Here is a 228851-nt window from a genome sequence, read left to right on the forward strand (position 1 = left end):
TCGCACGGCTCGACGACCTGCTCGGCGGTCGCGACGGAGGTGGTGTTCACCGTCATGCCCTCGATGCCTTGGACGATGAGCATGTTGCCCTTGCCGTCAATCATCTCCACGCCCCGGGCAACGGTCTGTGCCACGCTGTCGAATCCGTTGGGGCTGATGTTCAGTGCGTAGGGAGAGGCAACGTATCCGGTGAAAGTCACGGTGGGTATGCCTTTCTCGCCGGCTGAATTCACTGCACCGACAAGCGCCTCACCCGACAGCGGCTGGGCGATGATGATGTCCGCGCCTTTGCGCACCAGCTGCTCGAACGCCCGCACTTGGTCAGCGGCCGTCACTTCACCGCCGGCGCCGCCTGGTGTCTCGATCAGGAGTTCGGCGACATCGCCGGCGGCCTTCGATTCCTTCGCCAGCCGCTTGATCTCCGCGCTCAGCGCAGCCGCTACAGGGCTTCCGGAATCCTGCTGCAAATAGCCGACGGTGATCGGACCGTCGGCCGCTTTGGACTCAAGCCCTGCCCAAGCGCTGGCCTCGATCTTGTCCGGCCATCCGTTGAACGCCGCCCGGACTTCCTCCGGAAGGTCCTTCAACAGGCCGTCAGGATCGTTCGGTTCGACGACCGGAACGTCTCCGCAACTGACTGCCGAAAACGCTTCCGCCCCGCCTGCGTTCCCGCCGGCGCTTGATGAGCCTCCACCTCCGCAAGCTGAGACGGCGAGCACGCCGGGAAGCGCCAAAGCCAGCAGCATGCCTCCGCGAAAGCGCTCGCGACGCTTCATTCGGCCTTCTGTATGGGAGAGCTTGGTCATTTGTACTGTCCGTTCTGTCAGTGTCCATCGCCTTTGAAGTGAGACACCTGCGGCCACCTCTTAGTCGATGAGGTAGCCGAGGATGACCGGCGGATCACCTCTGATCGCGCCACCGTGGCCACCATATGGCTGCCGGATTATGGCGCATAAGAGTTCGGCGGATAGAGTGCGCGCCAGATCAGAACCCATGCGCAGGAGCGCAATCCGGGTTTGCCGGACCAGTACGACCAGCTGGGTCGTAGGCCGGAATCAGCTCATTTGAGGAACTTCGAGGTTGTGCGGTCCGCACGCCTGTCTGGCACGTCGGACAGTACTGGAGCGACGAGTCTGCGAAGGACACTTCCCGGACCGTATCCCGCACACGGGACAAGGCTCGCCGGTACAGGCGTGCACGCGCATCGCCTTCCGCTTGGAGTCTTTCAGCTCAGCCGCCGGACGGCCCGACGCCCCGGCAACCGCCGACTCGAGGATGTCTCGCACCGGCCTTTGCCCGGTGTTGGCCGGCAGAGCGGCAGCCGCTATGAGCCGAGGATATGCCGCAAGTACCGCTGCGGTGCGTCAAGATAGGACTTCCAGTTGGCAACCAACTCCAGCTCGTCCCACTCCGTGCGTCGGATCCCGTGCTCGCCCGTTTCATAGATGGCGGCGCCCGGAAGGGACGCCAGGAGCGGCGAGTGGGTGGCGCATAGAACCTGGGAGCCGTTAGCGGCGAGATCAGCGAGCACGCCGATCAGCGCCAGCGATGAGCTGAATGAGAGTGCGGCCTCCGGCTCATCAAGGCAGTAGAACCCGGGGGTCGTCAGGTACGTGTCGGCGATGGCCAGGAACGATTCGCCGTGGCTCATGCTGTGGAAGTCATGCCCGCCCTCCAGGTTGCTCTGGAAGGTGTAGTAGCCGTGCATGGTTTCCGCCCGGAAGACTTGCCGCTGCCGTTCTCTCCGACGAGGAAGGTCACGCCCTCGGCAAGCTCCAGTCCCGATTCCAGTACGGCGGCCACGGCCGGGACGTCCGCCGGCCAGCTCGCCCGGTCAATCGCCGCGTCCGGCTTCGCACGCACCTCCCGCACCAACCGCTGGTCATCCAGGAACCCGGACCTGCTCATCTGGCGCACTCCGGCAGGGCGGCAGAGGCCCCCGGCCGGGGGCCGGGCAGGCTTCTGCTCATGGAGTCGTCTCTCCGTCCTCCAGGAGCCCCATGAACATCGTCCTGTGCAGGATCGCCACATGCCGCCGGGATACTTCGACGGCAGCAAGCACGTCCCTTGAGCGCAAGGCCTCGACCAGCCGGATGTGGTCCCGGTTGGAATTGTGCAGATGCTCGATCGGGTACGGCAGGAAGTAGGCGTACAGGTCGGCCAGCGCATGGTTGTATTCGTCGACGGCAGTGCCCATGCCGGAGCAGCGCGCCACCAGCCGGTGGAACTCGTCGTCGGCCTGGTGGTACTCCGACCAGCCGGTGGCGGCGGCCATCCGCTCGGTGAGCCGATACAGCCCCTCCAGTTGCTCCTCGGAGGCATTCAGTGCGGCATAGTGCGTGACAGCGCATTCGAAGAGCAGGCGGCGGTCCACCAACCGGTGGATTGCGGTGAACTCCTCCGGCCCGGCCGTGAGTTCCTGCAGCAGCTGCCGGGGCGGTTCGTCGGCGACGAACGTGCCGCCGCCGCGGCCCCGCCGACGGACCACGATGCCCTGCTCGGCCAGGTTCGTCAGCGCCCGCCGCGCGGTAATCGGACTCACGGAGAGCCCGAGGGCCAGCTCCTTCTGGTCCGGCAGCCGCTCCCCAGGCCGCAGCAGGCCGAGCAGGATCGCGGTGCTGATCCGGAGCCGCACGGCGTCAATGGCGCTGCGGCGGTCGATGCCGGCCAGCACGCCCTCGTCGATGGCAGAGCCCGCCGCTTCAGGCAGGGCGCGCTCCGATGCTGCGGTGCCCGTGGTCATAGGAACAACCATACGGTCCCATCCAACCCCTTCCTTTATTGGTTCAACTTGATCTATTATGTCACAAGTCACTCACGATCGACTGGAAGCTACCCATGCAACGACCCCTCCCCCTCATCGCGGCGCAGGCCCGGCCGCGCCTTATCGGCGAGCCGGTCTCGGCCTTCGCCGACGAGGCAAACAGTGCGTTGTCCAGCTACCCCTCGGCCAAGCTGTTGGTCTTTCCGGAGCTGCACCTCTTCGCCGACGGCGCACCGGACCTGCAGCGCACTGCAGCCCTGCAGGACAGCGCCGAGCCGCTCGACGGCCCCCGTGTCCGCGAACTGCGGCAGCTCGCCGGCGACCTCGGCGTCTGGCTTGTGCCGGGAAGCGTCTGCGAGCGCGGCCCCGACGGACAGCTCTTCAACACCCAACTGGTCCTCTCGCCTGCCGGGGAACTCGCCGGCTACTACCGCAAGATCTTCCCGTGGCGGCCGCATGAGCCCTACGATCCGGGCGACAGCTTCACCGTCGTCGATCTGGACGGCATGGGCCGGGTGGGCCTGCACATCTGCTACGACGCCTGGTACCCGGAAGTGACCCGCCAACTGGCCTGGATGGGCGCCGAAGTGATCCTCAATGTCGTCAAAACCACCACCCCCGACCGCCGGCAGGAACTGGTACTCGCCCAAGCAAACGCAATCGTCAACCAGGTCTTCATGGTCAGCGTCAACTGTGCCGGCCCCACCGGCCGGGGCCGCAGCCTGATCGTGGATCCGGAGGGAAACATCATTGCGGAAGCCCGGGACGATGCTCCGGTGCTGCTCGCCGCGGAACTCGACCTCGGCGTCGTCGACCGCGTCCGGAAGCACGGAACCGAAAACGTGAACCGCCCGTGGTCCCAATTCCACCCGGGGGAACCACCCATCGAACTGCCTATCTACCAGGGCCGGATCGACCCGGCCAGCTGGACCCCGAAGGTCCCGGACATGAGGAACATCTAAGTGAGCACACCCATTTCCCCTGCACCCGCGCTGACCCGCACGCTGAAACTGCCGTCGCTGGTGCTCTTCGGCCTGGCGTACCTGACGCCGCTGATCGTCCTCGGCATCTTCGGCATTATCGCAGAGACTACGGCCGGTGCCTCTCCCTCGGCCTACCTCGTGGCCTTGATCGCCATGCTCTTCACCGCGCACAGCTACGGCCGCATGGCCATCGCCTACCCGGTTGCCGGCTCCGCCTACACCTACGTGCGCAAGTCCATCGACCCCCGCGTCGGCTTCCTGGTTGGCTGGGCCATCCTGTTGGACTACCTCTTCCTGCCCATGGTGATCTGGCTGATCGGCGGCTCCTACTTGACGGCACAGTTCCCCGGCGTGCCGATGGCGGTCTGGATCATCGGTTTCATCGCCGTCACCACGCTGCTGAACATCCTGGGTATCAAGGTCGCAGACAAGGCCAACTACATCCTGATGGCGTTCCAGCTGCTCGTCATCGTGTTCTTTGTCGCCCTGTCCATCGGAAATGTCGTCTCCACCTCGGGGGCCGGCGGACTCATCAGCTCCGAGCCCTTCATCAATCCGGAGTCCGGCTTCGGCGCCATCACGGCCGGCGCAGCCATCGCCGCCTATTCCTTCCTTGGCTTCGATGCCGTCACCACCCTCACCGAGGAGACCGTCGAGCCGCGCAAGAACATGCCGCGGGCCATCATGCTCATCGCACTGATCGGCGGCGGCATCTTCATCACCGTCTCCTACTTCACCCAGCTCGTGCACCCCGGCGGCGTCTTCGAGGATTCCGCCTCCGCCGCGAGCGAGATCGCACTGCAGATCGGCGGCCAGCTCTTCGGCGCGGTCTTCCTCGCCGGACTGGTGGCGGCCCAGTTCGCCTCCGGCCTCGCCGCCCAGGCCAGCGCCTCCCGCCTGCTCTACGCGATGGGACGGGATGCAGTGCTGCCCAAGGCCGTCTTCGGCCGGCTGAACCCCCGCTTCCATACACCGGTGGTCAACCTGGTGATTACGGGCGCAGTCGGCCTGATCGCCATCTTCCTCGATGTCGCGACCTCGACGTCCTTCATCAACTTCGGGGCGTTCACGGCCTTCACGCTGGTCAACATCTCCGTCATTTTCCACTTCTTCCGGCGGCGGCGCGAAGGCATTCAGCTGAATCCCTTCGGCTACCTTGTTGCCCCCGTCCTCGGCGCTATCGTCTGCGCGTACCTGCTCTCGCGGTTGGACGTCAACGCGATTACGCTCGGACTGATTTGGCTGGGGGTCGGAACGATCCTGCTGGGCATCATCACCCGGGGCTTCCGAACCGCCCCGCCGGAGATGAAGGCCACCGAGGAAGTCGCCGCCTAGCAGCGGCGGCGAGGAGGGACCGCACCATGCGTATTGCACTGGGACAGCTTGCATCAGGGCACGACGTCGGTGCGAACCTTGCTGCCATCGACGCGTTCGCGGGTGCCGCGGCGGAAGGCGGGGCGGAGCTGCTGGTCCTGCCCGAATACGCCACCTACGACAAGAAAGTACTGGACGCCTCCTTTCCGGAGGCTGCCGAGCCGCTGGACGGTCCCATCTGCGCAGCCCTCGCGGCGACCGCCCGGCGGCACGGCATCGCCCTGGTGGCCGGGGTCGTCGAATCCAGCGACGAACCCGGCCGCGCCTACAACACCCTCGCTGCCTTCGCCGCCGACGGTTCCCGGCTCGCCAGCTACCGGAAGATCCACCTCTTCGACGCCCAGGGCTACACCGAGTCCCGGTTCATCAAGCCCGCGCCCACCGCGGACCCCGTCCTTTTTGACCTGGGCAGGGTCCGCTTCGGCCTGATGACCTGCTACGACCTCCGCTTCCCTGAGCTTTCCCGGGCCCTGTCCGACGCCGGAGCCCAGGCCCTGCTCGCCTGCGCGGCTTGGGTGCCCGGCGAGCACAAAACAAACCAGTGGCTCAGCCTCACCGCCGCCCGCGCCATTGAAAACGGCCTCTACCTCGCCGGCGCCTGCCAGTCCCCGCCCAACTCCATCGGACACAGCGTCGCCGTCAGCCCGATGGGTGCTTCCCTGCAGCAACTCGGCACCGAGCCGGGCCTCGCCGTCGTCGATGTCCCGGTGGAGGCCATCGACACCACCCGTGCGGCATTCCCCATGCACCGCCAGCGCCGGCTGCGCTGACCCGGCCCGCTGTGCGGGCAAAGCCCTGCTGAGGAGCCATCCCCGCCCCGCTCCGCCGTTCCTTGGGGGATGGCCAGATGATGACGCGTCATGTATCGTATAACCGCCGCCTTGAACCGTTGGGGTTCTACTTGTACGGCGGCATGGGGAAAGACAAGGTTGGGGGACCTTCAATGTTGGGGAAAATCATCGCTGCCGTTTTCACGGCTGCCCTGCTGCTGGCCGGACTCGCGGTTCCGGCGGAAGCTGCAACCGTCTACAAGGCGTCGCTGCGCACCGCCGCACGCTCGCTGCCGGTAGCGGCGGAGAAGAACACCGGCTACGACCGGGACCGCTACTTCGGCGACTGGAAGGACACGAACCGGGACTGCCAGAACACGCGGGCCGAGGTGCTCATCCAGGAGTCGAAGGTCCGCACGACCTACACGACCTCGCGGCGCTGCACGGTCCGGAGCGGCAAGTGGGTCACGAACTGGGACAACCGCACGCACTACTCGGCGTCGTCCGTGCAGATCGACCACCTCGTCCCGGTGCATGAGGCCTGGGGTTCCGGCGCCCGGTCCTGGTCGCAGGCCCGCCGCGCCGCCTTCTACAACGACCTGGGCGACGGCCGCCTCCTGAACGCGCAGACGTCCAAGCTGAACTCGGCCAAGCAGGCCAAGGGCCCGGAGGACTGGATGCCGGCCAGGAACCGCTGCAAGTACGTCGCGGACTGGGTCGCCATGAAGATCCGCTGGGGCCTGAAGGCGGACAGCCGGGAGCGCACGGCACTGATCCGCCATGCCGACTCCTGCCCCGCGACGACCATCAAGGTCACCAGGGCCTGAGTCCCTCCCGGCGGCAAGAGTACGACGGCGGCGCGCGAGGGTCCGCAACTTCGGAACCTCGCGCGCCGCCGTCGTTCGCGGATTAAGGGACCAGGTACCGGCTGTCCCGGGCGTCCGTGATGAGCATGTGCCCGGGCGCGTGGCCGATGGCCAGCGCGGGACGGGACTCCATCACCGCCGCCTGCGGGGTGACACCGCAGGCCCAGAACACCGGAACGTGGCCCTCGGGAATGCGCACCGGGTCGCCGAAGTCCGGCCTGGCCAGGTCAGCGATGCCCAGTTCCTCCGGGTTGCCCACATGCACGGGCGCGCCGTGCACGGCCGGGTAGCGGGAGGTGATCCGGACGGCGTCGGCGACCTGGGACGCGGGAACCGGGCGCATCGAGACCACGAGCGGGCCCGCCATCGATCCGGCCGGTTCGCAGCGGACGCCGGTCCGGTACATCGGCACGTTCACGTTCTGGTCGATGTGCGCGATGGAGATGCCGCCCTCGCGCAGCGCCGACTCGAAGGTGAACGAGCAGCCGACGATGAAGGTGACGAGGTCGTCCCGCCAGTACTGCGTGATGTCCGTCGGCTCGTCAACCTTCTGCCCGTCCCGGTAGACGGTGTAGCGCGGCACGTCGGTCCGGATATCGCCGCCGGCCAGCAGCGGTCCGCTGGTTTCGCCGGCGTCGAGCACGCCGAGGATCGGGCACGGCTTCGGGTTGCGCTGCGCGAAGAGCAGCACGTCGAACGCCAGATCCCGCGGCACGATGATGAGGTTGGCCTGGGCAAAGCCGCGCGACCAGCCGGCTGTGGGGACGGCCAGCCCGGAGCGGAAGGCGGCGCGCGCCTCGGCCGGAGACAAAGCGCCGGGATCCGCGGGCAGGGTGACCGTGCTGATGGTGTCTTGCAGGTTGCTCATGTTCTAGCTCCAGAATTGCGACAGGCCGGCCAGCGAATTCCAGCCGAGGTAGAGGGTCAGCAGCCAGGCAGCGCCGCCCAGGATCAGCAGCCACTTCGGATAGACGTAGCCGTGCAGCAGGTCGCGGCGGCGCCACGCCGCCCACAGCATGATGGCGAAACCGATGGGCAGGATCAGCCCGTTGAACGCGCCGGCGAAAATCAGCAGCTCCTGCGGAGCCTGGCCCACGAACAGGTAGATCACGGCGCAGACGGCAATGAAGGCCACGATAATCAGGTTCCGCTTGCGCTCGGAGGTGGTGGTGCGGGTGATGAAGGAGACCGAGGTGTAGGCGGCGCCGATGACCGAGGTCAGGGCGGCAGCCCAGAGGACGACGCCGAACATGCGCATGCCGATTTCACCCGCGGCAGCACCGAAGGCTTCGGCCGCCATGTTGTCGCTGGTCAGCGTCACGCCGCCGGCCACCACGCCGAGGATCGCCAGGAAGAGCAGCACCCGCATGAGGCCCGTGACCAGGATGCCCAGGACTGAGCTGCGGGAGATCGCCTTGACGTTCTCGACGCCGTGCGCGCCGACGTCGAGCATGCGGTGGGCGCCGGCATAGGTGATGTAGCCGCCGACGGTACCGCCGATCAGCGTGGTGATGACGAGGAAGTCGACCTCCTCCGGCAGGAAGGTGTTCTTCAGTGCTTCTCCGAGGGGCGGGGCCGCGACGATGGCGACATAAAGCATCAGCAGGATCATCAGGGCGCCGAGCAGCACAACGATCCGGTCGAGCGCCATGCCCGCCTTCTTGGAGAGGAAGACCAGGATCGCCACGATGGCCGAAACGGCCCCGCCAATCTTCGGATCCACGCCCATCATGGCGTTGGCGCCGAGCCCGGTACCGGCAATGTTGCCGATGTTGAAGACCACGCCGCCCAGGAACACTAGGGCGGCCAGGAGCCAGCCGGCCCCGGGCAGCACCTTGTTGCCGAGTTCGTGTGCCCGCATCCCCGAGATGCCGATGATCCGCCAGACGTTGAGCTGCACGGCGATATCCACGAGGATCGACAGCAGGATGGCAAAGGCGAAGGCCGCGCCGAGCTGCACCGTGAAGACCGTGGTCTGGGTGATGAAGCCGGGGCCGATGGCGCTGGTGGCCATCAGGAACATGGCACCCATCAACGCAGTGCGTTTGAAGTTGGGACGCACCTTGGTGCTTGTCTTTTCCATTGGTTTTCCCCTCTGGATCGGTGACAGCAGTCACACGGGCAATGGAGCGACCTTACAGTTTGTTGAACAATCTTGGCAAGCGATTGTTCAACAAAGAGGGCCTTCGCTAGTCACTCGCGACGGATCGCGATTGTTGAACAATCTTCGAATGTGGTGCATGCTGGAACCAGGGAAACCAACGAGACGGGTGTCACACATGGCTATTATCGACCTCAACAGCGACGTGGGGGAATCCTTCGGCAACTGGGAAATGGGCGACGACGCGGCGATCTTCCGCTCCGTCTCCAGTGCCAACGTGGCCTGCGGTTTCCACGCCGGAGACCCGAGCACCATCGCCGGAACCTGCCGCGACGCGGTGGCCGCCGGAGTCACCATCGGCGCCCACGTGGGCTACCGGGACCTCGCGGGCTTCGGGCGGCGTTTCCTCGACTGCTCCCCCACGGAGCTGGCGGACGACGTGCTCTACCAGCTCGGCGCGCTGCAGGCGCTGACCCGGGCCGCCGGAGCGCAGATCCGCTACGTTAAGCCGCACGGCGCGCTGTACAACACGATCGTCCATCATGAGGCGCACGCCCAGGCCGTGGTCGACGCCGTGCGCGCCTTCGGCGGGGACCTGCCGCTGCTGCTGCTCCCGGGTTCGGTTGCCTTGGCCAAGGCCGCGGCCGCGGGACTCCGCGGTGTCGCCGAGGCCTTCGCCGACCGCGCCTACAACCCGGACGGCACGCTGGTCTCGCGCCGCGAGCCGGGGGCCGTCCTCCACGATACGGACATCGTCGTCGCCAACATGGTGCGGCTGGCGCAGACCGGCAAGATCACGGCCATCGACGGCACCATCATCAGGGTGGACGCCGAAAGCATCTGCGTGCACGGCGACACCCCGGGCTCCGTCGCGATGGCGGCCGCCGTGCGCGCCGGCCTCGAGTCCGCCGGCGTGACGGTCCGGAGCTTTGCGTGAGCGTGACGGCAATCCGGTTCGCCGGGCCGCGCGCGCTGCTGGTCGAGCTCTCCGGCCTGGAGTCCGTGCTGGCCCTGCACGCCCGCCTGACCTCCGACCCGCTGCCCGGCCAGCTCGACGTGCTGGCCGCGGCCTCCACCGTGCTGGTCCAGTGCGACACCCGCGCCCACGCCGTGGCGGCGAGGGCCGCCGTCGAACGGCTGGAGCTGGACCACGCCCCCGCCGCGACGGGTAAAACCATCGAAATTCCCGTGACGTACGACGGCGAGGACCTCGCCGAGGTCGCGCGCCTCACCGGCCTCAGTCCCGAGGGTGTGGTCAACGCCCATACCGGGCAGGTCTGGACCGCGGCCTTCGGCGGCTTCGCCCCCGGCTTTGCGTACCTCACGGGCGAGGACAACACGCTCGACGTGCCGCGGCGCGCCACTCCGCGGACCGCCGTGCCGGCCGGGGCGGTGGCCCTGGCCGGCGGCTACTCCGCCGTCTATCCGCGCAAATCACCCGGCGGCTGGCAGCTGATCGGACACACCGGCAGCGTGCTGTGGGACGTCGGCCGGCCAAGTCCGGCGCTGATCCGCCCGCAGGACAAGGTCCGCTTCGTCGCCGTGCGGGAGTCGGCTGGTCCGGCTGGGTCTGCCCCGTCCGCGGAGGCTGCTTCGGCGGTATCGGAAGTGCCCTCCGAGCACGCGTCTGCCGCGGCTGCTTTCGCCGGTGCTGCTTCCACCGGTGCTGCTTCCGCCGAGGGCGGCACGTCCGCGGCGGAGCCCGCTCCCCCGCGGAGGGATTCCGCCGGCTCGCTCGAGGTGGTTTCCGCCGGCCTGCAGTCGCTGGTGCAGGACCTCGGCCGGCCGGGCATGGGCAACCTCGGCGTAGGCAGTTCCGGCGCCCTCGACGTGCCGGCCGCGCGCCAGGCGAACCGGCTGGCGGGCAACTCCCCCGGGGACGCCGTCGTCGAAAATCTCTTTGGCTCGCTGGTCCTGCGGGCCCGCGGTGACCAGGTCCTCGCGGTCACCGGTGCCCGCGTGGAGCTGGACATCGCTCCGTCCGGACGGCGTCCCGCGCAGGACGCGCCCTTTGCCCTGCTCGACGGCGAGACCCTGTCCCTCGGGCCGGCGACCGCCGGGCTGCGTGCGTACGTCGCAGTGCGCGGCGGGATCGAGCTGGCCGCGGAGCTGGGGAGCCGCTCCAGTGACACGATGTCCGGACTAGGCCCCGCCCCGCTGGAGGCCGGGTCCGTCCTGCCGGTGGGCGACGCCGGCAGCGGGCACGTCGTCGGCACGCCGGAACCCTCCGTTCTGCGGGTCTCCCCCGGCGAAACAGCCCTGCTGCGCATCACGCCCGGCCCCCGCGACGACTGGTTCGGCCAGGCCGGGCTCGACCGGCTCACCGGGCAGGACTGGGTGTCCGGCTCGGCCTCGGACCGGATCGGCGTCCGCTTGGAACTGCCGGCCGCCGAGGGGGCAGCTCCAGCCGGCGGCGGCAGCGGGACGCCGATCGGCGACCTCACGGGGCCGCCGGCGCCGTTGGAGCGGATCCGGGACGGCGAGCTGCAAAGCGAGGGCACCGTTGCCGGAGCCCTGCAGGTTCCGCCGTCCGGGCTGCCCGTGTTGTTCCTTGCCGACCATCCGGTCACGGGCGGCTATCCCGTGATTGCCGCCGTGGTTCCCGAGGACCTGCCGGTGGCCGCCCAGCTGCCGCCCGGCAGCACCGTCCGCTTCGTCCTGGTCGACCCGGACACCCTGCTTTCCGCCGGCAGCGCCGGCACTTCGACTCAGCCGGAAAGGTACCGCGCATGAAGAAGGTCCTGATCGCCAACCGCGGCGAGATCGCCGTACGAGTGGCGCGCGCCTGCGCCGATGCCGGGCTCGCGTCCGTGGCCGTGTACTCCGATCCCGACGCCGATGCACTCCACGTCCGCCGCGCCGACGAAGCCTACGCATTGGGCGGGCGCAGCGGGCAGGAAACCTACCTGGACATCGGCAAACTGATCGAGGCGGCCCGTCGCTCCGGCGCCGACGCCGTCCACCCCGGCTACGGTTTCCTCTCGGAAAACGCCGACTTTGCCGCGGCGGTCCTGGAGGCCGGCCTGACCTGGATCGGCCCCTCCCCGCAGTCCATCCGCGACCTGGGCAACAAGGTCACCGCCCGGGAGATTGCCGTGCGGGCCGGAGCGCCGCTGGTGCCCGGCAGCGACGGTCCCGTCGAGAGCGGTGCCGAGGTGATGGCGTTCGCGGAGGAGTACGGCCTGCCGGTGGCCATCAAGGCGGCGTTCGGCGGCGGCGGCCGCGGCCTGAAGATCGCGCGCCGGATGGAGGACATCGAGGACGCCTTCGATTCCGCCGTCCGCGAGGCCACGGTGGCCTTCGGCCGGGGCGAATGCTTCGTGGAGCGCTTCCTCGACAAGCCCCGGCACGTGGAAGCCCAGGTCTTGGCGGACATGCACGGCAACGTGGTCGTCGTCGGCACGCGCGACTGCTCGCTGCAGCGCCGCAACCAGAAGCTCGTCGAGGAAGCCCCGGCCCCGTTCCTGACCGAGGAGCAGCGCCAGCTGATCCATGACTCGGCCAAGGCCATCTGCCGCGAGGCCGGGTACCACGGCGCCGGCACCGTCGAGTACCTGGTTGCCAATGACGGGACCATCTCCTTCCTCGAGGTGAACACCCGCCTGCAGGTGGAGCACCCCGTTACGGAGGAGACCACCGGCGTCGACCTGGTGCGCGAACAGTTCCGCATTGCTGACGGCGAGCCCCTGACCCTTACACAGGACCCGGAACCGCATGGCCACGCCTTCGAGTTCCGGCTCAACGCGGAGGATCCCGCCCGCGGCTTCCTGCCAGGACCGGGCACCATCGCCGCCTTCGAACCGCCCACCGGCTCCGGCATCCGCGTGGATTCCGGCGTCCGCAGCGGGTCCACGGTTCCCGGCGACTATGACTCGCTGATGGCGAAGCTCATCGTGCACGGCGCCGACCGCGCGCAGGCGCTGAACCGGGCCCGGGTGGCACTGGACGAGATGCGCATCGCCGGGCTTCCCACCGTGCTGCCCTTCCACCGGGCGGTGGTCCGGGACGCAGCCTTCACCAAGACCGAGGCCTTCGGCGTCTACACCACCTGGATCGAGACGGAGTTCGCGGCGGCCCTCGAGGCGTCCCCGGAGATCGCGGCGGCTGAGCCCGGCAGCGAGCGCACCGAACTGACGGTCGAAGTCGACGGCAAGGCGCTGTGCCTCGGCCTGCCCGCCCGCCTGCTCGAGTCGCTGCTGCATGGCGGCGGCAGCGCCCCGGTCCAGGCCGCCGCGGAGGAGACGCACCAGGCGGAGGTTCTGCGGGCGCCGATGAACGGCAACCTGGTCAAGTGGGTCGCGGAGGACGGCGCTGCACTCGCCGCGGGCGACCCGGTGGCCGTCGTCGAGGCAATGAAAATGGAGACCACCATCGCCGCCCACCGGCCGGGCACTCTGGCGCGCGGAGAGCAGCAGCCCGGCACCGCCGTCGTCCGGGGTGAAGCACTTGGTAGCATCGGGTAGCCGGCCCCAGGCCGCACCTCAAACGATTGGCCTGTAGTGGCTGGCTTGGCCGCCCTATCCAGCCACTACAGGCCAACAGATCCGCAATTGCAGGCCCGGTTCGACCGGCGAGGGATGGGACGAACGGATGAAGGCACCGCTGGCGGGGATGACCGCACGGAGCGAGGCGACGCATGCGCACACGGCGGCGTGGGTGGCCGAGTCGCTGCGCATCCGCATCGCGGAAGGCCAGCTGCTGCCCGGCTCCAAGCTGTCCGAACAGGCGCTGGCCACGTCCTTCGGGGTCTCCCGCAACACGCTGCGCGAAGCCTTCACCGTCCTCGCGGGCGAACACGTCGTCACCCGCATCCCCAACCGCGGCGTCATCGTGACCTCGCCCGGTCCCGAGGGCGTGCGCGAGATCTACAGTGTGCGGCGGATCCTCGAGCCTGCCGCGGTCCGCTGGGGTGAGGACGTGGACGTGGATGCGCTGGCAGCGATTGTCGCCGATGCCCGGGAGGCGCGGGAGCGCGGCGACGTCGCCGAGATGGCCGGCGCCAACCAGCGCTTCCACGAGACCCTGATCCGCGGCACCGGCAGCAAGCTGCTGCAGGAACTCATGACCCGCGTGCTGGCGCAAATGCGCCTGGTCTTCCACACGATGAGCCAGACCCCGGATTTCCACAGCCACTACGTGGAGCAGAACGCCGGGCTCGTGGCGCTGCTCGCGAGCGGGCGCCGGGAAGAGGCGGCCGATACGCTGCGCGGCTACCTGGACCAGGCCGAGGCCGAACTGCTGGAGCACCTCGGCGCGGAGCCGGCTGCCAAACGCGCGTGAACTTCCCTCGCTTCGGCGCTCCTTCCCTGCTTTAAGCTTCAAGCGACCCGCTGACCTGCGCGTTTGGAAAGGGCGACCTTGAAGGAAGGGAAGTTGGAGCCCTTGGCCTGTGGCGTGCCGGGCCGGGCTACCCGACGAGGACCTTCGCCGCGCCGTCCATGTGCTCGGTGATCGCCTCGCTGGCCTTGGCCGCGTCGCCGGTTTCGATGGCGTCCACGATGTCGCCGTGCCGTTTGACGCTCATGTTCTGTGCCGCGCGTTCGAAGCCGGCGAACATGATGGACATGCGGATGTTGCCTTCCAGTGAGCCCCAGGAGTGCAGCAGCGTCTCGTTGCCGGTCAGCCTGCAGAGGGTCCGGTGGAAGTTCAGGTCCGCCTCGATCCGATCCTCCAGGCCGTCCTTGCTGGCCCGTTCCATCTCGTCCAGCGCGCGGCGCAGTTCCTTGATGACCTGGGCGCGGTCCTCCAGTGCGCAGAGCTCGCGCGCGGCCAGGGACTCGAGCGCGGCCCGGACCGAGAAGATGTCCCGGATTTCCTTGGCATCCAGGTGGCGGACCGACAGCCGGCCCCGCGGCCCGGCGGAGATCAGCCCCTCCTGCTGCAGCTGCCGCATGGCCTCCCGCAGGGTGCCGCGGCTGATCTGCAGGGTTTCGGACAGCTCGGTTTCCACCAGGTGGGTCCCGGGTGCGATCTCGCCGGTGGTGATGGCGCGGCGCAGAGCGGCCAGGGCCTGCTGCCGGAGGCTGGTCTTTTCAAGTCCCAGCAGCGACATCGATTCTGTAGCCATCGTTTTCATCCTCGGGCGCTTGGAAACACGACTGTTGACAGTTGCCATGTTAACAGTCGGCCGGACGGCTGTCGCCGGTGCGAGCTCCATGCCGTCCCCGCTACAGTTCGCCGAGGACGGCCGCGACGATCCGGTCGACCGAGAGTCCGTAGCGCTCGTGCAGCGTGGGCAGGGCGCCGGCGTGCAGGAATTCGTCGGGCAGGGCCACGGGCAGGATGCGCTTGGCGACCCCGGCACGGGCCGCGGCCGCGGCGACGGTCTCGAAGAGGCCCCCGACCACCGTGTGGTTCTCCAGCGTGACCACGAGGCGGTCGGTGTTGATCTCGGCGAGGACGGTCTCGGCGTCGAAAGGCTTGATGGTCGGGGTGTGCACCACCGCCACGTCGACGTTGTGCGCGGCGAGTTCCTTGGCGGCCTGCAGCGCCCTCATGGTCATCAGCCCGCTGGACACGAAGACCACGTCGTTGCCGCCGCGCAGCACCTTGGCCTTGCCCAGCTCGAAGGTGTAGTCGTACTCGTCCAGCACGGTGGGCACGTTGCCGCGCAGCAGGCGCAGGTAGGTCGGCCCCTCGCTCGCGGCGAGCTGCGGCACCGCCTGTTCGATGTCCACCGAGTCGCAGGGGTCCACGATGGTCAGGTTCGGCATGCCGCGGAAGATCGCCATGTCCTCGGTGGCCTGGTGCGACGGCCCGTAGCCGGTGGTCAGGCCTGGCAGCCCGCCGACGATGTTCACGTTCAGGTTCGGCTCCGCGGCATCCAGGCACAGGAAGTCGTAGGCCCGGCGGGCGGCGAACACCGAGTAGGTGGAGGCGAACGGGACCAGCCCGGTCTGCGCCATGCCGGCGGCCGCGCCGAAGAGCAACTGCTCCGCCATGCCCATCTGGAAGAACCGCTCCGGGAAGGCCTTCGCGAAGATGTGCATGTCCGTGTACTTGCCCAGGTCGGCGGTCAGCCCGACGATCTTCTCGTTCTCCTGTGCGGCCTTCACGAGGGCGTGGCCGAACGGTGCCGGGGTGGTCTTCTGGCCGGGGTCGGCGAAGGAAGCGATCATGGCCGAGGTCTTCAGCTTCGGCTTCGGTGCAGTCTTCACGGTCGGTCCGGCAGCAGTAGTCGCGGTCACTTGGATTCTCCTTCAGATGCGGTGCGGGCTTCATACCCGGCGGTCAGTTGGTCGCGGCAGATCTGCCATTCGTGTTCATCGATGCGCATGAAGTGCGCCTTCTCCCGGTCTTCCAGCAGCGGCACGCCGCGGCCCACCTTGGTGTCGCACAGGATGACCGACGGCGCACCGTCGGCCTCGGCCCGGGCCGCGACCGCATCGAATGCGGCCAGCAGGGCCCCGACGTCGTTGCCGTCCACACGCTGCACGAACCAGCCGCACGCCGCCCACTTGTCCAGCACCGGCTCGGTCCGCAGCACCGTGTCGGTCTTGCCGTCGGCCTGCAGGGCGTTGATATCCACGATCGCGGTCAGGTTGCCCAGGCGGTGATGGTGCGCGCCCATCGCGGCTTCCCAGGTGGAGCCCTCGTCCAGCTCCCCGTCGGAGAGGAAGTTGAATACGCGGGAGCCCGACCCCTGCAGCCGCAGCCCCAGCGCGGTGCCCACGGCGATGGTCAGGCCGTGCCCGAGCGAGCCGCCGGAGATTTCCATCCCGGGTGTGTAGGTGGACATGCCGGACATCGGCAGCCGGGAATCGTCCGAGCCGTATGTCTCCAGCTCCTCGACCGGGACGATCCCGGCCTCCGCCAGCGCGGCGTAGTGGCCGATCGCGTAGTGGCCGGTGGAGAGCAGGAAGCGGTCCCGCCCCTCCCACTCCGGGTCATCGGCCCGGTAGCGCAGCTGGTCGGCGTAGACGGCGGCGAGGACGTCGGCCGCGTCAAGCGCCTGGCCCACGTAGCCCTGCCCCTGCGCCTCGCCCATGTTCAGCACGTGGTGGCGCATCCGGTAGGCCGCGGCTTCCACGCGCGCCGCCCGTTCCTGCAATGACGCAGCCTCGGGAGCGTGGACGGTTTCGGTGATGGTCACAGGATTTCCTTTCGGGAAAAGTACGACGGCGTGGCGCCGGGGCGGGCGGTACGTCCCGCCCCGGCGCGGCTCGGGTTTAGGAAGGTCAGGCGCTTACCGGTCCCGGAGGACCAGGCTTGCTCGGGTTCCGAAGGATCAGGCGGTCACTTTGGCCGGCTTGGTGGTCGCCGCGGCCTCGGAGGCCAGGCGGCGTTCGCGGGGGCCCCAGGTTTCGCGGGTCGCCAGCGCGGCCCACAGGCCGATGGCTCCGTAGAAGCTGAACAGCAGCGCCGGGCCGAGCCAGCCCATGGCCACGAACAGCAGGGTGGTGATGAAGGGGGTGAAGCCGGAGACCATGGCCGAGATCTGGTACGCCAGCGAGGCTCCCGACGAGCGGGTCTTGGCCTGGAACAGCTCGGGGAACCAGGCGCCCTGCGCGCCGGCCAGCGAGTTCTGGCAGACCGCGTAGGAGATCACGATGGTGGCGATGATGAACAGGAACAGGCCCGTGTTGACCAGCAGGAACATCGGGATGCCGAAGAGGACGGCGAACGCGGTGGAGATGATGTAGACCGGGCGGCGGCCCACCCTGTCCGTCAGCCGGGCCCAGGCCATGGTGGCGAAGATGCCGATGCCGGAGGCGATGCACAGTGCGACCAGGGTCTGGGTCTTGTCGGCGAGCTCGGAGTTGTGCAGGTAGGAAATCATGTAGGTGACGGACACGGCGTAGCCGGCGGTCTCCGCAATGCGCAGGCCGATGCCGCGCACGATGTTGCGCCAGTCGTCGCGGATGACCTCGACGATCGGGGACTTCACGATGTCGCCGTGTTCCTTGACATCCTCGAAGACCGGGGACTCGGGCACCTTGGAGCGGATGATCAAGCCCACCGCGACCAGGACGATGCTGGCCAGGAACGGCACGCGCCAGGCCCATTCGTTGCCCAGCTGCACGCTGAAGAGGAAGACGAGGTTGGCCAGGAGCAGGCCCACCGGGAAGCCGGCCTGGACGATGCCGGTGTACTTGCCCTTCCGCTTCCAGGGCGCGTGCTCGTAGCTCATCAGGATGGCCCCGCCCCACTCGGCGCCGAAGGCCAGGCCCTGGATAACGCGGACGATGACCAGCAGCGCCGGGGCCAGGAGGCCGACCTGGGCGTAGGTCGGCAGCAGGCCGATGGCGAACGTGGCCAGGCCCATGAGGATCAGCGAGGCAACGAGCACCGGCTTGCGCCCGATGCGATCACCGAGGTGCCCGCCGATGATGCCGCCCAGCGGGCGTGCCGCAAAGCCGACGCCGAGGGTGGCGAACGCTGCCAGGGTTCCGGTCAGGGGGTCGCCGCCGGGGAAGAAGGCGGTGCCGAAGTACAGGGCCGCGGCCGTGCCGAAACCGATGAAGTCGTACGTTTCGATAACGGCGCCAACACCGGAGCCGATGGCGACGCGCTTGGCGTCCTTCGTGCCGTGAACGGGGCCGCGCATTGTCAGGGCTTCGTTGCTCATCGAATTACCTTTCGAAGCGATGGCGGAGGCTGGAGGAACCTCCGTCACTGTTGACAGTCAACAGGATATGCCAAACAGTGTGAGCCGCGCCACTCGCCTCTGTCAACAGTCGACATAAAATTTCTTCAACCGTTGACTGTCAACAGTCAACTGCTCTAACGTGGTTCGCGTCACAACTCCGCTCCACCCGTTCCAACTTCCTCAAGGGACCCCATGACCTTCCACCCGCGGCTGGGCTGCTCCACCATCAGCTTCCGGCACCAGGACCTGGCCACGGCGCTGGCCACCATCGCCGGCCTCGGCTTCACCGAGATCGACCTCGGCGCCCTGCCGGGCGTGTGCGACCACGTGCCCTACGTCCTCGACGAGAAGGCGGTCGCCGCCGTCGCAGGGACCGTCGCCGCGTCCGGGCTGCGTGTGCGCTCCATTAATGGCGACATCGGCGACCTGAACCGCCCGCTCTCCGCCGGGGACCGTGCGCAGCGGACCCGGCACCTGGACATGCTGCTCGCCCTCGCGGGGCAGACCGCGGCGGATGCGCTGGTACTGCCGTGCGGCGCGCTGGACAACACCCCGGTCCGCACCCTGGACCAGGACCTCGACCTCGTCGCCGCCGCGCTCACCGCAGCCGGCGAGCGCGCGGTGGACGCCGGTGTCGGACTGTGGACCGAATCCCTGCACTTCTTCCGCCTCTGCCGCGACACGGAACGCGCGCAGCAGCTGACCGACCGCCTCGCCGGCACGGATGTGCAGGTGGTCATGGACTTCAGCCACATCGTCGCCTCCGGCGGCAGCCCGGAAGACTTCGTGGAGCGTTTCCACCGCCGCATCGCGCACGTCCACCTGCGCGACGCCGTCCCCGGCAACATCAACCTCAGCATCGGCAACGGCCAGGCGGACTTCGCGGCGGGCCTGAAGTCGCTGGCGGACAAGGGCTACACCGGCCACTTTTCCCTGGAACTCGAAACCCGCGACGTCGGCCACGACGAACGCCCGGCGGCAGCCGCAGCGGCGGCCGCCTTCATCTCGGACCTCATCTAGCAACGCAACAACCCAAGGAGACACCATGACCACCATCCAGCGCACCGCCGTCCTCACCGGGGCCACGTCCGAGCGCGGCATCGGCGAGGCCACCGCCCGCCGCTATGCCCGCGAGGGCTGGGCCATCGTCATCCTCGACCTCGACGGCGAGAAGTCCGCGAAGGTCGCCAGCGCGATCGGCAACGAGCTGAACGTCCCGGCCTTCGGCCACGAAATCGACGTCACCAGCGAAGCGTCCGTGGCCGCCGCCCAGGCCGCGGTCGAGGCCGAAGTCCGGGCCGGCAACCTGCCTCCGGTCGGGGCGCTGGCCAACATCGCCGGCATCACCTCGCCCGTGCCGTTCCTGGAGACAACCCTCGACCTCTGGAACAAGGTCATGGCCGTCAACGCCACCGGCACCTACCTGGTCACGAAGGCCTTCCTGCCCGCGATGCTGGAGAACAAGTGGGGCCGCATCGTCAACATGTCCTCGGTCTCCGCGCAGCGCGGCGGCGGCGTCTTCGGCAAAGTCCCCTACTCCTCCGCCAAGGCGGCCATCCTCGGCTTCACCAAGGCCCTGGCCCGCGAGCTGGGCGACAGCGGCGTCACCGTCAACGCGGTCACGCCCGGCGCCGTCGACACGAACATCCGCGTGGGCACCACCCCCGAGCTGGAGGCGGCCATCGCGGCCGACGTCCCGCTCGGCCGCACCGCCAGCACCGAGGAGGTCGCCGCCGTCATCACCTTCCTCTCCAGCCAGGACGCCGCCTACCTGACCGGCGCCACGTTCGACATCAACGGCGGAAGCCACCTGCACTAGCCGGCTCCGGCTCCCCAGACCGAAAGACATCCCATGACCAGAATCTTCAACGACCCGGCCGTCTTCGCCGAGGAGGCCCTGCAGGGCTTCTGCGAGCTCCACCCGAACCTGGTGCGCCAGGTCGACGGCGGGGCCGTCCGCCGGCACCGCCCGGCGCAGCCGAAGGTGGCCGTCATTCCCGGCGGCGGCTCTGGCCACTACCCGGCCTTCGCCGGGCTGATCGGGCAGGGCTTTGCCGACGGCGCCGTGGTGGGCAACATCTTCACCTCGCCGTCCGCGCAGCAGGCCTACTCGGTGGCCAGGGCCGCCGAGTCCGGCGGCGGCGTCGTCTTCACCTACGGCAACTACGCCGGCGACGTGATGAACTTCGGCCTTGCCACCGAGCGGCTGGCGGCCGAGGGCATCCGGGTGGAGAACGTCATCGTGACGGATGACATCGCGTCCGCTGCGGCGGGCGAGGCCGACAAGCGCCGGGGCATCGCCGGCGACTTCACGGTCTTTAAGGTCATGGGCGCCGCGGCCGAGGCCGGGGCGGGGTTCGACGACGTGGTCCGGCTGGGGCGCAAGGCCAACAGACTGACCCGCACCATGGGCACCGCCTTCGCCGGCTGCACCTTCCCCGGCGCGGACGCGCCGCTGTTTACTGTTGCGAACGGGCAGATGGGCCTCGGGCTCGGGATCCACGGCGAGCCCGGGCTGCGCGACACCGAACTGCCCTCCGCCGCGGAGCTGGCCCGGGAACTGGTCGTGCGCGTGCTGGCCGAGGCACCCGTCGAGGGCGGCTCACGGCTCGCCGTCATCCTCAACGGCCTCGGCTCCACCAAGCATGAGGAACTCTTCGTACTGTGGCGCACTGTCTCGGCGCTGCTCCGCGAGGCCGGCCATACCCTCGTCCTGCCGGAGGTCGGCGAACTCGTGACCTCCCTCGACATGGCGGGCGTCTCGCTCACCGTCACCTGGCTGGACGACGAACTCGAGCCGCTCTGGGCCGCCCCGGCCGAGACCCCGGCCTTCCGGCGCGGTTCGCTGGCCGGTCCCGCAGCCGCGGGCCATGAAAATGCGGAGGGTGCCGAGGCCGCGCGGGACGAAGCGCAGGAATCAACTGCCCCGGTCTCCGCCTCCTCCGACGAATCCCGGAGCTTCGCGCAGCACTGCATGTCCGCGTTGGAAACCGCGCGGCTGACGCTCCACGAGGCGGAAACCCGGCTCGGGGACATGGACGCCATCGCGGGTGACGGCGACCATGGCCGCGGCATGGTCCGCGGCATCGACGCCGCGTTCGAAGCCGCCGTCCTCGCCCTCGACAACGGCGCGGGGGCCGGAACCATGCTGGCCACCGCCGGCGACGCGTGGGCTTCCAAGGCCGGCGGCACCTCCGGCGTCCTGTGGGGCGCGGGCCTGCGGGCCGCCGGCGAAAGCCTCGGCGACGAGGAGGCCCCCTCACCGGGCGGGCTCGTCGCCGCGGTCCAGGCCTTCACCGACCGGATCCTCACCCTGGGCAAGGCCGAACCCGGCGACAAGACCCTCGTGGACGCCCTGCTGCCGCTCGTCCGCACCCTGGTCGATGCCACCGGCAACGGCGCCGCTCCGCTGGCCGCCTGGCATGAAGCCGCCCGCACGGCCGCATCGGCCGCCGAGGCGACGGGGGGCTTAACTCCGAAGAAGGGCCGCGCGAGGCCGCTGGCGGAAAAGAGCATCGGCACCCCCGACCCGGGCGCCACCTCCCTGGCGATGGTGGCGGCCGCCGTCGTCGACCGCTTCACCACCACCAACGCGCCAACGAAGTAAGGACACCCCATGGCACTGCGACTCATCCTCGGCTCGGACGAAGCCGGCGTCGACTACAAGGACCAGATCCTGGCCGACCTGCGGCAGGACCCGCGTGTCGGCGAAATCATCGACATCGGCGTCAACCGCTCCGACGAGGACTTCGCCAAGCCCTATCCGTACATCGGCATCGCCGCCGGCGAGCTTATCCGGGACGGCCGCGCCGACCGCGCGATCCTGTTCTGCGGCACCGGCCTGGGCGTGGCCATCTCCGCCAACAAGGTCGAGGGCATCCGCGCGGCCACCGCCCACGATTCCTTCTCCGTGGAGCGCTCCGTGCTCTCGAACAACTGCCAGATCCTCACCATGGGCCAGCGCGTCATCGGCCTCGAGCTGGCCCGCCGCCTGGCCAAGGAGTGGATCGGCTACACCTTCGACCCGTCCTCCGCCTCCGCGGCGAAGGTCCAGGTGCTCGAGGAGTTCGAAGGGGCGGCGGCAGTCACCGGCGGTGCCTGATTCAAGAGCGGGAGGACGACGGCGGCGCAGCGGTTAACCTTTCGGCCACCCGAGCGCCTCCCTCCGTCCACCCTGCCCGCCTAGCTTCATGCGTGTCCCTCCCCTCGAACCACTCGCAGGAGCACACCATGAAGTCCCGCTTGCTCGCCGGCGCCTCGGCCCTGGCCGTCGCCGCCACCGCATCCTTCGCGGCGGCCGCCCCGGCCGCAGCCAACGCCGATGACGCCTACACCTTCGGCGTCATCGGCGACGTCCCCTACGGCGAAGCCCAGGTCGCCAAGTTCCCGGAGATGGTCTCGGAGCTCAACCGGCAAGACGACCTGCGCTTCGTGGCGCATGTCGGCGACATCAAGGCCGGCTCCGCGCAGTGCACCGACCAGTACTTCGCCAACATCAAGGAGCAGTTCGACCGCTTCGAGGCCCCGCTCGTCTATACGCCCGGCGACAACGAGTGGGTCGACTGCCACCGGGCCAACAACGGCTCCTACAACCCGCTGGAGCGCCTGGACACCCTGCGCGAAATGTTCTTCGCCGACCCGGGCAAGACCCTCGGCGGCACCATGCCGGTGGAGTCCCAGGCGGACCTGGGCCTGCCGGAGAACGTCACCTTCGGGCAGAACCGCGTGGCCTTCTCCGTCATCAACACGCAGGGCTCCAACAACTCGCTCGCCCCGTGGAGCGGCCTCGGACTCACAGAGGCCACCAGCGAGCAGCTCGACGAGGTCGCCACCCGCACCGCCGCCGACGTCACCCAACTGCAGGAAACCTTCGCCGACGCCAAGCGCACCAACGCCCGCGCCGTCGTCGTTGTGACCCAGGCGGACATGTTCGATCCCTTCCAACTGGCCAACGGCGTGCAGGAGAACCCGGACCAGGTCTCCGGCTTCCGGCCGATTGTCGACGCCCTCGCCGCCGGCGCGCGGTCCTTCGACGGCCCGGTCTACCTGATCAACGGCGACAGCCACGCCTACAACGCCGACCAGCCGCTTGCCGCAGGCTCGCCCTGGCTCGAGGTCTACGGGCAGCAGCCGCTCGGGAACCTGGAGCGCATCACGGTCGAGGGCGCCGCCACCTCCAACGAGTGGCTCCGCTTCACCGTCGCCCCGAACGCCAAGGCCACGGACGAGGTCCTCATCTGGGAGCGCGTCCCCTACACCGGCAAGTAGGACAGGATGTGCCGGCGGCCCGGCACGCACCGGGCCGCCGGCACGCCAAGCAGTCCCGAGCCGCCTGTTCCGGACATCACATCGGCGAACGGAATGGCCTCCCTCTTTCATGCGTTTGCATAAATGCCGGCATCGTGGCCGGCCAAAGTCACTACGGGAGGACAAACCATGGAGAGATTCTCAGGCAAATCAGTCATCATCACCGGCGCAGGCTCCGGGCTCGGCCGGGCAGCCGCGCTCCAGGTCGCGAAGGAAGAGGGCCGCCTGACGCTGGTCGACCTCAGCGAGACCGGCCTGAAGGAGACGGTCGAAGAGATCCGCGCCGCCGCCCCGGACGCCGAGGTCCAGACCGTCACCGCCAACGTCGCCGACGAAGCCCAGGTGGAAAACTACGTCGCCGAGGCCGTGAAGCGCTTCGGCCGGATCGACGGCTTCTTCAACAACGCCGGCATCGAGGGCAAGCAGAACCTCACCGAAGACTTCGGCTCCGACGAGTTCGCCAAGGTCGTTTCCGTCAACCTCAACGGCGTCTTCTTCGGCCTCAAGCACGTCCTGAAGGTCATGAAGGAGCAAGGCTCCGGCGCCGTCGTCAACACCGCCTCGGTCGGCGGCATCCGCGGGGTCGGCAACCAGTCCGGCTACGCCGCTTCCAAGCACGGCGTCGTCGGCCTCACCCGCAACTCCGGCATCGAGTACGGCCAGTACGGCGTGCAGGTCAACGCCATCGCCCCGGGCGCCATCATGACCCCGATGGTCGAGGGCTCGCTCAAGCAGATGGATCCGGAGAACTGGGAAGAGGTCGGCCAGCAGTTCGTGCAGCCCAATCCGATGAAGCGCTTCGGCAAGCCCGAGGAGGTCGGCCAGCTCGTTGCCTTCCTGCTCTCCGGCGACGCCGGCTTCATCAACGCGGCCGTCATCCCGATCGACGGCGGCCAGTCCTATAAGTACTAAAGGCAACCCCTCCGCCGTCGTCGGTTAATGCCAACGACGGCGGGGCCAGCGGGCGGAGGCGAAAGATCGCCTCCGCCCGCCGCTGTTTGGGCGCCCGCACCGCGCCTCCCCGCCGGGACCCATGCCGAAAGTCACAGTTGTTAGCTGCGTCATGTTTGTCGTACAGTGGCTTAGCACACAGTGTATTCGATTATCGAACCCCGCATTCCGATAACGAACACACCCGAGCCGCTAACAGCAGACGAAGTGAGGAAAGCCCGTGCAGTTCCACCACCACGGTTACGTATCCGGTGACCCGCGCATCCAACCGGCCGCCGGCGTCGGCATCAATCGCCCCGAGGAACTGCCCTCCGAGGTGGACGTCCTGATCGTCGGTTCCGGCCCTGCGGGCATGCTCGCCGCCGCGCAGCTCGCCCAGTTCCCCGACATCAACACGCGCATCATCGAGCGCCGCCCCGGCCGGCTGGAGATCGGGCAGGCGGACGGCATCCAGGCCCGCAGCGTCGAGACCTTCCAGGCCTTCGGCTTCGCCGAGGAGATCACCGCCGAGGCGTACTGGATCACCGAGATGGCGTTCTGGCGCCCGGACACGGAGAACCCGAAGAACATCGTGCGCGGCGGCCGCGCGAAGGACGACGAGGCTGGCATCAGCGAGTTCAAGCACCTGATCGTCAACCAGGCGCGCGTGCTGGACTACTTCGCCCGCACGGCCGCCCAGTCCCCCGCCCGCCTGAAGCCCGACTACGGCTGGGACTTCCAGACGCTGGAGGTCGCCGACGAGGGCGAGTACCCGGTCAAGGTCACCCTCGTGCGCAGCGCCGGCCCGGACGAAGGCACGGAGAAGATCGTGCACGCCAAGTACGTTATTGGCTCCGACGGCGCGCGCAGCAAGGTCCGCGCCTCGATCGGCTGCACCATGGCCGGCGACCAGGCCAACCATGCCTGGGGCGTCATGGACGTCGTCGCCAAGACCGACTTCCCGGACATCCGCCTCAAGTGCGCGATCCAGTCCCACGACGGCGGCAGCATCCTGCACATTCCGCGCGAGGGCGGGCACCTGTTCCGTATGTACGTTGACCTCGGGGTTGTCCCGGAGAACGACAACGGCGCCATCCGCAAGACCTCGATCGAGACCATCATCCGGAAGGCCAACGAGATCATGCACCCGTACACCGTCGAGGTGCGCGACGTGGCGTGGCACAGCGTCTATGAGGTCGGGCACCGGCTCACCGACCGCTTCGACGACGTCGTCCCGGAGCAGCTGGGGACCCGTACTCCGCGCGTGTTCATCACCGGCGACGCCTGCCACACCCACTCCGCGAAGGCCGGCCAGGGCATGAACGTGTCCATGCAGGACGGCTTCAACATCGCCTGGAAGCTGGGACATGTCCTCGAGGGCCGCAGCCCCGAATCGCTGCTGTCCACCTACTCGGCCGAGCGCCAGGTCGTCGCGAAGAACCTCATCGACTTCGACAAGACCTGGTCCACGATGATGGCCAAGAAGCCCGAGGAGTTCGAGGACCCCTCGGAGCTCGAGGACTTCTACGTGCGCACCGCCGAGTTCCCGGCCGGGTTCATGACCGAGTACACGCCGTCCCTGATCATCGGAGAGGCCAAGCACCAGTCGCTCGCCACCGGCTTCCCGATCGGCAAGCGCTTCAAGTCTGCGATGGCCTGCCGCGTCGCCGACACGAACCCGCTGCACCTGGGACACCAGGCCTCTGCCGACGGCCGCTGGCGCATCTACGTCTTTGCGGACCCGGCGGCGCCCGGCGCGGACTCCCCCACCACCGAGCTCGCCCAGTGGCTCTCCACCTCGCAGGAGTCCCCGCTGGCGGCCCAGCCGCAGGGCGGCGACGACGACGCGTGGTTCGATGTGAAGGTCATCTACCAGCAGCCGCACGAGGACATCGACATCAACGCCGTCCCGGCGGTGTTCAAGCCGGAGGTCGGCCCGTTCAAGCTGACCGACCTGCAGAAGGTCTACGGAGTCGTCCCGGGCGACGACATCTTCGATGTCCGCGGCCTGGACCGCAACGGCGTCGTCGTCGTGGTCCGCCCGGACCAGTATGTGGCGAACGTCCTGCCGCTGACCGCGAAGGACGAACTGGCCGCGTTCTTCGCGCCGCTGCTGCAGGCCCGCCAGCCACAGCACTGATCCACAGCTAAAAGGAGGACGACGGCGGCACCCAAGTGCCGCCGTCGTCCTCCTGCTTTAAGCGCTCCTCCGGCTGACCATCTCGTTGATCCAGTCGGGCGCGTACGGGGACGTGCAGTTCGGCGGCGTCGGGTAGTCCTTGAGAACTCCCAGGCGTTCGCCGATGCCGAGCGCGCGGGCGCGGTGCTCGGCGTGCTCGATGCCGATCTGCGCGAGGGTGTGGTTCATCGCCCACTGCAGGCGGTCCGGCGCGTCCTTCATCTCCGCCTCGATCGAGTCGAGGAGTTCGTCGAGGTCCAGGCCCTCGGGCTTCTTCGCGACGCGCTCGGTGGTCAGGGCCCAGCCGGCGCTGGCGACGACGGGATCGGCGTCCGCGGACCAGGCCACCCGCAGTTCTTCGGCGTGCGGGCTCTTCTTCACCACGTAGTTGACGAGCCAGTCGTGCACCTTGGGTGCCCGGGACTCGCGCAGCATCGCGTCCAGCTCGTCGCGCTCGAACGCCTTTGGCCGGCAGATCAGCAGCGCGAGCAGCCGCGCGGCGGTGTCGTTTGTCGCCCACAGTTCGCGGGCGAGGTCCTGCTGCGTCTTGAGCCGCTTGGCGACCGCGCGCAGCTTGGACAGGTTCACCCCGTGGTCGTCGCCGCGCTTTTCGTTCGCCTCGCGCATTTTCGGGTCCTCGAGCGTGGCCAGTTCTGCCATCACCTCGGCTGCCGTCTCGGACATAACGCCCCCTCCGTTTGTCGTATGCCTCATCCAGCCTACGGCTCCTCGGCCCGTTCTCGCCTTCAGCCTCGGCTTGACTGCCTTCACCCGGTCGCTCCCGGGAATAAGTTGAAGTGTCAACAACTTGTGCCAACGGAGGGTGCAGCCCTCCGACGCTACTTCCGCTACGAAAGGACACCATGAGGATCGGAATCATCGGAGCCACCGGCAACGCAGGGCGCGCCCTGTTCAACGAGGCGACCAAGCGCGGGCACGACACCAGGGCCATCGTCCGCAGTGCGGCCAAGGCTGCCGAGATCCTGGGGGCGGACGCCGCGGTTCTCGAACGCGACGCCTTCTCCGTCACCTCAGACGACCTGACGGCCTTCGACGTCGTCGTCAATGCCTTCGGCACCGCCCCTGACCAGGCCCACCAGCACGTCGATCTCGCGCGCTCGCTGGTAGAGCGCGCTGCCGCAGGGGGTCCCCGCCTGGTCTTTATCCTCGGCGCCGGCAGCCTGACCACCGGGGATGACGACCACCTGTTCGTCGAGGACATCCGCAACTTCCCCGGAGCCGAGGCATGGATCTCCACGCCGGAGAACCAGCTCAAGGAGCTCGAGTTCCTGCGCGGCGTGACCGACGCCGACTGGGTCGGAGTATCGCCGTCCGCCATGTTCGTTCCCGGCGAGGCGTCCGAGCCGGTTCTGGGCAGCGACCGGCTCCTCTACGCCGGCGACGGAGAATCCCGCACCACCACCGGCACCATGGCCGTGGCCATTCTCAACGAAATCGAGCAGCCCGCACATCGCCGGACCCGCTTTACGGTTAGCGACAGCTGACCGTTCTAACGCAGCCTGCGTCCGGCACACGGGGTCACCGTGGACAGGTCCGCGGAACCCTGCCGCCGCCGTCGTTGTCAGGAAACAACGACGGCGGCGATGTGCCGGACTAAGGGCGCAAGGATCATTTAAGGAACTTCGACGTCCTCCGGTCCGCCAGCAGCTTGCCGCCGGTCTGGCAGGTCGGGCAGTACTGCAGCGACGAGTCGGCAAAGGAGACCTCCCGGACCTCGTCCCCGCAGACGGGGCAGGCCTGGCCGGTCCGCCCGTGCACGCGCATCGCCTTCCGCTTGGAATCCTTGAGCTCGGCCGCCGGCCGCCCCGAAGCCCCGGCGATCGCGGCCTCCAGCGTGTCCCGCATGGCCCCGAACAGCCGCTGCACGTCCTCATCCCCGAGCTTCGAGGCGTTGGCGAAGGGCGAAAGATGTGCCGCGTGCAGAATCTCGTCGCTGTAGGCGTTCCCGATGCCGGCGAGCGCCGACTGGTCCCGCAGGAGCCCCTTGATCTGGCCCGAGTGCGACGCCACCAGCCGCGCGAAGGCGTCCTGGTCGACGTCGAGCGCGTCCGGTCCCAGCCGGGCAATGCCCGGGACCTCAAGCGGATCCTTGACGACATAGGCCGCGAGGGACTTCTTGGTGCCGGCCTCCGTGAGGTCGAATCCCGGCTTCTCCGCGGCGTCCGCCGCGAACCGCACCCGCAGCGCGATCGGCCCCTTGCCCGGCCGGAGCCGCCCGGGCTTGAGCCCGTCCGACCAGCGGAGCCAGCCGGCCTTGGCCAGGTGCATCACCAGGTGCGCGCCGCCCGCCGTGATGTCGATGAACTTCCCCCGGCGAGCCACGTCGGACACGGGCCCGGCGCCCAGCAGGTCCAGCGGGACGTTCGCCGTCTTCAGCACCGAGAAGGACAGCACCTCGACATCGTCAACTACGGCCGGCGGAGCATTCGGCGGCAGGAGCTTCAGCCGCAGGAAGTCGACGAGTCCCTGCACTTCGGGCATCTCCGGCATGCCCCAACTCTAGCGGCCGGATCGCCGGACGTCCCTGAAACCGGCGGCTAACGACGGCGGCGGGCGCCTTCCGGCCGCGGCAACCCTGCGCGCGCCTCGCGGCTGCCACTAGGCTGGGCCCACTGTCGGTTCGACAACACGGGGGTTAGGATGCGGAAGATCGTCGGCGCACTAGTGCTGGTGGCGGCTGGTCTTGGGCTGGCAGGCTGCGGCGGCGGTTCGCCGATTGCCGCGTTGGACCGCGAGCGCTCAGCCGAGGATGGGCTCGCGGCGGATCTCGATGGCATCGACGGGCCGTCCGCGCGGTTCGCCGTCGAACAGGACTCGCACGCGCTCTTCCTGGCCAGGCCGTCCGACCCGTCAGCGGCCGAGGGCGTCTGCGTGGTCGCCGAACCCGCACAGGATCCGACCGGCGCCGTGGCAGCCTGTTCGCAATCCGTGCCGGTGTACGAACCGCTGATGCTGGAGACTGGCGGAATGAAGATCGGCGTGGTGGCGGACGGCTTCAAGGCGTCGTCGTATCTCGCACAGGGCTGGCAGCAGGTCCACAGGAACCTGCTCGTACAGACGGCCGCCGGGCGCGAAGGGCAGTGATGCCATGCGACTCACGCCGAGTACGTCATCCGCCGGCGCAGCTAGGGCACCATGCCCCTGTCGATGGGGACTGCAGGAGCGTACATTCGGCCCTGCCGGCCCTGTCCGCGGACACTCGTCCGCCCGGCCGGCACCCGATCACGAGGAGACGGCCATGGCTACCCTGATCCACAGCACGGTGAGCGGCCTGAAGCGCGAGCAGTATGACCAGATCGCCGCCGTCCTGATCGACAAGCTCAAGGGCACCTCCGGTTTCATCGCCCACTACGCCTGGGAATCCGAAGGCGGCATCCACGTCGTCGAAATCTGGGACAGCGCCGAACAGCACGACGACTGGTTCGACAACAACGTGCGGCCGCACCTGCCGTCGGAGGTCACCCCGCAGAAGCACGAGCTGATCAACAAGGTGACCGCCTAGGCCACCGCGCCGGCGGGCTCCGGTGTGTGGGACCATGCCGTACATGGCCACCCGCATCCTGCTCCTCGCCGACACCCACATCCCCAGGCGCGCCCGCGTCCTGCCCGCACAGGTGTGGACCGCCGTCGAACACGCTGACGTGGTCTTCCACGCCGGCGACTGGGTGGACACGGCGACGCTCGACGCACTGGAGTCGCGCGCACACCGGCTGATCGGCGTGTGGGGCAACAACGACGGCGGCGAGCTCCGCGCGCGGCTGCCGGAGGTCGCGCGCGTGGAGCTGGAGGGGCTCCGCTTCGCCATGGTCCACGAGACCGGAGCCGCCGCAGGCCGCGAGGCCCGCTGCGCCGCGCGGTTTCCGGACGCCGACGTACTGGTCTTCGGCCATAGCCACATTCCCTGGGACACCAAGGCTGCCACGGGGCTGCGCCTGCTCAACCCCGGCTCCCCCACGGACCGGCGCCGGCAGCCCGCCTGCACCTATCTGACGGCCGTCGCCGACGCCGGGGAGCTCCGCGACGTCCGGCTCGTGCCGGTGGACCGGACCCCGGCCCCGCAATGAAGGTGCGTTAGGCAGGGAAGCCACCGCGTAGCTTCATCGGGGCGCCTCGCCGTCCCGGCCACCGGCTATGGCAGCGAGAAGAACCCGCGCTTACTCGAGGCTGTCCTGTCCCACCGCCGCCGCCCATCGCTCTTCCGCGCTGGCGAAGTGCCGCGCAAGGGCGGCACCCGCCTGCAGTCCGCGCTCAGCCCACGAGACGAGTTGGGACGGTGGTCGTCGGGGTCAGGCTCCCGCCGCGCGCAACCCAGCTGTTCCAGTTCAGGCGGGGTCGATCTCGAGGACCGGCAGCCTGTTGAGGCTGTGGGTCATGTTGTTGATGGAGCGCTCCGGCTCGCCGACAGTGAAGCGGCGCACCCGGCGGGCCAGGGAATCGATGACGGCGTGGGCCTCGAGGCGGGCCAGGCCCTGTCCGGCGCAGCTGTGGATCCCGTAGCCGAAGGAGAGGTGGTCCACCGGGTTCCGCTTGGCCAGGAAGGCATCGGGGTTCTCGTAGTGGCGCGGGTCCCGGTTGCCGGCGCCGTAGAGGATGGCAACCTTGTCCCCGGCGGGAATCAGCGTGCCGTCGATTTCGATGTCCTGCTTGACCAGACGCGCGAAGGCGTGTGCCGGCGCTTCGTAGCGCAGGACTTCGTTGAAGGCGGACGGGATGATGGACCGGTCCTCGCGGACGAGGTCGAACTGGTCCGGGTTCGCCGCGAACTGCGCGATGGCGTTGCCGATGGCCGCGATGGTGGTGTCCACACCGGCGCCGAGGTACTGGTGGATGATCTGCCCGCAGCTCTCCATCGGGATCTCGCCGCGTTCGGCGGCGGCGAAGATGGCGCGTCCCATGCTGCCCTCGGTCAGGTCGCTGGCCTGGACGTTGAGGCACCACTGGAACAGTTCGCCGGCGACCGGGAAGTTCTGCGCGGTCCGCTCGTTCACGGGGCCGAGGACATTGAACGCAGCCTCGCCCCAGCGGAGGATGTTCTCGCGGGCGACGCCCTGCAGGCCGATCAGGTCGGTCACCACGGCGATGGGCAGCGCCCGGGCGAGGTCGTCGATCGCGTCGAACGAGCCGCGCTCGACGAGTTCGGCCACCAGCGCGTCGGCCTTCTCGTCGATGCTCCCCTTGAGCTTGCGGAGCGCGCGCGGGGTCAGGTTCTCCGTCAGCGCCGCGCGGAGCCGCTGGTGCTCCGGCGGGTCGGTCGCCAGGCTGGTCCCGACGAGGGCGGCATTCATGTCGTCGTTGAAAGCAACGGCGTTGGAGGAAAAGACCTCCCAGTTCGCCAGCGCATCACGGATCACGCCGTAGCGGGTCAGCGCCCAAACGCCGTTCTTTTCGAGACGGACCACGGAGGCCTGTTCCCGCAGCTCGGCGAAGAAGGGATACGGGTCCAGCAGGACCTCGTCGGAAAACAGGTCGATCTTGGACGAAACCGATGTCTCAACGGTCATCAGGCACCTCACATGGTGGCTCGGGATCCGCCCCGGCGGGAAAGCCGTCCCCGGGCGAATCATTGTTTGCTTCCGGTGCTGAGACCTACCTCACAGCACCGCCACCCACATTCAACGCCAAGTCCCGCCCATGGGGGAAGTGAATAATCCGCATAGGTTCCATGCAGGACCTGAATGACTTATTGCGGGGACCGGTAGCGCGCCCGCAGCGGCTCGGCCGCCTCGATGAGCATCTCGCGCAGCCAGGCCTTGAAGGGGCCGTCGGCCAGCCAGGGGTTCCACACCATGTCGATGCCGAGGGCCTCGATGGGGAACGGAAACTCCTCCACGCGCAGGTCGAACCGGCCCTCGAATTCCAGCCCGACCTGGTACCGGTGGATCGCCACGCCCCCGCCGGACTGCGCGATCAGGTGCGGGATGAACAGGTAGTCCGACACCCGCTGGCGGACCCTGTACTGGATCTTCTTTTCGTCCAGGATCTCGTACGGCCGCTGGCGCTCCGCCGGCTCATCGAGGAACACATGCGGCACTTTCTCCAGCAGCTCCAGCGCATCGGCGTCCTTCGGCTCGTTCCACGATGCGACCACCACCCACCGGTCGTCGTACAGGCGCTCCCGCGGATGCGGCGTGGGAAATGCCTCCGGGAGCAGCACGACGTCGGCCGCGTCCTCGGCAAACGCCGCGCTCGTCGTGACGCTCGTGGTGCGCAGCCGCAGCACCACATTCGGTGCCCGCTCCGCCAGGAGCCGGCTCAGCTCGCTGCCGATCACAAACGCGGTGCTGTTGGTCATCGCCACGGTGATCAGGCGGTGGTCGACGGCGGGATCGAAGCTGGTGCCCGTGACAATCCTCGCCGCCTGGTGCAGCGCCTGGCGCAGCGGCACGATGAGTTCGGCTGCGCGCGGCGTGAGCACCATCCCGCGCCCCTGCCGGACCAGGAGTTCGTCATTGAGCAGGCGGCGGGTCCGGTTCAGCCCGTGGCTCATGGCGGGCTGCGACAGCCCCACCTTGCGGGCGGCCCGGGTGACCGACCGCTCCTCCAGCAGCGCCAGCAGCGGAACCAGCAGGTTGAGGTCCACCGAGGCCAGCCGGGAGAGGTCCGCGTCCGTCGCGGAGTCCGCGTTACGGTCGGCCATGGCGGGCAGGGAACGCGACCTGGAGCGGGCTCAGCGGCTGTCCGACGGCGTACTGCCCGCCCAGCAGCAGTCGCCCGTGCCCGGTCAGCGAGGCAGTCAGTTCCAGCAGGAGGGAGCCGTCGGCCTCTTCCACGCCCGGCCCCACCTCAAGGCCGGCGAACGGGAGCATCTTGCCCGAGTCCAGCCCGCCCCGTTCGCGGACCAGCAGCGTGCCCGTGCCACCGGCCAGCTCGATCCGGGGATCCCGCAGCTCGACATCGAGGGCGCCCCAGTGCCCGGCGAACCGGACGGCGCCCAGGAACTGCAGGGCTCCGGCGAAGTTGTCGGGATCCCGGACCGGTGCGGCCTCACCCCAGGGAAAGTGGAACCCCGACTCGAGGCGGGACGCCGGCGAGAGCACCTCCGCCCCGCCGTCGTCGAGGGCCTCAACGTAGGCAACGAAACTGTCTTTCACATTCCAGGTCAGTCCGGGCTGCACTGCCATCGAACACCTCACTCATCGGGGCCGGCCGCTCCGGCTCTTTCACGGACCAGCCTAGCAAGCTATTCATACCATGCACATCAGTGATGAAAAGTATTCATTTGCCGAACATCAGAACGCCTGCAAAGCTTTTTGGACACCCGGATTGTGACACCAGACACAGCCCAAGACCAGCGGAGGAAGCAATGAACATCATCCTGGATCGGCCGCGTTGCGAAGGGCACGGGCTGTGCGAAGAAGTCGCCCCGCAGCTGATGCATCTGGACGATGAGGGCGAGCTGGTCCTGGACGTCGAGCAGGTTGACGGCGACGTCGACGCGGCGAAGGCCGCCGTGCGCGTCTGCCCCGTGGCCGCCCTGAAACTGGCGTGACCATGCGGATGGAACGGATCGTCGTCGTCGGCAACGGCATTGCCGGCCTGACGGCGGCAGACTCCTTGCGGGCCGCGGGTTTCGACGGCGAGCTGACCATCGTCGGCGACGAGCACCATGCGCCGTACAGCCGTCCCGCCCTGTCCAAGGCGGCCCTGCTCGACGCCGCGGACATGACGTCCCACGAGCTGCCCGCCGCGAGCCATGAAGCGCAGGAGATCCTCGGAGTCAGCGCCGCGGGACTGGATGCCGGACGGAAGCTCGTGCTCCTCGAGGACGGCACCGGCCTGCCGTACGACGGCGTCGTCCTCGCCACCGGATCGCGGGCCCGCCGCCTGGGAACCGGCAGCGCGGCGCACGGGAACGAACTGACGCTGCGCAACCTCGAAGACGCGCTGGCGCTGCGGCGCCGGCTCGCGAACCGCCCGTCGGTCGTCGTGGTCGGCGGCGGCGCCCTGGGCATGGAGATCGCCTCCGGCTGCCTGTCCGTCGGCTGCGAGGTCACGCTCGTGTCCCGCAACCGGCCGCTCAGCGGGCAGCTGGGCCCGTACCTGTCGGCGGTCTTCCTCGCCGCGGCGCTGGGTGCCGGGCTGAAGCTCGCGCCGTCCCATGCCCTCGGGCTCCAGGACGACGGCGGGCGGCCCCGCGTCTCCTTCGCCGACGGTTCCACTCTTGACGCCGACCTCGTAATCAGCGCCGTCGGCGACGTGCCCAACACCGAGTGGCTGGCGGCCAGCGGCCTCCTCGCCAACGGGAGGCTCGAGGTCGACACCCGCGGGCGCGTCCGTCCGGACGTCGTCGCCGCCGGAGACGTGGCCGCCTTCCCGACGGCCCGCGGCATCCGCCGGATCCCGCTCTGGACCAGCGCCATCGAGCAGAGCAAGGCCGCGGCCCTCGCGCTGCTCATGGGCGACGAGGCCCCGGAGCTCAACTTCCAGCCCTACTTCTGGACCGAGCAGTTCGGCCTGAACCTCAAGGCCAGCGGCTTCCTGCCCCTGCTTGGCGAGCCCGAGCTCCTCGCGGGGGATCCGCGCGGCGGCCCGGCCCTCATGCGCTGGTCGCACGCGGACGGCACGGGCACCGCCGTCGGCATTAATTACCGGATCCCGATCCCGAAGCTGCGCCGCCTGGCCAACGCGCCCGCCGCCGTCGCGCCTTCCGCCGCCTGAGCGACCGCCCCGCCGCCTGGCCGCCCGTCCCTCGCTCCCGCCCCTCTCCCGCCGACTGAGCAGCAGATGCCCCTTTCGGCGCGCAACAGGGCATCTGCCCAGTCGATGGGGCGGGCGGGTGGGTTGGAAGGGTGGGGTGGAAGGGTGGGGTGTGCCGGGGCGCGGCAGAATAACGACGGCGGCGCTAACGTTGTGCCTGCAGCGCACCAAGGCGCGCGTGCCGACGAAGGGACCTGCGGATGACCGAGCCGAGAACAGAGCGCACCGAAGACCATCGTCCTCACGGGCGCCAGCGACGGGATCGGCGCGTCGGCCGCCCGGCTCCTCCATGCCGAAGGCCACCGCGTGGTCCTGGTGGGACGGTCGCCGGGCAAGACCGAGGACGTCGCCGGGCCGCTCGCCGCCGACTGGTACACCGCCGATTTCGCCGACCTCGGCCAGGTCCGCACGCTCGCCCGGGACCTCAGGGCCGCCTACCCGCGCATCGACGTCCTCGCGAACAACGCCGGCGGCCTCTTCGCCGGCCCCGAGCGGACCAGGGACGGGTTCGAAAAGACCTTCCAGATCAACCACCTGGCGCCGTTCCTGCTCACGCATGAGCTCCTCGACGTCCTGCTCGGCAGCCGCGCCAGCATCGTCAACACCTCCAGCATCGGCGCCCGGCTGTTCGGCCGCGTCGACATCGACGACCTCAACACCTGGCGCGGCTTCACCCCCAACCGCGCCTACGGCAACGGCAAACTCGCCAACATCCTCTTCACCCGCGGCCTGCACGACCGCTACGCAGGCCAGGGCCTCTCCTCCGTCGCGTTCCATCCGGGCAACGTCGCCACGAATTTCGCGGCGGAAAGCACCAGCTACCTCCGCCCCGTCTACCACACCTGGCTGCGCCGCTTCCTGATCTCGTCCGAACGCGGCGGCGCCAACCTCGCCCACTTCTGCACCGGCACTCCCGGCACCGACTGGCAGTCCGGCCGTTACTACGACGACCGCCGCCGGCCCGGCCGCACCAACCCGCAGGCCGCCGACGACGACCTGGTCCTGCGGCACTGGCAGGCCAGCGCCGGCATGCTCGGCCTCCCCGTCTGAACGTCGGCGTCCCTGCAGCAGGGGCTGGATCAGTCCTCGACGAGCCTGGCCAGCCGCGGCAGCACCTCGTCCCGCCAGCGGTCGCTCCGGACTAGGTCTGCCAGATAACCGGGAGCTGCTTGACCCCGAAGATGATGGGGCTCTCCATCCGTTCCAGCCGGGCGTCGGGGGCGACGGCCAGGCCGGGCAGGCGGGCCAGCACGGCCTGCAGCGCGATCCGGGCCTCGAGCCGGGCCAGGGGCGCGCCGAGGCAGAAGTGGACGCCCTGCCCGAAGGCGAGATGCCGGATGTGGCCGCGGTCGACGTCGAACTCCTCCGGCCGCTCGAAGTGCCGCGCGTCATGGTTGGCGGAGCCGATCCATGCCACGAGCGAGTCGCCGGCGGGGATCCGCTCGCCGCCCAGCTCCACGTCGGCAACGGCCGTGCGGTACATGGCGTGCACGGGCGAGCGGTAGCGCAGCACCTCCTCGATCGCCTGCGGCAGCAGGTCCGGCTCGGCGCGCAGCCGCTCTGTGGTCCCGGGCGTCCCGGAGAAGGCCAGCACGGCGTTGCCGATCAGGTTGGTGGTCGTCTCGTTGCCGGCCACCAGCAGCAGGGCGCAGAACCCGATCAGCTCGGGCACGGTCAGCTGCTGCCCGTCGATCTCGGCCGCCAGCAGCGCGCTGATCAGGTCCGGGCCGGGGTCGCGCCGCCGCTCTTCGATCATGGCCAGGAAGTAGCCCACCATCTCGCGGTGGTCGGCCCCCTGTGCGCCGGCCCCGCCTTCCCGCACCCGCTCCGGCCCGGCCGTCTGGACCACGGCGTCGGACCACTTCTTGAAGCGGTCGCGGTCCCCGGCGGGGATGCCCATGAGCTCCGCGATCACGATCACGGGCAGCGGGTAGGCCAGCGCCTCGACCAGGTCCGTCGAGCCGGCGGGGGCAACCTGGTCCAGCAGCTCCCCGGTGATCGCCTCGATCCGCGGGCCCAGCGCGTCCACCGCGCGCGGCGTGAAGGCCTGGCTGACCAGCGAGCGCAGCTGCCGGTGCCGGGGCGGGTCCGTGTTGATCAGGCTCGCCGCGAAGAGCGCGCCCGTCTCCGACTGCTCGTCCCGCGGCTGGTGCGAGGAGAACGCCTCGTAGTCGGAGAGCACGCGCTGCACGTCGTCGTACCGGAAAACGTGCCATAGCCCGGCCCGCTCGCCGCGGAAGACCGGCGCGGCTTCCCGCATCTGCGCGTAGAAGGGGTAAGGGTCCAGCGACCGTTCAAGGTCCCGCAGATTCTCCATGGCCGGCCTTCCTGCTCGGTCCGGCGGCCTCCGGTCAACCACTATGCGGAAGCCTCCGGATGGACGGGCTCATGACCCGGTGAGGCCCGATCCTATACCCGGCCGGAGCCTGCGCTCCAGCAAAAGCGTGCCCTTTTGAGCCGACGCATTTTGAGCCGACGCGCTAGTAGCCGCGGCCCGAGACCTTGTCCGCGAACAAGGCCAGCTTCGACGTCCTCGCGAGGCCTCTCGCCTCGGCGCGGTCCGCCCGGTGGTACAGCGCGTACATGGCCTGCACCGCGATCCAGCGCAGCGGCTCGAACTCCCACCGACGGATCTTCCGGTTGACCCACGGCATCGTGGCCAGCTCGCCGGCGCTGCCCAGCACCAGGCCGCTCAGTGTCCTGCCGGCCAGGTTGGTCGCGGTGACGCCGGTGCCGACGTAGCCGCCGGCCCAGCCGAGGCCGCTGGCCGGGTCGTAGCCGACGGTGGCCTTCCAGTCCCGCGGCACGCCGAGCACCCCGGACCACGCGTGTTCGATCGCCTGGCCGCGGGCCGCCGGGAACATGCCGTGCAGGATGGAGGTCAGCATTGCGATGGTGCCCGGCTGCGTGGCGCCGTCCGTATCCGTCCGGGAGCCGTAGCGGTAGGGCACGCCGCGGCCGCCGATCGCGATGCGGTCATCTGCCGTGCGCTGCAGGTAGACGTAGGCGTGCGCCAGGTCCTCCAGGGTTTCGTGCCCCTCCCAACCGATCTCGTCCCAGGCTGCGGCGGGCAGCGGCGCCGTGACGATCATGGACGAGTTCATCGGCAGCCACTCGCGGTGCAGTCCCTTGAGGTTCGCGGTGAACCCCTCGGTGGCCCGCAGCACGTGCCGTGCCTCGACCCGCCCGCGCCGCGTCACCGCCGCGCCGGGGAGGATCTCGGTGACCTCGGTGTCCTCGTAGATCGACACACCCAGGCGCTCGACGGCGGCGGCCAGGCCACGCACGAGTTTGGCAGGGTGGATGCGGGCGCAGTGCGGGACATGCATCCCGCCTAGCGCGGAAGCGACCTTCACCCGGTCCGCGGTTTCCTCCGAGGTCAGCAGCCGGGCGCCGCCCTCGGGCCAGCGCTGCTCCTCCTCGGCCAGTTCGTGCAGTCGGGCCAGCTGCGCGCGGTTGCGGGCCACCAGCAGCTCACCGCCCTTGACGATGTCCGCGTCGATCCCCTCGGCCTCGGCCACCTTGCAGACCTCGTCGACGGCCTCATTGAGCAGTTCCTGGAAACGTCCGACGACGGCGCGGCCGTGCGACTTTTCGTAGCCGGTCCGCCCTCCGGTGATGGTGTTGGCCAGCCATCCCCCGTTGCGGCCCGAGGCCCCGAAGCCGGCGAACCGGGCCTCCAGGACCACGACGTTGAGCGAGGGCTCGGCCTTCTTCAGGTAGTAGGCCGTCCACAGCCCGGTGTACCCGGCGCCGACAATCGCGACGTCGGCCCGGAGATCGCCGGGCAGCGGAGGACGGGGCGCCGGCACGCCGCCCGCGGCGTACCAGAAGGAGACGTTGCCGTTGACTGTCACTCGGGAACCTTTCTGCGGAGGGATACAGGTCTGCGGGAGGAATATAGCCCCGTGGGCGGAACTCAGGTCGTGGACCGGGAGCCGGTGTCGGGCAGCAGCGAGCCGCGCTCCGGGCGCCAGGATGCGAACGCGCGGTCCCCGGCCTCCAGCCCGGCTCCCCGGCTCAGCGAACCCCGCACGATGCCGGTCGAACCGTCGGGCAGGACCAGCTCGAACTTGCGGCCCGAGCCCAGGTAGATGCTCTGCGTGATGGTCACCGGGCAGTACTGGTGGCCGGCCGGAATGTCCTCCTCCCGCCACGAAAGATGGATGTCCTCGGGCCGCAGCACCAGCGCGGCCGGACCGCTGAAGGGCTCCGAGGTGCCGCGCAGGGCGGCGCCGTGGAAGCCGAGCGTCCACTCGTTGCCCTGCCACTCGGGCTCTCCGCGGAGGACCGTCGATTCGCCCATAAAGGTCGCCACGAACAGGGTCCGCGGCCGCTCGTAGAGCTCGTGGCTGGGGCCGACTTGCTCGATGCGCCCGTTGTTGAAGATCGCGATCCGGTCGCTGAGGACCAGCGCCTCCTCCTGGTCGTGCGTGACGAAGACGAAGGTCCGCCCCACGTCTTGGTGGATCCGCTTGATCTCGAGCTGTAGTTTCTCCCGCAGGTTCTTGTCCAGCGCGCCGAGCGGCTCGTCCATCAGCAACGCGCGGGGCTCGAAGACCATGGCCCGGGCGAAGGCGACCCGCTGCTGCTGGCCGCCGGAGAGCTCGGCCGGCTGGCGGTTTTCGTAGCCGCCTAGGCCCACGGTTTCCAGGACCTCGGCCACCCGCCGCTTCTGTTCCGCCTTGGCAACCTTGCGCTGCTTGAGCGGGAAGGCAATGTTGTCTTCGACGCTCATGTGCGGGAAGAGCGCGTAGTGCTGGAACACGACGCCGAGCCCCCTCCGGTGGGAGGGTATGTTGTCTACCCGCTCGCCGTCGATCTCGATGTGCCCCGCGCTGAGGTCGGTGAACCCCGCGACCAGGTTCAGGGTCGTGGTCTTGCCCGACCCCGACGGTCCGAGGAGGGTCAGGAATTCGCCCGGCTCGATGGTCAGGTCGATGTCCTCAACGGCCGTGGACCCGGCGTAGTGCTTGGAGACGTTACGGATGTCGATCCGGGTCCCCGTCTTGGTGATGGTGCTGGTCTCAAGCACGTTTCCTCCTGCGAAGGCTGAGAAGTCCAATGGTGATGATCGCGGTGGTCAAAAGCATGATCATGGTCGCGGCCGCCGCAATGGTGGGATCGGTGTCCCGCGTGACGGAGGCGTACATCTTCACCGGAAGCGTTTCCAAGTAAGGGCTCTTGATGAAGATGGACAGGACAACCTCGTCGAAGGATGTCACGAACGCGAAGAGCGCCCCGGAGACCACGCCGGGCATGATCAGCGGCAGCTGGACCTGGCGGAAGGCCGCCCAGCGCGAAGCCCCCAGGCTCAGCGCGGCCAGGGTCAGCCGGTCGTCGTACCCGACCAGCGTCGCCGAGACAGAAATGACCACGAACGGTAGCGCCAGGACGCTGTGCGCCAGCACAAAGCCGGGAACCGTGCCAAGCAGCTGCAGCTGCAGGAACGTGGCGTAGACGCCGATGGCCAGCACGATCGCGGGCACCACGATCGGCGCCAGCAGCACAGCCTGTGTGGCGCCGGCCGCCCTGCGGTTGGTCCAGCGGCGCAGCCCCACCGCGGCGGCCGTGCCGAACACCGTCGCTACTAGCGCAACCAGCAGGCCAACGGTCAGGGAGTTGCCCAGCGCGCGCATCCAGGTGGGATCGGCGAAGAAGTTTTCGTACCAGCGCGTCGACCATCCGGTGGGCGGGAAGGCCAGGGAAGCCTTGTCCGTAAAGCTGAGCGGAATTACGACGGCGGTCGGCAGCACCAGCAGTGCGGCCACGACCGCGGCAAACACCCACAGGAGGCTGCGGGTCACCAGCGTGTGCTTCATGCCGCCTCCCGTTTCACCGTGGCGCCTCGCCGCCGACGGCCCACCCTGCCGAGCGCGGCCGCGGCCGCCAGCAGCACCAGGACGGTCACCAGCAGGACCACGCCGAGCACACTGCCGCGGCCCCACTGCAGCTGTCCATTGACCTGGGCGTAGATGTACTGCGAGACCAGCATCTCGGTCGGCGAACCCAGCAGGGCCGGGGTGATGTAGAAGCCGAGCGCCTGGATGAATACGAGCAAGCTACCGGAGAGGACACCGGGCATGGCCAACGGGACGAAGACCTTGAGGAAGGCCGTGCTCGGCCTGGCGCCCAGGCTCGTCGCCGCTTGCATGAGCCGCATGTCCACGCCCGCCATAGCGTTGTAGAGCGGCAGCACCATGAACGGCAGCAGCACCTGCACCATGCCGATCAGCACGCCGGTGGTGTTGCGCATGAGCGGCAGCGGCCCGATGCCGAACAGTGCCAGCCCCTCATTGACCAGGCCGTTGTCCTGCAGGAGGATGATCCATGCGAAGGTCCGGATCATCAGCGAGGTCCAGAAGGGCACCATCACGAGCACGGTCAGCAGCGTCTTCAGGCGCCGGCCCGAGATGACCATCAGGTACGCGTACGGATAGGCGAACGCGAGGCAGATGACCGTGGTCAGGAAGGCGACCCAGACCGTGCGGAGCAGGACGCCGATGTTGGTCCCGCCGTCGAAAAACCAGGCGTAATTCTGGGTGCCAAGCTCGGGGTAGGCGAAGCTGCGCCAGGCCGCCACCAGCAGCGGATAGGAGAACATCGCGGCGACCAGCAGGGCCGCCGGCAGCAGCAACAGGAAAACAGTCCAGCCGCGGCCCTGCCGGCCGGCCGCTGTGCCGGGCGTTGGGCCCGCGGATGCCGCGGGCCCAACGCTGCTTTCAAGCAGGGCTGTCATCCGTTAATCCAGGCCAGGTACTTCTCGAGTGCCGCCGGGTAGTTCTCGCCCCACCAGGTGAAGTCCGAGACCACGAGCTTGTCCTTGATCTCGGGCGCCGAGACGAGATACTTCTTGGCGAGGTCGTCGATCTTGGGTTCGGACTGCGTGTTGATCGGCGAGTAGGACGTCGTCTCCGTCAGCTTCTCCTGCTGCTCCTTGCCCAGGTAGTAGTTGATGAACGCCATGGAGGCCTTCGGATTCTTTGCGTTCGTCGGTACACCGAGGACGTCCGCGACCAGCACCCCGGTATCCCAAGCGGGCTCGTACTTTGCGCCGTTCTTCACCGCCGAGTAGGCCCTGCCGGACCAGACCACGGCCATGTCTGCCTCGCCGGTCTCAAGCATCTGCTGCGACTCAGCGCCCGTGGACCAGTAGATGAGCTGGTCCTTGATGGTGTCGAGCTTCTTCAGCGCTCGGTCGACGTCAAGCGGATAGAGATCCTTCTCCGCCACGCCGTCGGCGAGCAGTGCGCCCTCGATGACCGGCCCGACGTCGGAGCCGTTGATCGCGCGCTTGCCCGGGAACTTCTTCACGTCGAAGAAGTCCGCCCAGGTCTTCGGCGCGTTCTGCCCGTACTTCTCCGTGTTGTACATGACCACGTTGGCGTACTGCATCGCCGGGACGTAGCAGTCGCTGGTGAGCTCCTCCGGCACGTTGGAGATATCGATGATGTTGTAGTCCAGCTTCTGCAGGTTCTTCCCGCACTGGCCGGCGGCCCACGTGGAGTCCATGTCCACGACGTCCCAGGTGACGTTGTTCGATTCGACCTGCGCCTGGATCTTGGCGTACTCCATGGGTCCGTCGGAGAGGACGGTTGCGCCCGACTCCTCCCCGAAGGGCTTGCCCGCAGCCTCCATCTGCCCGTCCTGGTAGATCCCGCCGTAGGAGGCGAACGTCAGTGTGTGCCCCTGAAGAGCGTCCGCCTTGATCGTTCCCGCCTTCGCCGGGCCGCTGCCCAGGTCGACCTCGGCGGACGGGGCGGCTCCCCCGCAGGCCGTCAGGCCCAGGAGTCCGACGGCGGCGAGCGCCAGTGCTGCGCGGCCGCGGTTCATGGTCATCCTCATTGTGCTTCCTTTCAACATGGCGTTATGGCGTTCTCAAGAGGGATGGCTGTCAAAGCTCAGTCGGGGGTGGGCGGGCTGATGATCCACAGCACTTCGGCCGTATCGCCGCCGGTGTTACGCAATCCGTGCGGCACGGAGCTATACAGGTCCACGAGATCCCCTTCGGCCAGGACGTAGGCCTGGTCGCCGACGGTAACCTCGACGCTGCCCTTGAGGCAGATGACCATTTCCTGCGCGTGCCCGTGGCTGTAGGGTTCAGCGCCGGTGGAACCGCCCGGCAGAAGCTCACCGGCATAGACCTCGAGGTTGCGAAGCGGCGTGGCCGAGAGCAGATATTTGGTCAGGCCGCCCTCCGCCTGCACCTTCTTCCGATCCTCCCGTCGAAGAACCCCGCGGCCCTGGCCGTGCTCGCCGTCGACAAGTTCCGCGATCGTCATGCCGAGCACGCGTGCAATGTTGCGCAGGGTCGAGATGCTGACCCCGGACCGGCCGTTCTCGAGGTGGGAGATGAAGCCCGCGCTCACTCCGGCGTCGGTAGCCAGCCGGCGGAGCGAAATCCCGCGCAGCACGCGGGCGGAACGAATCCGGCCGCCGATCTCCACGCCATCCGGCGAAGCCTGCTGAACCGCCACGACACCTCCAGTGACATGGATCACATTACAGAGCGTTTAGTAACACCATACGGACAGGACAACACTCCTGGCTAGGTCTGTGAGGCAGATTTAATAATTCGTTATTGGATGTGGCGACTCTATCCGCGCATCCGCTCGCCCGCCGGGTCGTAGAACGGGCGGCGGCTGAGCAGTGCCGGCACCAGCACGCCCTTTATCCGAACCTCGGCCTCGACCTCGCCTGCGGACACCACATCGGCGGCGACGCGGGCATGCCCCACCGCGGCGCCCAATGTGTGGCCATAGGCCCCGCTGGTCATCTGGCCCACCACGGTGCCGCTTACCAGCACGGCCTCGTCGTGGTGCAGCAGCGGGTCGGAGTCCAGCAGCTTCACATAGACCGTCCGCTCCGGCAACGCCTTCCGGTCCAGGTCCCGCAGGGCGGGGCCGCCGGCGAAGCCGAAATCCTTAGAGTCGGCGACCGTGAAGCCGAGGCCCGCCGTGTAGGGGTCGTCTGCGGGTCCGATGTCGTGGCCGAGATGGCGGAAGCCCTTCTCGCTGCGCAGCGAATCCAGCGCGTGGTATCCGGCCATGCGGGCCCCGAAGGCGTTGCCGGCCTCCCACAGCTGGTCGAACACGGCGACCGCCAGCTCCGCCGGCACGTACAGCTCGTAGCCGAGCTCCCCCACGAAACTCAACCGCAGCGCCCGGACCGTCCCGCCGCCGAGGGGAACCTCCGCCGAGTGCGTGTAAGGGAGATCCGCGTCGGACCAGACGCCCGGCGAGATCGATTCCAGCAGCTCCCGGCTCTGCGGCCCCATAACGCCGAGCACCGCCCACCCGCTGGTCGCGTCGAAGACCGCCGCGGCCCTCCCCCGCGCCTGCGAGCGCAGCAGCCCGAGGGTCAGGTCCTGGGTCGCCGCCGGGGTGATCAACCAGAATCTGTCGGCTTCGAGCCGCAGGACCGTGCCGTCCAGCTGGATGCCGCCCCGGGCCGTCAGGGCCAGGGTGTAGACCGCCTTTCCGACGGCCACGTCGACGTCGGACGTCACCATCTCCTGCAGGACCTCCAGCGCGTCCGGCCCCGCAATCTCGATTTTCGCGAAGGACGAGAGGTCGAAGATTGCGACCCCGTTGCGCGCGGCCTGATGCTCGCGGCGAACCGGCTCGAACCAGTTCTGGCGCCCGTAGCTGTATTCGTAGGCCGGCGAGGAGCCGGGCTCGCCGTACCAGTTGGCTCGTTCCCAGCCGTTCTGCTCTCCGAAGCCGGCGCCCAAGGCGGCTACCCGTTCGTGCAGCGGGCTGCGGCGGACATTGCGCGCGGTCGTCGGCTGGAGCTGCGGCCAGTGCATCGCGTACAGCCGGCCTAGGGCCTCCTTCGTGCGCTCGTGGAGGTAGCGCGGATTGGACTGGTGCCGCGAGAAGCGGCGCACATCGACGGCGGAAGCGTCGAACGCCGGAGCCCCGGAGAGCATCCATTCGGCCAGCTCCTTGCCGACCCCGGGCGCGAAGATGATGCCCTGCGAGTTGAAGCCCGCGGCGATAAAGAGCGAGCCCACCTCCGCCGTCTCGCCCAGCAGGAAGTTCCCGTCCGGCGTGAAGGATTCCGGTGCGTTCAGGAAGCGCTCGAAGTCGGTGACGGCGAGGACAGGAACGGCGGCCTCGGCCTTCGCGCGGATCGGCCCGAAGTGCTCCCACGCCGCAGGGAACTCGGCGAAGCCGTCGGAGCCAACCTCCGCCGCGCTCCGTGGGATGCCTTCGGGCTCGAAGGCGCCGACCAGCAGGTGTCCGTCCTCGCCGCGGATGTAGTAGTGGTTATCCAAATCCCGGAACACCGGCGGCCGGGCGATGTCGTCGGCGACCTTCCCGGTGCGGACGTGCACATGCTCGGCGGGATACAGCGGCACGGGTGCGCCGGCCGTGGCGGCCAGCTCCCGCGTCCACAGCCCGCAGGCCAGCACGACCCGCTCCGCATGGACCACCCCGCGGTCGGTACGGACCCCCACCGCGCGCCCGGCTTCGACGAGGACCTCCTGGACCCGGACGTGTTCGTGGATCGAGGCGCCGTGCTCGTGGGCCAACTTCGCCAGCGCAATGGCCGCGTAGCCCGGATTGATGTGACCGTCGCCCGGGACTAGGAGGGCCTTAAGGATGCCGGAGGGATCGGCGGCCTGCCACAGGCTGCGCACATCCTCGGGTTCCATCAGCTTGGCATCGATCCCATTAAGGACGGCGACGTCGTACGCATAGTCCACCTCGTCCGCCCGCCCGGGGGTTCGGGCCACCATCAGCGAGCCCCGCCGCTCGAACGCCACCTCGATCCCTGTGCGGGACTCAAGACCCGCATACAGACCGATGCCGTAGCTCGCCAGCTTGGTGAGCGCCGTCGTCGTCCTGCTGCCCGTCACGAGGCCGGCCGCGTGCCACGTGGTGCCGGACCCAAGGACGTTTGCCTCCAGCAGCGCGACGCCCGTGCCGCGCTCGGCGAGGTGGGCCGCGATGCTGGCGCCGGCGATTCCGCCGCCGATCACCAGGTTCTCGACGCGCTCCGGCAGCGGCGCGGACGACTCGCCCTCCGTCAGGAACAGGTGGGCACCAATGGTCTTGTCTACGAGCCGGTCCATGCGAAACATCCTTCTGAGCGAGGCAGCCAGTGCGTCCAATAATGAATTATTGTTTTGCTGTGGGCAAGGGTTGGGCCACGCTTATTTTCGACAAGCTAGGCTCGGACCAGTTCCGCACAAGGATCGGGGAGAAAATGCCGCTCAAGCGCGACCGCGTCCTCAAGGCTGCGGAGCGGCTCCTTGCCCTGTACGGCGTGGACGGGATCCGGCTCCGGGACATCGCTGCCGAGGCCGGGGTTTCCATCGGCCTGATCCAGCACCACTTCGGCAGCCGCGACGACGTGGTGCGCGAAATGCTGCTGGCGGCCAACGAGGAACGCATCCGCCAATGGACCGCCCAGCTGGACGGCGTGGAGGACAACCGCGAGCGGCTGCGCCTGCTGCTGTCCGGGGCGCTGAGCAGCCGCGAGCGCTGCATCGTCTGGACGGAAAGCTGCGCCGCGGCCAGCCGGAATGACTTCCTCCAGCCGTTGGTATCGGCCACGAACAACGCCTGGCGCAGCTGGGTGGTCGAGACGATCGAACGCGGCGTGGCCGACGGGACCTTCACGCTTCGAGCCAGCCCCTCCGAGACGGCCAAGATGCTGGTCGCCCTGGTCGACGGGCTCATGCTTGCGGTGGCGGCGGACGACGACGGCATCACCCTTGAACAGGCCTCGAACCTGCTGCTGCACGCCGTCGCGCCGCATGTGGGGGTCGACTTCTAGATCCGGAACGAGATGAAGGAGAACCGGCTATGAGCACGATCGTGGTGCAGGCATTCATAACCCTCGACGGCGTCGTCCAGGCGGGCGGCGGGCCCGACGAGGACCGCGAGGGCGGCTTCGAGCACGGCGGCTGGACGGCCGAATATGACGAGCGCGACGGCGGTGAAGGCGGTGAACTTGTCGCCGCCTGGGAAAGCAGGACCGAGGCCCTGCTGCTCGGCCGCAAGACCTACGAGATCTTCGCCGGCTTCTGGGGCGTGTGGGACGAAGACGCCGAAGGCCTGCAGGGAGAGCTGACCCGCAGGTACAACCGCATCCCCAAGTACGTGGCATCGCGGACTCTGACGGAGCTCGGCTGGAAGAACTCGCAGCTCCTCGGCGCCGATGTGCCGGCAGCGGTGGCGGAACTCCGCGCGAAGCCGGGCGGCGAAATCCGCGTGTGGGGAAGCACGCAGCTGATCAGGACGCTGGCGGAGCACAACCTCATCTACGAGTACCGGCTCGCCGTCTATCCGCTCGTGCTCGGCACCGGCAAGAAGCTCTTCTCCGACGGCTTCCCGCTCAGCAGGTTCGAACTGATCGAGACCCGCGCCCTCCGCTCCGGAGTCCTCATCAACACCTACCGGCCCTCCGAGGCGGGCTAAGACCCAGCCGGCCGGCATGGGGCAGGGTCAGCTCCGGCCTCGTCTTGCCCACCTCTGCGACGACCTTTGAGGCCGCCTCTTCGACGATGCTGCGTTCCGCCCCGGAACCCGGCGATCCCGGGAGCGCGGCATTCACGCGCCGCGCGAAGCCGTCCCAGTCGCCGCCGCCGTTCTTGAGTGCCCGCAGCGGGGAGAGCAGGGCGGCGCGGCGGAGCCAGGGGTCGGCTTCGTGCGCCCACCGGTCGAGGACGGCGTCCGCCTTCTCCCGCGCCGGGGCGGCGAGCCGCTCCACCATCGGCCCGACCACGTCCACAACCAAGGGATCAACCAGCTCACGTAGCCGGGCCGAGCGCACGAACCCCTCGATCCGCGTCAGGTCCGAGTTGTCCAGCAGCCGGAGGTTGGACTGCAGCAGCACCACCGCCGCGAGGCGCCGCTCGAACACCGGCACTGACCACAGCTCCGATGCCAGCGCGGTCACCTCGTCACGAGCCAGCCCCGGGTACCGGCGGCCGGCGTCGCGAATGGTTCCGCGGACGGCGCCCACGCTCGAGCCGTAGTAGCGCAGCGCGTGGCCCAGCCGCGCCGCCCAGTCCTCGGCGCGTTCCCACGACGCCTCCCGCTGAAGGGCTGCGTCCACGAATTCACCGGCATCGCTCACCCGACCATTCTTGCGCCGGACCGCTGCTCCGTCACAGCCGGCCCGACCGGCCGCTTACGCCTGCGCCACCAGGATGCCGTTGAAGAAGGCGGCGAGCTCCTCATGCGCGTCGAGCGGCAGCACGTGCGCGACGTACTGGTCCGGTCGGACCACCACCAGCGCGCCCTGCTGGCGGTCGATGCCGCGCTCGTCGAAGATGTCCACACCGGACTTGAGGTCCGGAGTGAAGACCTTCTCGTAGTCGGTCAGGCCGAACGGACCCTTCTTCGGCAGCAGGACCTCCGGCACCTGGTTGACGTCGAGCTCGCGGTGGCCCTGCTGGTAGACGGCCCGCAGGTCGAAGACGGAGTCCGGGTCCGCGCCGGCCGGGGTGAACCGGCGCAGGGGCGAATCCGGTGAGTCGGCGAGGAACCGCAGCAGCCCGGCCAGGCGGGAGTCGGCGGCGTCCGGGCGGGTGGAGTCGGCGAAGGCGTAGAGCCGCCAGCGGCCGTCGGCCTGCGCCACGTGCCCGAGGCCCAGCGGCTTGCCGTCGGCCAGCCGCACCACCGGCGCGGAGTAGAAGCGTTCGCCGACCGGGAAGCCCTTGGCCAGGTGCTCGTGGGTGTCCTCGCCGGTGATCATGTTCGGCGCGTAGTCGGTGCCGAAGCCAGCGGTGAAGCGGCCTGCCTGCACGAACTGCCGCTCCACTTCCTGCGGGTCCAGGCCCTCGTCGTCGGGGTTGTTCGGGTCCTTCACCTTGGAACCCATGGTCTTGGACCAGCGCGTGTCGAAGTCGATCAGCTCCTGGGCGATGGCCCGGCGCTCCTCGGCGTAGGTGTCCAGCAGGGACTCCGGGCTGCGCCCCTCGAGCACGGCGGCGAGCTTCCAGCCGAGGTTGAAGCCGTCCTGCATCGAGACGTTCATCCCCTGGCCGGCCTTGGCCGAGTGGGTGTGGCAGGCGTCGCCGGCGATGAAGACGCGCGGGCTGCGGGTGCCGCGTTCCTCCGGCAGCACGTCGTCGAACCGGTCCGCGATCCGCTGGCCCACCTCGTAGACCGACCACCAGGCAACGTCCTTGACCTCAAGGGTGTAGGGGTGCAGGACCTGCTGCGCATGCTCGATGATCGTGTCCACCGTGAACCGCTTGCGGGCCTCGCGGTCCGCCGGGTCCAGGTCGCCCAGGTCCACGTAGAAGCGGACCAGGTAGCCGCCCTCGCGCGGGATCAGCAGGATGTTGCCGCCGGCGGACTGGATGGCGGCCTTGAAGCGCACGTCGGGGAAGTCCGTAACGGCCAGGACATCCATGACGCCCCACGCATGGTTCCGCGCATCGCCGCGCAGTTCCACGCCGATCGACTTCCGCACGGCCGAGCGGGCACCGTCGCAGCCCACCACGTACTTGGCGCGCACGGTGACGTCTTCGCTGCCGCCGAGCTCGGTGGTCCGTCGCAGGGTCGCCTCCACGGGGTACTCACCGTCGGGATGGACTACGACGGCGGTCGCCTCCAGCCCGTAGTCCGGTTCCAGCCGGCTGGGCGACTTCCGCATGTGCTCGAGCAGGTAGGCCTGCATGCGCGCCTGGTTCACGATCACGTGCGGGTACTCGGAGAGGCCGTCGGCGACGTCCTGCACGCGGCCGCTGCGGACGATCTTCGAGTGGTCCTGCTCGTCCGGCCGCCAGAACACGGTCTCGTTGACCCAGTACGCCTCGCGGACCAGCTTCTCCGCCAGACCGAACGCGTTGAACATCTCGACCGTCCGGCAGGCCACGCCGTCCGCCTGGCCGAGCTCCAGCGGGCCCTCGCGCCGCTCGACCACCATGGTCCGGACGCCGGGGAACTCGGCCAGCTGCGCCGCCAGAACCACGCCCGCGGGGCCGGTGCCGACCACCAGCACGTCCACCTCTTCGGGAAGCCGGCCGCCGTGACCCTCCTCGTGGCCCGGCGCTGCCGGACGGTCTTCGGGGTCGCCGGGACGGTAGCCGTCAAGATAGAACTGCATGGGTGCTCCTGAAAATGTGAAGTGCCCCCCGGACGTCGTCGGCGTGGGAGCTTTGCCTCACATCGTAGTGAGCGCGGTTACGTGCAGCCAAAAAAATTCTGCTGGCCAGAATCAACTTCTCTGTGTTACAGCGATTTTCCGGGACGATTGCCACTGATTCTGAACAACAGAATTCGTCCGGCCGATGCGGCGCACCTGCCCGGCGCCTTCGACGACAGCGGGCCTGGCCTCAGTGGCATATGGTGCTGAGGGACCCGGGCAACGTGCCCGCGACGCCGACGCCAAGGAGCCTGCCACGCACGGACCATCAATCCCCCGCCAGTCGCTGCCCTGGGTCATCACCGGAATCGTCATGCTGGCGCTGAGCCTGCGCGCCCCCATCATCGCGCCGACGGCGGTGATCGGCGACATCCAGGCGGACACCGGCCTGAACGCCGTGGGCGCGGGCCTGCTCACCGGGCTGCCGGTGCTGCTCTTCGCCCTGGCCACGCCGCTGGCGACGCGCACGATCCGCCGCTTCGGCCCGGAGGCCACCGTCATCCTGTGCCTGGCCGGGGTGCTGGCCGGCACAGTGATCCGTTCGATCGGCCCCGCGGCGGTCGTGCTGGCCGGGACAGCCATCATCGGCGTTGCGCTGACCCTGGGCAACATCGTGGTGCCGGTGATCATCCGCCGCGACGTGCCCTGGCGGAAGGTCTCGGCGGTCACGGGGGCGTACTCGGCCACGATGAATGTCGGCTCCATGGCGACCCTGCTCGCCACCGCTCCGCTCGCCGCGCTGTTCGGCTGGCGGTGGGCGATCGCGGCCTGGTCCGTCGTGACCGCGGCGGGTCTGGCCTATTGGCTGATCTGGGGACGCCCCAGGTTCGGCCCGGCCGACGGCGCAAACGGCGGGGCGCGGGCGCAGGGAAGAACGCCGGAGCCGGCAGCTGTGGACGGTCCCGGCGCAGCGGCAGCGACGAGCCGGAACCGGCGGATCGTCGCCCTATTGATCCTCGCGTTCTGCGGGCAGTCCGGCGCCTACTACGCCACCACCGCCTGGCTGCCGCTGCTCCTGGCCGATACGCGGGGGCTCGCCCCGGCCGCCTCCGGCGCCACCGCCTCGTTGTTCCAGATCGCCGCCATCGGCGGCGCCTTCGGCGTGCCCCTACTGGCCGCGCGGGCCCGCACCTGGATTCCGGTCGCGGTCATCGGGCTCTGCTGGATCACCCTGCCGATCGGCCTGCTCCTCGCCCCGGAGGCCTACGTCATCTGGTCCATCATCGGCGGCATCGCGCAGGGCGGCGGGTTCACGGCGATCTTCTCCATCATCCCGCGCATCGCCCGGAGCGACAGCGAGGCCGCCTCCGCATCCGCCCGAGTGCAGGCCGGCGGCTACCTGGCCGCCACCTGCACTCCGCCCCTGGCCGGCTGGCTCAACAGTATTACGGGTGCCTGGTCCGCGCCGCTGCTGCTGGTCCTCGGGCTGACCCTGGCTTTCAGCGTCGGCGGGCTGCTGGCCGCACGGCTGTCCGAGCGGCGCTGAGCAGGTCCCGGCACATCGACTGCGGCGGCACGTGCGTTCCGCGGTTACGACGCCGGCACTTACCTTCCGCGGTCAACAGAACTTGAATGCCGCCGTCGTCCTCCCCCTCTTGCGCGCCCGCCCCTAGACTGGGGCCATGACTGACGAGGACGATGCCCTGTACGGAATCAAGCACCTCTCTTCGACCGAATGCTGGGACGCTATCCGGAGCGCCGAAGTCGGCAGGCTCGGCGTGATTATCGACGGGCGCCCGGAGATCTTCCCCGTGAACTACACCGTGGACGGCGAATCCGTGGTGTTCCGCACCGGAGAGGGCACCAAGCTGGATGGCGCGCTCTCCGGCAACCCGGTGGTGTTCGAGGTGGACGGCTTCGACCCGGAGTCCAAGCGCGCGTGGAGCGCAGTGGTCAAGGGCGAGGCCGGGATGCCGGAAAGCACCCAGGACATCGTCGAGACACTCGACCTGCCCATCTTCCCCTGGCAGGGCGGCATCAAGAGCCGCTACGTCAGGATCGTGCCGGCCGAGGTGACCGGCCGGCGGTTCCGGGTGCAGGCCGGCGGGGCGGCTACGCCTCGACGATAATGACGGTGACCACGGGCTTGCGCCGCAGCTGACGGTCGGACCAGCGCACCAGGTCGCGGGCGATGGCCTGCTCGGCGTCGGGGCCGGCCTTGTCGCCCTTGAAGTTGGCCAGCGTCTTCTCCACGATCGACGTCGCCTTGTTGAGCTCGCCGTCTGCGGGAGCGAAGCCGACGGGGAAGAACTCGGGGTCCTCCTCGAGCTTCCCGGTGTCCGGGTTGACGATCGCCAGCACGGTGATCGCGCCGTCCTCGGCCAGCCGGAGGCGGTCCTGTAGGGATTCCTCGGTGGCAGCGCCGGCCACCATGTTCTCCACATAGACGTAGTCGGCCGCGACCCGGCCGGACACGCTGGCCACGCCGCCCTTGAGGTCAACCGTGACGCCGTCCTCGAGCACCAAGGCCCTCTTCGGGTCCACGCCGGTGCGGATCGCGAGTTCGGCGTTGGCCTTCAGGTGCCGGTGCTCGCCGTGGACCGGCATGACGTTGCGCGGCCGGACCAGGTTGTAGCAGTAGACCAGCTCGCCGGCGGACGCGTGCCCGGAGACGTGCACCTTCGCGTTGCCCTTGTGCACCACGTTGGCGCCGAGCTTGGTCATGTCGTTGATGAGGCGGTAGATCGAGGTCTCGTTGCCCGGGATCAGCGAGCTCGCCAGCAGGACCGTGTCGCCCTCGGTCAGGTCGATGACGTGGTCCTTGTTCGCCATGCGGGCCAGTGCCGCCATCGGCTCGCCCTGCGAACCGGTGCAGATCAGCACGGCCTTGGTCGGGGCCATCTTGTCGAGCTCCTTGAAGTCCACCAGCATGCCCTTGGGGATGTTCAGGTAGCCCAGGTCGCCCGCGGTCTTCATGTTGCGCACCATGGACCGCCCCACGAAGGCGACCTTCCGGCCGTACAGGGCGGCGGCGTCGATCACCTGTTGGATGCGGTGGATGTGGCTGGCGAAGCTGGAGACGATGATCCGCCGCGGCGCGGTGCGGAACACCTCGTCGATGGCCGGGGCCAGGTCCTGCTCGGAGATCTGGAATCCGGGCACGTCAGCATTGGTGGAGTCCGGCAGGAACAGGTCCACGCCCTCCTCGCCGAGCCGCGCGAAGCCGGCCAGGTCGGTGATGCGGCCGTCCAGCGGGAACTGGTCCATCTTGAAGTCGCCCGTGGCCAGCACCAGGCCCGCAGGGGTGCGGATCGCGACGGCCAGGCCGTCCGGAATGGAGTGGTTGACGGCCAGGAACTCCAGGTCGAACGGCCCGAACTTCTTCTTGTCGCCCTCCTTGACCTGTACGGTCTTGGCGGTGATGCGGTGTTCCTGCAGCTTGGTCTTGATGAAGGCCAGCGTCAGCTGCGCCGAGATCAGCGGGATGTCGCTGCGTTCCTTCAGCAGGTACGGGATGCCGCCGATGTGGTCCTCGTGGCCGTGGGTCAGCACCACGCCGACGATGTCGTCCAGGCGGTCCCGCAGCGAGGAGAAGTCCGGCAGGATCAGGTCCACGCCGGGGTGGTGCTCCTCCGGGAACAGCACACCGCAGTCCACGATCAGCAGCTTGCCGCCGTATTCGAACACCGTCATGTTCCGGCCGATCTCGCCGAGGCCGCCAAGCGAGACGATCCGCATGGCCCCCTTCGCGAGCCGGGGCGGGGTCTGCCGCGCAACGGGGGTGGAATGGCGTGAAGTCCTGGTCATGGGATCCGATCTCTATGGCGTCTTACAAGGTCGGGCAGCAAGGCCCGTTGTGCCGGCTGGCCGGCGGAATGTCCTGGGGGCCGAGACGCCCTGCGACGGATCGGCGGCTGCCCGCGCATCGACAGCGGGACAGCATAATTCGCCTTCGACTCTATCACCGCAGCGGGGCGCAGGCACCGCCGACCGCGGCTCCGGGACAAAACCCATAACGACGGCGGCCGCGCACCTCAAATCCCGCGCGACCTCTGATCATATCCCCCTTGGCCTCAGCTGCACCCCGGCCTGCAGGAAACACAGCAGGATTGTCCGTTTTTACCGCAAACCATGATGAAACGCTTGACCTGCTTCAGGCCGCTGGCAACGCTTGGGATGTCCCAATCACTCGACCCAGGAGACACAGTGAGCCCAAATTCCCGCAGACTATTCGGTGCAGTCGGCGCCGCAACCATGCTGTGCACTATGATTTCGGCCTTGCCCGCAGGCGCAGCTCCGGCGGAAGCCAACACCCCGGGCCAGGGCACGTGCAGGACCTGGGAGGATCCGGAATTCTCCGGCTGGACCAGCTACGAGGAACTGGGCCCCAAGCTCCAGTCGATTGCAGCCACCAGCAAAGGCCGCGTCGAAGTCGAGGTGGCAGGCCAGTCCGCGCTCGGCCGGAACCTGTACACCGCCCGGGTCGGCACGGGAGAGCGCGTGCTGTTTGTCCAGAGCGCGATCCATGGCAACGAACGCACCGGTACGGAAGCCCTCCTGAACATCCTCAAGGACCTCGGTTCCAGTAGCGACCCGGAAACCCTGCGGGCTTTGGAAGAGGTCACCCTGGTCACCATGCCCATGGCCAATCCCGACGGCGGCGAGTTGAACCGCCGGACGAACGTCATGTCCTGGGACGAGACGGAAGCCCTCCATCCGCAACTCGAAGGTGCCCCGCCTGCCTGGTACCACCGGCCGAGCAACGGCGGTATCAACCTGCCCGGCTTCGACCTGAACCGCGATTTCAACCCTGACCTCGATTATGTCCCGCAGCCTGGCGACCTGCCCGGCTTGCAGGAAAACGCCGGGTTCTTCCTCGCTCCGGAATCACAGACGATTAGGGACCTTTACGTGGACCTGCGCGAGGAGTTCGGCGAGGTGGACGCTGTCGTCGACCTGCACCACATGGGCCCCTGCGACGCGCAGACCGGAGGCGAGCAGGACGGCAAGCACATATCCGTGGCCCTGGACTACCCGCCCCTGGGCGTAAACGACGGCGCGGCGTACCAGGACGACTGGCCGCTTCTGGACCAGGACAAGTCCCGCCGCTACGCGCTGGCCGTTGCCGACGGGATCAAGGAGCGTTACGGCCAGCAGTCGCCGCTTGCCGCCGTGGGACGCTACTTCCACCCCGAAGACCGCGAGTATGCAGGACAGGGACGCTCCGCCTTCGCCCTCAACGGTTCCGCCACCGTTCTCTTCGAGGTCAGGGGCCAGTCGAACACCTTCGGCCAGAAGATGAAGGGCATGCTCGTGCAGACCGTGCAGACCGGCCTTGAGTCGCTGATCGATTCGATGGCAACGGGCGAAGTCGACACCCTCGACGGCGACGACTTTTTCGAGTACCCGGACTATGGCTGGGCTGTATCGAACGACTGATTGACAGGCAGGGGCGGCCGTTCCGCAACGGCCGCCCCTGCCATCGTTTCCTACGTCATTATTCCTAGGTGTAGGGGATTCCTAGGTGTAGAGGGACAGCGGCTGCAGTTCGCCGTGCAGGTAGTAGGCCGCGACCTCGATCTTCTTGTAGTCCACCGGGTCGTGGAGGGAGTGGGTGCGCACATTCCGCCAGAACAGGTCCAGGCCCACCGAGCTCTTCGTGGAGCTCGCGCCGGTGACCTCATAGATCCGGTTGGCGACCTCGAGGCCGATCTCGGTGGCCACCACCTTCAGCTCGGCAATGGCGACGGCGAACTCGCCGCGCTGGGCGGCCGTCAGGTCCGAGGAGCGTGCGACCTCGCGGTCATAGCGCCGGTTGAGCTTTTCGGCGAGCGCCTCGACGGCGGCCGTGCGGGCCTTGAGCTCCCCGAGGACGCGCTGGAAGACCGGGTCGTGGGAGTAGGTCGCGGCGCCGGAGAGGAACCAGGAGTTCTTGCGGGCGAGCAGGATCTCGCGGCCCTGCCGCAGCGCACCCTGGGCGACGCCGAGGTAGAAGTTGGCGAAGCCGAGCTGGACGCCCGGGGTGAGGATCGTGGAGATCGGCTCGTCCGTTACCTCGCCGAGGATGTCCGCGGGGCGGACCGGCACGTCGGTGTACTTCACGGAACCGGAACCGGTCAGCCGCCGGCCGAGGTTGTCCCAGTCGTCCACGAGCTCCAGTCCCTCGCGGCTGGTCTCCAGCACGAAGGCCAGCACCTTGCCGTCGTCGTCCCCGCCCTCGATGGCAGCGTTGATGATGATCACGTCGCCCACGCCGGAGCCGGTGGAGAAGCGCTTGAGCCCGTTGAGCCGGTAACCGTCGCCGTCCGGGGTGAGCACCAGCGTGGGGTCCACCGGATTGACCGAGTCGCCCCAAAGCCAGCCGCCCTCTGCAGTTCGCCGCCACCAGGCGGCCTGGTCTGCCGGCTCCGCGTAGAACCCAATGCAGGCCTGGTTGAAGTAGTGGTACGCCAGCAGCTGGGAGATGGAGCCGTCCACGGTGGCCAGGATGCGCACCGTTTCGAAGGCGGACTCGAAGTGCCCGCCACCGCCGCCGAATTCGACCGGGGCCAGAAGATTGAGCAGTCCCGAGGAGCGCAGCAGCTCAGCCTCGGCGGCCGGCTGCCGGTTGGCGCGGTCGCGCTCGAGGACGTCGGGGGCCAGCTGGTCCGCGACGGACTGGGCGACGGCGCGCCAGTGCTCGAGTTCGGCCTCGTCGGCGGTGCCGGCCCAGGGCGTGCGAGGCAGGGTTTCGATAGTCATCTTGGTCCTTCTCTCGGAGGTTGGAATGTCAGCGGGTGCTCAGGATGGCTTCGGGTGTGTCCGTCGCCGCCGAGTCGGCGGCGCTCGGTGCGCCCGCGTAGGCGCCGCGGTAGGCGGCCGCCGCGTGGTCGTCGGCCACCCGGGCGTGGCCGGGGCCGGCGAGGTACTCGCGCAGCGTGGAGCCTTCGTAGTCCTCCCACACGCGGCCGCGCTTGCGCAGCTCCGGCACCACGAGGTCCACGAACTGTTCGAAGGACCCCGGGGTGATGGCGTAGGCGAGGTTGATGCCGTCGAGGCCGGCGACGTCGACCCAGCGCTCGATCTCGTCGGCTACGGTTTCCGGGGAGCCGACGAGTACTGGCCCGATGCCGCCGATGCCGAGGTAGTCGGCCACGGCGTTGGGCGTCCAGGAACGCTGCGGGTCCGCCGTCGTAAAGATGGACAGCGCGGACCTGGCCGCATTCGTCTCCAGGTACTTCAGCTCCTCCTCGCCCGCATAGCGGGAGAGGTCCAGTCCGGACCAGCCGCCGTAGAACGTCAGCGCGCCGTCGCGGGAGGAGTAGGACTGGTACTCGCGGTGCAGCTTCTGAGCCTCCGCATCCGAATCGGCGACGACGGCGGTCACGAGGGCGTAGAACTTCGCCGCGTCGCGGGGGCGGCCGGCGGCCTCGAACTCGTCCCGGGTCGCGTCCGTGGCCTTGCGGGTGATCTCGGGACGGATGGAATTCAGGAAGATGCCCTCGGCGTGCTTCGCCCCGAAGGCGCGGCCGCGCGGCGAGGCGCCGGCCTGGAAAATCGCCGGCGTGCGTTGCGGCGACGGCTCCGAGAGGTGGATGCCCGGCACGTCGAAGTATTCGCCCCGGTGGTTGATCGGGTGGACCTTGGACGGGTCAGTGTAGACGCCGCGTCCTAGGTCCTTGACCACGGCGCCCTCCTCCCAGGAGCCCTCCCACAGCTTGTAGACCACGTCCATGAACTCGTCGGCCAGATCGTAGCGGGCGTCGTGATCCAGTTGCCGGGTCATCCCGAGGTTCCGGGCCGCCGACTCCAGGTAGCTGGTGACCACGTTCCAGCCGATGCGGCCGCGCGTCAGGTGGTCCAGCGAGGAGAACTTCCGCGCCAGCGCATAAGGCAGCTCGTAGGTCAGTGCGCTGGTGACGGCGAAGCCTAGGTTCTTGGTGACGGCTGCCATCGCGGAGATCTGCATGAACGGGTCGTTCAGGGGCACCTGGTCGGCGTCGAGCAGCGCGGGCGCCGACGAGTTCCGGTAGACGTCGTAGATCCCCAGCACGTCGGCGAGGAAGATCGCGTCGAACGTTCCCCGCTCCAACGTCTGTGCGAGGCCGGTCCAGTACTCGAGCGTGTTGTAGGTGTCGGCACGGTTCTCCGGATGCCGCCAGAGCCCCGGGCTCTGGTGCGTCGGAGTGGTCATGTCGAAGGCGTTGAGGCTGATGCGGTTGGCCATGGCTACTCGGCTTTCTGTCTGTGGATGGTGGCGGCGGGCCTCGCGAAAAGCCGCTTCAAGGCTCCCGCGCGGGCGGTATCGCCGCGGGAGAGCAGGACCCCGAGGAGCAGGATCGCCAGCAGGACGATTCCGCGGCCCAGCCCCTGCCAGAAGAAGGAGAGGCCGATCAGGTTCATCCCGTTGCTGAGCAGGGCAAAGATCAGCACCCCGACGAGCGTGCCGGGCACCGAAGCGCGGCCGAACCGGCTCAACGTCGCCCCGATGAACACGGCGCCGATGGCATCCATCAGGTACGCCTGTCCGCTCCCCGGAACGAAGCCGTTGGTGCGCGAGGCGAGGATGACGCCGGCGAAGGCCGCCACCAGGGAGCACAGCAGGTACGCACTGATCTGCAGCCTGTGGATCCGGAGGCCTGAGATGCGGGCCGCAGAGGGCTGCTCGCCGGCGGCGGTCACCGAACGGCCCCAGCGCGTAAGACCCAGGAGGACGGCGACGACGACGGCGACGATCGCCGCGCTGATCACGACCCCGTCGAGGTCCACGACGTAGCCTCGGCCCAGCAGCGCGAACTCGATCGGGACGCGCGGCGTGGACAGGTAGATCGGCGCACCGCCGCCGGTCAGCAGCTGCTGGACGCTGGTGCCGATGAACCAGACACTGAGCGTCGCCAGGAACGGCGGAATCCGCAGCCCCACGACCAGCAGGGCGTTGACCGCCCCGACCAGCAGGCCGAAGACGAGTCCCGCAACGATGGCCACCCAGGCGCGGTAGCCGTCGGCGATCAGCGCGGCGGCTGCCAAGGCCGCCAGGTCGAGGGCGACGCCGACGGACAGGTCGATTCCTCCGGCCCGGACCACGACGGTCAGCCCGACCGCGACCAAGGCCAGGATCGCCATCTGGCTCAGGACGCCCGCGAGGTTGTCGACCGTCAGGAACACCGGCGACAGCAGGCTGAAGATGAAGAGGATGGCCGCGAGCGCCACCGGAGCGATGAGCCGCGGCAGGAGCCGGAGCAGCTGGTCCGTGCGGCTCGGGCCCACGCGTCCACCATGCTGTTTGTCGTGCGGCTTTCGCGGCTGGTTCCGGACAGAGGGTTGATGGGTCAGCGTCATCTCGTGGCGCTCCTTCCTCGAACAACGACGACGGCGAGCACCAGCAGGATCAGCACGCCCTTGGCGGCCCCGATCCACTGGCTGGCCACGCCGAGGAGCGTCAGGCCGTTGGCCAGGCCCGCCACGAATACCGCGGCGACGACAGTTCCCGGCACGTTGACCACCAGGCGGCGGGAGAAGACCGTGGACATGTAGGCGACCAGGATGATGTCCAGCAGGATCTGGGTTCCGATGCCCGGCACCGCGGCGGAGAGCCGCGAGGCCAGGATGATTCCGGCGATCCCGCCGAGCAGCCCGCTGATGACGTAGCTGGTAAAGCGGTAGCGGGAGGGCGCCAGGCCGGCGACGGAAGCCGCGGTGGCGTTCTGTCCGACGGCATAGCTGTTCACGCCCCAAGCCGTCCTGCCCAGCGCCCACCACGCCACGAAGGCGATGACGACCAGGAACAGCACGGCGGCGGGCAGGCCGAGCAGGCTCCCCTGGCGCAGCCACAGGAACAGCTCCCCCTCCAGGGCGACCTTGATGTTCTCGCTGACCACGAGTTCCAGCGACGTCGCGATCCCCATGGTGGCCAGCGTGGCCAGCAGGGGCCTCAGGCCGAGGACCACGGCGGCACCGTTCACGGCGCCGGCGGCGACGGCCACGGCCGTGACCGTCCCGGCGAGGCCGGCAACCGCGCCGATGGACAGGTCGATGCCTCCCTCGAGGACGTCGTCCCCGCCGGTGATGATCACGATGGCCAGTCCGATCCCGGCGACGGCGAAGACGGCGGCCTGGTTCAGGACGGAGGCGAGGTTGGACCACTGCAGGAAATGCGGTGATCCCACCGCGAAGACGGCCAGGACAAGCACGACAATGGCGTAGCCGGCCCAGGTGATCAGCGCTGGCCTGGTGCGCGGAGCCGCGGAGGCCCCCGCGAGGGTGGTGGCGCTCATGCGAACTCCTTGGTTTTTTTGGCGGTGTCAGAGCCGTCGGCGGCACCGGAGGCGATCTCCAGGATGCGGTCGGTCGTCACGTCGGGACCGGACAGCTCCGCCACGGCCTTGCCGCGGTACAGGACCAAGGTGCGGTCCGCGATGCCGACCAGCTCCTCCAGGTCAACGGTCACGACCAGGACGGCCGCCCCGCCGTCGACCAGTTCATTGATCTGCGTGTAGATCTGCGATCGGCTGCCGACGTCGACTCCCGAGGTCGGCTGGTCCAGCACCAGCACGGCCGGTGCGGTCTGGAGCCACTTGGCCAGGACAACCTTTTGCTGGTTGCCGCCGGAGAGGCTCCCGGCCACGGCCGAACCATCGGCCGGCCGCACGTCGAGCTTCTCGATGAGCCGTTCGGAGAGCCTCCGTTCCAGGCGCGGCGAAATGAATCCAAGCAGCCGGGAAACGCGGCCCAGGCTCGCCATCGACAGGTTCTCCTGCACGGTGTTGCGAACGAAAATCCCGTCGCGCCGCCGGTCCGACGGAACATATGCTCCGCCGTCGGCGACGAAGTCGGAGATCCGCCGAATGGGTTTCCCCTTGAGAGTCACGTCCCCGTGCCGGCGGCTCATGCCGGTGACGGCGTCGGCCAGCACGTCGATGCCGGAACCCACCAGCCCGGTCACGGCGACCACTTCGCCAGCCCTGACCTCGAGGTCCAGCCCGTCGAGCGCGCCGGGGACCGTCAGCCCCGAGACGCGCAGGGCCGGGCGATCGTCCTGCGGCCGGCGGGGCTCGCGGCCATGTTCGAATTCCACGACCTTGCGCCCGACCATCAGCTCGACGACGTCCTCCAGCGTGTCCCCGTCGCGGAGCCGGACGTCTCCGACGTTGCGGCCGTTCCGCAGCACCGTGATCCGGTCGGTGATGTCGTTGAGCTCCTGCAGGTAGTGCGAGATGTAGATGATCCCGACACCGTGGGACTTCAGGCGCCGCAGCGTCCCGAAGAGCTGCTCGGCTTCCCGGGCGGCCAGCGGGGCCGTCGGCTCGTCCAGGATCAGCACGCGCGGCTCCGAGAGGACCGCGCGGGTGATCTGGATCAGCTGCTGCTGGGCGACCGTGAGCTGATCGATCAGCAGCGACGGGTCGATCTCCCGGCCGGTGATTTGCTGGATGTCAGCGGCGGCGCGTGCCTCGAGCTGCCGGGAACGGACCCAGCCGCCGCCCAGCCCGCGCTGCCCGAGGTAGAGCTGCTCGGCAACTGTGAGCTTCGACGCGAAGTGCCGGTCCTGGTGGATGACGTGGATTCCGAGCGCCTCAGCGTCGGCAGGTTTGGTGATAAGCACCGGCTTTCCGGCGAGCTCGATGCTGCCGCCGTCGGCCGTGTAAAGACCCGTCAGGATCTTGATCAGGGTCGACTTCCCGGCGCCGTTCTCGCCGACCAGCCCCAGGATTTCGCCGGACGCCAGGGAGAGATCGACGTCGGCAAGCACCCGTGCGGCGCCGAAGGACTTGTTGATCGCCCGCATCGCGAGCAGCTCGCTGCTAGATTCCGAGTTCACTGCGCACCTGATTCACGTTCGACTTGTCGACAAACACCGGAGGCAGGTAGCTGGTGTTGGGCACATCGTCCTGCCGGTCGCCCAGGAACAGGGCGACGTTCTCGGCCGACTTCGCGGCCATCGCCTTGGTCTGCTGCGCCACCGTGAACTGATAGGCACTGCCGGGATCGGCGATCAGGTCCAGCGCACCGGGTTCGGCGTCGACGCCGTACAGCTTGATGTCGTCGCGCCCGGCCGAGTCGATCGCCTGCGCGGCCCCGATCAGCGGGATGTCCCAGCAGCTCCAGACCGCATCCACTTCGCCTTCGGGCAGGCGCCGCAGCTGGTCCTGGATCTGCTTCTTCGCGTCCTCGATGGTGCCCTCGTACTTGTCCTGCAGCTCGGGCTCGAGGATCTCGATGCCCGGGTAGTCCTCGAGCACCACCTTCAGTTCGCTGTACCGGATGCGGCACGGGGCCACACCCGGGAAGCCGTTGAACGCCAGGATCTTGCCCTTGCCGCCGATGTCCTCCGCCAGCGTCCGGGCGAGGGTGGAGCCGATGACCCAGTTGTCGCTGGTGACGTTGTTCTTGCTGTACTCCGACTGGAAGTCGATGGTGAACAGCGGGATGCCCGCGTCGTCGACCTTCTTCAGCGCCGGTGAGAGCGTCTGGGAGTCACCGAGGATCACAACGATCGCGTCCGGGCTCTGCGTGACGAGATTTTCGACGTCGGTGACGTGCTTGTCATCCTTGGCCTCCGCCTGGGTGGCAATCACCTTGCCGCCCCGCTGCTCGATGCTCGCCTGCAGTTCCTCGTAGACCACGCGGCTGAAGTCGTGGACGATGTCCTTCGCGGCGATGCCGATGGTCTTTCCCTCGAGCGAGGGTGCGTCGGCGACGGAATTCTCCTCCGCGGCGGGGACATTGGCAGCGCCTGCCCCTGCCTGCGGATTGGCTCCGCCGGACTGCGGCACCGGCTCCTTGAGGGAGCAGCCGGTGACGAGCAGCGAGGCCGCGGCGATCAGGCCGATGACCCGGAAAATCGGGCGGTGCGGCCTGGTGGCACGGCGGTTGGCTGTGGCTTTGGTCTTATGCATGGTTCGTGTCCTTCGAATGTCCAGGTGATGGAGGAATCGCGAACCAGCCCGCGCTGCACAGCTGCGCATCAGTGCGGGCGAAATCGTTAGATCTCCATCGGTCCTGGCCGAAGCACTATCCATGGCGGGAATCCATGAACTTGCTGCGGCGTCGACGAGCCAGGTCTCTCGGCCGCTCTAGATGGTGTGGATCCATTGAACAATGTGAAGGCGTCCGGCGCCGCCCGGGCGTCACATGGCGGGGCTCCCGGCTCAACGGAAAGTCACGTGCTGCCATACTTCGTCACGCCGCGACTCAATCGCTGACAAGTACTGCCCCGCTGCGCTACCGTCGCTGGCTTTCACGGTGCTGTTCCGGCCACGCCCGCAGGGCCCTAGGATTTTTCATGAAGCAGCCCCGCCTCGTCTGGCGCGGCCGCCGCCTTCCCAAGCCAACAGGAGGTTTCCTTGTCCCCGCAGAACGAAGTCCGCTTCAGCCCCGTCCCCGAAACGCACCGGCCGTACGTCGCCGCCGCCGACCGCTACGAGCACTTCGGCTACCGCAGGGTCGGCAACAGCGGCCTCCTGCTGCCGCCCATCAGCCTCGGCCTGTGGTGGAATTTCGGCGACAACCGCACCTTCGACTCCCAGCGCGAAATCCTCCGCCACGCCTTCGACAGCGGCATCACGCACTTCGACCTGGCCAACAACTACGGCCCGCCCTACGGCTCCGCCGAGGAGAACTTCGGCCGGATGCTCCGCAAGGACTTCAGGCCGTACCGCAACGAGCTCGTCATCTCCTCCAAGGCCGGCTGGGACATGTGGCCCGGACCCCACGGCCAGCTCGGCTCCCGCAAGTACATCCTCGCCTCGGCCGACGAGTCGCTGGAGCGGATGGGCCTGGACTACGTCGACATCTTCTACTCCCACCGCGCCGACGCCGACACTCCGCTCGAAGAGACCATCGGCGCCCTCGACTCCCTGGTCCGGCAGGGCAAGGCGCTCTACGTCGGCATCTCCTCCTACTCGCCCGAGCGCACCGCCGCGGCCGCGGACATCGCCCGCAATCTTGGGACCCCTCTGCTGATCCACCAGCCGGCGTACTCGCTCTTCAACCGCTGGGTGGAAAACGGGCTGCTGGAAACGCTCGAACAGAACGGCATGGGCTCCATCGCCTTCACCCCGCTCGCCCAAGGCCTGCTGACCAACAAGTACATCGGCGACGCCGGCGCCGAGCCGAGCGGCGGACGCGGCTCGCTGCAGGGCCACATCACCGAAGAGAACATCGCCAAGGCCCGCGCCCTCAACGAGATCGCCGGCGAGCGCGGCCAGACCCTCGCCCAACTCGCCATCGCCTGGCTGCTGCGCGACGGCGGCGTCACCTCCGTCCTGCTTGGCGCCTCCTCCACAACCCAACTGGACGAGAACCTCGGTGCCCTCGCCAACACCTCCTTCTCGGATGACGAGCTGCGCCGCATCGACGACATCACCGCGGGAGGCACCAACGTGGACATCTGGGAGGTCTCCGCCTCCATCTAACGCAGAAAAAGTACGACGGCGGGACGCACCTTTCCGGGGCGGCTTCGACCGGTGCGTCCCGCCCTGCATTACAGTCGGGCCATGGCTAACGAGCATCATCGTCCTGCAGGCAACACCCCCGCCGCGCCCGGAACGGCGCTGATCACCGGCGCCACCGCGGGCCTCGGCGCCGAGTTCGCGCGCCAGCTGGCCGAGCGCGGCCTCGCCCTGGTCCTGGTGGCCCGCGATGGGGAGCGCCTCGCCGCGGCGGCGGCCTCGCTGCAGCAACGCTACGGGGTGCCGGTGGAGACCATCGCCGCCGACCTGATCACGGATGACGGCATCGACCGCGTCGCCGCGCGCCTCGCCGCCACGGACCGGCCCGTGACCGTGCTGGTCAACAACGCGGGGTACGGACTGCTCGGAAACTTCGCCGACAACGACCTCGAGGACGAGCTCAAGCACCTGCGCATCCACACGGAAGCCCCGCTGCGCCTGTGCCACGCCGCCCTGCGGTCCATGGCCGCCACGGGCGGCGGACGCATCATCAACGTAGCCTCGATGGCGGCCTTCACTCCCCGCGGCACCTACTCCGCGGCCAAGGCGCTCATGGTGAACTTCAGCCGCTGGGCCAACGTCTTCTACCGGGACCGGGGAATCTCCGTGACCGCCCTCTGCCCCGGCTACGTCCACACCGAATTCCACGACCGGATGCGGCTGGATAAGAAAACCATTCCGTCCTTCGCCTGGCTGAACGCCGACCAGGTCGTCCGCGAAGCCCTGCGGGACGCGGGGGCAGGGAAGCCCCTGTCCATCCCCTCGCTGAAGTACAAGGCGGCTGCCGTCCTCGCCCGCTTCCTGCCGGACAGAGTCGTAGAGCGCCTGGCCCGCCGCCGCGATGCGTAGCGGGCTTCGCGCGCCATGCATACCTCCGGGAATCCCCTCGTCTACCTCCAGACGTTCATGGATCCGGGAGTTCGGGCGTTAAAAGAGTTGGCACCGGCCGGTCCGGGAGGTTGGGGGAACTCCTGACCCTGGCCGGTGCCGCTCACTCGCACCTTTGAGGTACTGACTAATCTAGGGGCCCAGACTGGGCACAGGCAGAACGCAAGCTGGCAATTCCCTGAGTGCCTGATGATCCGAGGAACCGCAACGGAACATGCCCGGGAGAGCGCTCACCTGCAGCCCACCGCGCCCAACCTCGGGCAGGGACCTCCATAAGGCCTCCTTGACAGCGCGTGATCCGAGTCACAGACTGCACTTGGAAGAGCTTTTCCACGGGTACGGCGGTACTGCGGCCTGAATGAACTGCAATCGCCACGGCCACCGCCGGACGCCCGTCATAAGTATGGCGTTCAGCAGCACCGCAGGCTTCGAATGATGGTCCGCGCGCTTGGATCTGGAGAGGTGAAGAAATGACTCAGGAAACCGAAGCAACCGCGGCCGCCTCCGGCCAGCGGGCCACGGAGAGGTTCCGGGCGCAAAAGGCATCCGCCGCCGGGGCGGACAAGGAGCGCGTGAACCGGCTTGCCTCCCGCCTCGTCAAGGCCATCAACGACACCGTGCTGGAAGAAAAGGTCACCTACGACGAATACAACGCCTTCAAGGCCTGGCTGATCAAGGTCGGCGAGGACGGTGAGTGGCCCCTCTTCCTGGATGTCTGGGTCGAGCACTCCGTGGAGCAGGTCGCCAACGAGAACCGGCACGGGTCCAAGGGCACCATCGAGGGTCCCTACTATGTCCCGGATGCCCCGGAACAGCGCACCCCGGCCACCCTGCCGATGCGCGAGGACGAACCGGGTACGCCGCTGCTGTTCCAGGGCCGCGTCACGAATCTGGAGGACCGGCCCCTGGCCGGAGCCAAGATCGAGATCTGGCACGCCGACGACCTCGGCTTCTACTCCCAGTACGCGCCGGGCCTGCCGGAATGGAACCTCCGCGGGACCGTCATTGCCGACGCGGACGGAAACTTCGCCATCAACACCATCCAGCCGGCCCCCTACCAGATTCCCACCGACGGCGCGTGCGGCCAGCTCATCGCCGCCGCCGGCTGGCACGCCTGGCGTCCGGCTCACCTGCACCTGAAGGTCTCCGCACCGGGACATCAGCTGATTACCACGCAGCTATACTTCCAGGGCGATCCGCATGTCGGGGACGACATCGCATCCGCCGTGAAGCCCGAGCTGATCCTGGACCCCACTCCGCGCACGGACGGCAACGGCCGCGAGGTCACCTACGACTTCGTCCTTGACCCGGAATAGCGACCTGCCGGCGGTGAATGACCAGCCCTCCATCGACCCGCGGGAACTGCGGAACACCTTCGGGCGCTTTGCCACCGGTGTCACCGTGGTGACCTGCCGAGCTAAGGACGGGACCCCGCACGGGGCCACCGTGAACGCCTTCACCGCGGTCTCGCTGGATCCGCCGCTGGCCCAGGTCACGCTGACGCGCAGTTCCAGGGCAGCCCAGTACCTCGAGGACGCGCCGTTCACGATCAACATCCTCGCCCAGGATCAGCTCGATGCGGCCTGGCATTTCGCCGGCAAACCGCTCCCCCGGCCACCCGAGTGGCAGTTGGACGGCAACGTTCCCGTACTGGTCGGGAACGCGGCCACCCTGGAGTGCCTGCCGTGGAAAATTTACGACGGCGGCGACCACGTCATCGTCGTCGGGCAAGTACGCAAACTGGAGATCACCGAGCGGGAGCCGCTGCTGTTCTTCGGCGGCAAGTTCCGCGAGATCGGTCCGCTGTCCGGCCCCAGCCCCTGGCACCACTCTGGCGACTCGCTGGAGACCGGCTGGTTCTCCGGCGCCGACGCCTTCAAACCCCTCACGTCTGCACGCCCTCTGAAAGGACCCGACCGATGACTGACACGGTGGACAAGAAGCCGGACATCGGCGCACGCACCACACCCGCGGACAGCTCCAAGCCCATGACCGGCGACGAATACATCAACTCGCTCAAGGACGACCGGGAAGTCTGGATCTACGGCGAACGGGTCAAGGACGTCACCACGCACCCGGCCTTCCGCAACTCCATCCGCATGGTTGCGCGGCTCTACGACGGCTTTCACAACCCTGAAACGGCTGACAAGCTGCTGGTTCCCACGGACACGGGCTCCGGCGGCATGACCCACCCGTTCTTCAAGGCCGCCCGTTCCGTGGAAGACCTCAGGCAGGACCGGGTCGCCATCGAGACCTGGGCCCGGATGACCTACGGCTGGCTCGGCCGCTCCCCCGACTACAAGGCGGCATTCTTGGGAACCTTGGGCGGGATGCCGGACTTCTACCAGCCCTACCAGGAGAACGCCCTGCGCTGGTACAAGGAGTCGCAGGAAAAGGTCCTCTACTGGAACCACGCGATCATCAACCCGCCGGTCGACCGCAACCTGCCGCCGGACCAGGTCGGCGACGTCTTCATGAAGGTGGAGAAGGAAACCGATTCCGGCGTCATCGTCTCGGGCGCCAAGGTGGTGGCCACCGGCTCGGCCATCACCAACTACAACTTCATCGCCCACTACGGACTGCCGATCAAGAAGAAGGAATTCGCGCTGATCTGCACCGTTCCCATGGATGCGCCCGGCGTGAAACTGATCTCCCGAGCGTCGTACTCGCATCAGGCCGCCGTGATGGGTACGCCCTTCGACTACCCGCTGTCCTCCCGCCTCGACGAGAACGACTCGGTCTTCGTCTTCGACAAGGTCCTCATCCCCTGGGAGAACGTTTTCTGTTACGGCGACATCGACAAGATCAACAACTTCTTCCCGCAGACCGGCTTCCTCAACCGCTTCACCTACCAAGGCGTCATCCGGCTGGCCGTCAAGCTGGACTTCATCGCCGGCCTGCTGCTCAAGGCGCTGGAGATCGCCGGGACCCAGGACTTCCGCGGCGTGCAGTCGCGGGCCGGCGAGGTCATCGGTTGGCGCAACATGTTCTACGCCCTCGCCGACGCCATGGCGGCCAATCCGGACCAAGGCCCCAACGGCACGATCCTGCCGAAGCTCGACTACGGGCTGACCTACCGGATGTTCATGGCCACGGGCTACCCCCGGGTCAAGGAGATCATCGAGCAGGATGTCTCCTCGGGCCTGATCTATCTCAACTCCTCCGCCCTGGACTTCAAGACGGCGGAGATCCGGCCCTACCTCGACAAGTATGTCCGCGGTTCCGGCGGGATCCAGGCCGTGGACCGGGTCAAGCTCATGAAGCTGCTCTGGGACGCCGTCGGCACCGAATTCGGCGGCCGGCATGAACTGTACGAGCGCAACTACTCCGGAAACCACGAAAACGTCAAAGCCGAGATCCTCTTCGCCGCCCAGGCCGAGGGCATCACGGACATGATGACCGGCTTCGCCGAGCAGTGCATGAGCGAGTACGACCTCGACGGCTGGACCGTTCCGGACCTCATCAACAACGACGACGTCAGCGTCTTCCTCAACCGGAAATAGCCCCTTGACCAAACACTGGCCGGCGACCACACACTGACCGGCTGGGCGGAACTACAGCGCGCTGCCCGAATATGATTGCGACCGACAAACACCTCAGGAGATTACATGTCCCTCGTCCGCGTGCATAACTTCTCGATCTCCCTCGACGGCTTCGGCACCGGGGAGGGCCAGCAACTCGACGCTCCGTTCGGTCACGCAGGCTCACGGCTAGTGGAGTGGGCTTTCGAGACGCGCACCTTCCGCGAGATGGGCATCCACGGGAAGTCGGCCGGATCCCTCGGCGTCGACGAGGCGTTCGCCAGCAAGTGGGGGCCCGGGATCGGCGTGGAGATCATGGGGCGCAACAAGTTCGGACCTCAACGCGGTCCCTGGGAGGACGAGGAATGGAAGGGATGGTGGGGCGATAACCCCGTCTTCCACACCCCGGTCATTGTCCTGACCCACCATCCGCGGCCGACACTCGAGATGGAGGGCGGAACGACCTTCCATTTTGTTGATGCCGACCCCGTCTCCGCGCTCAAGCAGGCCCGCGCCCTGGCCGGCGACCTCGACGTCCGGATCGGTGGCGGCGTCAGCACGGTTCGACAGTTCCTCGAGGCCGATTTGATCGACCATATGCACCTGGTCCTCGTGCCGATCGTCCTGGGCCGTGGCGAACGGCTCTGGGATGGGCTCGAAGGACTCGAACAACGCTTTGCCATCGAGGCGACCCCTTCTCCAGCCGGAGTGGTCCATCTGATTTTCACGCGTCGAACGGCCGGCTAGGCCGACTTGGGACCGATCGGGCCTAGCCGCGGGTCAGGCGGTCGTGGACGCGGAGCTGGAGCAGGGCCAGCCGCGTCAGCGGAACGTCGACGCCCAGCGCGTCGGCCCGGGCGACGAGCTGGCCCAGGATGTGTTCGCCCTCGTGCGGCAGGGCGGCCGTGACATCGCGGTACAGCGAGGAGGTGAAGGACGAGCCCGGCTCGGTCAGCATCCGCACGCTCAGCCCGTGCTCCCTCTCGGACACGGGATGGCCGGCAGCCGCCGATACGGCCTCGGCCTCCGCGATCGCGGCCAAGGCGAAGTCCCTTCCGCCGTCGCACGCCACAATGTCGCCGACGGGACCGCGCATGAGGCAGGTGATCGTCCCGGCGGCAGCGATGAAGACCCACTTGTGCCACATCGCCGCCATGATGTCGTCGGCCAGAGTGAGCTTGTAGCCCGGGACGTCCAGCTCGCGGAACAGCTCCTCCACCCGCGCCGTGCGCTCCCCCGACGGTTCGCCGATCGACATGGTGGCCAGCGGGTTCATCTGCCGGATGCTGCCGTCCTCGGCCACGGTGGCCACGACCTTCACCAGCCCGCCGAGCACGCGGTCCCTGCCATAGCGGGCGGTCAGCACGTCGAGGTGCGACATTCCGTTCAGGAACGGCAGGATCATGGTTTCCGGCCCGACGGCGGGGGCCACCTGCTCCGCGACCGCTTCCAGGGCGCCCGCCTTGACCGCGACGATCACCAGGTCGAACGGGGAATCGAGTTCCTCCGCGGTGACCGTCCTGACGGGAATGGTCTGCTCCTCCTCGGGGCCGCGAAGCCTCAGCCCGCCACTCAGTTCGGCGGCTCGCCGCGGCCGGACCAGGAAGGTCACGTCCCGTCCGGCCTGCACCAGCCTGCCGCCGAAGTAGCCGCCCGTGGCTCCTGCACCCGCAACCAGTATTCTCATTTTCCCTGCCACGCTCGCGGACTCCGCTTCCTGCAGACCACCCAAGCATTATCCGACGGCTCCCGGCAACACTGCTGCTTGCAGACGCGGCGGCCGGGTTGGGGAGGGTACGGTACAGGGCGGGGCTGGGGAGGGTACCAGGGCCGGAGCCGGGGAGGGTACCAGGGCCGGAGGGGAGGTACCAGGGCCGGAGCCGGAAGGCGGGGCCGAACTTCCCTCGCTTCAGCGCTCGTTTCCTGCTTTAGCCTTCAACCAACGCTCTGGCTAGCGGGTTTATCCGCACGCGCGGCGAACTCTGGGGAGTTGGCTGCGGCGGGGCTGCGGCGCGCGGCAGGACGGCGTCCCGGCTCTCGCCCGCCCGTGCTGGCCTCAGGTGAGCCATTCGCGGGGCAGGGCTGCGTCGCGCGGTAGGGCCACGGGCGCCAGTCGAACCGGCCACCCGATGGCGGAGGCATCAGGCGAGCCGGGCCCGCACGTCCTCGAGGCTCGGGTAGGCGGCCTGGGTTCCCTTTTGGGTGGTGGCGAGGGCGGCGGCGACGGAGGCGAAGCCGGCGGCTTGGGCGAGGGTCTCCCCCGCGGCGAGGCGGGCGGCGAGGGCTCCGGTGAAGGCGTCGCCGGCTCCGGTGGTGTCGACGGCGTCGACCTTCGTGGGTGCGATCCGCGTGATCCGGCTGCCCTCGGCGGCCAGAGAGTCCAGCACCACCGACCCGTGCGCGCCGAGCGTGACGACGGCCCGGTCCAGCCGGTGCTCCGCGAACTTCAGCCGCACGGATTCCCAGTCGGCGGCGTCCGCCTCGGGTTCGGGAATGTCCGCGCCGCCGAGGAACTGCGACGCCTCGTGGGCGTTGACCAGCAGCACGTCGGCCGCCTCGGCCAGGCCCTCCGGGACCGGAGCGTAAGGCGAGAGGTTGAGCAGGACGGTAGCGCCAGCGTCGTGCCCGGCCCTGGCGGCCGCCTCCACCGTTTCGAGCGAAACCTCGAGGCACAGGCAGACCGCCGCGGCGCCGTCGAACACGTCCTTGGCCGCGTCGATGTCCGCCGGGGCCACGGTGCCGTTGGCCCCCGCGGAGATGACGATGCTGTTCTCGCCGCGCGAGTCGACGGTGACGACGGCAACGCCGGTCTCCACGTCCCCGGCGCGCCGGACGCGGGAGACGTCCACGCCGGCGGCGGCCGCGGACGCCAGCAGCATGTCGCCATTGCTGTCCCCGCCCACGGCGCCGACGAGGCTGACGTTGGCGCCCAGCCGGCCAGCGGCGGCCGCCTGGTTGGCGCTCTTGCCGCCCGGGTTCACGGTGAAGCCCTCGCCCTGCAGCGTTTCGCCGGGGTTGGGCAGGCGTTCGGTGTAGATCGTCAGGTCCGCATTCAGGGAACCGACGACGACGATGCGGCCGGGCGCGGTCACGGCGCCACCTCTGCCTCTACCGCCTTGGGGCGCTCTTCCTTGACCTCGGCCTCGACGGGCTTGGGGATCAGCAGCGAGGCGGCGAACGCGGCGGCGGTGATCACCAGGCCGACCAGCACCACGGTGAAGTAGGAGCCGCGGTCGCCCAGGGCGGAGGTGCCCACCAGGACGGCCGGCAGCACCAGGAAGCTCAGCCCGGCGCCGAGGTTGAAGGCGCCGGCGTTCATGCCGGGCAGGAAGCCGGGGTTGCCCGGGGGCGAGAGCACCACGCCGAGGCCGTTGAGCATGATGTTGGCGGTGCCGGCGTACATGATGCCGAGCAGCGCGGTGCCGGCGATCATCAGCGGGAGGCTGTCCAGGCCGAACAGCACGATGATGCCGAGGGCAACGAGGCTGCCGATCATGCCGATGCGCAGCACGGTGGTGTAGCCCAGCACGGGCGCCAGCCGGCCGCTGATCGGGCCGAAGATCCAGCCCAGCAGCGCGTACGGGGTCAGGATGAGCAGCGCCATTTCGGTGGGGCCGACGCCGAAGCCGGGGTCGGCGGCCTGCACGTAGGCCGGGACGATCCCGTTGATGACGGCGAAGATGCCGGTCATGGTGAGCACGGTGGTGAGCAGCGGGGCCCAGGTGGAGCGCTGGCGCAGGTGGACGATCTCGACCATCGGCTGCTTGGCGCGTTTCTCGGTCCCCCAGAACGCCGCGAACGCGGCGGCGGAGACGGCGAGCAGCACCAGTGCCAGGACGAGCGTGCCGGTACTGAACGCGCTGACCAGCTTGGCGGCCTCGTTCAGCGCGGTGAGCGCGGTGCCGACGGCGACGACGATGAAGAACACGCCGACCCAGTCCATGGTGGTGCCGGCCTGCGGCTTGCTTTCGCGGGTCAGCCGGGCGACGAGGAGGGCGGCGATGACGCCGAGGACGGCCATGAACCAGAAGATGCTGCGGAAGCCGTGGTGCTCGGCCAGGTAGCCGCCGAGGAAGGAATCCACGCCGGCCACGCCGCCGTTGACGGCCAGGATGACGCCCATCATGGTGCCGTAGGACTTCGGGTTGGGGACGGCGGTGCGCAGCATGATCAGGCACAGCGGCACGGTGGGTCCGCTGACGCCCTGGATGATGCGGCCCACGAAGAGCCAGGTGATGTCCGGGGCCAGCGCCGCGATCACGGAGCCGGCGGCGGTCAGCAGCATCATCCCGACCAGGATCCGCTTCCGCCCGACCACGTCGCTGAGCCGGGGCAGGAACAGGGAGAAGAGCGCGGCGGTGGTGAAGAACCACGTCTGCGACAGGCCGATCGAGGCCTGGTCGGTCTGCAGTTCCTCGCCCATCGTGACCAGCGCCGGGCTGAGCATGGAGGCGTTGAGCTGGAAGGCCACGCAGGCGGTCAGCAGGGCGACCATCAGCGCGGTGGTGCCGCCGCGCGCGGTCTTGGTTTCGGACAGGACGTTGCTCATGACGCCGCCTCGGAGGTCAGGGACGCCACGGAGGAGGACGCCGGCGTCGTACGCGCAGAGGGACGTGCGGAAGGCAGCGCGGAGACGGACGCCCCGGGGATGACCTCGCCGATGCGCACCAGAGCGTCGGTGACCAGGTTCCAGAACTTCTCCCGGTCCAGCTCCACCGCAACCGAGGTGTGGCAGTCGGCCGGCGCCGGGGCGCGGAAGTCCGCGACGGTCATGCCCAGGGTGTGCGTGCCCTGCAGCTCGATGTTCACCGGGACGCGCCGGGTGGTCATCACGGTCGGGTCGATCACGTAGGCCACAGCGCACGGGTCGTGGACCGGCGGGTAGTCGAAGCCCTGCGCATCCTTGTAGGTCTGCGCGAAGAAGTCCATCAGCTCGCGGACGAAGCGGGCGGGGCCGGTGCCCACCGCCTCGATCTGAGCGACCACGTCCGGGGTGGCCAGCGCCTGGTGCGTGAGGTCGAGCCCCACCATGACCACGGGCCACTTCTCGTTGAAGACGATGTGGGCGGCCTCGGGGTCGATGATGATGTTGAATTCGGCCACGGCGCTCCAGTTGCCGACGTGGTAGCCGCCGCCCATCAGGACAACTTCCTTGACCCGCTCGACGATGCGCGGCTCCTTGCGGGCGGCCATCGCGATGTTGGTCAGGCCGCCGGTCGGGACCAGGGTCACGGTTCCGGGCTCGTGGGCCATGACCGTGTCGATGATGAGGTCGACGGCGTGGCGCGGGTCCAGCTCGATCGCGGACTCCGGCTGGGCGGGGCCGTCCATGCCGGACTCGCCGTGGATGTCCGGGGCGGTTTCGATGGTGCGCACCAGCGGGCGGTCGCAGCCGGCGGCGAAGGGGACGCCGGTGATGCCGGCGATGGTCCCCACGGCCAGCGCGTTCTTCGTGACCTTCTCCAGCGTCTGGTTGCCGACGACGGTGGTCACGGCGAGCAGGTCGATGTTCGGGTTGCCGTGGGCCAGCAGCAGCGCGACGGCGTCATCGTGCCCCGGATCGCAGTCGAGGATGATTTTTCGGGGTTCGGGGCTGACGGATGTGGCGTCCATATATTTTCTCCACGTCATCGGGGCGCGCCGCGAAGGGCACTTCAATCAGAGGAAGTGTGGCATCTGCTACCCTCCCGCGTCAAACGCTTGACGAGGCATATGCGAAGGGGTTGATCTTCCGCTCCGCCCTAACGTGCCTACGATGGAGCCTATGGAAACCGCGCCTCGACCCCAGCAGCATCGGCCCGGGAAGCGCGTGACCGCGGCGATGGTTGCCGCCCGGGCGGGCGTCTCCACGGCCACGGTTTCCCTGGTCGCCAACGGCAAAACGAGCGGCCGGGTCTCGGACGGCAACGTCACCAGGGTCCGACAGGCGATCGCCGAACTCGGCTACGTGGTGGACAGCGTCGGCAGCTCGCTGGCCCGCGGCGTCAGCTCCATTGTGGTCCTGGTCGCGCCGGACATCTCCAACCCGTTCTTCGCCAAGGTCATCGCCGGCGTGCGCGAGTCCCTCGGCTCCGATTTCCAGCTGCTGCTCTCCGTCACCGAGGCCGGCGAATTCCCCCGCGCGGACGACATCCGGCGGATCCTTGCCCTCCGGCCCGCCGGCCTGCTCGTGGACGCGCCCGATGCCGCGTTCCTGGAGGACCTGTCCAGCACCGGCCCGCTGGTGCTGCTCGACGCCCCCGGCCTGGAGGGCTACGCCCCGTCCGTGAACCTTGACGTCGCCCAAGGCGCCCGCGAGCTCGCCAAGCATCTGGCCGGCGGCGGACACCGCCGCGTCGCCTATCTGGACAGCGTCACCGGGACCGCGACCTTCGAACTCCGCCGCGCGGCGTTCCTCGCGGAGGCCGCCGCGCGAGGTATGGCCGTCGAGGACGCAGACCTCCGAACCACCATCGACGTCGGAGCGGCCGCCGAGGCATTCGCCGCCGCCTGGCCGCGGTGGCAGCGGGCGGGGGTGACCGCCGTCGTCTGCGCCACGGACACCCACGCCTATGGCGTGCTGCAGGAAGCCCGCGTCGCCGGCCTGCGGGTCCCCGAGGAACTCGCCGTCGCCGGCTTCGACGATCTGCCCTACTCCGCCACGAGCAGCCCCGGCCTCACCAGCGTCCACCTCCCGGCCGAGCCACTGGGCGCCAAGGCCGGCGAACAGCTCCGCGCCCTGATCGAAGGCCGCGAGCTCGAGCAGCCCCAGCTCACTCTGGAAAGCTCACTCATCGTCCGCGGTTCCACGGACCGCGCCGCAGTTTAGCTCAGGACGCCGCCCCTCGCGCCGCGGGGGTCCCTGGTGTTCGGGGCTACGGCAGGATCTTCAGCGCCGTGTCCCAATTGAAGTGGATATGCTCCGGATTGACCTGCAGGCCCGACACCAAGAGCATGATCGCCTCCAGCTCGCGCGCCCGGCGCAGCGGACCGACGTCGATCGGGCGCATGCCGCCCGCGGCCACCAGCGCACTGATCTCCTCCTTGGCCCCCTCGGAGTCCCCCGCGATCAGCACGTCCAGCGGCTGTCCCGCCACAATGCCGGTCTCCAGGGTCCGGGCAAACGTGGTGTTGAACGCCTTGACCACCTCCGCCCGGCCGCCCAGCAGTTCCGCCACCTCCTCCGCCGCCGACTTTCCCGGCGCCGTGGTGAGCCGGTCCATGGTCGTGTAGTCCAGCGGATTGCTGATATCGACGACGATCTTGCCGTCCAGGGCGTCGCCGTATTCGAGGATGACCGGCTTGGCCTGCCCATGCGGCACGGCCAGCACCACAATCCTGGCCTCCAGCGGATTCCCGGCGTAGGCTCCGCTGGCTCCGGGTCCGAGGGATTCCACCAGGTCCCTCAGCTGCGCGCCGTTCCGCCCCAGGATCCGCACGGTGTTGTTGCCCTTGAGCATCCGGATCGCGATGCCTCGGGCCATGTGCCCGCTGCCGATAATGTCGATGACGGCCATCGTCAGAACCCTTCCAGCGAACCAATGCGGCTGCCTCCGCGGGCAGCACCCAAGCATGCTATTACCGCCGCCCCGGAACGGGTAGGGCACATCGGCCGGCTAAACGTCCCGCCGGACCGGCGTCGCCTCTGCCGCTGACACCGCACCCGGGTTTATCGTTATGTCCAAGCGCCCCCACCCCCAGGAGAAAGCCATGGAACCCCTCACCGTCGAAGGCGGCAAAGCCACCCTTGAGCTCAGGACGGACGGCATCCTCAACCTCAAGTGGGTCACCGGCGCGCGCCTCGAGGCCGACGACGCCCACGCAGCCATGCGCGCCGTCAACGAACTCTGCGGCGACACCGAGCACCCCATGCTGGTGGACATGGCGACCACGGAGGCCGTCAGCCGCGGCGCCCGAGCCGTCTTCTCCATCCCCTGCGCAGCCAACCGGATCGCGCTCCTCGGCAAATCGGCCGTCGACCGCGTCATCGCCAACTTCTTCCTCGGCGTCCACACTCCGCCCTGTCCCACCCGCTTCTTCACCTCCCGCCCGGAGGCCCTGAAGTGGCTGATGCAGGATCTCAACGCGGTGCCGGACCAGTCCTCGCATTGAGCTGCGAATCGCCGGACATGACACTCGCCTGACCTGCGGCTTCACCACATGAATTGGCGGAGCGCAAGAGCACAAGGTAATTTGTCTGGAGCTTGCGTCCGAACGCCCTGTCAGCGAAGAGGAATCGTCGGACGTCAAGCGCTTCCCACCGCAGCCGAACAAAGTTGACCAAGATGAGCACCTCCACCCTGGCCAAAAAGAAGATCACCGCCTCCACGGTCGAGCAGGCCCACAGCGAGCTCAACGCCGTCGTGGAAGAGTTCCAGCGCGAGGCCGCCCTCCTCGGCCGCAGCGGCGTCCTCGTCACCAAGACCGGCCCCGGCCGGTTCACCGTAGAGCTCAGCGATCAGGTCCCCTACGGCGTCACCCACGAAACCGTCGCCCCCGCGGCCGCCTGACCAATAACGACGGCGACGTCACGTAGGCGTTGCGCCCGCCTCGGGCGGGTCCTTAGTTCCGCCGACCCCTCAGTAGAGGAAGATCGGCAGCCAGTCCCGGTTGTGGGCGTGCACCAGCGCGAGGAACAGCACGAAGTCGAAGATCAGGTGCACCGAGACCACGTAGGTCAGCGACTTCGTCAGCTTGAACGTGTAGCCCTGCAGCAACGCGAACGGAAACGTCAGCAGCGGGCCCCACGCCTGGTAGCCGATCTCCCACAGGAACGATGAGAAGACCACGGCCTGCAGGAGATTGGCGAGCCAGTCGGGAAAGTGCCGCCGCAGCAGCGTGAAGGTCGTGCAGATGAAGAAGAGCTCGTCCCAGATGCCCACCGCGTTCACTCCGACGAAGAGCCGCCAGAAAATCGCGGGGTCGGACGCGTCGGGCCAGTTCCGGTAGACCCCGGTGCTGATCAGATAGACCGGCAGGATGAAGTAGCCGAGTGCCACCACGCCGACCAGGTACAGCTTCGCGGCCAACGGCCATTTCCGGCCCGTCCTCACCGGAAACTTGATGATGTTCTCGCGGTAGACAAACCGGGACACCAGCCACGGCACCAGCACCGCCAAAGCGAGGGCGGCGCCCATCAGGGCCATGTGCCCGATGCTCAGGTCGGCGTTCAGCGGCACCAGGCTGATGATCACCATTCCCGCCGCGACCAGCGCCAGATGCCGCAGTAATTCGCGGTCGACGAGTGCCGCCGCAGCCAGGCTCAGGGCGAGCACGCCGTAGCCCACCGGGTCGTTCCCGACCCCGAACAGCAGCACTCCCGATGCGGACAGCAGCACCGCCGGCACCAGCTTCCAGCTCAGCGCGGTCCGGGGCACTTCCGTCGAAATCGAGGTCACCCCTCAAGCATCGCAGCTTCGCGCATCAGAGCGGCGGAAAAGAATCGATCACCGACCGGCACCGCTCCAGAGGGCCCAGTCCGCGTGGCCTGAATCCAAGCGGCCGCCCGACGACCGCGAACAATTCACTCGGGCCGGGTTTTGGCCATAGTCTGGCCGAATGAAGACAGGCACCGTGAACTCCGGCGTACAGGTTGACAGGCAGACGCGGATTCTTGACGCGGCCATGGACCTGCTGTCCCGTCATGGGATCTCGGGTGTCAACATGCGCGCCGTTTCCCGGGAAGCCGGCGTTGCGCTGGGGCTCGTGAACTACTACTACGCGGACAAGGCGAGCCTGATCCGGGCAGCCCTGAAACGGGTGGACGAGCACGACGTCGCGCTGGTCGCGCCCGATCCGGCCTTGGCCCCGGAGGAACGCCTGCTCAAGGCCCTTCGGGACGTTGTGGATCCGGATTTGCTGACGAGGCAATATCTGTCGCTGCGCCTCCACCTTTGGGCGCTCGCGAAGGCCAACGAGGACTTTGCGCGGATCAACGACGCCGCGTTCGAGCGGTATGTCGCAGGGCTCGCCGCCCTGATCGGCGATGCCAGGCCGGAACTGTCTGCAGAGGAATGCCGGAAGCGGGCCGACGACATAGTGGTTCTGCAGAACGGTGTCTGGCTGACGGCGCTCCTCGGCATGGACAGGACAGCCACCGAGCGGAGCATCAGCCGCACGGAAGAGATCGCCTTCGCCCCGTAGCACAAGGCGGAGCGGCCTTTGCGAACGTTCACGGTGGCGAACCCGGCACCGCTGGCCGCCGGTTTTTCACGTCATCCAGAAGCCCTTCCATGGTCATAGATCGGCCTAATTTACCTTGAACATCTGTTCAAATCTAGTCTTGAACACTTGTTCAATCTCAACTAGCCTGCTCTGCATGAGCCGATTCGCGGCGGTTGAAGGAGCACTGCCCCCTTCCTGCCCACCCCTGAGCTGATGGAGGACCCTACCTGTACGGGAGCATCCTTGCGAGTGATGCCCCTCAACCAAACGAGTGATACCTGCCACCTTTTGGATGTGCTATGCGCGCGCCAGCGTGCTGATTTCCACTGTTGCTAGCGTCAGGGCTCAGACCCTGATGAGGCCATGGCTATCAGCGAGACCGCGACCAGCACCAGCTATCGATGCGAGGTACGAGACCGAAATGAGCACGCCGCCCGAGACCGTCGAGCCCCGGCTCGACGAAGGAAACAGCAAGAGTCCTGCGCCGGACACCACACCTCCCCTGCCCGGGCCTGTGCCCGACCCCGAGCCACGAACGCGGGTCAACAAGACCGTCTTCATCGGTTCGGCAGCCGGCGTCCTTGGCATCGCCCTCTGGGCCATCCTGGACCGCGAGTCCGCGGACGCGGTGATCGGCTCCGCGGTGACGTGGGTGGGCGAGACGTTCGGCTGGTGGTACTCACTGATCGTCGTCGCCGTCCTGGCGTTCGTCGTCTTTGTGGCGCTGAGCCGGGTGGGCAAGACCCGCCTCGGCCCGGACCATTCTAGGCCGACCTTCAACATCTTCACCTGGACGGCGATGCTCTTCGCCGCCGGCATCGGCATCGACCTGATGTTCTTCTCGGTGTCGGAGCCCGTGACCCAGTTCCTGGCTCCGCCGACGGGCGAGGGTTCCTCGGTTGAAGCCGCGCGCCAAGCCATGGTCTGGACCTTGTTCCACTACGGCATCCTCGGCTGGGGCCTCTACGCCCTGATGGGGCTGGCCCTGGGCTACTTCGCCTTCCGGCACAACCTGCCGCTGAGCATCCGCTCCGCCCTGTACCCCATCCTCGGCAAGCGGATCCACGGGCCGCTGGGACACGCCGTCGACATTGCGGCCCTGCTCGGCACGATCTTCGGCATCGCGACCAGCCTCGGCATCGGCGTCGCACAGCTCAACTACGGCCTGAGCTTCCAGTTCGGCATTCCGGAGAACACCTTCGTCCAGATCGCCCTGATCGCGGTGGCCGTCGTGATGGCGACCGTCTCGGTACTCACCGGGGTCGAGAAGGGCATCCGCCGGCTGTCCGAGCTCAACGTCATCCTGGCGATCGCGCTGATGGTCTTCGTCCTCATCACCGGGTCCACCCGCTTCCTCTTCGACGGCATCGTGAACAACATCGGCGACACCTTGTCCCGCTTCCCGTCCATGGCGCTCGACACGTTCGCCTACGACCGGCCGGACGAGTGGCTCAACGGCTGGACGCTGTTCTTCTGGGCCTGGTGGATCGCCTGGGCTCCCTTCGTGGGGCTGTTCCTGGCGCGCATCTCCCGCGGCCGGACCCTGCGCGAGTTCGTGTTCGGCGTGCTGGTGGTGCCGTTCGGGTTCATCCTGCTGTGGATCTCGATCTTCGGCAACAGCGCCCTCGAGCTGGTGATGGGCGGCAACGCGGAGTTCGGCGAGATGGCGATGAGCCACCCGGAGCGCGCGTTCTACGGCCTACTTGAGCAGTACCCGCTGGCCCCGCTGAGCGCGGCCATCGCCACCTTCACCGGACTGCTGTTCTACGTGACCAGCGCGGATTCGGGCGCCCTCGTCATGAGCAACTTCAGCTCCCACCTGAAGGATGCGGACTCCGACGGCCCCAAGTGGCTGCGGGTCTTCTGGTCCGTCGCCACCGGCCTGTTGACCTTGGGCATGCTGCTGGTCGGCGGTGTACCCACGCTGCAGAGCGCCACCGTGATCATGGGGCTGCCGTTCTCCGTGGTGCTGGTCTTCATCATGCTCGGCCTCTACAAGGCGCTGCGCCTGGAGACCGCGCTGGCCGACAGCTACCAGGCCGGCCTGCACTCGGTGCTGAACTCGCGCACCAACACGGCGGGCGGTCCCCGCCGCGGCTGGCGCCACCGGCTCGCGCGGGCCATGGACTTCCCGGGCCAGCAGCAGGCCCAGCGCTTCGTCCGCGGGACTGCGGTCCCCGCACTAGATGAGGTGCGGGCCGACCTCTGCACCCGCGGCCTGAAAGCCACGCTGGAAACGAGCACGGTGGAGGCCTTCGGGATCGACACCGCGGACCTCTGCGTGGAGCTCGACGGCGAGCGCACCTTCAAGTACCAGATCTACCCGGTCCAGCGCGCCGTCCCGTCACACGCACGTTCCACCGCCGCCTGCGAGAAGTACTACCGGATCGAGGTGTTCTCGCTCGAGGGCAGCCACGGCTACAACCTCATGGGCTACAGCAAGGACGAGGTCATCGCCGACGTGCTGGACCACTACGAAGTGCACCTGGAGTTCCTGCACCAGCACCGCGACACGCTGCCCTACAGCACCGTCGCCGAAAACGTCCCGCCCAAGGCGGACTGGGAAACCGACTACCAGACAGTCGACGAACCCGTCGACGCACCAGCAAAGGAGACACCTTGACCGATACCGTGTCCACCCTATTCATCAACGGCGCCTGGGAGCCGGCCGCATCAGGCGCGGTGCGCGAGATCCGGAACCCGGCCGACGGCGAACTGGTCGCCACCGTGTCCGAGGCCGGCCGCGCGGACGCCGGGCGCGCCATCGCCGCGGCCCGCGCCGCCTTCGACTCCGGCGTCTGGACCTCCGTCCCGGCACCCGAGCGCGGCGCCTTCCTGCTCAAGGTCGCCGCGGAACTGCGCGAGCGCCGCGAGAAGTTCGCCCGCGCCGAGTCCCTGGACACCGGCAAGCGGATCATCGAGAGCCGCATCGACATGGACGACATCGCGGCCTGCTTCGAATACTTCGGCAGGCTCGCCGGACAGGAGGCGGGCCGCGTGGTCGACGCCGGGGACCCCGGCGTCGTTAGCCGGATCGTGTACGAGCCGGTGGGCGTCTGCGGGATGATCACGCCGTGGAACTACCCGCTGCTGCAGGCCGCGTGGAAGATCGCGCCCGCGCTGGCGGCCGGCTGCACCTTCGTGCTCAAGCCCTCCGAGCTCACCCCGTCCACCTCGATCCTGACCATGCAGCTGCTGCAGGACCTGGGCCTGCCGGACGGCGTCGCCAACCTGGTGACCGGCGCCGGCGCCGAGGCGGGCGCACCGCTCTCGGAACACCCCGACGTCGACCTCGTCTCCTTCACCGGCGGGCTGGAGACCGGCAAGCGCATCGCCGCGGCCGCCGCCGGCACGGTGAAGAAGGTCGCGCTGGAGCTCGGCGGCAAGAACCCCAACGTGGTGTTCGCCGACGCGGACTTCGACGCCGCCGTCGACAATGCGCTCAACGGCGCGTTCGTGCACTCCGGGCAGGTCTGTTCCGCGGGCGCGCGGCTGGTGGTCGAGGAATCGATCGCCGAGCGCTTCGTCGACGAGCTGGTCCGCCGCGCGCAGGACATCCGGCTCGGCGGCCCGTTCGACGAGGCCGCGGAGACCGGGCCGCTGATTTCGGCGGCGCACCGCGAGAAGGTCCACGCCTACGTCCAGCGCGGGATAGAGGAGGGCGCGCGGCTGCGCTGCGGCGGCGCGGCGCCTGAGGGGGACAACTACGACGGCGGTTTCTACTACCAGCCGACCGTCCTGGACCGTGTCCACAGGGGAATGTCCGTCGTCGTGGATGAGGCCTTCGGCCCGGTGGTCACGGTCGAAACCTTCCGCACCGAGGACGAGGCCGTGGCGACCGCCAACGACACCAACTACGGGTTAGCCGGCGCGGTCTGGACCCAGGATGCCGGGAAAGCGCAGCGCGTGGCCGGCCGGCTGCGGCACGGGACCGTCTGGATCAACGACTTCCACCCCTACCTTCCGCAGGCCGAGTGGGGCGGTTTCGGCCAGTCCGGGGTCGGCCGCGAGCTCGGCCCGACCGGCCTGGCGGAGTACCAGGAGGCCAAGCACATCTACCAGAACACCAGCCCGCAGGTGACCGGCTGGTTCGCTGACCACGGCAAGGAGAACTAGATGCACATCGACAACATCAAAAACATCGAAAGCCCGGCTGACCGCGAGTTCGACTACATCGTCGTCGGCGGCGGATCCGCCGGGGCCGCCGTCGCCGCCCGGCTCAGCGAGGATCCCGCCGTGACCGTGGCGCTGGTGGAGGCCGGCCCGGACGACCGCGGCCTGCCCGAGGTGCTGCAGCTGGACCGCTGGATGGAACTGCTCGAGTCCGGCTACGACTGGGACTACCCGATCGAGCCGCAGGAGAACGGCAACTCCTTCATGCGCCACGCCCGTGCAAAGGTCATGGGCGGCTGCTCCAGCCACAACTCCTGCATCGCCTTCTGGGCGCCGCGCGAGGACCTGGACGAGTGGGAGTCCAAGTACGGCGCCACCGGCTGGAACGCCGAGGCAGCCTGGCCGCTGTACCAGCGGCTGGAAACCAACGAGGACGCCGGCCCCGACGCGCCGCACCACGGGGACTCCGGCCCCGTGCACCTGATGAACGTGCCCCCGAAGGATCCCGCCGGCGTCGCACTCCTGGACGCCTGCGAGCAGGCCGGCATTCCCCGCGCGAAGTTCAACACCGGCACCACCGTGGTCAACGGCGCCAACTTCTTCCAGATCAACCGCCGCGCTGACGGCACCCGCTCCTCCAGCTCGGTCTCCTACATCCACCCGATCATCGAGCGGGAGAACTTCACCCTGCTGACCGGCCTGCGCGCCCGCCAGCTCGTGTTCGACGCGGACAAACGCTGCACCGGCGTCGACATCGTGGACTCTGCCTTCGGCCGCACCCACCGGCTGGCCGCGCGGCGCGAAGTCGTGCTCTCCACCGGCGCCATCGACTCGCCGAAGCTGCTCATGCTCTCCGGCATCGGCCCCGCCGCGCACCTCGCCGAGCACGGCATCGAGGTCCTGGTCGACTCCCCCGGCGTCGGCGAACACCTGCAGGACCACCCGGAAGGCGTGGTGCAGTTCGAGGCCAGGCAGCCCATGGTCGCGGAGTCCACCCAGTGGTGGGAGATCGGCATCTTCACCCCCACCGAGGACGGCCTGGACCGCCCCGACCTGATGATGCACTACGGCTCCGTGCCGTTCGACATGAACACCCTGCGGCACGGCTACCCCACCACCGAGAACGGCTTCAGCCTCACGCCCAACGTCACGCACGCCCGTTCGCGCGGCACCGTCCGGCTGCGCAGCCGGGACTTCCGCGACAAGCCCATGGTCGACCCGCGCTACTTCACCGACCCCGAGGGCCACGACATGCGCGTCATGGTCGCCGGCATCCGCAAGGCCCGCGAAATCGCCGCCCAGCCCGCCATGGCCGAATGGGCCGGCCGCGAGCTCTCCCCCGGCGTCGAGGCGCAGACCGACGAGGAGCTGCAGGACTACATCCGCAAGACGCACAACACCGTCTACCACCCCGTCGGCACCGTCCGCATGGGGCCGGCCGATGACCACATGTCGCCCCTCGATCCCGAGCTGCGCGTCAAGGGGGTCACCGGCCTGCGCGTCGCCGACGCCTCGGTCATGCCCGAGCACGTCACCGTTAACCCGAACATCACCGTCATGATGATCGGCGAGCGCTGCGCGGACCTCATCCGCGCTGGCGGCGCCGGTGAAACAACGACGGCGGACGCCGAGCTGAGCGCGGCCCTCGCCTAGGGAAACATCAGGCGTAGGCGGAGCCTCGGCTCTGCCTACGCCTGATCCCGTGGTAGTCGAGGACCGTAGACACCAGCTTCTTGTCGCGTCTTTGCGGAGGACGTCGCCTCCTGACACTCACGGAAACTGCGCTGATTGCAGCCCAGCTCCAGCTGAACAGGTCGTCCCCACTAACGAGCGGCTCCTGTCGGAACCTCGTTCGGTAGGCCCAGACGGCTACCCCGGGTCCGGATAATGTCCAGTGCGGACTTCCTGGAACAGCTTGTGTGTTCCACGTTGAAGAACGCCCACGTCACTGCCGATGGCGACCAGGGACGCGCCCTTCATGGCCCACTCCCTGCCATCGGCGGGAGAGCTGGCGTTGAGCCCCGAATACACGCCGACGCTCTGAGCAGTTTCGAGCACGTGGGCGACTGCCTCCCTGACTTCCGGGTGCCGCGGGTTGCCGAGATGGCCGAGCGAGGCAGCCAGGGCGGCCGGCCCGACGAAGACGCCGTCGACACCTGTCACCGTGGCGATCTCCTTGACTGAGTCCAGCCCGGCTGCAGATTCGATCTGCATAAAAAGGCAGATCGGCTCGTGCGCTGTCCGGAGGTAGTCGGCGTTCTGCCCAAAGCCGGACGCTCGGTTGAGTGTATGCGAGACTCCCCTGGTGCCCGCGGGTGGGAAGCGGGTCGCTGCCACTGCCGCGGCGGCCTGCCCTGGTGTCTCAACCATGGGCACCAGGAGATTCTGCACGCCGAGATCGAGATATTGCTTGATAATGGTCGGTTCCCGGTCCGGAGGCCGCAGCACAACTTCCGCCAGACCGCGCACGGCCTGCACCTGGCCCAACACCGTGGTCAGGGTGTTGGGGGCATGCTCTCCGTCGACAAGAACCCAGTCCGGACCGGACCCGGAACTGATCTCAGCGGAATAGGCATTCGCCAGCCCCAGCCACAGTCCATACTGGGGTTCGCCCGAGCTCAACTGATCCTTCAGGCTCATGGATCACTCCTCTTTCCAGTTATCCGGGGCATCAGCATACGATCAACGCCCTGTCGCTTTTCGGTTGCGTGCCTGCATCTTTCGGACCCACCCAGGACGGGAGAACCACATCAGGAAGATCACAACGACGGCGGATACCGCAGTCATCATCACAGCAATCGCAGCCACCTGGGTGAAGAAGCCCTCGCTCCATACCTGGAATAGCAGTGCGCTTGCCATTGGTGTCTGTCCGGTGCCTAAGAGTACGGCCACTTCAAGGTCGCCAACGATGCGGACGAACACCAGTGCGAAGGTAGCGAGCAGTCCCGGCCGAAGCAGCGGCAGCACAACCTGCCCAAAGGTACGGCCCTGTCCGGCTCCGCAGAGCCGGGAAGCATCTTCCAAGCTGCCGTCGATCTGGGCCGAAGTTCCTTCCAAAGAGATCACCGCATATGGCAGGAATGATACGAAATACGCCATTCCCATGATCAGCAAGGTGCCGCCGAGGTCGAACGGGGCACCGCCGAAGGCAAAGATGAACGACACTGCGAGGACACTGCCGGGCACGACTGCCGGGAACTTGGCCGCCCCGTTGGCGACCCTCGAAACCCAGTTATTCGACTGCCGGGCGTAGGTGAGGATCATCGTCGCAGCGAGCACGACAATCATCCCTGCGCCCACACCCAGGATCACAGAGTTGCGAATACCTTCCATTGCCCCGCCAGCTCCGGCCGAAGCTACGGAGAAATTCTCCAGCGTCCAGTTCGGGGCAAAGATGTCCGGTTGCCAGTAACGCTGCAGGCTCAGGTAGATCACGGCAGCCAGCGGGAGGACGGCAGCGCAGAGAATGTAGAGGATGCCCAGCATCCTCACCGGCCAGCACCACCTGCCGAGAGCAATGCGCGCCACCTTGGGGGCCTGCCCGCCCATGCGTGCGAACCGCTGCTTTGAGATGACAGTGTGCTGGAGGTAGTAGAGAACGAGCAGGACGGCAAGGAGCAGTACGCTCAGCCTCACCGCCGTACCGTAGTCGACGGGGTAGGAGTTTTGGATTGATCGGACAATACGCACGGACATGATGTCCAAGTCCGTGTTCTGACCCACGATTGCCGGAACCGAGTAGACACCGGCGCCAATGATCGTCGCCAGGATGAACCCGGAGAGGAGCGAGGGGGCTACTGCCGGCAGCGAGACAGTCCATACGACTCGCAGCGTACTCGCGCCGGAAGCGCGAGCTGCCTCTTCCAATGATGGGTCCAAGGAACGGAGCGCCGACACGATCGGCAGGTACGTGTATGGCACCGTGAGCAGCACGTAGACCAGCACCATGCCGGCAGTGGAGTAGATCTGGAATCCGAGCGGTTCCAGGATGTTCGACAGCAAACCGACTTCGGGGCTTGCCAGCGCTACCCAGCCGACGGCCAGCGCGACTGCCGGCAGGAATAGCGGGATCAGCGGCAGCGCGTCTCCGACCGGCCCTAGCCCGGCATCCGTGCGCTCGTTGACCCATGCGAGGAGGGCACCGATCGCCAGTGATAGGAAGGCGCTGATACCTACCACCGCGGCCGTGTCCAGCAGCATGCCGGAGAACCACGGCTCCGAAATCAGCTGCGCCCACGCATCGAACGGACCACCAGCACGCTGGAACATCTGAACCAGCGGGTAAGCGACCAAGAAGATCACGAGCACCGACAAGGCAACCAGCACGCTACCGAAGGCCCCCTTGAACACCCGCTGGCCCGGCCCTTTAGGGGCATCCGGAGCGGAAAGGGGCTGCTGCGGGGAAGACGATCGCGACGACCGGGGACGGGGTGCCAGACTAGTCATCGCTCACCACCCGCAGCGACTCCGAGGGGATAGTCACCTCGACCTCCGCCGACTCCCGCAACTGTGGATCGGGGGCGCCGAACGCCCATACCGTGACAGACTGGTCATCCAGCTGGCACTGGTACTCGGTATGTGCTCCCGAGAAGGTCCGTGCCATGACCACCCCGCGCCACGAACCCGGGCTTCCGTTGCCAAGTTCAGCCGGGACTATCCGGCACTTTTCCGGACGAACCATCAGAGTTACATCGTCACCGGGCGATACATCAAGAACAGTGTCATGAGCTTGCCGAGGGACCTGCATCTCGCTGCCGCACAAATCCACAGTCAGCATGTCTCCGTCCCTTTCCAGGACGGATGCACTAATGAAGTTCGCCTCGCCAATGAACTCGGCGGTGGCCCGATTGCTGGGCCGCTCGTACACCGCTGCGGGTGATGCCAATTGGTCTACTCGCCCGTGGCGCATCACAGCTATTCGGGTTCCCAGGCCCATGGCCTCGACCTGGTCATGGGTGACATAGACAGCTGCGAACTCAAGTTGTTTGTGCAGCCGAACCAACAATGATCTGAGCTTCACTCGAATCCGCGCATCCACATTGGACAGGGGCTCGTCGAACAGCACGATTGAGGGTTCAGAGATCAGCGTCCGCGCCAGGGCAACTCGCTGCTGCTGACCACCGCTGATCATGCCCGGGTGCTGATGAGTGAGTCCGCCCAGGCCCACCAGATCCAAGTACTCTGCGGCCCGGTTGCGCGCCGCCGACTTCTTCACACCGGCCGAACGCAGCGGATAAGCCACATTGTCCTGCAGGTTCATGTGCGGCCACAGAGCGTAGGACTGGAACATCATGTTGACGTCCCGTTCATTCGGGGCGAGGGAAATCTGCGCCGACGAGTCGAAGGCTGGCTTGCCATTGATGCTGATGGAACCCTTTGTTGGAGACTCAAGGCCCGCAATGCAGCGCAACAGGGTGGATTTTCCGCATCCGCTGGGTCCGAGCAGGACCAGCAGTTCTCCGGTCCGCACTTCGAACGAAACGTCATCGACTGCGTTGTGAAGGTCGCCGCCGTGACGCTGGAACTCCTTCACAACGTTCTGGACGGCCAAGCGGACGGGCTTGGATTCGGCTGCCGATAAGCCCTCAGGCGCAGCGGTTCGTATGTCGGTCATACTCATTGGCGTATCTCCTTTGGAAAAGTGAGGTCAGTCAAGTTCGAACGCGTTGAGAATGGCCTCGCGGTCCTTGTTTGCGCGCATAGGGTCGGCAATGCGCACATCGTCCGGAGTGGGGCTGCAGCCGTCAACCTCACTCTTGACCAGCGTCATGTACAGATCGTCACCGCAGAAGGCTGCCTGGCCTTCCGTGCTTAATAGGAAATTCGTGAAGAGCAGTGCTGCGTTAGGGTTGACGGCCTCCGAGGCCACCCCCGTCAAGTTGCTGAAGGCTACAACCGGCTCAGGGATCACGGCTTCCAGCGGAGCGCCTGACTCCACCAGCGCCAGGGAATGCGCTTTCGCTCCCGGGGCTGCGATGGCAACCTGCCCCGCTGCCGTCTTTTGAACCGCCGGCACCGAGGAGTCGAACCAGTCATCGTTCTGCCCGCCGAGCGCCTTAAGGTAGTCGGCACCGTACTCATCCATCAGGAGCTGGTAGAAAGACAGTACGCTATCCGTGGCGACCTCCGGGTCGGCAAGTGTGGCGTCCTTGAGTAATTCGGGCTTGGCTAGGTCCTCCCAGGCGATTGGACCGGAGGAGATCTTCTCGGTGTTGTAAGTAGCCACCCAAGGTGAGGTAACGACTGCGACGTGCTCTTTGTGAGCGTAGCCGTCACGAAGATTACTGACGTTGGGGACCCGGTCAGTACTCAGTTCCGTGAACCACTCGGGGTCCTCATTGAACATCAGCGGATCCGTGACAATGACGGCGTCGGCGCTCCGCGCGCCCGTGGTAGTTTCGGACGCAAAACGGCTGCGCAGATCACCGGTGGAAAGCCGGGTCACGGCAACCTCGATCTCCGGGTATTCGGCGTTGAAGGCATCGACCAATGCCGAATTCACTGCATCCGTGGCGGAGGAATAAACCACCAGCTTCCCCTCCTCCACCGCGCGTTCTGCGATGTCGTCAAAATCGGCGCCGATTTCCGCGGCGCTGCTGGAACCTCCACATGCAGTCAGGGCGGCACCTGCGAGGGCCAAGGCGACAACATGAGGAATAAGGGTCTTGATCGATAGGTTCATGGAGTGCTCCAAAATATGCATATGACCACCATCTCGTGCGGTAGACAGCACTTCGATGTGTGACAGACTTCACTGTCTGGACTGCACGATACAGACGGCAGTTAGCTGGAGTCTCCGGACACTTTCACCAAGCTTCTCCCGGCATTTGGATGAACAGACGAAACCAGCAAGGTTGATTTGCCGCTTTCGTTCGCACTGGCGCAACGCTACCGACCGGCAGGCATCAAGAAAGCTCCGAGGAGTACCCTCGGAGCTTTCTTACGCAAAGCGGCGGCGCCGGATATGTGTGACTACGTTCTGCGTGGAGTTTCAGTCCGTCAGACCTTCGCTGCGAAGCGCGAGCCAGAGCCGACTGGACATGGTGGGATCAGTGAGGTCGAGTCCGAGCAGCCTCTCCGCCGAAGAGACGCGATACCTGAGGGTATTCCGGTGGAGCGCCAGGGATTCGGCTGCTGCCTCCCAACGGCCGCGGCAGCGCAGATACTCCACCACCGCTTCCATCACTTGCGGGCTGGCTTCCCGCTGCAATCTGTGCACCCAGTCGCTCGCAGTTTCACCTCGATAGTCTGAGCGGTCAACGACTGTCCCGGTGGGCGACGACCGAATATCGTTCATCCAGTGCTGCCAGCGGTGCGACAGCTTACTCGCCGGCACCTGCTCGGTCAGGAGTACTTTCAGCGAGGGGTGGCGGTCGACAAGCGCGACGAGTTCCGGCCTCATCGCTTGGAATTGGACTTGGGATAAGAGGAGCCAGCATTCGTCGTCGTCGTTATACGCCAATAGCTGACGGGAGTCTGCCGGCACCGCTGCTTCGAGCAAGTCGAGGAGATCGTCGCGGTCCCATGCCCCCACTCCCCGCACACAAACGATGTGAGGCCGGCTGGGTGGAGTTGCGAGCCCCATCTCGGCGGCCAGCTCCAGGGCGCTTTCAATCCGCCCGGAGAATATCAGCCGCGTGATTGAATCGCGCACCATACGTGATGCCGTTTGCAGCCGCCTCATGTCACGCAACAGCAGGCGCAGGAGCAGAGCGGCACTGGATCCGAACCTGGGCAGATCCGGATGGCTTGCGTCCGTGGATGCCACAACCAGGATCGCGGTGGCCCTGCCCTCGGCGCCGACAGGAAATGCCTGCAACTCATAACCACCGGAAGTCCGTCCAGTGGCAGGTTTGACCGGCGGCAGTGGGATCACGGCCGCCGCTTCCGCGAGCACCTGCGCATCCACTTCACCGTTAGTGCTTGCCCTAACTGACTCAATGGGCCGCCCGCTAGTGGTGAGCAGGGCACCCCATTCCGCACCGTTGTCAGTCAAGCATGTGAGGATCGAGGAAATCGGATACTTCGATCCCGACGCGCGGACGAGGTCCGCATACCCCAGTTGTAGAGTCTCCATGGCTACACGAATATACCGTCATGGCCGTTGCTCACGATCTTCGTTTCGTCCCGGACAGGAAGTTGACGACCAGCGAGTTGAACTCCTCGGCTTTCTCATAGGGCACCCAGAGCCCGCATTCGCCGAAGACATGAAGCTGCGCATGAGGGATCCGGCTGAGCATGAATACACCGTTTTCGAACGACTGGGCACGGTTCTCGCGTCCCCACACGATCAGCGTCTGGGCCTGTATCTCGTCGAGCCGCTTCCACAGATCAGGCGGCGTGTGCCGAACCGGCGTCCGCCCTTCCGGGGCGCGCTCCATGAACTCAGGATCCACGCTTGCTTCGTACCGCTCCCACAGCACGTCGTCGGTAATCAACGAAGGGTCGTAAAGCAACTGGGAGAGATAATCGTGCATCTTCTGCAGTGAGGGGCCATCGCCGCCGTAATAGACATGACTGGCTGAGTCCCGGCGACGCAGACCGAACATGGTCTGGCCGCCGGCAGCGCTCACTAGTATCAGCCGGTCAACGACGTCCGGATAGTCGGCAGCGAGGCGGATGGCCACAGCACCGCCGGTAGCCATCCCGAGCACATTGACCCGCTCAAGCCCTAAAGCCTCGAACAACGCGACCATAGTGTCGGCATACATTTTGTTGCGCCCCGTGGATACATCGGGCTTATCCGATTTGCCGTAGCCGGGCAGGTCCACCACGATGACGCGGAAGTGCCGCGCGAGTGCCTCGATGTTACGGCCGAAGTTACCCCAGCCGTATGCCCCTGGGGCGCCGCCGTGCATGCAGAGCAGGACCGGCCCCTCGCCTACCTCGTGGTAGTGCACCCGATACTCGCCGGCCTGCACAAATCGGCTTGTCGCCTCGTACGTCAGCATCATTCACTCCTGCTTCCAACGAGTTGCTTGCCGTGGAGGTCGCCGGTCTGAATCGGAGGAGCGGCGATCCGGCGGTCCCAGCCGGCAATAAACCTCAGGACCAAGTGGTTGAATTCCTCGGCCCGCTCCACCATCGTCCAATGGCCGCAGTGACCGAACACCACAAGGTCCGCGTTGGCAAATGCCTCGGCTCCGGCCAGAGCATCCTCCGGAGGGTTCACTCGGTCTTCGCGACCGAACAGGAAGAGCATCGGCACCCCGCACCTCCCGGCCCGTTCCAGATCGAGGGGATGGTGAACCTTGCTTAGCTCCCGCAGCCGCGTGGATGCCAGATGCTGCTGGTACGCCCCCGGCCGCCCGGCCACGCGTGTCCGGAACTCGACCAATTCCGTCGGGATCTGACGGCGGTCGTGCACCAAGTGCTCCATGGACTTACGCACGAGCTCAGCGGAGAACTCCCCCATATCCTTATGCGACGACTGGTTCGGCTCAAATCTCGAGCCGGCCTGCCACCGGGCGCCGGCAGTCCCGACGACCACTCCTCCCGCCACCCGTTCAGCATGGTCCAAAGCGAAGCTGGCCAGCACCATGCCACCCATCGAATTGCCAATCACATAGACCTTGGGCATGTTCAATGCATCCAAAAGCCTCAGGACCAGATCCACCTGATGGGGACGGTCCGCTACCACGCCGGGAGGCGCCTCAGTAAATCCGTACCCGTACAGGTCCGGTGCGATCACGCGGTGCCCCGCAGCCACCAAGGCCGGGATGGTCAGGTAGAAATTCGCCGCCGCGGTGATTCCGATCGCGGAGCCGTGCAGTAAGAGCACCGGAATACCCTCGGGACCGCCCTCGTCCAGATAGTGGATGCGTTCGCCCGGACGCGTGACCAGCCAGTGTGACTGGTAGCCGAAGTACTCGGCTACCAGTGATGAGTCATCTGCGGTCATTAGTGCCTCCGGCGGCCACCAAGGCTGGCCATTTGGCAAAGGCAATGCCTGTGAAGCAAGCGTGAACCGGCATGTAATCGATGATTTTGCCTGGACGATTCATGGCTGCCGCGACGGAGATCCAGGCACGAATTTCACCGGTGCCGGAGCGCATGGCTGCGGAATCGAAACTGAACAACTTGGACAACTCTTCGACTTCGTTTTTCTCGACCCGTTCCATGACCCAGGTATCGAGCGGAGTATCGATATCCCCACGGTTGAAGTCGCGGTCGGAGGGGTAATGACTCAACCCGCCCGAGGCAACCAGGAGGATCTTTTCCTCACGCCTGTTCAGAATGTCAGCGATGGCGCTGCCCAACTCCGCGCAGCGCTCACCGTTCGGTAGCGGCTCGTAGTACTCATTGAGCAGGACGCACACGATTGGGATCTGGCCGGAGGGATCGAGTTCGGGCGCGATCCTAGCCGCCATATGAGGCAGTCCGTAACCTTCCCGACCCTGCGGATTGAACCTATGCAGTGTGGAAACGTCGAACTTGCGCTTGATCAGTCCGTGGGCCAAGTCCGTCGAGACGTCCACATGGTTGTTGAACTTAACCACTGATCGGTCCTTCATGGGCACGTTCCACTCGTAGCCCTGATGCCCCCACATCTCTTCTTCGCCGATGTAGACGGCGAGCGACGGATTATTCGACAGGTTGAACAGGTCCCCTTGGTCGTCACCGACGAAGACGATCACATCCGGCTCATAAGCGGCAACCTCTTTGCGCATCTCGTCGAAACCGTCATGAATCCGACGGTAGAGATCCTGGCAGACCTCCAGGCTGTCCCGCTGCCGCCGGGCCTCTGGGTAACGTTCGAAAACGCCGGGTGCGACTCGGTCAATCATCCACTGCTGCCAAGCCTCCGGGGGACGGAACATTCCAGCTGCGTGGGAACAAGCCAAACCAAGACCAATCATTGTTTCTCCTCTTATTCTTCTGAACTGCAAGTAGTTGTTAGTCGTGAGCAAGGGCCATGAGGACTCGGTGAGCTGCGGCAACGTCACTTTCCGGCAGCCCAGCCAGGGTGGCTTCGTTGAATCGGCGCGCGTCCTCCGCTACCTCTTCGCGGAGGGCTCGCCCCGCCTGCGTCTGGCAGTACACTGGCCCATCGGTCTCGACCAAGCCCCTTTCGCTGAGTTGGCTCAGCGCATCCTCGATGGCCTGAGGCCCCAGGAAGGCCGACTCCACCAACTCTTGGACCATCTGCGGGCCCGCGGAGAGCCTTTTGAGCACCCGGCTGCTGGCTACGGTCAGCCCAAAGCGTGAACGATGCTCGTCAAAATTGCGCTGGAGCCGATGATTTACCGTCGTTACGAGTTGGGCGAACTGGGCTTGGTCGCTGTCGCTCGCACCAGCCGAAGCAGCAGCTGGTCCGTGTGCTGCGGTGGAGGCAGGGAACGACTGGGAAGTGGCATAGGCGCCCTGAACGAAGAGCAGCGGCTCGCCCTCTGTGACGGTGCAGCGCTCCACGCGGCCAAGAATGATCTGATGGTCGCCGCCTGGCAGGACGTTATGAGTCCGGCACTCAAAACGCGCTATGGCCTCGTCGATGAGCGGGGCTCCTTCCATCCCCTCGGTCCACGCGATCCCGTCGAATGGATCGATACCGGCCATGGGCGAGGCAACAACACGGGAAATGTCAACCTGCTCAGCCGCCAACACGTTGACCGCGAAGTGTGCTGCAGCAGTGAAAGCAGCCGCCCTACCTGAGGCGTTCTGCACAGACCACAGGATCAGTGGCGGGTCCAGTGAGACGGCGGCAAATGAGTTGACGGTCATGCCGACCGGTCGACCATCGCACATGGCGGTGATGACCGCGACCCCCGTGCCGTACTGTCCAAGGGCGCTGCGGAACGCCCGGATGTCCTTCAATGGCTCGCTGGCCACGTACTCCAGCGAGGGGGCTGCTGAGGCGGTCATCGGTAGTACGCCAGGGTGCGCATGGACGGGTTGTCTTCGAAACTAGGACCCGGCAGGCCCAGCAGGCTCTGGGCATACAGCGTCGCGGCAGCTTCCCGCCCGGCCGATCCGTGTACGCGCATGGCGTGCAGGTCCCGGACCACACGTTGCAGATGGTTGCTCGACAGGATGGAGCCGGCTCCGGCCACAGGCCAAATCTCCTGAAGCGCATCAAGGCTGACGGCGATCGCATCAGCAGCCTCGAACCGAACCTTCAGGCGTTCCACCGGATCCGCAAGACTGCCCTCGCAGGCAATCTGGAAGAGCTCCCGCCAGTTGCCGAGATGCCGCCGCTTCACCGTGTTCACATTCGACAAGGCCCCGGCCAACCGCACCAACAGATGCGGGTTTTCGGTAACGGCTACACCCGTTCCGCGGCGGGCCCGGCGAATCTTGCTATCTTCGATGAACTCCTCGAAACCACCAAGCGTTGCCCCGATAGCAGAGTTGGCCATGGTGGAATTGAAGATCGAAAGGAAGGAAACGCGGTAAAGGGGACGGTCGTTGACCTCCCAGCCAGGATTGTTATCCCTGTAGGTGTCTTCGAGCACATGGGTCCGGTAGTCCGGAACGAAAGTGTCGACGACGGTGACCGACTTGCTGCCGGTGCCCTTCAAACCGGAGACGTCCCAGCTGTCTTGGGCGATACTGAAGTCGCTGCGGGGAAGAACGAAGTTGCGGTCACCGCCACCGAGGATCACCCATTGGGCGTGGTCCACCCCGCTGGAGAAACCCCACGTTCCGTTGAGGATGTACCCTCCCTCGACTTTTTGCCACTGCCCCGTTGGCGCATAGGAACTGGAAGCCCGGGTGTCGGGTCCATCCGCCCAGAACTCGTCCTGGAGCCGCTTGTCCATCAACGCGATCTCGAATGAGTGGACATTTAGCTGTCCCCCGATCCAAGCCGCTGATGCCTCCGCGCTGGCGATTTTCATGATGCCTTCGAAGAATGCGGCCGGGGCCATTTCCAATCCGCCGTACTGCAATGGGGTCAACGCCCTGAAGACTCCCGCGCTGGTCATGGCCGCGACCGTCGCGTCCGGAACTCTCCCCAGACGCTCGGTCTCCGCACGGGCAGCACGGATCTCCTCGAGGATGCTATCGACGTCGGTCAGATAGCGGGCACCAACCTGGTAGGCCCGCTGCGAGTACTGCTCGGGGGTGACACCCGTCCCGCCCTGAAGGAGCGCGGTTTCTATGGTTCCTGTGGTGGCTTGCATGTCAGGTCCTCTCACATGGTCGTCTAGCAGGCCGCAACCGGGATGCAGTGCGTAGTCCCTACGCGGACTGCCCGGTGAGTAGTGGTGCAACTGAACTTGTCGCACAACAGTAGAACCGGACCGATGCGACTGTCTTTGGCTGTATCGACCAACGTGGCGACGGAGTATAGATAGACCGTTCATTCCCGTGCTCCTCCAACCCGTCCTGTTCATCTACGCCAAAATCTTGGGAGTTGTGCACTACGGACAAACTCCTCTTGGAGGTGGTCGTTTCTATCCGGTGCAGGCAGTTCGACAGCGCGTTATGTTGGTTCCCCGGCGCCGCCAGAACGGGCCGAAATGCCTCACCAAAACGACAGAAGGCAGTGTTATCCCGATGCAGAACGACAAGACCGTGGCTAACGGAAATCAAGGTCAACCCGAAAATGAGCGTGAACCTGCAACTATCGGCCTCTTCGCAGTCTTATCCGTGCACCCAACGACCCTCACAAGTCCGCCTGACGATTGCCCCGGTTCTTGCCAAAACCCCTGTTTCTCCCGCCGGTCTGGAGGCCAGCAAGCAGGCATACAAGGGTGGCAGTAGGTCAAACGGATTAGCACTCGACATTTAACCGACCGATGTAAGGAGCGATAAATGCGACTCCAGAAGGCTGCTTCTTCAACGTGCAACCGATGCACCGAAGTGCTTGAGGCGCAACTTCTCCAGCAGAAACAACTAGGCGGCCGACTGACACGTCTCTTTGGAGCTCATGTACTGGCATTCCCCGAGGGCGAGTACACCCTGAGAACTCAACGCCAGAGCGGGCACGGGCATTGCGAGTTGGTCATTTCGGCGAGTGTTCGTGCTGACCCACCCCGACTGGACACCTGGTGCACCAGTTGGACTGTGCCGGGAGATACGCATCTGGACGTGGCCGGTTTCGTCACAGCAGAAATTCAGCGAGCCCGGCAACGCTTCCTGGCCATGCTTCAAGAGCACCGTGAACCAGTGCCTTCCTAGGTGTGTCCCAGCTGGCGCCTCCTTAGGAACCTACGACCAGAACCGCACCCGTGGCCCGAAACCCCAATAGCCTTGGCGCAACCGACTTTGCTAGGCCGAAGGCGTACCGCAGGGCTGCTGGGTCGCCGCAGACAATCCAGCGGCCAGCCGCTGGAGGGTGCCGGCGGTTATGGCTGTGTAGGCCGGGATCTCGTCCGGGTAGATGTACTCGTTCCGGGCGTGCGCGCCGTCGCCTACGGCGCCCAGGCCGCACAGGACTGGGACGCCCAGGGCGGAGACGAAATTGGCGTCGCTCCCGCCGCCCACGGCTGCGGTTTCCAGCTTCCTGCCCATCTCCAGGGCCGCGCTGCGGACAACCTCGAGGAGCCCGGCGCTGGCTTCCGTCAGCGTCATGGGCGGCCGGTTCCAGTAGTGGTCGATCTTGACGGCAACCCGCGGGTCGCTGAGCTGGATCGCGTCGAACTCCCGGTCGACTCGTTCCATTTCCTCAATGGACTCAATTCGGATGTCGATCTCGGCGACGGCCAGGCCGGCCGAGACGTTGGTTCCCGAGCCTCCCCTGATCAGTCCCACGTTGATCGAGGTGCCGCGGCCCAGATCCTGGATGCGTGTGGCAGCGGTGATGAACTCGGCCAGGGCGTGGATGGCGCTGGCACCCGCGGTCGGATTCAGCCCTGCGTGGGCCTCCACCCCGGTGACGGTGGCGGTGAAGATCCCGATGCCCTTCCGGCCCGTCTTGACTGCGCCGTCCAGCGTTGGCTCGAGGACCAGCACAGCGTCCGCCTCGGCGGCGGCGGCTTCGATGAAGGGACGGGAGGCCCTCGAACCGGGCTCCTCGTCGCCGTTGAAGAGATAGGTGACGGTCGGGTGTTCGAGGCCCTGCTCGCGCAGGAGCTTCAGGGCCCAGATGCCCTGGACCAGGCCGGTTTTCATGTCGAAGATGCCCGGCCCGCTGACGGTTTCGCGGCCGCCGGCGCCCGTCCGGCGGGTGACCGGCCAGCCGGCGAGGGTGCCGGTCGGCCAGACCGTATCGTAGTGCCCGATGATCAGGACGTGGCCCGAACCCGTCCCGCGGTAAGTCATGCGCAGCACGCTGCCGTAGTCGCCGCCGTCGTCCGTTACCTCCCCCTCCGGTTCGCCGAGGTGGCGGACAACCAGCCCGCGAAGCCGGGCCAGTCCGCGCTCCAGCGCGGCAAGGTTGGCGCTGTAGGTTTCGGTTTCGACGAGGCTGACGATGTCGCCCAGCATGGACTCGCGGCTGCTGTGCGCCGCATCGAGCAGGGATGGCACGGTGGGTCTCCTTTACTGAGGCTGCGGACTGTGGGGCCTAGTTGTTCTTTCCGCGGGCGGCGACGGCCCAGCGGTCGACGACGTGGCCGTTGCTGACCACGGCGACGGAGTCAACGAGGTTGATCGCCACGCAGACATGGTTGGGGATCACCCGCAGCCTGGTTCCGAGGGCAGGCAACTCGGCGTTCCCGGGCCAGACCACGGTGGCGTGGTGTTCGGACAGCGCCGTGATGCGGGCGTCCGGGTGGTCCATGAGCCGCCCGAATCCGGTGGCCCAGGCCGGCCGGTCGCCGCCGATGATCTTGCTGCCCGAGTCGAGGACCACCCTGCGGGGTGTGGTGCCATCTCCCTCATGCCGGCTGACGACTGTTGCCGCGATGGTCAGGGCGATGTCCTCCATTGCGCACCGCTCCAGTTCGAGCTGCTGGGCGTCGCCGAAGGCATAGACGCCCGGGCGCATTTCCGTTGCCGCGGTGGCACCGGTGAGGGCAGCGGTGGGAGTCGAACCGCCGCTCGCGCGGCTGACTTCGAAGCCCGCCTCCTCCAGCAGCTTGGCCGCTTCGCGGAGGGCGCGTTCCTCCTGCTCCGCTGCCTCGACGGGCATGCCGGGCGCGTAGCCGTGGCCGGGAAACGTGAAGACGCCCGTGACGCGAAGCCCGGCCCCCGACGCGGCGCGGGCGATGTCCACGGCCCGGTCGGGGCCGACGCCGCTGCGGTGGTGGCCGCTGTCGATTTCCACCAGGACCTCGATCCCGCCCGCTGCGGCGCCGAGGTGTCCGGCCAGGTTTTCGGCTGCTTCGACTGAGTCGGTTCCCACCGCGATGCGGGCCCGGGTGCTGAGCCGGGAGAGGCGCTCCGCCTGTCCCGGACCGACCCAGAGCGGGTAGGCGATGAAGACGTCATCGACTCCGCGCTCCACGAAGACTTCGGCCTCGCCGATAGTGGCGACGGTCAGCCCCACAGCCCCCGCGGCTATTTGCAGCGCCGCGATCTCCGGAATCTTGTGGGTCTTCGCGTGCGGCCGCAGTTGAAGCCCCTTGGAGCGGGCTGTCTCCGCCATCCGTCCGATGTTCCGCTCAAGCACTTCCCTGTCGATCACGATTTCCGGCGTTTGGATCTCGTCTGGAATTGCGTGCATCAATGACCTTCCTCCGGGCAGTTCGTGTCTCCCCAGAATGGCAGCTGCGCCCAGTCCCCGCTGGTTCCGGGCGGTGGTGCCTTACATCGTGGACGCGACCGGAACGTCCAACCGCGGTTTCCGGCGGTGGAAGCCCGTCGCCTGCTCGAACGAGTGGGCGACGCGCAGCAGCAATTGGTCGGCCTGGTCCGCGGTGACGATCTGCAGTCCCACCGGCAGTCCGGACGAGGTGAAGCCTCCCGGGATGGACAGGGTCGGCAGGCCGGTGGCGGAGATGAGGCATGCCGCGCGCATCCAGTCGAGGTAGGTGTCCATCGGGACCCCCTCGATGCTGGCCGGATATTCCAGCTCCGCGTCGAACGGCAGGACCTGGACCGCCGGTGCCAGCAGGACGTCGTAGCGGGAGAAAAAGTCGCGCACGGCCGCCGCCAGCCGGGCACGCGCGGAGTTGGCATCGATGAAGTCCTGGGCGGTGAGGGCCATCCCCTTGTCCACGTTCCACTGCACTGCGTGCTTCATCTGGTCCCGGTGTTCTGGCAGAAGGTGGCCGTAGCTGGTGGCGAAATCGAAGGCGCGGGTGGTCTGGAAGACCTCGTCGGCGTCAGAGAGATCCGGGCAGGCAACCTCCACCCTCGCTCCGAGTTCCTCGAACACGCCGAGGCCCGGAGCCAGCACCTCGAGCACCTCACGCTCCACCGGGACCCCCAGGCCGAAGTCGGCGGTCCAGCCGATCCGCAGCCCGTCCAGCCTTCCGGGCGCCTCCGACTCGTAGGAGCCGTCAAGGGCCACCGAAGAGGGGCTGGACGGGTCCGGACCGGCCAGGACGCGCATCAGGTAGCGGACGTCTTCGACATCATGGGCCAGCACGCCCTGGCGCGAGATCCAGGCCCACGGATTCTTGGCCGGCAGCATGGGGATACGACCCAGGGACGGCCGGTAGCCGACAAGGTTGCAGAAGGACCCCGGAGTCCGCAGCGACCCGCCCATGTCCGAGCCGTCGCCAGCGGCCTGGATGCCGGACGCTATGGCCGCCGCGGCTCCGCCGCTGCTGCCGCCAGCGCTGCGCGTCGGGTCGTAGGGGTTGGTGGTGGTGCCAAAGAGCGGATTGAAGGTGTGCGAACCGGCCGCGAACTCCGGGACGTTGGACTTGCCGGTGGTGTTGACGCCGGCGCTCTTGAGCCGCCGGATGATCAGGCTGTCTTCCTGTGGGACGTTGTCGGCCATGATCGGCGAACCGAGGGTGGTCCGGAGACCCTTGGTGAGGTGGTTGTCCTTGTGCGTCATCGGCACTCCATGCAGCGGGCCCGCTTCAGCTCCGGACGCCAGCCGTTCATCCGCTTCCTCGGCCCGTCGCCACGCCGTCTCCGCGTCCAGGGTCACGATCGCGTTGATGACCGGATTAACTTCCTCGATCCGTGCCAGATGGGACTCGAGGGCCTCGCGTGCCGAAATGTCCCGCCGGCGGATCCCGCCCGCCAGCTCGCGTAGGGACAAAGCCTGAATGTCGCTGTTCATGGATCTCCTCGTTCAGGTCCGAACGTGATGGGACCGGCGCCGTTGCAGCAGCCTGTTTCCAGCTTGCCCGCCGCGGAGAAGCGGAACTAGGGCAACGCGCTGATTGCGTATTTCCGCCCGTTTCGTGGCCGATTGGCGCAATAGTGCGGAAAAGCCGTAACAGGCAATGCGCCGGAAACATGGACCGGCTTAAGTAGGAACAGCACCAGGCAAATGTGCCGTAGGTCACTTACCGTCGAAGACCCTGCCGAAGGAGCGTCCATGTCCAGTCGCCTTCACGATCCATCTGCCTCAGCGACGGCCAGCGCTGATCAGCTGTCCCGGGGGCTAAGGCCCTTCTTTAAGGTGCTGTCCGGGATCGAGTATGTGGGCAACAAGCTTCCCCATCCTTGCCTGCTCTTCTGGATCCTGGCGGGGGTACTGGCGGTCGTCAGCGCCGTGCTTGCGGCAGCAGGGACGAGTGTTGTGCTGCCCGACTCCGGCGAGACGGCAGTGGTGAAGAGCCTGCTGAGCGGCGAGGGCGTCGCGATGATCTTCGGCACCGCCCTCGAGAACTTCGCCGGCTTTGCCCCCTTGCCGATCATCGTCACGATCATCCTCGGGGTCTCCGTGGCGGAACAGTCCGGCCTGCTCAAATCACTGCTGCGCGTCACGGTGGTGCGCCTGCCCGCCAAGTGGGTCACCTTCGCCGTGGCGTTCGCCGGCATGATGTCCCACGTCATGTTCGATGCGGCCTTCATCGTGGTCCTGCCGCTCGCCGCCATGGCTTTCAAGGCGGCCGGCCGGAGCCCCGTGCTGGGCATCATGGTGGCCTTCATATCGATCTCCGGCGGGTACAACGCATCGCCCCTGATCACTCCGAGCGACGCCATCATCTCCTCGCTGACCACCTCGGCCGCCCAGATCGTCGATCCGGGCTACACGGTGACGCCGGTGGCCAACTACTTCTTCAGCCTGGCCTCGTCGGTAGTGTTGTCCGCCTTCATCACCCTGGCCGTCGAACTGGTGATGAAGAAGCGCGCGAGCCTGGAACCCGACGCCGGCACCGACGTGGATGACGCGGATTTCGCGCTGGAGCTGGCACCGGAGGAGAAGCGAGGCCTGCGCCGTGCCGCGATCGCCCTGGCCGTGTTCGCCGCCGCCGTGGTGGCTGCCCTCCTGCCGGCCGGCTCCCCGCTGCGGGGGGAGGACGGCGACCTCATTCGCTCCGTGGTGCTGCAGAACATCGCCTTCTTCATCGCGCTGGCATTCGTCCTGACCGGATGGGTCTACGGCCGGGCCACCGGCACCCTGCGCCGGGCGGCGGACATCCCCCAGGCGATGGCCACCGGGCTGAAGACCCTGACGCCGATCCTCGTGCTCTTCTTCGCCATCTCGCAGTTCCTGGCGTACTTCAAGTGGACCGGCATCGGCAGCGTCATTGCCGTCAACGGGGCGCATCTGCTGCAGGCGGGAGGCATCCACCCTCTGGTGGTGTTTGCGCTGATGCTGGTGCTGATCTCCCTCATGAACATCCTGGTCACGAGCGGATCGGCCATGTGGTCGCTGCTGGCACCGATCCTCGTGCCGATGCTGATGTACGTGGGAATCAACCCCGAAACCACCCAGGCCGTCTACCGGATCGCCGACTCCTGCACCAACGCCGTCACGCCGATGTCTGCGTATTTCGTCGTGGCGCTCGGCTTCATCCAGGGCTACCGCAAGGATGCCGGCATCGGCACGCTGGCTTCGTTCACGATTCCGCTGGCCTTCGGCATGCTCCTGGTGTGGGCGGCGCTGTTCAGCGCCTGGTACTTCCTGGGCCTGCCCCTGGGACCGGGGGCTCCCATCCGGTAGGGCCCCGGCAAGCCGGTCAGTAGAGGTAGGACGCCGAGGCCGCGGCACCCAGGCGGCTGCCGCTGCGCTTGGTGGCCTTCAGGATGGGCGTCACCGAAACGGACTCGGCCAGTGCCGACCATTCCGACCGGGTGACCATCTGGTGCAGGGCGAGCCGGTCCGTGCAGGCCAGGTTGACGAGCACGCTGTTCGTGCCTGCCAGGGCAGCCGCGTAGCGGACCTCGGAATGCTTGAGCAATGCCTCGACCAGGGCATCGTGCCGGGCGGGCGGGACGTTGACCCAAACCATCGCCTCGGCCTTGAAACCCAGCAACGAGGGCTCCACCACCACGCGCAGCCGCGACTGGTGATTGGCCTCGAGGCTCTCCAGGTGCCTGCGGACCGTATTCTCCGAGATCCCTACCATCCGCCCGATTTCCGACGTCGGAGTGCGCGCGTCGTGGGCCAGGATGCGAAGGATCGCGCGGTGCACGTCGGGAATCTCCGAGCCGCCGCTCCCGTCAGGCTGGTACACGTCCTGGCGGGAGCGGGCCAGGGCACCCATCTGTGCCGGCGTAAGGATTCCGGGCCGCCATTCCCGCACCGAACGGTAAAGCCGCGTTATGGGATCGATGCGGAGTTCCCGGATCCCTGCCACACTCGGCAGGTCGTCGAGCACCAGGTCGGCGAGGTGCGCGTCGTCCACCTGCAGCTCGGCGACGCAGTCTTCCTCGCCGGAGGTGGCGTAAACAAACACGGTGTCGTCCCGACGGGCGAGCCCTGCGGCCACCGAACGCGTCATGCCGACCAGGCAGCGGGCGCGCAGTATCGCTACGCCGGACGCCCCAATAACGCCGACCACCCGGACGTCCCCCGATTCCAGCAATTCCTTGCCGCGCCGCGTCACCGTCCGCTCGGCCTCTGCCAGCACCGTCGCGATCCGCGACCAGGACGCCCGGGGGTACACCTGGAGGGCCGCTGTTATGCGGCAACTCAAGAGGTCGAACTCTTCACCGTCGTGGCTCACTCGCACACCTCCATACGCGGTCCCGAACGTCGAAAAGTCTACGCGGAAGTCCTTGACAGCCCCCTCCCCCGATGTGCAATATATTGCATACCAGAAGCCTCCGCCGCAGTTCCAGAGACAGGATCTCCCATGGCCATCACCGATTTCGAGCGTTACCCGCTGACCTTCGGGCCCAGCCCGATCCATCACCTGCCGCGGCTGACGCAGCATCTGGGCGGGGCCCAGGTCTGGGCGAAGCGCGAGGACGTCAACTCCGGCCTGGCGTTCGGCGGCAACAAGACCCGCAAGCTCGAATACATCGTGCCGGACATCCTCGCCGAGGGCGCCGACACGATCGTCTCGATCGGCGGCTTCCAGTCGAACCACACCCGCCAGGTCGCCGCCGTCGCCGCGAAACTGGGCCTGAAGGCCCGCCTGGTTCAGGAGAACTGGGTGGACTGGCCGGACCCGCTGAACGACCGTGTCGGCAACATCCTGCTCTCCCGCCTGATGGGCGCCGACGTCCGGCTGGATGCCTCCGGCTTCGACATCGGCATCCGCGACTCCTGGAAGGACGCCCTCGCCGAAGTCGAGGCCGCCGGCGGCAAGCCCTACCCCATCCCCGCCGGCGCGTCCGAGCACAAGTTCGGCGGGCTCGGCTTCGCCAACTGGGCCTACGAAGTCCGCCGGCAGGAGGAGGAACTCGGGGTCTTCTTCGACACCATCGTGGTCTGCACCGTCACCGGATCCACCCACGCCGGCATGATCGCCGGATTCGCCGCACTCGAGGACGAGGGCGGCCGTCCCCGCCGCGTGATCGGCATCGACGCCTCCGCCACCCTGGCCAAGACCCGCGACCAGGTCGGCCGGATCGCCCGGGACACCGCCAAGCTGATCGGCCTCGGGCGCGACCTGCGCGAGGACGAGACCACCGTCCTCGAAGGCTGGGCCGGCGACCTCTACGGCATTCCCGTCGACTCCACCCTTGAAGCCATGCGGCTGGGCGCCTCGCTGGAAGCGATGATCACCGATCCGGTCTACGAGGGCAAGTCCCTGGCCGGCCTGATCGACCTCGTCAGCAGCAAGGAGATCCCCGCCGACAGCAACGTCCTCTATGCCCACCTCGGCGGGCAGCCGGCCCTCAACGCCTACAGCGGACTGTTCCGCTCCTAGGCCATAACGACGGCGGGGCGCGCCTCCCGCGCGTTTCCCGCCCCGGGTGCGCACCGCCGTCGTACTCCCCGACCTGAAAGGACAGCACCATGACAGAGACGGCCGTGTCCGCGGACGCCGGAGATTCACCCTCGGTCAACGGGCGCCCGCTCTCGGCCGCCGCCAGCCTGAACGACGACGTCCTGGACTCGATCGCCCAGCGCGTCCTCTGGCTGTCCACGGCGATGATCGACGCCGCCAACCGGGGACGGCCCAACGCCTCCGGCGTGAAGGCCGGGGGGCACCAGGCCTCCAGCGCCTCGATGGCCGGGATCATGACCTCGCTCTGGTTCTCGGAGCTGACCAGGGAAGACCGCGTCTCGGTCAAGCCGCACGCGTCCCCGGTGCTGCACTCCATCAATTACCTGCTGGGAGAGCTGGACGAGTCCTACATGTCCCGGCTGCGCGAGAAGGGCGGGCTGCAGAGCTACCCCAGCCGGACCAAGGATCCGGACACGGTGGATTTCTCGACCGGCAGCGTCGGCATCGGCGCCACCGCCCCGGTGTGGGCCGCCCTGTCGCACCGCTACCTGCGCGACCAGTTCCCCGACACGCCAAAGGGCGGGCGGTTCATCAGCCTGCTGGGCGACGCGGAACTGGACGAGGGAGCCGTCTGGGAGGCCGTCACGGACCCGGCCGTGCGCCAGCTCGGCGAGCTGCTGTGGATCGTCGACCTGAACCGGCAGTCCCTGGACCGGATCATCCCCGACGTCCAGATCCAGCGGCTGCAGGGCATGTTCGCCGCCGCGGACTGGCAGGTGCTCACGTGCAAGTGGGGACGCCGGATCGAGCAGCTGTTCGCCTCCCCCGGCGGAGAGACCCTGCGGCGCCGGCTCGAGGACATGCCGAACGAGGAATACCAGCGGCTGCTGCGCAGCCACCCGGACCAGCTGCACGAACGCCTGCTCGGCGGCAGCCCGGATCCCCAGCTGGCCGAACTTCTCGCCGGCGTGCCCCCGCGCGACGTCGCCGCCGCCATCCGCGACCTGGGCGGCCACGACATCGGGCTCCTGCTGGACACCTACAAGCAGGTGGACTCCAGCCGGCCCACCGTCATCTTCGCCTACACGGTCAAGGGCCGCGGCCTGGCCACCGAGGGGCATCCCAACAACCACGCCGCGCAGCTGACCGAAGCCCAGATGCGCGAACTCGCCCAGCTCTCCGGCATGGAGCTGGAGCACCCGTGGCAGCGCTTCGAAGCGGGCAGCGAGGAGGCCGAAGCGTGCCGGAACGCCGCCGCACGACTGAAGCGCCCCGCCGTCGTCGATCACCCCTCGCCGCAGCTGCCGGCGGAGCTCCCGTGGTCCTACAAGGCGACCGGATCGACCCAGGCGGCGCTCGGCCGGTTCCTCTCCGACCTGCTGCGTGGTGCGCCCGAGGCCGCCTCGCGGGTGGTCACGCTCAGCCCGGACGTTGCGTCCTCGACCAACCTCGGCGGGTGGATCAACAAGACGGGCGTGTGGGCCGTCGGCGAGCGCCGCGACTGGTTCGGGGACGATGCCGAGCGGCTGCTGAAGTGGACCGAGGGGGCGCAGGGCCAGCACATCGAACTCGGCATCGCCGAGGTCAACCTGGTCTGCCTGGCGGGCGAACTCGGGGCGACCTGGAGCCGGTGGGGCCAGCCCCTGATCCCCATCGCGACCCTGTACGACCCGTTCGTCAACCGCGCCCTGGAGCCGTGGTCCTACGGGATCTACGCCGGCGGCCAGTCCATCCTGGTCGGCACGCCCTCCGGCGTCACCCTCGCCCCCGAAGGCGGCGCGCACCAGTCCATCAACACGCCCTCCATCGGGCTCGAGCAGCCCGGAACGGTGGCCTGGGAACCGGCCTTCGCGCAGGACCTCGAGTGGTGCATGCTCGCGGCGATGAACCAGATCGGCCGCCCGGGCGGCAGTTCCGCCTATTTCCGGCTGTCCACCCGTCCCGTGGACCAGGCCCTCGCCCGGCTGCCCGAGGACCCGGCGCTCCGTGAACGCAGGCGCGAGCACGCCGTCGCCGGCGGCTACCGGATCATCCACCACGGGCCCGGCGCCGAGCAGGTCACGCTGGTGGGCGTCGGCGCGGTGATGCCCGAGGTCGTCGAGGCGGCCGCCCGGCTGGAGGCGCTCGGCGTGCGGGCCGGCGTCGTCTGCCTCACCAGCCCGGACCTGGTCTTCCGCTCGCTGCAGGACCGGCACAGCACCGCCGGCAGCCGGCGCACGGCCATCGTCGACGCGCTGTTCCCCGCGGCCCAGCGGGCCCCGATCGTCACGGTGATGGACGGCCACCCGCACACCCTGGCCTTCCTCGCCGGCGTCCGCGGGGACCGCATCCGCAACCTGGGCGTCACCGAGTTCGGCCAGTCCTCCAGCCTGGAGGACGCCTACAAGATCCACGGCATCGACGTTGACTCGATCGTGCGTGCCGCGGCTGACCTGGCCGGACTCTGAGGCGCACGGCGGCGAGCCGGGCAGGCCGGCTTCGCCTAGGCTGGCCCCAGGACGACTTGAGGAGTTGCAGCAGTGTTTACCGGTTTAAGCGCTTTCCCGCTCACCCCGCTCGTTAACGATGCGGTCGACGAGGGCGCCTTTGCCCGCCTGGTCCGGCGGCTCGCCGACGCGAAGGTCGATTCGATTACCGCGTTGGGTTCCACCGGCTCCTACGCCTACCTGACAGGTGAGGAACGACGCAGGGTGGCGCGCCTCGCCGTCGAACACGCCGGGGATGTGCCGGTGTTCATCGGGATCGGGGCGCTGCGGACCTCGCAGGTCCTCGCCAACGCGGAGCAGGCGGAACGGGCCGGAGCGTCGGGCCTCCTGCTGGCCCCGATGACCTACCAGCCGCTGACCGACGACGACGTGTTCGAGCTCTTCCGGACGGTCACGGCGAATTCGTCGCTGCCCGTGATCGTCTACGACAACCCGGGCACCACGCACTTCACGTTCGGCACCGAGCTGTACGGCCGCATCGCCGAGCTTCCCGGCATTGCCTCGATCAAGATCCCCGGCGTTCCGGACGTTCCCGGCCAGGCGCGGGAACGGATCCGGGACATCCGCTCGGTCATCCCGGGGCACGTGACGATTGGCGTGTCCGGAGACGCGAAGGCCGCCGCCGGTCTGGCCGCGGGCTGCGACGCCTGGTACTCGGTCATCGGGGGAACCCTGCCGGCACCCGCCTTGCGGATCACCCGGGGGGTGCAGGAGGGGCGGGTGGCCGACGCACTGGCCGAGTCCGAGCGGCTTGCTCCTCTATGGCGGCTGTTCGCCGAGTACGGCGGGAGCCTGCGGGTCGTCGCCGCTATCGCCGAGCATCTCGGGCTCGTGCCCAAGGCCTGCCTGCCGCTACCTATCCAGGGATTGGACGAGCAGCAGCGCGCCCGCGTGGTCGGCATCATCGATGAACTGGGCCTCGACCGGTAATCCGGGGGCGGCCTGCCCGCCGGTCCGCGGGCACAGCGTTCGGCAACCGCTCGGATGGCGGCGACTGTGGCCGCGCGACGCTAGGACCGGACCGGCCAGGAGGCGGTGATGGCGGCGCCGCCGTCGGGCGAGTCGCCGATGGTGATGGTGCCGCCGTGGGCCTGCGCCACGCGCGCGCAGATGGCCAGGCCGAGGCCGGTACCCTGCGGCTCGCCGGCGCGGTTGAGCCGGCCGAGCGGAGCCAGCACCCGGGCCCGGTCGGCGGTTGGGATGCCCAGGCCGTTGTCGTGGACCACCATTCCGCTCATCCCGGGTTCGGTGACCGCCTCGATCCGGATGCGCGGCAACCTGTCGGCAGGGCAGTAGCGGATGGCGTTGACCAGCAGGTTCTGCGCCAGGGCCCGCAGCTGGGCGTCGTCCCCGCGCACGCTGCCGCCCGAGCTGGTGATCCGGGCGCCGGATTGCGAGACCAGGCCGCGAATGTCTGCGGTGACCTTGTCGGTCAGGGCCGACAGGTCCAGCTCCCGGGCCTCGAGCCGCTGGCTCGTCGTCGAATACTCGAGCAGTTCCTCCAGCGTGGCGAGCATGCGCTTGCCCGCGCCGCTGGCCTTTCGGAGATTGCCCGCGACCCGTTCGTCGGCGGTCTGGTCCTCGGCGATTTCGAGATGCCCGAGGATGGTGGTCAGGGGCGTGCGCAGGTCGTGGCTGATCTCGCCCGCGAACGTCTTGAGCCGCTCGTTCGACAGCGCCGCCTCGGCCAAGGCGGCGTCGAGCTGTCGGCCGCGGAACTGCAGCTGGAGCACGTCCGTCACGTGTTCGGCCAGGCTCTCGAGGACTGCCTGGTCCTTCGGCTCCAGGGTGGCGGGATAGGGCGAGAAAACGCACAGCGATCCGAGGGCCACCTCGGCGACCAGCGGCACCGAGACGTAGAAGCGCACATCCCCCAAGGCTCCCGTGACAAACGGGTTGCCGCGGAACCGCGCGTCCACGGACGCATCCGGAACCACCGTCGTCGTACCCGAACGGAAGACCTGCGCACACATCGAGTCCTCGCGCGAGCAGATTCCGGGCTCCAGCCCGTGGGCGGCGATCTGGTGCTGCTCGTCGGCGGTGATCACGTTCACCACCGCGAACGGCGCGTCGCAGACGGTCGCCGCCGTCCGCGCCAGCCGGTTGAGCTGGTCCACCGGAACCACGCGCGCCCCCACCGCTTCACCCGCGCTGCGGGCCCTGCCCGTCCAGCCGGCGGGCAGCCCGTAGGCCACCATCCAAGGCAGCCGCTCCTGCTCGAACCGATCCGCTTCCATCAACCCCGCGTCCTGCAGGACGCCTCCCGCACGGATCATGCTCGATACATCCGGACCGGACGACATGGCCCCCACCCTCTCTCCAGCGCCAGGTACATAACGCCCGGCACGAAGTTCCCCCGGGTTAACTCGGCGCGGCTCCCTGCGCTCGATGGGATGCGCCTTGCTCGACCGACTGCTGAATCGTCTCATCACGCCGGTCCAATTGAGCCTACCCGAGCCACGCCATGCAACTGAAGGCCTACATCACCCGAGCGTGAAATCGCTGTCTATTGCCCGATGTGTCCGGTTCAAGCCCGGACGGGACTTCGCTTGTGTCGAAAATATGTTCTACCCTTGAGGCGTGGATCGGGCTGCGCATTGCGGCAGATGATGACGGGCAGTCCGGACTGTCGCTACCATGCGGCGCCGGACCGGTGACATGCGGAAGACGGCTTGGGCGAGAGGATCGTGAAGAGCAGTGACGGCGACACTGGAGCAGGCGCAGCAGCGGACGCTGGATGAACCGGTGGAGGTTCGCTTCACCCCGCAGGGCAGGCCGCTGGCGATCAGGTGGCGCGGCCGGCTATGGCCCGTCGTCGCCGAACCGGTCCGTGAAATTCGGGAGCTGAACGGGACCGATCCGCTGGATGTCGGGATCGGCGTCGAGGGCGGCACCGTTGTCGAGGCCGAGTGCTGGCGGCTGCAGGTGCAGGCAAGCTCGACCTCTCCCCTGCACACCCTCGAGGTCCGGAAGCAGCCGGGCCAGGACGGCTGGCTTTTGGGCGACGTCAGCGAGGATTAGCCCCGAGATCGAGCCGCATCAGGACGCGCGGGAATCCGTTCAGCACCGAGTCGGTATCGGCGGCTTTCACGAAGCCGGCCCGTTCGAAGAGCGAGCGGGTGCCGACGTACGCCATGGTGAGGTCGACCTTCTTGCCCTGGTTGTCCACGGGGTAGCCCTCGACCGCGGGAGCCCCGTTGGCGCGCGCAAAGTCGACGGCGCCGGCCAGCAGATGGTGCGAGATGCCCTTCCCGCGGTGGCCGGGCTTCACCCGGATGCACCACACCGACCACGCATCGGCGTCGTCGACGTGCGGGATCTTCCGGTTGCGCGCGAAACTCGTGTCGGCGCGCGGATGCACGGCGGCCCAGCCCACCACCTCGTCCCCGTCATACGCGAGCACGCCCGGCGGCAGATCCTCCCCGCACAGCTGCTGCACGCGCATCCCGCGGTCCTCCCCCAGCAGCGTCCGGTTCTCCTTCGACGGCAGCCGGTAGCTCAGGCACCAGCACACGTTCGCATCCGGCCGCTTCGGTCCCAGAACCTGCCTCACGTCGTCGAACTCTGCAGCAGCGCGCACCTCGATCGGCATGCACCTACGTTCTCACCTACGCCGGATCCGGACAATGCCAAGCAGCCAGCGACGACGAAGGGCGGAGAGCTTCGCCTGACGACGTTGCTCCTCGCCCTTCCCCGAAGCCCATGCCCATGCCCATGCCCATGCCCAGAGACCAGAGAACTATGCGGCTAACGGACCTATGCCGCAACAGACTCCCGCTGACCGTCGGCCTTATCCAGCTTGCGGTGGCGCAGGTGCTGGATGCCGCTGATGGCCAAGCCAGCGGCGAGCACGATGTACAGCGTGACGGTGATCGGACTGCCGATCAGGATTCCGGGGTCACCCTCTGAAACCGCCAGCGCCCGGCGCAGTTCGGTTTCTGCCATCGGCCCGAGGATTACCGCAATCAACACGGGCGCGAGCGGAATGTTGTAACGGCGCATCATGAAGCCGACCAGTCCGATCCCCACCAGCAGCCACAGATCCAGCATCGACGAGCTGATTGCGTACACGCCGAGCATGGAGAAGACAGTAATCCCGGCGTAGAGGTAGTGCTTCGGAATGGTCAGGAGCTTGGCCCAGACGGCTGCGAACGGCATGTTGATCGTCACCAGGATGACAAGGCCGATGAACAGCGAGGCCAGCAGCGCCCAGACCAAGTCGCCACTGCGTTCGAACAGCAACGGGCCCGGCTGCATGCCGTACTGCTGAAACGCCGCCAGCATGATCGCTGCAGTGGCGGACGTCGGCAGCCCGAGTGCCAGCAGCGCACCCATTGCGGTGCCGGCGGTTGCATTGGCCGCCGCTTCGGGTGCCGCCAGACCGCGAATGGAGCCCGTAGTGCCAAACTCCCGGTCGCCGCGCCGCTTGGCGAGCTGCTTCTCTGTGCCGTAGGCCAGGAAGGTCGGCACCTCCGCACCCCCGGCAGGGATCAGGCCAAACGGGGCCCCGAAGGCTGTTCCCCTCAACCAGGCCGGCAACGCCCGCTTGATGTCGACCAGGCCGAGGCGCGCTTTCCCTGCGGTAGAGATCTGGGTGGCTCTGGGGTCGCGGTGGATCCGGGCAGCGACGTGCAGCACCTCGCCAAGTGCCAGCAGGCCGACCGTAATGACGACGACGGAAATTCCGTCGAACAGCTGCGGCGCGCCGAGGGTGAACCGGGCAGTGCCGCTGGGACCGTCGATTCCGACCAGCGCCAACGCCAGGCCAATGCCCAGGGCCGCGATCCCCCTGATAACCGATTCGGCCACGACGGCCGAGATAGCCAGGAACGCGAAGACCGCCAGGGCGAAGTATTCGGCCGGACCGAAGACGGTCGCCATCTTCACCAGGGTGGGCGCGAAGAAGACGACGAGCGTCGTAGCGATGAGGCCACCGATAAACGCGCCCAGGGCGGCCGTAGCCAAGGCCTTCGCTGCCTGCCCGTTCTTTGCCATGCGGTGGCCCTCGAAGGTCGAGGCAATGGCCGAAGAGTTGCCAGGAGTATTGAGCAGGATGCCCGAGGTGGAGTCACCGAAGAGGCCGCCGAAGTAGACGCCCGCAAACATGATGAAGGCGGCGGTCGGCTCGAGCGAGAAAGTCACGGGCAGCAGCAGTGCCACGGCCATGGCGGACCCGAGCCCGGGCAGGACGCCGACGGCGGTGCCAAGAACGGCACCGACCAGGACCCAGACCATGTTCATTGGGGTCAGCGCGTGGGCGAACCCTTCGGCCAGAAGTGCAAGCTGGTCCATTTAGAGCATTCCTCCCAGGAATCCGGACGGCAGGTTGAGGCCCAACCCCGCGTTGAAAGCAAGCTGGACGGCGGAGGCGAAGAGCAGGGCCACGCCGAGGTCGAACACGGGACGTCTGCTGCCGAGCGCCCGGGAGACGACCCAGAACAGCAGTGCCGCACTGATAATCCAGCCAACCGGCTGCAGGATGAGCGTGAAACCGACGACGCCGGCGACGACCTGTCCGACAGTCTTCCAGTCGGTGTATGTCTTGTCCGTGTTTGCGGCCACCGGACCCGGTGCTGCAGTCTGCCGTTCGCCCTCTGGCATGTGGGCCAGGTCCCGGAGCATATCGGCAGAAAAATCTCCATGACCGGGATGCGGGTCCGTGTCCGGCACATGCGGATTGCGGAAGACATGGACGGCCAACAGGGCTGCCGTTGCATAAAGCACGATGCAGACGAGGACCGGGAAGAACTGCGGACCCGGAACGGAATTGCCCTGTACCTTCATGGTTGCGGTGCCGATGGTCATGAAGATTGCCATGGCAAGGAGCAGGGCGACGACGACGAGTTCGCTCCGTCCTGCCCAAAAATTCCGGCTCGGCTGCTGCGCTGTTTCCGTTCGGCCCGTCTTATCTTGGGTCATGCTCATAGTCCGAGGTCCTTCACGATCTCTTGGGCAATGGTCACTTCTTTATCGATGTATCGCTCGAATTCCTCGCCGGTGGTGAAGCTGTCGGTCCAACTGTTGCGTTCAAGCGCGTCCTGCCACTCCTCGGACTCCCGCACTTCGCTGGCTATCCGGATGAACTCTTCCTTCGCCTCGTGGCTGATGCCCGGGGCCGCGACGAGACCGCGCCAGTTAGACATCGAAACCTCATAGCCCTGTTCACGGAACGTCGGTATGTCGACCCCCTCCAGCCGCTCCGGGGACGAGATAGCCAGCGGCCGCAGCGTTCCCGACTCGATCTGGTCCGCGACTTCGTTGTAGCCGGACATGCCCGCGGCGGTAGTGTGCGACAGCAGCGAGGTCAGCGCTTCTCCCCCTCCCGAATAGGCGATGTAGTTGACCGACTTCGGGTCGACGCCGACTTCCTTGGCCAGCAGGCCGCTCAGCAAGTGATCGATGGACCCGAGTGAACCGCCACCGATCGATACGGCACCCGGGTCTTCTTTCCAGGCCTCGATGAAGTCGTCGAGGGTCTTGAATTCGGAGTCGGCAGGAACGACGAGTGCGGCGAAGTCGTCCGCCATCCGGGCGATCGGCACCACGTCGTCCATCGTCTCGGGATTATCCCCGAGTTCGATTGCGCCGACCATCACTCCTCCGGTGACCAGCAGAGCGTCCTCGCGGCCGGGCATCTGCACGAACTGGCTCAGACCAATGGTTCCGCCCGCCCCCGGCACATTCACCACCTGGGGATTGTTGACGATTCCGTCGCCCCGCAATGCCTGCTGCGCTTCACGGGCGAAGCCGTCCCAGCCTCCGCCCGGTGCTGCGGGAGCGACCAGGGTGAGCTTGCTCCTGGCGGTGCTGGTGCTAGCCGTCGAAGCTGCATTGGCGAACGCAGGCACCGCCACGGCAGCCACCAGGGCGGCGAAAAGGACTGTTCGGATTGGCTTTTTCATGCTCCCCGTTTCGTGGGCTCTGGTGGACAAGACGGGCTGCCGGGGAGGCAGCCGCGAAACGGCTCGGACTCTATTCGTCCAAGATGAATACGTTTGTACACAATGAAATACAGTTATACATGGTGAGTTGAGTCACGACAACCGTAATACATCGGCACCGGGGGGCTAACAGCGGGAGACTTCCATTTTCACACTGCACATGATTGTATACATCTGTGTACAGACAGAAGGAGGAGCACATGTCTCAGGAAACTCTTAGTCCCGAAAGCATCGAATCGGTCCAGGTCGTCGTCGTCGGCGGGGGTAACGCCGGCTTTACGGCAGCGCATGCCGCTGCGGTGCGCGGCCGCTCGGTCGTGTTGCTCGAAAAAGCCGAGAAGGACATGGCCGGAGGAAACAGCTTCTACACGGCCGGAGCCACCCGGATCGCACACAATGGCCTTGAAGATCTGGCGGGTCTGGTCGAACCGGACGAACGGCACGCCGTCACCGTTGTTCCGCCGTACTCCGAGGAGGAATACGCAGCCGACCTCGCCAAAGTGACCGAAGGACGCAACGATCCCGAGCTGACCAAGGTCTTGGTTTCCGAGAGCCAGTCCACCTTGCGCTGGCTCAACAGCCTTGGGCTGAAGTACCGCCTGATGTACGAACGGCAGGCGTATGAGCGCCCCGACGGCAGCTACCTCTTCTGGGGCGGGCTGCATGTCGGCAACGTCGGTGGCGGCGAGGGCCTCATCGAGGACCACACCCGCGTAGCCGGCGAACTGGGCATCGATGTCCGCTACGGCCACGCGGCACGGAGCCTGACGATGACCGAAGGCCGGGTTACCGGCGTCGTCGTCGAAACAGCAGAAGGCACGAAGCAGATCCACGCTGAATCCGTCATCATGACCGCGGGCGGGTTCGAGTCGAATCCGCAGTGGCGCCAGGAACACCTCGGTGAAGGCTGGCAGAACGCCAAGGTGCGCGGCACTCCCTGCAACACCGGCGACATGATCTCCGCCGCGCTGCAGGTCGGTGCCGCCAAAGGCGGCGACTGGAACAGTTGCCACAGCGTCCAGTGGGATGCCTTCACAGCCAAGAACGAAAGCAACCGGGAACTGACCAACCGGCTGACCCGCCAAAGCTATCCGCTGGGCATCATCGTCAACACGGAGGGCAAGCGCTTCCTGGACGAAGGCGCGGACTTCCGCAACTACACCTACGCAAAATACGGCAAGGAGATCCTCAAGCAGCCGGGCTCCGTGGCATACCAGATCTTCGACGCCTCGCTGCGTCCGCTGCTCCGGAGCGAAGAGTACGAGATGCCGGGCGTGTCGGAGGTCGTCGCAGACACCCTGGAAGAACTGGCCGCCAAGCTCGGCATTGACGCGGAAAGCCTGGCAAAGACCGTGTCCGACTTCAACAACTCGATAGACCGCAGCATCTCGCTCGATCCCAATGTCAAGGACGGCCGCGCTGCCAACACCGAGCCGGTCAAGAGCAACTGGGCCTCCCCGATCGAAACCGGCCCCTTCTACGCCTACGGTGTCACCTGCGGCATCACGTTCACCTTCGGCGGCGTCAAAGCGGACACGTATGGACGGGTGCTGAACGAAGCCGGCGAGCACATTGAGGGACTGTATGCCGCGGGTGAAATGCTTGGCGGTTTGTTCAGTGCCAATTACCCCGGCGGCTCCGGCCTGGCAGCAGGCTGCGTCTTCGGGCGCCGCGCCGGAAGCTTGGCGTAGAGTTTTGTAGCGATAGGCCGGTAAAGCCGCCAAGCACTCAAGGACGATCATCGTGGCTCAAATAGCGTCAGCAGCACGCGCAGACGGGGAAAGCATCTTCCTCACCCTGCGCAGCGAGATCCTGTCCGGGCTGCATCAGCCCGGCACGGCGATGCGCGAAGTCACCCTCGCCGACCGGTTCGGCGTCTCCCGGACACCCGTCCGGGAGGCGCTCTCCCGGCTTCAGCAGGAGCGGCTGCTGGAGCGGGTTGCGCGGGGTCTTCAGGTTCCCCAGATCGATCCCCAGCAGATCATCCAGATCTACGACATGAGGATCCTGCTGGAGGAAGAGGCCGCCGGGCAGGCAGCTACCGCGCGGCGATTCACCGATCTCATGAGGCTTGAGGCCCTGCTGAACCGTGATCGGGAACTGACCGATCCGGACGACCAGACCCGCATCACCACAAACCTGGAGTTCCACGCCGCCGTCTGGGAGAGCACGCACAACCCCATCCTGCAGGACTTGCTGGAGCGCCTTTCCACCCACCTGATCCATGCTCCCCGGTCAACCCTCTCGGTGTCCGATCGGTGGGCTGATGCCCTCGAGGAACATTCCGCGCTCATCAAGGCCATCGAGGAACAGGACGTCGGCACCGCACGCAAAATCGCACGTGAACACATGGAGACGGCACGCAAGCTACGGCTTCAACTGCTGCGCGAGTCGGCCCTGGAACAGCCAAGCAGGACAGCCGGACGGTCCCGCTAGGGGCGGTCGGATTCCTTGTCCAGCCGATCACGCTCCCAGAAGCTCGGGCCGACAGGTTCATGGAAGTCGCTCCGGGCGACCAGGTAGCCCTCGCTGTTCACGGTGATCGGCAGCTGCGGCAGCGGTCGGGACGCCGGGCCGAAGATAACCTTGCATTGCTGCGTCACGTCGAAGGTCGACTGGTGGCAGGGGCACAGCAGGTGGTGGGTCTGCTGCTCGTAAAGGGCCACAGGGCAGCCGACGTGCGTGCAGATCTTGGAATACGCAACGATGCCGTTGTAGGCCCAGTCCTCCCGGCCGGGACTGGGATGCAGGTCCGCAGGGTTGAGACGCATGAGCAGGACGACGGCCTTGGCCTTTTCTTCCAGCTTGTGCTCGGCTTCGTTCAATCCCTCGGGAATGACGTGGAAGGCCGAGCCGAAGGTCACGTCCGAGGCTTTGATGGGGGTGCCCTCGGGGTCGCGTGCCAGGCGCGTCCCTTCCTTCCACATCGTATGTCCCAGGACGTCAGGGTCGAGGTTCTTGGACAGGTCCCGGAAGATGCCGATGGCCGGCAGGATAGCCAGCACCCCGGCACCGATGAGGGTGTTTCGGATCAGCGGCCGGCGCTTGATGCCCGACTCCGAGATAATCTCGCTGACCATCGTTTCCGCGATCTGGCGATCCTCTTCCGTGCGGACCGCATGCCGCTCTTCGGCGATCTCGTGGTCCGGCATCAGGGTCTTCGCCCAATGCACGATGCCGACGCCGATCCCGAGCATCGCGAAAGCGGTACCCATACCGAGCATGAAGTTCTGCAGACGCAGCGTGGAAATCGCGGTGGAGTCATCCAACGGGATGGCGAAGTATCCGACGAAGAAAAGCAGGGTACCGATCACGGAAATTGCGAAGAGAATTGCTACCTGTCGCTCGGCACGCTTTCCGGCCCGGGGATCCTTGTCGGCAAGGCGCGGGCGGTGGGGAGCTAGTCCAGGATCCTGGAACTTCTCCACTTGGCCCTGGCCAGTCCTAGCAACGGCCTCCGAGATGTTCGGGTCGCCGTGACTATGGTCGCCCATGATCCCTCTCATCCTTCTCTTTATATGACTCTAAGAGCGCGTCTGTGTTATTACAACGGTTTTCCCGGCGGCCCCTGGGCGAGCCGCCGTCGGAAGACCTAGGATGACCGCTGGACCAGCCAGATCGTGAAGGCGATGTGGGCAGGCTGCGAACCGGGAGGCGGATAGGCCTGATCTGGCTACGCCAATAAAGAGACGTGCCCAAGCCGCAGGGAAGGCGGGTGCTTTTGAAGCGGCAACCGACCGTTAAACGGCCGTGTAGCCGCCGTCGACCAGGTAGTAGCCGCCCGTCATGAACGAGGCGTCATCAGACAGAAGGAAGCTCACCAGGTGGGCGACCTCCTCGGCGGTGCCCAGTCGTCCGAGCGCGTGCTTGCCCTCGAGCGCCTTCCGGATTTCTTCGCTGAGGCTGTTCACGACCAGCGGGGTGTTGATGTAGCCCGGGCCGACGGAGTTGATGCGCAGGCCCTCGGGCCCGTACTCCGCCGCCGCGTTCTTGGTCAGACCGACGACGCCGTGCTTCGCCGCGGTGTAGGCGCCGTTGCCCAGGGCGGCGACGGAGCCGTGGATGGAGGCCATGTTCACGATGGCGGAGTTCCTGCCGCCGGCCTTGAGCATCTCCGGGATCTGGTAGCGCATGCCGTAGAGCACGCCGTTGAGGTTGATGTCGATGACCTTGTCCCAGTCCTCCAGGTCCACCTCGCCCGCCGGCGCATTCTTGCCGCCGATGCCGGCGTTGTTGACCGCGTAGTGCAGGGCGCCGTAAGCGTCGACGGCGTGGCGAACCGCCTTCTCCGAATCTTCCTTGCGCGCGGTGTCCTGCTGCACCGCCGAAGCCGTGCCGCCGCCGTCGGCAATCTCCTTCGCCACCCGCTCCGCCGCTTCCAGGTTGATGTCGGTGACGACCACGCTGGCGCCCTTGGCCGCGAGCTCCTTGCTGATCGCCTCGCCGATACCGGAACCGCCGCCGGTCACCAGGGCGACCTTGCCGTCGAACTGTGCCATGTAGATCAGTCCTTTCTGCCGCAGGCCGCAGGGAATCCGCGGCATCCCAAGCCGAGTCAACCAGACGCGTCACCCCATGGGCAGGCGCGCGGCGGAATCAACGGAAGTTTTGCATTGGAACGACGCCGGTGCTGCGGCAGAGCGTTTCGACCCACCGACGTCCCGGTTGCTTCCGTGCCTCGAGTCAGCGGTTGAACTCAATGAGCCGTATGTCCTCGAGTTCGATCTGCACCCGCCCGAGCTTGTTCTCGCCGAAAACCGGGCAGTTCCAGGTGTAGATGGGGTCGGATAGCTCCTGCCCGCTCAGCAGCGTCACCAGACCGTCTGCGCTTGCACTGTCGAGATAGATTGCATCGAACCGGATGGTGCGCACGTCTTCCAGCCTGATCTCCTGGCCGTTCTCGAAGCGCATGCTGCCGGTGGCACACGCCAGACCCACCGTTGAGGCCTTGACCGTGGTGCTCGTCCCGTCCCGCCGCACCAAGTCGGCATCGGCCCGGTCCCACGCGACAGGGTTGGTCCCGTCCCGGTCAGGTGCCGTCTTCGCGTCCTCGGCCCGTCCGCCTTCGTCCCCGCTGGCCGGGTCCTGAGTCGCGCTCAGCTGCTGGCCGTTGTTCCCCCACCCGATCACGCCGTTCTGGACCAGAATGCCCAGAATCCCACCGAGGGCGGTAACGAGGGCCGCTATGGCAGTGATCAGTCCCGGCATTGTGTGCCAGAAGCCCTTATCCGCTTGTTCCCCCTTCGCCGGTTCTTCCATGGCGAATCACTCCCAATCAGGTAGTGGGAACCACCATATTCCCACTGGGATGGCGGTGAGCACTAGTGGGAAGTCACTGCTTACGGGACCAGCAGCGGCTGGCCCTGGACGGCGCGGGACTCCCGCAGCCGGTGGGCCTCTCCCGCGTGGGCAAGCGGGAAGGTTCCGGTTAACCGAACCGGCCAGCCCGCCGACCATGCCGGACGCGGCGGCGATGACGGCGACATCATCTGGTCGCCCGAAGCGAAGTTCGTGACCGCGGAGCCGACGCCGGCGACCACTCCCATTCCTTCGGTCCCGGGGGCGACGGGGTACTCGACGGGATAGACACGCTCGCGCTGGCAAGTCTCCATGAAGTTCACGCAGGACTTCGAGATTTCGGGCCGGCGGACTATTTCGAAGCGCCGCCGGATGCAGCGCTGAGGTCGAGCCCCTTGGTCTCCGGGGCCAGGAAGTGGGACACCACGCCGCCGACGAGGGAAATCGCCGCGGCGAACATCATGGTCGTCGCGACGCCCAGACCCTCCATCGAGACCGGAAGGACGAAGGTACCTACGGCCGCTCCGACCCGCGATGCCGCGGTCGCGAAACCTACGCCGGAACCGCGGATCTCAGTGGGGAAGACCTCTCCGGGGTAGACGGCGGTGAGGGCCGTGGACACGGCATTGAAGAAGGAGAAGGTCAGGAAGCAGAGAATCACCACGGCCGGCGAGGCGCCGGCGAAGAGGGCCACGCCGGCCAGGGCAATCGCCGAGATCCAGAAAGGCGGTACGGCCAGTTTCCGGCGGCCGACGCGCTCGATGAACACGACCGTGAAGATCGAGCCGAGGACCACGATTCCATTGAGGGCCAAGGCGGCGGTGAGCCCGTCCTCGAGGCCGACCTGGGTCAGGACGACCGGGGCAAAGGTGGCGATGGCGAAGTACGGAGTGACGTTGCAGATCCAGAAGACGCAGACGAACGTGGTGCTCTTGATGTGCTTGGCGGAGAAAAGGCTGCCGAAGCCGCCCTGGCGGACCTGCTCTTGCTTGAGGTCGGCCTGCTCTGCCTCGCTCATGTACAGGGCAGCGAGCTCCGCGGCTTCCCTGGTGCGCCCCTTGCTCATGAGCCAGCGCGGGGACTCGGGGATGCTGAGCCGCATCAGGAACACGATGACCGACGGAATGGTGCTCAGGCCCAGGACGATCTGCCAGTCGACGCTGGCGGTGCTGGCGAGCGCGTACCCCAGGGCGTACGACGCCAGGTAGCCGACGTACCAGGCGACTTCCTGCACGGCCATCAGCTTGCCCCTCAGCCTCGCCGGCGCGAACTCGGCGAGCAGCGGCCATCCGATGGCATAGTCCGCGCCGATCGCCATTCCCATGAGGAGCCGGACAAGGAAGAGCGACATGGCGTCACCGACGAAGAACTGTGCGGCCGAGCCGATGACAAAAATCCCCAGCGTACAGATGAACATCGGCCTGCGGCCGACCTTGTCCGCCAGGTAGCCGCCGAGGGGTCCTCCGAAGAAGATGCCGATCAGCGCCGAGGCGCCGATTAGCCCCTGCCAGGCGGCCGATAGTTTCAGTTCATCCGTGATGGCCGGCATCACGACGCCGATGCCGCCAAGGATGAAACCGTCGATGAACATGCCGCCGCCAATCACCAGGCCTAGCTTGGCGAGGAAGCGGCGCTGCTTTGTCTGCTCGGGAGTCAGCCTGACCGGCGGGGCTTTCGTGCTCGTTGAAGTCACGTGGAAAAGTCCTTGTCTTCGGGGAAAATGCGCAAGGTTACGGAGACAGCCTGCGGCAGTCGGGGGTGCTGCGCGGCGCAATGGATACGTTCATAAGCTGAACGTTGCGTTCGAATTTATGACACCCGTCACGACAGGTCAAGTTCCCCACGTCACATTTTCGACGGCGCCTGTCAGGTGCGGCCAGAATCGGCAGCCGGGCTGAAGCTAGGCCAGAGCCTTGGCAATCTCTCCGGCGGCGTGGCCCAATTCATCAATCATGGCCGGGAGCCGGTCTGACTTGAGCCGTTGAGTAGGACCATTGATGGTTAGGATGCCGACGAGGACGCCGGCCGGGTCGCGCACCGGGTAGCCGGCTGCGAGGAGGCCTTCTTCGAGTTCGTCCTCGATGAGCGCGTAGCCCTGCTCCCGGACCTGTTGCAGTTCCTGCAGGAGCGCCTTGCGAGTGGTCAGGGTGCGCGCCGTGAACTTCTCCAGCTTGTCGGGCAACACGGATGCGATTTTGTCATCGCCCAGCTCGGCGAGGATGAGCTTTCCCGTGGCGCTCGCATGCAAGGGGTAAGTGCCGCCGAGGTACTGGTTGGATGTCAGGAAGCGCGAGCCGGAAGCCTCGGCCACGACCTCGTGTTCGGCCTCGCCTCTCACCATGACGAAGGTGAGCGTCTCGTTGAACTTGGCGGCATACTCATCGAGGATGGGCTGGATCCGGGCGACCGCCCCGGCATAGGGGTCGGCCAGCCTGCCCAGGCGGGCTATCTGCCATCCGAGCATGTAGCGGTTGTCCACCCGGTCGACGAAGCCGGTCTGTTCCAGGCTCAGCAGCAGGCGGAAGGCCGTAGGACGGGTGATGCCCACGGCTTGGGCGATTTCGGTGGCGGTGATGCCCTGCCGGTGGCGGCCGAGTTCGCTGAGCAGCACCGTGGCCTTGACGACCGACTTGTTAACCAAGTCCAGGGACTCCGAAGAGGCCGGGGCTTCGCCCTCCGGGGCCGCCTCAGGCGCCGAGCGTCGTCCCGCTGCCATGTCCACTCCCGATCCTCGTCCGGTCCAGGCCACGTCGGGCCAACTGCCGATTGCCCCTCCATCCTAGGCCCTTTCGCTGGACCGGCCCGACGGCACCCTGCGCAGGGCGGTCCGGGCTGCTCGGACAACGATCGGGGCCCTTCCGGCTGGAAAGGCCCCGATCGGGGACAGGAAACACTCGGCTCCCGGCTACGCCTCGCCGTCGGACTTCCCCTCCGGAGAATGGGCTCTGACGCTTTAGAGGCTGATGGCGATCACCCCGCCGCCTTCCCCAGCGGTGCCGACGTTTCGTTCAGGCTCAGGCCCTTGGTTTCGGGAGCCAGGTAGTGGGAGATGACGGCACCAACAACGCAGATGCCCGCGGCAATCAGCATGGTGGCGCCAACACCGAGGCCATTAACCGAGATGGGAAGGATGAAGGTGCCCGCAGCGGCGCCGATGCGGGAGAACGCCGTGGCAAAGCCGACGCCGGCCCCGCGGATTTCGGTGGGGAAGATTTCGCCCGGATAGACCCCGGTCAGCGCGGTGGAAAGCGCGTTGGCGAAGGAGAAGGTAACGAAGCAGACGAGGATGACAAGCGGAGAGACATCCGCGAGCAGCCCGATCGCGACGAGGGCCACGGCGCTGGTCCACATCGGAGGGATGGCCAGCAGGCGGCGGCCGACGCGTTCGATGAGGAACATCGCGGCCACGGCGCCGGCCACGACGACGCCGTTGAGCAGCAGCGCGCCGCTCAGCCCGTCCTCGACGCCCAGGCTCTCGAGCACGATCGGGGCGAAGGTGGCGATGGCGAAGTACGGGGTGACGTTGCAGAACCAGAACATGCAGATGAAGATCGTGGATTTGCGGTACTCGCGGGAGAACAGCCTGCGGAAACTGGTTGGTTGGCGCTTTTCGCTTTCCACGTCCCGGATGTCGCCGTCCTCCATGTATTCGCGGGCAATGGCCATGCCCTCGTCGACCCTCCCCTTGCTGATCAGCCAGCGCGGAGATTCGGGGGTTCCGAGGCGGAGCAGGAAGACGATGAGGGACGGGACCGTGCTCATGCCCAGGATGATGCGCCAGTCCGCGTCGATGGTCGAGGCCATGAAGTAGCCCAGCGCGTAGGAGCCGAGGTAGCCGATGTACCAGGCGACCTCCTGTGCAGCCAGGAGCTTGCCCCTGAGGCGTGCCGGCGAGAACTCGGCGAGCAGGGGCCAGCCGATCGCATAGTCGGCACCGATCGCCATCCCCATCAGCAGGCGAATCACAAACAGGTGCCATGCCTCCGCGACAAAGAACTGGGCGGCGGAGCCGACCAGGAAGATCGCCAGATCGACGACGAACATCGGTTTGCGGCCGACCTTGTCGGCCAGGTATCCGCCGAGCGGCCCGCCGAGGAAGATGCCAATCAGGGCGGAGGCACCGATGAGGCCCTGCCAGGTGAGGGACAGGCCCAGATCCTCGGTCATCGTCGGCATGACCAGTCCGATTCCGCCGAGGATGAAGCCGTCGATGAACATGCCGCCGGAGATTACGGCCGTGAGCTTGTACAGGAACCGCTTCTTTTGCGGGTCCAGCACCGCTTGCAATTCAGGGGCCGCGGCAGGGGCTGGGTTAACAGGTGGATTCACGGTGAACTTCCTAGTGTTCATGCTTTCCAGCAGGATGAAGCGCCGGCGATCTGATGCGCGGCGGGGGTGAGCGAAGATTCGATGCGAGCTCAAGAACGTTCATTTTGTGAACGTGACGCTCAAAAATATGACATCGGCCACATTGAGGTGTCAAGGCTGGGCGGGAAAGATTTTGTGAGCCGATTCACGTATTGACAGTGAGTCACGCAACACCTAAATTGAACGGCATGTTCATTTGTTGAACGTCCACACGAGTTGTCGTGCTATCGGCACCAGTCCAAGGAAGCCCCGCTGCCATGAAAAATGAACCGCTGAGCCTTTTTGCCTTCGACGTCTTCGCCCCGGCCCACCTGACCTCGGGGTCATGGCGGAACGACGGCGACCAGGGCAACCGCTACACCGACCTGCAGTACTGGACAGGCGTCGCGCAAATGCTTGAGGAGGCCGGTTTCGACGGCATCTTCTTCGCCGACAACGTCGGCTACCACGATGTTTTCCGCCGCAACGGCGACGCCGCACTGCGCGACGCGGCACAGTTCCCGATCAACGACCCGACCGTGCTGATCAGCGGCATGGCGGCAGTGACGAAGCACCTCACTTTCGGCGTGACCTGCTCGGCGACCTACGAGCCGCCCTATCTGCTGGCCCGGAAGTTCAGCAGCCTGGACCACCTCACCTCCGGCCGCGTGGGCTGGAACATCGTGACCTCGTATTCGGATGCCGCTGCCCGCAACCTGGGCAAGGAACAGCAGCTCACCCCGCTGGAGCGCTATGACATGGCGGACGAGTACATGGACGTTGTCTACAAGCTCTGGGAAACCTCCTTCGAGGAGGACGCCGTGGTGCGCGACGCCGGCTCGGCCACCTATGTGGACCCCGCCAAGGTGCATCCGATCAACCATTCCGGTGCACACTTCACCGTGCCCGGCTTCCACCTCTGCGAGCCGTCCCCGCAGCGCACCCCGGTGCTGTTCCAGGCCGGCTCGTCCTCCAGGGGCATGGAATTCGGCGGCAAGCACGCGGAAGCGGTCTTCATCCAGAGCACGTCCGTCGAGGGGGCCAAGCGCACGGTGGCCAAGGTCCGCCGGTCCGTCGCCGACGCCGGCCGCGATCCCCGCGATGTCAAGGTGGTCATCCTGCTCACCGTTGTCGTCGCGCGCACCGACGAGGAGGCCCGGGCGAAGTACCAGAAGGCTGTGGAAGACGCGCCGATCGACGGAATCCTGGCACGTTTTAGCGGATGGACGGGCATCGACATGTCCGAGTACGGCCTCGACGCTCCCCTGAGGTCCGTCGGAACGAAAGCCGCCCAGTCGATGGTGGATATGTTCTCCAAGGCCGACCCGGACCGGGACTGGACCCCGCGCCAGATCGCCGAGTTCCTCGCCGTCGGCGGCAGCGGTTCCACGGTCATAGGTTCCCCGGAGACGGTTGCCGCCGAGCTGCGCCGCTGGCGCGACGAGGCCGACGTCGACGGCATCAACCTCAGCTACATCACCAAGCCGGGCAGCTGGGAGGAATTCATCGAACTCGCCCTGCCGGAGCTCCGGGCCCAGGGGATCGTTTCGCCGGCACGGGCACAGGACGAAGCGCCGGTAACCCTGCGCGAAAAGCTCTTCCCCGGCCACAAGTACACGCTGGACAACCACCCGGCCACGACGCACCGCGCCCGGTACCTGACCGGCGTCGGAAACTGACCACCCATGCACGCGACACAGAATCAACGGAGCTACAACATGCCTGAACAGACGGACATCGTCGTCATCGGTGCCGGTCTTGCCGGCCTCATCACCGCCCGCGAGCTCGGAAACCGCGGCCACCAGGTCGTCGTCCTCGAAGCCCGTGACCGTCTCGGCGGCCGCCTGTGGACCGACCACCGGCTGGGCCGGAAGCTGGAGATCGGCGGCAACTGGCTGCACTGGACCCAGCCCCACGTCTGGGCCGAGGTCACCCGCTACGGCCTCGAGGTCTCCCGCGGCCCGCGCTCGGAGGAGACCTACTGGCTGGCCGGCGACGAGGTCCGCCGCGGCAACCTCGACGATTTCATGGGACTGATCGATCCCGGGATGACCCGGCTGCTCGAAGACACCATGAAGTGGCTGCCCCGCCCGGACGCGCCGCTGACCAACGAGAATCTGGCCGAGGCCGACCAGTACAACCTGCAGGAAATGCTGGACAAGCTCGAACTCTCCGAAGACGAGCGCAACGCCAACGAGGCCGCCTGGGTCGGCCACTTCAACGCACCGCTGGACCAGTGCGCCTACGTCAACGCCCTGCGCTGGACCGCCGCGGCCTCCGGCCACTGGCACCTCATGCACGAAGCCTCCGCGATCTACCGCATCAAGGACGGCAACGACACCCTGCCGAAGGCGATCGCCGCCGACACCAGCGCCGACATCCGCCTCAACGCCCAGGTCACCGCCGTCCGCCATGACAGCGAGGGAGCCACCGTCGCGTACAGCAACGGCCGGGAAATCCAGGCCCGGAAGGTCGTCATCACGCTGCCGCAGAACATCCTGCACAAGCTTGATGTCCAGCCCGCCCTGTCCGAGGGCAAGCTCGCGCCCAGCCGGGAAAGGACCGCCTCGCAGGGCGTCAAGGCCTGGATCCGGGTCAAGGGCCCGATCAAACCGTTCTTCGCCTACTCCGCCCAGGACAAGCCGCTGTCAGTGATCCGCACCGAATTCGTCAGCGACACCGACGCCGTGCTGGTCGGCTTCGGTGCCGACTCCAACCGCATCGATGTCACGGACCGCGACCAGGTCCAGGAAGCCATCAAGGTATGGCGCGACGACCTGGAGGTCCTAGAGGTCGCCGGCCACCAGTGGATGGCTGACGGGTACGCCGAAGAGACCTGGCAGATCCAGCGCCCCGGCCAGCTGACCAAGTACCACCGCGACCAGCAGGCCAGCGAAGGCAACCTGCACTTCGCCAGCGGCGACATCGCCAACATCTGGGCCGGTTTCTTCGACGGCGCCATCGAATCCGGCCTCCGCGCCGCCCGCAACATCAACTCAGAGCTCCAGGAGGAATCATGACCGCCACGGCCGTAACCGCCCGCCCCATCGACTCGGACCGCTACCGTGCCGTGATGCGGCACCTGCCTACCGGCGTCGCCGCGATTTGCTCGACGGACCCGCTCAGCGGGGGCCAGAACGGCATGATCGTGGGCACCTTCGCCTCCCTGTCCATGGACCCCGCCCTGGTGACGTTCAGCGTCACGCACACCTCCACGAGCTGGCCCAAGATCGCGCGGGCCGACCGCTTCGGCGTCAGCCTGCTCGCCGAGGGCCAGCAGCAGGTCTGCCGGGCGCTCTCCGCCAAGGGCGAGGACAAGCTGGGCGCCCTCGATTGGTCCGAATCCGACTGGGGCACCCCGCACATCCACGGGTCGCTCGCCTGGTTCGATTGCCGCGTCGAGCAGCAGATCGTTGCCGGCGACCACCTGATCGTCGTCGCCAGCGTGCTGGAGATGACACCCAGTGACGGCACGCCGCTCATCTTCCACGGCGGCCGTTTCGGCAGCTTCCGCGAAAGCGCCCCGGCGCAAGCGGCATAAGCGGAAGAGGAACAGTCATGGATACCAACCTCGTCGCGGACATCATCACCCCCGCGTACTACCGCCAGGTCCTGGGCAAGCTGCCCACCGGCGTCGTGGCCATCACGGGAGTTAACGACGACGACGAAAAGCTTGGCCTCGTCGTCGGCACCTTCCAGTCGCTCTCCCTGGAGCCGCCCCTGGTCACGTTCTGCGTCGATAAGTCCTCCTCCACCTGGCCCAAGCTCCGCAAGCTCCAGAACTTCACAGCGAACATCCTCGCCGATGACCAGGTCGGCATCTGCCGTTCGCTCTCCCGCAAGGGGCCGCGGAAGTTCGAGAACCTGCCCTGCAGCCTCGGCCCCCTCGGCACGCCGCACCTGGACGGGGCAACCGCGTGGATCGACTGCGTGGTCACTGCGGAAGTCGCGGTCGGCGACCACTACATGGTGGTCGGCGCCGTCACCAACATGACCGAAGGCAGCGGCGACGCCCTGCTGTTCAGGGGCGGAAAGTTCGGCCAGTACCAGCCGATCGAGATGCCCGTACCGGAAGAAGCAAGGAGCGCATCATGAGCATCAGGCGGGAAGCCATCCTGCACGCGTGGAACCAGGCCTGGGGCCAGGGCGACACGGCGGCCTTCGAACAGCTCCTCGCCCCCGGCTATGTGCGCCGGTCCAAGTCGGGCAGCGAAGACTACGTGAGCCTGCGCAAAACCATCGAGGCCACGCATGCGGCGTTCCCGGATACGACCACCGAGATCCTGCGCATCCTCGAGGACGGAGACACCGCCGCCATCCACTGGCAGACGCGGGCCACCCACCAGGGCACGTTCATGGACGTGCCGGCCACCGGCCGCAGCATCACCGTCAACGCCGCGTCCTTCCTGCGGTTCGAAGACGGCAAACTCGCCGAGGAGTGGGTCGTCTGGGACCCGCGGGAGCTTCTGTCGGCCCTCGGCATCTGGCACCTGGGCAGCGGGAACTGACCGGCAGCAGCAGCCACCATCCACCGAGGCGGCGGCGGGCAAGGCCCCGCTTCCGCCGGCACTCTCAACGCAGGAGACGCAACGATGACACTAACCGGACATTCCCTGATCGCCGGGGAAGCTGTTGCCGGAACCGAGGGCCGGGCCTTCGGTATCAACCCGTCCACCAACGAACAGCTGGAACCGGCCTACGGCCTGGTCAGCACGGAGCAGCTCAGGGCGGCCACCGCGGCGGCCGCGGATGCCTTCGAACCCTTCAGCAGCCTGGAGCCGGAGCGGCACGCACGTTTCCTGGAAACCATCGCGGACAACATCGAAGCCATCGGTGACGAACTGATCGATCGGGCCTCGGCAGAGACGGGGCTCGGCGCCGAGCGGCTGCGCGGCGAGCGGGCCCGCACCACCGGCCAGCTACGGCTGTTTGCCGACGTCGTACGCCGCGGCGATTTCCGCGGCGTGCGGATCGATCCCGCCCTGCCGGACCGCACGCCGCTGCCCCGCGCGGACATCAGGCTGCGCCAGATCCCGCTGGGACCCGTGGCAGTCTTCGGGGCCAGCAACTTTCCTCTCGCTTTCTCCGTGGCCGGCGGAGACACCGCCTCGGCTTTCGCGGCCGGCTGCCCGGTGATCGTCAAGGCGCACAACGCCCATCCCGGCACCTCGGAACTTGTCGGCCAGGCCATCAGCCGCGCCGTCCGCGACCTCGAACTGCACCCCGGCGTCTTCTCGCTCGTGTACGGGGCCGGCACAAGCATCGGCCAGGAACTGGTCGCCGACCCGGCCATCAAGGCCGTCGGCTTCACCGGTTCCCGCGCGGGCGGCACCGCCCTGATGCGCACCGCAGCCGCCCGCCTCGAACCCATCCCGGTCTACGCCGAGATGTCCTCGATCAATCCGGTCTACGTGCTCCCGGGGGCCGTGCGCGGCGATGCCGACGGCCTGGCCCGCCAGTACGTCGCCTCGGTGACCGGCAGCTCCGGCCAGCTGTGCACCTCGCCCGGACTCCTGTTTGTGCCCGCCGGCGAGGACGGGGACCGCCTGGCGGACGCCGTCGCCCGGGCCCTCACCGGACAGGCCGGCCAGACCATGCTGACCGAGGGAATCGCCTCGTCCTGGCAGCAGGGCTTCAGTTCGGTGGAGTCCGCAGCCGAGGTGGAACTGCTTGCCCGGGGCCAGGCAGGCACCACGGCGAACGCGCCCGCACCGGCGATTTTCAGCTCCGACCTGGATGTCTTCACCGGCAACCGCGTCCTCCACGAGGAGATCTTCGGCGCGGCCAGCCTCATCGTCCGCTACAAGAACGTGGAAGACCTCGCCGAGGCCACGGACCTGCTCGAGGGGCAGCTGACGGCCTCGGTCCAGGCCACCGAGGAGGACTACGCATCGGCCGCCGCCCTGATTCCGGTCCTGGAACGCAAGGTCGGCAGGATCATCATCAACGGGTGGCCCACGGGCGTGGAGGTCGGCCATGCCATGGTCCACGGCGGCCCCTACCCGGCAACTTCGGCCCCGAGCACGACCTCGGTCGGCACGCTGGCCATCCACCGGTTCCTGCGGCCCGTCTCCTACCAGAACTTCCCCCAAGAGCTGCTTCCGGCACCCCTGCAGGACGCCAACCCCTGGCAGGTGAACCGGCTCGTCGACGGCGAAGCCGAGATCCAGCCCCGCTAGCGGCCTGTCCGCAGCCCAAAGCTTCCGGCCCCGGATGGACCTAAACCACCCAACCCTCATCCGGGGCCGGATCTTCACATCTTGAAAGGAACCACACCCATGTCCACCATCACCCTCGAGGACGTCGCCGGCACCCTCCGCACCGCCCGGCAGCAGGGCGAGCCCATCGCCGCACCGACGGAGACCTGGCCCTCCCTGGACGCCGACGCCGCGTTCGCCGTCCAGAAAATCAACATCGACCAGGCCGTCGCCAACGGCGACCGTCTCGTGGGCTACAAGCTCGGGAACATCGCCAAGGTCATGCAGGATGCCTTCGGCCTCGACCAGCCGGACTACGGACACCTGCTGGCCAGCACCTTCGCCTGCGAGGGGACCGCCCTGGAGCGGGGCAGGTTCATCGAGCCGTTCGTGGAACTCGAGCCGGCCTTCGTCCTGCGGCGGCACCTGCGCGGCCCGAACGCTACCGTCGCCGACGTCGTGAATGCCGTCGAATTCGCCATGCCGGCGATCGAAATCATCGACTCCCGGGTCAAGGACTGGGCGATCGGGCTTCCGGACACGCTGGCCGACAACGGATCCACCGGAGCGGTCATTCTCGGCGGAACGCCCCGCCGGGTCACCGACCTGAACCTGCGCGACACCCGCGGCGTCCTGCGGTTCAATGACCGGGAGGTCATCGCCGGATCCACCCGCAATATCCTCGGCAATCCCCTGGCTGCCGTGGCCTGGCTGGTCAACCGCCTGGCCTGCTATGGCGTCGAGTTCCAGCCCGGCCAGGTCATCCTGCCCGGCAGCTGCCTGCAGGCAGTCCCCATGAAGGAAGCCGGCCGCTGGTCGGGAACCTTCGAGGGCTGGGGCACCGTCGAGTTCGACGTCGCCTAAGACCTCCCACAGCCGCGCCGGCATGCCCCGGCCCCGGACGCCGGGGCCGGGGCACGCGTCGGCGGAAAATCCCGTCCGGCAACTCAAACGAAAGTCCCCCATGCGCCTGGCCAACATCTCCGACCGCCTCTCACTGATCACTCCCGCCGGCGAGGTCGTCGACGTCTCGCAGGAAACCGGCGGCCGGTTCAGCCCCCGCATCCAGGACTGCTACGACCGCTGGGACGAACTCCTGGAAGTGGCATCCGCCCTCCACCGGATAACAGGGAAACCCCTCGCCGACGTGCCGGCTGGGGACTTCGGCAATCCCGCACCGCACCCGCGGCAGGTTTTCGCGATCGGGCTGAACTATGCCGACCACGCAGCCGAAGCATCGCTGGCGGTGCCCGAGGACCTCACGGTGTTCACGAAATTCCCCACCTCGCTGGCCGGCCCCTACGGGACCGTCTCCCTGCCGCCGGGAACCGTAGACTGGGAAGTCGAGCTCGTCGCCGTCATCGGGCGGGGCGGTCGGGACATCGCCGCGGGCCAGGCGTGGAGCCGCGTCGCCGGTGTCTCGGTGGGACAGGACCTGTCCGAGCGCACCATGCAGGCGGCCGGGCCTGCGCCACAGTACAGCCTCGCGAAGTCCTTCCCCGGATTCGGACCGGTCGGCCCGCTGCTGGCCAGCCCGGACGAGTTCGAGGATCCGGACAACATCGAACTGGGCTGCGCCATCAACGGCGAACAAGTCCAGAAGGGGAGCACTAAGGACATGGTCTTCCCTGTCCCCGAGATCATCGCGCGGCTGTCCAGGATCACGCCGCTGCTCCCCGGAGACGTCATCTTCACCGGCACGCCTCCCGGAGTGGGCGTCGGCCGCTCTCCCCAGCGTTTCCTCGCGCCGGGGGACGAACTGGTCACTTACATGAGCGGCGTGGGCGAAATGCGCCACCGCATGCAGGCCCGCGGCTAGGCAAGGTCGTTAGCGGTTCCGCCAACCCGAAGAAGGAGCAACAGATGATGGCATACGGCGAGAGCGGACGGCAGGCCCGCCTGCAGACTCCGCGTCTGGTGCTCGACGGCGGCCGGACCTCCTACGGCGCCTGGGTCAACTTCCGCGACCCGGCCGTCGTGGACGTCCTCGCCGCCGAGCAGTTCGACTGGATCTGCCTCGACGGCCAGCACGGCGGCGCGGAAATCCACGAAATGCAGCACCTCGTCGAAGCCGCCCACCTGTTTTCCGTGCCGTCGATCGTCCGCGTCCCGGGGCACGAGGCCGGAACCATCACACGGGTCCTCGATACAGGCGCCGGGGGCATCATCTTTCCGACCGTGGAAGACGCCGCGACGGCGGAATCCCTCGTCGCCGCCTGCCGCTTCCCTCCGCGCGGAAAGCGCAGCTACGGCCCAACGCGGCGAAGCCCCCGGTACCCGGCGCCGGAGTCCCGGTGACCCGCAGGAGGACGCGCTGTGCGTCCTGATGGTCGAGACCACGGAGGGGCTGGCCAACCTGGACGGGATCCTTGCCGCGCGGCCGGACGGGGTCTTCGTGGGCCCCTACGATCTGTCGCTCAGCCTCGGCATGACGTTCGATGAGCTGACCGGCGAGGGGCCCGACGGCGTCCTGGCCGACATCGTGCGCAGGGCAACCGCCGCCGGCGTCGTCCCAGGCATCTACGCCGGAGAACCGGAGCTTGCCCAAACGATGACCGGCCTCGGCTTCCGGTTTATGCCCATTGCCTCGGACAGCGGCCTCCTGGCGGTGGCGGCCCGCAGCGCCGTCTCCGCCGCCGGCAGCATGCGACCCCGGAAAGCCCAGGGCACCGCTACCGCTTCGTGAGCAGGACGATCCGGAAATGACCCACTGGCGGCAGAAGCCAAGACCGGCAAGAGATCGTTCGCCGAGAGGCTGTCCGAGCGGCAGGGCTCGACGGAATTCCGTCGAGCCCTGCCGCTCGTTAGCTACCCTGAAAACGGGTGCTCCGGCGTCGGGGATGACGATGGCGCTGGCTGGCGTCAGAGCGACGCGGTAGGTGCCGCCCGCCTTGACCGACTCGAGGACCGCCGCGGCCTTCGCGGCTCGGAAACCGTTGGGTGCGGAGGATCTCGGTCACCTCGGGACGGATGGACTCGACCGGCCCCACGCCCGGCAGGAATCCGCCGTAGGAGTCGAGCACGTCGAGCTCGAACTGCACGTACCAGCCCTCCGGGTCGTGCACGAAGCTGTCGATCAGGATGGTCGCCCCGTCTGCGAGCAGCGGGATCTGCGGGTTCTTATTGAGGGCGCGGTCGTAGCCGTGCAGCACCTTGCCGCCATCGACGAGCCGAACGCGGACGTCCTCGACGCCTTCCTCGCGGCCCGGCTTGAAGGGGCCGTAGGTCTCGATGCTCTGGTATCCCGGCTGGTCGTCGGCCACCGCGTTGGTGGCCACCGCATAGCGCTTCTCGAGGTAGTTGACCCATTCGCCACGGTTCATCGCATCCAGCATGGTCAGCTGCCGGCCGCGGTTCGCGGGGTCGTTGTTGTAGGCTTTCAGCGCCTGGTAGATCTCGATGAGCGGGAACTGGTTCGCGTGCTGCCCCGCGACGTAGTCGGGTTCGAACCGCTGCTGCAGCCATGCGAGGTTGTAGGGGAAGCCCAGACGCTGCCAGCCGTTGGTGGGGGAAACCGTCTTGGGGCTCCAGCCGTAGCCGCCCATGTAGCCGAAGGTGAGACGCTCGCCGTCGTCGGGATTCTCCACCTCGAAGATGAAGGAGGCCGATCCGGGCGTGTGTCCGGGCGACCACAGCGGCAGCAGGCGCACGTTTCCGAAATCCATCCACTCGTCGTAGGTGAAGAAATCGCTGCGCTCCCGGATGAGCGTTTCCCCGGCAGGCAGCGCAGGCGGCAGGTTCCAGACGTTGCCGACGGCGTCCTGCGGGAGTCCGACAATGTCTTCACGCGGCGAGAGAAGCCGTACCTTTCCGCCCGAGTTCTCAATCATCGTCACGAGTTCGACGGTGGACCCGTAATGGTCGAGGTGGCCGTGGGCCATGATGATGTCGTCGATGTCGCGCGGGTCGAAGCCCATGGCCTCGATGTTCTTCCAGTACTGGTATCCGCTGTTCGGCCATCCGGTGTCGACGAGGATCAGGCGATCGTCCTGCGGGTTCCGGGTCCCCCCGCTCGTCTTGAAGAGGTAGCAGGAGACCTCGTTGTCGCCGACGAAGAAGAAGGTGCCGGGGACGATTTCGAAGGGCTCCGTGCTTCGGGTGTAGGCCGCGGTTGTCGGGCGGGTCGCGACGATGTCCACGTAGCGCTGTCCGGACACAGGGTCGACTCCTTTGTCGCTGAGGAGGTCGCTTTGCGTGGGGACATCCCAGACGGGTTTGCCGTCCGACTCGTCATGCGGCGTGAAGAAGAAGATCTGCCTGACCTTGGCCTGCTTCACCTGCCGATGGTCGCGGTCGAACACGACGAAGGCGGCCTGACGCCGGGTGGTCGTGTAGGAGTAATCCTTCGTGACGGGGATCGCCTCGAAGGTCGAGGAGTCGGAGGCACCCCAGTTGGTCGTATCGACGCGGTACACCTCTGCGTCGGCGGCGACCCGATAGGTCTCCTCATAGCGCTTGCTCGGCCTTGGCAGCGGACGGCCGGAAATGTCCTCGGTGACGACGCGGCCGTCTCCGATGGTGATCGTCCCTTGGGACTTGCCATAAACCCAGCCGGCCGAGACCATCTCGCCGGGACGGCCGTTTCGAGGAGCCAGCTCCGGGCCGTATTTCTGCGTGGCGAAGATGGGCGTGCTGCTCTTGGTCAGTACGACATGGAAGGGATCGCGGTGCTCGTCGCCGACGACGACCTCACCCTTCTTGACGACGAAGTCGACGAGAATCCCAGCGCTCAAACCCGCAGCGATCTCTTCCGCGGCACTCGCCCGGACGGGCTGCGTCACCGCCAGACGCGGTCCACCCTCGCACAGCACCGGCACCTCGACGACGGCGTGGTTGGCTCGGTCCGAGATCTTGGGGGCGCCGATGATGAAGCCCGATGCCACGCCGTCCTTCTGCTGAAGTCGAACAGTGGGCGCCGCCGGTGTGGCTACTGCCGCGTGTGCGGTGGCTTGGCTTGAGGAAAGGGCGGCGGCTGCCAGGGCCCCGCTGCCCGCGGCCGACGCGCCGGCCATGAAGAACGATCGGCGATTGAACTCGATTCCCATACGTGCACCCTTCGTTCCGGCGCCCTTCATTGGACGCGCTTTGATGGAACGATAAAGCGCCGTTGTGACGCACGTCCAAGTCCATGTGGGCATGGTTCCATGCGGTCGCGGTATGGCGCGGCAGCCAGCGGTGCTGCCGCCCGAGACGGCTGTCAGCTCGGTGAAGCCCCGCCAAGCCGTGCAGGACGCCGAGGACCGAACGGGACACACCGGGTGCCGTCGCCGGCCGGAGGCCGCGCCTCGGGCATGCTTGCCTAGGGGGCCCCGGGCCGTTCAGGCAACGGACCGGTGTCCCGAGACCCACGGCGGAAAGGAAGCCCCTCCCTCGAATGAGCGCCCTTGGATATCTTGCAGCGTCGGCGCCGCCGAGACTGGCCATTGCCGGTTCCGCCGTGGCTATCCCGATTCTCGCGGTGCAGCAAATGGACGATGTCCTCCTCGGCGGCGCCCTGGTCTCGGTCTCCCTAGGCCCCAGCGTGGTCGCGGCACCTCTGGTGGGCGCTGCCCTCGACCGTGCCCGCAGGCCGGGCGTCCTCATAGCGGCTTCCAGCCTGTTGACCGCCATCGCCTTCGCGACGACGGCGTTCCTCGGCGTGGCGCCCCTGCCCGCCATCTTCGCGGCCCTGGCCGTGGCCGGAGCGGCCGCCCCCTTCTTCATGGGCGGGCTCTCCAGCTTCGTTTCCGACGCGATCCCGGACAAACGGCGGGCCTTCGGCTACGACGCGCTCTCCTACAACGTCTCGGCCGTCGGCGGACCCGCCCTGGTCGCCATCATGCTGCTGCTCGTGCCCGCCCCGGCCGCCATGTGGATGCTGTCCGCCGCCGCGGCACTCGGCGCGGTGAGCGCCGTCGTGATCCGACGCTCATCCCACTCCGCCCCGGATGTTTCCGTCTGGCGGTCCGTCAAAGCCGGTCTGCACCAGATCGTCGGGAACCGGCGCCTGGCCGTGGTGACCGGCGCCTCCACCCTCACCCAGCTCGGCCAGGGCGGGCTCGCGATCGCCGCCGTCGCACTCTCGATCGAGCGCATCGGCTCGGCCGCCGAGGGCGCCGTCCTCGTCACGGCCTTCGCAGTCGGCAGCCTGGTCGGAGCGGTGTGGGAAACGATCCGGCCAACGCGAGCACGCCCCCACATGGTCATGATGGTCGGCTACCTGGCCACCGGCGTCTTCACCATCGCCGCGGCCTTCGACCTCGGGACAACCTGGACGCTCATCGCCATCGGCTTCTCCGGCGTCTTCACCGCGCCCAGCACCACCACCATGCTCTTCCTCCGCAGCCACCTGAGCCAGCCCGAGCTGAAAGCCCAGGTCTTCACCGTAGGAGCCGGCCTGCGCACCAGCGCCTCAGCCGCCGGCGCCGCCCTCGCCGGAACCGTCACCGGACTCGGCGGCGCCCTCACCCTCGCAGGAGTCGGCCTCGCCTGGGTCGCCTCGGCCGCCCTCATGTTCGCCTACCCGACGGCGGACCGGTCCGCACCCAACGCCTGATGCCGAAGTGAAGCGGCCACAGGCGGGGAGGGCGTCCGCAATCAGCCCCTTTGCCTTGGAGGGAGACCCTCGTTGCGTGCCTCCTGGCAGAGTCTGAACGCAACGTCTGCCGATTCTGAAACAGCTCCCTGGGTCGACGCCTTGTTACCCGCGCCGGCCGCCCCGGCTCCGTAACCAGCCGCGTATCCCACCAGGAATGTGGTGACCGGGGCCGTCGCATGTATCACTGACTCCGCGGATTTTCTTGCTAGATCCAAGAGCAATTCCACGTCCACATCCAGATCCCGGATCTGCAGTTCCTGTGTCAGCCGCTGGCTCCATTCAGCCAGGATCCGTAGTTCTTCATTATCGACGGCCATGGCTGCTCTCCTCGCTAGATCACCGGCCCGGGTGGCTCGGGTTGCTGACGAGATTACAATTCTTCACTCGATTAGTCAGCCATCACACGCAATCCTGCATGCCAAGGGCAGAGCGCCCTGACGCCTGGCGCAAAAGGGCAAACGGCGCCCTCGTTCCGCCGGTTGAGGACGAGGAGGAAGGCCTCGTCCTCAACCGGCGAAGGCTCAACCGGCATATGTTTCGGCGCCTTTCGTGAGAGAACGCAATCGATTGACATTGGCAGTGTCGTAGGTCACGCTGTTGCACATGGCGATACGCGTTGCACAATAGGTTGCGCGGGGCCTCGCCAGCCGGCCGCTGCAATCCGAGGCGGGTAAATGCTGCCGCAGAGATTCTCAGCATCAGGAAGGACTGTCAGTCATGGTTCATAAATTCAGTGCCGTTAGTGCCAAGGAAAACGGCACCTCGGTCAACGACTTCCTGCGTTCGGCATTGGAGGTGGCATGAGCGTGCGCATCGAGAATCTCGTCACCTCCGGCACCTTCTCGCTCGACGGTGGCACCTGGGACGTCGACAACAACATCTGGATCGTCGGCGACGATTCCGAGGTCATTGTGATCGACCCGGCTCACAGCCCGACCGCCGTCGCCGAGGCCGTGGGAGACCGGACAGTCAAGGCAATCCTGCTCACGCACGGCCACGACGACCACATCCGCGCGGTCAGCGAGACGCGGCAACTGCTCGGTGCAGACGTCTACCTGCACGACGCCGACCGCATGCTCTGGGACGCTGTCTTCTCCGACTCCGCCCCGGACCACGCGATCGAGGACGGCGACACCTTCGAGGTTGCCGGAGCCAGCCTGACCGCATTGCACACCCCGGGGCACTCCCCCGGCTCCGTGTGCTTCCACCTCGAATCAGAAGCCACCCTGTTTAGCGGCGACACGCTCTTCAAGGGCGGCCCCGGCGCCACCGGCCGCAGCTACTCCAGCTTCGAGACGATCATCGACTCGATCAAGAGCCGCCTGCTCACGCTGCCTGCCGAGACCACGGTCAACACCGGCCACGGCGACGCCACCAGCATAGGAGCCGAGGCCCCGCACCTCGACGAATGGATCACCCGCGGGCACTAGGCCGGAGGGCAGGCACAGGACTGCCCTCCGTCAATTCGGGCAGCTTTCGGAAATATTTGCAGGGCAAGCAGGAGATCATGATCAATCCCATCAAGCGCAGCGCTCCCGTCCAGGACATCGACGAGAACGAACTCGAAGTCCATGACCCGAAGACGGCAGCAGCCGGGATCAAGGCCGTCACAGTGTCCCTGGACCGCGGCATCTCCCAGGCGGGTATAACCCGGACCGTCCGGTCCATGCTGCGGGTTAATCAGCGGGGCGGCTTTGATTGTCCGGGCTGCGCCTGGCCCGAACCGATTTCAGGTGCGCGCAAACCTGCCGAATTCTGCGAGAATGGCGCAAAGGCCATCGCGGAAGAAAACACACTCCGGACCGTTACTCCGGAATTCTGGGCGGCGCACTCGATCGAGGAACTGGCCGGAAAGACCGAATACTGGCTGGGCAACCAGGGCCGAATCACCGAGCCGGTCGTTATCCGCGAGGGAGAGACGCACTACTCCCCGATCTCCTGGAGCGATGCGTTCAGTCTGATCGGCGAACACATCCGGGCCACCACACCGGACCGCTGTGTTTTCTACACGTCCGGGCGCACGGCCAACGAGACCGCATTCATGTACCAGCTTTTTGCGCGTTCGATCGGCACCAACAACCTGCCGGATTGCTCGAACATGTGCCACGAATCCTCGGGGTCCGCGCTCAATCCGACCATCGGCGTGGGCAAGGGCACGGTCTCCCTGGATGACATGCACAAGGCCGAGCTGATCATGGTGGTGGGCCAGAATCCGGGGACAAACCACCCACGGATGCTTTCTGCCCTGACGGAGTGCCGCCAGAACGGCGGCATGGTCGTTGCCGTGAATCCGCTGCCCGAGGCCGGCCTCCTGAAGTTCAAGGACCCGCAGAGTCCAGGCAACCTGATGCGCGGCGGAGATCAGGTCGCTGATGAGTTCCTGCAGATCAAGGTCGGCGGCGACCTCGCCCTGTTCCAGGCCCTGGGGCACCTGCTGCTGGAAGAAGAGAAGCGCGCCCCCGGAACGATAGTCGACCACGACTTCATCGCCGCGCAGACGGACGGGTTCGATGAATACCGGGAAGCCCGCAGCCGGCTCGACTGGGCCGAGACCGAGCGAGCCACCGGACTGTCCCGGATGGAAATCACCAAAATTGCCGGCATGCTCGCCACATCGAAAGCGACAATCATTTGCTGGGCGCTTGGCGTGACCCAGCAGCCGCATTCGGTGAATACGCTGCGGGAGATCATTAATATCCTCCTGCTGCAGGGGAACTTCGGGAAGCCCGGCGCAGGGGCCTGCCCCGTGCGCGGGCACTCCAACGTGCAAGGTGACCGGACCATGGGCATCTGGGAGAAGCCCAAGGAATGGCTGCTGGCTGCCCTCGACGAAGAATTCGGCATCACTTCCCCGCGCGAGCATGGAGTCGATGCAACGGAGACCCTCGAAGCGTTTATGGACGACGAAGTGGATGTCTTCGTGTCCATGGGCGGCAATTTTGCGCTGGCCTGTTCCGATACCGAAGCGCTGGAAGCCGGCATGAAACGCGCAGGCCTAACCGTGCACGTTTCGACCAAACCGAACCGCTCCCACATTGTCCACGGCCGGACTTCCCTGATCCTGCCTACCCTGGGCCGAACCGACAAGGACGACAAGCACCCTAAGGGCGCGCAGTTCCTCTCGGTAGAGGATTCAATGTCCGTCGTCCACTCGACACAGGGACGGCTGGCCCCGGTCAGCGAGCACCTGCTGGCCGAGCCCGTGATCATCGCGCGCATGGCGCAGGCCACCCTCGGCGACGACCACCCGGTGGACTGGCGGGCCATGGCCGAGGATTACGACGTCATCCGCGACCACATCTCCCGGGTGCTGCCGGGCTTCGAGAACTTCAATCAGCGGATCCGGAACAAGAACGGTTTCGTGCTGCCGAACCCGCCCCGCGACACCCGCTCCTTCGCCACCGACATCGGCAAGGGCCGGTTCTCGGTCAGCCCGCTGGAGTACCTGGAAGCGCCGGAAGGCCATTTGATCCTGCAAACCATGCGCAGCCACGACCAGTACAACACCACGTTCTACGGCCTCGACGACAGGTACCGCGGCATCTCGGGTGGCCGGCGGGTTGTCCTGGTCAATCCGGACGACCTGAAGGAACTGGGCTTCGCCGACCGCGACCTGGTTGACGTCATCAGCACCTTCAAGGGCACCGAACGCAAAGCCGAGAAGTTCCGCCTGGTCGCCTACCCGACCGCGCGCGGCTGTGCTGCGGCCTACTTCCCGGAAGCGAACGTCCTCGTGCACCGGGATCTCGTCGCCCGGGAATCGAATACTCCTGGCTATAAAGCGATGACAGTCCGGTTCATACCCCGCGAGGAGCCACAGCTTAGCTAGTACGCATTCGTGGAGAGTCCCAGCGGATCGTTGGGACGTACGACGCCGACCGGACCCTGACCTCGTTCTCGGAACCTTTGGGATCAGCACCTCCGCGACGAACCGTTCCGTGCCGAGCGCAACAGAACCAGAGTCACGGCGGTGCAAGCCAGTGATGCAGGTTCTAGCCAGCCGGAGCGCACCATGAGTTCCATCCGCGGCCGATAGCCGGTTGGATCCAGCAATCCGCCAGCTTATTTCGGGTCGACATGCGCACTTCCGCGATGCCTGTTACTTGGCAGCCGGCTTCCGTTTTGGGATCCGGCAAAACCGCCTGTCAAATCGCGGTCTGCTGGCCGCCCGAAGCTTCCGCGCAAAAAGCATTGACACTCAATGTGAAGTGCGACACGCTGGATGAGTTGCATATGACGATGCACGTTGCGCTATCCGCGCAAAGCAGAAATCAAGGTGGAGGTACGATGCAGACCCTGGCGATCGTGGGCGCGTCCTTGGCTGGCCTGTCCGCCGCGCGGGCAGCGCGGACGCTCGGCTTCGAAGGGAAACTCGTCATCATTGGCGAGGAAACCGAGCGCCCCTATGACCGCCCTCCGCTTTCCAAGGATTTCCTCCTAGGCCGCATCACGGCCGAGGACTTGGTGCTCGAAACATCCGATGAAGACCTCCAGGCTGAATGGCTCCTGGGCAGCAGGGCCGAAAAGCTGGACAGCACCACCAAGACCATTACCCTTGGCAACGGACAGACGGTTGAGGCGGACGGCATCGTCCTCGCGACCGGGGCCTCGGCTCGAAGCCTTCCCGGGCTGTCCGGCTATTCCAACGTCTATACTCTGCGCACCCTTGCCGACAGCCGGGCACTCGCCGCCGAACTGCGGCCGGGCCGCCGGTTGGTAGTCATCGGCGCTGGCTTCATCGGGGCCGAAGTAGCTTCGACTGCCAAGGGTCTTGGCCTGGAAGTCACCGTTATCGAGGCCCAGCCGGTTCCACTCAGCGGTCCGCTGGGTGAAGAGATGGGTGCCGTTGTCTCCCGGCTTCACGGACATAACGGCGTGGAGCTGATCTGCGGCACCGGGATCGATTCCTTCAACAGCGAGGCCGGAAGCATCACCGGCGTCACACTGGACAGCGGCCGTTTCGTCCCGGCGGATGCCGTGCTCGTGGGAATCGGAGCTGTGCCCAATGTTGCCTGGCTGGAAGGTTCGGGGATTGAGATCGCAGGTTCGGCGCCCGGCGGCGTTCTGTGTGATGCCCGTGGCCGGACCAACGTCCCCGGGATCGTCGCCGTCGGCGATTGCGCAGCCTGGTTCGACGAACGGTCCGACCGCCATCATCGGGTGGAGCACTGGAACGGAGCGCAGGAACGCCCGGCACTGGCAGTGGCCGGGCTACTGAACCCCGCCACTGCGAAGCAGCCAGTCAATCTCCCCTATTTCTGGTCCGACCAATACGGGGTAAAAATCCAGTTCGCAGGCAACGCCCGCGATGCCGACAGGGTTCAGGTCGAAACAGGGGAGCCCGAGGAACACAGTTTCCTGGCGGTTTATTACCGGGGCGAAGATCCTATTGCCGTGATCGGCGCAAACCAGCCGCGCCTGTTCACGAAGTGGCGGCGCCAGCTGAACGCCGCCCATGCCGCGCTTACCTCCGCACCAGCACTGTCCTGAATCTCCACCCTCCGTCCGCAACATCTTTCCAGGAGCGTCAATGTCTGCCGAAATCATCTCCGAGAGCCTGATCGCCACCCTGCCCGGGGATACATATACCGATCCCGCCATCTTCCGCGCCGAGCAGGAGCGGATCTTCGAGCAGATGTGGTTCTGCGCGATCCGCTCGTCGGATCTGGATAAGGCAGGGGCGTGGAAGACGGTACAGATCGGCCGCGAGTCCGTGCTGATCAGCCGGACGCGCAAGGGCGAGATCCGCGCCTTCTACAACATCTGCCGGCACCGCGGCGTGAAGCTGTGCATGGAGGAATCCGGCGAGGCCGCCCGCTCCTTCCAGTGCCCGTATCACGCCTGGACCTACGACTTCGAGGGCAAGCTCATCGCTGCGCCCAACCTCACCAAGATGCCCGACATCGACCGGAACGAATACGGCCTGGCCAAGGTCCACATCCGCGAGTACCTGGGCTACGTCTGGGTCTGCCTGGCCGACGAACCGCCCTCCTTCGAAGAAGACGTCATGGGCGCCATCGAAGAGCGCCTCGGTGACGTCCACGCCGTCGACGGCTACGACGTCGCCAACCTGAAAGTCGGCCGGCGGATCAGGTACGACGTGAAGGCCAACTGGAAGCTCATCATCGAAAACTTCATGGAGTGCTACCACTGCGCGACCATCCACCCGGAGCTGACCGAGGTGCTGCCGGAGTTCGCCGACGGCCTGGCCGCACAATACTTCGTCGGCCACGGCGCGGAATTCGGCGATGACGTCAAGGGCTTCACCATCGACGGCTCGGAAGGCCTGGATGTCATCCCCGGCGTCGGCGAGGACCAGGACCGCCGCTACTACGCGATCACCATCAAGCCCACGGTCTTCGTCAACCTGGTGCCCGACCACGTGATCATCCACCGCATGTTCCCGCTCGCCGCGGACCACACCATCGTCGAGTGCGACTGGCTCTACCTGCCCAATGTCGTCGAGTCCGGCAAGGACGTCACCGCTTCGGTGGAACTGTTCCACCGCGTGAACATGCAGGACTTCGACGCCTGCGAACGCTGCCAGCCGGCCATGGCCTCCAAGATCTACGCCCACGGCGGGGTACTCGTCCCCAGCGAACACCACATCAGCGCCTTCCACGAATGGGTCAACGGCCACATCGGCGACGTGGAGCGGAGCGGCGAAGCCCTCCTGGGCATCACCCGGGATACACCGCCACTGGAAGAACGCGCCCAGGCCGCCGAATAGGCCGTCCCCCACCAGCTGGAGGAATACGACCGCCAGCTCAATCAGAACGGCCGGAGAATAATCATGACCTCACCAACTCTCGCTGAAGCCCGTACCATCATCGAGGCCGCCGAAAAGCGCGCCGTCGAAATCAGTCAGCCCATGAATATCGCAGTGGTCGACAGCGGCGGCAACCTTGTTACCCACGCCCGCATGGATGGCGCCTGGATCGGCAGCATCGACATCTCCATCAATAAAGCGTTCACAGCGCGCGCCTTCGACATCCAGACCAAAGACCTCGGGGACACCTCCCAGCCGAACCAGCAGTTCTACGGTATCCACTCGAGCAACGGGGGCCGGATCATGATCTTCGCCGGAGGCGTTCCGCTCACCCGGGACGGCGAGGTTGTAGGGGCCGTTGGCGTCAGCGGAGGATCGGGCGAGCAGGACCAGACCGTAGCCGAAGCAGGCGCCGCGGCCCTGTAAATCCGCCAAATCCCCAACTACTCCGCATCTTCCAAAGGACGGTCCTGCGTCCGTGCCCCCAGAGGTTATCCACAATGCAGTCCTACTCACTCCACATACTCCTCAAGGAGGTCCCATGACTTCACTGAATCCGGCAGCTTTGGCTGATTCGGCCCTTGCATCACCTGCCATCCCTCAGCCTGGCGAAGGGAAAACGTCGCCCCGGTTCTTGCTGACGCTGACGTGTCCCCAGCGTCCGGGCATCGTCCATGCGGTGACGAGCTTCCTGGTCGAGCACGGATTCAACATCGACGAACACCAGCAGTTCGATGACTCGGTCCGGGGCAACTTGTACCTCCGGACAGCCTTCTCGGGGAGGGACGCACTGGATGCTGCGCACCTGACGGAGAAATTCCAGGAGATCGGCGATCGGTTCGGCATGACCTATCAGTTCCATGACCAGACCCGGATGCGGCTGCTGGTCATGGTGTCGAAGTTTGGACACTGCCTGAACGACCTGATCTTCCGCTGGCGTGCGGGGACACTCGGCGGAGACATCGCGCTCGTCGTGTCCAACCATGAAGACCTGCGCCCGATGGCGGAGGCTGCGGGGCTGCCCTTCGTGTATATCCCGATCTCTTCGGGCAGCAAACCGGAAGCGGAAAGGGCGCTTCTCCGACTGGTCGACGAGCATGAAATCGACCTCATTGTCCTTGCCCGTTACATGCAGATCCTGTCGAACGAACTCTGCGCTTCCCTCGAGGGCCGGGCGATCAACATCCACCATTCTTTCCTGCCGGGCTTCAAGGGAGCACGGCCTTACCACCAGGCCTACGCGCGTGGAGTCAAGCTGGTCGGGGCTACCGCCCACTATGTAACGGCCGACCTTGATGAAGGGCCAATCATCGAGCAGGAAGTCATCCGCGTGGACCACACTTACCATCCGACTGCCCTGTCGACGGTTGGACAGGACGCGGAGGCCCTGGCTCTGTCCCGCGCCGTTCGCTGGCACTGCGAACACCGCGTCCTGCTGGACGGGCACAGCACCGTCATTTTCCGCTGATCAGGCAACCGCCCGCCCTTTGAATTTCCCAAGGAGAACGTCCATGGCCACCCCACCACGCATTGTCATCATCGGCGCAGGCATTGTCGGCGCCAACCTCGCGGACGAGCTGGTTGCCCGCGGCTGGAGCAACATCACGGTTCTGGAGCAGGGGCCCTTGAACATGCCGGGCGGTTCGACCTCGCACGCTCCCGGCCTGGTTTTCCAGACGAACGCGTCCAAGACCATGAGCCAGTTCGCCCACTACACGGTGGAGAAGCTGAAGTCCCTCGAGAAGGACGGCGAAAACTGCTTCAACCAGGTAGGCGGCCTCGAAGTGGCGACGACGGAGACCCGTCTCGCCGATCTCCACCGGAAGCTGGGCTATGCCTCGTCATGGGGGATCGAGGGCCGCATCCTCAGTCCCGCCGAGTGCAAGGAGCTTTACCCGCCGCTCGACGAGGACATGGTCCTCGGTGGACTGTTCGTCCCCAGCGACGGCCTCGCAGCCGCGGCCCGGGCCGTGCAGTTGCTGATTGAACGCACCAGCGCCGCCGGTGTGGTTTACCACGGCAACACACCCGTCGTCGATATCGAGCAGTCCAACGGACGGGTCACCGGCGTTCGGACACCGACCGAGGTTGTTCCGGCGGATATTGTCGTTTCCTGCGCGGGATTCTGGGGCCCGAAGATCGGCGAGATGGTCGGCATGGCGGTGCCGCTGCTCCCGCTGGCCCATCAATACGTCAAAACGACGGTGGTCGAGGACCTCAAGGGCCGCAACGAGCTTCCCAACGGAGCGGGGCTTCCCATCCTGCGCTTCCAGGACCAGGACCTGTACTACCGCGAACACGGCGAGCGCTACGGCATCGGTTCCTACGCGCACCGGCCCATGCCGGTGGACCTGGACACCCTGACCAGCTACAAGCCGGATGAGATCAGCGAAAAGAACATGCCTTCCCGGCTTGAATTCACGCTCGAGGACTTCCTGCCCTCCTGGGAAGCATCCCAACAGCTGCTGCCCAGCCTGCGCAACAGCGAGATCGAAGACGGGTTCAACGGCATCTTCTCCTTCACCCCCGACGGAGGGCCGCTGATGGGCGAGTCTTCAAAGGTCGGCGGGTTCTACATCGCGGAAGCGGTCTGGGTGACCCACTCCGCCGGCGTTGCCAAAGCGATGGCCGAACTGCTCACGACGGGCCGCTCCGAAACCGACCTGGGAGAATGCGACGTGCACCGCTTCGAGGAAGTGCAGCTGACCCCGTCCTACGTCAGCGAAACCTCCCAGCAGAACTTCGTCGAAATCTACGATGTACTGCACCCCCTGCAGCCGCGGCTCTCGCCCCGGAACCTGAGGGTCAGCCCGTTCCACGCCCGGCAGAAGGAACTGGGCGGCTACTTCCTCGAGTCCGGCGGATGGGAGCGGCCATACTGGTTCGAGGCCAACGCCCGTCTCCTGAAGGACCTGCCGGCCGATTGGCGCCCGCCGGCACGGGATGCCTGGGCGCAGATGTTCAGTTCGCCGATCGCGGCTGCCGAGGCGTGGAAGACCCGGACCGCTGTGGCCATGTACGACATGACTCCGCTGAAGCGACTTGAGGTGTCCGGACCGGGAGCCTTGGCCCTGTTGCAGCGCCTGACCACTTCGAACCTGGACAAGAAGCCCGGGGCGGTCACCTACACGCTCGTACTCGACCATGCAGGCGGCATCCGCAGCGATATCACCGTGGCACGCCTGGACGAGCAGACCTTCCAGCTCGGCGCCAATGGCAACATCGATCTCGCCTACTTCACCGGCGAGGCGCGGCGGCAGACCGAGGAGGATCCTGCCGCCGCCTGGGTCCAGGTGCGCGATATTACCGGCGGCACCTGCTGCATCGGTCTCTGGGGTCCACTCGCGCGGAATCTCGTCTCCACCATCAGCGACGACGACTTCTCCAATGAGGGCCTGCGCTACTTCAGGGCGAAGCAGGCACGGATCGGCGGCGTTCCGGTTACCGCGATGCGCCTGTCGTACGTCGGTGAACTCGGATGGGAGATCTACACGACCGCGGACAACGGGCAGCGGCTGTGGGACGTGCTCTGGGAAGCCGGGCAGCCCTTTGGTGTCATTGCTGCCGGCCGTGCAGCCTTCTCGTCCCTCCGCCTCGAAAAGGGCTACCGCTCCTGGGGTTCCGATATGACCACCGAGCACGACCCATACCAGGCGGGTCTTTCCTTCGCAGTGAACACCGCCAAGGAAACCTTCGTCGGCAAGGAGGCGCTTCAGGGCCGTACCGAAGAGGGATCTGCCCGTCGCCTGCGCTGCCTGACGATCGATAATCGGCAGTCCATCGTCCTAGGCAAGGAACCGGTCTTCTACAAGGACGAATGCGTCGGCTATGTCACGAGCGCGGCCTACGGCTACACGGTGGGCAAACCCATCGCCTACTCCTACCTCCCTGCATCCGTCAATATCGGCGACGCCGTGGAGATCGAGTACTTCGGAAAGCGGATCGCGGCGACAGTGTCGGCCGAACCGCTCTACGACCCGGAGATGAAGCGCCTCCGCGGCTGATTCGCGTCTCCCCCCACCGTCCTCACCACCGCGATTGGACCAACACATGATCAGTTCAGAGACCATCGACAACTACCTGGGCCGCCTGGCGGCCCGGCAATCCACCCCCGGCGGAGGTGCTGCGGGTGCGCTGCATGCAGCCCAGGGTGCAGCCCTCATCGCCATGGTTGCCCGCTACTCCACCGGCCCCAAGTATGCAGACGATGCAGAAGACATTGAACGGATCATCTCCAGCGCTGACGGGCTCATACCCGCCGCCGTGCGGATTTCCGACGACGACGAGGAGGCCTTCGCCGCCGTCATCGCGGCTTACGGGCTCCCGGGCGGATCCGACGATGAAAAGGCAACCCGCAGCCGGGCCGTCCAGGAAGCGCTGGCGCGCGCAGCCGAACCGCCCCGGGCACTCATCGACCTCGGAGAACAAATCATCGCCCTCGGCCACGAGCTGGCCTACATCGGCAACGCCAACGTCATCAGTGACGTCGCTGCCGCCTCGGAAGCGGCACGCGCGGCCATCGGCACCGCAAGAATAACCCTTGAGATCAACATCAAGGCGATCAAGGACACCGGCCTGCAGGACGCGCTGCGCTCCGACGTCCTGCGGGCCGACGAGGCCATTGCGTCGGCAGACGATCTGTCCGCGCGGGTCCGGAAGCGGGTGCTGTCATGACTGCGGCTTCCTTGTCCGGCGCACCCGTAGCCAAGGTACTTCGGGCCGAACTCGAAGATCGCGTTTCAGAACTCGCAGCCAAAGGGATCGTTCCGGGACTCGCTGTTGTCGTAGCCACCGACAACGAATCCACGCACTGGTACGTCCGATCCATTGCCAAGGCCGCCGCGAAGGCCGGCGTGGACTGCAGGATCATCGACTTGGGCCCATCGGCCTCCTCGGCGCAGCTCAAGACCATGCTCACCGAGCTCAGCGAAGATCGACAAACACACGGCATCATCCTGCAGACACCGCTTCCGGACGGAGTCCAGGTCGACGAGCTAGTCCCCAACATTGAAACAGGCAAGGACATCGACGGCGCCAACCCACTGAGCCTCGGCCGCCTGGCCGTCGGACTTCCTGCATTCGCCCCTGCTACGGCACGCGCCGTCGTGGAGATGCTGGTCCACTATGGCGTTCCCATCGACGGCCGCCACGTGACCGTCGTCGGGAGGTCGGCCGTCGTAGGCAAACCGCTGCTGCACCTGCTGCTCGAACGGAACGCATCGGTCACAATCTGCCACTCCCGCTCGCGACCCTTGGAGGACTACACGCGGGCTGCCGGCGTCGTCGTCGTTGCCACCGGAAGGCCCGGACTGGTGACCGACCGCCACGTAGCCCCGGGCGCCGTCGTGGTCGATGTGGGAACCAATGTGCTCGAGGACGGTGCTCTGGTCGGCGACGTCGACGCCCGATCGGTGGAGCAGGTCGCCTCGGCACTCTCGCCGGTTCCCGGGGGTGTCGGCACAATCACGACCGCGCTCCTCTTGCTCCACACCGCTGTAGCTGCCCGGGCCGCTGCGGAAACAGAGGGTGTGCTGGTATCCAGCGGCATCGTCAGGTCACTCGGGTAAGGCGCGCCATGTCGACGCAATCCTCTGTGGCCACCGTCCACGAAAACGGTCCGGGAAGCCCGGGCCGCCTACTCCCGGGAGACTGGGTCACCATTGAACATCCCCAGCGGCTGAAGGAGACGGGTGTAGTCGATGACATTACCGAAGACGGACGGACCGTCTGGGTATATCTGGACCGCGGCCGCGGCCGGCGAATGTACCTCGAAGACGACGGTTACCGGGTCTCCCTCCGAAGCGGCCGGTCTTGACAAGGCTCGTGAGCGGGATCACACTGTTGCGCAACGTGATCTGCGTTGAGCAGTAACCAACGAGTGGCTATCACCTTCGGCCCTAACGAGGCGAAAGAGATTCCGAATGCATAAAGCCTGTCCACTGAGCGCTCTGGCCCCCGGGGACGCCCTTCGGTTGGACACCGCGCCTCCCATCGCGGTGTTCCACACCGAAGACGGCGAGCTTTTTGCCGTTGACGACACCTGCACCCATCAGGATGCCTCGCTGGCAGACGGCTGGATTGAAGGCTGTGAAGTTGAGTGTCCCCTGCACGCATCAAAGTTCAATCTTCGGACCGGAGAGGTAGATGCACCGCCGGCCAAGCTTCCCGTGCGTGTGCACGAGGTTCAGGTCATCGACGGGGACATCATGGTCATCGAGTCCGACGCACCGCCGAACCTGCCCCCGGGCCTCACGGCCGGAGGGCTCATCTAGCGAACGTTTCGAGCGGCGCCGAGCCAGGCTGTTCAGTTCCGCATCCATCCGATAAAGAGCGGTTTTCCGCCAGAAGGACCACCATGCCTTTGAACAAGGAACGTGCCGCTGGGGACGGCCATCTTGAGGAAGAGATCCGGACTGTAGTCCGGGAAGAAACTGCCTCTCCCAGTCCGGCCGTAGTGGTGGAGGGCGATGCGCAGATCCTCCAGGAGCTGCGGGAGAGCGTAACCGAACATGAGGCGGCGGAACTCAGCCGAGGGCCGGGCGTTCTGGACAAAACCGTGTTCGTCGTCGCCGGGGCTGCGGCCCTGGCATTCGTGATCTGGGGATTCGCGGGAAGGGACAATCTCGCGGCAACGTCGACCGCGGTGCTGAACTGGGTCATGGCGAACACCGGCTGGCTGTTCATCCTGCTCGCCTCGCTCTTCGTCGTCTACGTCGTGTGGCTGGCCGTCAGCCGGTTCGGGAACATTCCGCTGGGCAAGGACGGTGAGAAGCCGGAGTTCCGCACGGTCTCGTGGATCTCCATGATGTTCGCCGCCGGCATGGGCATCGGCCTGATGTTCTACGGTGTCGCCGAGCCGATGTACCACTACGTCGCGCCGCCGCCCGGCACCGTGGACGGCCAGACCCCCGAAGCCATCCAGACCGCCATGGCCACCTCACTCTTCCACTGGACGCTGCACCCGTGGGCGATGTACGCCGTCGTCGGTTGCGCGATCGCCTACGGAACGTACCGGCTGGGCCGCAGACAGCTGATCTCCTCGATTTTTACCTCGCTCTTCGGCCGCAAGACGGTGGAGGGGCCGGCGGGCAAAGTCATCAACATCCTGGCCATCTTCGCCACCCTGTTCGGCACCGCCGCCTCGCTCGGCCTCGGCGCCCTGCAGATCGGCAGCGGCCTGGCCGCCAACGGCTGGGTCGGGGACCTGGCCACGCCCGTTCTTGTCGTGATCGTCGCGGTCCTGACGGCCTGCTTCATCGCCTCGGCCGTCTCCGGGATCAGCCGCGGCATCCAGTGGCTCTCCAACATCAACATGGTCCTGGCCGTAGTCCTTGCCCTCATTGTCTTCATCGCCGGGCCCACGCTGTTCATCCTCAACCTGGTGCCCGCCGCCGTCGGCGACTATGCGCGGGACCTTGCCGAGATGGCCTCCCGCACGGAAGCCGTCGGCGATGAGGCGCTGCGGACCTGGATGTCCGGCTGGACCGTCTTCTACTGGGCGTGGTGGATTTCCTGGACGCCGTTCGTCGGCATGTTCATCGCCCGGATCAGCCGCGGCCGGACCATCCGCCAGTTCGTCGCCGGCGTGCTGCTGGTGCCGAGCATCGTCAGCGTCATCTGGTTCGCCATCTTCGGCGGCGCCGGCTTCGGCGTCCAGGCCAGGGCCGATGCCACCCCCGATCCCACCGACGGACTCGTCGAGACCACCAACGGTGTTCCCGGCATCTCCTTCGACGGCGCGCTTTTCGACCTGATCCAGAACCTGCCCCTGCCCAACGTCCTCGCCGGCGCCGTCGCGATCCTCGCCATGGTCCTGGTCGGCATCTTCTTCGTCACCGGCGCCGACGCCGCCTCCATCGTGATGGGCACCCTCAGCTCCAACGGCAGCGAACCGGCACGCGGCGTCGTGATCTTCTGGGGCGCCCTGACCGGCGCCGTCGCCGCGGTGATGCTCCTCGCCGGCGGCGACGAACCCGCCGAAGCGCTGAACGGCCTCAAGAACATCACCATCGTCACCGCGCTGCCCTTCGTCCTGGTCATGCTCCTGATGTGCGTCGCCCTGACGAAGGACCTCCGCCGCGATCCCCTTTCCCTGCGCCGGCGCCTCGCCGACTCCGTCGTCGAACGCGCCATCCGCTCCGGAGTCGACCAGCACGGCGGCGCCACCTTCGACCTCGTCACCAAGCACGACTGTGACGAGACGTGTCCCCCGGCCAAACCACACCCGCCTGCCTCAACCGAACCGTAAGGATATGCCCGGGAACGCGCTGCCGCTTTATCATCGACACGGCCACCTGGAGCCCGCGGAAAGGACGCAAGCGTGCCGGAGATTCGTTTCAGGCCGAAGTACATCTCGTTTGACTGCTACGGCACGTTGATCCATTTCCAGATGCGGAAGGCAGTCGAGCCGTTCCTCATCGGCCGGTTGTCCCCCGCGGAGCTGGACCGCTTTATCGCGGTCTTCCGGACGTACCGGTTCGACGAGATCCTGGAGTACGCACCCTACGACCAGGTCCTCGAATCTTCCTACCGCAGGACCTGCCGCAGGTTCGGCCTCGACGCCGAAGCCGCGGCGATCAAGGCCATCACGACGGCGGTGCTCAACTGGGGCCCGCATCCCGACGTTCCGGGCCCGCTGGCAAAAATGGCGGAGCATTTCCCGCTGGTCATCCTCTCCAACGCGGACGACCGCCACCTTGCCGCCAGCGTCCCCCGGCTGGGTGCCCCGTTCCACGCCGTCCTCAGCGCGGAACAGGCCGGGGCCTACAAACCCCGCCTCCAGGCCTTCGAGTACATGTTCAACGCCCTGGACGCCGCACCGGAAGACTTCCTGCACATCTCATCGCACCAGCGCTACGACATCATCCCGGCCTACGACCTGGGCATCCGGAACAAGGTCTACCTGGACCGCGGCTACGACCCTGAACTGCCTCCCTACGAGTACCTGCCTGCCCGCACGCTGGATGACGTCAACACCGCCCTGGGGATCTGACCCGAAGCTTCGCGCGGCGGCGCCCAGCGCCGACATGACAAGCCGCTCCGCTGACCGGAACCGGGCCCCGGACAGCGCTCTACCGGCGAACGGCAAGGTCAAGGCGGCGCCGGCGTTTACCGGACGCAGGCTCCGGCAAGGCCCGGACGGCCAATTGTGACAAACGTTGCAGTACAGACTGGACCGCTGAGGTAAGCCTTGCCTAAGATTTGCGTGGCTGTTTCGGCCGATCCTTCGCCTGGGGACTCTCCGCAGGCATCGAATCTAGGTGGTTTCGTGCGCGTTTCACTCCCTTCGTCCGTGTCCTTGGGACTCGCGGCGCTCCTGGCACTCTCGGGTTGCGGCTTCAGCGGGTCGGAAGGAGAGGCCCAGGGCGCGGACCTCGACCAGAAGATCGTGGTGGACAACTTCCGTGCCCCGGTGGCTGACTGGGCGTTGGAAAGCGACGCCTCCTACATCCTGTCGCTCTCCGGCTGCCTGGAGACGCTGACCCGCTACGACGAGGCCGAGGGCAAGATCGTCCCCTCGCTGGCCACGGAGTGGGAACAGGTCTCGGAACGTGAGTGGGATTTCACCATCCGAGATGGCGTCAGGTTCCAGGACGGCACCGACCTGACCGTCGCGGCGGTCGTGGCGTCCCTGCAGCACGTGCTCGACGCCGAGGTCCCGGCCAGGGCGTTCAATCCCACTGTCGTCAGCGGCGTGGAAGCCGTCGATGAGCACACGGTCCGCATCAGCACTCCGTCGGAAAGCCCGCTGGTCCCCTACCGCCTCGCCAGCGTCAACACGGGCGTGCTCGCCCCGGCCGCTTTCGAGGGCGAAACAGTGGACCCGTTCGGGCATTGCACCGGTCCCTTCACCGCGGTCTCGGAGCAAACCAAGCAGTCCCTGACGCTTGAGCGGAACGAAGACTACTGGGGTGGGCAGGTTCAGCTCGCCGGCGCCGAGGTCCGCTTCATCACCGACGGGGCGACCCGCGCCGCCCAGGTCCAGACCGGCGAAGCAGACGTCTCCCTCTCCATCCCGGTGTCCAGCCTGTCCACGCTTGAGTCCGACGGCAACGTCGAGGTCCTCAAGGCGGATTCCCCGCGGACCGCGACGCTCTACATGAACAACGGCAAGAAGCCGTTCGACGACGTCGATTTCCGCAAGGCCATCGCCGCGGCGCTCGACCTGGATGCCCTGGCCGCCAGCGTCTACGAGGGTGCCGCCATTCCGGCCACCGGCCCCTTCGCCCCCTCCGAGCCGTGGGCGATCGAGGGCGCGGCTGCCCCGAAGCAGGACCTCGACGCCGCCCGCGACCTGCTCTCCGCTGCCGGCTACACCGCGGGGCGGCCGCTCGAGGTCATCGCGATCGTCGAGCGCGCCGAGTTCGCCGACGTCGCCACCGTCATCCAGGAGAACCTCAAGGCCGTCGGCGTTCCGGTGAAGATCCGGACCGCGGAGTACGCCGCGGTGGAACCGGACCTGCTGGCGGGCAACTACGACATGGTGCTCAGCCAGCGCAACCGCCTGATCGACATCGCCGACCCGATCGGGTTCCTCACTGCCGACTACACCTGCGACGGCGGGTACAACCTCAGCCACTTCTGCGACGAGGACTACGACAAGCTCATCGAGCAGGCTGCCACGACGGGCGACGCCCAGGAACGCTACCGGCTGTACGCCGAGGCCGGCAAGATCCTGCAGGAGCAGGCCGTGAACGTCTGGCTCGTCAACGAACAGGCCATCGACGCCGTCGGCACCGGCCTGCAGTCCTACGCCCAGGACCCGCTGTCCCGCTACGTGCTCCGAGCCGAAACGGCGAAGCCGGCCTCGTGACCGCCAGTTCAGGCCGCAGCCGGGAGCAGCTCCGGCGATGATGGTTTTCCTGACCCGCAGGACGGTGGCCCTCGGAATCGCCGTGCTCCTGGCATCGTTCCTGGTCTTCCTCATCCCCTACGTCACGCCCGGCGACGCCGCCCGCAAGATCATCCGTTCGCGGGTCGCCGGGGAGGTGGTCGACGAGTCGACGGTCCAGGCGTTGACGCACGAGCTGGGAATCGGCGATCCGCTCTGGGCGCAGTACCTGCGCTGGCTGGGCCGCTTCGGCAGCGGCGACATGGGCCTTTCCTACACCAGCAGGACGCCGGTGGCTGAGCAGGTACTCCCGGCACTGTTCGTCACCTTGAGCCTGGTCATCGTGGCGCTCGGTGCCGCAGTCCTCCTGTCCACCGTCCTCGGGACGGTCGCAGCCCTGCAGGAGGGACGCGCGGCCGACCGGGTTATCACGGTGGTGACCCAGGCATTCATCGCCATCCCGGAATACTGGCTCGCGCCGACGCTCGTGCTGGTTTTCGCCCTGAAGCTGTCTGTGCTGCCGTCCGCCGGCTGGGCGGGGCCCGCCTCTGCCATCCTGCCCGCGATTGTGCTTGCCCTGCGGCCGACCAGCTACTTCACGTCCGCCGTGCGGGAAGGAGTACTCGACGCCCTGGACTCGGACCACGTGACCGCAGCCCGGAGCCGCGGCCTGAGCCTGCGCAAGACCGTGCTGAAGCATGTGCTTCCCAATGGCCTGCTGCCTCTAACGACTATGACGGCCGTGTGGTTCGCCGGCCTGCTCGGCGGATCGGTCATCGTGGAGGTCATCTTCGCGATTCCGGGCATGGGGCGCCTGCTGTACGACGCCGTCCTGAACAGCGACATCCCCCTGGCGCAAGGAGGCGTCGTCGTCGTCGTTGCCCTCGCCGTCGCCCTGACCACGGCGGCCGATCTGGTCCACCGGCTCCTCAACCCCCGACTCAAGGCCCATCATGCGTAACCGTCCCGCCCATGTCCTGACCGCGGCCGCGGTGGTCGCCCTCGTTGTGCTGGCGGTGCTCCTCGCGCCCTGGATCAGCCCCTATCCTCCGGCCGAACAGGACCTGGGGGCCAGGCTCGCGCCCGCGAGCGCCCACCATTGGTTCGGCACCGACCACCTGGGCCGGGATACGCTGAGCCGGCTGCTCGAGGGCGGGCAGTTCTCGCTGACCATCGCCGCCCTGGCCACACTGCTGACCGGCGTCATCGGCACCTGCATCGGAGTGGTTAGTGAACGACGCCGGGGATGGCTCGACGAGTTCCTCACCCGCACCAATGACGTCGTCCTGGCGCTGCCGGAAATGGTCGTGGCCTTGTTCCTGGTCGCGATGCTGGGAAGCGGCTATCCGGCGTTGCTGCTGGCCCTGGTCGTGACCGGCTGGACTCCCTTCGCCCGGTTGGCCCGTGCCCTGGCCTACGACCTCTCCACGCGCGGCTTCATCGAGGCGGCCCGGGTGGTCGGCTGCACTCCCGCCTTCATCGTCAGGCGGCACCTCCTGCCGCACCTCGCCGCACCCCTGCTCGGCCAGGCCACGCTCCGGTTCGGGCAGATGCTGATCAACGTCGGAGCCCTCTCCTACCTCGGGCTCGGCGTGCAGCCGCCGCAGTCGGACTGGGGCTCAATGCTGGCCGCGGCGCAGCCTTTTGCTGCACGCGCGCCGCTGACCATCCTCGCCCCCGGGCTGGCCATCTTCATCGTCGCCCTCTGCGTCACCCTCATCGGCCAGCACCTGGCTCGCATAACCGGCAGCCGGCTGATCCTGGATCCCCCGGCAAAGGCGGTGCAAAATGCCTGATGGTCTGGTCATCGAGCAGCTGTGCCTGACGCACACACCGCCGGCCTCCAGCCGGGTCCGCGGGGCCGGGAGCCAGCACGGATCCGTCCCGCGCCCGATCCTGTCCGGCGTCGACCTGTCGGTAGCACCCGGGGAGTTCGTCGCCCTCGTCGGGGCGTCCGGCAGCGGCAAAACGCTGACCGCGATGTCCGTCCTCGGGCTTCTGCCGCCGCGCCTGCAGGTCGTATCGGGTTCGATCAGCTTGGGCGGAACAGACCTCGGCAGGGCCACCCCGAAGGAGTTCAACCGGATCCGCGGAGGCCGCGTCGGCATGCTGTTCCAGCAGCCCAAGCGCATGTTCAACCCCCGCCGCACCGTCGCAAGCCATCTCGAGGAGCCGCTGATGCTCCACGGCGGCCTGCGGAAAGGCGAAGCCCGCGTCCGGGCGGTCGAACTGCTGGCGGAGTCAGGTCTGGACGAACCCGGCCGCTGGGCCCGCGCCTATCCCCACCAGCTGTCCGGCGGCATGGCGCAACGGGCCATGCTGGCCATCGCCCTTGCCGGGCAACCCGAGCTGCTGCTGGCGGACGAGCCGACGTCGTCCCTGGACAAGGTCCTTGAGCGCCAGATCCTGGAAATGATCGACCGGCGCCGGCGGCAGGACGGACTCGGTGTCCTCTACATCAGCCACGATCTGGCCACCGTCTCGGCGTTCGCCGACCGGATCGTCGTGATGGAGTCCGGATGCATCAGGGAGGCCGGGCCAACGGCATCGGTTCTCGGCAGCCCGGAGAGCACCTGCACGAAAAGACTCTTGGCCGCATCGAAGCTGGCCCCTCCCCTGGAATCCGGCGCGGCGGCGAGCGCGCACGACGTGCTGACGCTGGACGGGGTCACCAAGCGCTACCCCGCGACCAAACATGGCCAGCGCCCCGCCTTGGAGAACGTCTCGCTCACCGTCCGGAAGGGCGAGGTCCTCGGCGTCCTCGGCCAATCTGGATCCGGGAAAAGCACCCTGGCCCGCCTCGCCGTCGGCCTCGAAATCCCGAACACCGGAATCGTCACGCGGCCCCCGGGAACCAAGGCGCAGCTCGTCTTCCAGGAGCCGTACGATGCCTTCGACCCGCGGATGGAGCTCCGCGCGAGCCTGGAAGCACCGCTGCTGCAGGGGCGCAACCACTCGCCCGAGGAACGCGCTGGCCGCATCAGCCAGGTCCTGCGGGATGTCGAACTGGACCCCGGCCTGCTGGACAGGCACCCGGGCCAGTGTTCCGGAGGGCAGCTGCAGAGGCTTACCATCGCCCGCGCGCTCCTGCTGGAGCCGGAAGTCCTGATCTGCGACGAGGCCACCTCTGCCCTGGACTCCGTGGCGCAGCGCAACGTCCTGGACCTGCTGCTCCGCCTGCAGAAGGACCGGGAACTGTCCCTCGTTGTGATCTCGCACGACATGAACGTCATCCGCTACATGAGCACCAGGGTTGCCGTGCTCTACCAAGGCGCCCTGGTCGAACTCGCGCACACCGACGCCTTCTTCGAGAACCCCCAGCACGAACACAGTCGGCAGCTTGTAGCCGCCGCCCTCCCCACCCCGACCGGCGAGGTCTCCTTGGCTGCCAGCGCCTGATTCTCGTCCAGTGCTGAACACGGCGGCTGCACGGTTCCTTCGGCTCAGACAGGTTCAGGCGGCGCGGTGCTCAGCGATCAGCAGGGCCCCCAGTCGGCGGGCACGAACTGCTGCATTCCGGTCTCCTTCAGCCGCGGCAACAATCGATCCGGCCATGAGGATCCGCCACGACCGGGCGAATCCGTCCACGTCGTGCAGGCCGGCTTCCTCGCCCAGCCGGGCGATCTGGTTCCGGATCTCGCTCAAGTAGCCGATGCTGGCCTGCCCGGCCGGATCCGAAGCGCCCAACTCAAACAGCACACGGATGAAGGAACACGCTTCATAGTCCTCGCGCGCGAACCATTCGCCAAAGACATCAAAGATGGCCAGCAGCCGCCCCTCGGAGCTGTCCGCACGTTGCGCCACCTCGTCAAGGAGCCAGCTGATACCGAAGACCTCGTCGCGCCGCTGCAGGAACGCCAGCACCAGCGCATCCTTGGATGGAAAATGCCGGTAGAACGTCGCCTTGGCCACGCCGGCAGTGCGGATGATTTCGTCGATACCCACATCACGGACGCCGCGATGCGCAAAGAGCGGATAAACCGCGGACAGCACGCGCTCCCGCGGGTTCGCGGATTCGGCTGCTGCAATTCGGCTCATGACAGTCACCTAGGATACGCCACTCATCCGAAAGCGGCCGGCTCCCTCCGCCGTCCCGCCGGAAGGAGGTTCCGCCCTGCGCGAGGTGGCCGCCCAAAGCAGACTTCCAGCGTCAGATGACGACCTCCATGGTTCACGATTCAGCAGTTCCGTGTATATGCTGTGGGCCACGAGACAGACCGGTCGGTCTTGCTCGAAGGTCTTCTTCCTCCGAAGGGACAGAAGTCTCGCGCCGAGTATTGGAAGGGACCTCCATGGAGCCCATTGCTGAAACAAAGACTTTGCCCCTGTCCATTGCAGCGCTCGATGCAGGCGTGTCCCTGGAGGTGCCGCCTGGGCGCCTTCCGACGCCGGACGAGGATACGGATGCCATGGCCAGCTTGTCTCCCGTACAGAAGAAAGCACTCGCCGCCGTCACGGTCCGGGCCGGGGAGGTCGAAGCAGCTGAATGGGCTCTCGACCAGGCGAAAGCGGCCTGCGACGCCCAGATCACCACGGCTTTGGCCTCAGGTATCCCTGCCGAAACAGTGGCCGCAGCCGCCGGAGTATGCGCCGCCGCCGTCGGCAAACTGGGACAGGACCCGGCTACGGACCTAGAAGCCAGCTGACCGACCCCCGGGTCCGCAACAGCCATCTGGGCTTACTCAACAAACCGCTAACGACGGCGGGAGCTGCTTAGGTTCCGGCTTCCGCAATGGTGCGCTAGGCGCGCGCCGGAATAGCTGAGGCCGGGCTCCGGTTGCAGCCTTACGTGAGTAAGCTCTTCGAACCCGCGACCCTGACCACCCCCGACGGCACCGGACTGCAGCTGCGCAACCGCACGGTGCTCGCACCGATGTGCCAGTACTCGGTGACCGCACGCGACGGAGTTCCCACCGACTGGCACCTGGTGCACCTCGGAGCCCGGGCCGCCGGCGGCTTCGGCCTCGTCGTTGCTGAGGCAACCGCCGTAGTGCCCGAGGGCCGGATCTCCGACCGCGACGCCGGGCTGTGGAACGATGCGCAGCGCGACGCCTGGAAGCCCATCGTGGACTTCGCCCACGAGCAGGGGGCGGCGATCGGTGTCCAGCTGGCACACGCCGGCGCCAAGGCCTCCACCTACCCCTGGCTGCCCGGGCAGGCCGAAGGCTCCATCCCCGTGGACGAGGGAGGCTGGGAAACGGTCGGCCCCTCGACGACCGACATCTTCGGCCTGGCGCGGCCGCACGCCATGGACGTTGACGAGATCCAGGCCTCCGTCCGGTCCTGGGCAGCCGCCGCACGCCGGGCCGATGAGGCGGGATTCGACGTCATACAGATCCACGCCGCCCACGGCTACCTCATCCATCAGTTCCTCTCCCCGCTGACCAACCACCGTGAGGACGCTTACGGGGGCAGCTACGAGAACCGCACTGGGTACGCGCGCGAGGTCATCGCGGCCGTTCGGGCTGCCTGGCCGGACCACAAGCCGCTGGCGATCCGCCTCTCCGGGGACGACTGGGTCGAGGGCGGCTGGCGGCTCGCCGACACGCTCCGTTTTGTCCGCGAGGCGCGGGAACTCGGCGTCACCGCATTCGACCTCTCCAGCGCCGGCATCGGGTCGTACCACGGCCCCTCCGGCCCGGGCTTCCAGGTTCCGCTCGCCGCTGCCGTGCGCGAAGCGCTGGAAGGCACGGATTCCTTCGTCACCGCCGTCGGACTCCTGACCGACCCGGCCCAGGCCGAACACGTGGTGGTCACCGGGCAGGCCGACGGCGTGAGCGTTGGCCGCGCGGCACTGAAGGACGCGCACTGGCCGGCGAACGCGGCGAAGGTCCTCGGCGTCGCCCGCGACGGGAACCCGCGCGCGGATCAGTACTGGCGCGCCGCCTGGTAAACAGCAAGGCTGCCATCGGCACTGGCAGCTATGCCTGACGGATTCGTCGCTTGCCCTTACGTCCTACCCGTGTCAGGACTAGATTCGAACCAAGCCCGGCTGACCATCAAAGATCCACCGTCGTCTGCTTCCAGCCTAGGAGGAATCATGAATGAGTCTTTGAACCGCGAAGAATTGCCGCTTCCGGATTATGACCATATCCCGCTCGGCACGCTGGGGTCCCGCATCTCCTCGCTGGATGAGCAGGGCGTGCAGGCGCTGCTCGACTACGAGCAGGGGCACGGCAATCGCCTGCCCGTTGTGCAGGTGCTGGAGGCCCGCATCGACGCGCTGAAGAACGGCGCGCAGCCCAGCGGATCCATTCCGGAGAACATGCCGGAAGTCAGCCAGAGCCAACAGGGTTCGCCCGTGTCTCCCGCGACGTCCGGCCCGCCCATCAACCCGCCGTCGCACGGCGACCCGACCAACCCCGCCCAGCCGCGCTAGGCCGCTCCCGGGCAGATAAACAACGCTCCCAACTCCTCGTTGGGCGCCCACGCGCCGCCTGGCCGGACCACAAGCCGCTGGCGGTCCGCTTCTCCGGAGTGGGGGGACGGAACCGGGTTCAGGCCAGCCGCTCCCCGGTGATGCGGGCCAGCTGGTCAAGCAGCCCGGCCTGCAGCCGCTGATCGTAGGCGGCCCGGTGCGCCTTCTGCCGGTGCTGGTGGTGCCAGTAGCCGCCGCTCGTGAGCGCCTCCGGGTCGCCGCTGGTGGCCAGCCATTCCTGGGTGACGTGGCCCAGCCGCAGGTCGTCCGGGGCGTTCGTGCCGCCCATTTTGGTGGGCACCCAGCCGGGATCGACGGCGTTGCTGAGCACGTCCGGCCACAGCCGGGCCACCGCCATTGCCAGGGCGGTCACGTGCAGTTTGCTGTCCGAGTAGGACACACGGTGCGCCGCGCCGTCCCGGGCCATACCGGCCAAGTCGGCGCTGCCGCCGCGGTGCATGCCGCTGCTGAGGTAGATCAGCCGGCCCGGCCGGTGGATGAGCGCGGTCAGCAGGTAGGGCGCGACGACGTTTACCTGGAAGACGTGGGCGCCGCCGAGCACGCCCGCGTTGTGGACCACGGCGTCCAGGGGACCGGCCCGGTTCACCTGGCCGGCGACGTCGCGCGTTTCCCCTATGTCGGACAGGTCGCCGACGACGCCGAGCGCGCCGCGGTCGAGGAGATCCTGGAGCGCGGCCAGGCGTCCGGCGCTGCGCGCGTGCACAACGACGTCGTGCCCCTTGTCCAGGAGGGACTGTGCGGTGGCCCGGCCGAGCCCGTCGGTGGAGCCGGTGATGAAAACCCGTGCCATCAGTCCTCCTTCGAAAGTGCCGCCCGCAGATGGACAAGGCGAACCTGGAGATACCTTCGCGCGGCTCCGCCCCGTGTCATCCCGTAGCTAACGACGGCGGCGCTCCATCCTTCGGCGGCAGTTTCCGCTGGCGTCCCCCGCCGTTGCCCGCCCTCCTGCCGGCACCGGCCGGCAGGAACAATGCCTCCGGCTCGGCGAGCTTCACCAGCTTCCGCGCCGACCGGGCAAGCTCCGGGTCGAGCGTCACGAAGGCGTCCGCCTGGAGCTGGGTCAGCGCCACGTATTCGGCGTCGAAGGTGTCCGGCCACCCGAGTTCGGCCGCGACCTTCCAGGCGGCCTGCTGCAAGGCCCGGTCCCCCAGCAGGCGGATCCGCAGCCCCCGAAGGTAGTCGAGCTGCCGTTCCGCCTCCCGCGGCTCCATCGCGCCGCACTGGACTTCACGGTAGAGGAGGGAGAGGACCTGCGAGCGCAGCAAGGTGGGCGCCACGAGCTGGTGCGCCATCGCGATTCGGGCCTCGTCGCGGGCCAACTGCAGTGCAACATCGGGCCCGATCACAAACCTGGTCATCTCGACTCCACTCTCGGACTCCCGCGGCCGCCCCGCCACCCCAGGGTTACTCCCGGAGCAGCTGCAGCGGCCGCGAATTCACCGGTCCGCCCACACCCTCATTGTCCCGCCGGGTAGCTGATCCGTCACGATGTTGGAGCCTGCGCGGCGGAAGTCTGAAGGGAATTTACGACCGCGGCGCGCTCCCTTGCGCGGGGCCTTCAGCCGTTTCACAAAGAATTTGCGTCCGCCTGCATCCAAACGGGGGCCCCGGACGGTAGTAGGGGTGTAAGCAACATCCCGCCCGGTCCCCCGGGCCGTTGAAGGAGAGATGGCAATGCGCAGAATGATTCTTGCTACCGGAGCCGCAGGACTGATGGCGGCGGCCGGTTTTGCCGCGCCCGCCCAGGCCGCGGACGGCGAAGCCCAGCTGTCGGTACTGCACGGCGTGCCGGACCTCACCGTCGATGTGTGGGTCGACGGTGCGCTCGCCCTGGACGACTTCGCGCCGGGAACCCTGGCCGGACCGCTTCCCGTTCCTGCCGGGGGCCACTCGCTGGCCATCACGGCCTCGGACGCCGCCAGCGCGGACGACGCGGTCATCGGCCCGGTCGACGTCGAACTCAAGGACGGCGGCAACTACACGGCCGTGGCGAACCTCGACGCCGAAGGCAACCCGACCGCCAACTTCTACACCAACGATGTGTCCACCATCGAGGCCGGCAAGGGCAAGCTGACGGTCCGGCATACCGCCGCCGCCCCCGCAGTGGACGTCCTGGCCGGGGACACCGCGGTGATCGAAGGCCTCGAAAATCCGGATGAGCAGACCCTGACGCTGGATCCGGGCACCGTGCCCGCGTCCGTCGCGGCTGCCGGGACCACGGAACCCGTGATCGGCCCTGCCGACGTGACGGTGGTCGAAGGCACCCACTCGATTGTCTACGCCTGGGGCAGCCTCGACGACGGCAACCTGCAGCTGGCCGTCCAGAACATCGAGGGCCTGCACGCGAATCCGGGAGCCGTCCCCGGAGGCCGCTCGGGTGCGGCTGCCGACGAGGGCAGCACCGGTGCGGCCGTGGCCGGCGCCGCGGCAGGCGGCCTGCTGCTGCTCGGCGCTGGCACGGTGGCCCTGCGGCGCCGCGCCGTGGCCCGCCGCGGCTGATTGAGCCGGCGGCGTCCACGCCCTCCACCAAAGGTGGGCGCCGCCTCCATCCGCCCGTCCGGTCCCGGGCACCTAGGGACCGGGCGGGCCCCACTTTTGAGGAGCAGCATGAACCGGCCCGCGACAACGGCGACCCGCCGCATTAGGAAGCGCCCCGCCGTCGTTATTTCCCTGGCCGCGACCCTGCTGCTGGCCACGGCCTGCGGCGCCCCGACTCCCGGTTCCGCTCCAGCGAGTCCTGCGGCCAGCACCGCGACAGAGGCCCCCGTCCGGACCGCCGCCGAACCGGCGCCGGCCCTCCCGGACATTCCCCTCCGGAAAGCGACGCCAGCCCCGCCGCCCCGCGACCCGGCCCCGCCGCGGTTCCTGCGGGTCGAGGGCACCTCCATCTCCGTCGAAGTGGTCGAGGTCGGCGTGGGCCCGGACAACGCGATGGTCATTCCCGACTCGTTCTACCAGGCCGGCTGGTACCGCTACGGAACGGTTCCCGGAGAGAAGGAGGGCAGCGCTGTGATCGCGGCGCATGTCGACACGCTGACCGATGTGGCGCCGTTCGCCGAACTCAAGCGGCTGGACGCCGGCGCGCGGGTAACGGTGGAACAGGCCGACGGCGACGAGCTGGAATACACGGTCGCCCGGGTGGAGTCGGTGGAGAAGGGGGATCTCGACGGCGGGAGCCTGTTCCGCCGGGACGGCCCTCCCGAACTGAAGCTCGTGACCTGCGGCGGCCGGTGGCTGGACGAGCGCCAAGACTACAGCGACAATGTCATAGTCACCGCAGTGCCGCGGTGAGCGGCACCACCGGCCATGGACGCGACGCGCTACGCCGCAGTTGGGAGGGAGCAACCGTTGGCTCCTCCCGCTGCCAGTGCCTGGACCGCAGACCTCGACTCGGCCTTTGCCGGCGGGGACGAAACCGCCCTGGCGGAGGCCTACCGGCAGTTCGCTCCGCTGGTCCAGACCCTCGCGGCCCGTTCGCTGGGGAACAGGTCAGCGGCCGACGACGTGACGCAGGAAGTCTTCATCCGCGCCTGGCGCTCGCGCTCCACCTTCGACCCCTCGCGGGCACGGCTTCCGGCCTGGATCGTGGGCATCACCCGCAATGCCATTTCCGACGCCCAGTCCTCCTCGGTCAGGGAGCTGCGCAGCATGCAGGCGGCGCAGCTGGTCGCCGACCCGGACGGTGCCGCCGGCGGCCCCGACGCCGATTTGCTCGCTGACCGGCTCCTGCTTCACGACGAGCTGGAGCGCCTGGGAGAACCGCAGGGGTCCATCATGCGTTTGGCCTTCTTCGACGACCTGACGCACGACCAGATTTCCCGCCGGCTCGAACTGCCGTTGGGTACAGTCAAGAGCCACATCCGCCGCAGCCTGCAGCACCTGAGACGCCGATTGGAGGTAGACAGTGCCGCATATTGACCCGGACCTGCTCAGCCTCATGGCCCTCGGCGAGCCGATGGCGAGCGAGGCCGACAACGAGCACCTGCGGACCTGCGCTGCCTGCGCCGCGGAGCACGCCGCCCTCCGCCGGGCGGTCGACGCCGCTCGCGTCCCGCCCGACGCCGCGCCCCTCACGCAGCCGTCCGCCGGCGTCTGGACGGCCATCCATCGCGAGCTCGCCCTCGACGAGTCCCTCGCCGCCGACCCCCTGGAGCCGGAGCGGCCGCAGGAGGTCACCAACCTCGCCGACCGGCGCTCTGCCCGTCCCCGGGGGCCCGCCGCAGGGCCGCGCCGGAACACCGCGCTCTGGCTGATCGCCGGGGCGGCCGCCGTCGTCACCGCCGCCGCCGGCATTTCCTGGGTCGTCTCGCAGCAGACCCAGGCCCCGCCGCTGGCCGAAGCCCGGCTCGAGCCGCTGGCCGACTTCGCCACCACCGGCACCGCGGAAGTCATCGAGCGCGACGGCGAACGGGAGCTCAGCATCGAACTCAGCGACAAGGAAGGGTCCGGCTACCAGGAAGTCTGGCTCATCAAGCCGGACCTGTCCGGCCTCGTCAGCCTCGGGATCATGGACGCGTCCTCGGCCACCTTCGCGATCCCGCCGGGGCTGGACCTCGCCCAGTACCCGATCGTGGACGTCTCGGACGAGCCGCTGGACGGCAACCCGGCCCACTCCGGCGTCAGCATCGTCCGCGGTTCGCTCTCCCTGTGAGCGGGACTGCTGTCTCGTCACCCTAACCGGAAGTACGACGGCGGCGCGGCACCTTAGCGGTAACCGGGCGGCTTCCGCGTGCCGGCCGTTCGCCACAGGGACAGTCCGACGTCCGGCCCGCCCGCGGGCCCGGTTTTAGCCGTCCTCCTGGCCTTTTCCTTGTCCCTGGCCTCGGCCGTTGCCTCCTTGGTTGCCGTTGTCCGACTTGTTGTCACTACCCTTGGATCCGCTGTTGCTGTTGCCCTACCCGGGTTGCCGTCTGTCTTTTGCGTTGTTCCGCTGCCCGGACTGTTGTCGTGCGGGCGGGAGCTGGTGCTGGCGGGGCGGGAGCTGGTGCTGGCGGGCGGGAGCTGGTGCTGGCGGGCGGGAGCTGGTGCTGGCGGGGTTGGTGCGGGTCGACGGATACGGCACGGGCGGTGCTGTCCGCGCCCGTGCCGGCGTCTGGCTGGCCGGCCCGTGCCGGCGGCCGGCGGCGAGGACGGGGCCGGTGTTGTCGCTGCCGTTCCGCTTCCAGATCTTCGGCCAGCTGGGCGATGGCGGCGTCGATGGCCTGGTAGCGGGCGAAGGACACGTCCCCTTCGCTTGCCGCCCGGGCAAGTTCGTCGGCAAGATCGTCCAACCCTTCCCGCGCTTTCCCGTACTCTCCGGCCGCGGCTGCGGCACGAACAACGGTGGCGTGTTCCTGCATCCTCATGGCGGCTGCATCCGTCAATGGCGGCGGCGCCGCGCAAGCAGCGCCCGTAGACAGGATGGCAGCGGCGAGACATATGGCGGCAGCGGAACGGCGTCGTGTTGGTTTCACGGGACAAGGTTCCGTTCCAGTTCGCGCATGTGCTCTTCCATGTCTCCGGTCAGGGCCGGGGACGGTACGGGGGCGGCAGGTGGTGCCGGCTGCTGCCCGGACGCCATCAGGATTGCGGCAACGACGGCGGCGAGCACCAGCAGCGCGGCGGCCAGCCAGAAAACGGGTTTCCTGCGGGCCCGGGAACGTGCCGGTTTGTTCGGCTTGCGGGCGGGCAGCGCGGCGGTGGAAACAGGCGCTTGGAACGCCGGCGGGGTCGGGGGCTCCTTGCCGTCCATAACCGCCAGGACCGCCTCGACTTCCGCCGCGTCGGGTCTGACGGCAGGATCCATCGCAGTCATGCGGGTGAGCAACTCCGTCCAGCCGGGAGGCAATCCGGGCGGGATCGACGGCGCGCGCTGCAGCCTCGCCACCGCCGACTCGACCGGAGTCCCCGGGAACTCGACCTCTCCGGTCAGGCACTCGAGCAGGACCAGCCCGAGAGAGTAGATGTCGCTGGCGGTTCCCAGCGCCTCGCCCTTGGCCTGTTCGGGGCTGAGGTATGTCGCGGTGCCCACGGTTTTTCCGGTAGCAGTCAGGCGTGTTCCGGCAATCACCCGCGCAATGCCGAAGTCCGTCAGCTTGGCTCTGGCTTCCCCGGTGTGCTCGGCAAAGCTGAGCATGATGTTGCCCGGCTTCAGGTCACGATGGATGACGCCCCGCTCATGGACGTAATGCAGCGCTCCCGCCAGTTGGGCACCGATCTTCGCCACATCCCCGGCCGGAAGCGGACCCTCCCTGAGCCGGTACCGCAGGTCGGAGCCCTGCGCGAGTTCCATCACCACGAAGGAGCAGGACCCATCGGCGGACGAATCTTCCCTGCCGGCATCGTAAACGGCAATCAGCCCGGGGTGGTTGAAGGTGGCCAGCAGCCGGACTTCGGCCTGCTGCCGGCGGAGCTCATCCTCATCGCCGACATCGGGCCGGAAAACCTTCACGGCCACCGGCCGGTCCAGCACTTCGTCGACGGCCTTGTAGACCGCCGCCGACCCGCCCCGGCCTATCAACCCCTGCAGCCTGTAGCGGCCGCCCAAACCCGCCGGCGGCGATGGATCCACGAATACATTTCCTGACACCAAGTACGTTTCTCCCTGTTGAGGGCACCGCGGTGCCACACCTTCGAAAGCAGGCTTACTAAAAGGTATACCCGAGGAGCGCGCCCGGTGGGACACAAGCCGGCAAACGTCGTCAAGCCATATCCTTCCGACCTCGGCGGAACGCGTTCAGCGGGCCCGCTGAACGGACTCGTGCTGACGTGCCCGAGAGCGGGCACGTCAGCTCGAAGCTGGCTTGGGGGAAATTGCGCTAGGCGACCGATCGGTAGGGCGAGATCCAATGTCCTTCAATCGAGGCGGTGAGGGCGGCGCCTGCGGCCAGGACGCCATCAACGACAGGAAGGCCGAGGCGGCGTCGAAGCTCTCCGGCGATACCCATCGTGGTCATTCCGGTACTGGCCAGGAGGATCACGTCCGATCCGGCGTCGGCAAGACGCTGGCCGGCATCGAGGCTCTCGAAGACACCGGTGGGTGTCAGGAGCTCGTTAGTGGTTCTGATGCTGGGCGGGGACTCCACAGCGAACAGGCTGTTGCCGAGCGCCTGTACTACGGACGCCGGGGCCCAGGGCGTAAGGCTGAGGACCCCCACGCGGTGACCGAGGGCCAACGCAGCAGCGGCTCCGGCGGCTCCGGCCCCGACTACAGGCAGATTGAGTTCCTGCCTGACTTCATTCAGACCGGGATCCGCCCCGCAGCTGATGATGATCCCTTCAACGTCTCCAGCCATCTCCTTAGCCACGGCAACGACTTTGGGAACGGCCCGGGATCGGGATTCTTCATCATGTACGCCGTCAGGCTGTAACGCGATCGCGCGCGTCAGGATCTTAAAGGGAAACGTCGACTGCAAAATCTGGCCGTGTAAAGAAATGAGCTTCCAGTTGGTGGCGCTGACTGTCCGGATCAATCCAACACTTTTCATAACCGGCTCCTTCCAAGATCCAATCAGGGAAAAGCTGTGGCATAGGAACGTTCGCTGCTTCACCTCCTGCTTGCTATGCTCCCTGCGAAAAGTTGCCCGGACATTTCGCCGAGGTTATTTCTGCGCGGAGGCTGACAACACAAGTTCAGCGAAGGCCGGAAATCGGCGCAGGAGTCTTGCGATCGATGCCGCGGATCGGCCGGAGACTTCGTCGAGGTCTACGTGGTCTCAAGGCAGCAGCAGGACGCACTCGTCAAGGACGACGGCAACCAGATCCATGTGTTCGTGCCGAAAGTCTCCGGTCTGGCCGGCTGACGCTGCCTGAAGTCACGTGCCCGGGTTGCGAACGAGCTTCTTGTTGGCGAATTCGTTGAAGCCGAACCCGGCCAGCTCGTGGCCGAAGCCGGAGCGCTTGAGCGGCCGACGGCCAGGTCCAAGATGCTCTTGCTGGCGCCGTGAAATGAATACTTAAAGATACAATCACTGTGTCGCCGTTGGGGTTGCGGCTTCTGCATTTACTGGGGGGATTCACTTTGTTTATCAATTCAGCGCGCCTGCGCACCTTTCCTGCGCTTGCCATCGTCGGCGTTTTATCGGCTCTTAGTCTCACGGCTTGCAACGGAGATGAGTCCGTTCAAGCGCAGGTTGTCCGGGTAGTCGACGGGGATACGTTCGAAGCCGAGTACGGCGGTGCCACCAAGATGGTTCGGCTCCTCAACATCGATACTCCGGAGACGAAACACCCCAACAAGATCGTCGAGTGCCAAGGACCTGAGGCAACCGAGTTCTTGAAGGGCAAGCTCTCGGAGGGGTCGACGGTCGAACTCCGTTTCGATGAGGAAAAGACCGACCGTTTCGATCGTGTCCTGGCCGCTGCCTTTGTCGGAGACGAACTCATCAACGCCTCCATTGCCCGCGCCGGCCTCGGTGTAGCCGAAATCTATGGTGCAAACGAGAAGTACTACGAACCGGTGAAGGCTGCCCAGGATGAGGCCGCCGAGAACAAGGCCGGCATCTACCAGGAGCAGCTCGCGTGCAGCCCGACGACACTCGCCGAACAGCAAATCGAGGCGCTTGCCGGCCCAGTGGAGCCGGGCGCTGCTGCTACCTCGGGAGAGATTGCGGCCGCCGCATCCACGCTCGGAACCGCGATCGCTGCCGCTTCCGTAGCTCAAGGCCTCCTCAACGATGGGAAGGGCGCCGTCATCGCAGCTGCCCTGGGCGGCAAAGTGATGACGGGTTCTTCCGACAGACTTGCCGGCTCACTCGCCGCCGCTGATTCACGGCACAGCACACTAAGTGACCGCGCCGCGACTGTGAAGGCGGAAGAAAAGCGGAAGGCGGCCGAAGCCAAGGCCAAGGCGAAAGCGAAGGCCGAAGCGAAAGCCAAAGCCAAAGCCGCTGAGAAAAAGCGGGTCGCGGAGGCAAAACGGCTCAAGGCCGAAGCTGTCGAGCGTGAGCGTGCAGCGGCTCAGGCAGCGGAGCGGGCAGCCGCCGATGCTGCGGCCCGGGCAGCAGCTGAGGCCGAGGCTGCTCGTCGCTACACACCGCCAGCTCCGGCCTATGAAGCTCCGAAGCAGAACTACGAGGCGCCTGCGCCTGCGCCCGCTCAGCAAAACCCCTACCCGGGGTACAACGGCCCCCGTTGCTACGCGCCCGGCGGGAAGTCATGGACGCCCTGCCCCGGCAGGTAATCCCGTCGCCCTTATTAAGTGCCACCGGGAGACTCCCATGATTGATTTCGCAACGGATCGCCTTAAAGCTTCAGCCGGGAAGCCTCCAAGATGTATTCGGTGAATATACAGCCGCCGCCTTTCAGGGCGGGAACGCCGTCGCTGCGTTCCGAGGCATCCGTGATTTCGTGGCCTTCGCCGACAAGCGCTTGATCGTGGTCAACGTTCAGGGCATGACTCCTGCAGATCCCGGGAGCCAGCCCAGGGCGGATCCCGGCTTCTCCACCGCGGCAGCCTCCGTCACGCTTCCCAGACGGTCAAACAGCTTGAAGAACTCCGCCTTCTGCTCCTGGCTGTATTTCCGGTGGGGCACCCGCCCGCGGATCCGGAGGCGACTTCTTGATTAAAGACGACCCGGTCGTTGCAACTCCCGAAAGGGTCCGAGTGTTGCAACGACCGCAAGAACCCAAGGTTCCGTCAAAACCGCAAGCACGAGCGTCTAAAGCTGGAAGGCTACCGAGCCCGCGCCGCCGGTCCGATGGCGAGGGCATCCAGATCCTCGCCAACGATCAGCTCGCCGGAGAAGTTGTCGCCGGCCCGTTTGAATTCCTTGACTGGCCAGTTGCCCGGCACCATGTGGTTCAGCACCAGTGTGCGGACACCGGCCTGTTCTGCGATCACACCGACCTCTTCGATCGTGGTGTGGGCGCCCTTGAGGTGCTGATACTCAGCTTCCGCTGCAGCATCGCGGGGCTCCGGGTGGCGCTGGGCGATCCACTGCTCGGCGATGACTTCGTGCACCAGAATGTCGGCACCGGCAGCGAGTTCCACTAGATTTTCGCTGGGCCCGGTGTCGCCGGAGAAGACGACAGTTCCGGTATCCGTCTCGAATTTGAAAGCGAACGCAGGGAACACGGGCGCGTGCTGGACCAGCGTTGCGGATACCTTAACCCGGTCGTCCTCGTAGAAGCTGAACGGCGACATGCGCGGATTCGGGTTGCCGTTCGGGTCCTTGGCATACTGCGCCGGCAGGGGGATGTCGCGGCCGGCGAAGATCTTGTCCGGTGTGGGATAGCCACTGTCTATGACGCGGTCATTGAAGTCCGTGGCGAAGGTCTTCACCATCATGTCGATCGTTTCCCGGGTGCCCGGCGTGGGGTTCTCCGGGGCGACGACCTCGGTCATTTTCTCGCCGTTGTAGCTTACGGGGAGGGCACCGCGGTTGCCCGGCCCCCAGATCTCCACGAGCCGGTCCCTGCGGGACAGGCCGTTCTGCAGACCGGTGCCCAGGATCCCGTACAGGTCCGCAATATGGTCAGAGTGCAGGTGGGTGAGGAACACCGACTGAAGACCATCGAGCGGGCCCTGCATGTCCTTGTCCCAGGTGCCCAGCCGGGCATCCTTGATCTGGCGCCCGACTCCGTGCCCGGCATCGATCAGATAGTAGCGGTCGCCGACTACGACGGCGGAAGCCACGCCTGCCCGATCCGTTTCCATCCACCACGGGGGTCCGCCCGAGGTTCCCAGCAGGATCAGCCGGTTCTTCGCATCCGATGTCAGGGGCTTGCGGCGGGGCCCGGTACGGGGACTACCGGACTGCGGCGGCAGCGCCGCACCGGTCAAAACCGGTGCCAGCCCGGCTACGGATAAAGAACCAAGAACGGCGCGGCGCGACAGGCGCCCGCTATCAGGCGTCTTTGCCATTGGGGGAGATCTCCTTGCATTCACGGGCTGCCGCCGAAGCGGCTTGGCCCTGGCCTACCAACTGCCGGCGGCGCGGGAATGCGTCCGGGCAGCAGCCACGCGTATCCACATTAGGAGAAGGCCGAAAGGATGTGAAAGACGGATTCGATCCTTATTGATACATGCTGCGTATATGGGCGGGGGAACGGTCGGGTAAGACGCGGCAGGGTGTCCGAAAGGGTTTGTTTGAAGAGACCGGGCGGCCTCTCCAGACATGTGTGCGGCAATACGGCTAGGCAACAGTCCGAAGAAGGAGACAGCCTTCCAGTGTGCTTGCTGTCGGATTGAAGTACACCCCAACCTGACGTCAGGTGTGCCCCGGAATGAGCGTCAGAATAGAGTTCGAAATCGCCTTTCTTGACACATACTCGGGAACTCTTAGATTTCAACCTGACAATTCAGGCTTGGAGGACTAAGTGGCAGGTCAGCGGATCGGGTCGATGTTGACGGACTGATAACTGACACGGCTCCTACCAAGGCGGTGACCCATGAGCACGAACAGCGTGGGGTGCAACTCGTCGTCGCGCAGCCCTAATTAAGCGGTTTGCACCTGCTCCTGGTATGCGACGTACTAGTGCGCGGCGACGGCGAGGAAGCGGATGGGCAGTTCGATGAGCCGCAACGGTCCGTGCGGACCTTCCCCCTCGAAAACCAGCGAGTCTCCCGGCGACAGCTCGTACTCGTAGGACCCGTGCCCGTACACCATGCGCCCCTCGAGCATGTAGATGAACTCCGTGCCGGAGTGCTGGAACAGCGGAAAGACGTCCGACGCGCTGGTCAGCGTGACCAGGCTGGGCTCGATCGGGTTTTGCCGCCGCTTGAGGGATCCGAGCGACCGGTACTCGTGGCCGTGACGCGTCCCGGTGCGCACGGTAACGCTTCCCTCGCCGGCCTTGGTGAGCGTCGCCTCGCGCTCCGTGTCCGCCCCTTGGAACAGGGAGGTGACAGGAACATTGAGGCCGTGGGCCAGGCGCTGCAAGGTGGTCAGCGAGCAGGAAGTGCTGGCCGATTCGATCTTCGAGACCATGGCCTTGGACAGTCCGGTGCGGGCCGCGAGCTCGGCCGCGGAAATTCCGGCCTCGCGACGGCACCGCTTCACCTGCGCGGCGATGACAGCCTCGAGCGAGCCGGGGGCGTCCGCCGGTTCGGCCTCAGCATGCGGTTCCTGCCCGGCCTCCTCGCTTGTCATGGGTCGAGTATAGGCAGGGGCAGAAGAGCCGCCCCAAAACTCCTCTGCGGCCACCAGGTCGGAGGCGGACGGGGCGAAGGGCAGGCCGATGCTGCCGGCCGCCCTGTCCTGCCCCGTCCGCCCCCGCGTCATTCCCGTCCCGCCAGCCCCTGGAGGACGTCCGCCAGAGCCAGCGCCCCCGCCTCCGCGTCGTCGTCCTCTACATGTTCCTGGGGGGAATGCGAGATTCCCGTCGGGTTGCGGACGAACAGCATGGCTGTCGGAAGGCGGGCCGCCAGTACGCCCGCGTCGTGGCCCGCACCCGTGTCGAGGACCGGAGCGTCCGGCAGCAGCTCCCCGACGCGCCCTCGGAGCGCGGGATCGAAGTGGACGGTTGGGCTCAGCGATTCCTCGTTGAGCCTCACGGTGCAGCCTTCGGCGGCGGCGGCGCGGATCGCCTCCGCGTGGATGCGTTCTACGACAGCGGCGGTCACCGCGTCGTCCTGGTGGCGGACGTCGATCCACAGGTTGACGCAAGACGCGATGACGTTGGTGCCGCCCGGCACCGGTTCGATCCGTCCCACCGTTGCCCGGGCTCCCGGATGCCGGAGGGCTGCGTCGCGGACAGCCTGGACCATCGCGGCCGCGGCGACCATCGGATCCCGCCGGTCCTCCATGAGCGTCGTTCCCGCGTGGTTGCCCTGTCCCGCCACGGTCAGTCGCCAGCGGCCGTGCCCGAGGATGGACGAGCCGACGGCGACCGCACGGTCGAGGTCGACCAGTCCCCTGCCCTGTTCCACGTGGAGCTCGACGAATGCCCCGATCCGGCCGACGGCTTCAGGATCCGGCCCCACGAAGCGTGGATCGAGGCCCGCTGCCGCGGCGACGTCGGCGAAGGTGTCGCCGTCCGGGTCCCGCAGGTTCCGGGCCTTGTCCGGATCGATGGCACCGGTCAGCAGGCGGGAGCCGAAGCACGCCACACCGAAGCGGGAACCCTCTTCTTCCGGAAAGACCGCGAGGGCGATGGGCCGCCGCGGGGCCATGCCGCGGCTGCGGAGATGGTCGACGGCGGCGAGGGCAGAAGCGACGCCGAGCGGGCCGTCGAAGGCACCGCCGCCCGGAACCGAGTCCAGGTGGCTGCCGGTGACGACGGCGTCCTGCCGCGACCCGCTGCCCGTGTCCCACCAGGCCCAGAGTGCGCCGTTGCGGTCCGTCTCGGTGTCCAGTCCGCGGTGCCGCGCCTCGTCGAGGAACCACTCGCGCAGCTCCTGTTCGGCCGTGGAATACAGGGCCCGGCTGTAGCCGCCGCGACCGGTGTCCCTGCCCGTGGCTGCGATTCCGGCGAGCAGACCTGTGACGCCGGGCCCCGCCGTCGTCGTCGCCACCGCCCCCGGCGCCGTGCTCACGCCGACCGTCCCGAGGCCGCCGCCCGCGAGGGACGGAACCGTTCCGGCACGCCCGCCGCCCCGGTCGCGAGGTCCGCCGCCAGGGTGCCCAGCAGCGGCGCGAACTTCGCCCCGTGGCCGCTGCAGGGCGAGAGGATGGTGACGCCGTCGGCGGTGTCGATGACGAAGTCCTCGGTGGGCGTGTTGGTGAACAAGCACGTCGTCTCCGCGTAGGGCTCCGGGACCAGGCCCGGGACGTACCGTTTGACGTACTCGATAATCCGTTCGCGGTGCTCCGGGTCGATCAGGCCGTCCTGGGCGGAGGCGTCGGGGATGGCCTTGCCGCCGTTGAATTCGGCCAGCTTCTGGCCCCGGAACTCCGCGTCCCGGCCGCCCGGCAATCCATAGGTCTGGATGCCCGGCCGTTTGTGGATGAACGTGGGCCAGTGGGTCCCCGGCAGCGGCTGCTCACGGTAGGGGAAGTGGAAGGCCGTCTCCTGCATCACGGTGAAGGCCGGCAGCGAGGCCAGGAACGCCGGCGGCAGGTCGAGGCCGCCGAGCAGCCCCGGCAGCCAGCCGCCCGCGGCAAGCACGAGATGCCCTGCTTGCAGCTGCTCGCCGCGCTCATTGGTGAGCAGGTAGCCCGCGCCCGAGCGCCGCGCCGTGGTAAGCGTCCAGTCCTGGAGGAGCCGGGCTCCGTGTCCGACGGCGGCCCGCACCATGGTGTGGACGGTCTCGTGGGCGTCGATCACCCCGGCGCCCTGGTGCCAGAGCACCTCGGTGTCGAACGCGAACTGGGGCCAGCGGCCGCGGGCCTCCTCGGCAGACAGCAGCTCGTGCCCGATGCCGGCGCCAGCGAGCACGTCGGCAAGGGCGCGCGGTTCCCGGTCCTGGCCGTAGTCGACGCAGCCGGTCGGCGTGATGAGGGGCTGTCCCGCCAGCTCGGAAAGCTCCTCCCAGCCGGCCAGGGATTCCTTCACCATGGCGGCATAGCCGGCCTCCGGGTAGGCGTAGCGGAAGATCCGCGCCGACCCGTGCGAGCTGCCGGCGTCGTTGGCCGGCACGGACCGCTCGACGACGGCGACCTCCTGGCCGCGCGCGGCAAGCTGCCACGCCGTGGCGGCGCCGGCCAGGCCGGCGCCGACCACCACGTAATCGAAGGCTTCCGCGGACATCAGAAACCTGCCCCGCCTGTGCCGGGAATCCACGAGGTGCCTGCCAGCGGCACCCGTGCCATGGCCGCCGACTCCATGGTCAGGGCCACCAGGTCCTCCGGTTCCAGATTGCGCAGGTGCGCCTTGCCGCAGGCGCGGGCGATGGTCTGCGCCTCCATGGTCAGCACGCGGAGGTAGTTGGCGATCCGCCGCCCGCCTGCCACCGGGTCAAGTCGATTGGCCAGCTCCGGGTCCTGGGTGGAGATACCGGCGGGATCCCGGCCGTCCTGGAAGTCGTCGTAGTAGCCGGCGGCCGAGCCGAGCCGGGCGTACTCGTCCGCATGGCGCGGGCTGTTGTCGCCGAGAGCGATCAGCGCGGCGGTGCCGATCGCCACCGCGTCGGCCCCGAGGGCCATCGCCTTGGCCACATCGGCGCCGGTGCGGATACCGCCGGAGACGATCAGCTGCACCTTGCGGTGCATGCCCAGTTCCTGAAGGGCCTGCACCGCCTGCGGGATGGCCGCCAGTGTGGGGATGCCGACGTTTTCGATGAACACCTGCTGCGTGGCGGCGGTTCCGCCCTGCATGCCGTCGACGACGACCACGTCCGCTCCGGCCTTCACCGCCAGGGCGGTGTCGTAGTAGGGCCGGGAGGCACCGATCTTCACGTAGATGGGCTTCTCCCAGTCGGTGATCTCGCGCAGTTCGGCGATCTTGATCTCCAGGTCGTCCGGCCCGGTCCAGTCCGGGTGCCGGCAGGCCGAGCGCTGGTCAATCCCCACGGGCAGCGTGCGCATCCCGGCCACTCGCTCGGTGATCTTCTGCCCCAGCAGCATTCCGCCGCCGCCCGGCTTGGCGCCCTGGCCAAGGACGACCTCAATCGCATCGGCCTTGCGCAGGTCCTCCGGGTTCATCCCGTAGCGGGAGGGCAGGTACTGGTAGACGAGGTTCCTGGACTGGCCGCGCTCCTCCGGCGTCATGCCGCCGTCGCCCGTGGTGGTTGACGTCCCCACCTCGCTGGCGCCGCGGCCCAGGGCTTCCTTGGCGTTCGCCGAAAGGGCGCCGAAGCTCATGCCCGCGATGGTCACGACCGTGTCGAGGTGCAGGGGTTTCGAGGCATAGCGGTCGCCGAGGACGACGTCGGTACCGCACTTTTCGCGGTAGCCCTCCAACGGGTAGCGGGACATGGAGGCTCCGAGGAAGAGCAGGTCGTCGAAGTGCGGGACATGCCGCTTGGCGCCCCAGCCGCGGATATCGTAGATGCCGGTTTCGGCGGCGCGCTGGATGTCCGCGATGGTGGCTCGGTCGAAGGTGGCGGACTCGCGGAGGCCCTGCGCGGCCAGGGAGGATGCAGCCAGGGACGGCGCGGCAGCGGCCGGGGACTGGCCGGTTGTGGTGAGGGTCATGGCTGTCTCCTAGTAGGCGCTGGAGTTGTCGACGTGGAAGTTGTAGAGGGTGCGGGCGGAGCCGTAGCGGGTGAAGTCGGCCGGATCGTCGTCGCGGCCGGCGTCGCGGAGGAGTTCCCCGAGCTCGGCCAGGTGCTCGGGCCGCATCTCCTTGGCGATGCAGTCGGCGCCGAGCGAGGCCACCTTGCCCTTGACGTAGATGCGGGCCTCATAGATGGAGTCGCCGAGGGCGTCACCGGCATCGCCGCAGACCACCAGCCGCCCGGCCTGGGCCATGAAGGCCGACATGTGGCCGATGCTGCCACCGACCACGATGTCCACGCCCTTCATCGAGATGCCGCAGCGGGCGGCGGCATTGCCGTCGACGACCAGCAGCCCGCCGTGGGCCGTGGCACCCGCCGACTGCGAGGCATCGCCGGTGACGTGGACGGTCCCCGACATCATGTTTTCGGCGACGCCGACGCCGGCATTGCCCACGATCGTGACGCGGCCCCCCTCGTTCATGCCCGCGGCGTAGTAGCCGGCGTGGCCGTTGATCTCCACGTCGATCACGGCGTTGATGCCGACGGCGAGGCTGTGCTTGCCACCGGGGTGCTCGACGGCGAAGGACTCGCCGTCGGACGCCTCATGGATGGCATGGTTCAAGGTGCGGACGTCGTCGAGCTTGAGGTCGAAGACCCGGACCTGCTCCTCGGCCCCTGCCGGGCTTTGGACGGGGAGGCTGTCGAGGGTGATGGTCACGTTGGAACTCCTTCTGTTGTTGGGGCGGCGGCGCTCAAAGCGACCAGGTGTAGACCTTGCCGGGTTCGGGTTCGAAGATGCGGGCGTGCTCGATCCCGGGCAGCTCCGCCAGCGCGCGGAACTCGGACGCCATGGCGACCCAGTCGTCCGTCTCGGCGATGATGGCCGGCTTGCAGGCGATCGGGTCCCGCACCACCGCCATGCTGTCTGCGGTGGTGACCACGAGCGTGTAGAACCCGTCGAGCACCTTGCCCAGGTTGACCAGCGCGGTCTCGAGGTCGTCGCCCTGCTGCAGGCGGTGGGCGATATAGCGGGCGCCGACCTCGGTGTCGTTCTCCGAGTCGAACTCCACGCCGAGCCGCTTGAGCTCGCGGCGGACCGAGGCATGGTTGGAGAAGGATCCGTTGTGCACCAGGCAGAGGTCGTCTGCCACCGAGAAGGGATGTGATCCCCCTGCGGTCACGGCCGACTCGGTGGCCATGCGGGTGTGGCTGACCGCCTGGCTGCCGTACATGCCGCCGAGTCCGTGGCGCTCCGCGACCTCCATCGGATGGCCTACGCTCTTCATGACCGTGACGCGCTCTCCCCTGCCTACTACGACGGCGTCCGGGCGGGCCTTGGCCACGGCGCCGGCCAGCTCACCGGCCGTCACGTCCGCGGACACCAGTGTGGTGTCGCCGACCACCTTGACCTGGGACCCGGCTCCCTCCGGGAGCAGACCCGCCAGGAAATCGTCGATGTCGGCGGGACGGATGCCGAGGTCCCCGCCCAGGAGGCTGAGGGTGGACTGACCCTCGGTGACCAGCGACGGGTTGTCGTAGACGGCCAGGCCGGCGGAGTCCGGTCCCCGGTCGACGATTTCGCAGAGCATGGTGGAGAGCAGGGAGCCCATCCTTGGGCGCAGCTCCGGGTTACGCAGCTGCAGGGCGGCGATTCCGCACATGGCGTGGTTCCTCTTCTGTCGTTCTGGGTGTGTTCTGAAGGTTTTGTGGACGACGGCGGTCAAACAGCGGTGAGGTACTGGTCCACTTCCCAGCCGGTGACCTCGTTGTGCCACTGGAAGAATTCGGTCTCCTTCGCTGCGGCGTAGTAGCGCCCCACGGCTTCAGAGCCGCTGAGGGCCGCCAGCATGACGGGGTCCTCGCGCAGCGACTGCACGGCATGCAGAAGCGTGGGCGGTAGCGTGGCGGCGCCGGGCCGGCGCTCCCCCGGGCCGCACGGGGCGCCCGGGTCCAGGTCGCGGTCGATCCCGTCCAGGCCGGCGGTGATCACGGCTGCCATGGCCAGGTAGGGGTTGGCGGAACCGTCTCCGGAGCGCAGTTCGATGCGGTGCGGGTCCGGGACGCGGATCATGTGTGTCCGGTCGTTGCCTCCGTAGGAGGCCTTGTTTGTCGACCAGGTGGCGCCGGATTCAGTGGTGATGGCCCCGGTCCGCTTGTAGGAGTTGACCGTCGGGGCGAGGAAGGCCTGCAGCGCGGGTGCGTGGTCGAGGATGCCCGCGAGGAAGCTGTAGGCCGTCCCGGAAAAGCCGAGGCCGTGCGGGTCGTCGCCCGCGGCTGGGAACATTTCCTCGCCGCCGCCGTTCCACAGCGACAGGTGGAAGTGCAGTCCGTTGCCTGTGCGGTTGGTGAACGGCTTGGGCATGAAGCTGGCCACCATGCCTCGCTGCTCGGCGAGTACGTTCAGGAGGTACCGGAGGGTCACCACGCGGTCGGCTGTGACCAGGGCGTCGTCGTAATCGAAGTTCTGCTCGAACTGGCCGGCGCCGTCCTCGTGGTCGTTGGCATAGTTGCCCCAGCCCAGGCCGTTCATTACATCGGAAACCTCGGTGAGGTGCTCGTACATCCGGGTGACGCCTCGGGCGTCGTAGCAGGGGTGGGCACCGTCGTCCTTGATATCCGCGGTGGCCAGCGCCCCGTCCGCCCCCTTCGTGAGCAGGTAGTACTCGACCTCGGCACCGGCCTTGGCGGTCATGTTCTTTTCTGCCAGCCGCGCCAGGGCGCGCTTCAAGATCACGCGGGGCGCGTACGCCCAGGGCTTGCCGTCCACGTGGGGATCGCAGTGCACCAGGGCCATTCCGGGACGGACGGCATCGAGGGGGGTGAAGCTGGCCGGATCGGGGACCGCGCAGAGGTCTCCGTCCTGCGGGTTCTGTCCCATGAGGCCGGCCGCATAGCCTGCGAAGCCCAGCTTTCCGGCTTCCAGCTCCGCCAGCGCGGAAACCGGCACCAGCTTCGCGCACGGCTTGCCGTTCATGTCGACGAAGGTTGCAAGTATGAACCTGGTGCCGTGGAGGGCCGCCAGTTCTGCCAGCGGGGATCCTGCCGTCTGCGGGAGCCCGGTGAGGTCCGTGCCGGCCTCGGAAATGAGTGCGGTCATCGTTCGTCCAATCGTTCTGGTCTGTTCCCTGTCAGGAAACTGTGTTGAATCCAGTTACCCATGACGGGATTACCGGGCAACTACCGGAATGTAAAAGCTGTGTTTCCGGGCCGCCGAGGCGCCGGGATGCGCGGGGGACTGCCGGCAACCGGCAGGCCGGAGTGTTTTACCTTCCCGAAACACCGTGCAGGCAGACTGAAACATCGAACTGGTTTATTAGCGGTGAACGAAGTTTCATGCGCGGACATCGGCTTGGGGAAAATTTGCCGAACGGACCGCCCTCATTCCTCCCATCCACCAATGACCTAACAACGACAAAGGAAAATCCCATGGACGAAGGTCTCTCCGCCGGAGCCGTGTGGACCATCACGGCCACCGCCTTGATCATTCTCATGACCCCCGCCCTGGCGTTCTTCTACGCCGGCATGACCCGGGTCAAGTCGAGCCTCAACATGCTGATGATGAGCGTCGTATCCATGGGGATCGTCGCCGTCGTCTGGACGCTCTGGGGCAGCTCGATGGCCTCCAGCGATGGCGCCCTCTTCGAACTCTTCGGCAACCCGGCCGCCGACTTCGGCGCCGCCGCGTCGAAGGGCACGGACGCCCTGCTCGGTATCTCCTTCAACGCGGCCTTCGCTATTGTCACGGTCGCCATCATTTCCGGCTCCATTGCCGACCGCGCAAAGTTCGGCGCCTGGTGTCTTTTCGTGCCTCTCTGGGTGACCTTCGCCTACGCGCCCATGGCCTACGCCGTGTGGGGCGGCGGACTGCTCAGCGCAGAGGGCGCGATCGGACAGTGGGCCGGTGAGGCCCTCGACTTCGCCGGCGGCACCGTCATCCATATGAATGCGGGCATGGCCGCGCTGGTGCTCGCCCTGATCCTAGGAGTCCGCCACGGCTTCGGAAAGGATCCCGAGCAGCGCCCCCACAACCTGCCGCTGGTCATGCTGGGCGCAGCCCTCCTCTGGGTCGGCTGGTTCGGCTTCAACGTCGGCGCCGCGTCCAACGACGTCCAGGCGGCCACCATCCTCCTCAACACGCTTGTCTGCCCCGCGGCCGCGATGCTGTCCTGGCTGCTGACCGAGAAGATCCGCGACGGACGCCCGACAACGTTCGGGGCCGCCTCGGCGATCGTGGCCGGCCTCGTCGCCATTTCCCCCGCCTGCGCCGATGTCGACGCGATCGGCGCCGTACTGATCGGCTTGACCACCGGCGTCGCCTCTGCGCTAGCCATCGGACTGAAGTTCAAGCTGAACTACGACGACTCGCTCGACGTCGTGTCGGTCCACCTGGTCTCCGGGTTCATCGGCACCATCGCCCTCGGCTTCTTGGCGCTGCCGTCCGAGGGCAGCGCGGGCGGCCTGTTCTATGGCGGCGGCCCGGGACAGCTCTGGGCGCAGGTCGTATCGACCGTCTTCGCCCTCGCCTACTCCGCTGCGGTCACCGCGATCCTCGGCCTGGCGATCCACCGAACCATCGGCTTCCGCGTCGAGGAGACGGCCGAGCGGGACGGCATCGACGAGCACCAGCACGCCGAGTCGGCCTACCACTTCGGTTCCTTGCAAATAACCGCCAGGCGCTGACCTGCCACCCCGTCCCGTAGGCTGATGTCAGAGGAGTGGCGGTAATCCCGTCAGAACAGAGTCCCTCCCCTTACTGACCCCCGCGACTCAAGTCTTAAATTTCATTCTGACGAGACACGAGCTCCCCTCGTGCTGACTTGACTCCGGCGGACATACTACGGTTATCGGCGATAGCTCAGACTAGGTGCTTGCCCAAATTCTGGCGCCCTGTTGGATCAGACATTCTGCCAGGGCCACCCCCGGGCGGGAGTGCGTCTGGCGCTGGGTGGCGAGCAGGCTGCCGGCTTCCTGTGCGGCCGAGAACCCGGAAGTAATCGAGCTTTCGGCGTAGAGGTGCGTCGTGAATACTGACATCGAATATGTACGAGAGGCTCGGTGCCGTGCTGCGGAGTGGCGCGCCCTTCCATGGAACCCGATGCCCCGTCCCGGCGGGAGTCCCAGGTTGATAGGGATACTGCGAGAGGCTCCCTCGTAGGTAGCCCAGGAATTACCGTTGATTGCATGGACAATAGGGCGGAAGTGCGTGAGTTCCTGACCTCCCGGCGGGCGCGGGTTGAGCCGAAGGACGTCGGTCTGCCTGCGGGCACGAACCGGCGAGTGGCGGGCCTGCGGCGCAGCGAAGTGGCAACCCTCGCCAGCGTCAGCGTGGAGTACTACACCAAGCTGGAGCGCGGTGCGATCAGCGGCGCGTCTCCGGAGGTCCTCGATGCCATCGCCAAGGCGCTGCGGCTGGATGACGCCGAGCGGGCGTACCTGTTCGACCTCGCCCACGCGGCAAGTCCCGTGGCGCGGCCGCCGCGCCGCCGCAGTTCGAAGCGCTGGACGCCGCACCCGAGCCTGCAGTGGACTCTGGACGCTGTCACCGTTGGTCCTGCGTTCGTCAGGAATGGCCGGATGGACCTGCTCGCTGCGAATGCGCTGGGCCGGGCGTTTTACAAGGATGCCTACGACATGCCGGGCCAGCCGCCGAACATTGCCAGATTCACCTTCCTGGATCAGCGTTCCTACGACTTCTACCCGGACTGGGATGCGTTTGCCGAGATCACTGTGTCGATCCTGCGCACCGAGGCCGGCCGCGACCCGCACAACAAGGAACTGCACGACCTGATCGGGGAGCTCTCGACCAGGAGCGAGGAGTTCCGCCGGTTGTGGGGCGCGCACGACGTCCGCCACCACGGCACAGGTTTCAAGACCTTCCACCACTCGGTTGTCGGCGAGATGACGCTGGCCTATGAGGGCATGGAGATGGAGTCCGAGCCCGGGCTGACACTTACCATCTACGCGGCCGAGCCGGGCTCGCCGTCGGCTGAGCGGATGCAGCTGCTCGCCTCGTGGGCTGCCAGCGAGGAGCGCGAGGCGGCGGCGCCCGTCGCGGGTGAGCAGCGCACCGAGTCCAGCAGCTGACTCGAGACCAGGAGACGCCCGCGCGCGTGGAGTGCGCGCTGTCCCTGAAGGGGTCCCGCGCGCCGACGCTCGGCAACCGGGCGAGATCGGCTTAGAACTCGCCGGGTTCGAGCCTGGTCCTCTACTACGCCTGGTCAGGGTGGGCTGCTTCGAACTGCCCCTTGAACGGCTGCGGGGTGCTGCCCGACGGCACGCGGATCGCGATGGGCCGCGGAGCAGTAGATTCCCGCCTGCGCCCGGGCCGTGCAGGGGAAGAAGGGGCGCCTCGTCTCGCGGGCAGCGAGACGAGGCGTCGTCGTTAATCGGTCCGGCACGGGCGGCGGGGGCCTCAGGTGTCGACGGCGACAGGGTCGCCTATGGGCCGAGCGTTTCCGGCGCGCGGGTGTTCCGCGCGGCGGTCCTTGACGAGGAGGGCGGTCAGCGGCAGGAAGTAGAGCACCGCGATCGCGGCCCCGACGACCACGGGACCGGTCGCGCCGAGCGCGGACTCCAGAGCGAACCCGGCGATCCAGGAGCCGACCGCGGTGCCGACGTTGAACGAGGAGGTGCTCAGCGCGGAGGCCAGCGTGGGAGCTTCGTCCGCGTAGCCGACGGCTTTGCCGATCAGGATCGGGTTGGTCGACATGCCGAACAGGCCCAGCAGGAACGCCAAGACCAAAGTGGGGATCGGCAAGTGGGAGAACAGCGCCAGGCCCACAAGGACCAGGAAGGTCGCCGCGGCGGAGGTGAACAGCACGCCGTAGGGGCGGTGGGTGCCGAGCCGGCCGCCGAGGTTGGAACCGATCAGCGCACCGACGCCGTAGGCCAGCAGTACCAGCGGGACGGCCGAGGCCGCCATGCCGGTGTTCTCGGTCAGCAGCGGGGAGATGAAGCTGTAGGCGGCCAGGGACGAGCCGCAGACGATGGCCGCGCCGCCGAGGACGAGCCAGATGCGCACGTCGCGCAGGCCGGCGATCTCGGCCTTGACCGAGGGCACCGGGCCTCCCGCGGGCTCGACGGGCACCTGCTTGAGGATCGGGAGCACGGCGATCAGCGCGAGGGCGGCCAGCGCCCAGAACGGGCCGCGCCAGCCGATGGCCTGCCCGGCGAACGCTCCCAGCGGCACGCCGACGACATTGGCGAGCATGCCTCCGCCCAGCACGATGCCGAGCGCACGTGAGCTCAGCCGCGGCCCTACGGCCTTCGCGGCCACGACGGCGGCGACGGCCCAGAACGCACCGGTGGCCAGTGCGGTAACGAAGCGCATGCCGAGAATCAGGGGGAAGCTGGGCGTCAGCGCCACGACGACGTGTCCGACCGCGAACACGGCCAGGGAGAGGCAGAGCGCGAGGCGGCGCTGCAGCTTCAGCGTGGCGATCGCCATCATCGGCGTGCCGATGATCATCCCGATCGCGAACACGGTGATCATCAGTCCCGCGTCGGCGACGCCGATTCCGATGTCGGCGGCGATTCCGGGGAGGATGCCCGCGACGATGAACTCGGTGGTGCCCATGAGGAACACCCCGGCGGCGAGGACGTAGATCAGCAGCGGCAGCCGAGGGGTCCCGGCGGTGGGTCGGACGGTTGCTTCAGGCATGACGAAAGAGTGTCCTTCGGACGGGGGAACGGTTTGTGCGGGGCGGGAGCGGCGTCGGTGGCTCGGTCGGAGCGGGCGCCGCGGCGGTGGCCACGATCCATGTGACCACGTCTCCTCCGCGCGAGGGAGTGCCTGCTGATGGAGGTACTCGCAGGGACTCCCGCACGTCTGGCCGGATGCCGACGGGCCGGTCGCCGCCGTCCAACACATCCTGCCCGGCCTGCGCGAATTCGGCCGCGGGACGATTTTGTTCATCAACGGCTCCAGCGCCGTGGCCCCGAACGGGAACGTGACCGGCACGTCGGTCGCCTTCGCCGGGGAGAGCGCCCCCGCCCAGATGCTCCACGACGCCCTCGCGCCCGAGAGGATAAACGTCGCCCAGCTGATCATTCCGCGCGGCATCGGCGGCGGCGAGCCCGACCACGAGCCCGACGCCCTGGCCGAGCGGATCTTCTCCCTGCACCGCGACCGAGGCGCGTTCCGCTCCTTCGTCGGCGACGAGAGCGTATGAGGGCTTCCTCGCGGACCGTCGCGGAGCATTCGCCCTCCTCGCGCCCCTCGTGGCCGCGGCAGTGCTGGCCGGCTGCATGAGCAGCCCCGACGAGCCGCCGTCCGGAAGGTCGGGCGAGGCGTCAATGTCCTCGTCGAAGCCGGTTATGTTCGACGACAGCCCCTGGGCGCGTGCTCGACACCACGAAGCCGCAGCGCCTCTCCGACGCCGCGGCGGGCTCCGGCATCCTGCTGACGCGCGCGAGCGGTACGGGCTGATCCAGGCTGCGAGGCACAACGTTCCCTGAGATCCACCGTGCGAACAATCTGTGCGTGGCAAAGGAAGAGCCCCGAGTCCGGCTGGACTCGGGGCTCTTCCGGCGTCAGGCTCTGACCGGAGCGGTCACTGGGCGGTGTGGCCGGCGTCGACGGGCAGGGCCGCGCCGGTAACGTAGCTAGCGGCGTCGGAGCACAGCCACAGGACTGCGGCGGCGATCTCGTCGGGGCGGCCGAGGCGGCCCAGCGGCACGCCCGCCGCGGCGGCGTCGCGGTCGAGCTCGCCGCCGGCGGCCATCCGGACCACCATCGGGGTCTCGATGGTTCCCGGGCAGACGGCGTTGCAGCGCACGCCGTGCTTCCCGTATTGCAGGGCGACGCTCTTCGTGGCACCGATGACGCCGTGCTTGGTGGCGTGGTAGGTGCTGCGGCCGTCGCCGCCGACCAGGCCGCCGAGGGAGGAACAGTTCACGATCGCGCCGGAGCCCTGCTCGCGCATCTGCTTCAGCTCGTGCTTCATCGAGGCCCAGACGCCCTTGAGGTTGACCGCAACGATCTTGTCGAAGGCCTCTTCGGTCTCGTCGGCAGAGTCGACCGGGGGCAGCATGATGCCGGCGTTGTTGAACGCCATGTCCAGACTGCCGAATGCGTCGACGGTGGTGCGGACGGCGGCGGAGACCTGGTCCTCGTCGGTGACGTCGCATGCGATCGCGATGGCCTTCAAGGCCTTGCCGGTCAGCTCGTCGGCGAGGGCCTTGGCGGCATCGGCGTCGCGGTCGACGATGGCGACGTTCGCGCCGGCCTCCGCGAAGGCACGGACGGTGGCTTCCCCCATGCCGGCGCTGCCACCGGTGACGAAGGCGGTCTTACCGGTGAAGTCGTAGGTGAGTTCGGTCATTTGTCTATCCTTACCCTTCACAGTGGTTGTCATGGCGATTTCCTTCTTCGTATCGGATGGGTTCGTTTTCCCGCCGGGTGCGGCGGGAGGAGCAGGATGTTCAGGTCGGCGGTCTGTTCTGCGCGGCTCTGCCGGGTGGAACGACCATCAGACGTAGGCCAGGAATCGTCCTGCGAAGATCACGCCTGTCCACGTCGTCATCGATACGCCCGCCGAGATGCGGGCGGCGACCGGTGTTGGGTCGGCGTCCGCCCACTCGTCGACTCGACGGTGGACGCCGCGGTTGAACACGAGGACGTTCAGCCCGGCCAGGAGCAGGAGTCCGAGCTTCCACGGTGCGGCACCTGAGCCGGCGACACCGACGGCCTGCGCGCTGAACAGCAGTATGCCCGTGACGACTGCGATGGCCAGTCCGAGGTGGGACACGGGCAGGAGATAGCGTGCGGCCCTCGTGACGGGTACCAGAGAACGCCCGACGCCCAGCAGCCGGAGGTCGAACGCGAAGGCCGGGCCGACGAGCACGGCGATCCCGAGGATGTGGAGGCTCTCGAGCGTCGCATACATGAAAGGAGTGGAGCGCACAACATCACCGAGCGCGGAATCCTGCAGCCAGCGCAGGATCGGTTCGATCGATTCAGGCATCCGGGCTCCGTTCGTCCTGGCGGGTGCGGCGGTGCACGTAGAAGACGCCGCCCGCGACCGCCACGACGACCACGGCACCGAACACCGCCCAGACGGCCCACGTCTCCGGGCCGCTGTCATCGGCGATGCGGGCATCCTCTGCCGGAGGGGCTAGCTCTACGGGGTCCTCCGCCGCGGACGGCGCGTCGGCAGGCCCATCGCCTGCCTGGGCATCGCCCGGGAGCGGTGCCCTGACCGGGAGCGTGTTGCCGATCACCTGGTTGACGGGCGCATTGTCGTCTCCGTACCAGAACGCGACCGGACGGAAGAGGCCGTCATCGGTGCTGTTGATGTACCCGACGCCCTGGAAGCGCTCTCCGACCTCCAGGGAGCGGTCCAACCCGTTGCTGCTCGACCACCACGGCGGAGCGATGATGACCTCGAGCTCGTCGTGGGGGCCGCCATACGCGAGAGCCGCCTCGACCCGGATGCTGTCCTCCGGTCCCGACAGCTCCTCAGGGATCGTCAGACCGGGTGTGGTGGCCGGGAGCTGGGCATCCAGTGCCACATCGAAAAGCGAATGCGGATCGCCCCAGCTCCCCTCGGACGAGACGCTGCCGGCGATGTAGACGAGGTCATTGGTCTCGAAGCCGTCCCAGCCGTGGTGTGCGGCGGCCGGTGACGCCGGGACCAGCGCGATCGCTGCCGCGGCGAGGAGAGCCGCCGTGGCCAGAAGGCCGCGGCGGAGTGGTCGGTCGGTGTGTGTGGGGACGGTCAAAATCGTCGATCCTCTCTGTGGGCGGTGTGGCTCTCGTTTGGCGAGCCTGGGGTCCGGGTTCAGCTTTCTGCGGGGAACGCGACGCCGGTCTGCTCGGCGTAGGCGGCCAGGAGGCCTCGCCTGGTCGGGGTCGTCGTCTCGAGCGTCATTCTCATGTCCTTCACTCAGCCGGCGACGGCAAGGGTGACCCGCTGCCCGTCCAGCAGCTTGATCCAGTCGATGTCCTCGGTCTTGCCGATCTTGGTCAGATCGTTCGAAAAGGTGTTTCCCGCGGTGTTGTAGAAGAACCCGAGGTTGCCCCACGGCATGTAGGAGAACAGATCCCCGACCTCCGGGTTCAGGCCCTTGGCGCCGGTGAAGTTCCACTCCCCTGTGGGGGTGGCGACCTTCTCCTTGCCGCCGTAGTCCGAGAACTCGAGGGTCATCGGCAGCATCGCGAGGAAAGACCGGGTCGTGGGATTGTCCTCGTCGATGACGACCTGGACCACCGCGTCGCCGGCGGTGAAGCGCACCCCCGTTCCCACGACGCCCTGGTCCGCAGACGGTTCCTCCGACGTGCCGGAGGAGGGCGCTGCGGTCGGCTCGGCGACGCCGCTTCGGTCTGCACGGGAGTCGGGCTCTCGGCCGAAGGCGCATTGCTGCATCCGGCGAGGAGCAGCGCCGGCGGCTGTTCGGGTCAGTCGCATCGCGGAGTCCTTCCATGTCGGTCCGAGCAGTACTCCACCCATGGAATACGGAGAAGAGATTCAGCGGGAGTCTCTGTCAAGGGGGGTACCAGGAGAGACTCCCGCTCCCGCGATCGGCGAGGTTCCATGGATGAGCGGAAGAACCGTTCGAAGGCCGAGCATCGGCTCCCGTGCCCGGATCGGAGCACGAGGGCTGCATCAACGCGGCGGCCCCTCAACGTCCACGAACCCAGAAAGGCCAGCCTTGACCTCGAGAGAAACCCGTGAACCGATGAGCGCAGAGCAAGGCGGGCCCGGCCTGCAGCGGCGTCAGCTGTTGAAGCTGACCGGCGCGGCCGTGGCGACCGGAACGCTCGCTGCGGCCGGCGGCACGGCCGCCCACGCCGAGGCGAAGGCCCGTCCCGGAGGCAAGTGGGACAAGACGTTCCCGCGCAGCACGAAGGTCGACCACAAGAAGGTGTCGTTCAGGAACCGGTACGGCATCGAGCTGGTGGCCGACATGTACAGCCCGAAGCGCCGCCGCGGCCGCTCCCGGGCGCTGATCGTCGGGCACCCGTTCGGCGGCGTCAAGGAACAGACCTCCGGCCTGTACGCGCAGACGATGGCCGAGCACGGCTTCATCACGCTGGCCTTCGACGCCTCCTACAACGGCGAGTCCGGCGGGACCCCGCGGCACATCGCCTCCCTCGAAACCTTCGTGGAGGACTTCAGCGCCGCCGTCGACTATCTGGGTACACACCCGGCCATCGACCGCGACCGCATCGGCGTGATCGGCGTCTGCGCCAGCGGCGGGTTCTCCCTGGCCGCGGCTCAGGTCGACCCGAGGCTGAAGGCGGTGGCGACAGTGAGCATGTACGACATGGGTCGCGCCTACCGTGACGGCCAGGGATACGCCCCGATCCCCAGCGAGGCGAACACGCTCGAGGAACGCCAGCGGGCGCTGGCGGAGGCCGCCAAGCAACGCTGGGCCGAGTTCGACGGCGGCGAGGTGCGCTACGGCGGCGGGGACGCGGTGCCATTGAAGCCGTCGATGCAGGCCGCCGCCGACGAGTTCGCCGAGTATTACGCCACCCCGCGAGGTCAGCATCCGCGTTCGCACCCGCTGAGTCTGACCAGCCTCGGCGCGATCACGAGTTTCATGCCGCTGGCCCAGCTTGAGATGACCGCTCCGCGGCCGCTGCTGCTCATCGCCGGGCAGAACGCGCACTCCCGCTACTACAGTGAAGACGCCTACCGGCAGGCCCCGGAGCCTAAGGAACTGCACATCGTCCCCGGTGCCGGCCACGTGGACCTTTACGACAAGGTCGACCTCATCCCGTGGAACAGGCTGACCGGGTTCTTCGACGAGCACCTCTAAGCCGTCGAGACGACATGATCCCCGGGCAGCATCATCATGGTGACGCCGGAGGCCGGCTGAGATCCCGCCCCACGAGAGAAGAGAACGCATGAGCATCCTGAACGAAACGTACACACTGTCGAACGGGGTCAAGATCCCCAAGCTCGGCCTCGGCACCTGGTTCATCAACGACGCCCTGGCCGCGGACGCCGTCCGCGCGGCCGTCGAGATTGGCTACCGCAATATCGACACCGCACAGGCCTACGGCAACGAGCGCGGCGTCGGCGAGGGCGTGCACACCTCCGGCCTGCCCCGGGACGAGTTGTTCGTCTCGACCAAGCTGGCCGCCGAGATCAAGGACTACGACCAGGCGGTTGCCGCGATCGACGGGTCGCTTCAGAAGCTGGGTCTGGACCACATCGACCTGATGCTGATCCACAGCCCGCAGCCGTGGGAAGACTTCCGCGGCGGTGACTACGCCGAGGGCAACCGCCAGGCCTGGCGTGCGCTGGAGGAGGCGCACGAAGCCGGCAAGATCCATTCCATCGGGGTGTCCAACTTCCTGCAGACGGACCTGGAAAATATCCTGTCGGACGCAAAGATCGTCCCGCACGTGAACCAGCTGCTCGTGCACGCGGGCAACACGCCCTCTGAGCTCCTGTCCTACTGCGAGGACAAGGGCATCCTCGTCGAGGCGTACTCGCCGATCGCCCACGGCGCGATCCTGGACCACGCCGACGTGAAGGCCTTGGCCCGGAAGTACAGCGTGTCCGTGCCGCAGCTGTGCATCGGCTACACGCTGCAGCTGGGCACCGTGTCCCTGCCGAAGACCGCAAACCCGGAGCACATGCGCTCCAACGCCGAGATCAACTTCGTGATCTCGGAGGCGGACATGGAATTGCTGCGGGACCTGCGCGACGTGGACTACGGAGAGCACAGCGCCTTCCCCTTCTACAGCGGCAAATGACAGGGTCCGTCCGGCCCGGGAGCATCCTCACTGTGATCCCGCGCTGATACGGCACCGCACTCTCCCGGGATCTCTCCGATCGTGTTCGAAGAGATCCCGGGAGGGAGTCTCGGCTCCTGCAACGGCGGTCAATTGATGTCGCCATTACCCGGTCCACTACCCCTAATGTCGCGTTAGTCGGTCCCCCACCACGATGCTAGAACTCGAGAACTTACGCATTGGCCTGAATGGTCAGCGGGCGGCTTTGCGCCAACCCTGCCGGCCTTCGAACCGTTCCCACGGGCATGGTGCAGCGAGACGCTCGCCTGAACATAGTCACAGGTGTTTTAGGATGGCCGGGCCTCGTTGAGCCCACCTCCCGGCGGGTCGCCTGCGCCCGATTCCGAGGGCGCGGAGGGAACGCAGGGTCAGCGGGCGCCGGACCTGGTGATCCCGGTTTGCCGGCCGCCTCCGTTGCCGTTTCATAATGCGGTGGGCTGGCGGCGGTCACTGCCCCGTGGTGGGATGAGGCGTCAGCCGTGGGCGCGGGGCCGGAGCAGTGTATGCATCTCAGGGGTGCTCAGGGCCGGAACGGGGAGCGCCGATTGTCCGGACGCCGGCGCCCGCAGTCCGTCCAGCATGATCCATAGGTAGCGCCGGTACAGCTGGCCGGTATCGCTGCGCCCCTCGGGCACGGTCCCGTCCCGGACCGTGCCGGAGATGCTGGTGAGGCCGATCTGGAGGAAGATCAGGTCGGTTCCGGTGACGTCCCGGCGCAGGAGGCCGGCCTCGCGTGCCCGGTCGGCGACCTGGTTGACCAGGGGGGCGAGCCGGTCGCGCTGCCGGTCGTAGTGGTCGGGCCAGGTACGGCCGGCCAGCATCTGGGCCATGCCCAGGTCCTGGGCCTGGGCCGCCAGGGAGCGTTCGAGGTAGAGCACGAGCCCGTCCCACGGGTCCGGCGCGGCCAGGGCCTCGCGCAGGATCGCCTCCAGTTCGTCGACCTGCCGGCGCCAGATCGCCTCGATCAGCTCTTCCTTGTTCGCAAATCGCCGGTAGGCCGTGCCGACGCCGACCCCTGCGTGGTGGGCCACGTCGTTGAGCGTGGCGTCCAGCCCCCGCCGGGCGAACAGGTCCCGGCCCGCGGCGATCAGGCGCTCCCGGTTGCGTGCCGCGTCCTTGCGCAGTGTCTGTTCCGTCATGTCCCCAGTCTACAAGCGGATGCCGAGCATCCGTTTATTTGCTATGATTGCAATCGGATATAACGCATCCGCTTCTGGCAGGGCAATACCCGCCGCGCATCTGCGTCACCACAGATTCCCCCTCCGCATGATCGAAAGGCTCCTGTGACCTCACCAACCGACCGGGCCGCGACCGAGCGGTTCCCGTGGCTGGCGATCCTGGTGCTGGCCTCCGCCGGGTTCCTCGCCCTCGCGGTCGAACTCAGCCCCGCCGGACTCCTGACCCGGATCGCCCCGGACCTGAACGCCAGTGTGGCGATGGCGGGATCACTGACGGCCCTGTACTCGCTGGGCAACGCGATCCTCGCTCTGCCGCTGACCTCGCTGGCGGTGCGGTTCTCCCGCCGCTTCTCCCTGGCCGGCACCCTGCTCGTCTTCGTCGCGGGCAACGCACTGGTCGTCTTCGCCTCGGACTTACTTCCGGCCCTGGCGGGCCGGTTCATCTCCGGTGGGGCACACGGGCTACTGATGTCCCTGGCCCCGGCGGCCGCGATCGGTGTCGCAGGCCTCGAGCATGAACGCCGCGCCCTGAGCATCGTGATCGGCGCGAACACCGTGGGCATCGCCCTGGGCGCCCCGCTGGCTTCCCTGGTCGGCACCGCTCTGGGATGGCGGGCCACATTCATCAGCGCGGCGCTGCTGGCCCTGGTGTGCGCGCTGCTGCTGGCGGCGAAGATTCCGCCGCTGCGGGCCGGGCAGACCCGGCAGATGCCGCTGAGCCAGGCGATCCGCCAGCCGGGCGTGTTCCGCATCGGCGCGGGATGGATGCTGATGATGCTCGCCTACATGGCCGTCCTCACCTACATCGACCCCTACCTCGCCGCACTCGGGGCGCCACCGCTGCTGACGATCCTGTCACTGTTCGTCTTCGGCACCGGCGGCGTCGCCGGCGTGTGGCTCGCCGGGCAGATCGCGGCCCGCTCCCGCCTGGCCGCACTCCTGTCCATGCCGCTGCTGATGGCCGCGACCCTGCTGCTCATGTCGATCGGGCTCACGAGCATCCCGGTCATCCTCGTCTTGCTGTTCGTCTGGGGGATCGGGTTCTCCGGCTTGGTGATGGTCTGGCAGCAGACCCTGCTGCTGGTCGGGTTCCGCTCCCCGGAGAAGTCGATGGGCATCGGCGTCGTCCTGACCCAGGCCGGCATGGCCGCCGGCTCCGCCCTCGGCGGGATCGTCCTCGACCGGTTTGGCGTCATGGCCACACCCCTGGCCGGCGCGGTCATCACCGTCGCCGCCCTTGCGCTGCTCATCGGCATCAGCCCCATCCTCACCGCGGCCGAGACCGGCAGGCGGGCTGCCGCCGCGGTCGAAACCACCCCGCATACGGACGCCGTCACCGCGGCTGCGTCTATCACCGATTGAGAAGGAGAGACACCTGTCATGGCTGCTACTGTTCCCGCGATCACCCTGAACAACGGCGTGCAGATGCCGAAGCTGGGCCTCGGCGTCTTCCAGATGAGCGACCAGGAAGTCCTCGATACCATACCCGTAGCACTCGACGCCGGGTACCGGCTCATCGACACCGCCTCGCGCTACTACAACGAAAAGGCCCTCGGGCAGGCGCTGGCCCGGACCGACGTGGCCCGTGAGGAGCTGTTCGTCACCACGAAGCTGTGGTTCAAGGACCACGGCTACAAGCAAACCAAGGAAGCGTTCCAGGTATCGCTGGACAACCTGGGCCTGGACTACCTCGACCTGTACCTGATCCACCAGCCCTTCGGTGACTACTACGGCTCCTGGCGGGCGATGGAGGAGCTGCTCGACGAGGGCCGTATCCGCGCAATCGGCGTGTCGAACTTCTTCGACGACCGGTACGCCGACCTCGTCGCGCACCACCGCGTCGTGCCGGCAGTGAACCAGCGCGAGACGCACCCGTTCAACCAGCAGACCGCCACCCAGGAGCTCCTCGCGAAGCACGGCACGGTCCTGCAGGCGTGGGGTCCGCTCGGCCAGGGGAACCCCGAGATCCTGGGCCACCCGGTGCTCGCCGAGATCGCCGAGGCGCACGGACGGAGCCTGCCCCAGGTCATCCTGCGCTGGCTCGTCCAGCGCGGCGTCGCCCTGGTCGCCAAGTCCACCCGCATCGAGCGGCTGCGCCAGAACGCGGCCGTCTTCGACTTCGAGCTGACAGACGAGGAGATGGCCCGGATCGCCGCCCTCGACCAGAGGAAGGCCGGCGGCGAGTTCGACCACCGTGACCCGCGCATGCTCGAACTGCTCCTCACCCTCGACTGAACACCGCCCACCACGTCCGACAGGAGACGCGAACCATGACCGACACAACTCCACGACTGGACCTGAACAACGGGGTGGCCATGCCCGCGCTGGGCTTCGGTGTCTTCCAGTCCGCCCCGGAAGAGACCGCCAGAGCCGTCGAGACGGCGCTGCGCACCGGCTACCGCCACGTCGACACCGCCGCCGCGTACTTCAACGAGCGGGAGGTCGGCGAGGGCCTGCGCCGCTCCGGCCTCGACCGGGACGAGGTCTTCCTCGAGACCAAGGTCTGGCTCAACGACTACGGGTACGACGCGACCCGCCACGCGTTCGAGAAGTCCGCCGGGAAGCTCGGCGTCGAGACCATCGACCTGCTGATCCTGCACCAGCCGATGCCGTCTCGGTTCGACCTGACCGTTCAGGCCTACAAGGGCCTGGAGTCCCTCCTCGCCGATGGCAGGGTCCAGGCCATCGGTGTCAGCAACTTCATGCCCGAGCACCTCGACAGGCTCCTCGCCGAGACCGAGGTGGTCCCGGCCGTCAACCAGGTCGAGGTGCACCCGTACTTCCGGCAGGCCGCCGTCCAGGAGGCCAACCAGAAGCACGGCGTCCTGACCCAGGCGTGGTCGCCGATCGGCGGGATCACGTTCTACCCCGGCTGGAACGAGGACGGCCGCAGCACCCTGGAGGACCCGACGATCCGCGGGATCGCCGAGCGGCACGGCAGGACTCCGGCGCAGGTGATGCTGCGCTGGCACCTCGACCAGGGCCGCCAGGCCATCCCCAAGTCCACCAACCCGGCCCGCATCGCGGAGAACCTCGACGTCTTCGGCTTCGAGCTGACCGCCGACGAGCTCGCCGCGATTGACGCCCTCGACACCGGCGTCCGCGGCGGCCCCGACCCGGAGTCGATCACCATCGCCCAGCACGGCGCGGAGATCCCCGAGGCCTGAGCACGGGCACCGCCGACGAGGGCCGCACGGATCGCACGGTCCGCGCGGCCCTCTCTCCTTCTCCCCATGAACGAAAGGACTTCCTTGAACAATCCCGGCGTCGCCCCTTGGCCGACGTGCTGATCGCCGGCGGGTCCCTGGCCGGCCTCATGGCCGGCATCGGGCTCGCCCGGCAGGGCCACCGAATCACGCTCCTCGAGCGCGCCGACCGGCACCGCCCCTCCGGGGCGGCGCTCTCGGTCAGCGAGGCGGCGCTGCGCACGATCCTCGGCCCCGAGCACGCCCGCGCCGCGGTCCGCATGGCCGCACCCCGCGACGGCGAGGCCGCATCCGCCGTGCCCTCGACCTGGGCCGGCCTGTACGAGGGGCTGTGCCGGGCCGCGGAGAGCGAACCGCGAATGACCATGCGCCACCGCGCCCGTGTCGCCGAGGTCGGCCAGGACCGCGGCGGTGTCTGGGCGCGCACCGACGACGGGCACCGCCACAGGGCGGACGTACTGATCGGCGCGGACGGGCACCGCAGCCTGGTACGCCGTACCGTCGCCCCGGAGCGCCCGGACGCGTCCTTCGCCGGCTACGTGCTCTGGCTCGGTGTCGCGGCCGAACGCGACCTGGACTACGCGGGCCGGTGGCCGGGCGGGCTCGACATCCGCCACACCGGAAACCACGTGCTGCTGGGCTACCCACTGGCCGGTCCCGACGGTTCCACCGCTCCCGGGCACCGGCGGCTGGGCTGGGCCTGGTACGACGGCACCCGCAACGCGCTCTTCCGCCGGCTCGGCGCCGTCCGAGGCCAGATCGCGCACCACTCACTACGGTCAACAGACCTGGACAAGGGCGTGCGTGACGGGCTCGCCCGCGAAGCAGCGAAGCGGTGGCCACGCCCGTGGCGGGACGCAATCGGCAACTCCATCGACCGGATCGACTTCGTGGGCACCCCGATCGCCGAGTACGTCCCGGACCGGCTCGTCAACGGCCGCATGGTCCTCGTCGGCGACGCCGCCCACGTGCCCACCCCGATGACCGGCCGCGGTTTCGGCACCTCCCTCGACGACGCCGAAGCACTCGCCCGCCACCTCCGCGACACCGACGGGAGCCAAGCACCGCACGCGCTGGCAGCATACGAAGCCGAACGGCTCGCGCCGGCACAGAACCTCGTCCTGTCAGGGCAGGGGTTCAGCCGATCCTTCGCCCGCCCGGCGTAGACACCCGGCACCGGACCAACCCTGCACCCACGGCACAGGAGTCCAGACGAGGATGCCGGACCTGCCTGCGGCAGGCATCCGATGCCGATGCTTCGCTCTCGCCCAGCTGGCCGAACCGATTGGCCAGGTCCGCAGAGGCCGCCCGAACCATTGCGTACACCTGGCTGCCATGCACACGGTACACACCCGGCTCCTGTTTGGGCCCCGATACGATCAGGCGACGCAGTCCGGCAAGTACACACCCGGCTCCTGTTTGGGCCCCGATACGATCAGGCGACGCAGTCCGGCAAGTACACGCACGGTGCCGCCAGAGTCTTCGAAGCAGGACCGCGGTCCTCGGCGATCTGCGCTTAACCGCCCGTTGCAACAAAAACGACCCGGGAGAGGCGGCAACGCAGTTAGCCGCGATCGACAGACCAGCCCGCAACCGCTGTCGCACAAGCCGGTGGCGAGTTCAAAGGGTCGTCGCAACGCCGCGTTTTGATGTGAGGTGTTGTGTATGGTTTCCCGACGGGATTTGGCGGGTATGCGGGCCGCGTTTTGGGTGTTGATGGCCGGGGGTTCCACATTGACTGCGGCGTGTGATGCTGTGGGTGTGAACAGACAAACAGGGCGGCGTTGGCGCCTGGCAACCGGCGGACGAATACCGCGGAGACGCCTCAAACCCTCCGGGCGGTATCTGTCATTGGATGAACGGTTGCAGATCGCAGATCTGCGGTTGTCCGGTGCCTCGGTGCGTTCGATTGCCCTCGGGATCGGGAGGTCGGCTTCAACCGTAAGCCGTGAGCTGCGTCGAAACGGCAGCGCCCGTAATGCCTATGCTCCTTATGCCGCGCAGAAGCGGGCAGAGTTCCGCGGACGCCGGCCGAAGGCCAGTAAGTTTGACTATCCCGAGCTGGCATTACTGGTGCAGACCAAACTGTGCGTGAAATGGAGCCCGGAGCAGATCAGTCTCCACCTCGATGAAAATTTTCCCGACCAGAGCCGGATGCGGGTGTCCCACGAAACCATCTACCAGGCCCTGTTTGCTCAGGGGCGCGGCGGGCTGCGCACCGGCCTGCACCAGCATCTGCGCACCGGCCGCGCGGTGAGGCGGCCGCGCGGACGCACCGGAAAACGCCCATCAAAGATCCCTGACATGGTCCTGATCAGTGAACGGCCTGCCGAGGTCGCTGACCGTGCCGTGCCCGGGCATTGGGAGGGCGATCTAGTTCTTGGCTCGAACTGCCGGTCGGCCATCGCCACTCTGGTCGAACGCAAGACCCGCTACGTGATGCTCGTCCATCTCCCTGATGACCACGGCGCCCCGGCCGTCCGTGACGCGCTCCTGGCCGTGATTGCCACCCTCCCGACACACCTGTCCAAGTCCCTGACCTGGGATCAGGGCACCGAGCTGGCCAGGCACCGGGAGATCACCCTGGCTACGAAGATGGACATCTATTTCTGTGACCCGCACAGTCCTTGGCAACGCGGCTCCAACGAAAACGCCAACGGCTTGCTGCGGCAGTACTTCCCCAAAGGGACCGACCTGTCCGTCCACGCCCCGGAGCGTCTGCTGGAAGTTGCAGCCGAACTGAACGACCGGCCCCGCAAGATTCTCGGCGGAATCAGCCCCGCACAAGCCATGCAGCGGCTACTGTTGGACCCCGAAGTGCCCCTCGTTGCAACGACCGCATGAATTCACCCATCCTCCAACACTCCACTCCCCGGCCGGACCCAGTCTCCGACCAGCAATGCCCCCGGTCGACATAGTCACGGTTATCGGTACTTCGCATGCAGCACAGGGCCCGCAGTAGATGAGACCTCCCCGTCGTCCTGCTGTGGGGAGGTCTCATCTACTGACTCTTGATAGTTGCGAGTTCCACTGAAGCGTGACGCGCGAGGCTCCTCAGGCCTTGGTTGATTCCGGAACAGGAAGCGGTGTCGTTTCGTGCTCCTTGGCCTTGGACCATTCGCCGTCGCTCTCCCTGTCCATGATCTCCTGGTTGTAGCGTGCCTCGGCTTTGCCCCAGCCGCCGGGCAGCAGTGAGACGGAGAGGACCGAGATCGCGGCAATCACCAAGAGGTAGATGACGACGGCGTCGGAGGTACCGAAGGCAGCGTACAGCGAGGTAGCGATCATCGGGGCGAAGGCTGGGCCGGCGATCTGCGAGATCGTATAACCCACCGAGGCTCCGGTATACCGGACCTCCCGGCTGAACACCATGGAGAACAAGGAACCGGTGGTGCCGCAGGCAGGGGCGGTGGCGATGCCGTACATGACGACCACACCGGCGACGAAGCCGGGGACGGCACCGGAATTTATTAGCATGAAGCCCGGCACAATGGTCAGCAGGATCATCAGCGCCCCCAGGAAGTAAACCGTCTTGCGCCCCCAGGTGTCAGAGACCGCCCCGAAGACGGGGGTCAGCACCGCCGCGACGACAGCGCCGACGAGTACCCCCATCAGGGTGTCGCCGCGTTGCAGGCCGACAACAGTGGAGCCGTAGTTCACCAGGTAGCTCATCGCGATGTACGCGATAACGCCCTGAGACAGGTAGGTACCGGCAATGAGGAAGATCTCCTTGGGATGCCGTTTAAAGGCCTCGACCAGCGGCACCTTGACGAGGGACTGCTTCTCGCGTGCGGCGGCGAAGGCCGGGGACTCGGCGATGCTCATACGGATGACCAGCCCGACGAGTACCAGCAGGGCGCTGGCCAGGAATGGGAGGCGCCAGCCCCACGAGAGGAACTGCTCATCGGGGAGATTCGAGATGGCGAGGAAGGACACCGTGGCGAGGGCCACGCCGACGGGGGCACCGGTTTGCGGGAAGGATCCGTAGAAGCCTTTCCGGCCTTTCGGCGCGTGTTCCACGGCCATCAGGACAGCGCCGCCCCATTCGCCCCCGACCATCAGGCCCTGGAATAGGCGTAGAACGGTCAGCAGGATCGGGGCGAGGAGGCCGATCTGCGCATAGGTCGGCATCAGGCCCATGCCTAGGGTGGCCAAGCCCATGCCGACGAGTGAGATGACCAGCATCTTCTTGCGGCCGACGCGGTCGCCGAAGTGCCCGAACAGGACACCGCCCAGGGGGCGGGCCAGGAACCCCACCCCCAGGGTGGCAAAGGCCAGCAGGGTACCGACCACCGGGCTGGTTTGCGGGAAGAACAGCTGCGGGAAGACAAGGGCCGCCGCAGTGCCAAAGATGAAGAAGTCGTAGTACTCGATGCTGGTGCCGATGAAACTGGCCAATGCCACCTTGACGGGCGATGAGTGCCTCGTCGAGTCCTTTTCGCTGCTCATGGGTTGTCCTTTGGTACTTGCCGTGATCGACATCTGAATTGAGGGGGACGACGCCGCTCGCTGGTGCCGAGTGCGTTTCCAGAGGGGAAACGGCTGTCGGGACCTTGACAGTCCCCAGGGCTGGTACGTCCGTGTGATCAGGGTTCCATGAGGTACATCACATCGGAGCTGTATGTTCACTCAATGAACACTGGATTGCGGGGAGCAGAATGCCGTGGCATCCGGATCCGTCAGAAGCAACAGTTGGCAGCTCTCCGCGGTCCATAGCAGTTCACGTTCTTCGCTCCCGCGGCCCAGGCAGCCCAAGCAGGGAGACACCGGCTACTCGGCGGCAACCGGGAACCGTGCAAACGGTGCCCCCCGCCACAAACGGCACGTGGACCGACCTTGATCCCTGCGGGGGTTCCACTCGGGTGTGCTCCCAACTGGCTCCTCGCCGGGGAGCTCCAGGACCGCGGCAAGCCGGTCTTCCCCTCCACAGATCGCAGCCCGCGTGCCCGCCGGCTCGCGCCCAGGCGTCGAAGCGGTTCTTACCTCATTACTATCGACGTGACCGCAGGCGCATCTGCCGCTTTTTCCGCTGAAGCTCCCGAAGCCAGCCAGCTGCACCTCTACCCCTGCGGGCTTGGTTCTAGCCCTTACCTACCGAGGGTCGCGCTCTGCGCAAGCCGCGCGATATTCCCCTGCCGGCAGTAACCAGGGCGGGGACAACGGAATTCAGGTTGACGGTTCCGGCCGCGACCACGACTGAGAGAGCGGCCACCACTTCCCCCGAGTCATCAAGAATGCGGGTAGCCGCTGATTGTGCGCCAGCGCTGGTTTCTTCCCGGACTATGGCCACACCGGTGCGCCGGCATTCGGCAAGATCGGCGCGCAGCTTTCCAGGGTCGGTTATGGTGGCCGGGGTGTAGGCCTTCAAACCGGAGGCGACCACCTGGTCGAACAGATCCGTCCCGCCATGAGCCAGCAACACTTTTCCGACGCCCGAGCTGTGCAGGGGAAGCCTTCCACCGACTTGGGACACGAGGCCCACTGCGGCCGAGGACGAAAGACGTTCGACGATCACCGCTTCCAGCCCGTCGAGAACAGCAAGCTGCACGTGCTGCCGCAGGGCTTCGTGCAAGTCCTCCATAAAGGGCAGGGCGACGCTGCGCAGCGGCAGGCTGCGCGGCGCGAGAGAGCCCAGTTCCCAAACCTTAATCCCGACCACGAATTTGCCGTCCTCCGCCTGCTCCAGCACGCCTGCTGCAAGCAGCTCCAAAACCATGCGCCGTACTGTCGCATGTGGCATCCGGGTACGGCGGGTAAGGTCAGCCAGGCTCAGTCGGGCATCTCCCGGCCGGAACGCGAACATCACCGCAAGCATTCGCGAGGCGACGCTGCGGCCCGATTCGGTGGTCGAGGGCATAACGGCTCCTGTTCTAGGCCGCCACCAGCCGGCGGAAGAATGTTCATTCACTGAACATCCTAGTACTCGGGCAGGCAGGCCGAGCAGAGGATGGATGCAGTTCGACTGTCCCGGCGCCCGACAACGCGAAGCGCGGGCCCCTTGCGGAAAGGCAGAGTCACCATGACCCTCACAACAGACAACACAACCGGCCCACACGAAATGAGGATTGCCATCCTCGGCGGCGGAATTGGCGGGCTCGCTGCCGCCGCCTTCCTCAACCGCGCCGGGCTGCAGGCCACCGTCTACGAGCAGGCCCCCGAACTCGGCGAGGTCGGAGCCGGGCTGGTCGTTTCCCCCAATGCGGTACGACTGATACGCCGCCTCGGCCACATCGACACGTTCCTGGACAAGGCCGTGCCCCTGGAGGTGGGCTGGGAGTTCCGCCGCTGGGACAACGGCAAGGTCCTCTCGGCCGAGCAGCTCACGGGCAGGTGCGAGGAGCTCTACGGCGAACGCACTTACGTGGCGCACCGCGCCGACCTCCTCGAAGCAGTCAAGGCTGCAGTCCCGGAGCAGTGGCTCCGGCTGGGCAAGCGCTGCGTGAAGGTTAACCCGCACGATGGCGGCGCCGTTCTGAGTTTCGACGACGGAACAACGGCCGATGCCGACATCGTCATTGGCGCGGACGGCGTCCACTCAGTGGTCCGCAGCGTAGTTGCAACTCCCGGGCCGGCCGAATACTCCGGCATGTGTGCGTTCCGGGCAATCGTGCCGGCCGAAGCTGCGCCGGAATTCGCTCGGCGCAAGGCGCAGACGCTGTGGATTGGCCCCGACCACCACTTGGTGCACTACCCCATCTCAGGCGGCCGGGCAGTCAATATCGTTGCCTTCGCCCCGGCTGGTGACTTCACCGATGAGTCCTGGAGCACGAAGGCAACCGTCGATGAACTGCTCGCGGAGTTCGACGGATGGGACCCGCGCCTTACAGAGCTGATCAAAGCCGCAGGTACTCCTGGTCGGTGGGCCCTGCTGGACCGGGCGCCGCTGACCCGCTGGTCCCGGGGCAGGCTCACCCTCCTCGGCGACGCCGCCCATCCCATGTTCCCCTTCTTCGCCCAAGGGGCTGCCCAGGCGATCGAGGACGGCGCCGCCCTCGCCCAGTGCCTGGCCGACGACCTGGGGAACCCGGAGCGCGCCCTGGAAACCTACGAACGGGTTCGCATCGAACGGACCACGAAGATCCAGCAACTCAGCCACGCGCGCAAGGACATCAACCACCTGCCCGACGGCCCGGCCCAACTGAAGCGCGACGCCGGGCTGGCCGAGGGCGACCCGTTGCTCAGGAACGGCTGGCTCTACGGCCATGACGCCGAACTCGCGGTAAAGGAGGCGATGGTCTAATGCTGGTGTTTGAGCATGTGACGTTGGGGCAGCGGGTGCTGTTCGGGACCGGCAAGGCCGCCGAAAACCTCGCATCCGAGGTGTCCCGGTTCGGCGCACAGAAGGTGATGGTGATCGCCAGCGAGTTCGAAGCGGCCATCGCCAGGGAAGTGACTTCCGGCATCGATGCGGCGTTGAATTACGAGGACGTGGCGCCGCACGTGCCGATTGAGAAGGCCGAGAAGGCCCGCGCCGCGGCCGCGGAACATGGCATCGACCTGCTGGTGTGCGTCGGCGGCGGCTCGACCACCGGGCTGGCGAAGGCCATCGCCCTGACCACCGGGATCCCGATCGTCGCGGTCCCGACCACGTACGCCGGGTCCGAGGCCACCAACGTCTGGGGCCTGACCGAGGCGGCCCGCAAGAGCACCGGCGTCGACGACAAGGTCCTGCCCGCCACCGTCATCTACGACGCGAACCTGACCCTCTCACTGCCGGTCGAGCTGTCCGTGGCCTCCGGGCTGAACGGGATGGCGCACTGCATCGACTCGATGTGGGGACCGCGCGTCGACCCGATCAACCAGGCCCTCGCCGCCGAAGGCATCCGCGCCCTCAATGCCGGCCTGCCGGCCATCGTGATGGACCCGGCCGGACTCGAGGGCCGGGAACAGGCGCTCTACGGCGCCTACCTCTCCGCCGTCGCGTTCGCCTCCGCCGGCTCCGGCATGCACCACAAAATCTGCCACGTCCTCGGCGGGACCTGGAACATGCCCCACGCCCAGACCCACGCCACCGTCCTGCCCTACGTGCTCGCGTTCAACACCCCGGCCGCCCCGCAGGCAGCGGAACGGATCACCGCCGCGTTCGGCACCACGGACCCGGTCGACGGACTGAACCGGCTCCGGGAAACCCTCGACGCGCCGACGGCGCTGAAGGACTACGGTTTCACCGAGGAGAACATCGCCGAAGCCGTGGACCTGATCCTGCCCGTCATCCCGGCTTCCAACCCGCGCACCCCGACCGCCGCGAACCTGACCGCGCTGCTGCAGGCGGCGACCGCCGGCGACGACCCCAAGACCCTCACCGACCTCTAAGGCAGGCAGCCATGAACAACGCTCCCACCGACACTGCGGCCACCGGCATCACCCCGGAGCAGTCCCGGGTCGAGCAGGACCTCGTCGACACCGTCGTCGCGTCCTTCGACAACACCCCCGATGAGCGGCTGAAGCAGCTCATGCAGTCCCTCACCCGGCACCTGCACGCCTTCATCCGCGAGGTGAGGCTCACCGAAACCGAGTGGAACAAGGCCATCGAATTCCTCACCGCCGCCGGCCACATCACCGACGACAAACGCCAGGAATTCATCCTGCTCTCCGACGTCCTCGGCGCCTCCATGCAAACCATCGCCGTGAACAACCAGGCCTACGCCGGCGCCGCCACGGCCACCGAAGCCACCGTCTTCGGGCCCTTCTTCACCGAGCACGCCCCGGAAATCCCGCACGGCGGCGACATCGCAGGCGGCGCGCACGGCCAGCCCTGCTGGGTCGAAGGCACCGTCACCGACACCGACGGGACCCCCGTCCCGGGCGCCCGGATCGAGGTCTGGGAAGCCGACGACGACGGATTCTACGACGTCCAGTACACGGACGGCCGGGTCGCCGGCCGCGCCCACCTTTTCTCGGACGCCGACGGCAACTACGCATTCTGGGGCCTCACCCCGACCCCGTACCCGATTCCGCATGACGGTCCGGTCGGGAAGATGCTGGAGTCGGTCGGCCGCTCCCCCGTCCGCGCGTCCCACCTGCACTTCATGGTCACGGCCGAGAACCTGCGCACTCTCGTCACGCACATCTTCGTCGACGGCGACCCGCAGATCGAGATCGGCGACAGCGTGTTCGGCGTCAAGGACTCCCTCATCAAAAAGTTCGACCAGCAGCCCGCCGGCACCCCCACCCCCGACGGCCGCGACCTCGGAAACCAGGCCTGGGCACGTACCCGCTTCGACATCGTCCTCGCACCCAAAGACGCCTAGGTTCGCGCTGCGGTGCTGCATTGTGGGGTCCGGCTACAGCCGGGCCCCACAATTTTAGTGACGGTAACGACTGAGAACCCGGGGGTGATGCCCCACCGGCGCCAACCCCCAAGCAGACGACCTCGCCGATCAGGCTACCCGCCGCCTGACGGTTCCTTTGGACGACCATCTGGCACGTCCGGCTCGCAAAACACATACGGCGGGTGCGGACGAACATCTACGATCGGGGCATGTCCTTGCGGAGGTCGAGCCGGGCTCACTTTTCCTCCGGTCGCGATTCTGCCGGCGCTGGCGACGGTGCTTACTTATTCTGTACCGTTTGAGGGCCCGGGCACCCAACCCGGATACGCGAACAGCGCCGCAGGGAATCAGTCTCGTGAATCCCCTGCGGCGCTGCGTGGCTCGTTATCGGCTGAGTCCGACGGTTTCGGCGGGTACTGCCGTTAGCACGGATTGGATCTCTTCAACGCTCGCTGTTCCCCCCAACAGCGAGAAGGTCTCCAGCGTAGCTTCGTGGGCTGCGTCCGTCGCGGCGGCGCAGGCATCCTTAACGAGGACCGCACGGTATCCGAGGTTGACCGCGTCCCGCGCCGTGCCTTCGACGGTGACGTTGGTGGACACTCCAGTGAAGAGCACCGTTTCGATCCCGTGCCGGCGCAGGATGGCATCCAGTGCAGTGGAAGGGAATGCGGAGGTACCCGGATGGCTCACGACGGGTTCGGTGTCCAGCGGGGCTAGGTCCGGGATGATGTTGGCACCGGGGCTGCCTTCCACCAGCGCGCCAAGGTCCTTAATCGCCTGGTTGAGTCCGGAATTCAGGACGAGTTCCGGGTACCCCGGGCGGAAGGCGGCGCGTGCCCAAATCACGAGCAGGCCTGCCTCCCGGGCCGATGCCACAAGACTGGAGGTCTTGGCGATCACGCCGTGGCGGGCCACGGATTCAGCGAAGAAAGGTGCGAAAGCCCCCTCGCGAGTGACGATGTCCTGTTGCCAGTGCACGTTGATAAGTGCGGTGCGGGAGGGATCGACCTGCAGTAGTTTTTCGGCCATGGCGGGTTCCTTACTTGTCGTTGGGGTTGATGATGAAGTTGCTGAAGCCGCCATGGCGGTTCTCGATGCCGTTGATGGCGTCGTTGACCTTGGCCAGCGGATAAGCGACGTTCTCCAGGATGGACAGGTCAACCATGCCGTTGGCTGCCATGGCGGCCATGTCCTCGCCTTCGCCTGCGGTGAACCAGACGGAGCCGATCAGCTGCTGCTGCTGGTCCATCATGTGGTGGACATCGATCGGGACGTCTCCGGCGGTAGCACCGATATTGACGGCCTTGCCGCCGCGGCGGAGGGATTTCATGCCCTGCAGGAAGGGTTCGTGCGGCGCGCCCGGGCCGAGTGCACTGATGTGCACGTCCACTCCGCCGTCGGTCACGCTGTGTACCCACCGGTCGATGGGTCCGTCGAGGGTCGAAAAGGTTTCGATGCGTCCGGGTGCCAGGGCGCGGACGCGTTCCAGCAGGTCCCTGTCCCGGCCGGTGCCCAGAATTCTTGTCGCGCCCATGGCCTGCGCGTACAGCGCGACGCCCAGGCCCAGGGTGCCACTGATCCCGTTGACCAGGATGGTGGTGTCGGTACCGACGCCGGCCTTGCGCAGTGCGGAGTAGGCGGTTCCCAGGTAACCGAAGCGCGCTGCATGTTCGAAGCTGACCGATTCGGGCAGCTTCACGAGCGCGTATTGCGGGGCGATCATGTATTCAGCCAGCCCGCCGTATGGGTATCTATCCAACGTCTGGGAGGCGGTGGCGGTGAAGCCGAAGTAGCCTGCGAAGGCGTAGCTGGTGCAATTGATGTGGTCACCGCGCCGGCACGCGAGGCAGCCACCGCAGTGACGTCCCGGGTTCACGTAGACCCGGTCGCCGGGTTTGAACCCGTGGACGTCCGCTCCAACCGAATCGATGACGCCGGCCGGGTCCAGGCCGAAAATGGCGGGCAGGGCGGGCAGGGGGTTCTGAGGGAACCATGTGGTCCAGTTGGCGAGAATATTCGCCAGGTTCGGGACGATGTTGCAGGCCTGGACCGAGACCCGTACGTCTGCAGGGCCCGGCTCGGGCAGGGGAACCTCTTCCAGCACCATTGGTTCGCCGACGTGGTGCATCCGGGCCGCCGTCATAGTCTTGCTCACTCGCTCGCTCCTTTGGGAAATCAAGGGCCGGTCCTGAGCCAGCCAACATTCAATATAAGAGTCTCTGATGTGATGGCCAACACATTTGCCCATCCAGTGGGAAACTCTCTGGGAGCGCTCTAATATAAGAAGTGCTGATAATGAAGGAGCCACTCGTGGCAGGAAATAATTCGATGCCCGGACAGTCGGTGTCCAGCAAAACGTTCCTGATCCTGGAAGCGTTCGCCGGGGAACGAACGGTGCTTTCGATGTCGGAAATAGCCCGTGCCACCGGCCTGCCGTCCAGCACGGCCCACCGGCTCATTCAGTCACTGGTCAGCTGGGGCGGCCTCGAACGCACGGCCGGCGGGGAATATGCCATCGGGGTCCGCCTGTGGGAGATCGCAGCGCGGGCCAACCGGACCTATGGCCTGCGCGAGACGGCGATGCCGTTCCTGCAGGGTCTCTGGGAAACCACCAAGGCCCACGTGCTCCTTGCCGTCCTGGAGGGCAGTGAGGCCCTCCTGATCGAACGGATAGCGGGCACCCGGGATGTTCCGGTTGCAGGACGCGCCGGCGGAAGACTGCCCCTGCACGCCAGCTCATCGGGAAAAATCCTCCTGGCCCATGGGGAACCGGCCGTCCGGGACGCCGCACTGTCCCGTCCGCTGGCCGCCTTCACACCCCGCACCATCACCGACCGGGAGGAACTGCAGTCGGAGCTGGACCGTGTCCGCAGGGACGGGGTGGCGACATCGCTGGATGAACTAACCGCGGGCTCGGCCTCGTGCGCCGCCCCCGTCTTCGGTCCACCCGAAATCGGAGTCGCTGCCGTGTCACTCCTCAGTTCGCCAGGGGCCAGGGACCTGGCCGAGATGAAGATCCTGGTCCAGATGGCCGGGCGCGGCCTCTCGCATGCACTGGCCGGGAACCGCGGGGCCGCATCAATCAGCCCCCGGCTGCGGCGCCGGGTAAAGCCATAGCGTCAGCCCGGCACCCGAACCGGGCAGGCCGGATGCCAGGTGTTGCCGAATCCTTCAGTCCTCGCCGGCTGCGCTGCCGGCCATGAGGTTCCGAACGCAGATTTCCATCGTTTCCCGCAGGCGCTTGACCTGCGCACCAGTGAGTCCGGCGAGCATCTGCCCCTCGATCCGGTCGGCAGCTTCCTCGCTTCTGGCCAGTACAGCCCTGCCCTCATCCGTGAGGTAGTTCCGCAGAATGCGCTGGTGATCCGCGTCGGGACGGCGTTCCACGAACCCGCTGCGGACAAAGGCCGCAACCATCACCTGCATCGACTGCGCGGTGACGAACGAGCGCCGCGCCAACTGCGCAGAGGACAATCCGGGATTCCGCCGCAAAATGCTCAATGCAGCATACTGCGGCGTGGTCAGGCCCTGCTCGTGCATGATGGCATCCAGGTCGCGGCGCACCGCCGACTCGAGCCGCTTGACCAGATAAGTCACCCGGGTCTGGTCAGGGCCGGCCTGCCCGGCCGGCGCTGCTTCCACGTCGTCAAAACGTTCTGCGCTCATGGTTGACATGTTATCAGAGTCACTGATATCTCTTGTATCAGAAAGACTGATACTCACCCCGGATCACGGTTCTACAGGGACCGATGCCGAGGCACCCTCACCAACAGATACCCACCCTCTGGAGAATTGTCATGACTGCTGAAAACGCACCGGTCCAGGAACCCTGGGGCAACACCGTTGCCGTGGACTTCGACGAAAACCGCATCGCCTGGGTCCGCTTTAACCGCCCCGACAAGCGCAATGCGATGAACCCGACGCTGAACCGGGAAATGTACGCCACCCTTGAGTACCTTGAAACCGACGACCGCTGCGCGGTCCTCGTGCTTACCGGCACCGAGGATTCCTGGTCGGCGGGCATGGACCTGAAGGAGTACTTCCGTGAAACCGACGGCAAGCCCCGCTCGGTGCAGAACAAGGTCCGGACCGAAGGCACCAACTGGCAGTACCGCAAACTGCTCAGCTACTCGAAGCCGACCATCGCCATGGTCAATGGCTGGTGCTTCGGCGGAGCATTTGTGCCGCTGGTCTCCTGCGATCTGGCCATCGCCGCCGAAGACGCCACCTTCGGACTCTCCGAGGTGAACTGGGGCGTCACCCCGGGCAACCTGGTTACCCGCGCCCTGGCCGAAACCATCCCGACCCGTGACGCCATGTACTACATCATGACGGGCGAACATTTCGACGGGCGCCGCGCCTCGGAAATGCGCCTCGTCAATGAGGCCGTCCCGGCCGATCAACTGCGCGAGCGGACGATCGCCCTGGCCAAGCAGCTGACCAGCCTCAGCCAGTGGGTGGTCCGCGGGGCAAAGATGGGCTTCCGGCACTCCCGGCTCATGTCATGGGAAGCGGCGGAAGATTTCCTGTACGCCAAGCATGACCAGGCCATCCTGTTCGACACGGACGCCCGCGAACAGGGCATGACCCAGTTCCTGGACGACAAGACCTACCGTCCCGGCCTGGGCACCTACACCACCGCAACCGCAGAGTAAGGACCCGGGAATGACCACCACAACAGACATCGTCAAAGTCCCGCTGAGGATCGCCGGTGAAGCAGCAGACCCCGCCGGCGGCCGCTACTTCGATAAGATCCGGCGGCTGACGGGCGAACCCGTGGCGACCGTCGCCGCGGCCGGGCGCGGCGACGCCGAACGGGCCGTGGAAGCCGCGGCCCAGGCCGCCCCCGGCTGGGCCGCCACCGCACCGGCCCAGCGGCGCCGGGTCCTCGAAACCGCCGCCGGGCTGCTCACGGAGCGCTCCGAGACGATCGCGGCCATCATGGGCAAGGAAATGGGCGCAGCCTCGGCCTGGTGTCATTTCAACGCCATGCTCGCCGCGAACATGCTCCGTGAAGCCGCAGCCCAGGTGTATTCAACCGTGGGCCAGGTGATCCCCTCCGACGTTCCCGGCCTCACCGCCATGGCGGTCCGCGAGCCCGTCGGCGTCGTTGTCGGCATCGCCCCGTGGAACGCCCCCCTGATCCTTGGCGTACGGGCCATCGCCATGCCGCTCGCGTTCGGCAACACCGTAGTACTGAAGGCCTCCGAAGAAACCCCCGCCACCCATGCGGCCATCATCGAGTGCCTCATCGACGCCGGGCTCCCTGCCGGAGTCGCGAACCTGATCACGAATGCCCCAAAAGACGCCGCGGACGTCGTCGATGCCCTGGTCAGCCATAAGGCCGTGCGCGTCATCAACTTCACCGGATCCACGAAGGTCGGCCGGATCATCGCAGAGAAGGCGGGCCGGCATCTGAAGCGCTCGGTCATGGAACTGGGCGGCAAGGCCCCGTTCGTGGTCCTCGCCGATGCGGACCTGGAAGCGGCCGCAGCAGCAGCCTCCTTCGGTGCGTTCATGAACCAGGGCCAGATCTGCATGTCTACCGAACGACTCATCGTGGACAAGTCCGTGGCCGCGGAATTCACCCGGCTGCTGGCCGAACGGGCAGCCAAACTCGTCGTGGGCGACCCGGAAGAGCACTCCACGCAGCTGGGGCCGCTCGTGCACGAGGGCGCCGTCGAACACGTCTCCGCGCTGGTCCGGGACGCAGTGGAAAACGGAGCCACCGTGGTCACCGGAGGCCAGGCCGACGGGCTGTTCTTCCCGCCCACCGTGCTGTCCGGCGTCACCAAGGCCGCGCGGATCTACACGGAAGAGTCCTTCGGCCCGCTGGCCCCGATCATCGAGGTAGACGGCATCGAGGAAGCCATCGAGGCGGCCAACGACTCCGAATACGGGCTCTCCGCCGCGCTGTTCACCGCCGACGTCAGCCGCGGGCTGGAACTGGCCAAGCGGATCCAGTCCGGCATCTGCCACATCAACGGTGCTACCGTGCACGACGAGGCCCAGATGCCCTTCGGCGGCGTGAAGGCCAGCGGCTTCGGACGCTTCGGCTCCGCTGCCTCGCTGGAGGAATTCACCGAGCTGCGCTGGATCACCGTATCGACCGAAGAACGCCACTACCCGATCTAGGCATGGAGACACTTGTGAGTATTGCGCGGACAGCCGACGCCGGAACCAGCCAGGACACCGGCATCATGCAGTTCCCGGGACTGCGATATGGGGAACTGGTTGAACGCCGTGCCCTGCGCCAGCCGCAGCGCACCGCCATCATCCACGAGGGCGAGCACATCACCTACGGGGACCTGCTCACCCGGATCCACGCGGCGGCAGCATTCCTGCAGGAACAGGGAATCACCCCGGGCGACCGGGTCGTCTGCTTCTCCGAAAACCGGCCCGAAATACTCACAGCGCTCTACGCCTGCTCGCGCATCGGAGCCGTGTTCACCCCGGTGGGCATCACCTCGCCGGCGGCCGACGTCAGGTACATCCTCCGCGACCTCTCCGCCAGCGCGATCCTGGTATCCGAACGCTCCGTTCCGACGGCCCTGGAAGCCGTCGGAACGGATGCGGTGCCGATCTTCCGGCTACAGCCTACGAGCGGATCCGCGAATCCCTGCCTGCCGCTCAGCGGTGACGGTCAGGCAGCGGAAGTCCGCCCCGGCCCGGACACGCCGGCCCTCATCGTCTACACCTCGGGCACCTCGGGGCATCCCAAAGGCGTCGTCCTCAGCCACGCGGCGCTGTTCTTCAACGGCGTCAACACGCTGCTCGGCCTGGACATCGCCGGCGATGACGTCACGCTCGTGAACACCCCGCTGTCCCACATCGCCGCCCTGAACACGATTGCCGTCGCCACCCTGCACAAGGGCGGCACCGTGGTGATCGAGAGCAAGTTCGACGCCGGCCGCTGCCTGGAACAGATCCGGCAATACGGCGTCACCACCATGTTCGCGGTCCCATCGATGTTGACGCTGATGGCACAGGCACCCGGATTTGCCGACGCCGATACATCCAGCTTGCGCTGGATCCTCGGCGGCGGCGCCCCGATGCCCCCGGAACTCGTCGCCCTGTGGGCGAGCCGGGACGTCCCGGTCCTGGCGTCCTACGGCATGACCGAGGCCGGTCCGTCCGTCAGTTTCCGGCGCCGCACCGACGCGCTCGGCAAACCGGAATCCTCCGGAACACCGGCGCTGCTGACCGACGTCCGCATCACCTCGTCCAACGGAGCAGACCTGCCGCCGGGCGAAACCGGCGAAATCCTCGTCCGGGGCCCGCACGCCGCGTCCGGCTACTGGCGCAACGCTGCCGCCACCGACGCCGCCTTCCGTGACGGCTGGCTCGCCACGGGCGATCGGGGCCTGATCGATTCCGACGGCGACCTGTGCATCACGGGCCGGACCAAGGAAATCATCATCACCGGCGGAGAGAACGTCGACCCGGCAGAGATCGAACATCTCATCGCCGGCTTCCCCGGCATCCTCGATGTCGCCGTCGTCGGCCGCCCGGACCCGGTCTGGGGAGAAGTCATCACCGCGGTCATCGTCTCCGAGACCGACGTGGAACTCAATCAGCTCCAGGAATTCCTGCGCCCGAAGCTCGCACGCTTCAAGCTGCCGCGGCAGATCGAACGGCGGGAAGAACTGCCCCGCAATCCCGTGGGAAAGCTGCTTCGGCGCGAGCTTTGAGAACGCTCCACAGGACATCCACGAGCACCCGATCCATTCGACACCAGAAGGACCTGCCATGACCAGCACCGCCAGTGCACCGGCGCCCGCCACCGAAGCACCAACCGGGGAACGCCTCTATGAGGAGTGCGATCCCATGAACTACGAAGCGCTTCTCACCTCTGCCGAGACGGCCCAGTTGCGCAAACTCCGCGGCTTCCTCGACACCGAGGCCCGGCCGCTGCTGGCCGACTACTGGGAGCGGGCGGAATTCCCCACCCAGCTCATCAAACCGATGGCCGCCCTGGACCTGATCACTCCGGCGTCCCTCACCGAAGACGGTGCCGCGCCACGTTCCCTGTACGAGGGGTTCCGAAACTTCGAACTCGCCCGCACCGACGCCTCCCTGGCCACCTGGTACAACGGCCAGTCCGGACTCTTCCGCACCACCATCTCACGCGGCGGCAGCGCCGAGCAGGCCAAACAGTGGCTGCCGCTCATCGACTCCTTCGAAATGACCGGCGTCTTCGCCCTCACAGAACCGGACCACGGCTCCGATATCGCCGGCGGCTTGGAAACCTCCGCCCGCCGCGAAGGCGACACCTGGATCCTCAACGGCCAAAAGCGCTGGATCGGCAGCGCCGCCTTCGCCGACTACCTGGCCGTCCTGGCCCGCGACACCGCGGACAGCCAAATCAAGGCATTCCTCGTCAAGGCGGACTCACCAGGCGTCACCCTGACGACCATCCCCGGAAAAATGTCCCTCCGCATGGTCCAGAACTCCGACATCGCGCTCGACAACGTCGAAGTGTCCGACGACTACCGGCTCGCCCGCATCAACTCCTTCACGGACGTCGCCGACCTGCTCCGCTCCATGCGCTCCAACGTCGCCTGGTTCGCCGCCGGCGTCCAGGCCGGCGCCTACGAAGCCGCCCTGCGCTACGTCAGCGAACGCGAACAGTTCGGCCGTCCGGTCTCAGGCTTCCAGCTGATCCAGGACAAGCTCGTGACCATGCTCGGCAACACCATCGCGTCCATGGGCATGGTTGTCCGCCTCTCCCAGCAGCAGGACAACGGCATCTACCGGGACCAGGACTCGGCCATGGCGAAGGCCTGGACCTGCACCAAGATGCGCGAAACCGTCGCGGCGGCCCGCGACATCTGCGGCGGCAACGGCATCCTCATCCAGAACGATGTTGCCCGGTTCTTCGCCGACGCCGAAGCCATCTACACCTACGAAGGCACCAAAGAAATCAACACCCTCGTCGTAGGCCGAGCGATCACCGGACGCAGCGCCTTCACCCGCTAGCCCTCCAACTAGGTCAGGCCCCCGGCGCGTAGGCCGGCACCTTTCGAGCCGGGCGGCCCACCGCAGCTCCCTGAAATCAACCTTCGCAACAGTAGCCAGGGCCTCTGGAAGGCCCGATTATGTTTATGGTCGCCCGGGCGGCAAACGCGGCTTCTATGGAGCGTTCTCCCAGACCGGCGCGCCCGCCGGAGTGGCCTTGTCCACGGCCGCCTTCCTGCGCGCCCAACTGCCGGAAGCCGCATTTCTGTCCCGGGAATGGCGCCGCCCTTGCCGGTCAGCGTTGTTCTGACCACGTGGGCCTGTTCATCCGGCTCACGGTCTCCGGGAGCCCTCCTTTGTCATCACCGTGCGCAGCAGGAACTGGTTGAAAGTACGATTCTCCGAGGCCTTACGCGCCATTCAAAAGGAGTCTTTAGTACGACTAGGCTATGCCTGGTCCTGGCCAAGCAGCGACTTGGCAAGCCGGGCGCTTACCGCCTTGGCGGCAGGCAGCAACACCTCGAGAACGGGACGGAGCAGGAAACCTTCCGTCGGAACGACAACCGCCAAGGAAGCAACCGCCATACCGTACGGGCCTTTGATAGGAGCCGCCACGGCGGTGGCGTCCGGGTGGATATATCCACGCGTCTCGAAGTACCCCTCACGCCGCGCCTGCGCCAGCATCTGTTGAACGTCCTTCGCAGACAACTCCGGCTCGAAGGCATAGCGCGGACGAGGTCCGGCTATGACGGTCTCACGTACCTCGCTGGCAGCATCGGCGAGGAGCACGAAGCCGCTCGACGTGGCATACCAGGGCATCCTCCCCCCGATGGACGTCAGATTGATGACCGGTTTGGGACGCGAGAGACGCTCGAGGAACAGGATCTCCGCGCCCTGGAGGATGGCCAGCTGTGCATGATGCTGAAGGCGGTTGTTCACCTCCTGCAGATAGGGCAGAGCCGTCTCACGCAAACCGAAAACACCCGGCGCCCGGACTGCGACCTCCCACAAACGCACGCCCAAAATCAGATCACTGCCTCTGCGCTCGAGCAATCCGAGCCTCACCAGCTCGGTCACGACGCGGTGCACGGTGGAAACAGGCATCGAGGTGCGGCCGGCGAGCTGTGTCAGCGACAGCTCGTTACTGTACTGATCAAACGCCTCCAGTACGCGCAATGCACGGGAGACAGCAGACTCTCCGCTCGATGACCTCGCCAAAATTCCTCCAATTTTTCGCATGATGCGTAAAGCAAGCCAGCCGGTGTGTGATGGTCATCATACTTGAGGACATCCGCACGTCCTGGAGGAGTTCCCGTGACCGTTTCCGCATCATCCGTTACCTCGACGGTCCCGACCGTCGACTGGCTCGACCCGGCTGCCCTGGACCGTGACCCCTACCCCAGCTATAAGCGGCTGCGGGAAGAAGCCCCCGTTGCATGGTGGCCTGCGGTTCAAAAGGTGCTCATCTCCAGCTCCACAGGATGCACCTTTGCGGAGAATCATCCCGAAGTGTTCTCTTCGAACGTCGCCCAAGCAGCTATGGTCCGCGCATTGGGCGGCCGCCCGCTGATCCGCAAGGACGACCCCGAACACGCCTCCGAGCGGGCCTCCATGAACAAGACCCTGCGGCCGAAGCAGATCATGGAAATCTGGACGGAACGGTTCCGTGCCAACGCCGAAGAATACCTCGGCCGCATGGTCGACTCGAGCAACGGAACCGCCGATCTCAACACGGCCTACGCCGCACCTGTAGCGGCAAAAAACCTGTGCGACATGCTCGGCCTGGCCGAGGTCGCTCCTCTGGACCTGGCCCGATGGTCGATCGACTTCATCGCAGGTCAAGGCAACGTGCTGGACCGGCAGGACATCTGGGACCGTTGCGACCGATCCCGCAGCGAATGCGACGCCGCCCTGGATGAGGTATTGCCGCGTCTGCGCCGTTTTCCGGATGCCTCCATCACCTCCATGCTGCTGGAAGGCGGCATGGACGAGGACCGTGTGCGCAACAACGTCAAACTCACCATTTCCGGGGGCATGAACGAACCGCAGCACATGATCACCAGTATGGTGTGGCTCTTGGAGCGCCACCCCGAGCAGAAAGCCCAAGTGCTGGAAGACACGGCCCTGTGGAAAAACGTGTTCACCGAAGCAGTCCGTTATTTCTCCCCCATCGGAATGATCACCCGTCAGACAGTATCCGAGGTCGAGCTCGAAGGTGTGCTGATACCGGCGGGCTCTCAAGTGGGCATGATCTTGGCTTCAGCCAACAGGGACGCCGCGCGATTTGAGGAACCCGACCGCTTCGACATCCACCGCACGGCTGCCTCCAATCTGGCCTTTGGGGCGGGAGTTCACCAGTGCGCGGGCAAGTGGGCTGCCCAGAAAGCCATCGGGGAGATCGCTGTCCCGCTGCTTTATGAACGCCTGCCGGGGCTCCGGCAAGATCCCGAGCGCGCTGAAACCTGGGCCGGATGGGTCTTCCGGGGCCTGACGAGCCTGCCCGTCACCTGGTGACCCTCGGACATCCCAACACTGCGGGAATGGACGACGTTTCCTATTCCCGCTCCTGCTCTGCCTGACCCGCCGGTCCAGAGCCCTCAGCCATCCCACCCTTAGAAGGGAGCATCCCATGAGTTCCATCACCTACCGTCTCCTTGACGGATCGGACCGGACGATCGCCTCCGACGGCACCGCTTCCGTCATGCAGGCCGCAGTACGCAACGGCGTTCCCGGAATTCTCGCCGAATGCGGCGGCCAGGCCATGTGCGCAACCTGCCATGTTTATGTCGCCCCCGAACACGTCCAGGCACTACCTGCCATCACGGAAGAGGAAGAGGAGATGCTCGAGTGCACGGCCGCCGAGCGACGGGACAACAGCCGTCTGTCCTGCCAACTACCCACGACCAAAAACCTCACGGTACAGATCCCGGAAACCCAGGTGTGACGGACATGAACGATACGGCCAACCGAAGCGCCGGAACGCTGATCATTGGTAACAGCCAGGCCGGCCTTCAGCTGGCAACGAGTCTGCGCGAATATGGCGACACCGGCCCCATCACCCTGCTCGGCGAAGAAGAGTACACGCCGTATCAGCGGCCGCCGCTGTCGAAGGGCTTCATCAAGGGCGAGACAACTACCGCCGACTGCGTGTTCCGCACGCCCGAGTGGTACACCGAGCAGGGCATCGAACTGGTGGTGCGCGAACGCATCACCAGCATCAGCCGCGACCCTGACGGCGGCGCTGCCGTCTCCGAAAGCGGCCGGCGCTTTTCCTTCACTCGCCTCGCCCTCACCACCGGGGCTACTGCCCGCCGGCTTCCCCTGGAGGGCGCCGAACTAGAGGGCGTGAACTACCTGCGCGATGCCGCCGACGCGGCCCGCCTGCACGACCAGCTGAAACAGTCGCACAACGTGGCCATCATCGGCGGCGGGTTCATCGGATTGGAAATTGCCGCCGGTGCCCGTGACACCGGCAAGAAGGTCACTATCCTCGAAGCCGCTCCAAGACTGATCGGCCGGGCAGTCTCCAATCTCACCAGTGAATTCTATCTGCAGGCTCACCGGCGTCGGGGCACCAATGTTGTGCTCAACGCAAAAATCTCCCGCCTCATCGGAGAGGACGGCCGCGTAACCGGAGTCGAATTAAACGGCGGCCGGGTTGTCCCGGCCGATACCGTGGTCATCGGAATCGGCGTAGTCCCACGTTCAGAACTTGCGCAGCAGCTGGGCCTGACGGTAGACAACGGCGTCGTGGTCGACGAGCGGTGCCTTGCCTCGGACGGCCTTACCGTGGCAGCAGGAGACTGTGCGAACGTGCCCGGCCTCTGCCTAACCAACCTCCCGGAGGAGGTCCGCGTCCGGCTCGAAAGTGTGCCCAACGCGGTCGAGCAGGCCAAAATAGCCGCCAAAACGCTACTCGGACTACCCGGAAGATATCGGACCGTGCCGTGGTTCTGGTCAGAACAAAGCAACCTCAAACTGCAAATCGCCGGTCTGTCACAAGGACACGATCAGGTCCTTCTTCGTGGTGATCCCGGCAGCGAAAAGTTCTCAGTCCTCTACTACCGAGACACCCGGATCATCGCGGCCGACTGCATCAATACACCCAGGGACTTTACTGCCGTACGGAATGCACTCGGCAAAGACCAGAACATCAACATCGAACGGGCCGCCGACCCGACCATCGCACTGAAAGACCTGGCAGAGGATTTGCTGTCCGTCTAACCATCGCAGGACCGTTCAGCACCGTCTTTTCGTCAGCTTCAGCTCTTCACCCAACTAACCAGTCGATCCCGCACGGCATCTCGCGACCGAGCGGATGCAAGGAGCACACCATGAGTTTGATGCACGCGGCCCGCCTCCACGAAGTAGGGGCGCCCTTCCAGGTCGATCAAATCGAGATTCCCCAGCCTGGCCCGCGGGACGTCGTAGTCGAGGTGAAGGCCTGCAATGTGGTTCCCAATCTGCGCAATGTCATCACCAAGTACCCGGACTGGTTCCCGTTCCTGCCCTTGCCTCAGCTGCCGGCCGTGTACGGGTTGGACGCAGCAGGGGTCGTGAGTCAGGTCGGATCTCAGGTGCGCAACGTAAAGGTGGGCGACCGCGTATATGTGAATCCCGGGCGCGATTCCGGGGACTCCCATGCGTCCCGCGCCGGGGAACCGATCAACGATCCGGCCTATACCTTCCAAGGCTACTTCGGCTTCGGCGCCGGATCCCGGGAGGTCTTCACTGACTACCCCCAGGGCGGGTTCTGCCAGTACATGAAGGCTCCCGCGAACGCACTGGTCATCCTCCCCGAAGAAATTTCCTTCGAACAGGCCTGTCGCTTCGGCTACCTCGGCACTTCCTATGCCGGACTGAAGAAAACCGGAGTACGTGCGGGCACGTCAGTGCTCATCCACGGCGCCACTGGCACCTTGGGGCTAGGCGCCGTCCTTAACGCCCTGGCAATGGGCGCGACCAAGGTCTTCGCTGTGGCCAGGGACCGGGAGCTGCTCGAGCGAGTACGTCAACTCGCTCCCAGACGCGTCCGTGTCCTGTCCTACGGAGACCAACCGGTGGGGACATGGGTTCGTGAGCACACCGCGGGGCGGGGAGCGGATGTATTCATCGATGCCATCGGCCCCGGAGCACCTAGCGAGACGTCGATGGCCGGAATCGATGCATTGCGCCGAGGCGGCCGAATGGTCAACGTCGGTGGGATGGCCGAACCACTGCAGGTGGACATGATCCGCGTGATGACCTTCCAGATCAGCATCATCGGCTCCCTTTGGTTCAGCGTCGGGGAGGGCCAGGACATGGCCGAGATGGCGGCGGCAGGAACATTAGACTTGTCGGTCTTCGACCATGAGATCTACCCGCTGTCACAGATCAACGAAGCTCTTGATGCGGTGGAGAAACGCAGGGGTGGATTCACCAATGTCGTCATCGTCCCCGGTTCCTAATTCATTGCATCAACGACCCAATAGAAAGGCCTTGCCATCCGCGGGAAAGCGGTAGTGGCCGGCGAGGTCGGAGAACGATATGGCTTGCTTGCTAAGTGGATAGGTAGGACGCTCCGGTCGCACCACTGCTGGCCTGCCGTGTCAGGCCAGCACAGAATGGAAGGTTCGCGGCATGACCCTGCTGCTCTTCCGTACCAAGCGCCTCCAGTCAGGCGACAAGAATTCGGCGCGCCCCGCTGAAATATTCATTCAATGAGGAGACACCCCCAGCATGGTTCGTAAGGTCAAGGCCGTTGTTGCCAGAGAAAAGAACGCCCCGGTCAGCATCGAGACCATCCTCGTGCCCGACCCGGGCCCGGGAGAGGCCCTGGTCGACATCCTCACCTGCGGCGTCTGCCACACCGACCTGCACTACAAGCAGGGCGGCATCGGCGAGGACTTCCCCTACCTCCTCGGCCACGAAGCCACCGGCACCGTCGCCGCCATCGGCGAGAACGTCACCGAAGTCGCCGTCGGCGACCGCGTCATCCTGAACTGGCGCGCCGTCTGCGGCCAGTGCCGCGCCTGCGCCAAGGGCCAGCCGCAGTACTGCTTCAACACCCACAACGCCACCCAAAAAATGACCCTCGAAGACGGCACCGAACTCTCCCCCGCCCTGGGCATCGGAGCGTTCGCCGAGAAAACCCTCGTCGCCGCCGGCCAATGCACCAAGGTCGACGCCGACGCCGACCCCGCCGCCGTCGGCCTGCTCGGCTGCGGCGTCATGGCCGGCATCGGCGCCGCGATCAACACCGGCGAGGTCAAACGCGGCGAATCCGTCGCCGTCATCGGCTGCGGCGCCGTCGGCATCGCCGCGATCGCCGGCGCGAAACTCGCCGGCGCGACCACGATCATCGCCGTCGACATCGACGACAACAAGATCGACATGGCCAAGCAGCTCGGCGCCACCCACGGCATTAACTCCAAACAGCAGGACCCGGTCGAAGCGATCCGGGAACTCACGAACGGCTTCGGCGCCGACGTCGTGATCGAGGCCGTCGGCCGCCCGGAAACCTACAAACAGGCCTTCTACGCCCGCGACCTCGCCGGCCGCGTCGTCCTCGTCGGCGTGCCCACCCCCGAGATGACCCTCGAACTGCCCCTGCTCGACGTCTTCGGCCGCGGCGGGGCCCTGAAGTCCTCCTGGTACGGCGACTGCCTGCCCAGCCGGGACTTCCCCATGCTCGTCAACCACTACAAACAAGGCAACCTCGACCTCGACGCCTTCGTCACCGAACGCATCACCCTCGACCAAATCGAAGAAGCCTTCAACAAAATGCACGAAGGCAAAGTCCTCCGCTCCGTGGTGGAGGTGGCATGAGCATGCGCGTCGAGAACCTCGTCACCTCCGGCACCTTCTCGCTGGACGGCGGGACCTGGGACGTCGACAACAACGTCTGGGTCATCGGCCCTCCGAAGTGATCATTGAACATCGGTAATGGGAAATTCATTTCGCCAACTACTGATGTCCCAAAGCCGGTGCCGTTACGCGACAGTAAAAGCCGAGAACTTATGCAGGGGTCTGAATGAGAGGCTCGTGCCATAAGCTCGAGCCCTATCGCGTGGCTGTCCCGTTTGAGCATCCTCCAACGCTCCGCTCCCCCGATGGCAGTCTCCGCTCAGCAACGGCGCCAATCGACATATCCACGGTTATCGGTTACCCAAGGTCAGGCGGCTTGCCGCACGGGTCACTGGCGGGCCCCCTTTGCCATCTTGCATTGGCGACGGCGACCTCCGCCAATCGGGGTTGGATATGCACCCTTAGTTTGGCTGGTGGTTGGTGCCGGGGTGTATAGCCGTAGGCCCGGCGGAAGACATCGATGAATGCGCTGGTCGAGGACCAGCCGCAGCGGCGGGCGACCGAGATGCTCAGGCCGTCTGCCAGCATCCTCAACGCGTGGTAGAGATACAGCTGGTGCCCGCTAGGCCAGTGAGCCGGGGCCTAACGCAATTCAGGATGCGCGGGGAGGAATATGAACTGTGGTTTGGGCCGTATGTTCTTGCCGCCGGCGGACATCCCCTAAGATACAAGGCGTGCGCAATAAACGGCTTGTGCATGGATCTCGACTCCGCGGCCCCATGTAGTTTAAGGAGAGCACTTTGGCAGACCTGTTCGATCCCCTGGTTCTTGGAGACTTGACGCTGCCGAACCGCGTGATTATGTCTCCTCTGACTCGCTGCAGGACGGGGGTCGACCGCGTGCCCAATGACCTTATGGCGGAGTACTACGCGCAGCGGGCTGGCGCCGGGCTGATCATCAGTGAGGCGACTGTCGTGAGCGAGCAAGGCATTGGCTACCCAAATACGCCGGGAATCTGGAACAGTGCGCAAGTGGACGGGTGGACCCAGGTGACGGAAGCTGTCCATGCCGCCGGCGGGCGGATTTTCCTTCAACTGTGGCATGTCGGACGGGTCTCGGATCCGGTGTACTTTGACGGTGAATTGCCCGTAGCACCGAGTGCGATCAGACCTGCCGGCCGGGTGCGGCAGGTACGGCCCCACCGTGAATATGTCACGCCGCGCCCATTGACGACGGATGAGATCCCGGGCATTGTCGAGGATTTCCGCCGTGGAGCCGAGAACGCGAGGCGGGCTGGATTCGACGGTGTGGAAATCCATGCAGCGAACGGCTACCTCATCGATCAGTTCCTTCAGGACTCCACCAACCAGCGCACGGACCGCTACGGCGGCAGCCTGGAAAACCGCGCCCGTTTCCTGATGGAAATCACCGACGCCGTCACATCGGTGTGGGAACCGGGCCGGGTCGGGGTCCATCTGCGACCCCGCGGCGAGGAACACGATATGGGCGACAGCGATGCGCAGGCGCTTTTTGGCTATGTCGCCGAGCAATTGGGCAGCCGCAACATTGCTTTCCTGTTCATCCGCGAAATCGAGGCCGCGGACAGCCAGCTGACAAGGATGAAGAAACTGTTCGGCGGAGCGGTCATCGCCAATGAAGAAATGGACTATGCCGACGCGCAGCGCCTCCTCATGTCGGGTTCTGCGGATGCCGTGGGCTTCGGCCGGCTCTACATTGCCAATCCGGACCTGGCAGAAAGACTGGCCCTCGGAGCCGACCTCAACCCGCCCATCCCGCAAACCTTCTATGCGGAGGGCGCCCTTGGTTACACCGACTATCCTGCCCTCGTTTCCAGATAGCCCGGGTACCCGGCGAAAGGTGCAGCAATGGCATTTGCGGACGACGCGGTAGAGATCCGCGCCCAGGGATGGCTGCGCGTGGCCCTGTTTCACGCCTTGTTAGAGCGTTCTTTGGAGACCGCACTCCAAGACGCCGTGGGTCTTTCGGCCTCCGAGTACACGGTCCTGGAAGTACTCAGCCGGCAGCGCGGAGTTCACCATATGCGCATGCATCAGCTCTCCCGGGCCACCGCCATGTCACAGAGCGCGACCACGCGCCTTGTGAACAGGCTCGAGGCCCGTGGTTACCTCGCCCGGTTCCTTTGTGTGGACGATCGCCGCGGCATTTACACTGAACTCACCGATTCCGGTACGGAACTCCTGGCCAAGGCCCGGCCTGTACACGACAACGCGCTGCTTTCGGCCCTGGCCGAGGCTGAAGCCCTCCCCGAACTCGTCCCGCTCCTGGACCTCTTCGGACCCCGACCTCAGCAGCCGGGACCGGGCGAAGAATAAAGCCGCCAGGTGGCGGTACTAGCAAGAACCCGCGGGGTGCCTGCGGAGCCGGGGCTGCGCGCCGAAAGGGCTCCGGCCAAGGACCGCCATCCTTCCCCTCGTCCGACCGCTTGCCAGGCGGCAGCCGCTCAGGTGGGGGCGTCATTGGCCGTTTGTCGCGGCCTTCCACGGGGATCCTCCGGCAGCGGGTACGACCTGCAAGCGTCCCCTTGTTCGCCAGGGCTGGCCTTCAGGAGCCGGGGAGCCGGCTCTCGTCCAAGGGGTGCGCCGCCGTCGTGCCGTTGTCCGCATGCTGTGCGGCAAGGTCAAGGGGATGCGCAAATCCATGGCGGCCGACGACCACCCAGATGGCAACGCAGTCTTCACGGTAGGGATTGCTCAACCGGTGAGGTGCGGTGGAATCGAAATTAAGGCTGTCACCGGGCTCAAGCGTCTGCGCGTTGAAGGCGACCTGGACGTCCAGCCTTCCGGAGAGCACATGCAGATACTCCCAGCCCGAATGGCGCATCAGGTTGTCAGGACTGCACGATTCGCTGCCTGCGGTATACGTGACGCGAAGAAATTCAGTGAGCGGATCGTCCTGGCTGGTAAGCCTTTCCCAACGGACGCCGCCGACCCTGATCTCGGGGCGTTCTGCTGCGGCCTGAAAGCCGGGCAAAGTGTCACCGCGGCGAACAGGCAATTGAACCGGCAGTGCCTCCTCAAAACGTTCCACAGGGGCTGACTCGGAGACCGGCAGCTGCGTGCCGGATCCGGCCATCATCGAGTCCAGCGACAGGCCGAGCTCGGACACGATGGCGTACAAGGTGCCGATAGAGGGCGTGGCACGCCCCAACTCCACCTGGGAGATAAAACTGGCCGAAACGCCCACCCGCCGGGCCATCTCGCGCAGGGACATTTTGGCGTCCGTTCGGGCCTGCCTCAGACGCTCCCCAAGCTGAAGGCGGCTGAGGTCGAGTAGTGCCGAATCGTTTTCCGTACTTGGCATGAACTGCTCTCCTCGAAGGATGGACACGCAGGTGGCTTCCCGCGGAAGGCGCTGAAGGCGGCAGCTCCCAACGCCGGACGTGTAGTCCAGCTTATTGCAGCCCCTCTAAAGGAGCCAGAGTGTAAACCGGTGTCGCACAACTCCCCATAAGTGTAATCTATTACTTGACACTATGTTGCTGGTCACTTTACATTGATCTACATCACATCAATGAAAGAGGTTCCTATGACCAACAGCCCAGCTGTGTTGCTTTCAGTGAGCGGGGTCTCCAAGCGGTTTGGCGGTGCCCGGGCGCTGGACAACGTATCGGTTGATTTCCACGCTGGAGAGGTTCACGCCCTGCTGGGCGAGAACGGCGCGGGAAAAAGCACCCTGGTTAAGATCATTGCCGGCGTCGTTCATGCCGATGCCGGCACCGTCTCGGGGCCGGCGGGGTCGAACCATCTCGACGTGGCGATGGTCTTCCAGGAGCTCTCCGTGGTTCCCGAGTTGTCCGTCCTGGACAATATGGCCCTGAGCATGCGCCGGGAGCGCGGAACCGTCCTGCGCCGCCAGCGGATGGAAAAGCGGATTCGCACGGCCCTTGATGCCGCCGGGCTGCAGGACGTGGAGCTGGGCATGCCGGTGGAGGCGCTGCCGCTGGCCAAGCGTCAGCTGCTGGAGATCGCCCGCGGTCTCGTTGCCGACGCGAAGGTCCTCATCCTCGACGAACCGACGGCGACCCTTTCGGACGTCGAGATCGCACGGGTGCATGAGGTGGTCCGTTCACTGACGGCCAAGGGACACGCCATCGTGTACATCACCCACCGGCTTGGCGAAGTCTTCACGCTCGCGGACCGGATCACCATCATGCGCTCCGGACAGGTCGTAGCGAACGGGCCGGTCGGTGACTTCACCATGGACTCCATGGTCACCCTGATGCTCGGTGAAGAACACCAGGGCGGAGTGGCCGTGCCCATCACGGACGTTCCCGATGCCGGCATCCGGCGCGTGCTCAACGTGTCCGGCATCGGCTCCGGCAACCATTTCTCCGACGTCAGCTTCACCGCCGAAGCCGGCGAGGTGGTCGCACTGTTCGGGCAGATCGGCTCCGGCGCGGACGAAGTCGTCAGGGCGCTGGTCGGGCTCGCTCCCATCACTTCAGGAACGGTCACGCTCGACGGCCGGCAGCTGCCGCACCTGAACCGCGCCGGCTCGCAGAAGCACGGCATCGCCTACGTCTCAGCGGACCGGGTGCTCGAGGGCGTCTTCCTCAGCGGCACGGTGGCCCGCAACATCAGCTCCGGCGCTTTAGGCGACGTCAGCCGGATGGGAGTCATTCAGCGTGCCGACGAATTCAGGCTGGCGGCCAGGATCTCCGAAGAAGTGGCCTTCGACGCCAACCGCATCAACATCCCGGTGGGTTCCCTCAGCGGCGGCAACCAGCAGAAGATCGCCATCGGCCGTGCCCTGGCGACCAAACCTTCCGTCCTGGTGCTCAACGAGCCAACCCGCGGAGTAGACATCGGAGCGCGTTCCGAAATCTACCGTGCGCTGCGCAAGCTGGCGTCCGCGAACGTTGCCGTTGTCGTCTACTCCAGCGACATCGTCGAGCTGCGCGAGCTCGCCGACCGGGTCATCACCATGTTCCGCGGCCGGGTCGTCAACAACCAATCCATTGCCCAGGTCCAGGACAACCAGATCCTGGCCGAGATCCTCCATGGAGCAGCAGCATGAACACCCGAATCGCCACTGCATCCGCGCCCCCCGTGCGGCCAAGCCGCCGGTTCGAGGCACCCCGGAACCTGAAAGCGGCACTAACGGACGGATCCGTCGTCATCGGGCTCGTCACCGTGGTCCTCTTCTTCATCTCCACGGCCGCCATCCCGGGATTCGCCACGCTGCAGAACCTGCGGGCACTCTTCCTGTCCGTGGCGCTGGTGGGCATCGCCGCCATCGGCCTGAGCATCATCACGATTGTCGGCAAGATGTTCTCCCTGTCGGTCAGCGCGATGATCGCCGCATCCACCATCGTGTTCGCCTCGACGCTTCAATACGGCGCCTGGACCGCGATCATCGCCGCAATCCTGTTCGGCGCCGTCACGGGAGCGGCACAGGGCTTCCTGGTCGGCAAGCTAGGCACCGACCCGATCGTGACCACCATCGCGGCCGCAGCGGTAATCACGGGCGTGGCACAGATCCTCACCGGCGGACTGAACGTAGCCAGCCAGGGCGACGCCGGAGTATTCCGCCAGTCCGTCCTCGGCGTCATTCCCTTCCAGGTCTTCATATTCTTCCTCGTGGCCGCCGCCAGCTGGTGGTGCCACCGATACACCGTCATCGGCCGCAAGATCACGATGGTCGGCCTGAACGAAAAAGCCGCGCTGGTCTCCGGACAGCGGTCCTGGCCCATGGTCCTGCTCGCCTTCGTCGTCTCGGGGGTACTGGCCGGACTGGCCGGCGGTCTGCTCGCCTCGGAAGCCGGCCAGGGCAACCTGCAGCTCGGCGCGACCTTCGGTTTCGATGCGATCACTGCCGTCGTCGTCGGCGGCATCAGCATCAAGGGCGGACTGGGCAACCCCCTGGGGGCAGCCGTAGGAGCCGTACTCGTCGGGCTGCTGGGCAATGCCCTCATCCTGCTCGGGTTCAGCTACGAAATCCAACTCATCTTCAAGGGCGTACTCGTGTTACTGGCTGTTGTTGGAACCGGTATCGCGACCAACCGCCAGTCGGGCAGAAAGCGCTAGGACAATGATCAAGCTCTACTGGAACTTCCGGACCCTGTTGGCCTGTGCCTTGGCCGCAGTAGCCTTCGCGGCCTTTGCGGCAACCGTCCCCGGATTCATTAACCCCGGCAACCTGTACGCTCTGCTGCAGACATTCGCGCCGCTGGCCCTCGTGGCCGTCGGCCTGGCCATCGTCATGATTGCCGGCGAATTCGATCTCTCGATTGCCGGACTCATGCCGCTGGCAGGACTCATCGCAGTGCGGGTCTCCGAATCCGCCGGTATCCCCGCCGGAATAGCCGCTTCCATCCTCACCGCCGGCGCCGTCGGCCTGCTCAACGGCTGGCTGACAACCCGATTCGCAGTACCCTCGCTGGCGATCACCGTCGGAACGCTGGTACTGACCATCGGACTGGGGTTCGCCGTCACGGGCGGCAAGGTCGTCACACTTACCAACTACGAGTTCGGGCTCTGGCTCGATGAGGGCATCCTCGGCCTGCTCTCCCCCCGGGCACTGTTCATGCTGCTGCTGGTCGCCGGCGCCGTGTGGCTGATGGCCAAGACCTGGCACGGCGTAGTCGTCCGCGCCACCGGAAGCGATTCGGCCCGTGCGGCTGCCTCCGGCCTGCCGGTAGGACGGACCCTGATGATGGTCTTTGTCCTCTCCGCCCTCTTTGCCGGGATCGCCGGATCCCTCCAGGGACTGTCCCTGGCCGCCGGTTCCCCCGGGGACGCGCTGACCTTCCTGCTTCAGGTCGTCACCGCGGCGATTATCGGCGGCGTCGCGCTCACCGGCGGCAAGGGCCAGATCGGCGGCGTCATCGCCGGCGCCCTGCTGCTGGCGGTTGTCAGCAACGGCATGAGCCTGCAGGGCACCAGCACCGCCGTCATCCAACTGGTCAACGGCGGACTCCTGCTGGCCATCGTCATCTTCGACGGACCTCTGAACCGCCTTTCCCAGCGCTCATTGGACCGGCCGGCCCTTGGCGGCCAGGCCCCTGCCAGCCAACCCGCCGCCTAGGAGGCAGCCCACCATGAAAAAGTCACCCATCAAGGCTCTTGCCGTGGCCGCATCGCTGGTCGTGTCACTGGCGCTGGCATCCTGCGGCAGTCCGTCTGCAGGGCAGGGCACCGAGACGAGCGCGGGAACTCAGGGGAAGAAAGTCACCCTCCTGACCGTGGCCCAAAGCTGCGACTACTGCGCGAAGCATACGGAGGAATTCAAGCGGATCGCCGCCGAGGCGGGTCTGGACCTGACCGTCATCGTGAACAACTTCAACGCTGCCGAACAGGCCCAGCAGGTCAACCAGGTCATCAGCACGGACCCCGACGCGGTCGTCGTCTGGCCCGCCGATGCGACAGCCATCATTCCCTCGCTCGTGCGGCTGAAGCGGGCGGAAATCCCGGTCGTCGTGGCCAATTCCTATCCCCAGACGAAAGACAAGAGCCTCTGGACCGCCTACACCGGGCCGAACGACATCGCGAACGGCGAGCAGGCCGCCCTGGCCCTGATCGAAGGATTCAAGGAAAAAGGCTACGGAGACCAGGGCAACGTTGTCGCCCTGCTGGGCCCGCTGGGCACCCCGCCGTCCATCGACCGGCTGAAGGGCTTCGAAGACACATTGGCGGAGAAAGCGCCCGGAATCAAAGTCATCGGCACACAGCCCGGCAACTGGGACCAGACCACCTCGACGTCGGCCAGCGCCGCACTGTTCACCCAGTACGGCGGGAAGGACCTCAAGGGCATGTATTCGGAAGCGGACAACATGCTCGCTGGCGCCCTGGTCGCCGCGGATCGCGCCGGCATTGACGTCCAAAAGATGGTCATGGTCGGGCACAACTGCTCCATCGAGGGCTACACGAACATCAGTGAAGGAGACCAGTACGCCACCGTCCTGCAGAGCCCCATCGAAGACGGAAGTCTCGCCGCGAACACCGTCATCAAC

Annotated in this window: 204 protein-coding genes, 2 pseudogenes and 1 riboswitch (2 of these 207 only partly in view); of the genes and pseudogenes, 114 read left to right on the plus strand and 92 right to left on the minus strand. The window is 66.9% G+C overall.

Features of this window, described 5'->3' with window-relative positions:
• The 4 genes and pseudogenes from OC550_RS17640 to OC550_RS17655 all read right to left on the minus strand — a co-directional run.
• Positions 1-806 carry the 5' portion of a substrate-binding domain-containing protein gene (locus OC550_RS17640; RefSeq protein WP_262107245.1) on the minus strand. Its footprint begins 496 nt before the window's first position, so only the first 806 of its 1302 coding nucleotides appear in the window; the start codon lies at positions 804-806; its stop codon lies off the left edge, out of view.
• Positions 807-1060: 254 nt separating this feature from the next.
• A pseudogene (locus OC550_RS17645) lies at positions 1061-1286 on the minus strand (zinc finger domain-containing protein); the annotation flags it as partial.
• Between the two features lie 38 nt (positions 1287-1324).
• The gene (locus OC550_RS17650) at positions 1325-1708 is read right to left on the minus strand and encodes an AAA family ATPase (protein WP_306556946.1); all 384 of its coding nucleotides are present in this window, start codon (positions 1706-1708) and stop codon (positions 1325-1327) included.
• A 258-nt stretch (positions 1709-1966) separates the two neighbouring features.
• Positions 1967-2743 carry a FadR/GntR family transcriptional regulator gene (locus OC550_RS17655; protein WP_262107246.1) on the minus strand — a complete coding sequence of 259 codons (777 nt, stop codon included), beginning with the start codon at positions 2741-2743 and terminating at the stop codon, positions 1967-1969.
• Between the two features lie 95 nt (positions 2744-2838).
• On the opposite strand from OC550_RS17655, the gene OC550_RS17660 reads away from it, so the two are divergent.
• The 4 genes from OC550_RS17660 (at position 2839) to OC550_RS17675 (ending at position 6718) form a co-directional block, all read left to right on the plus strand.
• Positions 2839-3726 carry a carbon-nitrogen hydrolase family protein gene (locus tag OC550_RS17660; RefSeq protein ID WP_262107247.1) on the plus strand — a complete coding sequence of 296 codons (888 nt, stop codon included), beginning with the start codon at positions 2839-2841 and terminating at the stop codon, positions 3724-3726.
• Positions 3727-5082, plus strand: coding sequence for an APC family permease (locus OC550_RS17665; RefSeq protein ID WP_262107248.1), 1356 nt, complete (start codon positions 3727-3729; stop codon positions 5080-5082). It begins immediately after the preceding gene.
• A gap of 26 nt (positions 5083-5108) precedes the next feature.
• On the plus strand, positions 5109-5891 hold the full coding sequence (locus tag OC550_RS17670; protein ID WP_262107249.1) for a carbon-nitrogen hydrolase family protein: 783 nt from the start codon (positions 5109-5111) through the stop codon (positions 5889-5891).
• 173 nt (positions 5892-6064) lie between these two features.
• Positions 6065-6718 carry an HNH endonuclease family protein gene (locus OC550_RS17675; protein ID WP_262107250.1) on the plus strand — a complete coding sequence of 218 codons (654 nt, stop codon included), beginning with the start codon at positions 6065-6067 and terminating at the stop codon, positions 6716-6718.
• An 82-nt stretch (positions 6719-6800) separates the two neighbouring features.
• Here the strand turns inward: OC550_RS17675 and OC550_RS17680 are convergent, their stop codons facing one another.
• Positions 6801-7625 carry a putative hydro-lyase gene (locus OC550_RS17680; RefSeq protein ID WP_262107251.1) on the minus strand — a complete coding sequence of 275 codons (825 nt, stop codon included), beginning with the start codon at positions 7623-7625 and terminating at the stop codon, positions 6801-6803.
• Between the two features lie 3 nt (positions 7626-7628).
• Positions 7629-8840, minus strand: coding sequence for an NRAMP family divalent metal transporter (locus OC550_RS17685; protein ID WP_262107252.1), 1212 nt, complete (start codon positions 8838-8840; stop codon positions 7629-7631).
• Positions 8841-9036: 196 nt separating this feature from the next.
• Here OC550_RS17685 and OC550_RS17690 point away from each other — a divergent pair, with 196 nt between their 5' ends.
• The 4 genes from OC550_RS17690 to OC550_RS17705 all read left to right on the plus strand — a co-directional run bounded on the left by OC550_RS17690 (position 9037) and on the right by OC550_RS17705 (position 14138).
• Positions 9037-9795 (plus strand): LamB/YcsF family protein, encoded by a 759-nt coding sequence (locus tag OC550_RS17690; RefSeq protein ID WP_262107253.1) that lies wholly within the window; start codon positions 9037-9039, stop codon positions 9793-9795.
• Complete coding sequence (locus OC550_RS17695) at positions 9792-11591, plus strand: carboxyltransferase domain-containing protein (protein ID WP_262107254.1); 1800 nt, start codon at positions 9792-9794, stop codon at positions 11589-11591. Before OC550_RS17690 ends, OC550_RS17695 begins: the two co-directional genes overlap by 4 nt.
• Positions 11588-13321 (plus strand): biotin carboxylase N-terminal domain-containing protein, encoded by a 1734-nt coding sequence (locus tag OC550_RS17700; protein ID WP_262107255.1) that lies wholly within the window; start codon positions 11588-11590, stop codon positions 13319-13321. The genes OC550_RS17695 and OC550_RS17700 overlap by 4 nt, the downstream gene beginning before the upstream one ends.
• A 127-nt stretch (positions 13322-13448) precedes the next feature.
• Complete coding sequence (locus tag OC550_RS17705; RefSeq protein WP_262107256.1) at positions 13449-14138, plus strand: GntR family transcriptional regulator; 690 nt, start codon at positions 13449-13451, stop codon at positions 14136-14138.
• Between the two features lie 127 nt (positions 14139-14265).
• Here OC550_RS17705 and OC550_RS17710 read toward each other — a convergent pair whose 3' ends face one another.
• From OC550_RS17710 to OC550_RS17725, 4 genes are all read right to left on the minus strand, one after another.
• Positions 14266-14925 carry a GntR family transcriptional regulator gene (locus OC550_RS17710; protein WP_262107257.1) on the minus strand — a complete coding sequence of 220 codons (660 nt, stop codon included), beginning with the start codon at positions 14923-14925 and terminating at the stop codon, positions 14266-14268.
• Between the two features lie 100 nt (positions 14926-15025).
• On the minus strand, positions 15026-15976 hold the full coding sequence (locus OC550_RS17715) for a transketolase family protein (protein WP_262107767.1): 951 nt from the start codon (positions 15974-15976) through the stop codon (positions 15026-15028).
• A 65-nt stretch (positions 15977-16041) separates the two neighbouring features.
• Positions 16042-16866, minus strand: a complete 825-nt coding sequence (locus OC550_RS17720) for a transketolase (protein ID WP_262107768.1) — start codon at positions 16864-16866, stop codon at positions 16042-16044.
• A 219-nt stretch (positions 16867-17085) separates the two neighbouring features.
• Positions 17086-18426: an MFS transporter gene (locus OC550_RS17725; protein WP_262107258.1), complete on the minus strand. Its 1341-nt coding sequence runs from the start codon at positions 18424-18426 to the stop codon at positions 17086-17088.
• Between the two features lie 213 nt (positions 18427-18639).
• Between OC550_RS17725 and OC550_RS17730 the strand changes: the two genes are divergently transcribed.
• The 7 genes from OC550_RS17730 (at position 18640) to OC550_RS17760 (ending at position 26824) form a co-directional block, all read left to right on the plus strand.
• Positions 18640-19467 (plus strand): sugar phosphate isomerase/epimerase, encoded by an 828-nt coding sequence (locus tag OC550_RS17730; protein WP_262107259.1) that lies wholly within the window; start codon positions 18640-18642, stop codon positions 19465-19467.
• A gap of 25 nt (positions 19468-19492) precedes the next feature.
• Positions 19493-20266, plus strand: coding sequence for an SDR family NAD(P)-dependent oxidoreductase (locus OC550_RS17735; RefSeq protein ID WP_262107260.1), 774 nt, complete (start codon positions 19493-19495; stop codon positions 20264-20266).
• 33 nt (positions 20267-20299) lie between these two features.
• On the plus strand, positions 20300-22054 hold the full coding sequence (locus tag OC550_RS17740; protein WP_262107261.1) for a dihydroxyacetone kinase family protein: 1755 nt from the start codon (positions 20300-20302) through the stop codon (positions 22052-22054).
• Positions 22055-22063: 9 nt separating this feature from the next.
• A complete protein-coding gene (locus tag OC550_RS17745; RefSeq protein ID WP_262107262.1) occupies positions 22064-22549 on the plus strand; it encodes an RpiB/LacA/LacB family sugar-phosphate isomerase in 486 nt (161 codons plus the stop codon).
• A 128-nt stretch (positions 22550-22677) separates the two neighbouring features.
• Entirely contained in the window at positions 22678-23715 is a 1038-nt protein-coding gene (locus OC550_RS17750; protein ID WP_262107263.1) for a hypothetical protein, read from the plus strand.
• Between the two features lie 168 nt (positions 23716-23883).
• On the plus strand, positions 23884-24666 hold the full coding sequence (locus tag OC550_RS17755) for an SDR family oxidoreductase (RefSeq protein WP_262107264.1): 783 nt from the start codon (positions 23884-23886) through the stop codon (positions 24664-24666).
• Between the two features lie 259 nt (positions 24667-24925).
• The gene (locus tag OC550_RS17760) at positions 24926-26824 is read left to right on the plus strand and encodes an FAD-binding monooxygenase (protein ID WP_262107265.1); all 1899 of its coding nucleotides are present in this window, start codon (positions 24926-24928) and stop codon (positions 26822-26824) included.
• 57 nt (positions 26825-26881) lie between these two features.
• On the opposite strand, the gene OC550_RS17765 is transcribed toward OC550_RS17760, so the two are convergent.
• Positions 26882-27547: a DNA alkylation repair protein gene (locus tag OC550_RS17765; RefSeq protein WP_262107266.1), complete on the minus strand. Its 666-nt coding sequence runs from the start codon at positions 27545-27547 to the stop codon at positions 26882-26884.
• Between the two features lie 179 nt (positions 27548-27726).
• Between OC550_RS17765 and OC550_RS17770 the strand changes: the two genes are divergently transcribed.
• The gene (locus OC550_RS17770; protein WP_262107267.1) at positions 27727-28368 is read left to right on the plus strand and encodes an NAD(P)-dependent oxidoreductase; all 642 of its coding nucleotides are present in this window, start codon (positions 27727-27729) and stop codon (positions 28366-28368) included.
• Positions 28369-28492: 124 nt separating this feature from the next.
• Here the strand turns inward: OC550_RS17770 and OC550_RS17775 are convergent, their stop codons facing one another.
• Positions 28493-29374, minus strand: a complete 882-nt coding sequence (locus OC550_RS17775) for a DNA-formamidopyrimidine glycosylase family protein (protein WP_262107268.1) — start codon at positions 29372-29374, stop codon at positions 28493-28495.
• A 150-nt stretch (positions 29375-29524) separates the two neighbouring features.
• On the opposite strand from OC550_RS17775, the gene OC550_RS17780 reads away from it, so the two are divergent.
• The 3 genes from OC550_RS17780 to OC550_RS17790 all read left to right on the plus strand — a co-directional run bounded on the left by OC550_RS17780 (position 29525) and on the right by OC550_RS17790 (position 30948).
• Complete coding sequence (locus OC550_RS17780) at positions 29525-29968, plus strand: hypothetical protein (RefSeq protein WP_262107269.1); 444 nt, start codon at positions 29525-29527, stop codon at positions 29966-29968.
• A gap of 154 nt (positions 29969-30122) precedes the next feature.
• Complete coding sequence (locus OC550_RS17785; RefSeq protein WP_262107270.1) at positions 30123-30386, plus strand: hypothetical protein; 264 nt, start codon at positions 30123-30125, stop codon at positions 30384-30386.
• 43 nt (positions 30387-30429) lie between these two features.
• Positions 30430-30948 (plus strand): metallophosphoesterase, encoded by a 519-nt coding sequence (locus OC550_RS17790; RefSeq protein WP_262107271.1) that lies wholly within the window; start codon positions 30430-30432, stop codon positions 30946-30948.
• 258 nt (positions 30949-31206) lie between these two features.
• Here OC550_RS17790 and OC550_RS17795 read toward each other — a convergent pair whose 3' ends face one another.
• From OC550_RS17795 to OC550_RS17805, 3 genes are all read right to left on the minus strand, one after another.
• On the minus strand, positions 31207-32385 hold the full coding sequence (locus OC550_RS17795) for a cytochrome P450 (protein WP_262107272.1): 1179 nt from the start codon (positions 32383-32385) through the stop codon (positions 31207-31209).
• 179 nt (positions 32386-32564) lie between these two features.
• Positions 32565-33521, minus strand: a complete 957-nt coding sequence (locus OC550_RS17800; RefSeq protein WP_262107273.1) for a LysR family transcriptional regulator — start codon at positions 33519-33521, stop codon at positions 32565-32567.
• Complete coding sequence (locus OC550_RS17805; RefSeq protein WP_262107274.1) at positions 33508-34005, minus strand: HtaA domain-containing protein; 498 nt, start codon at positions 34003-34005, stop codon at positions 33508-33510. The genes OC550_RS17800 and OC550_RS17805 overlap by 14 nt, the downstream gene beginning before the upstream one ends.
• Before the next feature lie 182 nt (positions 34006-34187).
• Here OC550_RS17805 and OC550_RS17810 point away from each other — a divergent pair, with 182 nt between their 5' ends.
• The 3 genes from OC550_RS17810 (at position 34188) to OC550_RS17820 (ending at position 36631) form a co-directional block, all read left to right on the plus strand.
• Positions 34188-34373, plus strand: coding sequence for a ferredoxin (locus OC550_RS17810; RefSeq protein ID WP_262107275.1), 186 nt, complete (start codon positions 34188-34190; stop codon positions 34371-34373).
• A gap of 2 nt (positions 34374-34375) precedes the next feature.
• Positions 34376-35542 (plus strand): NAD(P)/FAD-dependent oxidoreductase, encoded by a 1167-nt coding sequence (locus OC550_RS17815; protein WP_262107769.1) that lies wholly within the window; start codon positions 34376-34378, stop codon positions 35540-35542.
• A 273-nt stretch (positions 35543-35815) separates the two neighbouring features.
• The gene (locus OC550_RS17820) at positions 35816-36631 is read left to right on the plus strand and encodes an SDR family NAD(P)-dependent oxidoreductase (RefSeq protein ID WP_262107770.1); all 816 of its coding nucleotides are present in this window, start codon (positions 35816-35818) and stop codon (positions 36629-36631) included.
• Positions 36632-36722: 91 nt separating this feature from the next.
• Here OC550_RS17820 and OC550_RS17825 read toward each other — a convergent pair whose 3' ends face one another.
• From OC550_RS17825 to OC550_RS17860, 8 genes are all read right to left on the minus strand, one after another.
• A complete protein-coding gene (locus OC550_RS17825) occupies positions 36723-37898 on the minus strand; it encodes a cytochrome P450 (protein WP_262107276.1) in 1176 nt (391 codons plus the stop codon).
• A gap of 163 nt (positions 37899-38061) precedes the next feature.
• Positions 38062-39438, minus strand: a complete 1377-nt coding sequence (locus tag OC550_RS17830) for an FAD-binding oxidoreductase (RefSeq protein ID WP_262107277.1) — start codon at positions 39436-39438, stop codon at positions 38062-38064.
• 62 nt (positions 39439-39500) lie between these two features.
• Positions 39501-40616, minus strand: coding sequence for an ABC transporter ATP-binding protein (locus OC550_RS17835; RefSeq protein ID WP_262107278.1), 1116 nt, complete (start codon positions 40614-40616; stop codon positions 39501-39503).
• Positions 40609-41403 carry an ABC transporter permease gene (locus OC550_RS17840; RefSeq protein WP_262107279.1) on the minus strand — a complete coding sequence of 265 codons (795 nt, stop codon included), beginning with the start codon at positions 41401-41403 and terminating at the stop codon, positions 40609-40611. The genes OC550_RS17835 and OC550_RS17840 overlap by 8 nt, the downstream gene beginning before the upstream one ends.
• Positions 41400-42320 (minus strand): ABC transporter permease, encoded by a 921-nt coding sequence (locus OC550_RS17845; protein WP_262107280.1) that lies wholly within the window; start codon positions 42318-42320, stop codon positions 41400-41402. The genes OC550_RS17840 and OC550_RS17845 overlap by 4 nt, the downstream gene beginning before the upstream one ends.
• Positions 42317-43426, minus strand: a complete 1110-nt coding sequence (locus OC550_RS17850; protein ID WP_262107281.1) for an ABC transporter substrate-binding protein — start codon at positions 43424-43426, stop codon at positions 42317-42319. Before OC550_RS17850 ends, OC550_RS17845 begins: the two co-directional genes overlap by 4 nt.
• 56 nt (positions 43427-43482) lie before the next feature.
• Positions 43483-44058, minus strand: coding sequence for a helix-turn-helix domain-containing protein (locus tag OC550_RS17855; RefSeq protein ID WP_262107282.1), 576 nt, complete (start codon positions 44056-44058; stop codon positions 43483-43485).
• Positions 44059-44177: 119 nt separating this feature from the next.
• The gene (locus tag OC550_RS17860) at positions 44178-46661 is read right to left on the minus strand and encodes an FAD-dependent oxidoreductase (protein WP_262107283.1); all 2484 of its coding nucleotides are present in this window, start codon (positions 46659-46661) and stop codon (positions 44178-44180) included.
• A 59-nt stretch (positions 46662-46720) separates the two neighbouring features.
• Between OC550_RS17860 and OC550_RS17865 the strand changes: the two genes are divergently transcribed.
• Together OC550_RS17865 and OC550_RS17870 are read left to right on the plus strand one after the other, a co-directional pair.
• Positions 46721-47368: a TetR/AcrR family transcriptional regulator gene (locus OC550_RS17865; protein ID WP_262107284.1), complete on the plus strand. Its 648-nt coding sequence runs from the start codon at positions 46721-46723 to the stop codon at positions 47366-47368.
• A 29-nt stretch (positions 47369-47397) separates the two neighbouring features.
• Positions 47398-48012, plus strand: coding sequence for a dihydrofolate reductase family protein (locus OC550_RS17870; RefSeq protein ID WP_262107285.1), 615 nt, complete (start codon positions 47398-47400; stop codon positions 48010-48012).
• Here the strand turns inward: OC550_RS17870 and OC550_RS17875 are convergent.
• Both OC550_RS17875 and OC550_RS17880 read right to left on the minus strand, forming a co-directional pair.
• Positions 47981-48673, minus strand: a complete 693-nt coding sequence (locus OC550_RS17875; RefSeq protein ID WP_262107286.1) for a DNA alkylation repair protein — start codon at positions 48671-48673, stop codon at positions 47981-47983. The two genes, OC550_RS17870 and OC550_RS17875, sit on opposite strands and share 32 nt — an antisense overlap.
• Before the next feature lie 54 nt (positions 48674-48727).
• Positions 48728-50653, minus strand: coding sequence for an FAD-binding monooxygenase (locus OC550_RS17880; RefSeq protein ID WP_262107287.1), 1926 nt, complete (start codon positions 50651-50653; stop codon positions 48728-48730).
• Between the two features lie 232 nt (positions 50654-50885).
• Here OC550_RS17880 and OC550_RS17885 point away from each other — a divergent pair, with 232 nt between their 5' ends.
• A complete protein-coding gene (locus OC550_RS17885) occupies positions 50886-52178 on the plus strand; it encodes a CynX/NimT family MFS transporter (protein ID WP_368736946.1) in 1293 nt (430 codons plus the stop codon).
• Between the two features lie 136 nt (positions 52179-52314).
• The gene (locus tag OC550_RS17890) at positions 52315-52761 is read left to right on the plus strand and encodes a pyridoxamine 5'-phosphate oxidase family protein (RefSeq protein WP_262107288.1); all 447 of its coding nucleotides are present in this window, start codon (positions 52315-52317) and stop codon (positions 52759-52761) included.
• Here OC550_RS17890 and OC550_RS17895 read toward each other — a convergent pair.
• Positions 52745-54439, minus strand: a complete 1695-nt coding sequence (locus OC550_RS17895) for a ribonuclease J (RefSeq protein WP_262107289.1) — start codon at positions 54437-54439, stop codon at positions 52745-52747. The two genes, OC550_RS17890 and OC550_RS17895, sit on opposite strands and share 17 nt — an antisense overlap.
• A 471-nt stretch (positions 54440-54910) precedes the next feature.
• Between OC550_RS17895 and OC550_RS17900 the strand changes: the two genes are divergently transcribed.
• On the plus strand, positions 54911-56071 hold the full coding sequence (locus tag OC550_RS17900) for a M14 family zinc carboxypeptidase (RefSeq protein WP_262107290.1): 1161 nt from the start codon (positions 54911-54913) through the stop codon (positions 56069-56071).
• 81 nt (positions 56072-56152) lie between these two features.
• On the opposite strand, the gene OC550_RS17905 is transcribed toward OC550_RS17900, so the two are convergent.
• The 6 genes from OC550_RS17905 to OC550_RS17930 are packed head-to-tail and all read right to left on the minus strand — an operon-like array spanning position 56153 to position 63507.
• Positions 56153-57373, minus strand: coding sequence for an acyl-CoA dehydrogenase family protein (locus OC550_RS17905; protein WP_262107291.1), 1221 nt, complete (start codon positions 57371-57373; stop codon positions 56153-56155).
• Positions 57374-57401: 28 nt separating this feature from the next.
• Positions 57402-58838: an LLM class flavin-dependent oxidoreductase gene (locus OC550_RS17910; RefSeq protein ID WP_262107292.1), complete on the minus strand. Its 1437-nt coding sequence runs from the start codon at positions 58836-58838 to the stop codon at positions 57402-57404.
• Positions 58839-58840: 2 nt separating this feature from the next.
• Positions 58841-59950, minus strand: coding sequence for an ABC transporter permease (locus tag OC550_RS17915; RefSeq protein ID WP_262107293.1), 1110 nt, complete (start codon positions 59948-59950; stop codon positions 58841-58843).
• A complete protein-coding gene (locus OC550_RS17920; RefSeq protein WP_262107294.1) occupies positions 59947-60885 on the minus strand; it encodes an ABC transporter permease in 939 nt (312 codons plus the stop codon). The genes OC550_RS17915 and OC550_RS17920 overlap by 4 nt, the downstream gene beginning before the upstream one ends.
• Positions 60882-62429, minus strand: a complete 1548-nt coding sequence (locus tag OC550_RS17925) for a sugar ABC transporter ATP-binding protein (protein WP_262107295.1) — start codon at positions 62427-62429, stop codon at positions 60882-60884. The genes OC550_RS17920 and OC550_RS17925 overlap by 4 nt, the downstream gene beginning before the upstream one ends.
• A complete protein-coding gene (locus OC550_RS17930) occupies positions 62413-63507 on the minus strand; it encodes a substrate-binding domain-containing protein (protein WP_262107296.1) in 1095 nt (364 codons plus the stop codon). Before OC550_RS17930 ends, OC550_RS17925 begins: the two co-directional genes overlap by 17 nt.
• Positions 63508-63598: 91 nt before the next feature.
• Positions 63599-63695: riboswitch (SAM riboswitch) on the minus strand.
• Between the two features lie 259 nt (positions 63696-63954).
• Here OC550_RS17930 and mgrA point away from each other — a divergent pair.
• From mgrA to OC550_RS17960, 6 genes are all read left to right on the plus strand, one after another.
• Positions 63955-65025 carry an L-glyceraldehyde 3-phosphate reductase gene (gene mgrA / locus OC550_RS17935; protein WP_262107297.1) on the plus strand — a complete coding sequence of 357 codons (1071 nt, stop codon included), beginning with the start codon at positions 63955-63957 and terminating at the stop codon, positions 65023-65025.
• 81 nt (positions 65026-65106) lie between these two features.
• Positions 65107-65910: an SDR family oxidoreductase gene (locus OC550_RS17940; protein WP_262107298.1), complete on the plus strand. Its 804-nt coding sequence runs from the start codon at positions 65107-65109 to the stop codon at positions 65908-65910.
• 509 nt (positions 65911-66419) lie between these two features.
• On the plus strand, positions 66420-67265 hold the full coding sequence (gene catA / locus OC550_RS17945) for a catechol 1,2-dioxygenase (protein WP_262107299.1): 846 nt from the start codon (positions 66420-66422) through the stop codon (positions 67263-67265).
• Positions 67252-67872 (plus strand): flavin reductase family protein, encoded by a 621-nt coding sequence (locus OC550_RS17950; protein WP_262107300.1) that lies wholly within the window; start codon positions 67252-67254, stop codon positions 67870-67872. The genes catA and OC550_RS17950 overlap by 14 nt, the downstream gene beginning before the upstream one ends.
• The gene (locus tag OC550_RS17955; protein ID WP_262107301.1) at positions 67869-69452 is read left to right on the plus strand and encodes a 4-hydroxyphenylacetate 3-hydroxylase family protein; all 1584 of its coding nucleotides are present in this window, start codon (positions 67869-67871) and stop codon (positions 69450-69452) included. The genes OC550_RS17950 and OC550_RS17955 overlap by 4 nt, the downstream gene beginning before the upstream one ends.
• Positions 69453-69557: 105 nt before the next feature.
• Positions 69558-70217 carry a dihydrofolate reductase family protein gene (locus tag OC550_RS17960; RefSeq protein ID WP_262107302.1) on the plus strand — a complete coding sequence of 220 codons (660 nt, stop codon included), beginning with the start codon at positions 69558-69560 and terminating at the stop codon, positions 70215-70217.
• A gap of 22 nt (positions 70218-70239) precedes the next feature.
• On the opposite strand, the gene OC550_RS17965 is transcribed toward OC550_RS17960, so the two are convergent.
• The 4 genes from OC550_RS17965 to OC550_RS17980 all read right to left on the minus strand — a co-directional run bounded on the left by OC550_RS17965 (position 70240) and on the right by OC550_RS17980 (position 75083).
• Complete coding sequence (locus tag OC550_RS17965; protein ID WP_262107303.1) at positions 70240-71157, minus strand: ketopantoate reductase family protein; 918 nt, start codon at positions 71155-71157, stop codon at positions 70240-70242.
• A 454-nt stretch (positions 71158-71611) separates the two neighbouring features.
• A complete protein-coding gene (locus OC550_RS17970; protein ID WP_262107304.1) occupies positions 71612-72562 on the minus strand; it encodes a ribokinase in 951 nt (316 codons plus the stop codon).
• Positions 72559-74019 carry an MFS transporter gene (locus OC550_RS17975; protein ID WP_262107305.1) on the minus strand — a complete coding sequence of 487 codons (1461 nt, stop codon included), beginning with the start codon at positions 74017-74019 and terminating at the stop codon, positions 72559-72561. The genes OC550_RS17970 and OC550_RS17975 overlap by 4 nt, the downstream gene beginning before the upstream one ends.
• The gene (locus OC550_RS17980; protein WP_262107306.1) at positions 74016-75083 is read right to left on the minus strand and encodes a nucleoside hydrolase; all 1068 of its coding nucleotides are present in this window, start codon (positions 75081-75083) and stop codon (positions 74016-74018) included. Before OC550_RS17980 ends, OC550_RS17975 begins: the two co-directional genes overlap by 4 nt.
• A gap of 208 nt (positions 75084-75291) precedes the next feature.
• Here OC550_RS17980 and OC550_RS17985 point away from each other — a divergent pair, with 208 nt between their 5' ends.
• Positions 75292-76278, plus strand: coding sequence for a LacI family DNA-binding transcriptional regulator (locus tag OC550_RS17985; RefSeq protein WP_262107772.1), 987 nt, complete (start codon positions 75292-75294; stop codon positions 76276-76278).
• 46 nt (positions 76279-76324) lie between these two features.
• Here the strand turns inward: OC550_RS17985 and OC550_RS17990 are convergent, their stop codons facing one another.
• Complete coding sequence (locus tag OC550_RS17990; protein WP_262107307.1) at positions 76325-76966, minus strand: NADPH-dependent F420 reductase; 642 nt, start codon at positions 76964-76966, stop codon at positions 76325-76327.
• Positions 76967-77159: 193 nt separating this feature from the next.
• On the opposite strand from OC550_RS17990, the gene OC550_RS17995 reads away from it, so the two are divergent.
• Positions 77160-77561 (plus strand): STAS/SEC14 domain-containing protein, encoded by a 402-nt coding sequence (locus tag OC550_RS17995; protein ID WP_262107308.1) that lies wholly within the window; start codon positions 77160-77162, stop codon positions 77559-77561.
• Positions 77562-77734: 173 nt separating this feature from the next.
• On the plus strand, positions 77735-77959 hold the full coding sequence (locus OC550_RS18000; protein WP_262107309.1) for a hypothetical protein: 225 nt from the start codon (positions 77735-77737) through the stop codon (positions 77957-77959).
• Between the two features lie 69 nt (positions 77960-78028).
• Here OC550_RS18000 and OC550_RS18005 read toward each other — a convergent pair whose 3' ends face one another.
• On the minus strand, positions 78029-78847 hold the full coding sequence (locus OC550_RS18005; RefSeq protein WP_262107310.1) for a CPBP family intramembrane glutamic endopeptidase: 819 nt from the start codon (positions 78845-78847) through the stop codon (positions 78029-78031).
• Between the two features lie 160 nt (positions 78848-79007).
• Between OC550_RS18005 and OC550_RS18010 the strand changes: the two genes are divergently transcribed.
• The 4 genes from OC550_RS18010 to OC550_RS18025 all read left to right on the plus strand — a co-directional run bounded on the left by OC550_RS18010 (position 79008) and on the right by OC550_RS18025 (position 85379).
• Entirely contained in the window at positions 79008-79592 is a 585-nt protein-coding gene (locus tag OC550_RS18010) for a TetR/AcrR family transcriptional regulator (RefSeq protein ID WP_262107311.1), read from the plus strand.
• A gap of 442 nt (positions 79593-80034) precedes the next feature.
• Positions 80035-82236 (plus strand): choline BCCT transporter BetT, encoded by a 2202-nt coding sequence (betT, locus tag OC550_RS18015; RefSeq protein WP_262107312.1) that lies wholly within the window; start codon positions 80035-80037, stop codon positions 82234-82236.
• Positions 82233-83729, plus strand: coding sequence for an aldehyde dehydrogenase family protein (locus OC550_RS18020; RefSeq protein ID WP_262107313.1), 1497 nt, complete (start codon positions 82233-82235; stop codon positions 83727-83729). The genes betT and OC550_RS18020 overlap by 4 nt, the downstream gene beginning before the upstream one ends.
• Positions 83730-85379 (plus strand): GMC family oxidoreductase, encoded by a 1650-nt coding sequence (locus OC550_RS18025; protein ID WP_262107314.1) that lies wholly within the window; start codon positions 83730-83732, stop codon positions 85377-85379.
• A 216-nt stretch (positions 85380-85595) separates the two neighbouring features.
• On the opposite strand, the gene OC550_RS18030 is transcribed toward OC550_RS18025, so the two are convergent.
• The 13 genes from OC550_RS18030 to OC550_RS18090 form a co-directional block, all read right to left on the minus strand.
• Positions 85596-86366, minus strand: coding sequence for an HpcH/HpaI aldolase/citrate lyase family protein (locus OC550_RS18030; protein ID WP_262107315.1), 771 nt, complete (start codon positions 86364-86366; stop codon positions 85596-85598).
• Between the two features lie 42 nt (positions 86367-86408).
• Positions 86409-88052 (minus strand): iron ABC transporter permease, encoded by a 1644-nt coding sequence (locus tag OC550_RS18035; protein WP_262107316.1) that lies wholly within the window; start codon positions 88050-88052, stop codon positions 86409-86411.
• Positions 88053-88164: 112 nt separating this feature from the next.
• Entirely contained in the window at positions 88165-89346 is a 1182-nt protein-coding gene (locus OC550_RS18040) for an ABC transporter ATP-binding protein (RefSeq protein ID WP_262107317.1), read from the minus strand.
• Between the two features lie 27 nt (positions 89347-89373).
• Positions 89374-90408: an ABC transporter substrate-binding protein gene (locus tag OC550_RS18045; protein ID WP_262107318.1), complete on the minus strand. Its 1035-nt coding sequence runs from the start codon at positions 90406-90408 to the stop codon at positions 89374-89376.
• A gap of 309 nt (positions 90409-90717) precedes the next feature.
• Positions 90718-91635: a helix-turn-helix domain-containing protein gene (locus OC550_RS18050; protein WP_262107319.1), complete on the minus strand. Its 918-nt coding sequence runs from the start codon at positions 91633-91635 to the stop codon at positions 90718-90720.
• Between the two features lie 199 nt (positions 91636-91834).
• Complete coding sequence (locus OC550_RS18055; protein WP_262107320.1) at positions 91835-92680, minus strand: alpha/beta fold hydrolase; 846 nt, start codon at positions 92678-92680, stop codon at positions 91835-91837.
• Complete coding sequence (locus OC550_RS18060) at positions 92677-93627, minus strand: alpha/beta fold hydrolase (protein WP_262107321.1); 951 nt, start codon at positions 93625-93627, stop codon at positions 92677-92679. The genes OC550_RS18055 and OC550_RS18060 overlap by 4 nt, the downstream gene beginning before the upstream one ends.
• Positions 93614-94585, minus strand: a complete 972-nt coding sequence (locus tag OC550_RS18065; RefSeq protein WP_262107322.1) for a hypothetical protein — start codon at positions 94583-94585, stop codon at positions 93614-93616. Before OC550_RS18065 ends, OC550_RS18060 begins: the two co-directional genes overlap by 14 nt.
• A gap of 37 nt (positions 94586-94622) precedes the next feature.
• Entirely contained in the window at positions 94623-95588 is a 966-nt protein-coding gene (locus tag OC550_RS18070; RefSeq protein WP_262107323.1) for a flavin reductase, read from the minus strand.
• Entirely contained in the window at positions 95585-96847 is a 1263-nt protein-coding gene (locus tag OC550_RS18075) for a hypothetical protein (protein ID WP_262107324.1), read from the minus strand. The genes OC550_RS18070 and OC550_RS18075 overlap by 4 nt, the downstream gene beginning before the upstream one ends.
• A gap of 1090 nt (positions 96848-97937) precedes the next feature.
• Positions 97938-99137 (minus strand): M20 family metallopeptidase, encoded by a 1200-nt coding sequence (locus tag OC550_RS18080; RefSeq protein WP_262107325.1) that lies wholly within the window; start codon positions 99135-99137, stop codon positions 97938-97940.
• Between the two features lie 37 nt (positions 99138-99174).
• Positions 99175-100275 (minus strand): alanine racemase, encoded by a 1101-nt coding sequence (locus tag OC550_RS18085; protein ID WP_262107326.1) that lies wholly within the window; start codon positions 100273-100275, stop codon positions 99175-99177.
• An 81-nt stretch (positions 100276-100356) separates the two neighbouring features.
• Complete coding sequence (locus OC550_RS18090; protein WP_262107327.1) at positions 100357-101790, minus strand: amidase; 1434 nt, start codon at positions 101788-101790, stop codon at positions 100357-100359.
• A gap of 261 nt (positions 101791-102051) precedes the next feature.
• Between OC550_RS18090 and OC550_RS18095 the strand changes: the two genes are divergently transcribed.
• A complete protein-coding gene (locus OC550_RS18095) occupies positions 102052-103626 on the plus strand; it encodes an AbgT family transporter (RefSeq protein WP_262107328.1) in 1575 nt (524 codons plus the stop codon).
• Positions 103627-103642: 16 nt separating this feature from the next.
• On the opposite strand, the gene OC550_RS18100 is transcribed toward OC550_RS18095, so the two are convergent.
• A complete protein-coding gene (locus tag OC550_RS18100) occupies positions 103643-104632 on the minus strand; it encodes an Lrp/AsnC family transcriptional regulator (protein WP_262107329.1) in 990 nt (329 codons plus the stop codon).
• Positions 104633-104761: 129 nt separating this feature from the next.
• Here OC550_RS18100 and OC550_RS18105 point away from each other — a divergent pair, with 129 nt between their 5' ends.
• The 3 genes from OC550_RS18105 to OC550_RS18115 all read left to right on the plus strand — a co-directional run bounded on the left by OC550_RS18105 (position 104762) and on the right by OC550_RS18115 (position 109221).
• Positions 104762-105784, plus strand: coding sequence for a 1-aminocyclopropane-1-carboxylate deaminase (locus OC550_RS18105; protein ID WP_262107330.1), 1023 nt, complete (start codon positions 104762-104764; stop codon positions 105782-105784).
• An 89-nt stretch (positions 105785-105873) separates the two neighbouring features.
• Entirely contained in the window at positions 105874-108252 is a 2379-nt protein-coding gene (locus OC550_RS18110; RefSeq protein ID WP_262107331.1) for a pyruvate dehydrogenase, read from the plus strand.
• A gap of 72 nt (positions 108253-108324) precedes the next feature.
• Positions 108325-109221 (plus strand): dihydrodipicolinate synthase family protein, encoded by an 897-nt coding sequence (locus tag OC550_RS18115; RefSeq protein WP_262107332.1) that lies wholly within the window; start codon positions 108325-108327, stop codon positions 109219-109221.
• A gap of 80 nt (positions 109222-109301) precedes the next feature.
• On the opposite strand, the gene OC550_RS18120 is transcribed toward OC550_RS18115, so the two are convergent.
• Entirely contained in the window at positions 109302-110594 is a 1293-nt protein-coding gene (locus OC550_RS18120; RefSeq protein WP_262107333.1) for a GAF domain-containing sensor histidine kinase, read from the minus strand.
• Positions 110595-110988: 394 nt separating this feature from the next.
• Here OC550_RS18120 and OC550_RS18125 point away from each other — a divergent pair, with 394 nt between their 5' ends.
• Positions 110989-111312 (plus strand): hypothetical protein, encoded by a 324-nt coding sequence (locus OC550_RS18125; protein WP_262107334.1) that lies wholly within the window; start codon positions 110989-110991, stop codon positions 111310-111312.
• Here the strand turns inward: OC550_RS18125 and OC550_RS18130 are convergent.
• From OC550_RS18130 to OC550_RS18145, 4 genes are all read right to left on the minus strand, one after another.
• Complete coding sequence (locus OC550_RS18130; RefSeq protein WP_262107335.1) at positions 111299-111883, minus strand: GNAT family N-acetyltransferase; 585 nt, start codon at positions 111881-111883, stop codon at positions 111299-111301. The two genes, OC550_RS18125 and OC550_RS18130, sit on opposite strands and share 14 nt — an antisense overlap.
• A gap of 164 nt (positions 111884-112047) precedes the next feature.
• A complete protein-coding gene (locus OC550_RS18135; RefSeq protein WP_262107336.1) occupies positions 112048-113583 on the minus strand; it encodes a tripartite tricarboxylate transporter permease in 1536 nt (511 codons plus the stop codon).
• The gene (locus OC550_RS18140; RefSeq protein ID WP_262107337.1) at positions 113584-114216 is read right to left on the minus strand and encodes a tripartite tricarboxylate transporter TctB family protein; all 633 of its coding nucleotides are present in this window, start codon (positions 114214-114216) and stop codon (positions 113584-113586) included.
• Positions 114213-115193, minus strand: a complete 981-nt coding sequence (locus tag OC550_RS18145) for a tripartite tricarboxylate transporter substrate binding protein (protein WP_262107338.1) — start codon at positions 115191-115193, stop codon at positions 114213-114215. The genes OC550_RS18140 and OC550_RS18145 overlap by 4 nt, the downstream gene beginning before the upstream one ends.
• 239 nt (positions 115194-115432) lie before the next feature.
• Here OC550_RS18145 and tcuA point away from each other — a divergent pair, with 239 nt between their 5' ends.
• Both tcuA and OC550_RS18155 read left to right on the plus strand, forming a co-directional pair.
• A complete protein-coding gene (gene tcuA / locus OC550_RS18150; protein ID WP_262107339.1) occupies positions 115433-116923 on the plus strand; it encodes an FAD-dependent tricarballylate dehydrogenase TcuA in 1491 nt (496 codons plus the stop codon).
• A 52-nt stretch (positions 116924-116975) separates the two neighbouring features.
• Complete coding sequence (locus OC550_RS18155) at positions 116976-117668, plus strand: GntR family transcriptional regulator (protein ID WP_262107340.1); 693 nt, start codon at positions 116976-116978, stop codon at positions 117666-117668.
• Here OC550_RS18155 and OC550_RS18160 read toward each other — a convergent pair.
• From OC550_RS18160 to OC550_RS18190, 7 genes are all read right to left on the minus strand, one after another.
• Positions 117665-118726, minus strand: coding sequence for a ubiquinol-cytochrome c reductase iron-sulfur subunit (locus tag OC550_RS18160; RefSeq protein WP_262107341.1), 1062 nt, complete (start codon positions 118724-118726; stop codon positions 117665-117667). The two genes, OC550_RS18155 and OC550_RS18160, sit on opposite strands and share 4 nt — an antisense overlap.
• A 246-nt stretch (positions 118727-118972) precedes the next feature.
• Positions 118973-119731 (minus strand): SDR family NAD(P)-dependent oxidoreductase, encoded by a 759-nt coding sequence (locus tag OC550_RS18165; RefSeq protein ID WP_262107342.1) that lies wholly within the window; start codon positions 119729-119731, stop codon positions 118973-118975.
• Positions 119732-119915: 184 nt separating this feature from the next.
• Positions 119916-120491, minus strand: coding sequence for a hypothetical protein (locus OC550_RS18170; RefSeq protein WP_262107343.1), 576 nt, complete (start codon positions 120489-120491; stop codon positions 119916-119918).
• An 80-nt stretch (positions 120492-120571) separates the two neighbouring features.
• Positions 120572-120844 (minus strand): alcohol dehydrogenase catalytic domain-containing protein, encoded by a 273-nt coding sequence (locus tag OC550_RS18175; RefSeq protein WP_262107344.1) that lies wholly within the window; start codon positions 120842-120844, stop codon positions 120572-120574.
• 38 nt (positions 120845-120882) lie between these two features.
• Positions 120883-122223, minus strand: a complete 1341-nt coding sequence (locus tag OC550_RS18180; RefSeq protein ID WP_262107345.1) for an MFS transporter — start codon at positions 122221-122223, stop codon at positions 120883-120885.
• Between the two features lie 207 nt (positions 122224-122430).
• On the minus strand, positions 122431-123246 hold the full coding sequence (locus OC550_RS18185; RefSeq protein ID WP_262107346.1) for an IclR family transcriptional regulator: 816 nt from the start codon (positions 123244-123246) through the stop codon (positions 122431-122433).
• A gap of 254 nt (positions 123247-123500) precedes the next feature.
• Positions 123501-124808: an MFS transporter gene (locus OC550_RS18190; protein WP_262107347.1), complete on the minus strand. Its 1308-nt coding sequence runs from the start codon at positions 124806-124808 to the stop codon at positions 123501-123503.
• 347 nt (positions 124809-125155) lie between these two features.
• On the opposite strand from OC550_RS18190, the gene OC550_RS18195 reads away from it, so the two are divergent.
• The 10 genes from OC550_RS18195 (at position 125156) to OC550_RS18240 (ending at position 133760) form a co-directional block, all read left to right on the plus strand.
• Positions 125156-126556, plus strand: coding sequence for an LLM class flavin-dependent oxidoreductase (locus OC550_RS18195; protein ID WP_262107348.1), 1401 nt, complete (start codon positions 125156-125158; stop codon positions 126554-126556).
• Positions 126557-126595: 39 nt separating this feature from the next.
• Positions 126596-127897 (plus strand): NAD(P)/FAD-dependent oxidoreductase, encoded by a 1302-nt coding sequence (locus OC550_RS18200; RefSeq protein WP_262107349.1) that lies wholly within the window; start codon positions 126596-126598, stop codon positions 127895-127897.
• Positions 127894-128418 carry a flavin reductase family protein gene (locus tag OC550_RS18205; RefSeq protein WP_262107350.1) on the plus strand — a complete coding sequence of 175 codons (525 nt, stop codon included), beginning with the start codon at positions 127894-127896 and terminating at the stop codon, positions 128416-128418. Before OC550_RS18200 ends, OC550_RS18205 begins: the two co-directional genes overlap by 4 nt.
• A gap of 17 nt (positions 128419-128435) precedes the next feature.
• Complete coding sequence (locus OC550_RS18210) at positions 128436-128972, plus strand: flavin reductase family protein (RefSeq protein WP_262107351.1); 537 nt, start codon at positions 128436-128438, stop codon at positions 128970-128972.
• The gene (locus OC550_RS18215) at positions 128969-129385 is read left to right on the plus strand and encodes an ester cyclase (protein ID WP_262107352.1); all 417 of its coding nucleotides are present in this window, start codon (positions 128969-128971) and stop codon (positions 129383-129385) included. Before OC550_RS18210 ends, OC550_RS18215 begins: the two co-directional genes overlap by 4 nt.
• Before the next feature lie 84 nt (positions 129386-129469).
• Positions 129470-131056 (plus strand): aldehyde dehydrogenase (NADP(+)), encoded by a 1587-nt coding sequence (locus OC550_RS18220; RefSeq protein ID WP_262107353.1) that lies wholly within the window; start codon positions 129470-129472, stop codon positions 131054-131056.
• 99 nt (positions 131057-131155) lie between these two features.
• A complete protein-coding gene (locus tag OC550_RS18225; RefSeq protein WP_262107354.1) occupies positions 131156-131938 on the plus strand; it encodes a 2-keto-4-pentenoate hydratase in 783 nt (260 codons plus the stop codon).
• 100 nt (positions 131939-132038) lie between these two features.
• Positions 132039-132893, plus strand: coding sequence for a fumarylacetoacetate hydrolase family protein (locus OC550_RS18230; RefSeq protein WP_262107355.1), 855 nt, complete (start codon positions 132039-132041; stop codon positions 132891-132893).
• 44 nt (positions 132894-132937) lie between these two features.
• Positions 132938-133372, plus strand: a complete 435-nt coding sequence (locus tag OC550_RS18235) for an aldolase/citrate lyase family protein (protein WP_262107356.1) — start codon at positions 132938-132940, stop codon at positions 133370-133372.
• Between the two features lie 28 nt (positions 133373-133400).
• Positions 133401-133760, plus strand: coding sequence for an aldolase/citrate lyase family protein (locus tag OC550_RS18240; RefSeq protein WP_262107357.1), 360 nt, complete (start codon positions 133401-133403; stop codon positions 133758-133760).
• 118 nt (positions 133761-133878) lie between these two features.
• Here the strand turns inward: OC550_RS18240 and OC550_RS18245 are convergent, their stop codons facing one another.
• The gene (locus OC550_RS18245; protein WP_262107358.1) at positions 133879-136119 is read right to left on the minus strand and encodes an MBL fold metallo-hydrolase; all 2241 of its coding nucleotides are present in this window, start codon (positions 136117-136119) and stop codon (positions 133879-133881) included.
• A gap of 329 nt (positions 136120-136448) precedes the next feature.
• Between OC550_RS18245 and OC550_RS18250 the strand changes: the two genes are divergently transcribed.
• Positions 136449-137609, plus strand: a complete 1161-nt coding sequence (locus tag OC550_RS18250) for an MFS transporter (RefSeq protein WP_262107359.1) — start codon at positions 136449-136451, stop codon at positions 137607-137609.
• 41 nt (positions 137610-137650) lie between these two features.
• On the opposite strand, the gene OC550_RS18255 is transcribed toward OC550_RS18250, so the two are convergent.
• Positions 137651-137968, minus strand: coding sequence for a DUF6457 domain-containing protein (locus tag OC550_RS18255; protein WP_262107360.1), 318 nt, complete (start codon positions 137966-137968; stop codon positions 137651-137653).
• A gap of 483 nt (positions 137969-138451) precedes the next feature.
• Between OC550_RS18255 and OC550_RS18260 the strand changes: the two genes are divergently transcribed.
• The 17 genes from OC550_RS18260 to OC550_RS18340 all read left to right on the plus strand — a co-directional run bounded on the left by OC550_RS18260 (position 138452) and on the right by OC550_RS18340 (position 158650).
• Positions 138452-139081, plus strand: coding sequence for an MBL fold metallo-hydrolase (locus OC550_RS18260; RefSeq protein ID WP_262107361.1), 630 nt, complete (start codon positions 138452-138454; stop codon positions 139079-139081).
• Between the two features lie 77 nt (positions 139082-139158).
• Positions 139159-141480: an FdhF/YdeP family oxidoreductase gene (locus OC550_RS18265; RefSeq protein ID WP_262107362.1), complete on the plus strand. Its 2322-nt coding sequence runs from the start codon at positions 139159-139161 to the stop codon at positions 141478-141480.
• 248 nt (positions 141481-141728) lie between these two features.
• A complete protein-coding gene (locus tag OC550_RS18270) occupies positions 141729-143141 on the plus strand; it encodes an NAD(P)/FAD-dependent oxidoreductase (protein ID WP_262107363.1) in 1413 nt (470 codons plus the stop codon).
• Positions 143142-143181: 40 nt separating this feature from the next.
• Complete coding sequence (locus tag OC550_RS18275) at positions 143182-144381, plus strand: aromatic ring-hydroxylating dioxygenase subunit alpha (RefSeq protein ID WP_262107364.1); 1200 nt, start codon at positions 143182-143184, stop codon at positions 144379-144381.
• 63 nt (positions 144382-144444) lie between these two features.
• Positions 144445-144846: a heme-binding protein gene (locus tag OC550_RS18280; RefSeq protein ID WP_262107365.1), complete on the plus strand. Its 402-nt coding sequence runs from the start codon at positions 144445-144447 to the stop codon at positions 144844-144846.
• Positions 144847-144961: 115 nt separating this feature from the next.
• Positions 144962-145888, plus strand: a complete 927-nt coding sequence (gene purU, locus OC550_RS18285; protein ID WP_262107366.1) for a formyltetrahydrofolate deformylase — start codon at positions 144962-144964, stop codon at positions 145886-145888.
• A 43-nt stretch (positions 145889-145931) separates the two neighbouring features.
• On the plus strand, positions 145932-148424 hold the full coding sequence (locus OC550_RS18290) for an FAD-dependent oxidoreductase (RefSeq protein ID WP_262107367.1): 2493 nt from the start codon (positions 145932-145934) through the stop codon (positions 148422-148424).
• A 46-nt stretch (positions 148425-148470) separates the two neighbouring features.
• Positions 148471-149094 carry a cyclodeaminase/cyclohydrolase family protein gene (locus OC550_RS18295; RefSeq protein ID WP_262107368.1) on the plus strand — a complete coding sequence of 208 codons (624 nt, stop codon included), beginning with the start codon at positions 148471-148473 and terminating at the stop codon, positions 149092-149094.
• A complete protein-coding gene (locus tag OC550_RS18300) occupies positions 149091-149987 on the plus strand; it encodes a bifunctional 5,10-methylenetetrahydrofolate dehydrogenase/5,10-methenyltetrahydrofolate cyclohydrolase (RefSeq protein WP_262107369.1) in 897 nt (298 codons plus the stop codon). The genes OC550_RS18295 and OC550_RS18300 overlap by 4 nt, the downstream gene beginning before the upstream one ends.
• An 8-nt stretch (positions 149988-149995) precedes the next feature.
• Positions 149996-150235, plus strand: a complete 240-nt coding sequence (locus tag OC550_RS18305) for a hypothetical protein (RefSeq protein WP_262107370.1) — start codon at positions 149996-149998, stop codon at positions 150233-150235.
• 106 nt (positions 150236-150341) lie between these two features.
• Positions 150342-150692, plus strand: a complete 351-nt coding sequence (locus OC550_RS18310) for a bifunctional 3-phenylpropionate/cinnamic acid dioxygenase ferredoxin subunit (protein ID WP_262107371.1) — start codon at positions 150342-150344, stop codon at positions 150690-150692.
• A gap of 83 nt (positions 150693-150775) precedes the next feature.
• Positions 150776-152668 (plus strand): BCCT family transporter, encoded by a 1893-nt coding sequence (locus tag OC550_RS18315; protein WP_262107372.1) that lies wholly within the window; start codon positions 150776-150778, stop codon positions 152666-152668.
• Positions 152669-152740: 72 nt separating this feature from the next.
• Entirely contained in the window at positions 152741-153412 is a 672-nt protein-coding gene (locus tag OC550_RS18320; RefSeq protein WP_262107373.1) for a haloacid dehalogenase type II, read from the plus strand.
• A 276-nt stretch (positions 153413-153688) separates the two neighbouring features.
• Positions 153689-155233 (plus strand): ABC transporter substrate-binding protein, encoded by a 1545-nt coding sequence (locus OC550_RS18325; protein WP_262107374.1) that lies wholly within the window; start codon positions 153689-153691, stop codon positions 155231-155233.
• A 37-nt stretch (positions 155234-155270) separates the two neighbouring features.
• Positions 155271-156212 (plus strand): ABC transporter permease, encoded by a 942-nt coding sequence (locus OC550_RS18330; protein ID WP_262107375.1) that lies wholly within the window; start codon positions 155271-155273, stop codon positions 156210-156212.
• Positions 156205-157047 carry an ABC transporter permease gene (locus OC550_RS18335; RefSeq protein WP_262107376.1) on the plus strand — a complete coding sequence of 281 codons (843 nt, stop codon included), beginning with the start codon at positions 156205-156207 and terminating at the stop codon, positions 157045-157047. The genes OC550_RS18330 and OC550_RS18335 overlap by 8 nt, the downstream gene beginning before the upstream one ends.
• Positions 157040-158650, plus strand: coding sequence for an ABC transporter ATP-binding protein (locus OC550_RS18340; RefSeq protein ID WP_262107377.1), 1611 nt, complete (start codon positions 157040-157042; stop codon positions 158648-158650). Before OC550_RS18335 ends, OC550_RS18340 begins: the two co-directional genes overlap by 8 nt.
• A gap of 54 nt (positions 158651-158704) precedes the next feature.
• Here OC550_RS18340 and OC550_RS18345 read toward each other — a convergent pair whose 3' ends face one another.
• On the minus strand, positions 158705-159289 hold the full coding sequence (locus OC550_RS18345; RefSeq protein ID WP_262107378.1) for a TetR/AcrR family transcriptional regulator: 585 nt from the start codon (positions 159287-159289) through the stop codon (positions 158705-158707).
• Between the two features lie 254 nt (positions 159290-159543).
• Here OC550_RS18345 and OC550_RS18350 point away from each other — a divergent pair, with 254 nt between their 5' ends.
• The 3 genes from OC550_RS18350 to OC550_RS18360 all read left to right on the plus strand — a co-directional run bounded on the left by OC550_RS18350 (position 159544) and on the right by OC550_RS18360 (position 161630).
• Positions 159544-159897: a hypothetical protein gene (locus tag OC550_RS18350; protein WP_262107379.1), complete on the plus strand. Its 354-nt coding sequence runs from the start codon at positions 159544-159546 to the stop codon at positions 159895-159897.
• Positions 159898-160040: 143 nt separating this feature from the next.
• Positions 160041-161144, plus strand: a complete 1104-nt coding sequence (locus tag OC550_RS18355; protein WP_262107380.1) for an NADH:flavin oxidoreductase/NADH oxidase — start codon at positions 160041-160043, stop codon at positions 161142-161144.
• Positions 161145-161291: 147 nt separating this feature from the next.
• Positions 161292-161630, plus strand: a complete 339-nt coding sequence (locus OC550_RS18360) for a hypothetical protein (protein WP_262107381.1) — start codon at positions 161292-161294, stop codon at positions 161628-161630.
• Positions 161631-161748: 118 nt separating this feature from the next.
• On the opposite strand, the gene OC550_RS18365 is transcribed toward OC550_RS18360, so the two are convergent.
• Both OC550_RS18365 and OC550_RS18370 read right to left on the minus strand, forming a co-directional pair.
• Positions 161749-162480: an SDR family NAD(P)-dependent oxidoreductase gene (locus tag OC550_RS18365; protein WP_262107382.1), complete on the minus strand. Its 732-nt coding sequence runs from the start codon at positions 162478-162480 to the stop codon at positions 161749-161751.
• A gap of 76 nt (positions 162481-162556) precedes the next feature.
• Positions 162557-163048, minus strand: a complete 492-nt coding sequence (locus tag OC550_RS18370; protein WP_262107383.1) for a type II toxin-antitoxin system VapC family toxin — start codon at positions 163046-163048, stop codon at positions 162557-162559.
• Between the two features lie 316 nt (positions 163049-163364).
• Here OC550_RS18370 and OC550_RS18375 point away from each other — a divergent pair, with 316 nt between their 5' ends.
• The 4 genes from OC550_RS18375 (at position 163365) to OC550_RS18390 (ending at position 166341) form a co-directional block, all read left to right on the plus strand.
• Positions 163365-164189 carry a DUF4397 domain-containing protein gene (locus OC550_RS18375; protein WP_262107384.1) on the plus strand — a complete coding sequence of 275 codons (825 nt, stop codon included), beginning with the start codon at positions 163365-163367 and terminating at the stop codon, positions 164187-164189.
• A 108-nt stretch (positions 164190-164297) separates the two neighbouring features.
• Positions 164298-164981, plus strand: a complete 684-nt coding sequence (locus OC550_RS18380; RefSeq protein ID WP_262107385.1) for a class F sortase — start codon at positions 164298-164300, stop codon at positions 164979-164981.
• A gap of 57 nt (positions 164982-165038) precedes the next feature.
• Positions 165039-165608, plus strand: a complete 570-nt coding sequence (locus tag OC550_RS18385) for an RNA polymerase sigma factor (protein ID WP_262107386.1) — start codon at positions 165039-165041, stop codon at positions 165606-165608.
• The gene (locus tag OC550_RS18390) at positions 165595-166341 is read left to right on the plus strand and encodes an anti-sigma factor (RefSeq protein WP_262107387.1); all 747 of its coding nucleotides are present in this window, start codon (positions 165595-165597) and stop codon (positions 166339-166341) included. Before OC550_RS18385 ends, OC550_RS18390 begins: the two co-directional genes overlap by 14 nt.
• A 798-nt stretch (positions 166342-167139) precedes the next feature.
• Here the strand turns inward: OC550_RS18390 and OC550_RS18395 are convergent.
• On the minus strand, positions 167140-168240 hold the full coding sequence (locus tag OC550_RS18395; protein WP_262107388.1) for a serine/threonine-protein kinase: 1101 nt from the start codon (positions 168238-168240) through the stop codon (positions 167140-167142).
• Between the two features lie 247 nt (positions 168241-168487).
• On the minus strand, positions 168488-169156 hold the full coding sequence (locus OC550_RS18400; protein ID WP_262107389.1) for an aspartate/glutamate racemase family protein: 669 nt from the start codon (positions 169154-169156) through the stop codon (positions 168488-168490).
• A 533-nt stretch (positions 169157-169689) separates the two neighbouring features.
• Here OC550_RS18400 and OC550_RS18405 point away from each other — a divergent pair.
• Together OC550_RS18405 and OC550_RS22400 are read left to right on the plus strand one after the other, a co-directional pair.
• Complete coding sequence (locus tag OC550_RS18405; protein WP_262107390.1) at positions 169690-170850, plus strand: thermonuclease family protein; 1161 nt, start codon at positions 169690-169692, stop codon at positions 170848-170850.
• 41 nt (positions 170851-170891) lie between these two features.
• On the plus strand, positions 170892-171236 hold the full coding sequence (locus tag OC550_RS22400; protein WP_368736947.1) for a PH domain-containing protein: 345 nt from the start codon (positions 170892-170894) through the stop codon (positions 171234-171236).
• Between the two features lie 106 nt (positions 171237-171342).
• Here OC550_RS22400 and OC550_RS18410 read toward each other — a convergent pair whose 3' ends face one another.
• The 8 genes from OC550_RS18410 to glnT form a co-directional block, all read right to left on the minus strand.
• Positions 171343-172533 (minus strand): MBL fold metallo-hydrolase, encoded by a 1191-nt coding sequence (locus OC550_RS18410; RefSeq protein ID WP_262107391.1) that lies wholly within the window; start codon positions 172531-172533, stop codon positions 171343-171345.
• Between the two features lie 610 nt (positions 172534-173143).
• Positions 173144-173761, minus strand: a complete 618-nt coding sequence (locus OC550_RS18415; protein WP_262107392.1) for an XRE family transcriptional regulator — start codon at positions 173759-173761, stop codon at positions 173144-173146.
• Positions 173762-173889: 128 nt separating this feature from the next.
• Positions 173890-175146, minus strand: a complete 1257-nt coding sequence (locus tag OC550_RS18420; RefSeq protein ID WP_262107393.1) for an allantoate amidohydrolase — start codon at positions 175144-175146, stop codon at positions 173890-173892.
• Positions 175143-176300 carry an FAD-dependent oxidoreductase gene (locus tag OC550_RS18425; RefSeq protein WP_262107394.1) on the minus strand — a complete coding sequence of 386 codons (1158 nt, stop codon included), beginning with the start codon at positions 176298-176300 and terminating at the stop codon, positions 175143-175145. Before OC550_RS18425 ends, OC550_RS18420 begins: the two co-directional genes overlap by 4 nt.
• Complete coding sequence (locus OC550_RS18430; RefSeq protein ID WP_262107395.1) at positions 176300-177685, minus strand: FMN-binding glutamate synthase family protein; 1386 nt, start codon at positions 177683-177685, stop codon at positions 176300-176302. The genes OC550_RS18425 and OC550_RS18430 overlap by 1 nt, the downstream gene beginning before the upstream one ends.
• Before the next feature lie 9 nt (positions 177686-177694).
• Positions 177695-178426, minus strand: a complete 732-nt coding sequence (locus OC550_RS18435; RefSeq protein WP_262107396.1) for a protein glxC — start codon at positions 178424-178426, stop codon at positions 177695-177697.
• Between the two features lie 34 nt (positions 178427-178460).
• Positions 178461-179369: a glutamine amidotransferase gene (locus tag OC550_RS18440; protein WP_262107397.1), complete on the minus strand. Its 909-nt coding sequence runs from the start codon at positions 179367-179369 to the stop codon at positions 178461-178463.
• A 59-nt stretch (positions 179370-179428) separates the two neighbouring features.
• The gene (gene glnT / locus OC550_RS18445; protein WP_262107398.1) at positions 179429-180805 is read right to left on the minus strand and encodes a type III glutamate--ammonia ligase; all 1377 of its coding nucleotides are present in this window, start codon (positions 180803-180805) and stop codon (positions 179429-179431) included.
• Between the two features lie 329 nt (positions 180806-181134).
• Between glnT and OC550_RS18450 the strand changes: the two genes are divergently transcribed.
• Entirely contained in the window at positions 181135-182388 is a 1254-nt protein-coding gene (locus OC550_RS18450; RefSeq protein ID WP_262107399.1) for an ammonium transporter, read from the plus strand.
• A gap of 501 nt (positions 182389-182889) precedes the next feature.
• Positions 182890-183792 carry a helix-turn-helix transcriptional regulator gene (locus OC550_RS18455; protein ID WP_262107400.1) on the plus strand — a complete coding sequence of 301 codons (903 nt, stop codon included), beginning with the start codon at positions 182890-182892 and terminating at the stop codon, positions 183790-183792.
• A gap of 328 nt (positions 183793-184120) precedes the next feature.
• Here the strand turns inward: OC550_RS18455 and OC550_RS18460 are convergent, their stop codons facing one another.
• Positions 184121-185368 carry an MFS transporter gene (locus OC550_RS18460; protein ID WP_262107401.1) on the minus strand — a complete coding sequence of 416 codons (1248 nt, stop codon included), beginning with the start codon at positions 185366-185368 and terminating at the stop codon, positions 184121-184123.
• A 247-nt stretch (positions 185369-185615) separates the two neighbouring features.
• Here OC550_RS18460 and OC550_RS18465 point away from each other — a divergent pair, with 247 nt between their 5' ends.
• Positions 185616-185879, plus strand: a complete 264-nt coding sequence (locus OC550_RS18465; RefSeq protein WP_262107402.1) for a hypothetical protein — start codon at positions 185616-185618, stop codon at positions 185877-185879.
• A gap of 381 nt (positions 185880-186260) precedes the next feature.
• On the opposite strand, the gene OC550_RS18470 is transcribed toward OC550_RS18465, so the two are convergent.
• The 4 genes from OC550_RS18470 to OC550_RS18485 all read right to left on the minus strand — a co-directional run bounded on the left by OC550_RS18470 (position 186261) and on the right by OC550_RS18485 (position 189116).
• Positions 186261-187031: an SDR family NAD(P)-dependent oxidoreductase gene (locus OC550_RS18470; protein WP_262107403.1), complete on the minus strand. Its 771-nt coding sequence runs from the start codon at positions 187029-187031 to the stop codon at positions 186261-186263.
• Positions 187032-187178: 147 nt separating this feature from the next.
• The gene (locus OC550_RS18475) at positions 187179-187673 is read right to left on the minus strand and encodes a DUF6644 family protein (protein WP_262107404.1); all 495 of its coding nucleotides are present in this window, start codon (positions 187671-187673) and stop codon (positions 187179-187181) included.
• Positions 187666-188430, minus strand: coding sequence for a hypothetical protein (locus tag OC550_RS18480; protein WP_262107405.1), 765 nt, complete (start codon positions 188428-188430; stop codon positions 187666-187668). Before OC550_RS18480 ends, OC550_RS18475 begins: the two co-directional genes overlap by 8 nt.
• A 164-nt stretch (positions 188431-188594) precedes the next feature.
• Positions 188595-189116, minus strand: a complete 522-nt coding sequence (locus OC550_RS18485; protein ID WP_262107406.1) for a cyclophilin-like fold protein — start codon at positions 189114-189116, stop codon at positions 188595-188597.
• Between the two features lie 271 nt (positions 189117-189387).
• Here OC550_RS18485 and OC550_RS18490 point away from each other — a divergent pair, with 271 nt between their 5' ends.
• Positions 189388-190473, plus strand: coding sequence for an alpha/beta hydrolase (locus OC550_RS18490; RefSeq protein WP_262107407.1), 1086 nt, complete (start codon positions 189388-189390; stop codon positions 190471-190473).
• Positions 190474-190561: 88 nt separating this feature from the next.
• Positions 190562-191419 carry an aldo/keto reductase gene (locus OC550_RS18495; RefSeq protein ID WP_262107408.1) on the plus strand — a complete coding sequence of 286 codons (858 nt, stop codon included), beginning with the start codon at positions 190562-190564 and terminating at the stop codon, positions 191417-191419.
• A 512-nt stretch (positions 191420-191931) separates the two neighbouring features.
• On the opposite strand, the gene OC550_RS18500 is transcribed toward OC550_RS18495, so the two are convergent.
• The gene (locus OC550_RS18500; protein WP_262107409.1) at positions 191932-192597 is read right to left on the minus strand and encodes a TetR/AcrR family transcriptional regulator; all 666 of its coding nucleotides are present in this window, start codon (positions 192595-192597) and stop codon (positions 191932-191934) included.
• A gap of 144 nt (positions 192598-192741) precedes the next feature.
• Between OC550_RS18500 and OC550_RS18505 the strand changes: the two genes are divergently transcribed.
• The 5 genes from OC550_RS18505 to OC550_RS18525 all read left to right on the plus strand — a co-directional run bounded on the left by OC550_RS18505 (position 192742) and on the right by OC550_RS18525 (position 198686).
• Positions 192742-193998 carry an MFS transporter gene (locus OC550_RS18505; protein WP_262107410.1) on the plus strand — a complete coding sequence of 419 codons (1257 nt, stop codon included), beginning with the start codon at positions 192742-192744 and terminating at the stop codon, positions 193996-193998.
• An 18-nt stretch (positions 193999-194016) separates the two neighbouring features.
• Positions 194017-194871 (plus strand): aldo/keto reductase, encoded by an 855-nt coding sequence (locus OC550_RS18510; protein WP_262107411.1) that lies wholly within the window; start codon positions 194017-194019, stop codon positions 194869-194871.
• A 35-nt stretch (positions 194872-194906) separates the two neighbouring features.
• The gene (locus tag OC550_RS18515; protein WP_262107412.1) at positions 194907-195803 is read left to right on the plus strand and encodes an aldo/keto reductase; all 897 of its coding nucleotides are present in this window, start codon (positions 194907-194909) and stop codon (positions 195801-195803) included.
• Positions 195804-195919: 116 nt separating this feature from the next.
• Positions 195920-197008 carry an FAD-dependent monooxygenase gene (locus OC550_RS18520; protein WP_262107773.1) on the plus strand — a complete coding sequence of 363 codons (1089 nt, stop codon included), beginning with the start codon at positions 195920-195922 and terminating at the stop codon, positions 197006-197008.
• Positions 197009-197558: 550 nt separating this feature from the next.
• Positions 197559-198686: an IS30 family transposase gene (locus OC550_RS18525; protein ID WP_262107774.1), complete on the plus strand. Its 1128-nt coding sequence runs from the start codon at positions 197559-197561 to the stop codon at positions 198684-198686.
• Positions 198687-198896: 210 nt separating this feature from the next.
• Here the strand turns inward: OC550_RS18525 and OC550_RS18530 are convergent, their stop codons facing one another.
• Positions 198897-200291 (minus strand): MFS transporter, encoded by a 1395-nt coding sequence (locus tag OC550_RS18530; RefSeq protein ID WP_262107413.1) that lies wholly within the window; start codon positions 200289-200291, stop codon positions 198897-198899.
• A 631-nt stretch (positions 200292-200922) separates the two neighbouring features.
• Positions 200923-201699 (minus strand): IclR family transcriptional regulator, encoded by a 777-nt coding sequence (locus OC550_RS18535; RefSeq protein WP_262107414.1) that lies wholly within the window; start codon positions 201697-201699, stop codon positions 200923-200925.
• A 162-nt stretch (positions 201700-201861) separates the two neighbouring features.
• Here OC550_RS18535 and OC550_RS18540 point away from each other — a divergent pair, with 162 nt between their 5' ends.
• The 3 genes from OC550_RS18540 to OC550_RS18550 are packed head-to-tail and all read left to right on the plus strand — an operon-like array spanning position 201862 to position 205093.
• On the plus strand, positions 201862-203082 hold the full coding sequence (locus OC550_RS18540) for an FAD-dependent monooxygenase (protein ID WP_262107415.1): 1221 nt from the start codon (positions 201862-201864) through the stop codon (positions 203080-203082).
• Positions 203082-204155, plus strand: coding sequence for a maleylacetate reductase (locus OC550_RS18545; protein WP_262107416.1), 1074 nt, complete (start codon positions 203082-203084; stop codon positions 204153-204155). Before OC550_RS18540 ends, OC550_RS18545 begins: the two co-directional genes overlap by 1 nt.
• An 11-nt stretch (positions 204156-204166) precedes the next feature.
• Positions 204167-205093: a dioxygenase gene (locus OC550_RS18550; protein ID WP_262107417.1), complete on the plus strand. Its 927-nt coding sequence runs from the start codon at positions 204167-204169 to the stop codon at positions 205091-205093.
• A gap of 405 nt (positions 205094-205498) precedes the next feature.
• Here OC550_RS18550 and OC550_RS18555 read toward each other — a convergent pair whose 3' ends face one another.
• The gene (locus tag OC550_RS18555; protein ID WP_262107418.1) at positions 205499-206143 is read right to left on the minus strand and encodes a cysteine hydrolase family protein; all 645 of its coding nucleotides are present in this window, start codon (positions 206141-206143) and stop codon (positions 205499-205501) included.
• Positions 206144-206153: 10 nt separating this feature from the next.
• Positions 206154-207269, minus strand: a complete 1116-nt coding sequence (locus OC550_RS18560) for an alcohol dehydrogenase catalytic domain-containing protein (protein WP_262107419.1) — start codon at positions 207267-207269, stop codon at positions 206154-206156.
• A 155-nt stretch (positions 207270-207424) separates the two neighbouring features.
• Between OC550_RS18560 and OC550_RS18565 the strand changes: the two genes are divergently transcribed.
• On the plus strand, positions 207425-208231 hold the full coding sequence (locus OC550_RS18565; protein WP_262107420.1) for an IclR family transcriptional regulator: 807 nt from the start codon (positions 207425-207427) through the stop codon (positions 208229-208231).
• Between the two features lie 54 nt (positions 208232-208285).
• Here OC550_RS18565 and OC550_RS18570 read toward each other — a convergent pair whose 3' ends face one another.
• A complete protein-coding gene (locus OC550_RS18570; RefSeq protein ID WP_262107421.1) occupies positions 208286-208780 on the minus strand; it encodes a MarR family winged helix-turn-helix transcriptional regulator in 495 nt (164 codons plus the stop codon).
• Positions 208781-208911: 131 nt separating this feature from the next.
• On the opposite strand from OC550_RS18570, the gene OC550_RS18575 reads away from it, so the two are divergent.
• Genes OC550_RS18575 through OC550_RS18590 form a run of 4 tightly spaced genes read left to right on the plus strand, consistent with a single transcriptional unit; the run spans position 208912 to position 214093 of the window.
• Positions 208912-209769, plus strand: coding sequence for a p-hydroxycinnamoyl CoA hydratase/lyase (locus OC550_RS18575; RefSeq protein WP_262107422.1), 858 nt, complete (start codon positions 208912-208914; stop codon positions 209767-209769).
• A 10-nt stretch (positions 209770-209779) separates the two neighbouring features.
• Positions 209780-211249, plus strand: a complete 1470-nt coding sequence (locus tag OC550_RS18580) for an aldehyde dehydrogenase (protein ID WP_262107423.1) — start codon at positions 209780-209782, stop codon at positions 211247-211249.
• 14 nt (positions 211250-211263) lie between these two features.
• Complete coding sequence (locus OC550_RS18585) at positions 211264-212805, plus strand: class I adenylate-forming enzyme family protein (protein ID WP_262107424.1); 1542 nt, start codon at positions 211264-211266, stop codon at positions 212803-212805.
• Between the two features lie 58 nt (positions 212806-212863).
• A complete protein-coding gene (locus OC550_RS18590) occupies positions 212864-214093 on the plus strand; it encodes an acyl-CoA dehydrogenase family protein (RefSeq protein WP_262107425.1) in 1230 nt (409 codons plus the stop codon).
• Positions 214094-214519: 426 nt separating this feature from the next.
• Here the strand turns inward: OC550_RS18590 and OC550_RS18595 are convergent, their stop codons facing one another.
• Positions 214520-215311 carry an IclR family transcriptional regulator gene (locus tag OC550_RS18595; protein WP_262107426.1) on the minus strand — a complete coding sequence of 264 codons (792 nt, stop codon included), beginning with the start codon at positions 215309-215311 and terminating at the stop codon, positions 214520-214522.
• Between the two features lie 75 nt (positions 215312-215386).
• Here OC550_RS18595 and OC550_RS18600 point away from each other — a divergent pair, with 75 nt between their 5' ends.
• From OC550_RS18600 to OC550_RS18635, 8 genes and pseudogenes are all read left to right on the plus strand, one after another.
• Positions 215387-216586, plus strand: coding sequence for a cytochrome P450 (locus tag OC550_RS18600; RefSeq protein WP_262107427.1), 1200 nt, complete (start codon positions 215387-215389; stop codon positions 216584-216586).
• Between the two features lie 115 nt (positions 216587-216701).
• Entirely contained in the window at positions 216702-217016 is a 315-nt protein-coding gene (locus OC550_RS18605; protein WP_262107428.1) for a (2Fe-2S)-binding protein, read from the plus strand.
• 5 nt (positions 217017-217021) lie between these two features.
• A complete protein-coding gene (locus tag OC550_RS18610) occupies positions 217022-218296 on the plus strand; it encodes an NAD(P)/FAD-dependent oxidoreductase (RefSeq protein WP_262107429.1) in 1275 nt (424 codons plus the stop codon).
• 110 nt (positions 218297-218406) lie between these two features.
• Positions 218407-219519 (plus strand): alcohol dehydrogenase catalytic domain-containing protein, encoded by a 1113-nt coding sequence (locus OC550_RS18615; protein WP_262107430.1) that lies wholly within the window; start codon positions 218407-218409, stop codon positions 219517-219519.
• Positions 219520-219790: 271 nt separating this feature from the next.
• Entirely contained in the window at positions 219791-220879 is a 1089-nt protein-coding gene (locus tag OC550_RS18620) for an S-(hydroxymethyl)mycothiol dehydrogenase (RefSeq protein ID WP_262107431.1), read from the plus strand.
• Positions 220876-220968: pseudogene (locus OC550_RS18625) on the plus strand (MBL fold metallo-hydrolase); the annotation flags it as partial. The gene OC550_RS18620 and the pseudogene OC550_RS18625, both read left to right, overlap by 4 nt.
• 690 nt (positions 220969-221658) lie before the next feature.
• Entirely contained in the window at positions 221659-222717 is a 1059-nt protein-coding gene (locus tag OC550_RS18630) for an alkene reductase (RefSeq protein WP_262107432.1), read from the plus strand.
• A 27-nt stretch (positions 222718-222744) separates the two neighbouring features.
• Complete coding sequence (locus OC550_RS18635) at positions 222745-223212, plus strand: MarR family winged helix-turn-helix transcriptional regulator (protein ID WP_262107433.1); 468 nt, start codon at positions 222745-222747, stop codon at positions 223210-223212.
• Between the two features lie 229 nt (positions 223213-223441).
• On the opposite strand, the gene OC550_RS18640 is transcribed toward OC550_RS18635, so the two are convergent.
• Complete coding sequence (locus tag OC550_RS18640; protein WP_262107434.1) at positions 223442-224200, minus strand: helix-turn-helix domain-containing protein; 759 nt, start codon at positions 224198-224200, stop codon at positions 223442-223444.
• Positions 224201-224425: 225 nt separating this feature from the next.
• Here OC550_RS18640 and OC550_RS18645 point away from each other — a divergent pair, with 225 nt between their 5' ends.
• The 4 genes in view from OC550_RS18645 to OC550_RS18660 are tightly spaced (at most 13 nt apart) and all read left to right on the plus strand, a layout consistent with a single transcriptional unit that may run on beyond the window.
• Entirely contained in the window at positions 224426-225916 is a 1491-nt protein-coding gene (locus tag OC550_RS18645; RefSeq protein WP_262107435.1) for a sugar ABC transporter ATP-binding protein, read from the plus strand.
• On the plus strand, positions 225913-226926 hold the full coding sequence (locus OC550_RS18650) for an ABC transporter permease (protein ID WP_262107436.1): 1014 nt from the start codon (positions 225913-225915) through the stop codon (positions 226924-226926). The genes OC550_RS18645 and OC550_RS18650 overlap by 4 nt, the downstream gene beginning before the upstream one ends.
• Positions 226927-226930: 4 nt before the next feature.
• Entirely contained in the window at positions 226931-227926 is a 996-nt protein-coding gene (locus OC550_RS18655; protein WP_262107437.1) for an ABC transporter permease, read from the plus strand.
• 13 nt (positions 227927-227939) lie between these two features.
• Positions 227940-228851, plus strand: partial view of a sugar ABC transporter substrate-binding protein gene (locus tag OC550_RS18660; protein ID WP_262107438.1) — the 5' portion only. It continues 99 nt past the right edge of the window; the window shows 912 of its 1011 coding nt (coding positions 1-912); its start codon is at positions 227940-227942; its stop codon lies off the right edge, out of view.

It is taken from the genome of Arthrobacter sp. Marseille-P9274 (assembly GCF_946892675.1).
Taxonomy (GTDB): domain Bacteria; phylum Actinomycetota; class Actinomycetes; order Actinomycetales; family Micrococcaceae; genus Crystallibacter.

Excerpts from the sequence above, each read along its gene's own strand:
- OC550_RS17995 (WP_262107308.1), top strand. The coding sequence starts at position 77,160 with ATGGAACCCCTCACCGTCGAAGGCGGCAAAGCCACCCTTGAGCTCAGG.
- OC550_RS17700 (WP_262107255.1), top strand. The coding sequence starts at position 11,588 with ATGAAGAAGGTCCTGATCGCCAACCGCGGCGAGATCGCCGTACGAGTG.
- OC550_RS18340 (WP_262107377.1), top strand. The coding sequence starts at position 157,040 with ATGCCTGATGGTCTGGTCATCGAGCAGCTGTGCCTGACGCACACACCG.
- OC550_RS18270 (WP_262107363.1), top strand. The coding sequence starts at position 141,729 with ATGCGCACTTCCGCGATGCCTGTTACTTGGCAGCCGGCTTCCGTTTTG.
- OC550_RS17890 (WP_262107288.1), top strand. The coding sequence starts at position 52,315 with ATGACTGACGAGGACGATGCCCTGTACGGAATCAAGCACCTCTCTTCG.
- OC550_RS17680 (WP_262107251.1), bottom strand. The coding sequence starts at position 7,625 with ATGAGCAACCTGCAAGACACCATCAGCACGGTCACCCTGCCCGCGGAT.
- OC550_RS17745 (WP_262107262.1), top strand. The coding sequence starts at position 22,064 with ATGGCACTGCGACTCATCCTCGGCTCGGACGAAGCCGGCGTCGACTAC.
- OC550_RS18330 (WP_262107375.1), top strand. The coding sequence starts at position 155,271 with ATGATGGTTTTCCTGACCCGCAGGACGGTGGCCCTCGGAATCGCCGTG.
- OC550_RS18345 (WP_262107378.1), bottom strand. The coding sequence starts at position 159,289 with ATGAGCCGAATTGCAGCAGCCGAATCCGCGAACCCGCGGGAGCGCGTG.
- OC550_RS17670 (WP_262107249.1), top strand. The coding sequence starts at position 5,109 with ATGCGTATTGCACTGGGACAGCTTGCATCAGGGCACGACGTCGGTGCG.
- OC550_RS18210 (WP_262107351.1), top strand. The coding sequence starts at position 128,436 with ATGGATACCAACCTCGTCGCGGACATCATCACCCCCGCGTACTACCGC.
- OC550_RS18575 (WP_262107422.1), top strand. The coding sequence starts at position 208,912 with ATGACTGCTGAAAACGCACCGGTCCAGGAACCCTGGGGCAACACCGTT.
- OC550_RS17660 (WP_262107247.1), top strand. The coding sequence starts at position 2,839 with ATGCAACGACCCCTCCCCCTCATCGCGGCGCAGGCCCGGCCGCGCCTT.
- OC550_RS18130 (WP_262107335.1), bottom strand. The coding sequence starts at position 111,883 with ATGCCGATCGAGGTGCGCGCTGCTGCAGAGTTCGACGACGTGAGGCAG.
- OC550_RS17710 (WP_262107257.1), bottom strand. The coding sequence starts at position 14,925 with ATGGCTACAGAATCGATGTCGCTGCTGGGACTTGAAAAGACCAGCCTC.
- OC550_RS18220 (WP_262107353.1), top strand. The coding sequence starts at position 129,470 with ATGACACTAACCGGACATTCCCTGATCGCCGGGGAAGCTGTTGCCGGA.
- OC550_RS17770 (WP_262107267.1), top strand. The coding sequence starts at position 27,727 with ATGAGGATCGGAATCATCGGAGCCACCGGCAACGCAGGGCGCGCCCTG.
- OC550_RS18370 (WP_262107383.1), bottom strand. The coding sequence starts at position 163,048 with ATGACCAGGTTTGTGATCGGGCCCGATGTTGCACTGCAGTTGGCCCGC.
- OC550_RS17910 (WP_262107292.1), bottom strand. The coding sequence starts at position 58,838 with ATGGCCAACCGCATCAGCCTCAACGCCTTCGACATGACCACTCCGACG.
- OC550_RS18580 (WP_262107423.1), top strand. The coding sequence starts at position 209,780 with ATGACCACCACAACAGACATCGTCAAAGTCCCGCTGAGGATCGCCGGT.
- OC550_RS17980 (WP_262107306.1), bottom strand. The coding sequence starts at position 75,083 with ATGGACGCCACATCCGTCAGCCCCGAACCCCGAAAAATCATCCTCGAC.
- OC550_RS18495 (WP_262107408.1), top strand. The coding sequence starts at position 190,562 with ATGAGCATCCTGAACGAAACGTACACACTGTCGAACGGGGTCAAGATC.
- OC550_RS18450 (WP_262107399.1), top strand. The coding sequence starts at position 181,135 with ATGGACGAAGGTCTCTCCGCCGGAGCCGTGTGGACCATCACGGCCACC.
- OC550_RS18230 (WP_262107355.1), top strand. The coding sequence starts at position 132,039 with ATGCGCCTGGCCAACATCTCCGACCGCCTCTCACTGATCACTCCCGCC.
- OC550_RS18570 (WP_262107421.1), bottom strand. The coding sequence starts at position 208,780 with ATGAGCGCAGAACGTTTTGACGACGTGGAAGCAGCGCCGGCCGGGCAG.
- OC550_RS18295 (WP_262107368.1), top strand. The coding sequence starts at position 148,471 with ATGATCAGTTCAGAGACCATCGACAACTACCTGGGCCGCCTGGCGGCC.
- OC550_RS17780 (WP_262107269.1), top strand. The coding sequence starts at position 29,525 with ATGCGGAAGATCGTCGGCGCACTAGTGCTGGTGGCGGCTGGTCTTGGG.
- OC550_RS18245 (WP_262107358.1), bottom strand. The coding sequence starts at position 136,119 with ATGGGAATCGAGTTCAATCGCCGATCGTTCTTCATGGCCGGCGCGTCG.
- OC550_RS17805 (WP_262107274.1), bottom strand. The coding sequence starts at position 34,005 with ATGGCAGTGCAGCCCGGACTGACCTGGAATGTGAAAGACAGTTTCGTT.
- OC550_RS18065 (WP_262107322.1), bottom strand. The coding sequence starts at position 94,585 with ATGATTGGTCTTGGTTTGGCTTGTTCCCACGCAGCTGGAATGTTCCGT.
- OC550_RS18170 (WP_262107343.1), bottom strand. The coding sequence starts at position 120,491 with ATGGAAGAACCGGCGAAGGGGGAACAAGCGGATAAGGGCTTCTGGCAC.
- OC550_RS18620 (WP_262107431.1), top strand. The coding sequence starts at position 219,791 with ATGGTTCGTAAGGTCAAGGCCGTTGTTGCCAGAGAAAAGAACGCCCCG.
- OC550_RS18415 (WP_262107392.1), bottom strand. The coding sequence starts at position 173,761 with ATGACAAGCGAGGAGGCCGGGCAGGAACCGCATGCTGAGGCCGAACCG.
- OC550_RS17650 (WP_306556946.1), bottom strand. The coding sequence starts at position 1,708 with ATGCACGGCTACTACACCTTCCAGAGCAACCTGGAGGGCGGGCATGAC.
- OC550_RS18545 (WP_262107416.1), top strand. The coding sequence starts at position 203,082 with ATGCTGGTGTTTGAGCATGTGACGTTGGGGCAGCGGGTGCTGTTCGGG.
- OC550_RS18135 (WP_262107336.1), bottom strand. The coding sequence starts at position 113,583 with ATGGACCAGCTTGCACTTCTGGCCGAAGGGTTCGCCCACGCGCTGACC.
- OC550_RS17735 (WP_262107260.1), top strand. The coding sequence starts at position 19,493 with ATGACCACCATCCAGCGCACCGCCGTCCTCACCGGGGCCACGTCCGAG.
- OC550_RS18215 (WP_262107352.1), top strand. The coding sequence starts at position 128,969 with ATGAGCATCAGGCGGGAAGCCATCCTGCACGCGTGGAACCAGGCCTGG.
- OC550_RS18105 (WP_262107330.1), top strand. The coding sequence starts at position 104,762 with ATGGCCATCACCGATTTCGAGCGTTACCCGCTGACCTTCGGGCCCAGC.
- OC550_RS17715 (WP_262107767.1), bottom strand. The coding sequence starts at position 15,976 with ATGATCGCTTCCTTCGCCGACCCCGGCCAGAAGACCACCCCGGCACCG.
- OC550_RS18275 (WP_262107364.1), top strand. The coding sequence starts at position 143,182 with ATGTCTGCCGAAATCATCTCCGAGAGCCTGATCGCCACCCTGCCCGGG.
- OC550_RS18110 (WP_262107331.1), top strand. The coding sequence starts at position 105,874 with ATGACAGAGACGGCCGTGTCCGCGGACGCCGGAGATTCACCCTCGGTC.
- OC550_RS18590 (WP_262107425.1), top strand. The coding sequence starts at position 212,864 with ATGACCAGCACCGCCAGTGCACCGGCGCCCGCCACCGAAGCACCAACC.
- OC550_RS18140 (WP_262107337.1), bottom strand. The coding sequence starts at position 114,216 with ATGAGCATGACCCAAGATAAGACGGGCCGAACGGAAACAGCGCAGCAG.
- OC550_RS18260 (WP_262107361.1), top strand. The coding sequence starts at position 138,452 with ATGAGCGTGCGCATCGAGAATCTCGTCACCTCCGGCACCTTCTCGCTC.
- OC550_RS18540 (WP_262107415.1), top strand. The coding sequence starts at position 201,862 with ATGACCCTCACAACAGACAACACAACCGGCCCACACGAAATGAGGATT.
- OC550_RS18300 (WP_262107369.1), top strand. The coding sequence starts at position 149,091 with ATGACTGCGGCTTCCTTGTCCGGCGCACCCGTAGCCAAGGTACTTCGG.
- OC550_RS17965 (WP_262107303.1), bottom strand. The coding sequence starts at position 71,157 with ATGAGAATACTGGTTGCGGGTGCAGGAGCCACGGGCGGCTACTTCGGC.
- OC550_RS18200 (WP_262107349.1), top strand. The coding sequence starts at position 126,596 with ATGCCTGAACAGACGGACATCGTCGTCATCGGTGCCGGTCTTGCCGGC.
- OC550_RS17955 (WP_262107301.1), top strand. The coding sequence starts at position 67,869 with ATGACTGACACGGTGGACAAGAAGCCGGACATCGGCGCACGCACCACA.
- OC550_RS17990 (WP_262107307.1), bottom strand. The coding sequence starts at position 76,966 with ATGGCCGTCATCGACATTATCGGCAGCGGGCACATGGCCCGAGGCATC.
- tcuA (WP_262107339.1), top strand. The coding sequence starts at position 115,433 with ATGTCTCAGGAAACTCTTAGTCCCGAAAGCATCGAATCGGTCCAGGTC.
- OC550_RS17825 (WP_262107276.1), bottom strand. The coding sequence starts at position 37,898 with ATGGAGAATCTGCGGGACCTTGAACGGTCGCTGGACCCTTACCCCTTC.
- OC550_RS18045 (WP_262107318.1), bottom strand. The coding sequence starts at position 90,408 with ATGAACCTATCGATCAAGACCCTTATTCCTCATGTTGTCGCCTTGGCC.
- OC550_RS18240 (WP_262107357.1), top strand. The coding sequence starts at position 133,401 with ATGGTCGAGACCACGGAGGGGCTGGCCAACCTGGACGGGATCCTTGCC.
- OC550_RS17690 (WP_262107253.1), top strand. The coding sequence starts at position 9,037 with ATGGCTATTATCGACCTCAACAGCGACGTGGGGGAATCCTTCGGCAAC.
- OC550_RS17800 (WP_262107273.1), bottom strand. The coding sequence starts at position 33,521 with ATGGCCGACCGTAACGCGGACTCCGCGACGGACGCGGACCTCTCCCGG.
- OC550_RS17705 (WP_262107256.1), top strand. The coding sequence starts at position 13,449 with ATGAAGGCACCGCTGGCGGGGATGACCGCACGGAGCGAGGCGACGCAT.
- OC550_RS17785 (WP_262107270.1), top strand. The coding sequence starts at position 30,123 with ATGGCTACCCTGATCCACAGCACGGTGAGCGGCCTGAAGCGCGAGCAG.
- glnT (WP_262107398.1), bottom strand. The coding sequence starts at position 180,805 with ATGACCGCACTCATTTCCGAGGCCGGCACGGACCTCACCGGGCTCCCG.
- OC550_RS18030 (WP_262107315.1), bottom strand. The coding sequence starts at position 86,366 with ATGAGCCTGAAGGATCAGTTGAGCTCGGGCGAACCCCAGTATGGACTG.
- OC550_RS17845 (WP_262107280.1), bottom strand. The coding sequence starts at position 42,320 with ATGACAGCCCTGCTTGAAAGCAGCGTTGGGCCCGCGGCATCCGCGGGC.
- OC550_RS18615 (WP_262107430.1), top strand. The coding sequence starts at position 218,407 with ATGAGTTTGATGCACGCGGCCCGCCTCCACGAAGTAGGGGCGCCCTTC.
- OC550_RS18315 (WP_262107372.1), top strand. The coding sequence starts at position 150,776 with ATGCCTTTGAACAAGGAACGTGCCGCTGGGGACGGCCATCTTGAGGAA.
- OC550_RS18510 (WP_262107411.1), top strand. The coding sequence starts at position 194,017 with ATGGCTGCTACTGTTCCCGCGATCACCCTGAACAACGGCGTGCAGATG.
- OC550_RS18500 (WP_262107409.1), bottom strand. The coding sequence starts at position 192,597 with ATGACGGAACAGACACTGCGCAAGGACGCGGCACGCAACCGGGAGCGC.
- OC550_RS17905 (WP_262107291.1), bottom strand. The coding sequence starts at position 57,373 with ATGACTATCGAAACCCTGCCTCGCACGCCCTGGGCCGGCACCGCCGAC.
- OC550_RS17920 (WP_262107294.1), bottom strand. The coding sequence starts at position 60,885 with ATGAGCGCCACCACCCTCGCGGGGGCCTCCGCGGCTCCGCGCACCAGG.
- OC550_RS18490 (WP_262107407.1), top strand. The coding sequence starts at position 189,388 with ATGAGCGCAGAGCAAGGCGGGCCCGGCCTGCAGCGGCGTCAGCTGTTG.
- purU (WP_262107366.1), top strand. The coding sequence starts at position 144,962 with ATGACTTCACTGAATCCGGCAGCTTTGGCTGATTCGGCCCTTGCATCA.
- OC550_RS17810 (WP_262107275.1), top strand. The coding sequence starts at position 34,188 with ATGAACATCATCCTGGATCGGCCGCGTTGCGAAGGGCACGGGCTGTGC.
- OC550_RS17750 (WP_262107263.1), top strand. The coding sequence starts at position 22,678 with ATGAAGTCCCGCTTGCTCGCCGGCGCCTCGGCCCTGGCCGTCGCCGCC.
- OC550_RS17675 (WP_262107250.1), top strand. The coding sequence starts at position 6,065 with ATGTTGGGGAAAATCATCGCTGCCGTTTTCACGGCTGCCCTGCTGCTG.
- OC550_RS17880 (WP_262107287.1), bottom strand. The coding sequence starts at position 50,653 with ATGCAGTTCTATCTTGACGGCTACCGTCCCGGCGACCCCGAAGACCGT.
- OC550_RS18205 (WP_262107350.1), top strand. The coding sequence starts at position 127,894 with ATGACCGCCACGGCCGTAACCGCCCGCCCCATCGACTCGGACCGCTAC.
- OC550_RS18485 (WP_262107406.1), bottom strand. The coding sequence starts at position 189,116 with ATGCGACTGACCCGAACAGCCGCCGGCGCTGCTCCTCGCCGGATGCAG.
- OC550_RS17765 (WP_262107266.1), bottom strand. The coding sequence starts at position 27,547 with ATGTCCGAGACGGCAGCCGAGGTGATGGCAGAACTGGCCACGCTCGAG.
- OC550_RS18350 (WP_262107379.1), top strand. The coding sequence starts at position 159,544 with ATGGAGCCCATTGCTGAAACAAAGACTTTGCCCCTGTCCATTGCAGCG.
- OC550_RS17720 (WP_262107768.1), bottom strand. The coding sequence starts at position 16,866 with ATGCGCCACCACGTGCTGAACATGGGCGAGGCGCAGGGGCAGGGCTAC.
- OC550_RS18655 (WP_262107437.1), top strand. The coding sequence starts at position 226,931 with ATGATCAAGCTCTACTGGAACTTCCGGACCCTGTTGGCCTGTGCCTTG.
- catA (WP_262107299.1), top strand. The coding sequence starts at position 66,420 with ATGACTCAGGAAACCGAAGCAACCGCGGCCGCCTCCGGCCAGCGGGCC.
- OC550_RS18635 (WP_262107433.1), top strand. The coding sequence starts at position 222,745 with ATGGCATTTGCGGACGACGCGGTAGAGATCCGCGCCCAGGGATGGCTG.
- OC550_RS18605 (WP_262107428.1), top strand. The coding sequence starts at position 216,702 with ATGAGTTCCATCACCTACCGTCTCCTTGACGGATCGGACCGGACGATC.
- OC550_RS17755 (WP_262107264.1), top strand. The coding sequence starts at position 23,884 with ATGGAGAGATTCTCAGGCAAATCAGTCATCATCACCGGCGCAGGCTCC.
- OC550_RS18235 (WP_262107356.1), top strand. The coding sequence starts at position 132,938 with ATGATGGCATACGGCGAGAGCGGACGGCAGGCCCGCCTGCAGACTCCG.
- OC550_RS18175 (WP_262107344.1), bottom strand. The coding sequence starts at position 120,844 with ATGGAGACTTGCCAGCGCGAGCGTGTCTATCCCGTCGAGTACCCCGTC.
- OC550_RS18380 (WP_262107385.1), top strand. The coding sequence starts at position 164,298 with ATGAACCGGCCCGCGACAACGGCGACCCGCCGCATTAGGAAGCGCCCC.
- OC550_RS18165 (WP_262107342.1), bottom strand. The coding sequence starts at position 119,731 with ATGGCACAGTTCGACGGCAAGGTCGCCCTGGTGACCGGCGGCGGTTCC.
- OC550_RS18195 (WP_262107348.1), top strand. The coding sequence starts at position 125,156 with ATGAAAAATGAACCGCTGAGCCTTTTTGCCTTCGACGTCTTCGCCCCG.
- OC550_RS18425 (WP_262107394.1), bottom strand. The coding sequence starts at position 176,300 with ATGTCCGCGGAAGCCTTCGATTACGTGGTGGTCGGCGCCGGCCTGGCC.
- OC550_RS17895 (WP_262107289.1), bottom strand. The coding sequence starts at position 54,439 with ATGACCAGGACTTCACGCCATTCCACCCCCGTTGCGCGGCAGACCCCG.
- OC550_RS18375 (WP_262107384.1), top strand. The coding sequence starts at position 163,365 with ATGCGCAGAATGATTCTTGCTACCGGAGCCGCAGGACTGATGGCGGCG.
- OC550_RS18460 (WP_262107401.1), bottom strand. The coding sequence starts at position 185,368 with ATGCCTGAAGCAACCGTCCGACCCACCGCCGGGACCCCTCGGCTGCCG.
- OC550_RS17975 (WP_262107305.1), bottom strand. The coding sequence starts at position 74,019 with ATGAGCAACGTCCTGTCCGAAACCAAGACCGCGCGCGGCGGCACCACC.
- OC550_RS17930 (WP_262107296.1), bottom strand. The coding sequence starts at position 63,507 with ATGCATAAGACCAAAGCCACAGCCAACCGCCGTGCCACCAGGCCGCAC.
- OC550_RS17940 (WP_262107298.1), top strand. The coding sequence starts at position 65,107 with ATGGCTAACGAGCATCATCGTCCTGCAGGCAACACCCCCGCCGCGCCC.
- OC550_RS18645 (WP_262107435.1), top strand. The coding sequence starts at position 224,426 with ATGACCAACAGCCCAGCTGTGTTGCTTTCAGTGAGCGGGGTCTCCAAG.
- OC550_RS18335 (WP_262107376.1), top strand. The coding sequence starts at position 156,205 with ATGCGTAACCGTCCCGCCCATGTCCTGACCGCGGCCGCGGTGGTCGCC.
- OC550_RS18095 (WP_262107328.1), top strand. The coding sequence starts at position 102,052 with ATGTCCAGTCGCCTTCACGATCCATCTGCCTCAGCGACGGCCAGCGCT.
- OC550_RS18055 (WP_262107320.1), bottom strand. The coding sequence starts at position 92,680 with ATGATGCTGACGTACGAGGCGACAAGCCGATTTGTGCAGGCCGGCGAG.
- OC550_RS17815 (WP_262107769.1), top strand. The coding sequence starts at position 34,376 with ATGCGGATGGAACGGATCGTCGTCGTCGGCAACGGCATTGCCGGCCTG.
- OC550_RS18085 (WP_262107326.1), bottom strand. The coding sequence starts at position 100,275 with ATGCACGCAATTCCAGACGAGATCCAAACGCCGGAAATCGTGATCGAC.
- OC550_RS18550 (WP_262107417.1), top strand. The coding sequence starts at position 204,167 with ATGAACAACGCTCCCACCGACACTGCGGCCACCGGCATCACCCCGGAG.
- OC550_RS17685 (WP_262107252.1), bottom strand. The coding sequence starts at position 8,840 with ATGGAAAAGACAAGCACCAAGGTGCGTCCCAACTTCAAACGCACTGCG.
- OC550_RS17725 (WP_262107258.1), bottom strand. The coding sequence starts at position 18,426 with ATGAGCAACGAAGCCCTGACAATGCGCGGCCCCGTTCACGGCACGAAG.
- OC550_RS17870 (WP_262107285.1), top strand. The coding sequence starts at position 47,398 with ATGAGCACGATCGTGGTGCAGGCATTCATAACCCTCGACGGCGTCGTC.
- OC550_RS17985 (WP_262107772.1), top strand. The coding sequence starts at position 75,292 with ATGGTTGCCGCCCGGGCGGGCGTCTCCACGGCCACGGTTTCCCTGGTC.
- OC550_RS18470 (WP_262107403.1), bottom strand. The coding sequence starts at position 187,031 with ATGACCGAACTCACCTACGACTTCACCGGTAAGACCGCCTTCGTCACC.
- OC550_RS18400 (WP_262107389.1), bottom strand. The coding sequence starts at position 169,156 with ATGAAAAGTGTTGGATTGATCCGGACAGTCAGCGCCACCAACTGGAAG.
- OC550_RS18145 (WP_262107338.1), bottom strand. The coding sequence starts at position 115,193 with ATGAAAAAGCCAATCCGAACAGTCCTTTTCGCCGCCCTGGTGGCTGCC.
- OC550_RS18530 (WP_262107413.1), bottom strand. The coding sequence starts at position 200,291 with ATGAGCAGCGAAAAGGACTCGACGAGGCACTCATCGCCCGTCAAGGTG.
- OC550_RS18120 (WP_262107333.1), bottom strand. The coding sequence starts at position 110,594 with ATGTCGTCCGGTCCGGATGTATCGAGCATGATCCGTGCGGGAGGCGTC.
- OC550_RS17915 (WP_262107293.1), bottom strand. The coding sequence starts at position 59,950 with ATGACGCTGACCCATCAACCCTCTGTCCGGAACCAGCCGCGAAAGCCG.
- OC550_RS17655 (WP_262107246.1), bottom strand. The coding sequence starts at position 2,743 with ATGACCACGGGCACCGCAGCATCGGAGCGCGCCCTGCCTGAAGCGGCG.
- OC550_RS17840 (WP_262107279.1), bottom strand. The coding sequence starts at position 41,403 with ATGAAGCACACGCTGGTGACCCGCAGCCTCCTGTGGGTGTTTGCCGCG.
- OC550_RS18310 (WP_262107371.1), top strand. The coding sequence starts at position 150,342 with ATGCATAAAGCCTGTCCACTGAGCGCTCTGGCCCCCGGGGACGCCCTT.
- OC550_RS18280 (WP_262107365.1), top strand. The coding sequence starts at position 144,445 with ATGACCTCACCAACTCTCGCTGAAGCCCGTACCATCATCGAGGCCGCC.
- betT (WP_262107312.1), top strand. The coding sequence starts at position 80,035 with ATGAGCACGCCGCCCGAGACCGTCGAGCCCCGGCTCGACGAAGGAAAC.
- OC550_RS18000 (WP_262107309.1), top strand. The coding sequence starts at position 77,735 with ATGAGCACCTCCACCCTGGCCAAAAAGAAGATCACCGCCTCCACGGTC.
- OC550_RS18595 (WP_262107426.1), bottom strand. The coding sequence starts at position 215,311 with ATGCGAAAAATTGGAGGAATTTTGGCGAGGTCATCGAGCGGAGAGTCT.
- OC550_RS17775 (WP_262107268.1), bottom strand. The coding sequence starts at position 29,374 with ATGCCGGAGATGCCCGAAGTGCAGGGACTCGTCGACTTCCTGCGGCTG.
- OC550_RS18290 (WP_262107367.1), top strand. The coding sequence starts at position 145,932 with ATGGCCACCCCACCACGCATTGTCATCATCGGCGCAGGCATTGTCGGC.
- OC550_RS18410 (WP_262107391.1), bottom strand. The coding sequence starts at position 172,533 with ATGGCAAAGACGCCTGATAGCGGGCGCCTGTCGCGCCGCGCCGTTCTT.
- OC550_RS18075 (WP_262107324.1), bottom strand. The coding sequence starts at position 96,847 with ATGCAAGCCACCACAGGAACCATAGAAACCGCGCTCCTTCAGGGCGGG.
- OC550_RS18525 (WP_262107774.1), top strand. The coding sequence starts at position 197,559 with ATGGCCGGGGGTTCCACATTGACTGCGGCGTGTGATGCTGTGGGTGTG.
- OC550_RS18060 (WP_262107321.1), bottom strand. The coding sequence starts at position 93,627 with ATGACCGCAGATGACTCATCACTGGTAGCCGAGTACTTCGGCTACCAG.
- OC550_RS18250 (WP_262107359.1), top strand. The coding sequence starts at position 136,449 with ATGAGCGCCCTTGGATATCTTGCAGCGTCGGCGCCGCCGAGACTGGCC.
- OC550_RS18090 (WP_262107327.1), bottom strand. The coding sequence starts at position 101,790 with ATGAACAGCGACATTCAGGCTTTGTCCCTACGCGAGCTGGCGGGCGGG.
- OC550_RS18440 (WP_262107397.1), bottom strand. The coding sequence starts at position 179,369 with ATGTGCGGAATCGCCGCCCTGCAGCTGCGTAACCCGGAGCTGCGCCCA.
- OC550_RS17740 (WP_262107261.1), top strand. The coding sequence starts at position 20,300 with ATGACCAGAATCTTCAACGACCCGGCCGTCTTCGCCGAGGAGGCCCTG.
- OC550_RS18265 (WP_262107362.1), top strand. The coding sequence starts at position 139,159 with ATGATCAATCCCATCAAGCGCAGCGCTCCCGTCCAGGACATCGACGAG.
- OC550_RS17850 (WP_262107281.1), bottom strand. The coding sequence starts at position 43,426 with ATGAGGATGACCATGAACCGCGGCCGCGCAGCACTGGCGCTCGCCGCC.
- OC550_RS18010 (WP_262107311.1), top strand. The coding sequence starts at position 79,008 with ATGAAGACAGGCACCGTGAACTCCGGCGTACAGGTTGACAGGCAGACG.
- OC550_RS18650 (WP_262107436.1), top strand. The coding sequence starts at position 225,913 with ATGAACACCCGAATCGCCACTGCATCCGCGCCCCCCGTGCGGCCAAGC.
- OC550_RS18025 (WP_262107314.1), top strand. The coding sequence starts at position 83,730 with ATGCACATCGACAACATCAAAAACATCGAAAGCCCGGCTGACCGCGAG.
- OC550_RS17790 (WP_262107271.1), top strand. The coding sequence starts at position 30,430 with ATGGCCACCCGCATCCTGCTCCTCGCCGACACCCACATCCCCAGGCGC.
- OC550_RS18160 (WP_262107341.1), bottom strand. The coding sequence starts at position 118,726 with ATGGGCGACCATAGTCACGGCGACCCGAACATCTCGGAGGCCGTTGCT.
- OC550_RS18430 (WP_262107395.1), bottom strand. The coding sequence starts at position 177,685 with ATGACCCTCACCACAACCGGCCAGTCCCCGGCCGCTGCCGCGCCGTCC.
- OC550_RS18365 (WP_262107382.1), bottom strand. The coding sequence starts at position 162,480 with ATGGCACGGGTTTTCATCACCGGCTCCACCGACGGGCTCGGCCGGGCC.
- OC550_RS18185 (WP_262107346.1), bottom strand. The coding sequence starts at position 123,246 with ATGGCAGCGGGACGACGCTCGGCGCCTGAGGCGGCCCCGGAGGGCGAA.
- OC550_RS18475 (WP_262107404.1), bottom strand. The coding sequence starts at position 187,673 with ATGCCTGAATCGATCGAACCGATCCTGCGCTGGCTGCAGGATTCCGCG.
- OC550_RS18070 (WP_262107323.1), bottom strand. The coding sequence starts at position 95,588 with ATGACCGCCTCAGCAGCCCCCTCGCTGGAGTACGTGGCCAGCGAGCCA.
- OC550_RS18255 (WP_262107360.1), bottom strand. The coding sequence starts at position 137,968 with ATGGCCGTCGATAATGAAGAACTACGGATCCTGGCTGAATGGAGCCAG.
- OC550_RS18225 (WP_262107354.1), top strand. The coding sequence starts at position 131,156 with ATGTCCACCATCACCCTCGAGGACGTCGCCGGCACCCTCCGCACCGCC.
- OC550_RS18305 (WP_262107370.1), top strand. The coding sequence starts at position 149,996 with ATGTCGACGCAATCCTCTGTGGCCACCGTCCACGAAAACGGTCCGGGA.
- OC550_RS18640 (WP_262107434.1), bottom strand. The coding sequence starts at position 224,200 with ATGCCAAGTACGGAAAACGATTCGGCACTACTCGACCTCAGCCGCCTT.
- OC550_RS17960 (WP_262107302.1), top strand. The coding sequence starts at position 69,558 with ATGTCCCTCGTCCGCGTGCATAACTTCTCGATCTCCCTCGACGGCTTC.
- OC550_RS18360 (WP_262107381.1), top strand. The coding sequence starts at position 161,292 with ATGAATGAGTCTTTGAACCGCGAAGAATTGCCGCTTCCGGATTATGAC.
- OC550_RS18535 (WP_262107414.1), bottom strand. The coding sequence starts at position 201,699 with ATGCCCTCGACCACCGAATCGGGCCGCAGCGTCGCCTCGCGAATGCTT.
- OC550_RS17860 (WP_262107283.1), bottom strand. The coding sequence starts at position 46,661 with ATGGACCGGCTCGTAGACAAGACCATTGGTGCCCACCTGTTCCTGACG.
- OC550_RS17730 (WP_262107259.1), top strand. The coding sequence starts at position 18,640 with ATGACCTTCCACCCGCGGCTGGGCTGCTCCACCATCAGCTTCCGGCAC.
- OC550_RS18455 (WP_262107400.1), top strand. The coding sequence starts at position 182,890 with ATGGACAATAGGGCGGAAGTGCGTGAGTTCCTGACCTCCCGGCGGGCG.
- OC550_RS18610 (WP_262107429.1), top strand. The coding sequence starts at position 217,022 with ATGAACGATACGGCCAACCGAAGCGCCGGAACGCTGATCATTGGTAAC.
- OC550_RS18555 (WP_262107418.1), bottom strand. The coding sequence starts at position 206,143 with ATGGCCGAAAAACTACTGCAGGTCGATCCCTCCCGCACCGCACTTATC.
- OC550_RS17795 (WP_262107272.1), bottom strand. The coding sequence starts at position 32,385 with ATGACCGTTGAGACATCGGTTTCGTCCAAGATCGACCTGTTTTCCGAC.
- OC550_RS18515 (WP_262107412.1), top strand. The coding sequence starts at position 194,907 with ATGACCGACACAACTCCACGACTGGACCTGAACAACGGGGTGGCCATG.
- OC550_RS18040 (WP_262107317.1), bottom strand. The coding sequence starts at position 89,346 with ATGAGTATGACCGACATACGAACCGCTGCGCCTGAGGGCTTATCGGCA.